Origin of the sequence: Kitasatospora sp. NPDC088779, from assembly GCF_040685395.1 — a bacterium.
Classification (GTDB): Bacteria; Actinomycetota; Actinomycetes; order Streptomycetales; family Streptomycetaceae; genus Kitasatospora.
Window position 1 is genome coordinate 1 of the sequence record NZ_JBFBHW010000007.1, and the last position, 227968, is coordinate 227968.

The window sequence follows — 227968 nt, forward strand, 5'->3', positions numbered from 1 at the left end:
GGCTCCCAGTAGACGACTGGGTTGATAGGCCGGATATGGAAGCCCTGTGAGGGGTGGAGTTGACCGGTACTAATAGGCCGAGGGCTTGTCCTCAGTTGCTCGCGTCCACTGTGTTGTTCTGAAACAACGACCCCAACCCGTTTGGTCACGGGGTTGGTGCGGTTGACAGTTTCATAGTGTTTCGGTGGTCATAGCGTGAGGGAAACGCCCGGTTACATTCCGAACCCGGAAGCTAAGCCTTACAGCGCCGATGGTACTGCAGGGGGGACCCTGTGGGAGAGTAGGACGCCGCCGAACAATCATTCACAGAGAACCCCCATCCGGGAAACCGGATGGGGGTTCTTTGCGTTTCCGGCCCACAGGAGCACCTCACCAGGGTCCCTCACGAAAGTTCAAAAAAAGTTCGGCCGGCCATGTCGAGAACCCGTGGCTGGCTCCGTCCCCGGGGTGAACGCGGCCACAATGGGTCGCACCAGCACCGAGGAGAACATCATGGCCAAGTACCTGCTGCTCAAGCACTACCGAGGCGCCCCGGCTCCGGTCAACAACGTGCCCATGGACCGATGGACGCCCGAGGAGATCTCGGCGCACGTGCGGTACATGCAGGACTTCGCGGACCGGCTGGAGAAGACCGGCGAGTTCGTCGACGGCCAGGCGCTCGCTCCCGAGGGGACCTTCGTCCGGTACGACGGCGAGGGGCGCCCGCCGGTGACCGACGGCCCGTTCGCCGAGACCAAGGACTTGATCGCCGGCTGGATGGTGATCGACGTCGACAGCTACGAGCGCGCCGTCGAGCTGGCCGGGGAGCTGTCGGCCGCTCCCGGGGCGGGCGGGCGGCCGATCCACGAGTGGCTGGAGCTGCGTCCGTTCCTGGCCGCGCCGCCCACCGTCACCGAGTGACCTCGCCGGTGGACGGAGTCCTGCTCCGGAGTCTCGCGCCGAGCGTGCTCGGTATCCTCGTCCGCCGCGGAGCCGACTTCGCGGCGGCCGAGGACGCCGTGCAGGACGCGCTGGTCGAGGCGGTCCGCGTCTGGCCGGCCGGTCCGCCGCGGGACCCCAAGGGCTGGCTGGTCACCGTGGCCTGGCGCCGGTTCCTCGACGCGGCCCGGGCGGACGCGGCCCGCCGCCGGCGCGAGGACCGGGTCGACGGGGAACCGGAGCCGGGGCCCGCGTCCGCGGTGGACGACACGCTCCAGCTCTACTTCCTGTGCGCGCACCCGTCGTTGACGCCGTCGTCGGCGGTCGCGCTCACGTTGCGCGCCGTGGGCGGGCTGACCACCCGCCAGATCGCCCAGGCCTACCTGGTGCCCGAGGCGACCATGGCGCAGCGCATCAGCCGGGCCAAGCGGACCGTCTCGGGGGTGCGGTTCGACCGGCCCGGCGATGTCGCCACCGTGCTGCGCGTCCTCTACCTGGTCTTCAACGAGGGCTACTCCGGGGACGTCGACCTCGCCGCCGAGGCCATCCGGCTGACCCGGCAGCTCGCGGAGGTGATCGACCACCCCGAGGTGGCGGGGCTGCTCGCCCTGATGCTGCTCCACCATGCCCGGCGCGGGACCCGGACCGCGTCCGACGGGAGCCTGGTGCCGCTCGCCGAGCAGGACCGTGGCCGGTGGGACACCGGGTTGATCGCCGAGGGTGTCGGGATCCTGCAAGCGGCCCTGGGCCGCGACCGGCTGGGCGAGTTCCAGGCCCAGGCCGCCATCGCGGCCCTCCATGCCGACGCGCCCACCGCGGAGGAGACCGACTGGGTGCAGATCGTCGAGTGGTACGACGAGCTCGCCCGCCTGACCGAGAGCCCGGTCGTCCGGCTCAACCGCGCGGTGGCCGTCGGTGAGGCCGACGGGCCGCGCGCCGGGCTGGCGGCGCTCGGGGAGCTGGACGGTTCGCTGCCCCGCCACACGGCGGTGGCGGCGTACCTCCACGAGCGCGACGGTGATTTGGAGACGGCGGCCCGGCTGTATGCCGAGGCGGCCCACCAGGCCCCCAACCTCGCCGAGCGCGACCACCTCATGCGCCAGGCCGCCCGGCTGAACGCCCGTCGGCCTCGCTGACGGACCAGGCAGGAGGCGCGGCGTCACCACGGACTGCCCGTTGAAGGGACGGGACCGTACGACGTGACCAAGGAACGGGACCAAGGAACGGGACCAAGAGGCGGGACCGCCCGTACGGGCGAGGCTCAGAGGCGGCCGGCGGCCTTGAGCGCGAGGTAGGTGTCGGCGAGGGCGGGGGCGAGCTGGGCGGGGGAGGCGTCGAGGACGGTGACGCCGTGGCGCGTGAGGAGGTCGGCGGTGGCGCGGCGGTCGGCGCGGGTCTGTTCGGCGGCGGCGGCGCCGTAGACGGCTTCCAGGGTGCCGCGGCCGGCGGCGAGGGCGTCCAGGTGGGGGTCGGCGACGCAAGCCAGGACCACCTCGTGGCGCTTGGTGAGCAGCGGCAGCAGCGGGCGCAGGCCGTCTTCGACCGGGGCCGTGTCGAGGCCGGTGAGCAGGACGATCAGCGAGCGGTGCGGTGCCATCTTGAGGGCGGTGGAGACCAGTGAGCGCATGTCGGTCTCGTGCAGGGCCGGTTGGAGGGAGGCCATCGCGTTGGTGAAGGCCGGCAGGATCTCGCTGGGCGAGCTGCCGGCGACCGCGGCGCGCTTGCGGGCGTCGTGGGCGAGCAGGTCGACCCGGTCGCCGGCGCGGGTGGCGAGGGCGGTGAGCAGCAGGGCGGCGTCGAGGGCGGCGTCGAGGCGGGGCGCGTCGCCGACCCGGCCGGCGGAGGTGCGGCCGGTGTCGAGGACGACGAGGATGTGCCGGTCGCGTTCGGGGCGCCAGGTGCGGACGGCGACGGTGTTGCGGCGGGCGCTGGCCCGCCAGTCGATGGAGCGGACGTCGTCGCCGGGCAGGTACTCGCGCAGGGAGTCGAACTCGGTGCCCTGGCCGCGGGTCAGGACCGAGGTGCGGCCGTCGAGTTCGCGCAGCCGCGCGAGCCGGGAGGGCAGGTGCTTGCGGCTGTTGAACGGGGGCAGGGCTCGGACTGTCCAGGGCAGGTGGTGCGAGCCCTGGCGGCCGGCCAGGCCGAGCGGCCCGAGCGAACGGACCGTCACCCGTCGGGCGTGGTGGTCGCCGCGGCGGGTCGGGGTGAGCACGGTGACGGCCCGGCGCCGCTCGCCGGCGGGGACGTGCAGGGTGTGTCGGGAGGCGGCCTCGGCGGTGCCCGGCCGCCAGGCGGACGGGGCCCAGGCGTCGCGGATCCGGGCCCGGAGGGGCCGCCCGGAGGGGTTGGTGACGGTCAGTTCGACGGAGGCGGGTTCGCCGAGCCGGACGGTGGTGTCGCCGCCCCGGCCGAGTTCCAGACCGCGGACGGGGGCGGCGAGCACCAGGTCGATCGCGGCGGCGAGCAGCACGGCGCCGGTGACGAGGCCGATCCCGGCCCAGGACGGCAGCAACAGGCCCACGACGAGCGTGCCGAGCGCGGCGAGCAGGGCGGTTCGCCCGGTGAGGGCCATGCGGTGCGCTCCTTCGGGAACGGGCGGTTCAGCGGGGGGCGGGCGTCTGGGCGAGGACGGCCTGGATGACGGAGTCGGCGGTGACGCCCTCCATCTCGGCCTCGGCGCGCAGCGCGACGCGGTGCCGCAGGGTGGGCAGGGCCAGGGCCTTGACGTCGTCGGGGGTGACGTAGTCGCGGCCGGCGAGCCAGGCCCAGGCGCGGGAGGCGGCCAGCAGGGCGGTGGCACCGCGCGGCGAGACGCCGATGGACAGCGACGGGGACTGCCGGGTGGCCCGGCAGAGGTCGACGATGTACGCGAGGATCTCGGGGGAGACGGTCAGCTTGGCGATCTGCTCGCGGGCGGCGGCGAGGTGCGCGGGCCCGGCGACCGGGCGGACGCCGGCGGCGGCGAGGTCGCGGGGGTCGAAGCCGGCGGCGTGCCGGGACAGGACCTGGAACTCCTGGTCCCGGTCGGGCAGCGGCAGGACCAGCTTGAGCAGGAAGCGGTCCAGCTGGGCCTCGGGCAGCGGGTAGGTGCCCTCGTACTCGACCGGGTTCTGGGTCGCGGCGACCAGGAACGGGACGGGCAGCGCGCGCGGCACGCCGTCGACGGTGACCTGGTGCTCCTCCATGGCCTCCAGCAGGGCGGCCTGGGTCTTCGGCGGGGTGCGGTTGATCTCGTCGGCGAGCAGCAGGTTGGTGAAGACCGGGCCGGGCTGGAAGGAGAACTCGGCGGTCCGGGCGTCGTAGACGAGGGAGCCGGTGACGTCGCCGGGCATCAGGTCGGGGGTGAACTGGATGCGCTTGGTGTCCAGGTTGAGCGCGGTGGACAGGGTGCGGACCAGCAGGGTTTTGGCGACGCCGGGGACGCCCTCCAGCAGGACGTGGCCGCCGCAGAGCAGGGCGACGACGAGGCCGGTGACGGCGGCGTCCTGGCCGACCACGGCCTTGCCGATCTCGGCGCGCAGGGCGGTGAGTGCGGCGCGCGGGTCGGCGGCGGTGTCGGGGGTGCCCGGGGTGGCAGCCGCCGCGCCGGGGGTGCTGGACGGGGTGGCGGTGGCCTGTTCGGTCACGGGTTCCGTACCTGCCTTTCGAGGGCGTCGAGGTCGTCGGCGAGCCGCAGCAGTGCGGTGTCGTCGGTCGGGGGCGGGCCGAAGAGGAGGGCCCGGACGTCGCCGGCGGGCTGCTCGGGGAGGCGGTCGGCCACGGCCGCGCAGAGGGTGTCGGGGTCGGGCGCGCCGGCGTGGAGCGGGACGCCCAGGGCCGGGGCGAGGCGGTGCGCGGCGGCCCGGCGCAGGGCCTCGGCGGCGCGGCCGCGGGCCTTGGCGCGGCGGTAGAGCCGGGCGCGGCCCTCGGTGGTCTCGGCGGCGCGGACCACCACGGGCAGGTTCTCGCTGATCACGGGGCCGAGTCGGCGGCCGCGCCAGAGGGCGGTCAGGACGGCGGCGACGGCGAGCTGGTAGCCGGCCCAGCGCCAGCCGTCCGGGATGTAGTCGCCGAAGGTCTTGTCCCGGGTGCCCTGGGCGAGCGGGGTGCTGTAGTCGGGCAGGTGCCAGGTGAGGCGGGGCTGGGAGCCGAGCAGGCCGAGGGCGAGGGCGGCGTTGCCGTCCTTGGCGAGCTGCTCGTTGTGGAGGAAGGCGCCGGTGCCGAGCACGATGACGTCGCCGCCGGCGGTCGGGGCGCTGACCAGCGGGTAGCCGTGGCCGCGCGGGTAGCAGCCGGCGCCGCGGCTGCCGCTGGTGTAGAGCATTCCGCCGATCTCGGCGCTGCCGGCCCGCACGGCCTCGGTGAGCGGGCACTGTGCGGTGGTGCTGCGGACGGAGGCGTAGGAGGGCCCGCCGTCCTCGTCGGAGGGGCGGATGCCGGGGGCCAGGGCGCTGAGTGCGGCCGGACCGGGGGCGACGAGGACGAGCCGGCTGTGCCGGGCTGCGGCGACGGAGCGCAGTTCGGCGGGGCCGAGCAGGTCGGGCTCGGGCAGGACGAGGGTGTCGGCGCCGCCCGGGTGGCCGGTGAGGTCGGTGGTGAGGTCGGTCTTGAGGCCCTGGTGTTCGAGCAGCGCGAGGACGGCGTGGCTGCCGTCCTGGTCGTAGGAGCGCGGGTCGAGCGGCGGGTAGCGGCGGTCCTGGCCGAGGGCGGCCACGGCGGTGGCGCCGATCAGCAGGACGGCGAGGACGAGCAGGTACCAGCGGGCCCGGCGCCAGAGGCCGCGGCCGGTGGGGGCGAGGCTGGTCGTGGCCGGCCCGCCGGGGGCAGGGGTGGCGGGCGGCTGCGGCGCGGGCGGCGCGGGGGCGGTGCTGGTCATGCCGCTCCTCCCAGGGCCGGGCGGGCGCGTTCCAGGGTCCGGTCGAGCTCGCGCAGCAGCTGGTACGCGGCCTGGTCGGCGGTGCGCTCGCCGTAGGCGATGTCGTCGAAGGTGAGGGCGGCGGCGGCCAGGGCGGCGGCGTGGTCGGGCAGGGCCCGGCCGGCCTCGGTGGCGGCCTCGTCGGCGGTGCGGCCGGGGCGGACGTCGAGCAGGGTGCGTTCCTCCAGGGCCCGGACCAGGGCTCGCATCTGTGCGCGGACGGCCTCGTTCCAGTGCCCGGCGGCGGCGTGCCGTTCGGCGTCGGCCCGGTACTGGCCGGCGCCGCGCGGTCCTTCGACGCCGTAGACGTCGAGGACGGTGCGGGCCGCGCGCCGTGGCGCGCCGAGGCGCCACCAGAGGGCGGCACCGATCAGCAGGGCGACGATCAGGAAGAGCACCAGGCCGGTGGTGCCGCTGGTGCCGTTGCCGGAGATGCTGTCGAGCGCGTCGGTGATGTGGTCGTTGAGCCAGGTCATGACCCGTTCCAGGACGCTCGGGTCGTGCTTGTGGTACTCGGCGTTGAGCAGCTCGTCGCGGGCGGCGTCGCGGGCCGGGTCACGCGGGACGGTGACCGGGGCGCCGCCCGCGACGAGGAGCCTGTCCCCCCAGGTAGGCATCCGGGTCAGCGCCTCGCGGGGGGTCGGCCGGCCTGGTCGCCCCAGCCGGTGGCGCCGGACTCGGCGAGGCCGGCGGCGCGGGCGAGTTCGATGTCCAGGGCCTCGCGGCGGATCCGCTGGTCGACGTAGATGAGGACGCCGAGGGCGGCCCGGAAGGGGATGGTGAGGGTGGCGGCGATGATGCCGGCGATCGCGGTGGTGATCAGCATCGCGGTGGGCTCGTGGGCCGAGGTGAGGTCGACCTGGCGGTCGAGGTCGCTGAAGCCGAGGACGAGTCCGGCGAAGCGGAACGGGATCGCGATGACCATGGCGACGATGAAGGTCAGCACCTCGCCGAGCAGCGAGATGCCGAAGATGCGCCACCAGGAGCCGAGGGTCAGCCGCCGGGAGCGGGACAGCGCGGTCCGCACGCCCTGCTTCTCCAGCATCAGGGCGGGGGCGGCCAGGCTGAACCGGATCCACAGCCAGAACCCGACCGGGATGGTCAGGATGCCGACGAGGAACAGCAGGGCCTCCGTCTCGGGGGCGCCCGCCGAGCCGGAGGCGTAGAAGTACCAGGGGCTGAAGCCGAGCAGGACCACACCGCCGGACATCAGGCCGGTGAGCAGGGTCAGCCCGAGCAACTGCGGCAGCCGGCGGCGGGCGTCGCGCCAGGCGTCCCCGGCGTTCGCGGACTGCCCGAGGACGGCGCGGCTGACGACCATGGTGAGCAGCGCGGTGGCGACCACGCCGAGCAGCACCGTCAGCGGCATCGAGGCCAGCATGGTCGTCACCTGGGTGGCGGGGCCGGTCTTGCCCTTGACCAGCAGCTGGGCGGCGACGTTGCCGGCCTGCTCGACGACGGCGATGCCGAGGGAGAGGGCGAGGGTCGTCCGCCAGTGCTTGCGGATGGTGGCGACGGAGCCGTCGAGGAGTTCGCCGAGTCCGAGCGGGCGCAGCGGGATGACGCCGGGCTTGGGGCTCTGCGGAGCGCCCCAGCCGTAGGGGTGGTGGCCGCCCGGTGCGGGCCGGCTCCAGTCGGGCCGGGCCTGCTGACCGCTCCAGCCAGGGGCCGGGGCGGGGGCGCCCTGCGGTGGTGCCGACGGCCCGGGCACGGCGGCGGGCGCGTCGGCCGGGGGCCGGGCGTCGTCGCGGGGCGGCTCGGGCGAGCCGGGCGAGGCCCAGCCCGGAGTGTCGGTCATCACTGCTCCTCGGAGGGGCGTCACGGGCGCGGTTCCGGGCGGATCTTTCGCCCGCGCGCAGCGCCCATCGTGCCATGGGGTCTGGGAAGGCCCCATGGGTATCCGGCCGCTGATCGGAAACGGGGGCCTTCCGGTGGTCGGGCGGTGGGCCGCGGGCCGTTCGAAGACGTTCCAGCCGGGCACATTCGCCCGGTATGGCCGGAATTAACCGGTGGGGGGAGTTGGCCGTTGTGGAGCATTGGCACTGCTGTGCGGCAGGTCACAATCCGGTAATGAGAGGATGGACGCATGAAGGGACGCGTCCTCGTCGTTGATGACGACTCCGCACTGGCCGAGATGCTCGGTATCGTGCTGCGTGGTGAGGGTTTTGAGCCGTTTTTCGTCGCGGATGGGGACAGGGCGCTAGCTGCGTTCCGGGAGACCAAGCCCGACCTGGTCCTGCTCGACCTGATGCTGCCCGGTCGGGACGGTATCGACGTCTGCCGGCAGATCCGGGCGGAGTCCGGTATTCCGATCGTCATGCTGACCGCGAAGACCGACACGGTCGACGTCGTGGTGGGCCTGGAGTCGGGTGCCGACGACTACGTCACCAAGCCGTTCAAGCCCAAGGAGCTGGTGGCCCGGGTGCGTGCCCGGCTGCGCCGTGCCGAGGAGCCGACGCCTGAGCAGCTGACCATCGGCGACCTGGTGATCGACGTGGCCGGCCACTCGGTGAAGCGGGACGGCCGGGGCATCCCGCTGACCCCGCTGGAGTTCGACCTGCTGGTCGCGCTGGCCCGCAAGCCCTGGCAGGTGTTCACCCGTGAGGTGCTGCTGGAGCAGGTCTGGGGCTACCGGCACGCGGCGGACACCCGCCTGGTCAACGTCCACGTGCAGCGCCTGCGGTCCAAGATCGAGAAGGACCCGGAGCGCCCCGAGATCGTGGTGACCGTCCGTGGCGTCGGCTACAAGGCCGGACCCAGCTGACGTGACGCACCTGGCTGACGAAGCCCCGTCGGGTTCCGCGACCGACGGGGCCGACGCGGTTCGCGGGTCCGTGCTGAGTTCGACCACCCGCCGTCGGCGCCGGGCGGCCGCGTTCGCGCTGCTGACCCGTCAGCTGCGTCGGCCCGCGCGCCGGGTGACGGCGCTGTACCGCCGGTCGATCCAGCTGCGCGTGGTGGCGGTCTCGCTGCTCGCGTCCATCGCGGTCGTCCTGGTGCTCGGCGTGGTCGTGATGGCGCAGGTGCGCACCGGCCTGCTCGGCACCAAGATGGCGGCCGCCCGCGAGCAGGCCAGGATCGGGTTCCAGGCGGAACTGAAGAAGATCGACGAGGCGAAGGACCAGCGGCTGCGGGTCGGCGCCACGCCCGACCCCACCATCGAGGAGACCGGCACCTGGCTGCTGCGGCAGGTCAACGACCTGGCCGCGAGCGGGCAGACCGTCTACTCGGTGATCGCGATGGCCGCCGGCACCGACGCCATCGTCCCGGAGAACGGCTTCGCGCCGCGCTTCTCGGGCGACATCCTGCCCAGCAGCGTCCCCGACACCCTGCGGGACAGGGTCCACTCCGAGCCCGGCCAGATGTTCGACCAGCCGGCCCGGATCCACCGGGCCGACGAGCGGACCGAGCCCGGGCTGGCCCTCGGCATGCAGTTCACCGGCCCGGCCGGCAACAGCTACCAGATGTTCTACGTGTTCTCCTTCGGCCAGGAGACCGACACCCTCGACCTGATCACCGGCACCCTGGCGACCGCCGGCGTGTTCGTGGTGATCCTGATGGGCGGCATCGCCTGGGTCGTGGTGCGCCAGGTGGTCACCCCGGTCCGGATGGCCGCCGGCATCTCCGAGCGGCTCGCCGACGGGCACCTGGAAGAGCGGATGAAGGTCACCGGCACGGATGACATCGCCCGCCTCGGCGAGTCGTTCAACCGGATGGCCAATGCCCTCCAGGCCCAGATCCGCCAGTTGGAGGAGCTGTCCCGGGTGCAGCGGCGCTTCGTCTCGGACGTCTCGCACGAGCTGCGCACCCCGCTGACCACGGTCCGGATGGCCGCGGACCTCATCTACGACAGCCGCGAGGACCTGGACCCGATGGCGGCCCGCTCGGCGGAGCTGTTGCAGGGCCAGCTGGACCGCTTCGAGTCGCTGCTCGCCGACCTGCTGGAGATCAGCCGCTTCGACGCCGGCGCCGCGATCCTGGACGGCGAGCCGGTCGACCTGCGCGACATCGTCGCCCGGGTGGTGGAGGCCGCCGACCCGCTGGCCCAGGCCAAGGGCAGTGCGGTGGTGATCCGCGGCGACGGCGAGCCGGTCGTCGCCGAGGTGGACTCCCGCCGGATCGAGCGCATCCTGCGCAACCTGGTGGTCAACGCCCTGGAGCACGGCGAGGGACGCGACGTGGTGGTGCGGCTGGGCTCGGCCGACGGCGCGGTCGCGGTCGGCGTGCGCGACTACGGCATCGGCCTCAAGCCGGGCGAGGCGTCCCGGGTGTTCCACCGCTTCTGGCGGGCCGACCCGTCCCGGGTGCGGACCACCGGCGGCACCGGCCTCGGCCTGTCCATCGCGGTCGAGGACGCGCACCTGCACGGCGGCTGGCTGCAGGCCTGGGGCGAGCCCGGCGGCGGCTCGCACTTCCGGCTCACCCTGCCGCGCACCCGGGGCGGCGAGATCAGCCGGGCGCCGTTCCGGCTGGAGCCGGAGGACTCCCGCAACAACCGGGGCCTGGGCACCTACGGCGTGCCGTACCGGCGGGCGATCAGCCCGCCCGGCGCGACCGCGATGACCGCGGCCGAGGAGCAGGCGGAGACGCCGGAGGGGCCCGTCAACGGCTTCGGCAGCGGGCTCGGCGGGGTGCTGAACATCGGCCCCGACCTGGGCAAGCGCCGGCTGCCCGAAGGGCCGCGCGCGGACCCCTCGGACGTCCGGACGGCGGGGAGCGGGTACGGTGCCACCGGCGCCCAGGTGATGGTGGACCCGACGCCCGGACGGCCGTCGGTGGCACAGCGGACGGCGGAGCCGGACGTGACGGATGGGACGGGCGGGACGGACCTGGAGGGGTCGCAGCGTGCGAAGGACGAGCAGCAGGACTGAGCCGCGGTTCACGGCGGTGGCCGGCGTGGTGCTCGGCGCCCTGGTGGCGAGCGGCTGCGCGGCCATGCCGGACTCCGGCGGCATCTCCCGGGTGGAGCTGTCGCAGGGGGCGGCCGACAAGAACCTGCAGGCCAAGGTCTACCCGGTGGCGCCGGCCAAGGGCGCCAAGCCGCGCGCCCTGCTGACCGGGTTCCTGGACGCGGTGACCGCCGACGAGGGGTACGAGACCGCGCGCCAGTACCTCACCGAGAACGCCTCCGCGCACTGGAATCCGGACGCCGGCATCCAGGTGCTCTCCGCCGCCACCCCGAACCTCCCGGCCGGCCAGGAGATCGCCGACACCGACACCAGCGTCTCCGCGACGGTGACCGGGTCGCTGATCGCCAGGATCGACGAGAAGCATTCGTACCTGGCCGAGGGGCAGCGGGACGTCTCGGCCGACTTCACCCTCGTCCGGGAGAAGGACGGCGAGTGGCGGATCGACAAGCTGCCGACCGGCGTGATCATGAACGAGACCAACTTCAACAACAGCTACCGCCAGGTCGACCGGTACTTCTACACCACGCCGGACCCGTCCTCGACCGTCACCGGGAGCGCCGGCCAGCAGGTCCTGATCCCCGACCCGATCTACCTGCGGCGCCGGACAGACCCGCTGACCGCCGCTGCCAAGGCCCTGGTCGCCGGGCCCTCGACCTGGCTCGCGCCGGTCGCCCGGACGTCCTTCCCGAGCGGCGTCAGCGTCGACCGGGTGAGCGTCGACGACGGCCGGATCGCCCACGTGCAGCTCGGCGGGGCGGACGTCAGCGAACCGGTGTCCTGCCGGCGGATGGCGACCCAGCTCTTCTACACCCTCGCCGACCAGGGCAAGGGACAGGTCGAACGGCTTGAACTCAAGGGCCAGCGGGGCAACTGCTTCGCCAGCCGCAACGACCTGCCGGCCACCGGCCCCGGCGCCCTGGCCGGGCCGCTGCCCGCGCAGCAGTACTACCAGCGCGCCGACAACGGCCTCCTGATGGTCACCGACGAGCAGCGCAACGGCGAGCCGGTGCGCGGCGTCCTCGGCAAGCCGCAGCCGGCCGGCAAGGCGCCGCTCGGCACCATGGCCGTCAACCGGGACGGCTCCCGGGCCGCCGCGATCAGCGGGGACGGCCACCAGCTCTACTCGGTGCCGCTGGCGGACAGCGCGGTGGCGCTGCCCGACCCGGTGCTCACCTCGCCGGTGAAGACCGCCGACAAGGAGGACGGCCTCGCCTCGCCCAGCTGGGACGGCCGAGGCGACCTCTGGGTGGTGGACCGCAACCCGCAGGGCCCGCGGGTGGTGATGGTCCGCGGCAACCGGACGTACCCCGTCGCGGTCGAGGGGCTGGACGGGCAGACCGTGCAGGCCCTGAAGATCTCCTCGGACGGCGCCCGGGCCGCCCTGGTGGTCAAGACCGCGGGCGTGCCCAGCCGCTCGCTGTACTTCGGCCTGGTGGTGCACGGCGGTACCCCGGAGGCGCCGACCGCGCGGATCACCGGCCTGCGCCGGGCGGCCCCCTCGCTCACCGACGTCGCCTCGGTCTCCTGGGCGGAGGCCGACCAGCTGCTGGTGCTCGGCAAGGAGGCCGACCGGATCAAGCAGCTGTACTACATCGGCACCGACGGCACGCAGAGCGCCGACACCACGCTGCAGGCCGAGAACATGCTCACCGTCTCGGCCTCCGAGTCCCGGGGCAACGTCCTGGCCCAGGCGCCGTCGGTGCTCGCGGCGGCCGGAGGTGCGATCTACCGGCTGATCGGCAGTCAGTGGCGCGAGGTCCAGTTGGCCGACAAGGCCGGGTCCTTCTTCTACGCGGGCTAGGAACCCGCCGATCACGCTCTGACGTTCCGATCCCTGACGCCACGTCGGGCCGCCCGGTGCCTCAGCCGGGCCGGTGCGCGGTGGCGGCGACCGCGGCGCCCGCCCGGGCGGGCAGTCCGGCGTCCGCCAGTGCCCGGGCCGCCTCGGCGAGGCTGGCACCGGTGGTCACCAGGTCGTCCACCAGGACCGGCTGACGGCCCAGCAGGTCGCGCCGGGCGCGCGGCAGCACGGTGAGCGCGCCGTGCAGGTTGCGGTGGCGCTCGGCCGCGCTCAGCCCGGCCTGGTCGGCGACCGGGCGGGCGTGCCGCAGCAGCGGCTCGGCCCGGGCGTCCAGGCCGCACCGGCGCAGCGAGCGGGCGGCGGCCCCGGCCAGCCGCAGCGTCGGGTCGTGGCCGCGGGCGCGGACGGCGGAGCGGGCCGAGGGCATCGGGACCAGCAGCAGCGGCGCGGCGGCGGCACGCGGTCCCAGGGCGGAGCGGACGGCCCGGCCGAGCGCCTCGCCGAGCGGGCCCGCCAACCGCAGCGCGCCGCGCTCCTTGTGGGCGAGCAGCAACTGCCGGACGGAGTCGGCGTACGGGGCGGCGGCGTGCGCCCAGGGCAGCAGCGTGGGGCCGGGCCGGGTGGCGGCCAGCGCGTGCCGGCAGGCCGGGCAGAGCTGGGTGCGCTCGGCGCCGCAGCCGGCGCAGCGGGCCGGGACCAGGACGTCCAGCAGTCCGGCCAGTGCGTGGCCGAACGGCCCTTGGGCGGACGGCGGACGGGTGGGGGCGGGGGGTGGTGGCACGGCTGCTCCTGGCGACGGCAGGCACGGAGAGTGAGCAAAGGATGCGCCGTACGGGGGGTGTTGTCCAGGTATTTACCCGTGCTTCACTCGCAGGAGGGTAGACAGGGTCCAACAGCTTGACCGCCCGCCCGCAGTATCGGGTCATACCCGACTCCGCGCCTGGGGAGGCGAAAACCCCGTGTGAGGTGTTCGATAAAGCTCCAAGGGGTTTCAACCGTCCCTGGTGGGGAGGAAGTGAGGTGAGGGCCAGTCGTTTCCCGCCGCTGGCGGCGGGGGCGGGGGGCCGGCAGTGGATGGGCTGGTCCAGCTGGGTCTCAGTCCGGTCCGGTAGCACCCGGATCGGCGTCAGCACGAGGGATCGGAGTTCTGCGTGGACATCGTCGTCAAGGGCCGCAAGACCGAGGTGCCCAAGAGGTTCCGCGAGCACGTGGCCGAGAAGCTGGAGAAGGTCCAGAAGTTCGACGGCAAGGTGATCAGCCTCGACGTCGAGGTGTCCAAGGAGCACAACCCGCGGCAGGCCGACCGGTCCGAGCGGGTGGAGATCACTCTCCGTACCCGTGGGCCGGTGATCCGGGCCGAAGCCGCCGCCGCCGACCCGTACGCGGCGCTCGACCTGGCCTCGGCGAAGCTCGACGCCCAGCTGCGCAAGTCCGCGGACCGGCGCCGAGTGCACAAGGGCGGCAACGGCCGCACCCCCATCAGCGTCGCCGAGGCGACCGCGGCGCTGGCCGCGCTGCCGGACACGGCGGTGCGGGAGGGCGAGACCAACGGGGCCGTCCGCAAGACCATGATGGGATCCCTGGAAGTGGAGGGCGAAGGCCCGCTGGTGGTCCGGGAGAAGACCCACCCGGCCGCCCCCATGGCGCTGGACCAGGCGCTGTACGAGATGGAACTGGTCGGCCACGACTTCTACCTCTTCGTGGAGAAGGACAGCGGCCTGCCGAGCGTCGTCTACCGCCGTCACGGCTACCACTACGGCGTCATCCACCTGCAGACCGACGGGTCGGCCGGCGCGGGCGGCGGCGCGGGCGGGGCGATCGGCGAAAGCGACGACGAGGACTGACCGTCCGAAGACAATCCTGGAGGGGTGACCCCGGCGGCCGAGTCCGCCGGGGTCACCGGCGTTTCGGGGCAGGGCGGGTGGAGCGGGAGTCGAGGGCGGGCCCGGGAGGTCACCCGATGCGGAACGGCGGCGTCGGAGGGTGACAGCAACGGCCGCGCGGCGTGGAATGATTGGCGCACGACGACCCGCGAAGGGGGAGGAGCGGATGGGGGATCACTTCGGGCTGGGGCCCGCTACGGGGCCGGTCACCGGACTGTCACCGGGACCGGAGGAGGAACCCGCGTACGCGCCGCACCGGGGTGAGCCGATCCGCGTACTGGTGGTGGACGACCACGCGTTGTTCCGCCGGGGGCTGGAGATCGTGCTCGCGGAGGAGCCGGACATCAAGGTCGTCGGCGAGGCCGGCGACGGCGCCGAGGCCGTGTTGAAGGCTGCCGACCTGCTGCCGGACATCATCCTGATGGACGTCCGGATGCCGCGCCGCAGCGGGATCGAGGCCTGCACGGCGATCAAGGACGTGGCACCCAGCACCAAGATCATCATGTTGACGATAAGCGACGAGGAGGCCGACCTCTACGAGGCGATCAAGGCGGGCGCCACCGGCTACCTGCTGAAGGAGATCTCCACCGACGAGGTCGCCACCGCGATCCGCGCGGTCGCCGACGGGCAGTCCCAGATCAGCCCGTCGATGGCGTCCAAGCTGCTCACCGAGTTCAAGTCGATGATCCAGCGCCGCTCCGACGACCGGGACCTGGTGCCCGCACCTCGGCTCACCGACCGGGAGTTGGAGGTGCTCAAGCTGGTGGCGACCGGGATGAACAACCGGGAGATCGCCAAGGAGCTGTTCATCAGCGAGAACACCGTGAAGAACCACGTGCGCAACATCCTGGAGAAGCTCCAACTGCACTCCAGGATGGAGGCGGTGGTGTACGCGATGCGCGAGAAGATCCTCGAAATAGGGTGACCGTGGCTGCGCCCCGGCCCTAGCTCGCGAGGAGTTTCTCGAGGGCCGGGCGCAGCCGTTCGTCCGGCAGGGCCTCGACCCGGACGCCGTCGCAGCCCACCCAGGCGGCCGCCTCGTGCAGGGCCGCCGCCAGCGCCTCGACGTGTCGGGCGCCGCGCCCTCGGTCGCCGGCCAGCGAGACCTGACGGGCCACCAGGGTGCGCCCCTCCCGGGCCGGGTCGACCCGGCCCACCAGCCGGCCGCCGGCCAGCAGCGGCATCGCGAAGTAGCCGTGCACCCGCTTGTGCTTGGGCGTGTAGGCCTCCAGTCGGTGCGTCATGCCGAAGATCCGCTCGGTGCGTGCGCGGTCCCAGATCAGCGAGTCGAACGGCGAGAGCAGCGTGGTGCGGTGGCGCCCGCGCGGGGTGGTGGCCAGCGCGGCCGGGTCGGCCCAGGCCGCCGCCGCGCCGCCGCCCGGGCCCCAGCCGGCCACCTCGACCGGGACGAGCCCGCAGTCCGCGAGGACCGGGTCCAGCTCCTCGGCGCGCAGCCGGTGGTAGTCCAGCAGGTCGGCCCGGGTGGCCACGCCGAGCGCGGCCCCGGCCTGGGCGACCAGGGTGCGCACGCACTCCCGGTCGGTGCGGTCCTGCCCGAACAGCGCCTCGGGGATGGCCTGTTCGGCCAGCGCGTAGACGCGCTTCCAGCTCCGGCGCTCGGTGCAGACCACGTCGCCGAAGGCCAGCGCCCGCTCCACCGCGATCTTGGTGTCCGACCAGTCCCACCATTCGGCGGTCTTCTTGGCGCCGCCCAGCTCCGTGGAGGTCAACGGGCCCTCGGCGCGCAGCTTGTCGAGCACGTGCCGGTACGTCTCGGGCGTCACCTGGTGGCCCCAGAGGTGGCCGCGCTCGCGGTAGCGGCGGCGCCGGAACGCGAACAGCGGCCACTCCTCGACCGGCAGGATGCAGGCCGCGTGCGACCAGTACTCGAAGCTCGTGCCCGCGCCCCAGTACGCCGCCTCGACGGCCGGACGGCCGACCGCGCCGAGCCGGGCGTACGGCACCAGTTCGTGCGAGCGGGCCAGCACCGAGATGGTGTCCAGTTGGACGGCGCCCAGGTGCCGCAGCACCCCGCGCACCCCGGCCCGGCGGTCCGGCGCGCCGAGCAGGCCCTGGGCGCGAAGGGCGATCCGGCGGGCTTCGTCGGCGCTCAGGACGGTGACGGGCGGCGGGCCGGCGGGGGAGCCGGCGGCAGGCAGGGCGGTCATGTCGGCGAGGGTAGTCCGGGGCACCGACAGCCGGTCGGGGGGGCGCCGGCGCGGACGTCAGGGGCGGAGGTCCGGGAGGTCCGGGAGGTCCGAGGCGAGCAGCGAGGCGACCCAGGCGTCGTGGAAGGTGCCGCGCTGCTCGGCGTACGAGCGCAGGGTGCCCTCGAAGCGGTAGCCGACCTTCTCGGCCACCGCGCGGGAGCCCTCGTTACCCACGTAGGCCTGCCACTCCAGGCGGCGCAGACCGAGTTCGACCAGGCCGTGGCGGGCGACCGCGCGGGCGGCCTCGACCGTGTAGCCGCGGCCGCGGAACTCCTTCGTCGCCCACCAGCCGACCTCGGCGGAGCCCGGGTCGCCGTGGCGCAGCACGAGGCCCTGGGTGCCGACCAGGGCGTCGGAGCCGCGCTCGAACACGCACCAGATCCGGTTCTCGCCGGTGCGCCAGCCCTGCGCGGCGAGGTCGCGGACGAAGTACTCGGCGTCCTCGCGCCGGTACGGGCTCGGGACGACCGTCCAGCGCTGGATCTCGGCGTCCTGGCAGGCGGCGAAGACGGCGTCGATGTCCGACTCCTGCGGGGCCCGCAGGACGAGGCGGTCCGTGGTGAGGGTGACGGTGCGGGGCTCTTCCATGGGCGGATTATTCCGTGGAGAGAGGAATTCGGGCATCCGAATATCGAGCCGACCCCTCGATCCGCTGACCGGTTTGTCCCGGTGGGCGGTGCTATCGGATCAAGTGCTCGCGCGGGTGACACGGGAATACCGTGCTGACGCACCTCCCGGGGCATTGGACTCCTCGCATACGATGGCCCGTGCGGTGGGGTGAACCCGCCGTGCAGTCGTCCAGTGCCAATACAGGCAAGGAGCCCGCCCAAGTGTCCGTCTTCGACAAGATCCTGCGCGCCGGCGAAGGCAAGATCCTTCGCAAGCTGCAGCGGATTGCTGCCCAGGTCAACTCCATCGAAGAGGACTTCGTCAACCTCACCGACGCCGAGCTGCGCGCGCTGACCGACGAGTACAAGCAGCGGCTCGCGGACGGCGAGACCCTGGACGACATCCTCCCCGAGGCGTTCGCCACGGTGCGCGAGGCCGCCAAGCGGGTGCTCGGTCAGCGGCACTACGACGTTCAGCTCATGGGTGGCGCGGCCCTGCACCACGGGTACGTCGCGGAGATGCGCACCGGTGAGGGCAAGACCCTCGTCGGCACCCTGCCCGCGTACCTGAACGCGCTCACCGGCAAGGGCGTCCACCTGATCACCGTCAACGACTACCTCGCCGAGCGCGACTCGGAGTGGATGGGCCGGGTGCACCGCTTCCTCGGCCTCGAAGTCGGCGTGATCCTCGGCAACATGACGCCCGCCGAGCGCAAGCACCAGTACTCGATGGACATCACGTACGGCACGAACAACGAGTTCGGCTTCGACTACCTGCGCGACAACATGGCCTGGTCGAAGGACGAACTCGTCCAGCGCGGCCACAACTTCGCGGTCGTCGACGAGGTCGACTCGATCCTCATCGACGAGGCCCGCACCCCGCTGATCATCTCCGGCCCGGCCGACCAGGCGACCAAGTGGTACGCCGACTTCGCCAAGCTGGTGCTGCGCCTGAAGATCGACCGCGACTACGAGGTCGACGAGAAGAAGCGCACCGTCGGCATCCTGGAGGAGGGCGTCACCCGGGTCGAGGACTACCTCGGCATCGACAACCTCTACGAGTCGGTGAACACCCCGCTGGTCGGCTTCCTGAACAACGCCATCAAGGCGAAGGAGCTGTACCGGGCGGACAAGGACTACGTCGTCATGAACGGCGAGGTCATGATCGTCGACGAGCACACCGGCCGCATCCTGGCCGGCCGCCGCTACAACGAGGGCATGCACCAGGCGATCGAGGCGAAGGAGGGGGTGGAGGTCCAGAACGAGAACCAGACGCTGGCCACCATCACCCTGCAGAACTTCTTCCGCCTGTACGACAAGCTCGCCGGCATGACCGGTACCGGCACCACCGAGGCCGCCGAGTTCCACCAGATCTACAAGCTCGGCGTGGTGCCGATCCCGACCAACAAGAACCCGCTGCGCATCGACCAGCCCGACCTGATCTACAAGTCGGAGCCGGCCAAGTTCGCCGCCGTGGTCGAGGACATCGCCGAGAAGCACGAGAAGGGCCAGCCGGTGCTGGTCGGCACCGTGTCGGTGGAGAAGTCCGAGTACCTCTCGCAGGAGCTGCGCAAGCGCGGCATCCCGCACGAGGTGCTGAACGCCAAGCACCACGAGCGCGAGGCACAGATCGTCGCGCAGGCGGGCCGCAAGGGCGCCGTGACCGTCGCCACCAACATGGCCGGCCGCGGTACCGACATCATGCTCGGCGGCAACTCCGACCACCTCGCGGCGGCCGAGCTGGCGCAGCGCGGGCTCACCCCGACCGAGACCCCGGAGGAGTACGAGGCGGCGTTCCCCGCCGCCCTGGAGAAGGCCAAGGCCTCGGTCAAGGCGGAGCAGGACGAGGTCAAGGAGGCCGGCGGCCTCTACGTGCTGGGCACCGAGCGGCACGAGTCCCGCCGGATCGACAACCAGCTGCGCGGCCGCTCCGGCCGTCAGGGCGACCCGGGCGAGTCCCGCTTCTACCTGTCGCTGGGCGACGACCTGATGCGCCTGTTCAAGGCCGGCATGGTCGAGCGCGTGCTGTCGATGGCCAACGTGCCCGAGGACGTGCCGATCGAGTCCAAGATGGTCACCCGGGCGATCGCCTCCGCGCAGACCCAGGTCGAGCAGCAGAACTTCGAGATCCGCAAGAACGTCCTCAAGTACGACGAGGTGCTGAACCGCCAGCGCGAGGTCATCTACGGCGAGCGCCGCCGCGTGCTGGAGGGCGAGGACCTGCAGGAGCAGGTCGGCCACTTCATGGACGACACCGTCGAGGCCTACGTCAAGGCAGCCACCGGCGAGGGCTTCGAGGACGACTGGGACCTGGAGAAGCTCTGGACCGCGCTCAAGCAGCTCTACCCGCTCACCCTTGACCTGGAGGAGCTGGAGGAGGAGGCCGGCGGCTCCGCCGGGATGACCTCCGAGTTCCTGGTCAAGGTCGTCCAGGAGGACATCCAGGCGCAGTACGGCGCCCGCGAGGACCAGCTCGGCGCCGAGATCATGCGTGAGCTGGAGCGCCGGGTCGTGCTGTCGGTGCTGGACCGCCGCTGGCGCGAGCACCTCTACGAGATGGACTACCTCCAGGAGGGCATCGGCCTGCGGGCCATGGCGCAGCGCGACCCGCTGATCGAGTACCAGCGCGAGGGCTTCGACATGTTCACCGCGATGATGGAGGGCATCAAGGAGGAGTCCGTCGGCTACCTGTTCAACCTGGAGGTCCAGGTCGAGCAGCAGGTCGAGGAGGTCCCGGTCGCGGACGCCGAGGTGCTGCTCGACAAGCTGGAGAAGGACGCCGCCCGCCCGGAGATCAAGGCCAAGGGCCTGGAGGCCCCGAAGCCGCAGCGGCTGCACTACACGGCCCCCTCGGACGAGGTCGGCGGCGGTGTCATCGAGGGCGACTTCGAGGACCTCGCGCCGGAGGACGAGGGCGACGGGCTGACCCGCGCCGAGCGCCGCAAGGCCGCGAAGTCGGCCAAGGGCCGCCGCCGCAAGGGCTGAGCAGGCCGCAGGACGCCGCACAGGGCGCCGCTCCCGGACGGGGGCGGCGCCCTGTGCCGTCCCGGGCCGGCACGCGGTCGTGGGGGCCGCTGTGGCCGCCCTGGCCGCTGTGACGACCGTGGTCGCCGTGACGGCCGTGGTCATCGGGCCTCCACGGCGGTGCACTGCCACTGCCCGGCCTGGCCGCGCTGCTCCAGCCGGAAGGCCACCATGTGGTGCCGCCGGCCGAGGTCGACCCGGACGCAGGCCTCGACCGCGTCGGGCGAGGGCGACCGGTCGTGCACCGGGCCCAGCCGGGGCCGGTCGGCGGCGCCGCCGCGGCGCAGCGCGCCGGCCCGGACCAGGGAGGCGAGCTGCCCGTAGCCGTCCAGGCTGGTGTGCCGCATCAGCTGGCCGGAGGGCCGGGCGCCGGTGAGCACCTCGACCAGCTGGTGGGCGAAGCGGGAGGCCAGCGCCCGGGGGTCGTGGCCGCCCGGGCCGGTGCAGGCGGCGCGGGGGTGGCGCGGGCGGCGCCCGGCCGGGTCGTGGGCGGCGGTCGTGCGCGGCCGGCGGTGCGGGCGGGCGGTGAGCGGTGCGGTCACGGTGGGCTCCTCGACACGGTGGTGCGGGTGCGGACGGGTCCTTGCTAGCGGTGGGCCGCGTCGGGCGGCAAGGGCTTTTGCCGCTGCCCCCGGAGTGACCGGCAAGTTCACCTATCCGAGTGAATCGATCAGTGCGGTGCCGGGCCCGGCGCGCGGTCGCACGGTGCCCGATTGACGTGCGTGGGCGGGCCGTACGGTCCGAAAGAGGACGGTTCGATGCGCCGGACCGGGTGGCCCGAATCGCCGCCCCCGTTGCGGTGCCCGGCCGTCGGCGCGCACCATCGGAGCCTGATCGGGAACCGCGCGGAGCGGGACGGGGCCGGGCGGCCACGACCGCACCCACGACGACGGGCGGCCGCGATGACGACACGGGTAGCGGCGGTTCCGGCTCCGGCAGTCGCGGGCACCGCCCCGCCGACCGGGGACGCACCCCGGCGCGGCCTGGTGCTGGGCGGCGGCGGGATGCTCGGTGCGGCCTGGACGGTCGGCGCGCTCTGCGCCGTCGAGGAGGCCACCGGCTGGCGGCCGGGCCGCGCGGACGTGCTGCTCGGCACCTCGGCGGGCTCGATCCTCGGCGCGATGCTGGCCGGCGGGGTCCGCACCGAGCAACTGCGTGACCACCAGCGCGGCCTGCCGATCACCGACGGCCCGCTGGCCGGGGTGGACTTCGACTACGACACGGCCGCCGGCGGCGCGCTACCGCCCCGCCCCGGGGCGGGCATCGGCTCGCCCGGCCTGCTGCGGGACGCCGTCCGGCACCCGCGCGAGTACCCGCTGCTGACCATGGTGTCGGCGATGGCGCCGCCCGGCCGCGGTTCGCTGGCCCCGGTCGGCGAGCTGGTGCGCGGCCTGCTCGGCCCGGGCGGCTGGCCGCCGCCGGGCGCCGACGGCGAGGCCGGCGCCGGGGCCGCGGCGCTGCGGGTGGCGGCCGTGGACTACCGCAGCGGCCGCCGGGTGGTCTTCGGGGACCCGGACGCCCCGGCGGTCGCGGTCGCCGACGCGGTGATGGCCTCCTGCTCGATCCCCGGCTGGTTCGCGCCGGTGCGGCTGAACGGCTCGGCGTACGTGGACGGCGGCTGCTGGTCCGCCACCAACGCCGACCTGCTGCTCGGCCGCGGCCTGGACGAGGTGTACGTGCTCGCCCCGATGGCCCTGCGGCTGCGCCCCCGTGCCGACCGCGCCGACCGCGCCGACGCCGACGCCGACGCCGGCGGGGTCGCCGGCACCAGCGGGCTCGCGGGCTCCCTCGCCGCGCTGCGCGAGTGGCGCGCCCGGGACCGCCCGCGCGGCGTGCTGGCCCAGCTGGTCAGTCGCTACCGCCGCGCCGTCACCCGGCAGCTGCTGCGCGAGGCCGTGCTGCTGCGGGCCGAGGGCGTACGGGTGCGGCTGCTCGCGCCGACGCCGGCCGACCTGGCCGTGATGGGCCCGAACATGATGGACCCGGCCCGCCGCGACGCGGTGCTGGAGAGCGCCCTGCGCACGTGCGGTGAGGCCCTGCGGGCCGCCCGCTGAGTCGGACCGAGGTGATCACGCCCGGCCCGGCGGCGCTTATTCTTGGGGCGCTGGAAGCTGTGCCGCTGGACGAACCGGAGAGTGCCACCGATGCGCGTGTACGTGCCCACCACCCTGAACGGCCTGGCGGCGGCGCACCCGGGTGGTGCCCTGGACCAGTCCGCGGCCTACGCCGTGACGCCCGCGCTGCGCGAGTGGTACGTCAGTGACGACCTGGAGGAACTGGAGTACGCGGCGCTGAACCGGGCCGCGCAGTCCTCCCTGCGGCTGCTGGCCGCCGACCCGGACGCCCCGCGCCGCCGGGTCGTGGTGGCCCTGGACGTGGCCGACTCGGCCGTCCGGCCGTTCCCCGGCGACGAGTACCAGGACCAGGCCTCGCTCGGCCGGGTGGTGCTGGCCGGCCCGCTGCCGCTGGCGAAGGCGGCGGCGGTGCACGCGGACGTCGCCGACGGCGAGGTGGTCGAGGACGTCGCGGCGGCGGTGGCGGCGGTGGCCGCGGCCGACGCGGGCGACCAGGACGCCCAGTTCACCGTGGACGGGGCCGAGGACCACGACCTGCTCTGGTTCGCCACCCAGGAGATCTCCGCGCTGCTGGCCTGAACGGCCGGTCGCGCCGGAGCGGAGCAGCAGGGTGCGTGAGCCCCGTCCTACCGGCGTGTCGGTGGTCGGGGCTACCGTTTCGCGCGTGGCTACACACATCGTTTGGGACTGGAACGGCACGCTCTTCCACGACATGGAGGCGGTGCTCGGCGCGAGCAACGCCGCGTTCGCGACCATCGGCGTCGGGCCGATGACCATGCGGGAGTACCGCGAGCAGTACGAGATCCCGATCCCCCGGTTCTACGAGCGGCTGCTCGGCCGGATGCCGTCCCAGGAAGAGTGGCTCCGGCTGGACGAGGCCTTCCACGACCGCTACCGGGAGCTGAGCCCGGCCTGCGGGCTGACGGACGGCGTGCACGAGCTGATGGACGGCTGGCGGGAGGCCGGGCACAGCCAGTCGCTGCTGTCGATGTACGAGCACGAGAAGCTGCTGCCGCTGGTCGACGCCTTCGGCCTGACCGGCCGGTTCCTGCGGGTGGACGGCCGCAGCGGCCCGTCCGGCGGCCAGAAGGCGGAGCAGCTGGCCCGGCACCTGGCCGCGCTCGGCGAGCGGGTGGACCCGGCCCGTACGGTGCTGATCGGCGACGCCGCGGACGACGCCCGGGCGGCGCTGGGCGCGGGTGCGCACGCGGTGCTCTACACCGGCGGCTCGCACACCCGGGAGAAGCTGGAGCCGCTCGGGGTGCCGGTGGTGGACAGCCTGGCGGAGGCGGTCGAGCTGGCCGGGCGGCTGGGGCGGGGCTGACCGTCCGCGGCGGGCGTGGCGGGCGCCACGTCCGCCGTCCGCGTGTCTGAGCGGGCGGATCGCGCGGCCGCTGGTCAGGCTGGACCAGGGCCTGTCCGGTGGATCGGGCCTTCCCACCGGAGCAGTCAGCAGGACGGAGCCGCCATGCCGATCGACGCAGTCACCGAGGTGCCCCTCCCGGTCAACGAGCCGGTGCTGGGGTACGCGCCCGGCAGCCCGGAGCGGGACCGGCTGGTCCGGCGGCTGGACGAGCTGGCGGCCGAGCAGATCCCGTTGCCGATGACCATCGGCGGCGAGCAGCGGTTCGGCGGCGGTGAGCGGATCGACGTCGTCCAGCCGCACCACCACGCCGCCAAGCTGGGGGTGCTCGGCAACGCCACCCGGGAGGACGCCCGCGCGGCGGTGGACTCGGCGCTCGCGGCGGGCCGGCAGTGGCGGTCGCTGTCCTTCGACGACCGGGCGGCGGTCTTCCTGCGGGCCGCCGACCTGCTGGCCGGGCCCTGGCGGGAGACCCTCAACGCGGCCACCATGCTCGGCCAGTCCAAGACCGCGCAGCAGGCCGAGATCGACTCCGCCTGCGAGCTGATCGACTTCTGGCGGTTCAACGTCCAGTTCGCCCGGCGGATCCTGGCCGAGCAGCCGATCTCCGCACCGGGCGTCTGGAACCGGGTGGACCACCGCCCGCTGGAGGGTTTCGTCTACGCGATCACCCCGTTCAACTTCACCGCGATCGCCGGCAACCTGCCGACCGCGCCCGCGCTGATGGGCAACACCGTGGTCTGGAAGCCCGCGCCGACCCAGACCCTGGCCGCGTACTACCTGATGCGGCTGCTGGAGGCGGCCGGTCTGCCGCCCGGGGTGGTCAACCTGGTCACCGGCGACGGCGTCCAGCTGTCCGCGGTCGCCCTCGCCGACCCGGCGCTCGCCGGGCTGCACTTCACCGGCTCCACCGCCACCTTCCAGTCGCTCTGGCAGACCATCGGCGCCAACATCGGCGGCTACCGGACGTACCCGCGGATCGTCGGCGAGACCGGCGGCAAGGACTTCCTGCTGGCCCACCGCTCGGCCGATCCGGCGATCCTGAAGGCGGCGCTGGTCCGCGGCGCGTTCGAGTACCAGGGCCAGAAGTGCTCGGCGCTCTCCCGGGCCTACCTGCCGCGCAGCCTCTGGCAGAAGATCAAGGACGAGCTGGTGGCCGAGGTGGACGCGCTCACGGTGGGCGACGTCACCGACCTCTCCAACTTCATGGGCGCGCTCATCGACCGGCGCGCGTTCGAGAAGAACCGGGACGCCATCGAGCGGGCCAAGGCCGATCCGACGATCGAGCTGGCGGCGGGCGGCCAGTACGACGACGCGATCGGCTGGTTCGTCCGGCCGACCGTCCTGGTCTCCTCCGACTACCGCAACGAGATCTTCCGGACGGAGTACTTCGGTCCGATCCTGGCCGTCCACGTCTACGAGGACGCCCGCTGGGAGGACGTGCTGCGCCGGGTCGACTCCGGCGCCCCGTACGGCCTGACCGGCTCGGTGATCGCGCAGGATCGTTACGCCATCGCCCAGGCGGTCGAGGCGCTGCGGTTCACCGCCGGGAACTTCTACATCAACGACAAGCCGACCGGTGCGGTCGTCGGCCAGCAGCCCTTCGGCGGCGGCCGGGCCTCCGGGACCAACGACAAGGCGGGCGCCGCCCAGAACCTCCTGCGCTGGACCTCGGCCCGCGCGATCAAGGAGACCTTCGTTCCCCCCACGGACCTGCGGTACCCGCACATGGGCTGAGAGTGAACGGGAGGCTCCGGTTTGGACATGGTGTCCAGGACGGACCGATCATCCTGCGGGTTTGCGCCTCCCTGTCCCTGTCCACCTTCGATTGATCCGGTTAGGCTGGCTGGCGTCGTCGGGTGGCTCCGCAGGACGAATCGTCCTACCCACTGCGAAGGTATTTCATGCGTGCCATGAAGCCCTTTCAGTTGGAAGGTGCGGCAGGATTGCGAGTGACCCGTCGGTGTACACCCACACACCACCGAGTCACGCAACGGCGCGCGACAGGAGCCAAGAAGTCATGCAGACCAAGCTGGACGCAGCCAAGGCCGACCTGCTCAAGAAGGCAGCCACAGCCGCTGAGAACAGCCAGGTGGGGGGAGCGGCGCCGGGGGAAGGCCTGAGCAACGGCGCTCTGACCGCGTACCTGCACCACTACTACCTCCACACCGCGCCCGAGGACCTGGTCGACCGCGACCCGGTCGACGTCTACGGCGCGGCGGCCTCCCACTACCGGCTGGGCCTCAAGCGCCCGCAGGGCACCGCCGAGGTGCGGGTGTACACCCCCTCGGTCGAGGAGAACGGCTGGTCCTGCGGCCACACCGTGGTCGAGGTCGTCACCGACGACATGCCCTTCCTGGTCGACTCCGTCACCAACGAGCTGTCCCGCCAGGACCGCGCCATCCACGTCGTGATCCACCCCCAGCTGGTCGTCCGCCGTGACATCACCGGCAAGCTGCTGGAGATCCTGGACGTCGACGCCTGCTCCCGCAGCCAGGCCGCCGGCACCGAGTGGCCCGCCGACGCGACCGTCGAGTCGTGGATGCACATCGAGATCGACCGCGAGACCGACCGCGACGACCTGCGCGCGATCGAGACCGACCTGCGCCGGGTGCTCGGCGACGTCCGTGAGGTCGTCGAGGACTGGAGCAAGATGCGCGAGAGCGCGCTGCGCCTGGCCGACGAGCTCGCCGAGGAGCCCCCGACCGGCCTGCCCGAGCAGGAGGTCGGCGAGGCCTGGGAGCTGATGCGCTGGCTCGCCGACGACCACTTCACCTTCCTCGGCTACCGCGAGTACGACCTGGTCGAGCACGAGGGCGAGGAGGTCCTGAAGGCCGTCGCCGGGACCGGCCTCGGCATCCTGCGCTCCGACCCGCGCGGCCACGACGACCACCACCACCCGGCCAGCGAGGCCTTCGGCCGCCTCTCCGCGCCGGTCCGCGCCAAGGCCCACGAGAAGAAGCTGCTCGTCCTCACCAAGGCCAACAGCCGCTCCACCGTGCACCGCCCGTCCTACCTGGACTACGTCGGCGTCAAGAAGTTCAACGCCGCCGGCGAGCCGATCGGCGAGCGCCGCTTCCTCGGCCTGTTCTCCTCCGCCGCCTACACCGAGTCGGTCACCCGCATCCCGGTCGTGCGCCGCAAGGTGCAGGAGGTGCTCGAAGGCTCCGGCTTCTCCAGCGAGAGCCACGACGGCCGTGACCTGCTGCAGATCATGGAGACCTTCCCGCGGGACGAGATGTTCCAGACCGCGGCCTCCGAGCTGATCTCCATCGCCACCAGCGTGCTGTACCTCCAGGAGCGCCGTAAGCTGCGGCTCTTCCTGCGCCAGGACGAGTACGGGCGCTACTTCTCCGCGTTCATCTACCTGCCGCGCGACCGCTACACCACCCGGATCCGGCTGCTGCTCACCGAGATCCTCAAGGAGGAGCTGAACGGCGCCACCATCGACTACACGGTGTACGCCACCGAGTCGGTGCTGACCCGTCTGCACTTCGTGGTCCGCGTCGCCCCCGGCACCGAACTGCCGCGGCTCACCGACTCCGACATCGAGCGGATCGAGAACCGCCTCGCCGAGGCCGCCCGGTTCTGGATGGACGGCTTCCACGACCAGCTGCACACCGAACTGGGCGAGGAGAAGGCCGCCGAGCTCGGCCACAAGTACGCCAACGCCTTCCCCGACGGCTACCGCGCCGACTTCCCGCCGCGCACCGCCGTCGCCGACATCAAGCAGATCGAGTCGCTGCACGGCGAGGGCGACTTCCGCCTCAACCTGTACCAGCCGGTCGGCGCGGGCGACGACGAGCGCCGCTTCAAGGTCTACCGGGTCGGCGGCCCGATCTCGCTCACCGAGGTCCTGCCGGTGCTCCAGCGCCTGGGCGTCGAGGTGCTGGACGAGCACCCGTACGCGCTGCGCCGCTCCGACGACACCACCGCGTGGGTGTACGACTTCGGCCTGAGGCTGCGCGAGGCCACCGAGCTCACCGACGAGGCCCGCGAGCGCTTCCAGGAGACCTTCGCCGCCACCTGGACCGGCAAGGCCGAGAACGACGGCTTCAACGAGCTGGTCCTCACCGCCGGGCTGACCTGGCGCCAGGCGACGGTGCTGCGCGCGTACGCCAAGTACCTGCGCCAGGCGGGCTCCACGTTCTCCCAGGACTACATGGAGGACGCGCTCCGCAACAACACCCACACCACCCGGCTGCTGGTCAACCTGTTCGAGGCCCGGCTGAGCCCCAGCCACCAGCAGGGCGCCGCCGAGCTGACCGAGGGCATCCTGGAGGAGCTGTCCGGCGCGCTCGACGAGGTCGTCTCGCTGGACGAGGACCGCATCCTGCGTTCCTTCCTGCACCTCATCACGGCCACCCTGCGGACCAACTTCTTCCAGCACGACGGCTCCGGTGACTGGCACTCCTACGTGTCGATGAAGTTCGACCCGAAGGCCATCCCGGACCTGCCGGCCCCGCGCCCCGCGTTCGAGATCTGGGTGTACTCGCCGCAGGTCGAGGGCGTGCACCTGCGCTTCGGCAAGGTCGCCCGCGGCGGTCTGCGCTGGTCCGACCGGCGCGAGGACTTCCGCACCGAGATCCTCGGCCTGGTCAAGGCGCAGATGGTCAAGAACACCGTCATCGTGCCGGTCGGCGCCAAGGGCGGCTTCGTCGCCAAGCAGCTGCCGGACCCGTCGGTCGACCGGGACGCCTGGCTGGCCGAGGGCATCTCCTCGTACAAGACGTTCATCTCCGCGCTGCTCGACATCACCGACAACCTGGTCGCCGGCGAGGTCGTCCACCCGGCCGACGTCGTCCGCCACGACGAGGACGACACCTACCTCGTCGTCGCCGCCGACAAGGGCACCGCGACCTTCTCCGACATCGCCAACGGCGTCGCCGAGTCCTACGGCTTCTGGCTGGGCGACGCGTTCGCCTCCGGCGGTTCGGCCGGCTACGACCACAAGGGCATGGGCATCACGGCCCGCGGCGCCTGGGAGTCGGTCAAGCGCAACTTCCGCGAGCTCGGCGTCGACACCCAGACCGAGGACTTCAAGGTCATCGGCATCGGCGACATGTCCGGCGACGTCTTCGGCAACGGCATGCTGCTCAGCGAGCACATCCGCTTGGTCGCCGCCTTCGACCACCGCCACATCTTCCTCGACCCGAACCCGGACGCCGCCGCCTCCTACGCCGAGCGGCGCCGGCTCTTCGAACTGCCCCGCAGCTCCTGGGACGACTACGACAAGTCGCTGATCTCGGCCGGCGGCGGCGTCTTCCCGCGCACCGCCAAGTCGATCCAGCTCAGCACGCAGGTCCGGGCCGCCCTCGGCGTCCAGGACACCCGGCTCACCCCGGCCGAGCTGATGAAGGCGATCCTCCAGGCGCCGGTCGACCTGTTCTGGAACGGCGGCATCGGCACCTACGTCAAGGCCTCCACCGAGACCAACGCCGAGGTCGGCGACAAGGCCAACGACGCCATCCGCGTCAACGGCGACCAGGTCCGGGCCCGCGTCATCGGCGAGGGCGGCAACCTCGGCTGCACCCAGCTCGGCCGCATCGAGTACGCCGCGGTCGGCGGCCCCGAGAGCACCGGCGGCTGGATCAACACCGACGCCATCGACAACTCGGCCGGTGTGGACACCTCGGACCACGAGGTCAACATCAAGATCCTGCTCAACCAGGTCGTCTCCGACGGCGACATGACGGTCAAGCAGCGCAACGTCCTGCTGGCCGAGATGACCGACGAGGTCGGCCACCTGGTGCTGCGCAACAACTACGCGCAGAACGTGGTGCTGGCCAACGCCGTCGCCCAGGCGCACAGCATGGTCAACGTCCACTCCCGGATGATCAACCGGCTGGAGTCGGCCGGCCAGCTCGACCGGGGCCTGGAGTTCCTGCCCACCGAGCGCCAGATCCGCGAGCGCCAGCAGAACGGCCGCGGCCTCTCGCAGCCCGAGATGTCCGTCCTGCTCGCGTACACCAAGATCACGCTGGCCGAGGAGCTGCTCGCCACCGCGCTGCCCGACGACCCGTACTTCCGCACCGCGCTGCACGACTACTTCCCGAGCGCGCTGCGGGCCCGGTTCGCCGACGCGATCGACAACCACGCGCTGCGCCGCGAGATCATCACCACCCTGATCGTCAACGACACGATCAACCGCGGCGGCTGCACCTTCGCCTTCCGGCTGAAGGAGGAGACCGGCGCGACCTACGAGGAGATCGCCCGGACCCACACCGCCGCCAGGGCCGTGTTCGACCTGGAGGACATCTGGGCCGAGATCGAGGGCCTGGACAACGAGGTCACGGCCCGGGTCCAGACCAAGATGCGGCTGCACTCGCGGCGCCTGGTCGAGCGTGCCACCCGGTGGATGCTCAACAACCGCCGCCAGCCGCTCGACATCGCCGGCACCATCGAGTTCTTCCACGACCGGGTCGACCAGGTCTGGGGCTCGCTGCCCAAGCCGCTGCGCGGCGACGACCTGGTCTGGTTCGAGGCCGTCTACAACGAGCTCGCCTCGGCCGGGGTGCCGGAGGAACTGGCCACCCGGATCGCCGGCCTCTCCTCGACCTTCCCGACCCTGGACATCAGCGAGGTCGCGGACCGCTCCGACAAGGACGTCGCCGAGGTCGCCGAGCTCTACTACGACCTCGCCGACCGCCTCCAGATCACCCACCTGCTCGACCGCATCATCGAGCTGCCCCGCACCGACCGCTGGTCGTCGATGGCCCGGGCCGCGATCCGCGAGGACCTCTTCGCGGCGCACGCGGCGCTGACCGCCGACATCCTCGCCTGCGGCCCCGAGGGCGCCACCCCGGAGGAGCGCTACAGCGCCTGGGCGGACCTCAACGCCACCCTGCTGAACCGCGCCAAGAGCACCCTCGACGACATAAGGGGTTCGGACAACTACGAGCTGTCCAGCCTCTCGGTCGCGATGCGGGTCATCCGCACCCTCCTGCGCACGGGCTCCATGCGCTGACGGCCGGCGGTACAGCCAGGCGGCGGGCCCGCGTCCACGGACGCGGGCCCGCCGCTTTTCGCGACCGGCCGACGGGCGGCGGATTCCGGATGGTGACGGAGTCGTCACGCTGCGCACGAGCCGGGGCGTGGTCGGGATATGTCCTTGCGATTAACGTCGCGCTACGAAGTCCGCCAAGTCCCACCGGAGTTCCCGGCCGGTCGCGGAACTTCGCCCCAACTGCCCTTTTTGGTAGCTGTTCTGACCTACCAGGAGTTGCAGTAGGCTGACTCCGCGATAGGCGTCGCCGCAGGTCCCGTGCCGGAAAGCACCGCGATGTGATGTGACATCAGGTGTCTTTCGGAGGGGTTCAGGCCGCCAGTCCCATTCGCGCCTTGGGGCCCGGACCGGCTCCACGCGGTGCCACCTGAAGAGAGTTTCATGACGTCATTTGTGCAGGAACCCTTTTTCTGGGTCTTCATCGTGGTGATGCTCGTAGCCGTCGGAGCGGCCCTCCAGGCCCGCAGGACGAACCTCGCCCTGCGGCGGCGAAACGTTTCCCTGGAGGAGGCCGGCGCCCTGGCGCAGCGGCAGCGCGACGAGTTCGCCGTGCTGCACGACCACCTGCGGAGCCAGCACGCGTCCGAGCTGACGGACGTCCGCCGCGACGCCGAGGAGGACACCAAGGCCGTCCTCAAGGCGGCGATGCGGACGCTGCAGGGCTTGGCCGACGAGCAGCAGGTCGTCATCGACAAGGTGCAGCGGAAGTACGGCGACAGCCCGCAGATCCTGGCCGACCTGATGACGATCGACCACACGAACAGCCAGTTCGGCCGGCGTGCCCAGGGCATCGCGGTGCTCTGCGGCGGCTGGCTGGGCCGCCGTGAGAGCGTCGCCTCGGTCTACGACGTGGTCCGCAGCGCCCAGGGCCGGATCCGGCACTTCGACCGGGTGCGGATCCACTCCCAGGTCAGCGTCGCGCTCGTCAGCAAGGTCGTCGAGCCGGTCGCCGTCGTGCTGTCCGAGCTGCTCGCCAACGCGACCAACTACTCCGCCCCGGACACCCCGGTGGAGGTCAGCGTCCAGGCCGTCCCCACCGGCGTCTGCCTGATCGTCGACGACGCCGGCCTCGGCATGGGCCAGGAGGAGAAGGACCGCGCGGCGGTGCTCCTGAACCCGGGCGCGCCGATCGGCCTCACCAGCCTGGGCAACCCCCCGAAGTTCGGCTTCGCCGTCTCCGGCATGCTGGCCGCCCGCTACGGCTTCCGGGTCTCCGTCGACTCGGTCTCCCCGTACGGGGGCGTGCGGGCCGTGGTGCTGCTGCCGGCCGAGCTGCTCAGCAGCGAGGTCGCGGCCCCGGCCACCGCCGTGCACGGCGAGCACCAGGCCGCGCACGGTGACCACCAGGGCGCGCGCGGCGACTACCAGGCCCCGCCGGCGGAGCAGCCCGCGCCGGCCTGGGCGCAGGCCCCCGGTCAGCGACTCGTGTCGCTGCCCGAACCGGCGGCGCCCCTGGCCCCGGTGCCGCCGGCGGCGGTGACGGAACCGGAGATGACCGCGGACGGACAGCTGCCCCGCCGCCGCCGCCACCGCCCGGTGTCGGTCCTCCCCTCCCCGCAGGACCCCGGCCGGGCCGAGGCGCCGGCGCGGAGCCCCGGCCAGAACACGCCGTCCCGCCTCGGCGCGTTCCAGCGCGGCACGCTGTCCGGGCGTAACACCACGAACACGGAAGGAACCGAGATCCAGTGAGCCGCGATCTTTCCTGGGTGCTCAACGACGTACTCCAGGTACCCGGCGCCCGGCACGCCATCCTCGTCTCCGCCGACGGCCTCCTGCTCGAACGGTCCAGCGAGATAGGCCGTGACGAGGCGGAGACCAACGCCGCCGCGATGAGCTCGATGCAGTCGCTGAGCCGCGCGGTCGCCCCGTTCGTCGGCGGAGACGGCGCAGGCGCCGGGGTCTGGCGCCAGACCCTGCTGGAGTACGACCACGGCTGGATCTTCCTGATCGCGGCCGGCAGCGGCGCGTACCTGGCCGCCTCCACCGCCCCCGACGTCGACATGGAGGCGATGTCCTTCCGGATGCAGCAGCAGGTGGGCGCGCTCGGACGGGCGATGTCGGCGGCGCCGCGCCAGAGCACGCTCAGCGGCTCATGACGGCCGGCGGCGAGGAACAGCGGGTCACCGGCGGCTTCATCCGCTCCTACGTGATCACCGGTGGGCGCGAGTTACCGAGTGCGGAAGCCCTGTCTCTGATCACCTTGGTCACCGTCGCGCCCGAGCAGGACCTCCCTGCCCTGCCGAGCCCGGAGACCCGGGCGATCTGGGAGCTGTGCTCCGGCGGCTACCTCTCGGTGGCCGAGGTCGCGGCCCGGCTGGAGCTGCCGGTGGGGGTCGTGAGGCTGCTGCTGACGGACCTGATCCATGAGGGACGGTTGCTGTGCCGGTCGGCCCCGCCCCCGGCCCAGGCCCCGGATCCGAGACTTCTAGAGAAGGTACTGCATGGACTTCAACGCCGGTTCGCCTGAGGACATCTACGTCCCGGGCGCGGTGACGACCGCGGTCAAGATCCTGGTCGTGGGGCACTTCGCGGTCGGCAAGACCACGCTCATCGGGGCCTTGTCGGAGATCGCCCCGCTGAGCACCGAGGAGAGCATGACGCAGGCGTCCATCCGCGTCGACGACCTCCGCGGCGTACCGGACAAGAAGACCACGACCGTCGCCCTGGACTTCGGCCGGCTGACACTCGGCGACGACCTGGTGCTGTACCTGTTCGGCACGCCGGGGCAGCAACGGTTCATGCAGCTCTGGGAGGACATGGCGCGGGGCGCGCTGGGGGCGCTGCTGCTGGCCGACCCGACCCGCCTCGCGGACACCTTCCCCGTCATCGACCTGATCGAGCAGTACGGCCTGGAGTACGCCGTGGCGGTCAACAGCTTCGACCGGCAGGACGAGTACACAGAGGACCAGCTGCGCGAGGCGCTCGACCTGCTGCCGCACACACCGGTGGTGTTCTGCGACGCGCGGGACCAGCGTTCCTCGGCCAACGCCCTGCTGACGCTCGTCCGGCACCTGCTCGACCGCGCCTCCTGACCTCGACCGCGGCTCCTGACCTCCCCCGCGACTCCTGACCTCCCCCACGCCTCCCTCCCCTCACGCCTCCCGGGTCCGCACCCGCCCGGGGCCACCTCCAAGGAACGACCCATGGAATCTCCGCAGCGACCCGCCCCGCAGTCGCCTCCGCAGGGCTGCCCGATGCACGTCGGCGTGAGCACACCGCTCTACGGGGAGATGTTCTCGTCCGACCCCGGCGCGGTCTACGACAAGCTGCGCGCCAACGGTCCCGCCGCTCCGGTGGAGTTGGCCCCGGGGGTCGAGGCCACCCTGGTCACCTCGCACGAGGCCGCTCTGCGGGTGCTGCAGAACCCGGGGATGTTCGCCCGGGACTCGCGGCGCTGGGCGGCGCTCAACGAAGGACGGGTGCCGCTGGACAGCCCCGTCCTGCCGATGATGTTCTACCGGCCCAACTGCCTCTTCACGGACGGCGCCGAGCACCTGCGGCTGCGCAAGGCCGTCACCGAGAGCCTGGGCCGGCTCAACGACAACCGGCTCAACCGGCACGTCGAGCGGATCGCCGGCTACCTGATCGACCAGTTCAGTCCGTTGGGCCGGGCCGACCTGCTCAACGACTACGCCAAGCTGCTGCCGCTGCTGCTGTTCAACCAGCTGTTCGGCTGCCCGGCCGACATCGGCGACCGGCTGACCCGCAGCATGTCCGCGCTCTTCGACGGCCTCGACGTGATCCAGGCCAACGAGGAGCTGACCGCCTGCCTGATGGACCTGGTCGCGCTGAAGCGCCGCCAGCCCGGCGACGACATCACCTCGTGGCTCATCCAGCACCCGGCCGGCCTGCGGGACGAGGAACTCAAGGACCAGCTGGTCATGCTGATGGGCGCCGGCGTCGAGCCCGAGCGCAACCTGATCGGCAACGCGCTGCTCCTGCTGCTGTCCGGCGAGGGCCGCTCCGGACTGCGCATCGAGGACGCCCTCGACGACGTGCTGTGGAACAACCCGCCGATCGCCAACTACGCCACGCACTACCCGATGCAGGACCTCGACGTGGGCGGGGTCCCGATGGACGCGGGCAGCCCGGTGGTGATCAGCTTCGCCGCCGCCAACAGCGACCCCGCGCTGACGGACGCCCGGCTGACCCTCAGCAAGGGGGCTCACCTCGCCTGGGGCGCCGGCCCGCACGCGTGCCCGGCCAAGTCCCCGGCCCAGCTGATCGCCCTGAGCGCGATCGAGTGCCTGCTCAACGCCCTCCCGGACGTCACGCTCGCGGTGCCCGCGGAGAGCGTGGAGTGGCGGCCGGGCCCGTTCCAGCGCGGCCTGGTCTCGCTGCCGGTGCGGTTCAGCCCGGCGCCCGCCCGCACCACGCGGCCGGCCGCGGGTGCGGACACCGCGCCGGGCGGATCGCCGGTCGGCCCCGAGGCGACGCAGGCGTACCCGCAGGCCACCGCCCCCGCGCCGGGCCGGGCCGGGCAGAAGAAGGGGTGGTGGAGCTCCTTCCTGGACGTCTTCCGGGTCTGACACGCCCCGGGCTCCGATCCGACGCGCCGTCGGAAGCCATTCCGCCACCGCGGCGTGAACGGAGTCCGACGGCGGTGCGGGTACGTGACGGGGGCAACACGGATCGACGCTTGAGCGCGCTGTTGCTGGGTAGATCGCCGCCGTACTGCCCGCCCGCGCGTAAGGAGCCCCGTGTGACCGCCACGTTGGAAGCCCGCCCCGCAGACCCGGAGCGCCCGGACGGAAGGGTGGTCGACCGCCGCGCCGCCGTGCCGCTCCTGCGCAGGCTGCGGTCGGCCGAGGGACTCGCCGACCCGAGCCCGGTCTACGACGGGCTGCGGGCGCTGGGAGACCTCGTCCCGGCGCCCTGGGGCGGCTACCTGGTCACCGGGTACGACGCGTGCGACCAGGTCCTGCGCGGCAGGACCTGGCTCGTCCCCGATTTCGCCTGGCAGGAACGGCAGACCGGGACGGAGCGCTGGGAGGCCGTCGCCACCCAGGAGATGAGCCGGACGCTCTCCCGGCTCAACGCCCCCGAGCACACCCGGCAGCGGCGCAGCCTCGGAAACCTCTTCAACCACGCCACCCTGCGGGACATGCAGCCGGAGATCGAGGCCGACGTCACCGGGCTGCTCGACCGCCTGGCCGAGCGAATACGGGCGGACGGCGAGGCGGACCTCTCGTCCCTGGTCAGCGAGCAGCTGCCGATCGGCACCGTCGGGCGCTGGCTGGACATCGCCCCGGCGGACTACCCGCACATCCTGACGATGACCCACAACCAGGTGCACGCCCAGGAACTCCTGCCCACCAAGAGCCAGCTGGCGGTTTCGGAGCAGGCCACCATGGACCTGCGCGAGTACTTCACCCGCCTCGTCCGGGAGCGCCGCGACAACGACGGCGACGACGTGATCGCCGGCTGGATCCGCACCTGGGACGCGCTGGAGTCCGACCGCGAGGCCACCGACCGGATGGTCTACCAGCTCACCATGTTCGTCACCATCGCCTCGCTGGAGACCACGGCGACGCTACTCTCCTCGCTGGTGTGGTCGCTGCTGCGGTCGCCCGGCCGGTGGGAGTGGCTGCGGGAGCGGCCGGAGCACATCGACGACGCGATCGACGAGGCGCTGCGCTACGACCCGCCGATCCGCGTCAACAGCCGCGTCGCGGGCGAGGACACCGAGCTGGCCGGGGTGTTCCTGCCCAAGGACACCATGGTCCACGTGATGTACGGCGCGGCGAACCGCGATCCGCGCCGCAACCCGGACCCGCACGCCTTCGACGTGCTCCGCCGGGGCACCCACCTCACCTTCGGCGGCGGCGCCCACTACTGCCTCGGCGCGGGCCTGGCCAGGCTGGAGGCACGTGCCCTGCTCGGCCAGCTGTTGCGGCGCTTCCCTACCCTGCGGGCGGTGAGCCCGCCCGAGTACGCACCCCGGATGGTCTTCCACCGGGTGACGTCCCTGAGAGTGGCCGCATGAACGTGTCCCCGCAGGTTCCCCAGGTTCCCCAGGTTCCCCAGTACCCGCCGTACGCGGCGCAGCCGTCGTACCTCCCGTACCCGTACCCCGAGCCCGTCGCGTCGCCCGCCCCGGAGCCCGTCCCCGCGCCCGCGGTGGCCCGTACGGTCCGTACCGAGCGCCAGGGCCCCGTGCTCCACATCGAGCTGGACAGCCCGGCGACCGGGAACGCCGTCACCTCGGCCATGCTGGACGAACTCCTCGCCGTGCTGGCCGTACCCGACCCGGCCGTGCGCGTGATCGTGCTGTCCGGGGCCGGCCGGGACTTCTGCCTCGGCGGCGACCGGGACGAACTCTTCGCGGGTCTGGACCAGGACCCGACCGGCGGCGGCATACGGAACTACGGGGAGAAGGCCCGCAGGGTCTGCGATGCCCTCACCAACAGCTCCGCCGTGACCGTCGCGCGGGTCCAGGGCCGGGCCACCGGTGCCGGCTTCGCCCTGGCGCTCGCCTGCGACCTGCGGGTCGGCGCCGACAACGCCGTCTTCCGGCTGCCCGAGCTGGCCCTGGGCCTGCCCGTCGCCTGGGGAGGCCTGCTGCCCCGGCTGCTCCACGAGGTCGGCGCGGCCAGGGTCCGCGAGATCATCCTCACCAGCCGCCCGGTCGGCGCGGTGGAGGCGCGGGAGCTCGCCATCCTGCAACGCGTCGTCCCCGAGCAGGACCTGGACGGGGCGGTGGCCGAGTGGGTCAGGCCCGTCACCCGCCGCCCCGAGGCCGCACTGAGGGTCACCAAGACGCTGCTCGCCTCCCACGCGGCGGCCACCCGGCTGGCCGACGCCTCCGTGCTCGACGCCGAGTTGATGGCCTCGGTCCTCGCCGCCGCCCACTACACCCGCGGCCTCGCCGTGCAGCCCCCGGCCCACTGACCGGCAGCTGCCGTCCGCCGCCTACGGAAGACGGCGGACGGCGGGGTGGCCAGTCGTCGGCCGTTCACGGCGACGGCCCTTCCGCTGGTGTGGAAACCGATTGTGGATCATGCCCGCATATTCGCTACCGTGTGTGATCGACACAGGGGAGGGGATCACCGTGGGGATGACGCGCAGCGCGCGCACGGCGGGGGCCGTACTGACGGTGGCTCTGGTCGTGGCCGGAGCGGCGGCCTGCGAGGGCGGCAAGGACGCGGGGCGGAAGACCGGCGCGACCTCGGCGGCCAGCACGCCGCCGCAGCCGTTCGGCACCGGTGGCTACCGCGGACTGCGGCTGTCGATGACCAAGGACGAGGCGCTCGCCTCCGGAGCCCTGGAGCCGTCGCCGGTCTCGCTGCTCAACGGCTGCACCGACTACGCGTACAAGGGCGGCCCGGCGCCGGACCCGGTTCGGATGGCGGCCGAGACGGAGGCCCGCGCGAAGTCCGACAAGGCGATTGCCAGGATCGACGAGATGCGGGCGAACCGGAAGCCGTTCGAGACCCTGGCGCCCGGGGCCTCGCCGGAGGAGATGGTGAAGCACAGCGAGCGCCTCCAGGAGCGGCTGAAGCAGGAGGCCGCCGAACGGCAGGAGTCCGACGCGCTGTTCAAGGAGGCGGACGTCATCGTGACCGCCCGTAAGAACCGGGACCAGGCCTTCCTGGCCACCGGCCGGGTCAACTTCGGCACCGAGGGCCTGCGCCAGTTGGTCGCCCCGGCGGACGCCCGCACCGCCGAGGGAGTCGGCGCCGGTTCGGCGGAGGACGAGCTCGAGCGAGCCTACGAGGGCAAGGCCCTCAAGCCGACCGAGGACGGCAAGTACGAACTCCCGGCCGAGGGCGGCAACGGCGGCCCGGACTGGTTCTACGAGTTCACCATGGCCGAGGGCAAGGTCGCCGGCCTCGCCCTGGTCAAGCACAACACGTACTGCTCCTGAGAAACCGTCTGTAGACCGTGGTCGCACTCTCGATGCGGCGACCATCGAATGATCAAGTGAAGGTTGTGGCATGAGGAAGAACCGAGCCTTGGTCCGCGCAGTGGGCGTGGGCATCTCGGTGGCACTGCTGGTCGCCGGTGCGGCGGCCTGTACGTCCGATGTCAAGAAGGACGAGAAGGACACCGCGAAGGCTCCGGCCACCACCGGGGCGCCCGCGGCGACGCCCGCGCCCGCGTCCACGTCGAAGGGTCCGGAGGCCTTCGCGGCGGCCGGGTACCGGGGGTTGAAGCCGGGGATGGCCAAGGACGCCGGGCTGGCCACCGGCGCTCTGGAGAGCGTGCCGGTCTCGCTGCTCGACGGCTGCACGGACTTCGTCTACAAGGGCGGCCCGGCGCCGGACCAGGCCCGGATGACCGCCGAGGCGGCCACCGAGGCCCGCTACAAGGACCTGAACGCCAAGGCCGACGCGGCCTCGGGCAAGGCGCCCGCCCCGGGGGGCACCCTGCCGCCGAACGCCTCCGCCAAGGACGCGGCCGCCGCCGCCGCGGGCTCCGCCGCCGGGGCCAAGGGCTTGGCCGACGCCGCCAAGGCGATCGCGGACGCGACGATGGCCCTGGTCGACCTGCGGTTCGCCCAGGAGGCCAAGGACAAGGCGTACCTGGCCACCGGCCGGGTCTCCTTCGCGGCGACGGGCCTGCGCGAACTGGTTGCCCCGGCCGAGGCGAAGACGGCCGAGGGCCTCGGGGCCGGCTCCACCGTGGAGGCGCTCCAGCAGGCGTACGGCGCCAAGGGCCTCCAGCTCGCCAAGGGCGGCAAGTACGTGATGCCGGTCGAGGGGCAGCAGGGCTGGCAGTACGAGTTCACCGTGGACGGCGACAAGGTCGCCGGGATGGCCGTGGTGAACCGCGAGATCAAGTGCGCCTGACCGCCTGACGGTTGGATGAAGGGCCGCCCGTGGTGATCAGCCGTCGAACGCCACCACGGGAAGCCCGGGCCGTCCGCGCAGGGCCGCACGGGCCCGGGTGACGCCGCCGGGGGGGGGGCGACGGTGCTCCGCGTCGACGGCGACGGCCCTGCCGCCGAGGCCCGCACGGGCGCGGCAGAACCCCGGGCGGGGCACCGGGTCGTGGCAGCGCCCGCATTCGGCGTACGAGGCCGGTCGGGCGGGCCCGCGTCCTCGGATGTGGGCCCGCCGGCTCCCGGGTGTCTCGGGGAGGTCCGTACGCGCACCGCCCCTGCCGCGATGGTGATCGCGGCAGGGGCGGTGGAGGTCGTTCTGCCCGGTCAGTGGGCGGCCGCGCGTTGGAGGGCGCTGGCGAGGAGGGCGAGGTCGGTGGGGCCGTTGCCGAGTTCGCGGACCGGGCGGCGGGCGGGTGGGGCGCCGAGTTGGAGCGGGTCGATCGCGACGACGGTGGGGCGCAGGGTGGCGGTGCGCGGGATGCGGCCGCTGATCCGGGCGGTCTGGAAGGCGGTGACGCCGCCGTCCGGCAGGCGCAGGTAGCCGCGGCCGGGGGTGTCCTCGGGCAGGGCGGCCGCGTCGCCGAGGTGGATCAGCAGGTCGGAGTCGGCCGGGTCCTCGGTGCGCAGCGCGATGCGGAGCAGGGCGGCCTCGTCGACCTCGGTGCCGGCGCTCTCCTCCGGGTGGCCGGTGGTGACCGCGAGGTGGACGCCGAGCGGGCCGCCGTGGCGGGCGACGGCGGCGAGGGCGCGGGCGAGCGGGCGGCCGGCCGGGGAGGTGGGGGAGAGCAGGGCGTCGTAGTCGTCCACGACGACGACCAGGCGGGCGGGGCAGGGGACGGCGGCGGGGGAGGTGACCGGCCGGGCGCCGTCGCCGCTGCGCGGGTGGATGATCTTCGGGGTGGCGGCGGAGGCCGCGCCGACGACGGCGGGCACCGGGACGGCCGGGTGTCCGACGAGGCTCTGTCCGGCCAGGCCCTGCCCGTCCAGGCTCTGTGCGTCCAGGCTCTGCCCGTCCAGGATGCGGGCGGCGTGCCAGGAGGCGAAGTCCAGTCCGTCGAACAGCCGCTCGCGCAGGGCGAGTTCGTCCTCCAGGGCCTCCGCGGCGAGCAGCGCGGCCCGCGGGTCGTCGGCGGCGTTCACCAGACCGGTGACGTGCGGCAGTTCGGTGCAGCCGTCCAGGCCGTCCTCGGTGGACCGGCCCTCGATGAGGGTGACGGTGAGGCGCTCGGGGCGTTCGGAGACGGCGAGCGAGGCGACCAGGGTGCGCAGCAGCTCGGTCTTGCCGGAGCCGCGGGCGCCGCCGATGAGCAGGTGCGGGCCGCCCGGGTCGGGGGAGGGGAGGGCGAGTTCGGGGTCGGCCAGGTCGAGCGTGCAGAGCTCGTCCCGGGTGGTGCCGAGCAGCGCGGTGGCGGCTCCGATGCCGCCGGCGTGCGCCGCCCAGCGGGCGGACAGCTTGGCCGGGGTGACGGTGTCGAGCTGGAGCAGGTCGAGCAGCCGCAGCGCGTCGGGCAGCGGGCCGCGGGCGGCCGGGGCGGCCTCGCGCAGCGGGGCGAGCACGCGGGCGAGCCGTTCGGCCCAGGCGTCGGAGACGGCGTCCAGGGAGACCTCGTGCAAGGTCTCCCGGCCGCGGGCGACGGGGCGGTCGAGGGAGAGCTGGGTGCCGACCTCGCCGGTGATCAGGGCGGTGGCGCCGAGGCCGCGGGGGAGCAGTTCGGGCTGCTCGGCGAGGCAGACCGGGAAGATGCCGACGGCCGGGCCCTGGCGCAGCAGCAGGTCGACGGCCTGCCGGGCGGTCTCGGTGGTCGGGCGGCCGTCCACCACGACGACGGTGGCGGGGTGGCCGCCGAGGCCGGCCGGGCCGCTGAGCCGGGCGGTGAGTTCGGTCAGCCGGGCGGTGGCCTGTTCGTCGTCGAGGCCGAGCAGCAGGCGGCAGTCCTGGCCGTCGGCGGGGCGCAGGTGGGGCAGCCAGAGGGCCCAGGCCCAGGTGTCCGCGCGTTCTTCGGGGGTGCGGGCCTGGTCGGCGTCGACGACGACCAGGCTCAGGCCGGTCGGCGGGTGCAGGGCGGCGAGCTGGGCGACGACGGCGCGGGTGAGCGCGTCCAGGCGTTCGCGCGGGCCGCTGAGGCCGAGGCTGCCGGCGGTCTGCAGGTCGAGGGTGACGGGGACGGCGGGCAGCATGGTGCCGGGCGCGGTGCCGGGGCCGCCGGGGCGGTCGGCGGTGCCCAGGCGCAGGGTGAGCGCGTCGGGGTGGCCGGGGCCGCGCTCCCAGAGCCGGGGGCCGGGGCCGACGGCGTTGAGCAGCAGGGTGGCGAGATCCGGCCATCGTTCGCGCTGGGCGGCGGCCTGGCGCAGCCGTACGGCGGTGTGGTGGCGTTCGGCGCTCTCCTGGCCGGGCGGTTCGGCGGTGCGGCCGAGCCGCAGCGAGAGCAGGCCGCGGCCGCGGCCGGGGGCGGGTTCGGGGGCCGCTGGCGGTTCGGCCACCGGCGGGGTGGGGCGGACCGGGCCGGGGGCGGCGAGCTGGAGGTGGCCGTGGCCGTCGGGCAGGGCGGCGCGGCCGGTGCCGTCGGCCGGGTCGGGGGCGGCCACGTGCAGGGTGGATTCGCCGATGCGCAGCAGGGCGCCGGCTTCCAGCGGGACGGCTTCCTCGGGGGCTCCGGGCGGGACGAGCCGACCGTCCAGGGTGGTGCCGTTGGTGGAGCCGAGGTCGCGGACGGTGATCCTGCCGTCGTCGGCGAGGTGCAGGGCCAGGTGCAGCCGGGAGACGTCGGGGTCGTCGAGCGGGACGTCGGCTTCGCCGGAGCGGCCGATCCGGATCTCCCGGCCGTGCAGCCGGTGCACTCCGCCGGCGTCCGGGCCGCCGACCACGCGCAGTTCGGCGGCGGCGGGGGTGTCGTCGGGGTCGTCGGCGGTCGGGTCGGCCTCGTTGAGGCTGAGGACGGCCCCGTCGAGGAGCGGGGGGTGGCCGAGCAGCGTGTGCTCGTCGACCCGGTGCGCCCCGGCGTACAGGTGCACGTGGGTGGCGGCCCGGGGCCCGCGCACGCCGACGGCGCCCGCGAGGGCGCCCGCGAGGGAGCCGAGCGCGGTGCCGACGGGTGCGGTGACCAGCACGTCCACGTAGGGGATGGCGGAGCCGGCGGCGGTCGGGCCGCTGCGCGGTCGGAGGACGGTCAGCCGGATCTGCATCTCGCCCGCGGGTCCCTTCTGCTGGTGTGGAGCCTGGTACCGCTGCCCGGTGTCGTCGCGGGCGCGCGGGGCGGCCGCGGCGACCCTTTGGGCCACACGAGTGGCGAGTGTCCATCCTGCCATCCGTCACGGACAGTCCGCGCACCGTACCGGATTTGACGATCTTGCGATCATCGCCATGGTGGAGGCGACGGAGGGTCAGGTCAACCGGTGCGGCGGGGGCCCTGTCGGCGGGCCCGCCGAACCGGTCCGGGAACTCCCCTAGGGGATGTCCCCCAACCCCTCCGGGATGGCCTGCCGGTCGCCCCAAAAACCTGAACGGACACCGTTAGAGTGGCCGCAGACACGGGCCCGGCAGGCTCACCGCACCGGCGGAGGAGCGCCCCGCGCGGGCGGCACGACGAGGAGTGCGACAGGTGCGGCCAGTCGGCAGCAAGTATCTGCTTGAGGAGACCCTCGGACGGGGTGCCACCGGGACGGTCTGGCGCGGCCGGGTGCGCCCCGACGTCCAGGTGCCCGGCAGCGAGCCCGGGCAGCTGGTGGCGATCAAGGTGCTGCGCGAGGAACTGGCGGCCGACCCGGACGTCGTGATGCGCTTCCTGCGCGAGCGCTCGCTGCTGCTGCGACTGACCCATCCGAACATCGTCCGGGTCCGCGACCTGGTGGTCGAGGGCGAGCTGCTGGCCCTGGTGATGGACCTGATCGACGGCCCCGACCTGGCCCGCTACCTGCGTTCCAACGGCCCGTTCAGCCCGATCGCCGGCGCCCTGCTGATGGCTCAGGTCGCGGACGCGCTGGCGGCCAGCCACGAGGACGGGATCGTCCACCGCGACCTCAAGCCGGCCAACGTGCTGCTCGCCTCCACGGTGCTGGACGGCACCGAGCAGATGCACCCGATGCTGACCGACTTCGGCATCGCCCGCCTCGCCGACTCCCCGGGCATCACCCGCACCCACGAGTTCGTCGGCACCCCCGCCTACATCGCGCCGGAGTCCGCCGAGGGCCGCCCGCAGACTTCCGCGGTGGACGTCTACGGCGCCGGGATCATGCTGTACGAGCTGGTCACCGGCCGCCAGCCGTTCCAGGGCGACAGCGCGATCGCGCTCCTCCACGCCCACCTGGCGCAGGAGCCGCAGCGGCCCAGCACCATGCCCGAGCCGCTGTGGACGGTGATCGAGCGCTGCCTGCGCAAGGACCCGGCGCAGCGGCCGTCCGCGACCTCGCTGGCCGGCGCGCTGCGGGTGGTGGCGGCCGGCGTCGGGGTGCACGCCTCCCCGGCGGCGGTGGACGAGGCGCTCGCGGTCGGCTCGCTGCTGCTGCCGGACCCGCGCCCGACCTCCGTCCCGAGCGCAGGCGTGGGCGTCCCCGGCCTGTCGCCGGCGGCTCCGGCCGCCCCGCCGGCCCCGCAGTACGACCCGGCCGCGCAGTACGACCCGGCCGCGGCGACCCGGGTGATGGGCACCCAGCCGCCGCCCGCCCCGCCGTTCGGGGCCCCGGACCGCACCCAGGTGATGCCGCCCACCGTCGTGCCGCCGCTCCCGCCGGGCGCTCCGGGCACTCCGGGCGCTCCGGGGGAGGAGACGCCGCACCCGTGGCAGACGCAGCTACGGGCGGCCCGGGACCGCAACCAGCAGACCCAGGTCGGCTACTTCGGCCCGGAGGACTTCGAGGACCCGCAGGTCGCCCCGCGGCCCTTCCAGGCCGGGCCGGGCGGCCGCCCGGGCTACCAGCAACCGCAGCCGCCGGCCGGCTACCACCCCGACCAGCGGCGCCAGGGCCCGCCGCCGCCCGGGTACGCCCAGCGGCCGCCGGTGGCCCCGCCGCCGTACCAGGGCGGTCAGGGCGGCCAGGGCTACCAGGCCGGGCAGACCGGTCACGGCGGCCAGCCGCAGCCCGGGCCCGGTGGACGTCCGCAGCCGCCCGGCGGCTACCGGCCGGCTCCGGCCGCGTACGGGCAGTCGCAGGGCGGCTACCCGCCGCCGCCCCCGCCCACCCCGGTCCCGCGCCGGGCCGAGCCGCCGCAGCACCGCGAATCCCCGCAGCACCGCGAGCCGCCGCAGCACCGCGAGCCCCCGCAGCGTCGGGAGGAGCCGCGCGAGCAGGACCGCCGCGAGCCCGCCCCGCCGCGCGAGCGGCGCCCGCGCAGCCGCAACCGGATGTACATCCCCGGGCTCGGCTGCCTCAAGGGGTGCCTGATGGTGCTGGTGGTGCTGGTGGTGGCCGGGGTGGCGCTGTGGAACTTCACGTCGCTGCCGCACTACTGGGACAACGTCCAGGGCTGGTTCAACACCGTGCGCGACTGGGCGGACGCCCTGTTCGGCAGCTCGAAGAACTGACGCCGGGCCAGGCCCCGCCGCGCGGGGCCGCCCGGTCCAGGACCGGGCCCGCGCGGCGGGATTGACGCTTTGTCGACAATTCATAAGATTTCTCGCCCGAGACTGCCCGCCCAGGGCCCTCGGGCGGCCCGCGCGGGGCGCCGGGGCGCGTAGGTTGGTCGCTGTTGTCCCGCCCCATCGAGCGCACCGGACCCCCGGGCGCGCTCCCGCGCCGCCCACGGAGCAGCATTGGCACGCAAGATCGGCAGCCGGTACACCGTCCACCAGGTGATCGGCCGGGGTTCGGCCGGGACGGTCTGGCTCGGTGAGGGGCCCGACGGCCCGGTGGCGGTCAAGCTGCTGCGCGAGGACCTGGCCGCCGACCAGGTGCTGGTCGGCCGCTTCGTCCAGGAGCGCGCCGCGCTGACCAGCCTCGACCACCCCCGGGTGGTCGGCGTGCGCGACATGGTCGTGGACGGCAGCGACCTCGCCCTGGTGATGGAGCTGGTCCAGGGCACCGACCTGCGCTCCCGGCTGGAGCGCGACGGCGCGCTCCCGCCGCAGACCGCCGCCTCGGTCATCGCGGACGTCGCCGACGGCCTGGCCGCCGCGCACGCCGCCGGCATCGTCCACCGCGACGTCAAGCCGGAGAACGTCCTGCTCGACCTCGCCGCCGCCCCGGGCCCCGGCGGCGCCCCGCGCGCCAAGCTCACCGACTTCGGCGTGGCCCGCCTGGTCGACGCCCCGCGCCGCACCCGGGCCACCCGGATCATCGGCACCCCCGACTACCTCGCCCCGGAGATCATCGAGGGCCTGGAGCCGCGCGCCGCCGTCGACATCTACGCCCTCGCCACCGTGCTGTACGAGCTGCTGGCCGGGTTCACCCCGTTCGGCGGCGGCCACACCGGCGCGGTGCTGCGCCGGCACGTCACCGAGCAGGTGCCGCCGATCCCGGGCCTGCCGGACGGGCTGTGGCGGATCATCTCCGAGTGCCTGGCCAAGGCCCCGGCCTCCCGGCTGCGGGCCGCCGAGCTGGCCGCCCGGCTGCGCGAGCAGCTGCCCTCGCTGGCCGGCCTGCCGGTGCTGGCCGTCCCCTCCCAGGGCCGCGCCCCGGCGGAGGAGGCGCTGACCCCCGGTGAGGCCGTGTACGCCGAGGTGGACGCCGGCCCGGGCATCCACAAGCGCCGCCGGGGCCCGGCCGTCCCGCTGGTGCCCGGCGTCGCCCCCGACTCCACCCGGGACACCCACACCAGCCTGCGCCGCCCCTCCGCGGACGAGCTGGCCGCGTACGCCGCGGAGTCCCGCGCCCAGCGCACCGCCCCGGGCACCGGGCACCGCCGGGACCGGCAGGCGCTGCTGCGCCGCCGCCGGCTGCTGGCCGTCCTGCTGGCCACCGTCCTGCTGCTGGCGGGCGCCGCCGCGGCCTGGACGGCCTTCGCGGCCACCGCCCCGGACGCCGGCCACCCGGCCCGCCCGACGGTGTCCGGCACGGCCCCGCGGGCGCCGTAGAGGGCCGTCGGGCGGGTACCGCGAGAGTCGGAGGACCCCGGTGTCGTCATGACCACCCCCGGAACCATTACCCTGGGGGCGTGGCAGCCGTCGATCCTTCCGAAGAGCTCAAGAACCTCGAATCGACCATGGGGTCGATCGAGGCCGTCCTCGACCTGGACAAGATCCGGGCCGACATCGCTGTCCTGGAGGAGGCGGCAGGCGCCCCCAACCTGTGGGACGACATCGCGAACGCGCAGAAGGTGACCAGCCGGCTCTCCTTCCTCCAGGGCGAACTGCGCAAGGTCGAGGGCCTGCGCAGCCGTATCGACGACCTGGGCGTGCTGTTCGAGCTGGCCGAGGCCGAGGACGACGCGGACACCCGGGTCGAGGCCGAGTCCGAGCTCGTCTCCCTCCAGAAGGCGGTCGAGGAGCTGGAGGTCCGCACCCTCCTGTCCGGCGAGTACGACGCCCGCGAGGCGCTGATCAACATCCGTGCCGAGGCCGGTGGCGTCGACGCCGCCGACTTCGCCGAGCAGCTGATGCGCATGTACCTGCGCTGGGCCGAGCGGCACGGGTACCCCACCGAGGTGTACGACACCTCGTACGCCGAAGAGGCCGGCATCAAGTCCGCGACCTTCACGGTCAAGGCGCCGTACGCCTACGGCACCCTGTCGGTCGAGCAGGGCACCCACCGCCTGGTCCGCATCTCGCCCTTCGACAACCAGGGCCGCCGGCAGACCTCCTTCGCCGGTGTCGAGGTGCTCCCGGTCGTCGAGCAGTCCGACCACGTCGACATCGACGAGGGCGACCTGCGGATCGACGTCTACCGCGCCTCCGGTCCCGGCGGCCAGGGCGTCAACACCACCGACTCGGCGGTGCGCATCACGCACCTCCCGACCGGTGTCGTGGTCTCCTGCCAGAACGAGCGCTCGCAGATCCAGAACAAGGCGTCCGCGATGAACGTCCTCCAGGCGAAGCTGCTGGAGCGGCGCCGCCAGGAGGAGCGGGCGGCGATGGACGCGCTCAAGGACAGCGGCAGCTCCTGGGGCAACCAGATGCGCTCCTACGTGCTGCACCCGTACCAGATGGTCAAGGACGTCCGGACCGAGTACGAGGTCGGCAACCCGCAGGGCGTGCTGGACGGCGACATCGACGGCTTCATCGAGGCCGGCATCCGCTGGCGCAAGCAGCGCGAGACCGCCGCGCAGTAGGCGCCGACGGACGAAACAGGGCCCCCGACCGCAGTGGTCGGGGGCCCTTTCGTGTGCCTCGGTGGGTTCAGGCCAGTGCCTGCCGGGCGATCAGCGCCACCGCGAGCAGACCGGCCAGCAGGGCCAGCAGCATCGCGGGGGAGAGCGCCGCGAACGGACCCTGCTGCTCCTGCAGCCGGGCCCGGTTGGCGCGGCAGACCGCGCAGCGCCCGTCACTCACGCGGCCGTTGCAGTTGGCGCACACCAGATGGTCGCAGGTCATGCGATCTCCTCCTCGCTGCTACAGCCAACGCACCGGACGGGGCTTTGGTTCCTCTTCTTGCCCTGTGCGGGGGAGCGCCCGAACACGGGGACGCCACCTCCACTCTGCCAGGTTCTGACCGTTCCGGCTCCCGGGCTGTGAGATGCCTCCCAATTTTCGGGGCATAACCAGACATTCTCCCCCAGATTTCGACGGCTGTCCTGGGCGGGCCCTGCGCGCCGACCGCCGATTCGCGTATGGTCCCAGACCGGGAGCGGCCCTTTCCGCTCCCGCCACCCGCCCCAGGGCCGGGCGCCCGGGGTGGACCGACCGAGGACTGGCGCCGCCTAGGATGGCCTCCGTGATGCAGCCGTGATCAGATTCGACAACGTCTCCAAGACCTATCCCAAGCAGAACCGTCCCGCCCTGGACAACGTCTCGCTGGAGATCGAGAAGGGTGAGTTCGTCTTCCTGGTCGGCTCGTCCGGCTCGGGCAAGTCCACCTTCCTGCGCCTGTGCCTGCGCGAGGAGCGCCCCTCCACGGGCGAGGTGCACGTGCTGGGCAAGGACCTCGGCAAGCTGTCCAACTGGAAGGTGCCGCACATGCGCCGCCAGCTGGGCACCGTCTTCCAGGACTTCCGCCTGCTGCCCAACAAGACGGTCGCGCAGAACGTCGCCTTCGCCCTCGAAGTGATCGGCAAGCCCAAGAGCGCCATCAACAAGGTGGTGCCCGAGGTGCTGGAGCTGGTCGGCCTCGGCGGCAAGGAGGACCGCATGCCGGGCGAGCTCTCCGGCGGTGAGCAGCAGCGCGTGGCGATCGCCCGCGCGTTCGTGAACCGTCCGATGCTGCTGATCGCGGACGAGCCCACCGGCAACCTCGACCCGCAGAACTCGGTCGGCATCATGAAGCTGCTCGACCGCATCAACCGCACCGGCACCACGGTGCTGATGGCCACCCACGACCAGGCCATCGTCGACCAGATGCGCAAGCGCGTCATCGAGCTCGACAAGGGGCTGCTCGTCCGCGACCAGGCCCGCGGCGTCTACGGATACCAGCACTGACCGACCGGCGCAGCCGGCGCTGAACCCGTAGGGCCGTCCGCCCGCGTCGCCAGACCAGCAGTACCGACCCTGGAGTTGTTACCCGCATGCGTGCCCAGTTCGTCCTGTCGGAGATCGGTGTGGGTCTCCGCCGCAACCTGACGATGACCATCGCGGTCGTGGTCAGTGTCGCGCTCTCCCTCGCCCTGGCCGGTTCCTCGCTCCTGGTCCGTGACCAGGTGAACTCCATGAAGGGGTACTGGTACGACAAGGTCGAGGTGAGCATCTACTTCTGCACCAAGTCGGACGCGCGCAACTCGCCGCAGTGCGACAAGGGTGCGGCCACCGACCAGCAGGTGCAGGACATCAAGGCCCAGCTGGACAAGATGGACTCGGTGGTCCAGTCGTCGACCTTCGAGAGCTCCGCCGAGGCGTACAAGCACTGGAAGGAGATGAACCCGGACAACCCGCTCATCTCCGTCCTGGGCCCGGACGCGATGCCGCAGTCCTGGCGGGTCAAGCTGAACGACCCGACCAAGTACGACGTCATCCAGAGCGCCTTCGCCGGCAAACCCGGCGTCAAGTCGGTGGAGGACCAGCGGAAGATCCTGGAGAACCTGTTCGGCCTGCTCAACGGCCTCCAGACGGCGGCCTTCGTGATCATGGTGCTGATGCTGTTCGTCGCCCTGCTGCTGATCGTCAACACCGTCCGGGTGTCGGCGTACAGCAGGCGGCGCGAAACCGGCATCATGCGCCTGGTCGGTGCCTCGAACTTCTACGTCCAGATGCCGTTCATCGCCGAGGCCGCGTTCTCCGCGCTGCTCGGCGCGGCCATGGCCTCCGGGCTGCTGGTCGGCGGGCACTTCTTCGTCCAGAACTGGCTGGCCGACCGGGTGCAGTTCATCCACTTCATCGGCCTCGGCTCGGTGCTCGCGGTGATACCGCTGCTGATCGTGGTCGGTATGGGCATGGCCGGCGTGGCGGCGTTCTTCACCCTGCGCAAGTACCTCAAGGTCTGACCATCCCCGGCCCCGGCGGCCCCGGACGGCACTGCGCCGTCCGGGGCCGCCGCCGTTTCGCCCGCCGTTGCGGCCCGTCGCGCCCGACGCGGTGTCTACACTCCGGTGCCATGCTGGAAACTCCGCGCAGGGCACGTCAGGTGGCCACCCTCAGCCTGGTGTTCGGCGTCGTGCTGATCGCCGGGGCCGCCACCGGCGCCTGGGGCGACCCGCCGCGGCGCCCGGCCGCCGGTGCCGCCCCGGTCGCGGGCGCCGCCCCGGGCCTCCCGGCGGACCCGGCCGGCACCGCCCTGTCCGAGCAGCAGGCCGAGCACCTGCTCGGGGCCAACGGCGACCGCTGGGGCGCCTACTACAGCGCCCAGGAGTACGCCGCGTTCAGCCAGGGACTGGACGGCCGCTACCTGGGCGTCGGGCTCTCGGTCGGCCGCGGCCAGGACGGCGTCACCGCGATCTCCCAGGTGGCGCCCGCAGGGCCCGCCGCCACGGCCGGGATCGAGGCCGGCGACCGGCTGCTGCGGATCGACCAGGACCAGGCCGACCACCTGCCGGTCACCGAGGTGGTGGCCCGGCTGCGCGGGCGCGACGGCGAGCGCGGGGTGGGCTCCGAGGTCACCCTCGCCGTGCGGCGCGGTGTCGGCGAGGTCCGCGAACTGCGGCTGCGGCGGGCCCTGTTGGACAGCCAGCAGGTCACCGCCGAGCAGTTGGAGAAGGGCGTGCTGCGGATCGCCGTGCGGGCCTTCACCAGCGGCGTGACCGATCAGGTGCGCGCCGCGCTGCGCGCCCCGCACGCCGGTGTGGTGCTCGATCTGCGCGGCAACTCGGGCGGGTTGGTCGAGGAGGCCGCCGGCACCGCCGGGATCTTCCTGGACGGCGGAGCGGTCGGCTCGTACCAGGAGCGCGGCGAGACCCGGGAGTTGACCGCCCCGCCCGGGGGCGACCAGCGCACCCCGCTGGTGGTGCTGGTCGACGGCGGCACGATGAGCGCCGCCGAACTGCTCACCGGCGCGCTCCAGGACCGCAGCCGCGCCGTGGTGGTCGGCTCCCGGACCTTCGGCAAGGGCACCGTCCAGCAGCCCAGCCGGCTCGCCGACGGCGCCGTGCTGGAGCTGACCGTCGGCCGCTACTACACCCCGGCCGGCCGCTCCCCGGAGGGCACCGGCCTGACCCCGGACGTCCCGGCGGCGGCCGGCGAGGACGCCGACGCGCTCGCCCTGCGGGTGCTGGCCGGGCTCGGTACCCGGGCCTAAAGGGGCTGCCCCGAACCGGCCGAAGTGCGAGAATGGCCGCGCTATGGCAAAGGAAACCGGACAGAAGCTGATCGCGCAGAACAAGAAGGCGCGACACGAGTACACGATCCTCGACACCTACGAGTGCGGCCTCGTGCTCACCGGTACGGAGGTGAAGTCACTGCGCGAGGGGCGGGCCAACCTGGTCGACGGCTACGCCTACATCCAGAACCACGAGGCCTGGATCGACAACGTGTTCATCCCCGAGTACACCCAGGGGACGTGGACCAACCACGCGGCCCGGCGCAAGCGCAAGCTGCTGCTGCACCGGCTGGAGATCCGCAAGATCGAGAGCACGGTCCGCGACGCGGGCCACACGCTCGTCCCGCTCTCGCTGTACTTCAAGGACGGCCGGGTGAAGCTCGAACTGGCGCTCGCGGTCGGCAAGAAGCTGTACGACAAGCGGCAGACGCTGCGCGAGAAGCAGGACACCCGCGAGACGGCCCGTGCGGTGGCGGCCGCCCGACGGCGCCAGCGTTAATCCGCTGGACCCTCACCCGCTGCCTCGCGTACTATGGCGGCAGCAACACGGACGGTCACCGTCCGGCTGTTTCTCAACAAAACATGGGGATGATCGGTTTCGACAGGGGATGTTGAAACAGGGGAAGCGAGCCGAGGAACGCGGCAATGATCTCGTTAACCACGTGTCGCAAAAAAATAATCGCCAACTCTAAGCGCGATTCCCAGCAGTTCGCTCTCGCTGCCTAATAAGCACCGATAGCGCTTGGGTGTCAGACCGGGGAGTTCCCGACCCGGACCCTGGCATAATCTAGGGAACTCAACCGTCCACCCGGGCTGCGAGGGTGGATGGGAAATCAAACAGCAGCTGGGCCTGTTGGCGGCTTGTCCGTGTGACTGCCAGGGCCGAGAAAATCACAGCGGACTGCGCTCGGAGAAGCCCTGAATTAACTCCACTGGACCCGGGTTCGATTCCCGGCATCTCCACCACCCCATGTTGACAGTGAAGGCCGTCCACCGCTTTGCGGTGGGCGGCCTTCACGTTTACCCCGGTTGGGGCGTAGGATCATCCGTCCGCTCGTTTTCCGGAGCCGGATTCCGCCGCTACCACCGAGGCCATGCAGAGCAACACGGACACCACCGCCGCCACCGACCGCGAGACCGCGCGCGAGCGCGAGATCGCCGGTGAGCAGCAGCACCTCGACACCGTCTACCGCCGGCTGGAGGAGAAACTCGCCGAGGCCGAGTACATCCTGGAGGACGCCGCCAAGCGGGTCCACGTCGGCACCCCCGGCGCGCTCGCCGAGCGCGACGCCCAGGTCTACCGGGCCGGCGCCCACCTCCAGCGCCTGAACAACGAGTTCGAGGACTTCCTGTTCGGCCGGATCGACCTCCAGCGGGCGGACGCCCCGGAGGAACACGGCATCCCCTCCGACACGCCGCTCGACCCGGCCGACCCGGCCGTCGCCGAGACCCTGCACATCGGCCGTCTGGGCGTGCTGGATGCCGAGTACGGTCCGCTGGTGATCGACTGGCGGGCGCCCGCCGCCGCGCCGTTCTACCGCGCCACCCCGGTCGAGCCGGGCCGGGTGGTCCGCCGCCGGGTGATCCGGTCCAAGGGGCGCCGGGTGATCGGCGTCGAGGACGACCTGCTGCGTCCCGACCTCACCCCGACCCTGAACGGCCGGGAGCTGGCGGTGGTCGGCGACGGCGCGCTGATGGCCTCGCTCGGCCGCGCCCGCAGCCACTCGATGCGCGACATCGTCTCCTCCATCCAGAAGGAGCAGGACGAGGTGATCCGGGCGGCCGCCGCCGGCGCCACGCTCGTCACCGGCGGCCCGGGCACCGGCAAGACCGCCGTGGCCCTGCACCGCGCCGCGTACCTGCTGTACCAGGACCGCCGCCGCTACGCCGGGGGCATCCTGGTGGTCTCGCCGACCCCGCTGCTGGTCTCCTACACCGAGGGCGTGCTGCCCTCGCTCGGCGAGGAGGGGCAGGTCGCCATCCGCGCGGTCGGCTCGCTGGTGGACGGCATCGAGGCGGGCACCTACGACAGTCCGGAGGCGGCCCGGGTCAAGGGCTCGGGCCGGATGGTCCAGCTGCTGCGCCGGGCGGCCCGGGCCGCGCTGGAGCTGGGCGCGCCGCAGGAGCTGAAGGTGGTCGCCCGCGGCGAGGTGCTCAAGCTGGACGCGGGCCGACTCAAGGCCGTGCGCGGCAACGTGATCGGCTCCGGCGGCACCCCGCTGAACCTGCTGCGCCCGCGCGCCCGCCGCCTGCTGCTGGACGCCCTGTGGCAGGAGGTCACCCGGCACCTGCCGAAGCCGACCGACCACTACGCCCGCGAGCAGCGCCAGGAGGAGAAGGAGTCCTTCGACGAGTACGTCTCGGACGAGGCGTCGTTCCTGGACTTCCTGGATGCCTGGTGGCCCGCCGTGACCCCGCGCCGGGTGCTCGGCACGCTCAAGCAGCACCGGCACATCAACCGGATCGCCCGCCGCGCCGTCTCCCCGGACGAGGCGAGGCTGCTGGCGGCGTCCTGGCGCCGGCTGTCCCCGAACGGCGAGGGCGCGCTGTCCGCGCACGACGTCGCGCTGGTGGACGAGCTCCAGGTGCTGCTCGGCGAGGCGGCCCGGCCGAAGGTGCGCGAGGTGGACGCGGTGGACCTGCTGAGCGGGCTGGAGGAGGTCACCACCTTCGCCGACCGCAGCTCCCGCCAGCGCGAGCGCGTCCCCGTCGAGCGCACCGAGTACGCGCACGTGATCGTGGACGAGGCGCAGGACCTCACCCCGATGCAGTGGCGGATGATCGGCCGCCGGGCCCGGATGGCGACCTGGACGATCGTCGGCGACCCGGCGCAGTCCTCCTGGCCGTTCCCGCAGGAGGCGCAGGCCGCGCTGGACGAGGTGCTGTCCGGCAAGCCGCGCCGCCGCTTCACGCTGACCGTCAACTACCGCAACCCGGCGGAGATCGCCGAGGTCGCGGCCAAGGTGCTGGCGCTGGCCGCGCCGGGCACCCCGTCGCCGACCGCGGTGCGCCGGGTCGGCGTCGAGCCGCGCTTCGCGGCCGTCGTGGACCCCGCCCCGGAGGCCTTCGGCGCGGCGGCCCGGGCGGAGCTGGAGCGGCTGCTGGGCGAGGTGGACGGCACCGTGGCGATCGTGGTGCCGATGGACCGCCGGGCCGAGGCGGCCGGCTGGGCCGAGGGCCTGGGCGAGCGGGCGGTGGTGCTGGGCAGCCTGGAGGCGAAGGGCCTGGAGTACGACGCGACCGTGGTGGCCGACCCGACCGGCATCGCCGGCGAGTCGGAGGCCGGCCTGCGGGTGCTGTACGTGGCGCTCACCCGGGCGACCCAGCGGCTGACCGTGCTGTCCGGTCCGGACGACCTGCCGGACGCGGCCGGCGTGCCCGCGCTGCTGCACGGCTGACGGCCGGTTCGCCGGACGAAGAAGGCCCCTCACCGGATGGTGAGGGGCCTTCAGACGTTAGTGACACCGACCCGCCATGCTCGCCTCGCGGCAAGTGGTCCCTCGAAGGGACGAAGGTTGGGCCCGGGGGCTTGGATCGAGCCGGTGTCCCGTCCAATGTAACGCATCGGCCCGGAGAGGCAAGAAGTTGTCGGGTCCGCACACTCAATGAACGTTATTTCTGGCTATCCCTTGGAAGGTGCGACGATCGAGGTCTAGCATGCGCAGGCGATGCCTTCAACAAAATGTTGAACCTGCCGCACGGACGGAAGAAGGAAGCGTCGATGGCGACGGTGCCCAGTGTCTCCAACTCGATCACGGTGCGGCTGGAGGTCCCGGCCCGGGGCAACGCCGTCAGTGCGATCACCACGGCCGTGGAGTCCTCCGGCGGTTCGGTGACCGGTCTCGACGTCACCGCCTCCGGCCTGGAGGCGCTGCGGATCGACGTGACGGTGGCGGCCTCCTCGGTCGCGCACGGCGAGGAGATCGTCGAGAAGCTGCGGGCGATCGACGGCGTGTCGATCGGCAAGGTCTCGGACCGCACCTTCCTGATGCACCTCGGCGGCAAGATCGAGATGTCGTCCAAGCTCCCGATCCGCAACCGTGACGACCTCAGCATGATCTACACCCCGGGCGTCGCCCGGGTCTGCATGGCGATCGCCGAGAACCCCGAGGACGCCCGCCGCCTCACCATCAAGCGCAACAGCGTCGCCGTGGTCACCGACGGCTCGGCGGTGCTGGGCCTGGGCAACATCGGCCCGGCCGCCGCGCTGCCGGTCATGGAGGGCAAGGCGGCCCTGTTCAAGCGCTTCGCCGGGATCGACGCCTGGCCGATCTGCCTGGACACCCAGGACACCGACGAGATCGTGGCCATCGTCAAGGCGATCGCCCCCGGCTTCGCGGGCATCAACCTGGAGGACATCTCCGCGCCGCGCTGCTTCGAGATCGAGGCCCGGCTGCGCGAGGCCCTGGACATCCCGGTCTTCCACGACGACCAGCACGGCACCGCGATCGTGGTGCTGGCCGCCCTCACCAACGCGCTGAAGGTGGTCGGCAAGGAGATCAGCGACATCCGGGTGGTGATGTCGGGCGCCGGCGCCGCCGGTACCGCGATCCTCAAGCTGCTGCTGGCGGCCGGCGTCGAGCACGCCACCGTGGCGGACGTGCGCGGTGTGGTCCACCAGGGCCGGGAGGACCTCAACGACAGCCTGCGCTGGATCGCCGAGCACACCAACCGCTCGGGCCGCACGGGCAGCCTCAAGGAGGCCGTGGCGGACGCCGACGTCTTCATCGGCGTCTCGGCCCCGAACGTCCTGGACGGCGACGACCTGGCCACCATGGCCGAGGACTCGATCGTCTTCGCGCTGGCCAACCCGGACCCGGAGGTCGACCCGGCCATCGCCCGGCAGACCGCCGCCGTGGTCGCCACCGGCCGCAGCGACTTCCCCAACCAGATCAACAACGTGCTGGTCTTCCCGGGTGTCTTCCGCGGCCTCCTGGACGCCCAGAGCCGCACCGTCAACACCGAGATGATGATCGCCGCCGCCCGGGCGCTGGCCACCACCGTCGCCGACGACGAGCTGAACGCCAACTACATCATCCCGAGCGTCTTCCACAAGGACGTCGCCAAGACGGTCGCCTCGGCGGTGCGCGAGGCGGCGCTGGCGGGCGTCCAGGAGAGCACGGAGCCGGCCCGTCCGACCCCGGGAATCGTCGGCACGCTCGACGCCTCCTCCTTCCCCACCGTCAAGCTCTGACCGGCGAGGCGGCCGACGTGTCGCTGATCGGTCAAATGTCCGAATAGCGGCCTTACCCGCCCGAGCCCGCCCCGAACCCTTGCGACACAAGGGCGAGGGGCGTGTTTGGGCTTGTCGTGCCTAGGGCGTACGGTAGCCCTGCACGGGGCAGGCGTGTCCGACAAGTACGGAACGTCCCCCTGGTCTTCCGGCGCGTCATCCCGACCGCCGCCCGGGCCCGGTCCGCCGGAGCCGACGGAGCGTCACACCTCCAACGGGTGGGGTTCGTTCGGGTGTCGTGGCCGGGGCCCGATTGGCTTTCTCGGGGCTGGTCGGGGCAGGATTCGTATCCAGGCAGGCGGACGGGCCTTCGACGGCACCGGCGCGCGGCATCGGGTACGGACCCGGCCTGCGACCACGCATTGCCTGCATGAGCACAGTGTGCGGACCTGCGGCCTATCCGGGTGCCCCCCGGTGGGAGTACCGATGGGCCCCCGCACACCGCAAGCGAACAGACCACAGGAGTACACATGAACCGCAGTGAGCTGGTGGCCGCGCTGTCCGAGCGCGCCGAGGTGACCCGCAAGGACGCCGACGCCGTTCTGGCCGCCTTCGCCGAGATCGTCGGCGAGGTCGTCGCCAAGGGCGACGAGAAGGTCACCATCCCCGGTTTCCTGACCTTCGAGCGCACCCACCGCGCCGCCCGCACCGCCCGCAACCCGCAGACCGGTGAGCCGATCCAGATCGCGGCCGGCTACAGCGCCAAGGTGAGCGCCGGCTCCAAGCTGAAGGAAGCCGCCAAGGGCGCCTGAACCACCCCTTGAACGCCCGAGAGGCCGGGCTCCCCTTCTGGGGAGCCCGGCCTCTCGTCGTGGGCCCGTGGGCCCGTGGGCCCGTGGCCCGGTGGGCCCTGCGGATCAGGCGTCGACCAGCTGCTCGGACGGCAGCTCGACGTGGGCGCCCAGGTCGCGCAGCTTGTCCATGAAGTTCTCGTAGCCGCGGTTGATCAGGTCGATGCCGTGCACGGTCGAGGTGCCCTCGGCCGCCAGCGCCGCGATCAGGTACGAGAAGCCGCCGCGCAGGTCGGGGATGACCAGCTCGGCGCCCATCAGCTTGGACGGGCCGGAGACGACCGCCGAGTGCAGGAAGTTGCGCGCGCCGAAGCGGCACGGGGTGGCGCCCAGGCACTCGCGGTACAGCTGGATGTGTGCACCCATCTGGTTGAGCGCGCCGGTGAATCCGAGCCGCGACTCGTACACCGTCTCGTGGACGATGGACAGGCCGGTGGCCTGGGTCAGGGCGACGACCAGCGGCTGCTGCCAGTCGGTCTGGAAGCCCGGGTGCACGTCGGTCTCCAGGGCGATCGCCTTGAGCTCGCCGCCCGGGTGCCAGAAACGGATGCCCTCGTCCTCCACCTCGAAGGCGCCGCCGACCTTCCGGAAGGTGTTCAGGAAGGTCATCATCTCCAGCTGGCGGGCGCCGCGGACGTAGATGTCGCCCCTGGTGGCCAGCGCCGCGCAGGCCCAGGAAGCGGCCTCCAGGCGGTCCGGCAGCGCGCGGTGGGTGTAGCCGCCCAGCTCGTCGACGCCGGTGATCAGGATGGTCCGGTCGGTGCCCAGGGTGATGATCGCGCCCATCTTCTGCAGCACGCAGATCAGGTCGACGATCTCCGGCTCGATGGCCGCGTTGCGCAGCTCGGTGACGCCCTCGGCGAGGACGGCGGTGAGCAGCACCTGCTCGGTCGCGCCGACCGAGGGGTAGGGCAGCTCGATCTTGGTGCCGCGCAGGCGCTGCTGGGCGACCAGGTAGGTGCCCTGCGGGTGCTTCTCGATGGTGGCGCCGAACTGGCGCAGCACCTCGAAGTGGAAGTCGACCGGACGGCCGCCGATGTCGCAGCCGCCCAGGCCCGGGATGAAGGCGTGGCCGAGGCGGTGCAGCAGCGGGCCGCAGAACAGGATCGGGATCCGCGAGGAGCCCGCGTGCGCGTCGATGTCGGTGACGTTCGCACTCTCCACGTGCGACGGGTCGAGGATCAGCTCGCCGTCCTCGTCGCCGGTCCGCACGGTGACCCCGTGCAGCTGGAGCAGTCCGCGGACCACCTTGACGTCGCGGATGTCCGGGACGTTGCGCAGTCTGCTGGGGCCCTGGCCGAGGAGGGCGGCGACCATGGCCTTGGGCACCAGGTTCTTCGCACCGCGGACGCGGATCTCGCCTTCGAGCGGGTTTCCGCCGTGGACCAGCAGGACGTCGTCGGTCATCGTTCTCGCAATCCGGGGTGCCAGAGGAGTGGGAAGGCTCCGGTAGAGAGCCGGTGGTGGACCGGTTGGTACGGGCGCGCTCGGGCCCCCGGCAAAACCGAGTCGGCACCGTAGAAGGGCGTCCACCATCCGTAGATGGTAGTGGGCGTGCCGATGGTTCCCGTGAGCCTCTCCCGTGATGGTCCTCTCTCCGGGCTCGCTCCCGCCCGCCGGAGGGGCCGTTCGGGTGTTTGTCCGGCGTGGCGGGGTTTCGATCGTTGAGGTGTCCGACCCCGGCCGTTCTGCGGGATCATGTGGGCATGACGGCGGCCCACTCGCACGCAGGACGGTCCCACACCGGCCGTCTGCTCGTCGCGACGCCCCTGCTCACCGACCCGAACTTCGCCCGGGCGGTGGTGCTGCTCCTCGACCACGACGTCGAGGGGGCGCTCGGCGTGGTCCTCAACCGGCCGACGCCGGTCGAGGTGGGCAGCGTGCTGGACGGCTGGGGGCGGCTGGTCGGGCAGCCCGCCGTGGTGTTCCAGGGCGGACCGGTGGCGCTGGACTCGGCGCTCGGCCTCGCCGTGGCGCCGGGGGAGCCGGGCACCGGCGAGCCGCTCGGCTGGCGGCGGGTGCACGGCGCGATCGGCCTGGTGGACCTGGAGGCGCCGCCCGAGGTGCTGGCCGGCGAGCTGGGCGCGCTGCGGATCTTCGCCGGGTACGCCGGCTGGTCGCCGGGCCAGCTGGAGACGGAGCTGGGGAGCGGCGCCTGGTACCTGGTGGACTGCGAGCCGGGGGACATCTCCAGCCCGGAACCGGAGCGGCTGTGGCGCTCGGTGCTGCGCCGCCAGCGCGGCCCGCTGGCGCTGCTCGCGACCTATCCGGACGACCCGACGCTGAACTGACGTACGGGCCGCCGTCGCGATACTGGCCGGGTTTCGCGGGGCGCCCATAGACTTGGCACCTATGAGCACTCTTGAGCCCGAGCGCGGCCTCGGCACCGGCACCCTGGTCGAGCCAGTCCCCCAGGTGTCCCACGGGGACGGCGACCACGAGCGCTTCGCGCACTACGTCCAGAAGGACAAGATCATGGAGAGCGCGCTCTCCGGCTCGCCCGTGGTGGCGCTCTGCGGCAAGGTCTGGGTGCCCGGGCGCGACCCGAAGAAGTACCCGGTCTGCCCGATGTGCAAGGAGATCTACGACGGCATCGGCAAGCCGCAGGGCGGCGACGACAACAACGGCGGCAAGTAGCACCGACCGCCGCGGGCCGGTGCCCGGCGCCGTTGTGCACGGTGTGGTTGTGCACAGCGCCGTTTTGCATAGTGCCGCGTTTCCGAAGTGGTCTATGCCAGTCGTCCGGGGCGGGGGCAGGATGTCGGAATGGACCTCATTCCCGTGCCTTCGAGTGCCGTCCGCCGCCCGGACGAGGACTTCCCCCTCGACGACGCCACCACGCTGACCGCGCCGCCCGGGCTGGCCGACGCCGAGCGGTGGCTGCGCACCGCGCTGTCCGCGGCCACCGGGCTGCCGCTCGGCCCGGGCCGGCCGGGCGCGGGCATCGAACTGGTCCAGGACGACGCGCTGGCCGCCGAGGCGTACCGGATCACGGTGCGCCCCGGCCACGCCCTGATAGCCGCGGGCGGGCCGGCCGGTGCGCTGTGGGGGGCGCAGACCCTGCGGCAGCTGCTCGGCCCGGACGCCTTCCGCCGTTCCCCGCTGCGCGGCACCGGCTGGGTGCTGCCCGGTGCGGACATCGAGGACGCCCCGCGGTTCGGCTGGCGCGGTGCGCTGCTCGACGTCGCCCGGCACTTCCTGCCCAAGTCGGACGTGCTGCGCTTCGTCGACCTGCTGGCCGCGCACAAGCTCAACGTGCTGCACCTGCACCTGACCGACGACCAGGGCTGGCGGGTGGAGATCAAGCGCTACCCCGGCCTGACCGAGCGCGGCGCCTGGCGGGACCGCTCGATGGTCGGCTACCGGGTCGGCCAGCGCCGCGACGACCGCCCGCACGGCGGCTACTACACCCAGGACGACCTGCGCGAGATCGTCGCCTACGCGGCCGCGCGCGGGGTCACCGTCGTCCCGGAGGTCGACCTGCCCGGGCACACCCAGGCCGCCGTCGCGGCCTACCCCGAGCTGGGCAACACCGACGTGGTGGACACCGCGGCGCTCGGCGTCTGGACGGACTGGGGCGTCAGCCACAACGTGCTCAACGCCTCCGAGGACACCCTGCGCTTCTTCGAGGGCGTGCTGGAGGAGGTCCTGGAACTCTTCCCGTCCGAGTTCATCCACCTCGGCGGCGACGAGTGCCCCAAGGAGCAGTGGAAGGACAGCGCGGCCGCCCAGGCGCGGATCCGCGAGCTCGGCCTGGCCAACGAGGACGAGCTGCAGAGCTTCGTGATCCGGCACTTCGACCGCTGGCTGGCCGAGCGCGGCCGCCGGCTGATCGGCTGGGACGAGATCCTGGAGGGCGGGCTCGCCCCGGGCGCCGCCGTCTCCTCCTGGCGCGGGTTCGGTGGCGGGATCGCCGCGGCCAAGGCCGGGCACGACGTGGTGATGTGCCCCGAGCAGCACGTCTACTTCGACCACCGGCAGGCCGACGGCCCGGACGAGCCGATCCCGGTCGGCTTCGTGCGCACGCTGGAGGACGTGTACCGCTTCGAGCCGGTGCCCGGGCAGCTGGACGAGACCGCCGCCCGGCACGTGATCGGCACCCAGGCCAACCTGTGGAGCGAGTTCATGGACAGCGCCCGGGACATCGACTACCGGGCCTTCCCCCGGTTGGTGGCCTTCTCCGAGGTCGCCTGGTCCGACCTGCCCACCGATCCGGCCGAGCGCGACTACGCCGGCTTCCAGCACCGGCTGGAGGCGCACCTGAAGGTGCTGGACGCGCTCGGCGTGGAGTACCGCCCGGCGGACGGCCCGCACCCCTGGCAGCGCTGGCCCGGGGTGGCCGGCCGGCCGATCGAGGGCCCGCCGCCGGTGCGCTGAGCGCGACGGACTCGTCCCGGCGGGAACTTCTGAGTGGTCATCTGACGTCAAGAACAGATGAACATCTGCCCTGGTCCGGTTCGGGCCGGGGCAGATACCGCCCGGTATCCGTCCCAATCGGGCAGTCCCGTTCACCTGCCCCGAAATGATCATCGAGCATTGTGTGCCAGAGTTGCCCAACCCGGCCCGATCGCCCGTACCCTACGGGCCAGGCCGGGCTGCTGACGCGGACACCACGGCCGAAGGCCGCGGGCGGCAGCCGATCGATGAGCAAGTGGAGCACGGTGGGACCCAGGTGAACCGGACGATCATGCTGCCGGCCTCCCTCGACGAGGCCGTCGACGCGCTGGCCGCCACCCCGGCCGCGGTACCGGTGGCCGGAGCCACCGACCTGATGGAAGCCGTCAACGCCGGACGGCTACGCCCCGCCGCCCTGGTCGGCCTCGGCCGGATCACCGAACTGCGCGGCTGGCGCTACGAGGACGGCGGCACCGCCGTCCTCGGCGCCGGACTCACCCACGCCCGGATGGACCGCCCCGACTTCGCCGCGCTCATCCCCGCGCTCGCGGACGCCGCCCGCACCGCCGGCCCGCCGCAGGTCCGCAACGTCGGCACCCTCGGCGGCAACATCGTCACCGCCGCCCCGGCCGGCGACACCCTCCCGGTGCTCACCGCCCTGGAGGCCAGCGTCACCCTCGCCCGGGCCGGCGCCAGCCGCGAGGTGCCGGTCAGTCACCTGCTCACCGGCCTCGACCCGGTGCGCCCCGGCGAACTCCTCACCTGGGTGCGCGTCCCGCTGCTGCACGCCCCGCAGGTCTTCCTCAAGGCCACCGGCCGCAGCGGCCCGGCCCGCGCCACCGCCTCCGTCGCGCTGGTCCTCGACCCCGCCCGGCGCGCCGTGCGCTGCGCGGTCGGCGCCGTCGCACCGGTGCCGCTGCGCCCGCTGGAGGCCGAGGCCTGGGTCGCCGGCTGCATCGACTGGGACGGCAGCCGGGAGATCGACCCGGCCGCGACCGCCGCCTTCGGCGAGTACGTGGCCACCGCCTGCGTCCCCGACAGCTACGGCGCCGAAGGCGCCTGGGAGGCCGTGACCGAGGGGCCGAGCGCGGCCGCCGTTCGGCTGCGGCGTACCGTATCGGTGCTGGCCCGACGGGCACTGGGAAGGGCGCTGAAGTGACCACAGACCCCATCGAGACCCTCGACGCCGACCCGCTCGGCCTCACCCCGCAGGTCAGCCGCGAGCTGCGCCCGTGCGCCTCGTACACCTTGCGGGTCAACGGTTTCGAACGGCCCGTCACCGACGCCTGGATCGGCGAGAGCCTGCTCTACGTGCTGCGCGAGCGGCTCGGCCTGGCCGGTGCCAAGGACGGCTGCGAGCAGGGCGAGTGCGGGGCCTGCTCGGTGCAGGTGGACGGCCAGCTGGTGGCCGGCTGCCTGGTGCCCGCCGCGCTGGCCGCCGACAGCGAGATCAACACCGTCGAGGGCCTGTCGGCCGCCGGCGGCGCGAGCGACGTCCAGCAGGCGCTGGCCGAGTCCGGCGCGGTGCAGTGCGGCTACTGCACCCCCGGCATGGCGATGGCGGTGCACGACCTGCTCCAGCGCAACCACCGCCCGACCGAGGTCGAGGCCCGCCAGGCGCTCTGCGGCAACCTCTGCCGCTGCACCGGCTACCGCGGCGTGCTGGCCGCCGTCCAGAGCATCGCCGACGCGCGCGCCGAGGACGCCGAGGAGACGGAGGAGGCGGCCTCTCCGGCCGCCGCCCAGGCCGCCGCCCCGGTCGCGGGACAGCCCGCCGAACAGCCCGCCGGGGAAGCGGCCGCCGGACCGGAGCCGGCCGCCGAACCGCCGGTCTACGCCGACTCCGACGCCTGGATCGAGCACGTCCCGCAGCCGCCCGCCGAGCAGCCCCCGGCCGGCACCGACCAGCCGTACGGCGACGGCCAGGGCGGCTACGACACCGGCGTGTACGACACCGCCGTCCTGACGCCGGTCCAGGGCATCCCCGCCCAGACCACCGACGACCAGGTGTACTACCCGCCCCAGGGCTACCCCGAGCAGCCGTACCAGGGCACCCCCGCCCACGGGACCTACGTGCCCGGCGGCTACCCGCAGCAGAACGGCTACGACGCCGGGTACGACGCCCCGGTCTACGAACCCACCCCCGCGCACGGCACGCCGCTGCCCGGGGCCGCCTTCGACGGCACGCCCCCGCACGGCACGCCGTACGTCGCCACGCCCCCGCACGGCGCTCCGGCCGGCGGCACCGCCCCGGCCGGCGTCCCGTACGGCGCCACCCCCGCCCACGGCATCCGGCTCCCCGAGGACGACCACGCATCATGACGTCGCCTACCGACATCGGCGCAGCACTCCAGCAGGACGGCGGCGAGGGCGGCGCACCGGAGCCGTTCGGCCTGGGCAGCTCACCGCTGCGCAGCGACGCGCTGCCCAAGGCGCTCGGCATCTACCCGTACGCGGCCGACCTGTGGGCCGAGGGGCTGCTCTGGGGCGCGGTGCTGCGCTCGCCGCACCCGCACGCCCGGATCAGGGGCATCGACACCGCGGCCGCGCTCGCGCTGCCCGGCGTGCACGCCGTGGTCACCGCCGCCGACCTGCCGCCCGGCCCGGACGGAACCCCGGACGGCGCCCCGGCCGGGCCGATCGTCGCCGACCGGCCGGTGCTGGCCGCGGGCGTGGTGCGCCACCACGGCGAGCCGATCGCCGCGGTGGCCGCCGACCACCCGGACACCGCCCGGCTGGCGGTCGGTCTGATCGCGGTCGACTACGAGCCGCTGGAGGCCGTCACCGACCCCGAGCAGGCCTTCACCGCCCCGTCGCTGCACCCGGACGGCAACCTGTTCCGCCACCTGCCGCTGCGCACCGGGGACCCGGACGCGGCCGGCGAGATCATCATCGAGGGCCTCTACCAGGTCGGCCGTCAGGACCCGGCCCCGCTCGGGGCCGAGGCCGGGCTGGCCGTGCCGCGCCCGGACGGCGGCGTCGAACTGCACCTGTCCTCCACCGACCCGCACGGCGACCGCGACCGCACCGCCGCCTGCCTCGGCCTGGAGCCCGACCGGGTCCGGCTGGTGGTCACCGGCGTGCCCGGGGCCACCACCGACCGCGAGGACCTCTCCTTCCAGGTCACCCTGGCGCTGCTGGCGCTGCGCACCGGCCGCCCGGTGAAGATGACCCTCACCCGCGAGGAGTCCTTCCACACCCACCCCTCGCGCCACCCCGCGCTGCTGCGCTACCGCCACCACGCCGACGCCGAGGGCACCCTGGTGAAGGTCGAGGCGCAGATCCTGCTGGACGGCGGCGCGTACGCGGACGTCTCCGCCGAGGCGCTGGCCGCCGCCACCGCGTTCTCGGTCGGCCCGTACGTCTGCCCGAACGTCTTCGTGGACGCCTGGGCGGTGCGCACCAACAACCCGCCGGCCGGGCGGATGCGCGGCGAGGGCGCGTTGCAGGCCTGCTTCGCCTACGAGTCGCAGCTGGACCAGCTGGCCGCCCGGATCGGCGTGGACCCGGTGGAGATCCGCCGCCGCAACGCGATGGCCACCGGCGACCCGATGCCCACCGGACAGGCCGTCACCTGCCCGGCGCCGGTCGGCGCGCTGCTGGAGGCCGTCGCGGCCGAGCCGCTGCCGGCCCTGCCGGTGGACGACCCGGACGCCGAGTGGCTGCTGCCGGGCGGGCCCGGTGGGGCCGGCGACCCGGCGGCGGTGCGGCGCGGGATCGGCTACGCCGTCGGCATGGTGCACATGCTCGGCGCCGAGGGCGAGGACGAGGTCTCCACCGCCACCGTGCGGGTCAGCGGCGACCACGCCACGGTGATCTGCGCGGCCGTCGACTCCGGACAGGGCTTCGCCACGCTGGCCCGGCAGATCGTGCAGACCGTGCTGGGCGTCAGCGAGGTGTACATCGCGCCGGCCGACAGCGACCAGTCCATCGCCGGTCCCTCCGCCCGTGGCCGGCACACCTGGGTCTCCGGCGGCGCCGTCGAGCGCGCCGCGCTGATGGTCCGCCACCAGCTGCTCCAGCCGATCGCCGCCAACTTCGGGATGTCGGTGGAACTGCTGCAGATCGCCGACGGCAAGATCACCTCGTACGACGGGGTGCTCGGCATGCCGGTCGCCGAGGCGCTGGAGGGCAAGGAGCTCTGGGCGACGGCCCAGTGCCGCCCGCACCCCACCGAGCCGCTGGACGAGTCCGGGCAGGGCGACGCCTTCGTGTCGATCGCGTTCTGCGCGATGCGCGCGGTGGTGGACGTGGACATCGAGCTGGGCGCCGTCCGGGTGGTCGAGATGACGGTCGCCCAGGACGTCGGCCGGGCGCTGAACCCGCGGCAGATCGAGGACCGGATCGAGGCGGGCGTGGCCCAGGGCGTCGGCCTGGCGCTGCTGGAGGACCTGCGCACCGAGGGCGGCGTGCTGCTGAACCCCTCGCTCACCGGCTACCGGCTGCCCACCGCGCTGGACACCCCGCAGGTGCGCATCGCCGCCCTGCTGGAGGAGCGGGACGTGGTCGCCACCTTCGGGGCCAAGGCGGTCAGCGCCGCCCCCGCGGTGGTCGCCCCGGCGGCCGTGGCCGCCGCCGTCCGGGCGGCCACCGGCCTGCCGGTCGGCCGGCTGCCGATCCGGCCGGAGGACGCGGTCGCGGTCTGACGGGCGGGGGCGGCGGCTTCGGCCGACCGCCCCGGAAATACCGGAAACAGGAATTGCCGGTCGACGGAATGTCGACCGGCAATTCCATTTCCGGCGAGGCCATGACGGGAATCGAACCCGTGTACACCGCTTTGCAGACGGTTCCCTAAGCCACTCGGGCACACGGCCAGTGAATTCATAGTGGCGGAATGCGCGGGGGGCCGTCAACGGCGGAATGTAAATTCTGTATGGCGGCTTGTGCTACGGTCGGAACCAGGTGGTCGGTTGCCCGGCCGCCCCGGACGAGCGCGTCGTACCCGGTGACGACAAGACGGCGCAGTTCAGCGGCAATCCGGCCGCTGTGGACTGCGGAGGTAGGCCGTCATGGCATGGCTCGTTCTGATCATCTCGGGTGTCCTGGAGACCGTGTGGGCGGTGGCCCTGGAGTCGTCCAAGGGCTTTTCCCGGCTCACCCCCAGCCTCGTCTTCGGTGTGGCCCTGCTGCTGAGCATGGGCGGGCTGGCGTACGCGATGCGCACCATTCCGATCGGCACCGGCTACGCGGTCTGGGTCGGCATCGGTGCGGTCGGCACCGCGCTCTACGGCATGGCCGTCCTGGGGGACGCGGTGACGGCGGCCCGGATCGGCTGCCTGCTGCTCATCGTCTCCGGCGTGGTCGGCCTGAAGGTGCTCCACTGACCGCCGCCTGAGCTTCGCCCGCCCTTCCCCCGACCCCGGTCCTAGGCCCAGCGACCTAGCTGGTCACCGACTCGGGTCAGGGGTCATGAAGGCAGACGGCCCTTACGATGTTACGTATGACCACTGCCTCCCCCACCTCGGTCGACTCCGCCTCGATACCCTCCGAACTCGACCCAGGTGGCGGGGTCCTCAGCGGCCGCTACCGCGCTCTGACGCTGGGGATCGTGTCGGTGGTCCTGGTGATCGCCTTCGAGGCGACCGCCGTCAACACCGCGATGCCGACGGCGGCCCGCCAGCTGAACGGCATCGGGCTGTACGCCTTCGCCTTCTCCGGCTACTTCACCACCACGCTGTTCGCGCTGGTGGTCTCCGGGCAGTGGTGCGACCGGCGCGGGCCGATGCAGCCGCTGTTCACCGGCATCGCGGTGTTCGGTGTGGGCCTGGTGGTGGCCGGGACGGCGCCGGGCATGTGGGTGTTCGTGGCCGGGCGGGCGATCCAGGGCCTGGGCGGCGGGCTGGTGATCGTCGCGCTGTACGTGGTGGTCGGCCGGGCCTACCCGGAGCGGCTGCGGCCGGCGGTGTTCGCGGCCTTCTCCTCGGCCTGGGTGCTGCCCTCGATCATCGGGCCGCTGGTCTCCGGCGCGATCACCCAGCACCTCGGCTGGCGCTGGGTGTTCCTGGCCGTGCCGGTGCTGATCCTGCTGCCGCTGGCCGTGATGGGCCCCGCGCTGACCCGCTCCGAGCGGGAGCACCCGGTGGCCAGGGGCTCGGACTTCGACCGCCGGCGCACCCTGCTGGCCGCGATGGCGGCGCTCGGTGCCGGCCTGCTGCAGTACGCGGGCGGGCGGCACGACCTGATCGGGCTGCTCCCCGGGATCGTCGGGGCGGCGCTGCTGGTGCCGGCCGTCCTGGGGCTGTTGCCCGAGCGGACCCTGCGGGCAGGGCGGGGGCTGCCGGCGGTGATCCTGCTGCGCGGACTGGCGGCCGGGGCGTTCCTCGGGGCCGAGGCCTTCGTCCCGCTGATGATGACCACCGAGCGCGGCCTCTCGCCGACGATGTCGGGGCTCACCCTGACCAGCGGCGGGCTCACCTGGGCGCTGGGCTCCTGGCTGCAGGGGCGGCCGGGAGCCGAGCGCTACCGCGAGGCGATGATCCGGGGCGGGTTCGTGCTGACCGCGGTGGCGATCGCGGGCGCCGCGCTGGTGCTGGTCCCGGCGGTGCCGGCCTGGGTGGCGGCGGTGGCCTGGGGCGTCGGCGGCATCGGGATGGGACTGACGGTCGCGAGCGTCAGCGTGCTGATGATGAAGCTCTCCGCGCCGGAGGACGCCGGGGTGAACTCGGCGGCCCTGCAGATGAGCGACGCGCTGGGCAACGTCCTGCTGACGGGCCTGGCGGGGGTGATGTTCGCGGTGCTGGGCGGCGGCTCGCTCGCCGCCGCCCACGAGGGCGCCGGGGCCACAGCCTCGCCCGGGGCCGCCGGCTCGCCCGGGGCCTTCGCGGTGATCCTGCTGGCCATGGCCGGCGTGGCGCTGCTGGGGGCGCTGCTCGCCGGCCGGGTCCGGGCCAGGTCCTGAGGGTCAGCCGGCAGCGGCGGCGGAGGGCACCGGCGGTGCCCCGGGGGTGCCGAGGAAGGCCTCCCAGCCGCCGGTCGGCGCCTGACCCGGGGCGAGGCCCTGGAGCTTGCGCAGCACCGCCGGGTCCTGGGCGTCCAGCCAGTCCACCAGTTGGCGGAACGAGACCAGCCGGACCTCCGGCTTGTCCGCGATCGTCCGGAGCACGTCCTCGACGGCGTTCATGTAGATGCCGCCGTTCCACTCCTCGAAGTGGTTGCCGATGACGTACGGCGCCCGGTTGCCGTTGTAGGTGCGGTCGAATCCCAGCAGGTAGGAGTCGCGGGCCTGGGCCTGGAAGCCCGGGTAGAGCGCCGGGTCGGCCTTGGTGTTGGGGCCGCACTGGTTGTACATGATGTTGTAGTCCATCGACAGCACCTGGAAGGTGTGCCCGGGGAAGGGGATGGACTGCAGCGGGAGGTCCCAGAGCGCACCGCCCTGGATCTTCTGCGGCCACACCTGGGTGCCGTTGCCGCTGCTGTCGTAGCGCCAGCCGCGCTTGACCGCGGTGGGCAGCAGGTTGCGCTGGCCCTCCAGGCAGGGGGTGCGGCTGCCGATCAGCTCCCTGCGGTAGTCGAAGGGCAGGGCCGGCAGGTCGGTGAAGCCGGTGTTGGTGCGCCAGTTCGTCACGAAGTCCATGGCCTGCTGGATCTCGCTGTCCCACTCCTCCGGGGACCACTTGCCGACGCCGGTGGCGCCGCAGAAGTGGCCGTTGAAGTGGGTGCCGATCTCGTGGCCCTCCAGCCAGGCCGCGTGCACGTTCTCCAGGGTGTCGTGGATGTGCTGGTCGGTGAGGTAGCCGATCTCGGAGGCGCCGACCTTGTGCTGCGGGGGGCGGTAGAGGTCCTTCTTGGACTCGGGCAGCAGGTAGAGGCCGCTGAGGAAGAAGGTCATCGAGGCGTTGTGCTCCTGCGCCAGCCGGCGGAAGCGGGCGAACAGTCCGTTGTCGAGTTCGCCGGCGCCGTCCCAGGAGAAGACCACGAACTGCGGCGGCCGTTCGCCGGCCTTGAGCCGCTCGGGGGTGGGCTGGTGGGGCTGGGCCCCGGTGTCGGAGGTGGAGCCGTCGCCGATCAGGACGGCCTGCTGCTCGGTGGCGTCGGTGGGGTCCGAACTCTGGTCGACGGCCGCGCCGGTGGGGGGAACGGCCGAACCGATCATCGGCTTGTCGGCGCTGTTGCTTCCGCAGCCGGTCGCCAGGGTGGCGGCGGAGGCCGCACCGGCGGCCAGCAGGGTGCGGCGGGAGAGAGCGGCCATGGTCACTCCGTTCATGAGGCGTTCGGCAGGCGTACAGGCGTGCGGAAATCCGGTCGGACAAGTGGGGTGATAGAACCCGTGACCGGGTCAGCATGGCAGCTGGGCTCGATCGGTCGGCCAGGCGCCACTGGCGGTCGTCATCGATCGCCCGATTGACGCAACCGGACCGACCCCCCGCGCCGTCGAAGCTCGTACCGAGGCGTTCCGGTGGCGCCTTCCCCTGGGAAACGGCCGTCGCGTTCCGTCACCGGATGCCCACTGGGCGCACGGATTCGGGCGGTTGCCCTGCCGATCGGGGGGTGTCATTACGCCCATCGTGTGGACGTGCTTTAAGGTCCGATCCGATTGAATTGTTTCCCAGGAAACTCCCAGGATCGGGAATCCGTCGGTAGAGGGGAGCGCCCGTGGGCGTCCAGCAGAGCAGGAGCCCGTGGCCGGGCACCCTGGCGGCCGGTGCCGCGCTGGTGCTCGGCGCCTGGCTGCTGCACGACGGCGGGCAGGGCGCGCTGCCGCCCGCCCCCGGCAGCACGCAGACGCTGTCCGGCTTCGCCCCGGTCTCCGTCGTCCCGCCGCTGGGCCCCTCCGACCCCATCCGCATCCGCATCCCGGCCGTCCGGCTGGACGCCCCGGTCACCGCGCTCGGGCTCGACCCCGACGGCCACCTCCAGGCCCCGCCCGAGGCGGACCGCAACCTGGCGGGCTGGTACCGCGGCGGAGCCAGCCCCGGGCAGCGCGGCACCGCCATCCTGGCCGGGCACGTCGACAACAAGGCCGGCCCGGCCGTCTTCTACAACCTGGGGGCGCTCCGGCGCGGAGACCGGATCGAGATCGCCCGCGCGGACGGCGCCGTCGCCGTCTACCAGCTGTACGCCATCGAAGTGCACGACCGAAAGGACTTCCCGGACGACCGGGTCTACCGCCAGGCCGCCGACGCTCAGCTGCGGGTCATCACCTGCGGCGGCGCGTACAGCGCCGAGCACGGCTACGAGGGCAACGTCGTCGCCTACGGCTTCCTGGCCGACACCACCCGGCCGGGCAAAGCCGCATGACCACGCTGACCCTCGCCACCCGTTGGAACCCGATCGACTGGCCGCTCACCCACGGCCCGATCCCGTACGCCGTGCTCGCCGCGGGCTGGGGGTCGCTGGTCCTGCTCGCGTTCTCCCGCCACGAACGCTGGCGGGCCCCGCGCCTCTTCGGCGCCCTGATGCTGGCCGGAACGCTCACCGCCCTGGTGAAGCTCGGCGTCGACGGCTGGTGGCACCCCTTCCCGGAGGGCACACCGGACTTCGTCCTGCGCTGGATAGCCGTCGCGCTGTTCGCGATATCCCTGGTCTGCTTCCGCGCGCCGCTGCTCGCCGTCCGCCGCCGGCTGCTGGCGACCGGCGCCGCCGTCCTGGTGCTGCTGATGGCCGCCTCGCAGGTCAACCGGGGCTTCGACCAGTACCCGACCGCCCGGGCCATGCTGGTGCCCGGGGTCCAGGCGCTCACCACGGGCAAGGTGGCCAGCACCGTCGCCGCCACGCCCGGCAAGCCCGTCGAGGAGCTCTGGCACGCGCCGCCCGGCCTGCCCGCGAAGGGCACCCTCTCCACCGTGACCATCCCCGGCACCAAGTCCGGCTTCACGGCCCGCGACGGGTACGTCTACCTGCCGCCCGCCTACCAGGCCAATCCCCGGCCGCTGCTGCCCGTCGTGGTGCTGCTGCCCGGCCAGCCCGGCGCCCCGGTGGACTGGATCACCTCCGGGGCCATCCAGGAGACCCTGGACGCCTTCGCCGCCGACCACCAGGGCCTCGCCCCGATCGTGGTGGTCGCCGACCCCACCGGCAGCCCGTTCACCAACACGCTCTGCATGGACTCCCGGATCGCCAAGGCGCACACCTACCTGGCCACCGACGTCCCGGACTGGATCCACCACAACCTGCAGACCGCCACCGGCCGGGGCGCCTTCGCCATCGGCGGGCTCTCGCTCGGCGGCACCTGCTCGCTCCAGCTGGCCGTCAACGCGCCCGGGGTCTACGGCACCTTCCTGGACATCTCCGGCCAGGACGAGCCGACCCTGGGCGACCGCGGCGAGACCGTCGACAAGGCCTTCGGCGGCGACGAGGCCGCGTTCGACGCCGTCGACCCGGTGCACGTCATGGCCCGGCAGAAGTTCCCCGACACCGCAGGCATGTTCGTGGTCGGCGCCAACGACCCGGACTTCCGACCCATGCAGGAGAAGGCCTATGCGGCGGCACAGGCGGCCGGAATGAAGGTCGGCTACCAGACCATCCCCGGCTGGCACAGCTGGGTGGTGTTCCGCCAGGCCTTCGAACAGAACCTGGCCTGGCTCTCCCAGCAGACCGGGCTGATCCGGTGATCCGGCTCCCCGCGGCCCCCGCGCCGGCCAAGGAGCAGGAGTGGCCGTCGGACCGCGCGCCGGTCGCCGGGACGCCGGAGCCGCGCCCGCAGCGGGCCTGGCGGGCGACCCGGACGTTCGGCGTGTGGCTGCGCTCGGCGCCGCTCACCCTGGTGCTGCTGGCCGGGCTCTGGGCGCTCGGCGCGGCCACCGGCAGCCTGGCCCACGGGCCGTCCGAGCGACTGCTCGACCGGGTCGGGGCCGGCGTGCCCACGCTCGCCGAGGGCCACTGGTGGACGCCGTTCACCTCGCTGTTCTGGTGCTCCGGCCTGGGCTCGTACGTGTTCACCAGCCTGCTGCTGGTCCTGGTCGGCCCGGCCGCCGAGCACCGGCTCGGGTGGCTGCGCACGCTCGCGGTGCTGGTCGGCGGGCAGCTGGCGGGCACCCTGCTCGGCACCGGGCTGATCGCGGTCGGCTCCCGGGTCGGCGAGCAGTGGACCGTCTCGGTGGCCGACCAGACCTCGGTCGGCCCCGGCGTCGGCCTGTTCGCGCTGGCCGGGGTGCTCGGCTACCGGCTCACCGTGCTCTGGCGCCGCCGGCTGCACCTGCTGGTGCTGCTCGCCCCGCTGGTCATGACGCTGTACGTGGGCCACCTGCAGAGCGTCCAGCGGTGCGCCGCCGCGCTCGTCGGGCTGGGCGCCGGCGCGCTGCTCGCCCGGGGCGGGCTGCACCTGCGCACCCACCGCTCCTCGCACTCCGAGACCCGGGTGCTGGTGGCGCTCTGCCTGGTCGCCGCCGCCCTCGGCCCGCTGATCGCCTCGCTGTACGACAACGCCAGCGGGCCGTTCAACACCTTCTCCGAGCTGTACTTCTCGCACCGGCTCAGCCCGGAGGAGGTGGCCGACTTCTGCGCGCTGTCGGCGCACGACTGCGCCCGCGCGCACGCCGTCGAGCGGATCTTCGACACCCCGGGCCGGCTGATGGCCGCGCTGTTCCCGGCGCTGCTGCTGGTCCTGGCCGAGGGGCTGCGCCGGGGGCTGCGGCTCGCCTGGCGGATCACCGTCGCCACCGAGCTGCTCTGGGCGGCGTTGCTGGGCTGGCTGTACCTCGACTCCGGCCCGGTCAGCGGCGACGTGGTCCAGTACTTCGTCGAGGCGCTGCTGCTGCCGCTGCTCACCCTCGGCCTGCTGCTGGCCACCCGGCAGCGCTTCCGGCTGCGGCTGGCCGGCCGGGCGGTGCTGCGGCTGGGCGCGCTGCTCGGCGGCGCCGCCCTGGCGGCCTCGGTCGCGTACGTGGGGCTCGGGCGCCTCGCGGCCGACCAGTTCGAGCCGGGGGCGAACATCCGCCGGCTGCTGCACGGGCTGCCCGCGCAGTTCCTGCCGCCCGCCTACAACGACCTGCTGCCGGACTACCCGATCGCGGTCGGCCCGGTGGCGCTGTTCCTGGAGACGTACTGCGGGCTGGCCTTCTGGGTGGTCGCGCTGACCGCGTTGCTGCTGGCCTTCCGCCGGCCGGTGCTGCACACCGACGCGGAGGCGGCCGCCCGGGCCAGGGCGCTGCTCACCGCGTACGGCGGCGGGACGCTGTCCTTCATCACCACCTGGGACGGCAACCACTACTGGTTCGACGAGGAGGGCCGGGCGGCCGTCGCCTACCGGGTGCACAACACGGTGGCGCTGACCACCGGCGACCCGTTCGGCGCGCCGGAGGCCCGGGCCCGGGCGGTGGCCGGGTTCGCCCGGTTCTGCGACCAGCGCGGCTGGACCCCGTGCTTCTACAGCGTCTCCCCGCAGACCCGGGAGGCCGCCGCGCAGCTCGGCTGGCGCTCGGTGCAGGTCGCCGAGGACACCGTGGTGGCGCTGCCCGAGCTGGCCTTCACCGGCCGCAAGTGGCAGGACATCCGGACCGCGCTGAACAAGGCCGGCAAGCAGGGCATCACCGCCGAGTGGTGGTCCCACCACGAGGCGCCGCGCGCGCTGCGGGACCAGATCCGGGCGATCTCCGAGGAGTGGGTCTCCGAGAAGGGCCTGCCCGAGATGGGCTTCACGCTCGGCGGACTGGAGGAGCTGGACGACCCGGACGTGCGGGTGCTGATCGCGGTGGACGAGCAGCGTGTCGTGCACGGGCTGACCAGCTGGATGCCGGTGTACGAGAACGGCGTGCCGGTCGGCTGGACACTGGACTTCATGCGCCGGCGCTCGGACGGCTTCCGCGGCGTCAACGAGTTCCTGATCGCCTCGGCCGCGCTGGGCTTCAAGGAGGAGGGCGCGCGCTTCCTGTCGCTGTCCGGCGCGCCGCTGGCCCGCTCCGGGCAGGACGAGGAGCCCTCCGGCCTGCAGCGGATGCTGGACTGGATGGGACGGGTGCTGGAGCCGGTGTACGGCTTCCGCTCGCTGCTCGCGTTCAAGGCGAAGTTCCAGCCGGAGTACCGGCCGATGTACATGGCCTACCCCGACCCCGCCGCGCTGCCGAGCATCACCAGGGCGATCGGCAAGGCGTACCTGCCGCACCTGACGCCGGCGCAGGGCGTCCGGCTGATGCGCAGGCTGTCGGGCTGAGGCGCCCTGGGCCCCGGACCCGGGTGACGGCCGGAAGCGCGCTGACGCCCCCGGACGCCGGCCCCGCGCGCCGCTCAGCCGAGCAGCTCGGCGAGCGCGCGGTCGGCGTCCAGGTGCAGGTGCTCCTCGCCCTCGGGGACGAGCAGCCGGCTGCGCCACAGGAAGCGGCGCAGGTCGGTGGTGTCGAACTGGAGCAGCGCGGTGCCCTCCGGCGCCCGCAGCTCGACCATGGTGCGCCGGCCGACCGCGGGCCGGACGTGGACGTCGCCGACGCCGGCCGGCAGCTCCAGGCCGGCCGAGAGCAGCTGGCGGGCGAAGACCCAGACGATGTCGTCGGCGCCGTCCGAGCCCGCGCCGCCGTCCGCCGGTTCGTCCAGCGAGAACTCGGCGGGGAAGGCCATCCGGACGGCGAGCGGGTCCTCCGGCAGGTAGCTCAGGAGCACCCGCAGCCGGACGGAGCGGTGGAGCGAGAGGATCAGACGGGCCTGGACGGTCTCTTCGGCGGCGGTGTGCACGGCGAGTCCCTTCGGGTCGGTGTGAGGCCGGTCGACAAGGGGGAGGGTTGGGGCGGCCTCACCCTGGTGAGAGTCCCGGGACCGGCCGTGATTACTCGGTTTCGGAATCGATCGGATGTGATCCGGGTCACGTCGATTTCCGGCCGCCCGGGCCCGGCGCGGAGCCTCGCCTGGCCGCCCCGACGGCGCCGGGCCGGTACGCTGGGCGGGTTGTCCGATCGCCGCCCTTCCGCGGGGCGGGGCTGAGAAACCGCCCCTGACCTGCGATGATCCCCCCTCGGAGACCGTGAGTACTGCCGCCGCCTCCTCGATGCCGCTGTTCTCCGACGTGCCGGAGCCGCAGGCGCCCGCCCGGGGCGCCGGACCCGCCGCGTCCGCCGCCTCGCACCACCTCTCGCCGGCCTTCCCCGGCCGCGCCCCCTGGGGCACCGCGGGCAAGCTGCGGGCCTGGCAGCAGGGCGCGCTGGACAGGTACATCGAGACGCAGCCGCGCGACTTCCTCGCGGTCGCCACCCCGGGCGCCGGTAAGACCACCTTCGCGCTCACCCTGGCCTCGTACCTGCTGCACAACCACCTGGTGCAGCAGGTGACCGTCATCGCGCCGACCGAGCACCTGAAGAAGCAGTGGGCCGAGGCCGCCGCGCGGATAGGCATCCGGCTCGACCCGGCCTACTCCTCCGGCCCGCTCTCCCGGGACTACCACGGCATCGTGGTCACCTACGCGGGCGTCGGGGTCAACCCGATGCTGCACCGCAACCGGACCGAGGCGCGCAAGACCCTCGTGATCATGGACGAGATCCACCACGCCGGCGACTCCAAGTCCTGGGGCGAGGCCTGCTTCGAGGCCTTCGAGCCGGCCACCCGCCGGCTGGCGCTGACCGGGACGCCGTTCCGCTCCGACACCAACCCGATCCCGTTCGTCCAGTACGAGGCCGGCGGCGACGGCATCCGCAAGTCCGTCGCCGACTACACCTACGGCTACGGGCACGCGCTCGCCGACCACGTCGTCCGCCCGGTGATCTTCCTCAGCTACAGCGGCAACATGCGCTGGCGCACCAAGTCCGGTGACGAGCTGGAGGCCCGGCTCGGCGAGCCGATGACCAAGGACCTGATCGCCCAGGCCTGGCGCACCGCGCTGGCCCCGCAGGGCGAGTGGATCCCGTCCGTGTTGCAGGCCGCCGACCGGCGGCTGTCCGAGGTCCGCAAGGCGATCCCGGACGCCGGCGGGCTGGTCATCGCCACCGACCAGAACACCGCGCGCGCCTACGCCAAGATCCTGCGCGAGATCTCCGGCGAGAAGGCCACCGTGGTGCTCTCCGACGAGACCGAGGCCTCCCAGCGGATCTCCGACTACGCGGCCGGGGACTCGCGCTGGATGGTCGCGGTCCGGATGGTGTCCGAAGGCGTCGACGTGCCCCGGCTGTGCGTCGGGGTGTACGCCACCTCGATCTCCACCCCGCTGTTCTTCGCCCAGGCCGTCGGCCGCTTCGTGCGAGCCCGCAAGCGCGGCGAGACCGCCTCGGTGTTCCTGCCCACCATCCCGACGCTGCTCGGCTTCGCCAACGAGATGGAGGTCCAGCGCGACCACGTGCTGGACCGGCCGAAGAAGGAGGGCGAGGGCCTCTTCGACGAGGAGGACCGGCTGCTCGCCGAGGCCGAGCGGGCCAACGACGGGCCGGACGGCGCGGGCGGCGACGAGTTCTCCTACGAGGCGATCGGCTCCGACGCGGTCTTCGACCGGGTGCTGTACAACTCCATGGAGTTCGGCATGCAGGCCCACCCGGGGAGCGAGGAGGAGGACGACTACCTCGGCATCCCGGGCCTGCTGGAGCCGGACCAGGTGCAGATGCTGCTGCAGAAGCGCCAGCACCGGCAGATCCAGCGCAGCAAGGGCAAGCCCGCCGAGGAGGCCGACCTGCTGGAGCTGCCGGCCGAGCAGCGGCCGGTCGTCACCCACCAGGAACTCCGGGAGCTGCGCAAGGAGCTGAACGCGCTGGTGGCCGCCTGGCACCACCGCACCGACCAGCCGCACGGCACCGTCCACAACGAGCTGCGCCGCCAGTGCGGCGGCCCGCTGACCGCGCAGGCCACGGCCAACCAGCTGAAGGCGCGGATCGCCAAGATCCGCGAGTGGGCGAAGTAGCCGCGGCAGGCGGGCAGGCGGGCAGGCGGGCCGGGCAGGCGGGTTCGGGAACGGGCTCGGAAACGGGCTTGGAGTCAGCCGCGGAATCAGGCGCGGGAACGGCACGGCGCGCGGCCGCGGGCCGGCCGCTCCGTTCCCGCGTGTCCGGACTCCGGAGCGCGGCCGGACCCGCGCGCCGGCGGGCCCGGAGAAATGCGGGCATTTGTCCCGGTTCCGTCGCGCTGTTGAAGTCGATCACGCCCGAATTTTGGACAACCACTTCCGTCGCGACATTTCCTTCACTACCTTTCCCCCACGCTCTTCCACCGGGCAACCCCCACAGGACGGGCGCCGCAGGACCGCACGCACGTCAAGGACGACACCGCGAGCGGTCCGAGCGCGGCCACCCCACCTGCGCGCGACACCGAACCCGGTCCGGCGCCGCCTGCCCCGCGAGCGCCGCGGAAAGGATGCCCGTCGTGACTGCCGAGACCTCCCAGACCCTGGACCGTGGAGTCCGGGTCCTCAAACTCCTCGCCGACTCCGAGCGCGGGCTCACCGTCACCGAGCTGGCCGCCCGACTGGCCGTCAACCGCACCGTCGTCTACCGGCTGCTGGCCACCCTGGAACAGCACGGCCTGGTCCGCCGGGACATCGGCGGCCGCGCCCGGGTCGGCCTGGGCGTCCTGCGCCTGGCCCACCGGGTGCACCCGCTGCTGCGCGAGGCCGCGCTGCCGGCCCTGCGCAGCCTGGCCGAGGACCTCGGCGCCACCGCCCACCTCACCCTGGTGGACGGCAACGAGGCGCTGGCCGTCGCCGTGGTCGAGCCGAGCTGGACCGACTTCCACGTCGCCTACCGCACCGGGCTGCGCCACCCGCTCGGCGAGAGCGCGGCCGGCCGGGCCATCCTGGAGGCGCGCACCTTCCCCAGCCAGCGCCGGCCGGAGCAGGGTTTCGTCATCACCCGTGCGGAGGAGCAGTCCGGGGCCTGCGGCGCGGCCGCCGCGCTGATCGGACTGAGCGGCATCGAGGGCAGCGTCGGCGTGGTGATGCTGAACGGGCTGGTCCCCGAGCGGGTCGGCCCCCGGGTGGTGGAGGCGGCGACCGAGGTGGCCGACGCGCTGCGGTAGGCCGGCACGGGCCCCGGTGTGTTTGGATTCCCCTTGTGTCCGACACCAAGCTGCCCAAGGCCCTCACCTCCCCGCGGACCCGCGCGCTCACGCTCTGCGGGGTGCTGGTCGCCGCGCTGTTCGGCGTGGCCGCCTTCGTCCCGCTGCCGTACACGCTGACCTGGCCGGGCCTGACCGCGGACACCCTCGGCACGTACAAGGACAAGCCGGTCCTCACCGTGACCGGGGCGCCGCTGCGCACCACCGAGGGCGAGCTGCGGATGGTCACCATCTCGGCCACCAACCCGGGGGAGAAGACCACCTTCTGGCGCGCGCTCCAGGCCTGGTTCGACCAGGACGAGGCGGTGCGCCCGACCGACACGGTCTACCCGCCGGGCAACCCGGCCAAGGCCGAGGAGCAGACCGCCCAGCAGATGGCCGAGTCGCAGAACAGCGCCACCGCCGCCGCGCTCGGCTACCTCCACCTCTCGCCGGACCAGGTCAAGGTGAAGGTCGACCTGGGTGACGTCGGCGGCCCGAGCGCCGGGCAGATGCTGGCGCTGGGCATCATCGACAAGCTCGCCGGCGACGGCAAGGGCGGCGACCTCACCGGCGGGCTCACGATCGCGGGCACCGGCACCATCGACGACCAGGGCGTCGTCGGCGCGGTCGGCGGCGTCCCGCTCAAGACCCAGGCGGCCGCCCGGGACGGCGCGACGGTGTTCCTGCTGCCCAAGGACGAGTGCACGGACGCCAAGGTCAACACGCCCAAGACGCTGCGCCTGGTACCGGTCGGCACGCTCGGCGAGGCGGTCTCGGCGCTGGAGGCGCTGAAGAGCGGCGGCGGCGTCCCCAGCTGCTGACGGGGGCGGAGGCCTCTGCCGTCGCGCGGGCCCTACTCGGCAGCGGCCTGGTCCACCAGCGGCAGGATGCGGTACGGCACCGGGTTCTCCAGCGCGATCGCGGTCGCCGAGCGGACGATCCCGTCGAAGCCCACCACCCGGTCGATCACCCGTTGCAGATCGGCGTTGGAGCGGGCCACGATCCGCACCATCATGTCCCCGGCCCCGGTGATGGTGTGCAGTTCCAGCACCTCCGGCACGTTCGCCAGGTGCGTCCGGACGTCGGCGCCCTGGCCCTGGGAGATCTCCAGGGTGGCGAAGGCCGTCACCGGGTAGCCGAGCGCCGCCGGGTCGACCTCCGGGCCGAAGCCGCCGATCACCCCCTTGGCCTGCAACCGGTCCAGCCGGGCCTGCACGGTGCCCCGGGCGACCTGGAGCCGGCGCGAGCACTCCAGCACCCCGATCCGGGGCTCCTCGGCGAGCAGCCGGATCAGCCGGCCGTCCAGCGCGTCGATCGAGTCGTTCCCGCCGCCCGTCCCGGGGGCGGCCGAAGCGCCCGGCGGGGCGGGGGAGTTGGGCGAGCCGGGGGAGCTCGGGGACTGGGCGGGGGGCATCGCGGCTCCGTCCTCCGGTGGGCATTCTGTACAGCGGCGCCGCCGATTCTCCCGCCCCGACGCACAGCTTGACCAGGAGGAAACGGAACAGTTGCGCGCCGGTCGGCTCGGCGCCACCCTCCAGCCACAACGCCGTGCGCCGGGCCCCACACCGGCGCACGGTCGCACCCGCCGTGGTCCGCACGCCTACCGGGAGGGCCGTCATGACCGACACCGCCGCCGAACCCGTCCTGCTCGCCGCAGGAGCCGGACAGTCCGACCCCCTCCCGATGGGCCGCGCCGACGCGGTGGTCTTCGCGGTCGGCGACGCCGAGCGGGCCGCCCGCCGCTACACCGCCGCGCTCGGACTGCGCTGTACCGCGTACGCCGGGCCGGAGACCGGGGAGCCGGAGACGGTCTCGTACGTGCTGGACGCGCCCGGGACCAGGATCGTGCTCACCTCGCTGGTCCAGGTGATCGGCCCGCGCGGCCGGGAGCTGGCCGCGCACCTGGCCCGGCACGGGGACGGGGTGCTGGACCTCGCGGTGAGCGTGCCGGACGTCTTCTACGCCTACGACTACGCGGTGGACCGGGGCGCCCTGTCGCTGGCCGAGCCGTACGAGGCGCGGGACCGCTTCGGCACGGCGGTGCTCGCGACGATCGGGGTGCCGGGCGGGACCAGGCACACCCTGGTCGACCGGTCCGGCTACGCCGGGCCGTACCTGCCGGGGTACCTGCCGTTCGAGACCTGGTGAGGGGGGCTCAGCGGATGGCCGTCTCGACCACCGGCGGGTGGCCGTTCCAGTAGACGAAGACCGAGTTGGCCTGCTCGCCCTTGGTGAAGTCCACCCGCATCCACTGGTCGCCGTTCCACACCTGCATCTGCCAGCCGGGGTCGGGAGTGGCGGAGACCAGCGAGGCCTTGTCGGGGCGGATGTCCAGGGCGACCTTGCCGCCCGGCACCGGGTAGCTCTTCACGGAGGACACCGCCGTGGTGGTGGCGGGAGCGGGGCGGCGGGTGGCCGGCGAAGAGGCGGCGGCGAGGGTGGTGGCGGGGGCCGGCCCGCGCGTCGTCGTGGCGGCGGTCGGGGAGGCCGGTGGTGGGGTCGGGGTCCCGGTCTGGGTGGCCGACCGCGCCTGGTCGGGGGTGACGGTCGCGGTGTGCGGCGTGCCGTCGGCCCTCGGCGAGGGCAGCGGCAGGGCCGTGGGCTGCTCGAACGCGGCACCGGTCAGCACCGCGTGCACGCCGAGCCAGGACAGCGCCACCGCCGCCCCGGTGGCCGCCGCCCAGGCGCCGAGCTGTACCAGTCCGTTCCGCATCGTCCGCTCATCCTGCCGTATTCCGGGCCTGCGCAGCCGGGCAGCCCCGTTATTAGTCAGGGGAGTTGCACAATGTCCGGAGGCCACCCCGAGGTACAGACCACTGTCCGTCGATGGCGTACCGTGCAGGGCCATGGCAACAGTGCTCGTGGTCGAGGACGACCCTTTCGTACGCTCCGCCCTCATCCGGCACCTGACCGACACCGGTCATGCGGTCCGCAGCGTGGGCACGGCACTTGAGGCGCTGCGGGAGGTTGCCCAGGTCGGCTGTGACCTGGTGATCCTCGACCTGGGACTGCCGGACCTGGACGGCAGCGAGGCACTCAAGATGATCCGGGGCCTGACCAATGTGCCGGTGATCATCTCGACCGCCCGCGACGACGAGGCCGAGATCGTCCGGCTGCTCAACGACGGCGCCGACGACTATCTGGTGAAACCTTTCTCCGGGGAACACCTCAGCGCCCGGATGGCCGCCGTGCTGCGCCGGCTCGGCGGCGGCGCCGCCCCCGTCGCCCAGGTGCTGCGGGTCGGCGGCCTCGCCATCGACCTCCAGCGCCGCGAGGCCTCGCTGGACGGGCGGCTGCTCGACCTGACCCGCCGTGAGTTCGACCTGCTGGCCTTCCTGGCCGGACGCCCCGGCGTGGTGGTGCCGCGCAAGGAGATCCTGGCCGAGGTCTGGCAGCAGACCTACGGCGGCGACCAGACCATCGACGTCCACCTGTCCTGGCTGCGCCGCAAGCTCGGTGAGACCGCCTCCAGCCCCCGCTACCTGCACACCGTCCGGGGAGTCGGGGTCCGGCTGGAGGCCGCCGGGGGACTGGCGGAGCACCGGACATGAGGAGGTTCGGGCGCTCGCTGCGCTGGGCCCTGATCAAGGCCGCCGTCGCCGGGACCACCATGGTCGCGCTGGCCTTCCTCATCCCGCTCGGCCTGATGGTCCAGCAGACCGCCCGGGACCACGCCTTCACCGCCGCCGAGCGGCAGGCCGCCGCGCTCGGCCCGGCCCTCGCCATCACCACCGACCAGATCGCCATCGACCGAGCCCTGGCCAGCACCGACGCCGGCGGGCAGGGCAGGATGGCGGTCCACCTGCCCGCCCCGGCCGCCCCGGACGCGCTCCCCGGCCCCGGCGGCCCCGGCGGGCCCACCATCGGCGAGGCCCGGGCCGCCGCCGGCGACGTGTCCACCGCCGGAGGCCAGGGCCGCTCCTTCACCGTCGAGGTGCCCGGCGGCTACGCGCTGCTCCAGCCGGTCGCGGTGGACACCGGACGCACCGCCGTGGTCGAGGTGTTCGTCGCCGACGGCGACCTCACTCGCGGCGTCTCCACTGCCTGGCTGGTGCTCTCGGGCGTCGCGCTCGGCCTGGTCGCCATCTCGGTCCTGGTCGCCGACCGGATGGGCGGCCGGATCGTGGCCTCCGCCCGGCGGCTCGCCGGCGCCGCCCGCTCGCTCGGCGCCGGCAACCTCGCCGTACGGGTCCCGGTGGACGGCAAGCAGGCCGCCGGCAGCCCCGAGGAACTGCGCGAGGCCGCCCACGCGTTCAACACCATGGCCGACCGGGTGGTCCAACTCCTCGCCGCCGAACGGGAACTGGCCGCCGACCTGTCCCACCGGCTGCGCACCCCGCTGACCGTGCTGCGGCTCAACGCCGCCTCGCTCGGCGAGGGCGACGCCGCCGACGCCACCCGGCACGCGGTCTCCCAACTGGAGCGCGAGGTCGACCAGATCATCCGCTCGGCCCGCCGCGACCCCGAGGACGTGCCCGCCGTCGCGGTCGGCTGCGACGTCGCCGAGGTGGTCCGCGAACGGGTCGGCTTCTGGTCCGCGCTGGCCGAGGACGAGGGCCGCTGCTGGCAACTGGCCGGCGCCGACCGGGCGACGCCCGTCCCGGTCCAGCGCGCCGACCTGGCCGCCACCGTCGACGCGCTGCTCGGCAACGTCTTCCGGCACACCGCCGTCGGCACCGCCTTCTCGGTGGACGTGCTCGCCACCGAGACCTCGGTGATCGTCCTGGTCGGCGACGCCGGCCCCGGCTTCAGCGACCCGGCCGCCGCCCTCAAGCGCGGCGAGGGCCACGGCGGCGAGGGCTCCACCGGCCTCGGCCTCGACATCGTCCGCAAACTCGCCGAGTCCACCGGCGGCGACCTGGCGCTCGGCCGCTCCGCCGTGCTCGGCGGCGCCGAGGTCCGGCTGCGGCTGCGGACCCGCCCGGACGGCACCCCCGCGCGGGCGGGGCGGCGGCGCGGCCGGGGCGCGCTGTTCCAGAAGTGACCGCTTCCTCGGCTGTTGCCTCGGCCGCTTCCTCGATCGCTCCCTCAGCCACTTCCTCGACCGCTTCCTCGATCGCTCCCTCGACCTCGGCCGAGGCCCGGGGAACCGTGGTGGCCGGTCTTCGTGCGCGCCTGACGCCCTGTCGGCTTCGGGATCTTCCTTAAGCGCGGCCTAAGGGAGTTCTTCCCCTCGCTCAGCCCGCCGGTTCGGCCCCCCGGCCGCCGCTAGCGTCGGTCGCGCCGGTCACCCGACCGAGCCGGGCCGGCCGCCCGGACGTCCGCACGCACCCGCGCCCGGACCGCGGCCGACCGACGGCACCCCGGAGGTAACGCGCCATGACCACCCAGCCCAACCGCCGCCCAGGCCGCCGCAGGCGCAGCCGCAAGGGCGCGATCGTCGGGGCCTCGGCGGTCGCCGCCGCCCTGGTCGCGGGCGGTGTCGTCGTCCTCGCCTCCTCGGCCAGCGCCGCCTCGCTCGGCGCCGTCTACAGCCGGACCAGCAGCTGGGACTCCGGCTACACCGGCCAGTACCTGGTCACCAACCCGGACAGCGGCCCGATCGAGGACTGGACGCTCAGCTTCGACCTCCCGGCCGGGGCGAAGATCGACTCGCTCTGGAACGCCACCTTCACCGCCGCCGGCCAGCACGTCACCGTCAAGCCGGAGGCGTGGAGCAAGCGGCTGGAGCCGGGCAAGAGCGTGGTGGTCGGCTTCGTCGCCCAGGGCGCCGGCGCCGCGCAGGCCGAACCCGGCAACTGTCTGATCGACAACACCTCCTGCAAGGCCGGTGACGGCACCGCACCCACCCCCTCGGGCCGCCCCACCACCACCGCGCCGACCAGTCCGGTGTCGACCGGTCCCGTGCCGACCACTCCGGTGTCGACCGCTCCCAAGCCGACCGGGACCGGCACCCCCACCGAGGCCCCCTCCCCCACGGGGACCGCGAGTGCCACTCCCTCGGCGAAGCCGACCACCCCGGCGCCGACCCCCACCCCGACCGCCACCCCCACGGCGACCGGTGTGCCCGTACCCCCGGCCGGCGCCGGGGCCGGTTTCGCCCCGTACGTCGACACCTCGCTCTACCCGCCGTACGACCTGGTCGCCACCGCCAAGGCCACCGGGGTCAAGAACTACACCCTCGCCTTCGTGGTGTCCGGCGGTGGCTGCCAGCCCAAGTGGGGCGGCGTCAGCGACCTGTCCGCCGACGCGGTGGCCGCCCAGATCGGCGCCCTGCGGGCGATCGGCGGCGACGTCCGGGTCTCCTTCGGCGGCGCCAACGGCAGCGAGCTGGCCCTCGCCTGCGGCTCCACCGCGGACCTGGCCGCCGTCTACCAGAAGGCCGTCGACGCCTACGGCCTGACCAGGCTCGACTTCGACGTCGAGGGCGGCGCGATCGCCAACACCGCCGCCAACACCCGCCGCGCCCAGGCCATCGCCCAGCTGCAGAAGAACGCCGCCGCCAAGGGCAAGGCGCTCGACGTCTCCTTCACACTGCCCGCGCTGCCCTCCGGCCTGACCCAGGAGGGCGTCAACCTGGTCGCCGACGCCAAGAACAACGGCGTCGCGATCGGCGCGGTCAACATCATGGCCATGGACTTCGGCGACGGCGTCGCCCCGAACCCGCAGGGCCAGATGGGCAAGTACGCGATCGCCGCGGCCACCGCCACCCAGGCCCAGGTCAAGAGCGTGCTCGGACTGGACGACGCGGCCGCCTGGCGCAAGGTCGCCGTCACCCCGATGATCGGCGTCAACGACGTCGCCAGCGAGGTCTTCACCGTCGCCGACGCCAAGCAGCTCGCCGACTTCGCGGCGTCCAGGCACCTCGCGTGGCTGGCCATGTGGTCCGGCACCCGAGACAAGGCCTGCGACGGCGGGGCCAAGGCCTACGCCGATGCCAGCTGCAGCAGCGTCGTCCAGCAGCCGCTGGACTTCACCCGGGCCCTCGGCGCCTACACGGGCTGAGGCACGGGGCCGCTGAGGCCCTGAGCCCCTGGGGCCACTGAGGCCGCTGAGGCCGCTGAGGCCCTGAGCCTCCCCCCGGTGGCCTCGGCCGTCCGTGCTCCGCCCGCAACGGAGTACGGCCGGTCGGGGCCCATTCGTCACCCTGCGTGACTACCTGTGCCCAGGCCCGGTCGGCCCGCATCCGGTATCGTCGGCGATTGGTCGAGCGGTGGACGGAGTGGACTGGTGACAGCGGTGCAAGACGAGCGCAGCCCGGTGCGGACCGCACCCGACCCCGCGCCCGCCCCCCTGTCGGACCGGCTGCGGACCGTGCTCGGCGCCCCCGTCCGCGCGCTGCGCGAGGCCCCCCGTCGACCGCTGCTGGCCGCCTCGGCCCTGGCGCTCCTCTCCCTGGTCGTGTACGCGGTGGTCCGCCACTTCGTCAACACCTCGATGGTCGACATGATCGTCTACCGGGCCGAGGGTGCCGCCGTGGCCAACGGCACCGACCTGTACGCACTGCGCGTCACCGAGTGGAACCTGCCCGCGACCTACCCTCCGTTCGCGGCCATGCTGTTCGTGCCCACCACCTGGTTCCCGGTCCCGTTCCTCCGGGTGGCGATCACTCTCGGCAACCTCGGGCTGCTCGCCCTGTTGACCCACCTGTCCTTCAAGCTGGTCGGCTGGCCGCGCCGCGAACTGCGGCCGATCGGCGTCATCCTGGTGACCGGCCTCGGCGTCTGGCTCGAACCCGTCTTCACCACGCTCCGGTACGGCCAGATCAACCTCGCGCTCGCCTGCCTGATCCTCTGGGACCTCACCCGTTCGGACGCCCGCCGCAGCAAGGGCATGGCGATCGGCATCGCCGCCGGCCTCAAGCTCACCCCTGGCCTGTTCGCCGTCTACCTGCTGATCACCGGCCGGGTCCGGGCCGCCTTCGTGGCCGGCCTCACCTTCCTCGGCACCTTCCTGATCGGCGCCGTCGTCCTGCCCGACGCCACCTGGGGCTTCTGGACCAAGTACCTCTACGACTCCTCCCGGGTCGGCAAGACCGAGATCGTCGACAACCAGTCGCTGCGCGGCGCCCTCGCCCGGCTGCTGCACACCGCCGACCCCGGCACCCTCGCCACCCTCGCGGCCGGCCTGGTCGCGGTGGCCGGCCTCGCCGTCGCCGCCTGGGCCCACCGCAGCGCCCGCTGGCTGCCCCGGGCCGAGGCCTGGGGCGTCTGCTGCGCCGCCGTCACCGCCGTGCTGATCTCACCGATCAGCTGGACCCACCACTGGGTCTGGTGCGTGCCGGTGCTCGTCCTGCTCGCCACCGAGGCCTCCGTCGAGCACGCCCGTCCGGTCGGCGTCCGCCGGTTGCGCTGGCGGGCCGCCTTCTGGGCGACACTGCTCGCGTTCCTCTCCTTCGCGATGTGGGCCGCCAAGCCGCTCGGGCCGGCCGTCCTCCACATGGCGCCGCTGCGCCAGCTGCCGACCTCGGTCTACCCGTGGGTCGGGCTCTGCTTCCTGCTCGCCGCCGCCATCCGGATAAGGGCCAGGCGACGCTCCGCCGGGGCACCGCTGGTCCGGCTGCCCGGACAGCGCGACGGCGGTGGCCCGGACGCCACCCGCGGCCGTCAGCAGGCCCCCGCGGCCCGCTGAGCCGGCGGGGGCGCGGCTCCCGTCGCGTCGCGAGGTCCCGGCAGGGTGCGTGCTGTGGCCGGCCGGTGCGTTCGCGGTCGTGCGCGTGCTGGTGGTCGTGCGCGTGCTCACGCAAGCAGGTCCGCGAGCGAGCCGTCCATGTCCAGCGCGGCCATCTCGCTGCCCGGCGGGACCAGCCGGTGGGCCCGCTCCAGCCAGGCCGCGACGACCGGCAGCGGCGCCTCCAGCAGGGCGTCGCCGGCCGGGGAGCTCAGCGCCAGGCAGAGCACGCTGCGCCGGCCCGAGCGGGTCGGCCAGATCCGCACGTCGCCCTGGCCGCACGGCCGGAAGGTGCCCTCGACCAGCAGCTCGCGGGCGAACACCCAGGTCACCGGGGAGCCGGTGTCCAGGTGGAAGGTGATGTGCACCGCGTACGGGTCGTGGCTGCCGTAGGACAGCCGGGCCGGGACGGGGACGCTGTGCTCGGGGGAGAGCACCAGGTTCAGCTCCAGTTCGTGCTCGACCACGCTGGTGGGGCGCTCCATGATCGTTTTCCTCTCGGCCTTGGGTTCCTGCCCGGTTCCGGGCCCGGTGACCTTTGAGAGGGCGGTCCACGCCGGCTCTTACACACGTTTCCGGGATTTCTTCGGGAAGTTCGACGAGGGGTGTGGTGAGGCGACGGGTGGTGAGGCGCGGGGTGGTGAGGCGCGGGGTGGTGAGGCGACGGGTGGTGAGACGCGGGGTGGTGACCGGTGGGGACCGCGGCGCGCGGACGCCCGCCGCGCGCCGGGACGGTTCGGCCGCCCTTACCCCGGAGGGCCCTCCGCTGTCCGGTGATTGACCAACTTTCCGTCGGCACCTCGACGAGGCACTACCCTTTGTTACTGTCCGGCGACTGTCCGCCTACCGGCGGTGCCCCCCACCCACGCGCGCCGGACGGCTCGCGGGTGCGCCGGGCGGGCGTGCCGTGTCGGCCCCGCCAGGACCCGCCAGGAGAGAAGACCCCATGACGGACCGCCCCTTCGCCGGCGCCGGCGACTCGGCCGTCGGACCCGAGCCGGGTTACTACCCCGACCCCTCCATCCCCGGCTTCGTCCGGTACTGGGGCGGCTCGGCCTGGGTGCCGGGCACCAGCCGGCTCGCACCCGCCGAGGGCGAGGTGCTGGATCCGCCCCGGTTCGCGTCCCGGCGGCCCGCCGCCGGCGCGGCGGGGACGGCGCGGGCGGTGCCGCCACCGGCGGTGCCGGAGGCGGCCGTTCCGGAGGCGGCGTCCCCGGAGCCGTCCTGGGGCGGGACCGCGCACGGCGGGGGTGGGGGCGGGGACACCGGGCCGGTGTACTTCGACCAGACCGCGGGTGGGGCGAAGTTCGTCCTCGGGTCGCGGGTGGCGGAGGTGATCGGCGGGCCGGTGTTCCGGACGGTCGGGGAGCCGGAGGCGTCCGAGAACCCTGAGGTGTCCGGGGTGGCTGGGGCGTCCGGGGTGGCTGGGGCGTCCGGGCCGGAGATGGCGGCGGTCGAGGTGCCGGTCTTCGGCGAGGCGGTCCTGGGCGAAGCGGTCCTGGGCGAGCCGGTGGTCGAGGTTTCGGCGGTCGGGGGTGCGGCAGGCCAGGGCGAGGTGGAGGAGCTCGGCTGGCAGGCCGTTCCGCAGGCGCAGCGGGGGCTGATGGAGACGGGTGGCGAGCCGCACCGGGTCTCCTGGGGGGTGCTTTCGGGGGCGCCCGACGGGGAGGAGGGGCGCGCGAGGGAGGTCCGCGCTTCGGTTGCTGTTCCGGTCCGGGCTTCGGCCGGAAGGCCGGCCGCCGCTTCGGCCGGGGTGGAGGTGGCCGCCGCCTCTGGAGCGCCCGCGACCGTCCCGGCGGCGGTGGCGGTGCGGGAGGCGCCGTCGCCCGTTGCGTCGCCCGTTGCGTCACCCGTCGCGGCGTCCGTTCCGGCGGCTGCGCGCGGGGCCGGGCGTGCCGTCGAGTCCGAGTCCGAGTCCGCGTCCGAGCCCGAGCCCGCCGTACCGGCCCCGGCCCCGGCCGCCGCCGGAGCGGTTCCGGTCCGGGCTCAGGGCCGACCCCCCGCGCCTGCCGCGCCCGCCGGGTCGCTGCCGGTCGTGCGCCCGGCCCGGGAGGCCGTCGCGCGGCGCCGACCCGCCCCGGCCGCGCCTGCCCCCACCGTGCCCGCCTCCGTGACGCCCGCCGGACTCGGACGTCGGCTGGCCGCGCGCGCCGTGGACACCGTCGTACTCCTCGTGGTCGCCGTCGCCGCCGGAATCCCGCTCGGCCGCTCGGCGTCCGAGCACCTCCAGCAGAAGCTCGACCAGGCCAGGATGGCCAGTTCCCTCACCCGGCGCCAGGTCCAGGTCTGGCTGGTGGACGACGTGGTGCTGGGGAAGGTCGCGGTCCTGCTCGGCATCCTGCTCTTCGTCAGCCTGCTCTACGAGGTGCTGCCGACCGCCCGCACCGGCCAGACCTTCGGCAAACGGCTGGCCCGGATCCGGGTGGCGGACGCCGCCGCCCCCGGCGCCCGGACCAGGTTGAGCCTCGGCCGCTCGCTGCTCCGGTGGGCCGTGAGGCAGCTCGGCCTGCTGCTGCTCGTCGGCCTGGTCTGGCCCGTGTTCGACCGCCCGGCCCGGCGCGGCTGGCAGGACCGGGCCGCCCGCACCCGGGTGGTCCGCGACTGAGGCCTCCCGGCGTGGCGGTCGGCTCCCGGCGCGGAGGCACCATCCGGAGCGGGGGCGTCGTCCGGCCCTGGCGGCAAAACGGACAGAATGTCCCAAACGGCGAGAATGTGTGATGTTCTACTCGACGGATGAGCACTCACGACCCCTCAGGCTCCCAGCCGGAGGGGGGCGGCCAGCCCTCCTTCGACAAGCAGTCCCCGCAGCCGGGCGGCGGCACGCCGGAAGACCGGCCGTCGGACCCGAACCCGCCGCCCGCCCCGCCGCCCGCCGACGGCCCGTCCGACGGCACCTCCGACACCCCGTCCGACGGCCCCGGCGCGTACGGCGGCACCTACGGCGGCCCGACCGGCGGCCAGAGCCCGCCCGGCGGCAGCCCCTACGGCCGGAACCCCTACGACCAGCCCCCGCCCGGCTACGGCCCCACCGGCTACGGAACCCCCGGCGCCGGGCCCGTCCCCGGCATGCCGCCGATCGGCAGCTGGCCCAGGCGCATCCTCGCCCGCCTGATCGACTACCTCCTCGTCCAGGCCGTCGCCGTGATCGTGGTGGCCCCCTTCGCCGACTTCGGCAACCGCTCCGGCGAGGTCGGCGCGTTCTGGCTCGGCTGCGGCATCTACCTCCTCTACGAGGGACTGATGCTCGGCCGGGACGGCCAGACCCTCGGCAAGAAGGCGATGCACGTCCGCGTCGCCATGCTGATCGACGGCAACAAGCCCACCCAGGGCGCCGCCTGGACCCGCGCGGCCGTCTACATCCTCCCGGCCGTGATCTGCTGCGCCGCCTTCTGGTGGATCATCGACGGGATGTTCGGCGTCTTCGACAAGCCCTACCGTCAGTGCATCCACGACAAGGCCGCGAAGACCGTGGTGGTCACCACCGACTGACCGGCCGAGCGGGCTGCGACGCCCGGCGGCGGACTGGCGTTGCTAGCGCTGCCGGGCGTACTCGTGTCCGGCCGGGGCCGGGGAGGCCGCTCCCGCCCTCGCCGCCGACCGGCCGGACACGGCGACCGACAACACCGTCACCACGGTGCCGAGCGCCAGGGCGAACCCCTCCAGCACCGCGACCTCCAGGACGCCCGAGGCGCCCGAAACGGCCAGCAGCGCCACAGTGGCGGCGACGACGGTGAACGAGCCGAGGCAGTACTGGGCAGCGGACGGACGAGGCATGGCGGGGGTCCTTCGCACGTCGGGGGGAACGAGCGGGAATGGCGCCGGTCCCAGAAGTGCTGCCCGGCAAGGGAGTTCGGTAAGTCCAGGCTAACCCGCCGGACCGGGAGCACGGGGGGCGCACAGGCTCACCCCGGGGTCGTCCGCCCCCTCGGTACGGTGAACCCGACCGCGCCCGCCCCACCCACCCGGGGGAACACCCGTGCCCATCCCCGCCGACTGGCCCACCACCGAAGCCCAGGCACTCGCCGAACAGGAACGCCTGCGCCCCCTCGTCCAGACCCACGACTCCGACGACCCCGACGGTTCCGGCTCAGGTTCCGGTTCCGGCTCCGGCGGTGGCGGGGTCGGGCGGCTCATCGCCGGCGTCGACGTCGCCTACGACGACGAACACGACCTCGTCGCCGCCGCAGCCGTCCTCCTCGACCACGACACCCTCGCCGTCGTCGAACAGTCCACCGCCGTCGGCCGCATCCCCTTCCCCTACACCCCCGGACTGCTCGCCTTCCGCGAACTCCCCGCCGTCCTCGACGCCCTCGCCGCCCTCACCCGCACCCCCGACACCGTCGTCTGCGACGGCTACGGCCTCGCCCACCCCCGCCGCCTCGGCCTCGCCAGCCACCTCGGCGTCCTCACCGGCCTGCGCACCCTCGGCGTCGCCAAAACCCCCTTCACCTTCCACCACCACGACCCCGACACCCCCCGCGGCTCCACCACCCCGCTCACCGACCCCGCCACCGGCGAAGAAGTCGGGCGCGCCCTCCGCACCCGGCCCGGCGTCAAACCCGTCTACGTCTCCGTCGGCCACCGCATCAGCCTCGACACCGCCGTCCGCACCACCCTCCAACTCGCCCCCCACTACCGGCTCCCCGAAACCACCCGGCACGCCGACTCCCTCTGCCGCCGCGCTCTCGCCGACGCCCTCCACGCGAGGACGCCTGCGAACTGACCAGGTACCAGGCGGAATTCGGGCCCCGTGTGTTAGACATGAGACACCGGGGCCCAACCCCGGCAGCGACCCACGGACGCACGGGGGAGGCGCCGAAATGGCAACAGGAACCGGTACGACCGGAGGCGCCGGCCGGGGCTACCGCGTCGAGGTCGAACAACTCCGCGCCTTCGCCGCCCAAGTCCGGCTCCTCCTCGCCGAATTCCAGCACCACGCCGACGGCACCGGCACCCACGGGCGCAGCGGCATCGGCAGGACCGCCTTCGGCACCTTCGCCGAAGCCACCGAGATCCACAACCGCTACAACACCATGCGCGACGGCCTGCGCGACGTCCTCAACCAACTCCAACAAGCCGTCGACGAAGCCCAGAAGAACGCCGAACTCACCGCCACCACCTACGAAGAACACGACCAGCACACCGCGAAGAAACTCAAACTCGGCGACGACGGCTGGTCCGTCGCCAACCCCTCCGCCAGCAGCAAGGCCGCCTACGAGCACACCGTCGCCCCACCCGCCCCCTGACCCCCGGCCACCACCGGCCGAGCCCGAACGGAGGCGACCCCCCCATGGCCTACACCGACTTCACCACCTACAGCCACGCCCAACTCCGCACCATGGCCCAGGCCCTCAACCCCGGCGAAGTCATGGCCGCCGGCGACCCCTGGCGCCACGCCGCCGACACCCTCAAGGCCATCCGCGCCACCCTCACCCGCGCCAGCACCGAAGCCGCCGTCACCTGGGAAGGCGCCACCAGCGACGCCTTCCACACCCGCATGCTCCACCTCGCCGACAGCATCAACAACGCCGCCTCCTACGCCAACGACGCGGCCAACACCCTCCACAACATGTCCGAGGCCATCGCCAAGGCCAAGCGCGACATGCCCGAGGAACCCAGCACCTGGGAAAAGGTCAAGGACACCGTCGGCGACGGCGTCTCCTCCGTCTTCGGCGGCGACGACGAACACATCCCCGTCGCCGACCGCCGAAAAGCCGAAGCCGCCACCGTCATGCAAACCCTCGCCATGCACTACCGCATCGCCACCCCCACCCTGAAGCCGCCACCCTCACCGGGAACTCCGTCGAAGCCCGGAGCTCGCGACGACTTCGCCGACAAGACCGGTGCCGACCAAGGCGGGGCGGCTGCGGTGGGCGGCCTCATGACCGGCATGGGGGTTGGCAACATGGGCTCGCTCGGAGGCCTCTTCACTCCATCGGAGACGGAGCCCTCGAAGCCTCGGGGTCGCAGGCCGAGCAGCGCCGGTGCGGCCCCGGAGTCGCCGGGTGCCTCGGGAAAGACCTCGGTGGCCTCGGAGCCCGGGATCAAGGGCGGGGTGGCCACGGCACCGGTCAAGCCGGGGCCGGTCAACTTCGGCGCGGGCACGACGGTGGACGGTGCGGGCATCGCGCCGCCGACGGCGGCCGGGAGGCCGGCGTCGACCGGGGTGACGGGCACGCCGGCCTCCCCGGGGCCGGGCACCCAGACCGCTGCCGGCCCAGGAGGGTTCGGGCCGGGCGGTGGCGCAACGACGCCGGGTCTGTTCGACGGGGTGAGGGAGAAGCCGGCGGTCGTCGAGCGAGAGCTGGGGGGCCGCGGCAACCTACCGGCCGGACCCGGTGCAGGCCGCGGCGGCCAGGTCCCCGAGGGCGTCCACGGCGGCGGCCAGGGTGACGGGGGCAGAGGTGGTTCGGTGGCCGGTCGGGTCGGGGGCGGGGTGGTGGGTGTCGGCGAACGACCGGGAGCCGTACCGGGTGGCCGGGCGCCCGCCGGGGAGGGCGCCTCCGGCGGCAGGCGGGCCTTCACCGAGGGTGGGTCCGGTCTCGGGCTGCGCAATCGCCCGCGGCCGGAGTCTGCGGGCGTCCCCACGTCGTCCCAGGTGTCGGCAGTTCCGTACGGGGGCGCCCAGGGGCGGGCCAAGGACAAGGAGGGCGGCCGCAAACGGCCGGACTACCTGGTCGAGGACGAGCAGACCTGGGCATCGGAAGGGCCCGTCAATCCGAACGTGGTGAAATGACTCCTGGTCCGCAGACGACCGGGTGATTCGATCGGGGCCCTCGCGGTTCGTGGACCACGGGGGCGTCGCTGTGCTGAGTGGGGTGACCGGGCTTGAGGGACGGGCGACTTGGGCGCGGACTGGCCGTGCTGGCGGCAGGAAGTCTGGTTGTGGCGATCGGGGCGGGTCGGGCCGGCGCGGACAGTGTCCGCGACGAGCAGTGGGTGCTCGGCGACTACCGGGCCGAAACGGCGTTGTGGCCGGTGTCGCAGGGCGGAGGTATCACGGTGGCTGTCATCGACAGCGGTGTGATGACGAGCCATCAGGATCTGATCGGACAGGTGGTGCCCGGGGCCGACTTCTCCGGTGACAGCGGAGACGGCACGGTTGACAAGGATGGCCACGGCACCGGGATGGCGAGTCTCATCGCCGGTCACGGCCATGGCGACGGAGCCGGCATCATGGGCCTGGCGCCGAAGGCGAAGATCCTCCCGGTCCGCGTGAGTTGGGACTCCACTGACGCCGTGGCGCAGGCCGGTCTCGTCCGGGCGATCCGGTTCGCCGTTGACCACGGTGCCAAGGTGGTCAACATGTCCATCGGCGGTTACGCCGGGGCGGACCAGGAGACCAGGGCGGCAGTCAAGTACGCCGTCGACCACGACGTGGTCATGGTTGCCGCGACGGGAAACAGTGGGAACCAGGCCACCCATGTCGAGTACCCGGCGGCCTTCCCCGGAGTGGTGGCGGTCGGCGCGGTGGACCGGCAGGGGCGACTGTGGGAGAAGTCGAGCTACGGACCGGAGACCACACTGGTCGCCCCCGGGGCAGAGATCTACCGGGCCAGTGCGAAGACCTCTGCCGGCTACGGCGTGGGCAACGGCACCTCGGATGCCACCGCCTACGTCTCCGCCACCGCCGCGTTGATCCGGGCGAAGTATCCGGAGCTTTCGGCGGGGCAGGTGATCAATCGGATGATCAGGACTGCCACGCCGCCGCAGGACGGGTCGGCGGTGCCGGGGAGCAGGTACGGCTTCGGGGTGCTGGCGCCGGCGAAGGCGTTGGAGGCCGATCCGGGGGTGGACGGCGAGTCTCGGGAGAATCCGTTGGTGGGGCGGGCGGAGTCGCGGGGGGCTGCGGGGGACGGAGTGACGGAGCCGCCGGGGGGCGAGGCCGTGGTGCCTGCGGCTGGGGCCGGTGGGGCCGGTGGGGCCGGCGGGGGCGGCTGGTTCGGGGTCGGGGTTGCGGTGGGGGTGGCGTTGTGGGGGGTGCTGGTCGGCGGGGTGGTGGCGGTCGTGGTGTGGGTGGTGCGGGTGCGGCGGCGCAGGGGTGCGGGTGGCTGAGGGCTGCGGGCGGGGTGGCAGCATTTTGGTGGCGGTTGGCGTCCTTGCCGCTGGTGGGGCGGGTGGTGGGGTGGCCATGCTGGGGTCATGAGTGCTTCTGAGCGTGGCGTGGATCCGGTGGGTGTGGTCGTGCCGGACGGCAAGGACTGGACGTGGGTGTTGGAACGCCCGTGTCCGGATTGTGGGCTGGACGTTCCGGCGGTGGTGCGGGAGGACGTCGCGGGGATGGTCCGGGCCAATGCGGAGGCCTGGGTGGCGTTGTTGGCCGGAGCCGAGGAGGGTTTGCGTCGGCGGCCGCGGCCGGGGGTGTGGTCGGGGCTGGAGTACGCGTGCCATGTCCGGGACGTGTTCCGGCTGTTCCGGGTCCGGTTGGACCTGATGCTGGCCGAGGACGACCCGCTGTTCCCGAACTGGGACCAGGACGAGACGGCGGTCGCCGAGCGGTACGGGGAGCAGGTGCCGGCGGTGGTGGCCGGGGAACTGACGGCGGCCGCGGAGGCGCTGGCGGCGGCGTTCGGGCGGGTGGCGGGCGAGCAGTGGGGGCGGACCGGGGGCCGTAGTGACGGGGCACGGTTCACGGTGGAGTCGTTCGCCCGTTATCTGATCCACGACCCGGTGCATCACTTGTTCGACGTGACGGGTGAGCGGGTCTGAGGGGGCTCACCAGCCGGAGGCCTCCCACAGCATGGTGCGCCGGAGCCGGCCGGCGACGCTGGCGGTGTCGGTGCCGATGACGTCGGCGATCTCGGGGGCGGCGAGGCCGACGACGTAGTGCAGGATCGCCAGGTCGTCGTCGGCGGGGTGGCGGTCCGGTGCGGCGGGCACGTGCCGGGTGTGGTCGGCGACGGTGCTGCGCAGGATCTGCCAGGCGTTCGCGGTGGGGTTGGAGCTTCCCAGCAACTCGCGCCATTGGACGGCGATTTCGGCGAACGCCTGTTGGACGGCGGTGGCCGCGCTGCTGTGCTCGGTCAGCCACACCCGGGCGTAGCTGAGGTACCGGGGGCGGTGGAGTTCGCAGAAGGCGGCGAACTCCAGTGGTACGTCCTCCGGTTCACCGGGCCTCGGGGGCGGCTCGGCGGAACTCGCGTGACGGTTGGTCATCTCGGCTTCTCGGAAAGGGAGATGGGTGGCTGACGGTCGATCATCTGCGCTCACTCTACGATATGCCCTCGGTGCGCTGGGTTACCAATCGGATTGAATGCCCGGAACCCGCCGCCGCTCGGCCGGTTCCGGTGTCGACCGGTGGGGCGTGGTGGTGCGGCGGTGGTGGGGCGGCCGGGCGGGGGATCGGTGGGGGAGGGTGGCGCAGTGGTGCGGGGGGTGTAGTTGCGAGCGCGTCGCGGCTGGTCAGGGGGTGCAGAAGGGCCGTGGTTGCAGGACGGTTGATGTGCCACCGTAGGGCTTATGGAGGCTGGCGTCCACGCCCACGGCGCGAAGCTGCGGCCGCACAACCGTCCGCGCAACCACACCTTCGGTCGCGCCCGTTCCGGCGTGGCGTGACGGGCCGGGTGGACTCCGACGTGCATGTCTCCACCGGGGGCGCGCAGCCCGGGTGCGGGCGGTGGGTGCGGACGGTGGATGCGCGCGGTGGATGCGAGGTGGACGCGCTGCGCGCCGAGGTGGGCGTGGCAGCAGGGGTGGTGGGTGGGCGGTGCGCTCGCCGCGGCGGCGGCGCACCGGGTGGCCGAGGGGGCGGAGCAGGCGCTGATCCGGACGGTCCCGCGCCTGCTGGCCGCCACCGTGCACGTCGGCCACGCCTCGGCGGCCTGGGGCCGTCCGGCCCGGGGGTCGAGGCGCGGGTGGGGTGGTCTGCCGTCAGGACTGCGGTCGGGCCTCCGTCGGGGAGAGGCGGTCGTCGACGGCGCTGCTCCGTTCGACCTGGGCGGGGAAGGACTCGATGGCCAGCCGCCGGGCGAGTTGGGCGGCGGTGGCGGCTGCGACCGCAGTCGCCGCAGCGGCCTCGGTGGCAGCCTCCTCGCGTTCGCGCCGGTGCGCGGCGCCGCTGGGGTGCCCGGCGGTGGCAGGGTGTGCGGTGCCGGTGGGGTGTCCGGTGGCGGGGTGTCCGCCGGCGGTTCGTCGGCGGCGGCCGAGCGCGGTGCGGGCGGCGTGTTCCTCGGCCGCCTGTCTCGCGGCCAGGTAGGCCTGGACGGCGGCCATGCCGTAGACCGGCTGGATGAGCTGGTGGCCTTTGAAGAAGGGTCTGGCCGGGGCGAACCCGGCGGCGACCACGAGGTCGCGGATCTCGGCTATCTCGGCCTCGCTGCGGGCGGTGAAGCGGACCTCCCAGCCCTTCTTGTACGTATGGCCCTGTTCGCCGCTGCGGCGGGCCGGGTCCGGGCGGCGGACGTATCCGGGCAGACGGCCAAGGCGGAGCTGGGCCGCGCGGAGGCCGGCGGTCTCGTCACGTGACATGACGCAAGCCTAGGCAATTCCCGGGGCGGGTTTGACGCCTGAAGGGTCTCCCGGCGTATGCCTTTGGTCACTCTGGGTCAGGCGGCCTGGTGGGCGATCGGGTTCGATCAGATATGACAACCTGACGACCGTCAATTACTCCGATTGAGTGAGGGTATGGGGACTTTAGTGCGAGCTGATCCCGGTTTCGCGACGGTTGGGTAACAGTGCGTCAGGTGGCCGGTGGCGGGTCGGAGCGGTTGGGGATGGTGTCCGCATGAGCTACCGGATTCCCACGCCGCCGCCGTCCCTGGAGGAGCTGGCGAAGCGTCAACAGAACGTCGTCACCGCGAGCCAGTTGTGCGCCCGGGGCGTGCCGGCCCGGGTCATCACCGAGCACTGTCGTCGCGGCGGGCCCTGGCGGCGGCTGCTGCCCCGGGTGTACCTGCTGCAGTCCGACGGGCCGACCCCGGAGCAGCGGATGTGGGCCGCCCTGCTGTACGCGGCGCAGAACGGTCGCGAGGAGGGCCGCCGCGAGGGCGCGGTGATCACCGGTGCGGCCGCGCTCGCGCTGTACGGATTCGCCGCGGTGCCCCGGCTGCCGGCGGTGACCGGGGTGGACGTCCTGGTGCCCCGCCAGCGTCGGCTGAAGGACGCCGGGGAGGTGCGGATCCGGCGCACCGAAAGGGAGTTGGTGGCCCGCTCGGTGCACGGCCTGGCCTGCGCGCCGGTCGCCCGGGCGGTCGCGGACGCGCTGTGCGAGTGGACCGCGGAGGAGGGTGGCACCCCGGTGCCGGTGCGGGCGCTGCTGCGCGAGGCCGTCTCGCGGCCCGACGGCCCGTGCACCGTACGGGAGTTGGCGTCCGAGCTGACCGATTCCGGGCTGACCGGCGAGCCCCGGGTGCGCGCGGCCCTGGACGAACTGCTGGCCGGTGAGCGGGACTTCGTCCTGGAGCGGGTCGGCGAACTGGTGGACGAGTGCCTGCTGCCCGTCCCGCTGGTCGGCCCCGAGCTGCGGATGCGCGGCGGCACGTACATCGCCGTCCCGGACCTCTACTGGCCGGAGCAGGGCGTCGCCGTGGAGGTGGACTCGGACCTGCGCTGCGTCAGCGAGGGCGAGGCCGCCTGGGTGCGCGGCGGCCAGCACCGGATGGAGTACCTGGGGATCCGGGTGGTGTACGTCTCCGGCGCCCGGCTCGCGGCCGACCGGGACGCGGTCGGCGCCGAACTGCGCGAGGCCCACCGGGTGGGCGGTTCGGACGTGGTGGAGTTGATGGTCGGTTAGCTCCGGGCCGGATCCGTCCGCACCCGGATCCGGGGCCGCGCCCGAGCCGCGCCCGGGGCCGCTTCCGAGTCGGAGCCGGGGCTACGCCCGAACCACCGGGGCGCCGACCAACTCGACCCCGGCGGCCCGCAGTTCGGCGAGCGCGGCGGTGGTGGTCGCCGGCGCGACCCCGGCGGTGAGGTCGAGCAGGACGCGGGTGGTGAAGCCGGCCCGGGCGGCGTCCAGGGCGGTGGCCCGGACGCAGTGGTCGGTGGCGATGCCGACCACGTCGATCTCGTCGACCTGCCGTTCGCTCAGCCACTCCACCAGACCGCGGTTGTTCTCGTCCAGCCCCTCGAAACCGCTGTACGCCGCCGAGTAGGCGCCCTTGTCGAAGACCGCCTCGACCGCACCGGAGATGACGGACGGGGCGAAGTTGGGGTGGAAGCCCACGCCTTCGGTGCCGGCCACGCAGTGCACCGGCCAGCTGGTGACGTAGTCGGGCTCGGTGGAGAAGTGGTCGCCCGGGTCGATGTGGTGGTCGCGGGTGGCGAGGATGTGCTGGTAGCCGGGGGAGGACTCGGCGATCAGGTCGGTGATGGCGGCGGCCACCTCGGCGCCGCCGGCGACGGCCAGACTGCCGCCCTCGCAGAAGTCGTTCTGCACGTCGACGACGATCAGTGCCCGGTGCATGGCTCGCATCCTCGGATGTGGGGGGCGGCCGTGGTGGCGCCCTGGTGGGGGGAGCCCTCGGGAGTACTCGGCCCGCGGCGGGGCTCGGGGGTTCTCGGGGAGCTCCGGGGGAACTCTACGGCTGACTCTAGGGAGTGGCGTGCGGGGGCGGAAGGCCTGGGGCGGACCCCGGGCCGGCGCCCGGCGCGAACCGGCGAACCGCGGCGAACCGGTGAACCACGGCGGACCGGCGAACCGGCGATCTGCGGCGGACCGGCGGCCCGGAACCGGCGGACGGCCCCGGGGTCGTCCGCCGGTCCGCGCGGGTCGGCCGGGGCGGGGTCAGAGCACGAGTTCGGTCGGCAGCACCGGGTCGCCCTTGGAGAGCTGGGTGGCCGACAGCGGCAGTGCGGCCCGGGCCCGGATGTGCCGTTCGCGCGCGGCGGTGAGCGGTTCGCGGCCGACGGCCCGGCCGGCCCGCACCAGCGGCACCTGCATCAGGTGCGGCTCCAGGTCGGCGGGGACCGCTCCGGTGCCGACCACCTCGGCCTCGGCGACGCCGTCGGCGTCGGGCCGGCGGGCGGCCCACTTGCGGCCGCCGATGCTGGTCTTGCCGCCGGCCGCGCGCTTGGCCACCGGCACCAGCGGCCCGTCCGCGCTCTCGGCGCGGGCGACCAGCTTGTAGACCATCGCGCAGGTCGGGTGGCCGCTGCCGGTGACCAGGCTGGTGCCGACGCCGTAGCCGTCCACCGGGGCGGCGGCGAGCGCGGCGATGGCGTACTCGTCGAGGTCGGAGGTGACGATGATCCGGGTCTTCGTGGCGCCGAGGTCGTCCAGCTGGCGGCGGACCCGGTGGGCCAGCAGGGTGAGGTCGCCGGAGTCGATCCGGACGGCGCCCAGTTCGGGGCCGGCCACCTCGACGGCGGTGCGGACGGCCTCGCGCAGGTCGAAGGTGTCGACCAGGAGCGTGGTGCCCTTGCCCATGGAGGCGATCTGCGCGCGGAAGGCGTCCCGCTCGCTGTCGTGGACGAGGGTGAAGGCGTGGGCGGCGGTGCCGGTGGTCGGGATGCCGTGGGTGAAGCCGGCCTCCAGGTCGGAGGTGGCGGCGAAGCCGGCGACGTACGCGGCCCGGGCGGCGGCGACGGCGGCCTGCTCGTGGGCGCGCCGGGCGCCCATCTCGATCACCGGGCGGCCGCCGGCCGAGGCGGTCATCCGGGAGGCGGCGGCCGCGATCGCGGAGTCGTGGTTGAGGATCGAGAGGATCACCGTCTCCAGGATCACCGCCTCGGCGAAGCTGCCCTCGACGGTGAGCAGCGGCGAGCCGGGGAAGTAGACCTCGCCCTCGGGGTAGCCGTGGATGTCGCCGGCGAAGCGGTAGTCGGCGAGGTAGCGCAGGGTGTCGTCGTCGACCACGCCCTGGCCGGCCAGCCAGTCGAGCTGCGGGGTGGTGAAGCGGAAGTCCTCGATGGCGTCGAGCACCCGGCCGGTGCCGGCCATGACGCCGTAGCGGCGGCCGCTGGGCAGGCGGCGGGTGAACACCTCGAACACGGAGCGGCGGTGCGCGGCCCCGCTGCGCAGGGCGGCCTGCAGCATGGTGAGCTCGTAGCGGTCGGTGAGGAGCGCGGTCGAACCGGCCGCGCGCACTGAAGTGGCGTCCATGCGGATGATGCTACTACCACTTAGCGTCAGAGTGACGATTTCTCGTGCTGCGAGCCGGGCCGGAATCGCCCGGGGATCCCCCGGATGGCAGCATGGGGCTGAAGAGGCGTGGACGGACTGCGCAGCGAGGAGGATCCGGCGGTGAGTGTCGCGCCCGTGGAGATCGAGCGCCCGGAGGTCGAAGGACTACCGGTGGTGGAGCCGGACACGCCCTGGGTGACCATCGTGCACAACGACCCGGTGAACCTGATGAGCTACGTCCAGTACGTCTTCCAGGCCTACTTCGGCTACCCGAAGGACAAGGCCAGGAAGCTGATGATGGAGGTGCACACCAAGGGCCGGACGGTGGTCTCCAGCGGCTCCCGCGAGGAGATGGAGCGCGACGTCCAGGCGATGCACGGCTACGGCCTCTGGGCGACGCTGCAACACGACTGACCGCGGCACGACAGACCGCGGCACGACTGACCGCCGCACGACTGACCGCAGTGCGACCGGCGCAGTGCGGACCGCGGCGCGACCGGCCGCGGAGCCGGTACCCCACCCGAGACGACGAAGACGGGCTGACCGATAGACATGGCTGGGTTGTTCGAGAGTGCCGGCGGCGGGAGCGCGGCGATCGCGCTGGACGAGGTGGAGGCCTCCATCCTGCGCTCCCTGGAGGTGGGGATCCTGCAGCTGATCGGGCCCGGCCCGGGCGGGGACGGCGGCGATCCGCTGGCCGCGCTGTTCGCCGAGGGCCCGACCGAGGCGCCGGCCAACCCGATGCTCGCCCGGCTCTTCCCGGACGCCTACGGCGACCCGGCCGGGCCGGAGAACGAGGAGAGCCGGGCCGCCTCGGGCGAGTTCCGCCGCTACACCGAGGTGGACCTGCGGACCCGCAAGCGCGAGGACGCCCTGCACGTCGTCCGGATGCTCGACGGGCTCGGCGGTGAGGGCGGGGTGGTCAAGCTGGACCCCGCCGACGGCCTGCGCTGGCTGGGCGCGCTCAACGACCTGCGGCTGACCCTGGGCGTCCAGCTGGAGGTCAGCGAGGACGACGAGGAGCTCTACGAGCTGCCGGACGAGGACGACCGCAAGCCGCTGGTGATGGCGTACGTCTGGCTGGGGGCGCTCCAGGAGACGCTCCTGGAGGCGATCGCGGACTGATCGTGCCCGCTTCCGGGCAGGCCCCGGTCGATTCGTCCAATATGTGGACGAACGGCCGGGGCATTTCTCTTTAAATCGGGCAAAACATAGCAGGTCATGCTCAAATAACGCTCAGATGAACACCGCTATCCGAACCCTGCGTGGTACGACTTCTCCACCCCACGAGACCCACCCAGGACGGTGCACCATGGCCGAGCAGCTGTACGACGACGTGGTCGACGCGAAACCGGACGAGGAGGGCTATCACCGGGGGCTGGGAAGCCGCCAGATCCAGATGATCGCGATCGGCGGTGCCATCGGCACCGGCCTCTTCCTCGGCGCGGGCACCGCGATCTCCCGGTCCGGCCCGAGCCTGATCCTCTCCTACGCCGTCGCCGGCGTGGCGATCTTCGTGATCATGCGCGCCCTCGGCGAACTCCTCACCTACCGCCCGGTCTCCGGCAGCTTCGCCGAGTACGCACGCGAGTTCCTCGGCCCCTTCGCCGGCTACGTGACCGGCTGGACGTACTGGCTGTTCTGGGTGGTCACCGGCATGGCGGAGACCACCGCCGCCGCCGTGTACGTGAGGTTCTGGGCGCCCGACATCCCGCAGTGGGCCAGTGCACTGACCTTCCTGGTGATCCTCTACGCGGCCAACCTGATCTCGGTGAAGCTGTTCGGCGAGATCGAGTTCTGGTTCTCGATGGTCAAGGTCACCGCCATCATCGGCATGATCCTGATCGGCATCGGGGTGCTCACCCTCGGCTTCAGCAAGGCCGGTGACACCGCGTCGATCACCCACCTGTGGCAGGACGGCGGCTTCTTCCCCAAGGGCATCGGCGCCACCGTGATGACGCTGCAGATCGTCATGTTCGCCTACCTGGGCGTCGAACTCGTCGGCGTCACCGCCGGGGAGAGCGAGAACCCCGAGAAGACCCTGCCGCGCGCCATCAACACCCTGCCCTGGCGCATCATGCTGTTCTACATCGGCGCGCTGGTGATCATCCTCTCGCTCGTGCCGTGGACCGAGTTCCAGCCCGGCGTCAGCCCGTTCGTGGCCGCCTTCGGCAAGATCGGCATCCCGGCCGCGGCCGGCATCATCAACTTCGTGGTGCTCACCGCCGCGCTCTCCTCCTGCAACTCCGGCATGTACTCCACCGGCCGGATGCTGCGCGACCTCGCCCTGCGCGGCCAGGCCCCGGGGCAGCTCACCAAGCTCAACACCCACCGCACCCCGGCCTTCGCGATCACCCTCTCCTGCCTGCTGATGGGCGTCGGCGTGGTGCTCAACTACCTCGTCCCGGCCAAGGCGTTCGAGTACATCACCTCCGTCGCCACCGTCTGCGGCCTGTGGACCTGGGCGATGATCCTGATCTGCCAGATCCGCTACCGCAAGGCCTGGCGGGCCGGCCACCTGCCGCCGCCCACCTTCAAGGCGCCCGGCGGCGCCTGGACCAGCTGGACCGCGCTCGCCTTCCTCGCCCTGGTCGTGGTGCTGATCGCGTTCGACGCGGACAACCGGATCTCGCTGTACGTCTTCCCGGGCTGGGCCGTCCTGCTGGTGATCGGCTACCAGGTGCTCAAGCGCCGCAACCCGAGGGCCGCCCACGGCGTCGCCCACGACCACCTGCACGTGCGCAACGGCGGCTGAACCGCCGGGACCTGGCCGCCGCGCCCAGGTGGCGGACACCCGGTGACCGCGCTCCGGACGCCCCGGCGGACACCCGCCGGGGCGTGGCTATCCTGACCGCATGCTGACCATCACCCGAGAACTCCGCGACCGGATCGTGGCCCACGCCCGCGCCGACCACCCGGACGAGGCCTGCGGCGTGGTCGCCGGACCGGCCGGCAGCGGACGGCCCGAGCGGTTCGTCCCGATGCTCAACGCGGCCCGCTCGCCCACCTTCTACGAGTTCGACTCGGGCGACCTGCTCAAGCTCTACCGCGAGATGGACGACCGCGACGAGGAGCCGGTGATCGTCTACCACTCGCACACCGCCACCGAGGCCTACCCCTCGCGCACCGACGTGAGCTACGCCTCCGAGCCGTTCGCCCACTACGTCCTGGTCTCCACCGCCGACGGCAACGGCGAGGACGACCCGTTCCAGTTCCGCTCGTTCCGCATCGTGGACGGCGAGATCACAGAGGAAGACGTCCAGGTCGTCGAGGCCCACCCGGCCTGACCAGCACCCACCTGGGCGCGGCCCGCCGACCGCCCGCGAGCGGTCGGCGGGCCCGTGTCGTCTCAGCCCGAGAAACGGGAACATCCGGATCCCGAGACGGGCATGGAGGAGCGGGCCGGGGAATCTATACGATGAGCCCATGCGTTCCGTCGATGTGAGCAACCAGGCCCCGGGCACCCGCCTCGTGGCGCGCCTGCACGTCGACCTGTGCCGGCTCGCCAGTGCGATCTGTCCCGGCACGCCCGCGCGTTCGCGCTGAGCCGCCCGCCCCACCCGGTGCCCACCGCCTGCCGGCGACGCCGAGCCCCGGGACCACCCTCCCCGCCGTGCCCGCCGCGGCCCACCCACCTCACGACTCGCACAGGAGCGCACCCATGGCCATCGAGGTCCGCATCCCGACCATCCTCCGCACCTACACCGACGGCGCCAAGGCCGTCGAGGGCACCGGCAGCAACCTCGGGGAGCTCTTCGCCGACCTCGACGCCCGCCACCCGGGCATCGCCGCCCGCCTGGTCGAGGGCGGTGAGCTGCGCCGCTTCGTCAACGTCTACCTGAACGACGAGGACGTCCGCTTCCTGGAGGGCATCTCCACCGCCCTCGCCGACGGTGACAGCGTCACCATCCTGCCCGCCGTGGCCGGCGGAGCCCGCTGACCTCCCGCCCTCCCGTCCGCCCAGCGGCGGGCGGGAGGGCGCCCTTCCGCACCCCCACCGCCGTGGCCGGAGGCCTCCCTTGCGTTACGACAGCCCGCTCGAAGCCGTCGGCAACACCCCGCTGGTCCGCCTGCCGCGGCTGTCCGCCGCCGTCCCCGGCAACACCGACGGGCAGGTGACGCTCTGGGCCAAGCTGGAGGACCGCAACCCCACCGGCTCGATCAAGGACCGCCCGGCGCTGCACATGATCGAGCGCGCCGAGGCCGCCGGCCGGCTCACCCCCGGCTGCACCATCCTGGAACCCACCAGCGGCAACACCGGCATCTCGCTCGCCATGGCCGCCAAGCTCAAGGGCTACCGGATGGTCTGCGTGATGCCCGAGAACACCAGCGAGGAACGGCGCGAACTGCTCCGCATGTGGGGCGCCGAGATCATCCCCTCGCCGGCCGCCGGCGGCTCCAACACCGCCGTCCGGATCGCCAAGGAGATCGCCGCCGAGCACCCGGACTGGGTCATGCTCTACCAGTACGGCAACCCCGACAACGCGGGCGCCCACTACGCCACCACCGGCCCCGAGATCCTCGCCGACCTGCCGACCGTCACCCACTTCGTGGCCGGCCTCGGCACCACCGGCACCCTGATGGGCGTCGGGCGCTACCTGCGCGAGAAGGTCCCCGGCGTGCGGATCGTCGCCGCCGAACCCCGCTACGACGACCTGGTGTACGGGCTGCGCAACCTCGACGAGGGCTTCGTCCCCGAGCTGTACGACGCCGCGGTGCTCACCACCCGTTTCTCGGTCGGCTCCGCGGACGCCGTCCGCCGCACCCGCGAACTCCTCCAGCAGGAGGGCATCTTCGCGGGCGTCTCGACCGGCGCGATCCTGCACGCCGCGATCGGCGTCGGCCGCAAGGCCGCGGCGGCCGGGGAGCGCGCCGACATCGTGTTCGTGGTCGCCGACGGCGGCTGGAAGTACCTGTCCACCGGCATCTACACCGCGGAGACCACCGAGGCGGCCGTCGAGGCGCTGCAGGGGCAGCTCTGGGCCTGAGAGCCCCAGCGGTGCTGGAGGGCCAGCTCCGGGCCTAGCCGCGTTGCAGGGCCTGCTGCGCGCGCGACCAGACCTGCCGGTCCACCGTGCCGGCCCGGCGGCGGAAGGCCGACAGCGGCACCTCGCGCAGCTCGTCGGTCTCCAGCCAGCTGGTGCGGCCCTGCCGGTCGCCCACCGAGGCGGGCGGCAGCGGCAGCACGCCCGGGCGTTCGGCGTGGTGTTTGCTGGTGATCTTCGCGACGGTCGCGGTGCGGCCGTGCACCCGCAGCACCAGGCACGGGCGGTCCTTCGACCCCGGGCCGTCCTCGAACGGGACCTCCGCCCACCAGATCTCCTGCGGCTGCGGCCCCGGACGGCCCTTGGCCGCCTGGCGCGGGCGCGGAGCCGTCGGACCGGCCGGTCGCGGCGCCGGGCGGGTGCGCCGGACCAGCGCCCCCACGACGGCGGCCAGGAGCGCGACGCCCGCCACCGCCAGGACCACCCAGACCCCGGTCGAACTGTTCATGGCGCGAACCGTACCGGGCCCATGGCGGCCCCCACCACCGTGAGTGCCCGGACGGCCGGGCATTTGTCCGCACCAGGCTCCCGGTTCGTCACGGAATGACCACGGTGCCCGTTCCGTGGTGAAGAGTCGCCGACGCCCGGACAGGCTGCCTCACGTACGCCCGCCCCGCCCCTCCGGAGGTGCCTCGTGGGGAGAAGCTCCGAGCTGTGGTCCTACGCCGAGATCGCCCGCCACATCAACGTGCAGGCCGAGAGCGTCCGCAACTACCGGCGGCACGGGCTGCTGCCCGACCCGGACGTCCTCGACGCCGGCGGCCACCCCCGCTGGTACCCCGACACGATCAAGGCCTGGGCCCGCAACCGCCCCCGCCACCGCTGACCCGACGGCACCCGAACGGACGGCACCGCCCCCGCCCCGGCGTTCTGGTGATTCCAGCCACAGCCCGGCACGGGGACGGGGGCAAAGTGCCGCTCCGCCCTTACTCTCGACACGCGAAGCAGTGCTACCGGCCGGTTCCACCGGCCCGGCCTGCCGTTTTCCAGCAGCAGCCAGGACGTGTCGGGGCGGAGGGGCTCGGATGAAACTGACCGTGGTGGGGTGCTCGGGGAGCTTCCCGTCCGCCGAATCGCCCTGCTCCAGCTACCTCGTCGAGGCCGACGGCTACCGCGTCGTGCTCGACCTCGGCAACGGCGCCCTCGGCGCCCTGCAGAAGTACGTGGACATCTACGAGGTCGACGCCGTCCTGCTCAGCCACCTGCACGCCGACCACTGCGTCGACCTGTGCGCCTACTGGGTCGCCCGCAACTACCGCGCCGAGGGCTGCCCCGACCCGATGCCCGTCTACGGCCCGGCCGGCACCGCCGAACGGCTCGCCCGCGCCTACGACATGCCGGAGAACCCGGGGATGAAGGAGGTCTTCGACTTCCACACCCTCACCCCCGGGGCCTTCGACCTCGGCCCGTTCCGGATCGAGGTCGCCCAGGTCAACCACCCCGTCGACGCCTTCGCCTTCCGCCTCGAACACGACGGCCGCGTGCTCGTCTACTCCGGCGACACCGGCGAGAGCGCCGAACTCGTCGAACTCGCCCGCGACGCCGACCTCTTCCTCTGCGAGGCCGCCTACATCGACGGCCGGGACACCTACCAGGCCGTCCACCTCAACGGCCGGGAGGCCGGCGAGCACGCCGCCGCCGCCCACGTCCGCCGGCTCGTCCTCACCCACATCCCCCCGTGGACCGACGCCGAGCACAACCGCCGCGACGCCGCCGCCGCGTACCCGGGCCCCGTCGAGGTCGCCCGGGCGGGTGCGGTGTACCGGATCTGAGCGGGCGGGCGGGCCGGTCGGCTCGGCGTCGGCCGTCTCAGCGTCGGCCGGGGAGCGGCAGGCCGAGGTGGTCGCGCAGGGTCGTCCCGCTGTAGTCGGTGCGGAACACCCCGCGCTCCTGGAGCAGCGGCACCACGCGGTCGACGAACGCGTCCAGGCCGCCCGGGGTCAGGTGGGGGACGAGGATGAAGCCGTCGGCCGCGTCGTTCTGCACGAAGAAGTCGATCCGCTCGGCGACCGTCGCGGGGGAGCCGATGAAGGACTGCCGGCCGGTCACCTCGATCACCAGCTCGCGGCTGGTGAGCTGCTTCTCGGCGGCCAGCGCCCGCCAGCGGGCGGCGACGGCCGACGGGTCGCCGATCCGGACCCGGCCCTGGGCCAGGGCGCTGTCCGGGTCGGGGTCGACGGCGGGCAGCGGACCGTCCGGGTCGTGGTCGGACAGGTCGATGCCCCAGACCTGTTCCAGGAAGGCGATCGTGGTCTGCGGCCCGACCTGGGCCCGGCGGACCTCGGCGGCGAGTTCGGCGGCCTCGGCGTCGGTGTCGCCGAGGGCGAAGGTGACGCCGGGCATGATCTTCAGCTCGTCCGGCTTGCGGCCGTACGCGGCGAGCCGGCGCTTGACGTCCGCGTGGAAGGCCTGGCCGTCGGCGAGGGTGGAGTGCCGGCTGAAGACGACGTCGGCGGTCGCGGCGGCGAACTCCCGGCCCTCGTCGGAGTCCCCGGCCTGGATGACCACCGGGTGGCCCTGCGGCGGGCGGGGCAGCGAGAGCCGGCCCTCGACCTCGAACTGCGGGCCGCTGTGCCGGACGGTCTCCGCTCCGCCGTCCCAGAACTCCCGGGCGAGCTGCACGAATTCGGCGGCCCGGGTGTAGCGGTCGGCGCGGTCGAGGTAGCCGCCGCGGCGGAAGTTCTCCCCGGTGAAGGCGTCCGAGGAGGTGACCACGTTCCAGGCCGCGCGCCCGCCGGAGAGGTGGTCCAACGAGGCGAACCGACGGGCCAGTTCGTACGGTTCGTTGAAGGTGGCGTTGACGGTGCCGGCCAGCCCGAGACGGGTGGTGACGGCGGCCAGCGCGTTCAGCACGGTGATCGACTCGGGGCGGCCGACCACGTCCAGGTCGTGGATGCGGCCCTTGTTCTCGCGCAGCCGCAGGCCCTCGGCGAGGAAGAAGAAGTCGAACTTCCCGCGCTCGGCGGTCTCGGCGAGGTGGCGGAAGGAGTCGAACTCGATGTGGCTGCCGGAGTCCGGGTCGCTCCACACCGTGGTGTTGTTGACGCCGGGGAAGTGCGCGGCGAGGTGGATCTGCTTGAGCGGGCGGTCCGTCATCGGGTCACCTCGGCGAGAGCGGCAGCGGACGGGGCGGCGGCAGCGGACGGGGCGGTGGCGGCGGTGTTGGTGGCGGCGTCGGTGGCGTAGCGGCTGGCCGGGCGGGCCAGGCCGAGGTGGTCGCGCAGGGTGCGGCCGGCCGCGTACCCGGCGCGGAACAGCCCCTGGGCGCGCAGCACCGGGACGACCCGTTCGGCGAGGGCGGCCAGGTCCCGTTCGGGCTCGGCGGGGACGAGGTGGAAGCCGTCGACGCCGGTGCCGATCGCGGCGAGGTCGGCGAGCAGGCGGTCGGCCGCGGCGTCGTCGGGCAGGGAGGCGTCGGTCCGGGCGAGGATGCGCAGGTGCTCGCCGGCGCGCAGCCGCAGTTCGGTGGCGGCGGCCAGCCGGGCGGCGTGGTCGGGGGCGTCCAGCAGGACGACGTCGGCGTACCGGATCGCCGCCGCGACCCGGGCGCGACCGCCGGGGGAGGCGTACGGGGCGAGGTCGACGGCGGACATCGGGACGGCGACGACCGGGCGGCCCTGCGGTGGGCGCGGGGTGATCGACGGCCCGCGGACGGAGAAGTGCGGGCCCTCGAAGTCGACGTAGTGCAGCTTGTCGCGGTCGATGAACCGCCCGGTGGCGGTGTCGCGGATCTCCGCGTCGTCCTCCCAGCTGTCCCAGAGCCGGGCGGCGACCTCGACGGCGTCGGCGGCCTCGGCCCAGAGCGCGTCCGCGGGGGCGGTCGGGCGGCGGCCGAAGGCCTTGGCCTCGGCCTCGGTGGCGGAGACGCCGACCAGCCAGCCGGCCCGGCCCCGGCTCACCCAGTCCAGCGTGTTGACCGCGATCGAGGTGTGGAACGGCTCGGTGTGGGTGGTGGTGACGGTGGGCACCAGTCCGACCCGCTCGGTCAGCGGGGCGATCCGGGCGAGGGTGGCGAGGGCGTCGGGGCGGCGCGGTTCGGGGGTGAAGGAGTCGTCGAGGGTGACGAAGTCGAGGGTGGCCCGCTCGGCGAGGCGGGCGAGGGCGGCGTAGTGCCCGGCGTCGACGTGGCCGGGGCTGTCCAGGGCGGCGGAGAGGTGCAGTTGGCGGGGCATGCTGAGGCCTGACTTTCCTCGTGCGGACGCGTGCGGGCGACGCCGGCGAACGCGCACAGGGTGTGTGCGGGTGCGTACGGCCGCGCGCGGGTGCGCGGTGGCGGCCCGGAGGCGGGCGGGGCCCGTGCGGGCGGGAGGGGAGGAACGGCGCCGGGCGGGAGGTCAGCCGGGCGGCGGGGGGAACGGTCGGCTCAGCCGCGACACGCCGCGGACCACACGCGACCGAAGTCGATGTGGCTGCGGGTCACCAGCGGGCAGGACGCGTTCACGGCTTCAGTTGACCAGTGCCTCCGCCGGTTCGTCAACCGCCGTTCCCGCCGCCCCGGGGTGGGACGCGCGACGACCCCGCCCCGCCGCTGGGGGAGCAGCGGCGGGGCGGGGTCGTGGAGTGCGGACGGGCGGGGCCTCAGGCCTTGGTCACGTCCTCGATCTCGTCGTCGTCCTCGCGACCGGGGGTCTTGAGGTCGAACTTGGTGATCGCGAAGCGGAAGAGGAAGTAGTACAGCGCGGCGAAGACCAGGCCGATCGGGATGATCAGCCACGGGTCGGTGGCCTTGCTCCAGGCCAGCGCGTAGTCGATCAGGCCGCCGGAGAAGGTGAAGCCGTCGTGCACGCCGAGCGCCCAGGTGACGGTCATCGAGACGGCGGTGAGCACCGCGTGGATGACGTACAGGGCCGGGGCGATGAAGACGAAGGCGAACTCGATCGGCTCGGTGACACCGGTGACGAAGGAGGTCAGCGCCAGCGAGACCATCATGCCGGTGATGGCCTTGCGGCGGTGCGGCTTGGCGGCGTGGGCGATGGCCAGTGCGGCGGCGGGCAGCGCGAACATCATGATCGGGAAGAAGCCGGACATGAACTGGCCGGCGGTCGGGTCGCCGGCGAAGAAGCGCGGGATGTCGCCGTGCACGATGGTGCCGTCGGCCTTGGTGAAGTCACCGGTCTGGAACCAGGCGTAGGAGTTCACGAACTGGTGCATGCCGACCGGCAGCAGACCGCGGTTGACCAGGCCGAAGGCGCCCGCGCCGAGCGCGCCGGCACCGATCAGGGTGTCGTTCAGGCTCTTGATGGCGTCGCCGACCGGGCCCCAGGTCAGGGCGAACAGGACACCGATGCCGGTGCCGACGAAGGCCATCAGGATCGGCACCAGACGGCGGCCGTTGAAGAAGCCGAGCCAGTCGACCAGCTTGGTGCGGTGGTACTTCTGCCACAGCACGGCGGCCAGCAGGCCGATCACGATGCCGCCGAGCACACCCGGGTTCTGGTAGGTCGGGTCGACCCACTTGCCGTCGGCGATGTGGCCCTTGGTGATCGGGAACGCGGTCAGCACGTTCTTGTAGACCAGGAAGCCGACCAGGGCGGCGAGGGCGGTGGAGCCGTCCGCCTTCTTGGCGAAGCCGATCGCGATACCCACCGCGAACAGCAGCGGCAGGTTGTCGAAGACCCCGCTACCGGCGGTGTTGAACACCGCGGCGACCTTGTCCCAGCCGAGGCCGTCCTTGCCGAACACGTCGTCCTGGCCGAGGCGCATCAGCAGACCGGCGGCGGGGAGCACGGCGATGGGCAGCTGGAGGCTGCGGCCGATCTTCTGCAGGCCCTGGAGCAGGTTCTGGCCGAATTTCTTGGCGGGGCTGGGCGTGGCCGGAGCCGTGGCGGGCGCCGGTGCCTGCGCTGACTGACTCATTGGGGTGGGTTCCTAACGGCATGGCGGTCGGGGGAGGGGCACAGGGGGCCGAACCGCGAACTGGTCTACACCACGTGTGGTGTAGACCAGTTTTGTAGCACGGGTGGAGAAGGGGGGGAACCCCGGAAAGCGCCCCTGCCGGGAAGCGCTATGAAATCGAAACCTAGTTGCGGAACGACGATCATGATTACCCGCCGTGATTGGGATTTTGGCTATTTGCGCAACAAAAAGACCCGGCCCCGTCCGGAGGCCCCGCCGAGGCCTCGTCAGGGGTCCGCCGCGGGCCCGGCGGTGCGCGGACGGGGGTCGGGTCGGCGGGGTTCACCGGCGGACGCGACGGTGTCCGGGCGGAGGCGGCCTCCGGAGCTCCGGTGCCCGCTGCCGGGGTCCGGGCCGGGTGCGGTGGGCGGCGGCGAAGGGGCCCACCGGGGTGTCGGACATCACGGACGGCCGGCGGTCGGGAGAAGTCCGGGCCCCACCCCGTCCGGCTTCGGCCAATCCGCGGCTTTCCGACCCCCTCGGCGCATGGTCGGGGCCGGCGGGGAAACGGTGGCGGCCGATTGCCGGCCACCGCCCGGGCCGGGCGGCGGCGGACTTTCCCCACCCCCGCGGTGCCCCCGGCCGGTGGCCCGGCGGCCGGGCGGTGCGGGTCGCCCCGGCCCCGCCCGGCACGGCTGACGGCCCGCCGGGGAATCCCCGGGGCGCATATCGGAATTGTTTTACCGCCCGGGCATTTGGTCCTTTCCGGAAATGTCGAAGGCCTCCGGACCGTCGGGTCCGGAGGCCATTGCGGGTGCTGCCCGGTGACGCTCGGTTTCAGACCTTGGTGACGTCCTCGACCTCGCTCTCGTCCTCCCGCCCGGGTGTTTTCAGATTGAATTTGACGATGATGAACCGGAAGAGCGCGTAGTACACGGCGGCGAAGCAGAGCCCGATCGGGATGATCAGCCACGGCTTGGTGGCCAGCCCCCAGTTGATGACGTAGTCGATCAGGCCGGCCGAGAAGCTGAAGCCGTCGTGCACCCCGAGCCCCCAGGTGACGGCCATCGAGGCGCCGGTCAGCAGCGCGTGCACGCCGTACAGGGCCGGGGCGACGTAGGCGAAGGAGTACTCGAGCGGTTCGGTGACGCCCGTCACGAAGGAGGTCAGGCCGACCGAGAGCATCAGGCCGTAGATCTCCTTGCGGCGGTGCGGTTTCGCCGAGTGCGCGATCGCCAGTGCGGCGGCGGGCAGCGCGAACATCATGATCGGGAAGAATCCGGACTGGAACTGGCCGGCCGTCGGGTCACCCGCCAGGAAGCGCGGGATGTCGCCGTGCGCGATGGTGCCGTCCGGCTTGATGAACTCGCCGAACTGGAACCAGACGAATGTGTTCAGCAGCTGGTGCATGCCGATCAGCAGCAGCGCGCGGTTGAACAGGCCGAAGATGCCGGCGCCGCCCGCGCCCAGGTCGGCCAGGGTCTGGCTGAAGTCGTTGAGCCCGCGGCCGATCGGCGGCCAGACCCAGAGCGCCACGCAGGCGGTGGCCAGGCCCACCACCGCGGTGATCATCGGCACCAGGCGGCGGCCGTTGAAGAAGCCCAGCCAGTCGACCAGCCTGGTGCGGTGGAAGCGGACCCAGAGCCAGGCCGACATCAGGCCGATCAGGATGCCGCCCAGGACGCCCGGGTTCTGGTACGTCGCGGCCGCCGCCTTGGCCGAGCTGTAGTCCACGCACTGGCCGGTCCAGGCGTCGGTGACCAGGACCGTCCCGTTCTTGCAGTTCTCCGGGAACGCGTGCAGGACCTTGTAGTAGACGAGGAAGCCCACCACGGCGGCCAGCGCGGTGGAACCGTCCGCCTTCTTCGCCATGCCGATCGCCACACCGACGCAGAACAGCATCGGCAGGCCGAACGAGGAGTCCAGCAGGGCGCCGCCGGCCGAGGCGAAGACCTTGGCGACGTCGGTCCAGCCGAGGCCGTCCTTGCCGAAGACGTCGGGCTGGCCGAGCCGGTTGAGGATGCCGGCCGCGGGGAGCACCGCCACCGGGAGCTGCAGGGAGCGGCCCATCTTCTGGAGGCCGCCGTAGAAGGTGTGCCACCACACGCGCTGCGGGGCCGTGGCGCCTGCCGAACTCATCCTTCGCCCTCCGAGAGCAGTTGCCGGCCGGTGGCCCCCGGCGGGACCCCCGGGCGGGGATCCGGAACACCCGGGGTCCTTTCTGCGTTCATCGGAGTACACATATATTGGTGTAGACCACTTTGGGACGCAGGCCGCACTCCGGGCACGAGCCCGCTGCTCGTCATCCTCTGGTGGCGGTCGGGACCGTGCGCGCCGGAATGGGCCAAAAGTGGACTAACGTGGCAGATCGGACCGGAGCAGGTGATGCTGGTCGCGCTGCCCGGCGGCGCGACCGCGGCTGAACCCGCGTCAGCACCGGTACCGACCACGCCGGCCACCGGTCGGCGGACACCCCAGTACAGCGCAGGACGGCACCCGGCAGAGCGGCCGGCGGGCCGAGACAGAGGGAGAAATCAGATGGCCAGCAAGGCTGAGAAGATCGTCGCCGGTCTGGGCGGCATCGACAACATCGAAGAGGTCGAGGGCTGCATCACCCGCCTTCGCACCGAGGTCAAGGACGCCTCCCTGGTCAACGAGGCCGCCCTCAAGGCCGCCGGCGCCCACGGCGTCGTCAAGATGGGCACCGCCATCCAGGTCGTCATCGGCACCGACGCCGACCCGATCGCCGCTGACATCGAGGACATGATGTGAGCTGAGCCACCGGGCTCACCCCACCCCCGGCCCGCCGCCCCACCCGGGAACGGCGGGCCGAGGCGCACCCGGGGACGGCGCCGAGCGCAGCCGGGGAGCGGCGCCCAGCCGCACCCCGGCGGGCCGAGGCGCACCCGGAACACCCGCTCCGAGCGACTACGCTCAGTGCCTATGTCACGCATCGACGGCCGCACCCCCGACCAGCTCCGCCCCATCACCATCGAACGGGGCTGGAGCAAGCACGCCGAAGGATCCGTCCTCATCTCCTACGGCGACACCAAGGTGCTGTGCACCGCCAGCGTCACCGAGGGCGTCCCCCGCTGGCGCAAGGGCAGCGGCGAAGGCTGGGTCACCGCCGAGTACTCCATGCTCCCGCGCGCCACCAACACCCGCGGCGACCGCGAGGCCGTCAAGGGCCGCATCGGCGGCCGCACCCACGAGATCAGCCGGCTCATCGGCCGCTCGCTGCGCGCCGTCGTCGACCACCGCGCCCTCGCCGAGAACACCATCGTCCTCGACTGCGACGTCCTCCAGGCCGACGGCGGCACCCGCACCGCCGCCATCACCGGCGCCTACGTCGCCCTCGCCGACGCGGTCGCCTGGGCCCGCGACCGCAAGCTCCTGCGCGCCAAGGGCCAGCCCATCACCGGCGGCGTCAGCGCCGTCAGCGTCGGCATCATCGACGGCGTCCCGATGCTCGACCTCCAGTACGAGGAGGACGTCCGCGCCGAGACCGACATGAACATCGTCTGCACCTCCGACGGCCGCTTCGTCGAGGTCCAGGGCACCGCCGAGGGCGCCCCCTTCGACCGCGCCCTGCTCGACCGCCTGCTCGACCTCGGCACCCTGGGCTGCGCCGAGCTCGACGAGATCCAGCGCAAGGCCCTGGAGGCCTGAACCGGTTCGGCCCACGGCGCCGTGGACCCGGATGTACCCGCAGCCGTACGGGCCGCTGTACACGCCGGGCCCGAAGCCCGTACGGTTCCCGCAGCACCCCTGCTGCGGGAACCGCGCACCCCCCGGCGCGCGTCCCGTCCCACGGAACCCGCGCGCCCCACAGGAGGACCGGATGCCGTCCAGCATCGCCCGCCCCGCCGCCCTCGCCGTGGCCGGCCTGATCGCCATCCTCCCGCTCAGCATGGTCAGTTGCTCTGCGGCCCAGAAGGCGATCGACTGCGGCAGCACGGCGGTCAGGATCACCGGTGACCTCGCCGACGTCACCAGCGCCTACGGCAACGCGAGCAACGACTCGGCGGCCGCCGGGAAGGCGCTGGAGAAGCTCAGGACCGACCTCAACCAGGTCGGCAAGAACTCCAAGAACACCGACGTCGCCAAGGCCGTCGCCGACCTGCAGAAGCAGGCCGACAAGGTCCAGCAGGCCGTCGACAAGAAGGAGGTCCCCGACCTCAAGCCGCTCGGCGACGCGGCCGGCAACCTCACCTCGGTCTGCACCGGCTGACGCCGGGACGGCTGCCGATAGGGTGGGCGATATGTCCACCCGATTGATCCTCGCCACCCGTAACCAGCACAAGGTCGCCGAACTCCGCGCCATCCTCGGCGAGGCCGGCCTGGACGTCGAACTCGTCGGCGCCGACGCCTACCCCGAGATCCCGGACGTCCCGGAGACCGGCGTCACCTTCGCGGAGAACGCGCTCCTCAAGGCTCACGCCCTCGCCCGCGCCACCGGCCTGCCCGCCGTCGCCGACGACTCCGGCCTCTGCGTCGACGTCCTGAACGGCGCCCCCGGCATCTTCTCCGCCCGCTGGGCCGGCAAGCACGGCGACGACCGCGCCAACCTCGACCTGCTGCTCGCCCAGCTCTCCGACATCTCCGACCCGCACCGCGGCGCCCACTTCTTCTGCGCCGCCGCCCTCGCCCTCCCCGACGGCACCGAGCGCGTCGTCGAGGGCCGCCTCCTCGGCACCCTGCGCACCGCCCCCTCCGGCGACGGCGGCTTCGGCTACGACCCGATCCTCCAGCCCCTCGGCGAGACCCGCACCTGCGCCGAACTCACCCCCGCCGAGAAGAACGCCATCAGCCACCGCGGCCTGGCCTTCCGCGGCCTCGCCCCGGTCGTCAAGGACCTCCTGGGCTGACGGCCGGTCGGAGAGCGCCGAAGGCCCGCCTCGGATCATTCCGGGGCGGGCCTTCGAATCTAAGGCTAGTGCGGCCTGAGGGACTTGAACCCTCACGGGATTTCTCCCACGGGCACCTAAAACCCGGGCGTCTGCCGATTCCGCCAAGGCCGCATGGCCTCTAGTCTAGGGCTTCGCCCGTGCCGGGGCACCGTCCTTTCCGGTGCGGCACCGTCCCGGATGCGGGCGGGCGGTGGTGTCGAGGGGGTCGGCGGCGGGTTCGGCGGCGGGTTCAGTGGGGGCGTTCGGTCGCGGGGTGACGGGGTTTCGGCCAAGGGGTGACTTGTTGCCGTCGGTGGGGTGACCGGCGGGGTTGGGGATTTGATTACCAATTGGTACAGACCTATTGACCTATGTGGTTCAGACCACATAGCTTCGGCGCCAATTGCAATCCCCCCACGTGCGTGCTCCCCCACAGGCACGCGCCGACACTCTCTCCCGGAGGACCGAGTGTTGATCCGAAACACGGCGGAGCGGCGTCCCACCGCCGCACTCCGCCGCAAGAGCCCTGCTGCCCGGGCGGGCGCGGTCGCGCTGGCGGCGGCCGGTCTGGCCGGTCTGCTGCTGTCGACGCTGGGCGCGGTGCCCTCGCAGGCGTCCGCGACCGTCGACAACGGGGCCTGTCGCCCCGACGGCCTGTACCAGACGCCCGGGGTGGACGTCCCGTACTGCTCGGTCTACGACACCGGCGGCCGCGAGAAGATGGGCGCGGACCACCAGCGCCGCATCATCGGCTACTTCACCGGCTGGCGCACCGGCAAGAACGGCGACCAGCCCTACCTGGTGAACGACATCCCCTGGGACAAGGTCACCCACCTCAACTACGCGTTCGGCCACGTCGGCGGTGACAACAAGCTCTCCGTCGGCACCGACGGCCCGACCAACGAGGCCACCGGGATCTCCTTCCCGGGCGTGCCCGGCGCCGAGCTGGACCCGACGCTGCCCTACAAGGGCCACTTCAATCTGCTGACGAAGTTCAAGAAGCAGTACCCGAACGTCAAGACCCTGATCTCGGTGGGCGGTTGGACCGAGACCGGCGGCTACTTCGGGGACGACGGCAAGCGCGTCAACTCCGGCGGCTTCTACTCGATGACCGTCAACCCGGACGGCAGCGTCAACCAGGCCGGCATCGACACCTTCGCCGCCTCGTCCGTCGACTTCATCCGCAAGTACGGTTTCAACGGCGTCGACGTCGACTACGAGTACCCGACCTCGATGAAGGACGCCGGCAACCCGCTGGACTGGCAGCTCGCCAACTCCAAGCGCGGCTCGCTGGCGAAGGGCTACGCGGCGCTGATGAAGACGCTGCGCGAGAACCTGGACCGGGCCGGCGCCGCCGACGGCAGGCACTACCTGCTGTCGGTCGCGGCCCCGTCGTCCGGCTACCTGCTGCGCGGCATGGAGACCTTCCAGGTGGCGCAGTACCTGGACTACGTCAACATCATGTCGTACGACCTGCACGGCGCCTGGAACAAGTACGTCGGCCCGAACGCCTCGCTGTTCGACGACGGCAAGGACGGCGAGCTGGCGGCGGCCAACGTGTACGGCACCGGCCAGTACGGCGGCATCGGCTACCTGAACGCCGACTGGTCGTACCACTACTTCCGCGGTGCGATGCCGGGCGGCCGGATCAACGTCGGCCTGCCGTACTACACCCGGGGCTTCAAGAACGTCACGGGCGGCACCAACGGCCTCTGGGGCACCGCGGCGGCGACCACCTGCCCGGTCGGTTCCGGCCTGACCTCCTGCGGTGACGGCGCGGTCGGCATCGACAACATCTGGAACGACAAGGACGACGCGGGCAAGGAGTCCCCGGCCGGGTCGAACCCGATGTGGCACGCGAAGAACCTGGAGAAGGGCATCCTGCCCGACTACCTGGCCAAGTACGGCGTGAAGGACACCGCGCTGCAGGGCACCTACGCCCGCAACTACAGCAGCAGCCTGGTGGCGCCGTGGCTGTGGAACGACACCAAGAAGGTGTTCCTCTCCACCGAGGACGAGCAGTCGGTGGGTGCCAAGGCGGACTACATCGTCAACCAGGGCGCCGGCGGCGCGATGATCTGGGAGCTCGCGGGCGACTACAAGTGGGACGCGAGCGCCAACGGCGGCAAGGGCGAGTACGTGCCGGGTTCGACGCTGACCTCGCTGATGTACGACAAGTTCAAGGCGGCCACGCCGTACGGCGCGACCCGTTCGACGGTCTCGCTGCCGCAGCAGACCCTGCCGATCGACGTGTCGTTCACCAACTTCGCGCTGGGTGACTCGAACTACCCGATCAACCCGAAGATCCACATCGTCAACAACTCGACGACGACCCTGCCGGGCGGTACCGAGTTCCAGTTCGACTACAGCAACTCGGCTCCGGGCAACGCCAAGGACCAGTCAGGTTTCGGCCTCCAGGTCATCCGGCAGGACAACCCCGGTCCGGGCAACGTGGGCGGCCTGAAGGGCACCTACAACCGGGTGTCGGTCAAGCTGCCGGGCTGGCAGTCGCTGGCTCCGGGCGCCTCGGTGGACCTGGACTTCGTCTACTACCTGCCGGTCTCGACCCCGTCGAACTGGACGGTCAACGTGAACGGCACGCTGTACGGGCTCAAGGGCGACCTGACCCGGGGCACGGTGGACGGCGGCACGCCGACCCCGACCCCGACCCCGACGCCGACCGCGACCGTCACCGCTTCGCCGACCGCGACCGCCTCCCCGACGGCGACCGCCTCGCCCACCGCCACGGCCTCGCCGACCGCGACGGCCACCGCGACCGCCACCCCGACGACGGGGGCCTGCACGGCCGCCCCGAGCTGGGACGCGGGCACCACCTACGCGGCCACCACCAAGGTGTCGTGGAAGGGCCACTACTACCAGAACAAGTGGTGGACCAAGGGCGACGACCCCGCGGCCAGCGGCTCGTGGGGCGTCTGGAGCGACCTCGGGGCCTGCTGACGGCGCCCTGAGGTGAGAGACGGCGGTGGCGGTGCACCCGGTCGGGGGGTGTGCCGCCACCGCTTCGTTCAGCGAGGCACCGGGAGAGCGAGGTGCCGGGCCGTCGAGCGCCAGGCCTTCGAGCGTCAGGCCGTCTCGACCTTGAGGTCGCGCAGCAGCTTGGCGACGTGCCCGGTGGCCTTCACGTTGTACAGTGCGCGCTCGACCTTGCCCTGCTCGTCCACGATCACGGTGGAGCGGATCACGCCGACGTAGGTGCGGCCGTAGTTCTGCTTCTCGCCGTAGGCGCCGTAGGCCTCCAGCACCTGGTGGTCCGGGTCGGACACCAGGGTGACCTTGAGGTTCTCGGCCTCGCGGAACTTGCCGAGCTTCTCCGGCTTGTCCGGGGAGATGCCGATGACGTCGTAGCCGGCGCCGGCGAGGACCTCCAGGTTGTCGGTGAAGTCGCAGGCCTGCTTGGTGCAGCCGGGGGTGAGCGCGGCCGGGTAGAAGTAGACGATGACCTTGCGGCCCAGGTGGTCGGCGAGGGACACCTGGTTGCCGTCGGCGTCGGACAGGCTGAAGGCGGGCGCGGTGTCGCCGGGCTGGAGACGCTCACTCACGGGTAAATCTCCTGTTGCTGGGGCGGGCGGTCATAGCACGGCAAACTTACCCCCGATGGTGGGTGGGGTCGCGCGGCCCTGCTCGGCAACTGACAGACTGGGTCAGTCGCACAGGACAACATCAGCAAGTGAATGGGGTGGCCCGAGTGGGCGAGGCGAGCACGAAGGACAAGTCGGCGCGGACGACCGCCCAGATCGAGGCGGACATCTCCCGGACCCGCACCCAGCTGGCGGCCACCCTGGACGAGCTGGCCGTGCGCGTCCACCCGAGCACGATCAGCGCCCAGGTGAAGGCGAAGGCCGTGGCCGCCGTCGAGGAGAAGGCCGGCCGGGCGTACGTGGCCGCCAACGGCGTGGTGGAGAAGGTGCGGGCGCAGTTCGTGGACGAGAAGGGGCAGCCGCGCACGGAGCGGATCGTCCCGGCCGCGCTGGTCGGCGTGGGCGTGCTGCTGCTGGTGGCTTCCGCCCGGAAGCGCCGCAAGGGCTGAACGGGCACGGGGTGAGGGCCGGGCGCGGGAGGCGTCCGGCCTTCGGTGTGCCCGGGCCCGGGAGGTGCGCCCGGCTCTGGGGGGTGTGCCCGGGCCCGGGTGCGTGTCCGGCCCCGCGGGCGCCGCGGCTTCCCGCATGCCGGGCCAGCGTCACGCCGCGCGCCCGGGGGCGGTACCTTCGGGATCGTGAGTACGAACGACGAACCGACCCCGCAGGCCTCCTCCGCCGCACCCGAGTACGAGGCGGCGCGGCACGACCGGCTGGGCGAGAAGCTGCCGATCCGGATGCTGCACGACCGCGTGCTGGTGCGGATCGAGGGCAGCGAGGGCGAGCGCCGCTCGACCGGCGGCATCCTGATCCCCGCGACCGCGGAGCTGTCCAAGCGCTGCACCTGGGCGGAGGCCGTCGCGGTGGGCCAGAGCGTCCGCTCGGTGGAGCCGGGCGACCGGGTGCTGTACGACCCGGAGGACAAGCTGGAGGTCGAGGTCCGCGGCGCCACCTACGTGCTGCTGCGCGAGCGTGACCTGCACGCGGTGGCGGCGACCCGCTTCGGCGACACGGAGGGCTCGACCGGGCTCTACCTCTGAACCTCTGAGCACGGACGTGGCGTGAGCCGGTCGGGGCGGTGCCCCGGCCGGCTCCTTGCGTCCGGGCCTGTCGGTGGTGGGGGCTAGGGTCCGGGCATGACGAGGCGTGTGCCGGTGATCGGCGAGGGTGAGCGGCGGGCCCGGGTGGGGCGGCGGCAGTTGCTGGCGCCGTCGGTGCGGGTGGCGCGGGTGGAGCAGGTGGCGGACGCGCTGGTGGGGCTGCACGCGTCGGACCCGGCGACGGTGTACCTGTCGGCGTGCGCGCGGCTGGTGGAGCCGTCGGTGGCGGAGGTGGACCGGGCGCTGTACGAGGACGTCACGCTGGTGAAGCTGCTGTCGATGCGGCGGACGCTGTTCGCGGTGACGGAGGGCTTCGCGCCGCACGTGAGTTCGTCGACGGCGCGGGCGATCGCGGCGAGGGAGCGGGCGACGCTGCTCAAGCACCTGCGGGACCACGCGGACGGCTGGGACGAGGCGCGGCTGGCCGGGGCGGAGCGCGCGGTGCTGGCCGCCGTGGCCCGGCGCGGCGAGGCGACGACGAAGGAACTCGGCGACGACGTGCCGGAGTTGCGCGAGACGATGCTGATGTCGGCGGGCAAGCCGTACGAGAACCGGCAGAGCGTGGGCAGTCGGCTGCTGCGGCTGCTGGCCGCGGACGGGCACGTGCGGCGGGGCCGCCCGCGCGGGTCGTGGCTGAGCAACGTCTATCCGTGGGCGCCGGTGCCGCAGTGGCCGGAGGCGCCGGTGCGGGAGGCGAAGGCGGAGGTGGTGCGGCGCTGGCTGGCCGGGTACGGCCCGGCGACCGTCGAGGACGTGAAGTGGTGGACGGGCTGGACGCTGGGGGACACCCGCCGGGCGCTGGCGGACGTGGGCGCCGAGGACGTGGAGCTGGCGGGCGGGGCGGCGGCGCTGGTGCTGCCGGGGGACGCCGGGCCGGTGGCGGAGCCGGAGCCGTGGGCGGCGCTGCTGCCGGGGCTGGATCCGACGGTGATGGGCTGGCGGGGGCGGGACTGGTACCTGCGGCCGGAGGACGTGCCGGCGCTGTTCGACCGGGCGGGCAACGCCGGGCCGACGGTGTGGTGGTGCGGCCGGGTGGTGGGCGGCTGGGCGCAGCGGCCGGACGGTGAGGTGGTGTGGCGGCTGTTCGGTGATGTGGGGGCGGAGGCCGGGGCGGCGATCGCGGCGGAGGCGGCGCGCCTGGCGGGCTGGTTGGGGGATGTGCGGGTGACGCCGCGGTTCCGGTCGCCGTTGGAGCGGGAGTTGGTGGCGGGGTAGTTCACCGGCCGGCGGGGTGGTTCACCGCTCGGGGGGGGGCACCGCTCAGGGGGTTGCTCACTGGGCGGGAGGGGTGGCTCGCTGGGCCGGTGGTGTCGCGCTCGTCGCCGGGTTGGTGGCGGCGCCGGTGGTGCTGGGTGGCGTGGTCGGGTGGGTGGGCCGGGTCTGGGTGGGTCGGGGGGTGGGGCTGGACTGCTCCTGGGTGGCGGTGGGCTGGGGTGCCTGCGGGCTGGGCTGTTCCTGGGTGGTGGTGGGCTGCGGGGCGGGCGCGCTGGGGGCGTGGGTGGGGGTGTCGGGCACGGGGGTGCTGCTGGGGGGTTCCTCGCTGCTGCCGCCGCCGGTGGTGGGGGCGGTGGCGGTGGGGCTGGGGGTGGTGGTGGCGCTGCTGCTGGGGCTGAATCCGGGGGCGGGGGTGTCGCGGCCGGTCTGGAGGTCGAACTGCTGGGTGGCGGTGCCGTCGAGGGCGGCGCTCATGTAGGCGGTCCAGATCCGGGTGGGGAAGGTGCCGCCGTTGATCCGGGCGAGTCCCGCGGTGCCGGCCAGTGGTTCCTTGGCGTGGGTCTTCGGGTTCTCGCGGAACAGGCCGACGGTGGTGGCGAGTTCGGGGGTGTAGCCGGCGAACCAGGCGGAGAGGTTGGAGTCGGTGGTGCCGGTCTTGCCGGCGGCGGGGCGGCCGAGGTCGAGGGCGGCGGCGCCGGTGCCGCGGGGGCCGATGACGTCGCGCAGGACGTCGGTGACGGTGTCGGCGTAGGGCCGGTCGATGGCGTCGACGGGGGTGTGGTCGGGCATCTTGGGGGCGTCGACGGCGCCGCCGGTGTGGACGCGTGCGAGCTTGAGGACGGACCACGGGGCGTTCGCCTGGCCGTGGTTGGCGAGGGTGGCGTAGGCGCCGGCCAGGTCGAGGGCGCTGGGGGTGGCGGTGCCGAGGGTCATCGAGGTGTTGGCCGGGTCCATGCCGCGGACGCTGTCGGGGATGCCGAGTTTGACGGCGGTGTCGCGGACGCGGGCGAGGCCGGCGTCGACGCCCTCCTGCGCGTACACGGAGTTGACGGACTTCACCATGGCGTAGCGCAGGGTGATGTTGCCGTAGTCGACGTCGTCCTCGTTGGGCGGCGCGTAGGGGGTGGGGCCGCCGGTGACGGGGCGTTCGCTGGTGCCGTCGTAGCGGGTGTCGGGGGTGATCTGCCGGCCGTCGAGGGTGTGCTGGGCGATGAGGCCGGCGGCGAGGTCGACGGGTTTGAAGGTGGAGCCGATCTGGTTGTCCTGGCGCAGGGCGTCGTTGTAGGGCTGTTTGGCGTAGTCGGGGCCGCCGTAGACGGCGACGACGCGGCCGGTGGCGGCTTCGACGGAGGCGCCGGCGACCCGGACGTCGGTGTCGGTGGCGGGGCGGCGCCGGGGGTCGAGTTCGTCGGTGAGTTCGTCCTGGACGGCCTGGTGGAAGGCGTCCTGCTTGGGCTTGTCGAAGGTGGTGGTGATGCGCCAGCCGCCGGCCTTGAGGGTGGCGGTGTCGATGATGCCGGCGGAGACGAGGTAGTCGTCGGCGACGCCGACGAGGTAGCCGGCCTGGCCGGAGAGGCCGGTGGCGGGCTGGGGGTCGATCGGTTCGGGGAAGGTGGTGGCGGTGCGTTCGGCGTCGGTGAGGAAGCCGAGTTGGACCATGCCGTCGAGGGTGTAGTGCCAGCGGGCGATGGCCTTCTCGCGGTTGGCGGGGGTGGCGGTCTTGACGTCGTAGCTGCTGGGGGCCTGGAGGAGGGAGGCGAGGTAGGCGCCCTGGGCGAGGGTGAGGGCGGAGACGTCGACGCCGTAGTAGGCGTGGGCGGCGCTCTGGATGCCGTAGGCGCCGCGGCCGAAGTAGCTGCTGTTGAGGTAGCCGGCGAGGATCTCGGGCTTGTCGCGCTGTTGGTCGACCTTGAGGGCGATGAAGAGTTCGCGGCCCTTGCGTTCGATGGTCTTGTCCTGCGTCAGGTAGTAGTTCTTGACGTACTGCTGGGTGATGGTGGAGCCGCCCTGCGTGCCCTTGCCGGTGAGGGTGTTCCAGCCGGCCCGGAGCATGCCTTTGAGGTCGATGCCGCGGTTGCGGTAGAAGGTGCGGTCCTCGGCGGAGACGACGGCGTGCTGGGTCTGCGGGGGGATCTGGTCGATGGTGACGTCGGTGCGGTTGACGGCGCCGGTGCGGGCGATCTCGGTGGTGTCGTCGGCGTAGAGGTAGATGTTGTTCTGGGCGACGGCGTGGGCGTTGGGATCGGGCACCGGGACGATGACGTAGAGCACGGCGAAGGCGCCGACGGTGAGCAGGAGCGCGGCGGTGAGGGCGCCGAGCGTGATGCGCCAGGTGGGCAGGAGCCGGCGCCAGCGGGGGAGGGCTCGGCGGGCCGCGCGGCGGGCGGCTCGTTTGGCCTGGCGTCGGGTGCTCAAGGTCATGCCGCGATTATGTGCTATTTGATGGCCGATCAGGGGTTGGTCGGGGGGTTGGCGTGCTCGGGGAAACCGGGTGCGGCGGCTGGTCCTCGGCGCTACGGTGAAAGGTGCAAACCAGGTAGCGCCTCACGTGGCGCACTCGCATAGCGCACCCAGTTCCGTCAGCTCCGCGCGTTCGGCCCGGTACCCCCGGGTGCGGCCGGTCGGAGCCGCTGGGGTGTGCGCGGACGTCGGCGGGCATCCACCTGCCCGTATTTGTCGACAAGGAGACAATATGCTGAATCTCGCGCCCCCGGAGACGCGGACCGCACGCCCTCCTGATCCCACCGGGCCGCTCCCCGTCCTCGGGCTCTACGCGGCCGTCGCCCGCGGCGCCTTCCGCCGCTACTCCACCTACCGGGCCGCCACCGTGGCCGGCACCTTCACCAACACCGTCTTCGGCATCATCCTGGCCTCCTCCTTCCTCGCCCTCTGGCAGGCCCGCCCCAGCCTCGGCGGCTACGACCAGAGCCAGGCCGTCACCTACATCTGGGTCAGCCAGGCCCTGCTGGTCACCGTCGCGGTGTGGGGCGGCGGCTTCCAGGACGACCTCCAGGACCGCTTCCGCAGCGGGGACATCGCCGTCGACCTCTACCGCCCGGTCGACTTCCAGGGCTGGTGGCTGGCCACCGACCTCGGCCGGGCCGCCTTCCAACTGCTGGTCCGTGGCACCGTGCCGCTGCTGGTCGGCGCCCTGGTGTTCCGCACCCGGATGCCCGAGCAGCCGCTGACCTGGGCGGTCTTCCTGCTCTCGGTGCTGCTCGCGCTGGTGGTCAGCTTCGGGCTGCGCTTCCTGGTCTCGATCACCGGCTTCTGGCTGCACGACTCGGACGGGGTGCGCTCGGTGATGCTGGTGGTCTCGATGTTCTTCTCCGGGATGCTGCTGCCGATCGTGCTCTTCCCCGGCCTGCTCGGCGACCTCGCCGCGGTGCTGCCCTGGGCGGCGCTGGTGAAGGTGCCGACCGACGTCTTCCTGGAGCGCTCGACCGGCGCCGGCCTGCTCGGCGCGCTCGGCTTCCAGCTCGCCTGGGCCGTCGCCCTGCTCGCCGCGGGCCGGGGCGCCCAGTGGCTGGCGACCCGCAAGGTGGTGGTGCAGGGTGGCTGAGCCGATCGTGCCCCGCACCGCGTGGGCGGTCCGCTCCTGGTGGCTGTGCGCCCGGATGTGGATGCGCTCGATGATGGCCTACCGGGCCTCCTTCGCCCTGAACCTGGTGGCCAGCCTGGCCACGCACTCGCTGGACTTCGTCGTCCTGGTGCTGATGTTCCGGCACACCGACCAGCTGGGCGGCTGGCGACTGCCGGAGATCGCCTTCCTCTACGGCACCGCGACCTTCGCCCTCGGCGTGGCCAATCTGCTGGTCGGCTCGGTCGAGGGCCTCGGCGTGCGGATCGTCAACGGATCGCTGGACACCATGCTGATCCGGCCCGCGCCCGCGCTCGCCCAACTGTGCGCCGAACGCTTCTCGCTGCGCCGGCTCGGCCGCCCCATCCAGGCCCTGGCGGTGCTCGCCTGGTCACTGGCCACCCTGGACGTCCACTGGACCTGGGACCGCGTGCTGCTGGTGCCCGCCCTGCTGGTCTGCGGCAGCGTCATCTTCGGTGCGATCTACGTCGGCGGCGCGACCGTGCAGTTCTGGTGGGGCGAGTCCAAGGAGATCCAGAACTCCTTCACCTACGGCGGCGCGACCCTGCTGCACTACCCGCCGACCATCTTCGCCAAGGAACTGGTGGCCGGCGTGGTCTTCGGCGTCCCGCTGGCCTTCGTCAACTGGCTGCCCGCCCTGCACGTCCTCGGCCGGCCCGACCCGCTCGGCCTGCCCACCGCCTTCCAGTACGCCTCCCCGCTCGCCGCCGCGCTCTGCGTCGCCGCCGCCGGGCTCGCCTGGCGGGCCGGGCTGCGCGCCTACCGCGGCACCGGCAGCTGAAGCTACCGAGGCACCGGCAGCCGAACCCCCCTCCTACGCAAGGAACCCCCATGGCACTGATCGAACTCGAGGACGTCCGCCGCACCTTCACCGTACGGGTCCGCACCGGCCGCTTCAGCCGGGTCAGGCGCGAGGTGCGCGCGGTGGACGGGCTGAGCTTCACCGTCGAGGCCGGCGAGTGCGTCGGCTACATCGGCCCCAACGGCGCCGGCAAGTCGACCACCATCAAGATGCTCACCGGCATCCTCGTGCCCAGCGGCGGGCGGCTGCGCGTCGCCGGAGCGGACCCGGCCCGCGAACGCGTCGCGCTGGCCCGCCGGATCGGCGTCGTCTTCGGCCAGCGCACCACGCTCTGGTGGGACCTCCCGCTCCGCGACTCCTTCGAACTCGCCCGCCGGATCTACCGCATCCCCGACCGCCGATATCGCGAGAACCTCGCCCGCTGCGTCGAACTGCTCGACCTGGAAGGACTGCTGGACACCCCCGTCCGCCAGCTCTCGCTCGGCCAGCGGATGCGCGGCGACCTCGCGGCGGCGCTGCTGCACGACCCGCAGGTGCTCTACCTGGACGAGCCGACCATCGGCCTGGACGTGGTCAGCAAGGGGAAGGTGCGCGAGTTCCTGCGCGAGGTGAACCGGGACCGGGGCACCACCGTGCTGCTCACCACGCACGACCTGACCGACATCGAGCAGCTCTGCGGCCGGGTGATGGTGATCGACCACGGCCGGGTCGTCTACGACGGCGGGCTGGACGGCCTGCACGCCACCGGGCGCAGCGAGCGCACCCTGGTGGTCGACCTGGCCGAGGCCAGGCCCGAGATCGAGGTGGACGGGGCCCGGGTGGTGAAGGTCGAGGGGCCCCGGCAGTGGCTGGCCTTCCCGGCGCAGCAGAGCGCCGCGCCGATCGTGGCGGCGGTGGCCGCGCGCTATCCGCTGGTGGACCTGTCGGTGCGCGAGCCGGCGATCGAGGACGTGATCGCGCGGATGTACACGGAGGCGGCGATCGGCTGAGCCTCCTGGACGGCCGGGACGGCCTGGACGCCTTGGACGCCTTGGACGCCCTGAAACGTCCGTTCGGGCGCTGTCACCCGTCCGGGGAGGGCACGTGACTCCCCGGCGGGCAGCCGAGTTGACGTTGCATCGCTCGGCGAACAGCACACCGGAGGGCAGCGCTTCTCGATGACCGGACCCGATGTGACCGTGGTGGTCGCGGTCTACAACACCATGCCCTACCTCACCGCCTGCCTGGACTCGCTGGTCGGGCAGACCCTGGCGCCCGGGCGGCTGGAGGTGGTGGTCGTCGACGACGGCTCCACGGACGGCGGCGAGGCCGTCCTGGACGACTACGCCGCCCGCCACCCCGGGCTGTTCCGGGTGGTGCACCAGCCCAACTCGGGCGGCCCGGCGGCCCCCACGAACCGGGGCCTGGCGCTGGCCCGCGGCCGCTACGTGCTGTTCCTCGGCGCGGACGACTGGCTCGGCGCCGAGGCGCTGGAGCGGCTGGTCACGGCGGCCGACGCCTGGGGTTCGGACGTGCTGGTGCCCAAGCAGGTCGGGGTGAACGGGCGGCTGGTGCCGCAGGGGATCTTCCACGCCAACGCCGAGTCCGTCGGTTTCACCGACTCGGCGCTGGCCTGGGCGCTGTCCGACACCAAGCTGTTCCGGATGGACCTCGTCCGGCGCCACGGGCTGCGCCGCGACGAGGAGCTGAAGGTCTTCTCGGACCAGCCGTTCACCCTGGAGGCCTGCCTGCGGGCGGGCCGGGTGTCCGTCCTCGCCGACTACGACTGCTACTTCCTGGTGCTGCGCGAGGACTTGGGCAACGTCACCCAGCGGGCCGGGGTGCTGGACCGGCTGCGCGGGATCGCGGCGTTGCAGCAGGTCGCCGCCGATCTGGCCGCGCCCGGAGGGGAGTTGGACGCGATCCGGGCCCGCAGCTTCGCCTGGGACGTGCCGCGGCTGCTCCAGGACGACTTCCTGCTGCTCGACGACGCCGTCCAGGAGCAGGTCTGCGCCGAGGTCGGCCGGCTGATCGAGCGCTTCGACGCCCGCGCGGTCTACCCGCGGCTGCCCGTCGCCGAGCGGCTGCGGCTCGAACTCGCCGCCGCCGTCCGGCCGGAGGCGCTGCGGGACCTGATCCGGTACGAGGCCGCGCACGGCGACCCGCCGGTGGTCGTCGACGGGCGGCGGCACTACGCGGGCTACCCGGCGTTCCGGGACGCCCGGCTGGGGCTGCCGGACGAGCTGTTCCTGCTGGGCGAGGAGCCGGTGCGGCTGCCACCGGAGGTCCCGCCGCTCAACCTGGCCCAGCAGCTGTGGCGCGGCGCCGTGCCGGCCCAGCTGCGGCGCGGGCTGCGGCGCTACCCGGTGTGGCGCCGGCTCGCCAACACGGTGAACGGGGGCCGGGGGTGAGCGGGGGCCCCGGAGGCCGGGGCCGCCGGAGGCTGGGGGCCCCGGAGGAAAGGGGACACGAGGATGAACGGGGTGCGGGGATGAACGGGGTGCGGGGATGAGCCGGACGATGGACGTGTGCGTGGTCGGGCTGGGCAAGCTGGGCCTGCCGCTGGCCGTGCAGTTCGCGCTGAAGGGTCACCGGGTGACGGGGGCGGACATCGCTCCCGGGGTCGTCCGCAGCGTCAACCAGGGCGTGCCGCCGTTCCCCCGGGAGGCGGGTTTGGACGAGGCCCTGAAGCAGGTGGTCGCCGAGGGGCGGCTGCGGGCCACCACCGACACCACGGCCGCCGTCGCCGCCGCCGAGGCCGTGGTGCTGGTCGTCCCGCTGGTCACCGCCGCCGACGGCACCCCGGACTTCGGCCTGCTCGACGCGGCCACCGACGCCGTCGCCGCCGGGCTGCGCCGGGGCACCCTGGTCAGCTACGAGACCACCCTGCCGGTCGGCGTCACCCGGGGCCGCTGGGCGCCCCGGCTGGCGGCCGGCTCCGGGCTGGCCGCCGGGGCGGACTTCGCGCTGGTGTTCAGCCCGGAGCGGGTCCGCACCGGGCGGGTCTTCGCCGACCTGCGGCGCTACCCCAAGCTGGTCGGCGGCGTGGACGCGGCCTCGACCCGGCGCGGCGCCGAGTTCTACCGGGCCGCGCTGGACTTCGACCCGCGTCCCGACCTGCCCCGGCCCAACGGCGTCTGGGAGCTGGCCTCGGTGGAGGCGGCGGAGTTCGCCAAGCTCGCCGAGACCACCTACCGGGACGTCAACATCGCGCTGGCCAACCAGTTCGCCCGGTACGCCGACCGGGTCGGGGTGGACTTCGCGGAGATCGCCGACGCGTGCAACTCGCAGCCGTACAGCCACCTGCACCGGCCCGGCATCGCGGTCGGCGGGCACTGCATCCCGGTGTACCCGCGGCTGTACCTGTGGAACGACCCGGGCGCGACGGTCGTGCGGGCCGCCCGGGAGGCCAACCTGGAGATGCCCGGGTACGCGGTCGGGGTGCTGGACGGCGCGCTGGCGGGCGGGATCGCCGGGCAGGGCGTGCTGGTGCTCGGGGCGGCGTACCGGGGCGGGGTCAAGGAGACGGCGTACTCCGGGGTGTTCCCGCTGGTCGAGGCGGTGCGGGCGGCGGGGGCGCGGCCGTACGTCAGCGATCCGCTGTACCGGGGCGGGGAACTGGCGGCGCTCGGGCTGCCCCCGTACGACGGGGAGCCGGTGGTGGCGGCGGTGCTCCAGGCGGACCACCCGGAGTACCGGGAGCTGGCGCCGGAGGACCTGCCGGGGGTGCGGGTGCTGCTGGACGGGCGGCGGTGCACGGATCCGGCGGCGTGGGCGGTCGAGGGGGTGCGGCGGATCGTGCTGGGCGGGGCGTGATCGTGCTGGGCGGAGCCCGAGGGGGTGCGGTTTCAGGCTCTGACGGGCGTGCGGGCGCCGCGTCGGCGGGCACGGTGGACCGCACACGGCGTGAGGGGGCGGGTACGGGGCGTGCGCCCAGCTGCGCGCGAGGCGTGCCCGGGCGCGCAACCAGGCGCGTGATCGCGGGGCGCGCCCTCGCCCGCGCCGGGCAGCGGGCAGACTGGCGGGGTGAGTGACGAAGCCTTCAGCGGTACGGGCCCCGGGGTCCGGTTCACCGCCGCCGACGAGCAGAAGAGACATGGCGTCCGCCGGATGAAGACCATCGCGACCGGCCTGCTGGCCTTCGCGAGCCTGGTCTTCGCCCTCGCCACCTGGGCCAAGGCGGCCGGCGCCGGCGCCTGGGCCGGGTACGTGGCGGCGGCCGCCGAGGCGGGCATGGTCGGCGCGCTGGCCGACTGGTTCGCGGTGACGGCGCTGTTCCGCCGCCCGTTCGGCCTGCCGATCCCGCACACCGCGATCATCCCGACCAAGAAGGACGCCTTCGGGCGCTCGCTCGGCGACTTCGTCGGCGACAACTTCCTCTCCGGCCACGTGGTGCGCGGGCGCCTCGCGGCGCTGGGCATCGCCCGGCGGCTGGGGGAGTGGCTGGCCGCGCCGGGCAGCGCCGAGCGGGTCACCAAGGAGGCCTCGGCGGCGCTGCGCGGGGTGCTCGCGGTGCTCCGGGACGACGACGTGCAGGCGGTCGTCGCCGAGGCGGTGACCAGGCGTGCGGCGGCCACCTCGGTGGCCGAGCCGATGGGCCGGATGCTGGGCAAGGTGGTCGCGGACGGCGGGCACCACGGCGTGGTCGACCTGGTGGCCGTCCGGGCGCACGGCTGGCTGACCGCCAACCACGAGGAGGTGGTCCAGCGGGTCACCCAGAAGACCCCGGGCTGGACGCCCAAGTTCCTCGACCACCAGGTCGGCGAGCGGGTCTACAAGGAGCTGATGCGGTTCGTCACCGACATCCGGGACGACCCGGACCACCCGGCCCGCGGTGCCATCGACAACTTCCTCGCCGACTTCGCGACCGAACTGCAGACCGACCCGGAGACCATCGCCCGGGTGGAGCGGGCCAAGGTGGAACTGCTGGCCCGGCCCGAGGTGCAGGACCTGATCGCCTCCACCTGGGCGGCCGTCCGCACCCTGGTGGTGAACGCGGCCGGAGACGAGGACAGCGAACTGCGCCGGCGCATCCGCGAGGGCGTGGGCAGCTTCGGTGCACGCCTGGCCACCGACGCCAAGCTCCAGGCCAAGGTGGACGGCTGGCTCCAGGACGCCGCCCAGTACCTGGTCGACACCTACCGCGCCGAGATCACCTCGCTGATCTCCGAGACGGTGGCGGGCTGGGACGCCGACGACGCCTCCCGCAAGATCGAGGCCAACGTGGGCCGCGACCTGCAGTTCATCCGGATCAACGGCACCGTGGTCGGCGCCATGGCCGGGCTGCTCATCCACACCGTCGCGACCGCCCTCGGAGGCTGACCCCGGGGCGGCCTATCCTTGCCAGCACCTGTCGGTACGCGCGTAGAGGAAGTAGGGAACCACCGTGGTCCAGCCGGACGGAAGTCGGATCGGAAACCCCAGTGGCCAGGGGGGCATCGAGGCGTTCATCGCCGGGATGCCCAAGGCGGAGCTGCACGTCCACCACGTGGGTTCGGCCTCGCCGCGCGTCGTCGCCGAGCTGGCGGCCCGCCACCGCGGCCGGTCGAAGGTGCCGGTCGACCCGGCGGCGCTCGCCGAGTACTTCACCTTCACCGACTTCGCGCACTTCATCGACGTCTACCTGAGCGTCGTGGACCTGATCCGCGACGCCGAGGACGTCCGCGCGCTCACCTACGGCGTGGCCGAGGACATGGCGCGCCAGAACATCCGGTACGCCGAACTGACCATCACCCCGTACTCCTCGGTCAAGCGGGGCATCCCGGACGTCGCCTTCATGGAGGCGATCGAGGACGCCCGGCTGCGCGCCGAGAAGGAGCTCGGGGTCGTACTGCGCTGGTGCTTCGACATCCCCGGCGAGGCCGGTCTGGAGGCCGCCGAGGAGACCGCCCGGCTCGCCGTCGACCTGGCCCCCGAGGGCCTGGTCAGCTTCGGCCTCGGCGGCCCGGAGATCGGTGTGCCGCGCCCGCAGTTCAAGCCCTACTTCGACCGGGCGCGGGCGGCCGGCCTGCGCAGCGTCCCGCACGCGGGCGAGACCACCGGGCCGGAGACGGTCTGGGACGCGATCCGGGTGCTCGGCGCCGAGCGCATCGGGCACGGCACGCAGTCGGTGAAGGACCCGGCGCTGCTGGACCACCTGGGTGAGCACCGGATCCCGTTGGAGGTCTGCCCGACCTCCAACATCGCCACCCGGGCGGTGGAGCGGATCGAGGAGCACCCGATCAAGCGGATGGTGGACGCCGGGCTGCTGGTCACGATCAACAGCGACGACCCGCCGATGTTCGGCACCGACCTCAACACCGAGTACGCCGTCGCGGCGCGGCTGCTGGGCCTGGACGAGTCCGGGGTGGCGGCGCTGGCGCGCAACGCGGTCGAGGCGTCCTTCCTGGACGTGGCGGGCAAGGCGCGGCTGGCCGGCGAGATCGACGCGTACCTGGCGGGCTGGAAGGCCTGATTCCCGGCGTCCGCCCTGGTGGACGCCCCGCGGGGTGCCCCCCGAAGTGCCCTGTGAAGCGCCCCTGAACCGCCCCGCCGGCAGCTGTCGGCGGGGCGGTTCGCTGTTTCCGTCCGGAGGTGGTGCCAAAGTGGCGCCATTAATGGCTCGACATGGCACCACTGCTGTGCCATGCTGAAGCCATGGACCTCACGCCGTACGTCGAAAACCTTCGGAACGAGCTCGCGGTGGCCGCGGGCGCGGGCGGGGACGAAGCCCGCGCGCTGGCCGAGCGGCTGACGCTGCCGCTGGATTCGGCCGTGCGGCTCACCCTGCTCAACGCGCTCTCGGCCGCGATGGGCGAAGTGACCCGCGAGCTCGCCCCCGGCTCGGTGGACGTGCGGCTGCGCGGGCTCGATCCCGAGTTCGTCGTCACCGTACCGCCCGGCGCCGACACCTTCCACGGCGATGCGCTGCCCGTGGTACCACCGATGGCGCCGATGGTGGCGTCGGTGGCACCAGTGGCGCCGCCCGTGGTGCCGGAGTCGGACGAGACGGGCACGGCCCGGATCAACCTGCGCCTGCCCGCTCACCTCAAGGCCCGGGCTGAGGAGGCCGCCGGGCAGGAGGGCCTCTCCCTCAACGCCTGGCTGGTCCGGGCCGTCGCCGGCGCGCTGGAGGCCGGCGAGCCGGCCGCCCGCCCGGCCGCCACACCGGCCCCCCAGCCCGCGGTCCGCCCGCGCCGCGGAGGCCAGGGCTTCACCGGCTGGGTCCACTGACGCTTCCGCCCGCTAGACCCGCTCCATCCGTTCCGCCCGCTCGACCCGCTCCGCCTGCTAGACCCGCTCCATCCGCTCCATCCGCGCTCCATCCGCAACGACGTCACCCCCGCTCCGACCAGCGGGAACACCCATCAGAGTCAAGAGGACGGGACAGCCATGCCTACGTACGAGACCGACGGACCGATCTCCGCCACCCTCGAATTCGAGATCGGCTCGGTGCGGATCAGCGCGAGCAAGCGCACCGACACCGTGGTCGAGGTCAAGCCCGCCAACCCCGCCGAGGAGGCGGACGTCAAGGCCGCCCAGCAGACCCAGGTCGACTACGCCGGCGGCCGGTTCACCCTCAAGGGCCCGAAGAAGCGCTCGCCGTTCGGCCGGATCGGCTCGATCGACATCCTGATCGAGCTGCCGGCGGGCTCGGAGATCAACGCCGACGCCCCGATGGCCACCTTCGTCGCCGAGGGCCCGCTCGGCGACTGCCGGCTGAAGACCTCGCTCGGCCGGATCCAGGTCGAGCAGGCCGCGAGCGCGCGGCTCAAGACCGACCACGGGGAGGTCCGGGTCGACTCGGTCGACGGGGACGCGGAGGTCTCCGGGCTCGGCCGGGTCGCGGTCGGCACGGTCGGGGGCGCGCTGACGGTCAAGAACAGCAACGGCGACACGGAGGTCCGCGAGGTCCACGGGGCGCTCAAGGCCAGCTCCTCCTTCGGCCGGATCGAGGTCGGCACCGCCCACGCCGGGGTGGACGCCAAGACGGCGCACGGCCCGATCCGGATCGGCCGGGTGGTGCGCGGCCAGGTCACCATGCAGACCTCCCTGGGGGACTTGGAGGTCGGCATCGCGGAGGGCACGGCGGCCTGGCTCGACGTGCACAGCAAGGTCGGCACCGTGCGCAACGCCCTCGGCGCGGCGCAGGGCCCGGGCGACGCCCGGGAGACCGTCGAGGTCCGCGGCCGCACCCAGCTCGGCGACGTCGTGATCCGGAGGGCGTGATGGCGGCGATCTCGGCAGTCGGACTGACCAAGTCCTACGGCGACAAGGCCGTGCTGAAAGGCATCGACCTGGAGATCCCGGCGGGCAGCGTGTTCGCTCTGCTCGGGCCGAACGGCGCCGGCAAGACCACCACCGTGCAGATCCTCTCCACCCTGATCCCGGCCGACGGCGGGGTGGCCCGGGTGGCCGGGCACGACGTGGTCGAGCAGGCCTCCGGGGTGCGGGCGGCGATCGGTGTCACCGGCCAGTTCTCGGCGGTGGACAACCTGCTCACCGCCGAGGAGAACCTGCTGCTGATGGCGGACCTCAACCACCTCCCCCGTCGGGAGGGGCGGAGGCGGGCCGAGGATCTGCTGCGGCGGTTCGACCTCACGGAGGCGGCGCGCAAGCCGGTCGTCACCTTCTCCGGCGGTATGCGGCGCAAGCTCGACCTGGCGATGACGCTGGTCGGCGATCCGCGGGTGATCTTCCTCGACGAGCCGACCACCGGGCTGGACCCGCGCAGCCGGCGGACGATGTGGGAGATCATCCGGGGGCTGGTCGCCGACCACGGGGTGACGATCTTCCTCACCACCCAGTACCTGGAGGAGGCCGACGAACTCGCCGACCGGATCGCCGTCCTGGACGGTGGGCGGATCGTCGCCGAGGGCACGGCGGACGAGCTGAAGCGGATCGTCCCCGGCGGGCGGATCCGGCTCCAGTTCGCGGACGCCGCCCAACTGGGGGCTGCCGCCGGGCTGTTCGACTACGCGGCGGTCGACACCGAGGCGCTGCGGCTGGACATCCCGGGGGACAACTCCGTGGTCACCGTGAAGGCGGTGCTGGACGCGCTCGACAACGCCTCGGTCCAGGCCGAGTCGCTGGTCGTGGAGACGGCCGATCTGGACGACGTGTTCCTCACTCTGACCGGGGAGGGTGCCCGATGAGCGCTTCGGTGAGCTACGCGGTCAGCGACTCGCTGACCATGCTGCGGCGCAACCTCAAGCACGCGCTGAGGTACCCGTCGCTGACCTTCGCGGTCGTGATCATGCCGGTGATGATGCTGCTGCTGTTCAACTACGCCTACGGCGGCGCGCTCGGCGCGGGCATCGGCGGCGGCAGCTACATCGACTACGTGACACCCGGAATCCTGCTGATGGCGGCCGCCTCGGGGTCGCTGGTCACGGCGATCGGGGTCTGCGTCGACATGACGGAAGGCATCGTCAACCGCTTCCGCACGATGGCGATCTCACGCTCGGCCTTCCTGGCCGGGCACGTGGTCGGCAGCGTGATACAGACCATGCTCGGCCTGGTCCTGGTGGTCGGCGCGGCGCTCGCGATGGGCTTCCGGCCCAACGCCGGGCTGGTGGAATGGCTGGCGGCCGTCGGACTGCTGCTGTTCGTCACTGTCGCGCTGACCTGGATATCGGCGGGCATCGGGTTGGTCGCCAAGACGGTGGAGAGCGCCAGCAACCTGCCGATGCCGATACAGTTCCTGCCCTTCATCGGCAGCGCGATCGTCCCGCCCGACTCGATGCCGACCGCCCTGCGGTGGTTCGCCGAGTACCAGCCGTTCACGCCGATCATCGAGACCCTGCGGGGGCTGCTGATGGGCACCCCGATCGGCAACAGCGCCTGGAGCGCGCTGGCGTGGTGCACCGGGCTGACGCTGATCGGCTACTTCTGGTCGAGGAGCGTCTTCTACCGGCGGTGACGGGGGTGCGGCCGGTAGCGGGAGGCCCGGGAGGACAGCGATGTCCGCCCGGGCCTCCCGGCGTCGTGGCCGGTCCTGAGTCTTGGCCGGTACCGAGTCGCGGCCGGTGGTGGTGGACGCCCAGGGCCTGGGCCGGAGCCGATCGGAGCCCCAACCGCCGGACATCCGGTAGTAAAGTCCGGGCAAAGGCTCACCCTGGGGAGGGGCGCATGACGGCGGCACGTCGCAAGCGGATCGTGTGGTGGCTCAGAGGTGTGGCGCTGGCGGCGTTCCTGGTCTATCTGCCGGGCTATCAGGCCTCGTTCTCAGGCGGGCTGGTGGAGGTCGAGCGCTGGCTCAACCATCCGCTGCCGCTGCTCGGCGCCACCGTCGTGCTGGCCGTGGTCTCGCTGGTGATCCAGTTCGAGTTCCGCACCTGGTGGTCGCAGGTCGGCTGCGCGGCCGCCCTGGTGTCGCTCGTCTTCCTCGCTGGGGTGGCCGTGCTCCTGTCGTTGCTGCTCGACCGCGACGGGCAGCCCGTCAGCCGGAAGAGCCACCCGGAGCACCCGGACCGCGTGCTGACCGTGACCGACGTCGCCTTCTCGATCGACCCGATCTACCGGGTCGAGCTGTTGACCGGCAGCGGTTGGTCCGCCCGCCACTGGGAACTGGGCGAATGGGACATCCGTGGCGGCGAGTTCGGCAGGATCGACTGGTCCGGGCCGGACCGGATCGCTGTGACCGGGGTGAAGGGGACCGAGACCGCGGTGTTCACCCTCGACCCGGACGGCCGGCCGATCAGGCAGGGTCTGATGCCCCGGTAGGCCGGGAGGCCGGTAGAGCTGGGGGGCGGCAGGCCCTCGCACGGCGGGGAGGCCGTGCGAGGGCCCGGGCCGGGTTACCAGGTGTCGATGCCCATCTTCTTGGCCGCGTCGTGGACGGCCTTGTAGTGGGCGTGCGACATGCCGGACTGCTTGTCCTTCTCGGGCAGGTTCTTGTCCGCCGCGCGGAACTCGTCGCGGGCCTCGGCGAGCAGGCTCGTGCCGTAGGAGACGGGGACGTCCTTGACACCGTGGGACGGGTGGGTCTTCTCGGCCGTCTTGCTGCCCGCCTTGATCAGGATGTCGCGGGCCTTGTTGAAGTCGTCGGCCTTGACCGTCTTCGGGTTGCTGAGCTGGGCCTGCACCCGGGCCGTCGGCTGGGCCGGCGCGGTGCCTGCGGCCATGGCGGGAGCGGCAGCGGCGGCGCCGAGGGCGCCGGCGGCGGCGACTGCCACGAGGGCGTTCCGGAGGGTCCTGTTCATGGATATCGATCCCTTCGCAATGTCTAAGCATCAGTGCCCGCACCGAACTTGGAGTCCGTGGGAGTGCGAACTCCTCGGCACTACCCCGGCCCTCGTCGGCGGCAAACCGGCGTCGGTTCGGGGGTGGTTGGGGAGCGGCAGGATCAGGCCGTCTTGTGATTATCGGACGGCTGGGTCAGTGGAGGCGGAAGGGTCCCAAGGGGGACGGCCAGGATTGGGTGTGCGGAGGGCGGGCCGTTCGACGAACGGCCCGCCCGGTGCTGTGGATCAGACGTCGAACTCGCCGGCGCGGATGGCGGAGAGGAGGTCGCGCCATTCGGCGGGGGTGAGTTGGGCGATGGCGTCGGGTAGAAGAGTGCTGCGGACGTAGACGGCGTCGGAGGTGATGGCGACCTCTGGGCAGTTATTGCCGTCGCCGCAGGCACTGGGCTTTCGCCATTCCACGGGATCCCTCACAGGCTGTTCATGATGCTGGAGATCACGTCACGGGAGGCCGATGGATCGAGCGCGCGATCACGCATCGCCCCGATGATGTTCCGGTAGTTCTCCAGCTGGTTCATCTCGGTCAGGAACGCTGGCGATCCTACGGAGTCAAGCTGGACCGTATCGAGGCGGGGTGCCGGCCCGCTCGCATACAGCACGGCGTGGCCCGCACCCTTGAATCCGCCGGCCCTGAACTCCAATACGCGCAGCGTCACGTTGGGGGCCTCCGAGAGCACGAGCAACTGCTTCAGCTGCTCTCTGGCGACAGTCGTTCCCCCGAACTCCATGCGCAGCGCGGCCTCGTGCACGATTGCTTCGTATTCCAGCGGATCGCTGCGTGTCAGGAGCTCTGCTCGCCGCATCCGGTTCTCGACTCGCGCTTCGATGTTCAGTGGCCGCAGCGGAGGATAGACCTCTCGGAAGATCGCGCGAGCTGTCTCCTCGGTCTGCATGAGACCGGGCGCATGGCAGATCTGATACGTCACCAACGCGCTGGAATAGTGTTCAACTTCGGAAATCTCAAGAATCCCTGCTGGGACGAGCCCTCTGTGCTCCTCCCACCACCCCTTGGTGCGGTCGGCGGCCATCTCAGCGACGGCGTCGACGTACGCAGAGTCGGCCTCCTCGTACTCGGCGGCGAGCGCAAGCACCCGTTCAGCGCTTACCGGGTAGGCGCCTTGCTCGATCAGCGTGACCTTGCTCCGGTCCAGTCCGAGAACGGCGGCAGCGTCGCCAGCCGTGCGTCCGGCGGCCTCTCGCATCTTTCGCAGCTCGATGCCGACGCGCTTGCGGCGTGCGGTTGGGGTAGGTGGCATCTCCCCAGCATCCATCGTCGGTGTGTGACGAGTCCAGCGAGCAGATAGGCATATCTTCCTGGCTTCGCTAGCAAATTTGCTATCGCATGCCCTACAGTCTGTGATGCACCGCTCACCGAGCGGATTGTCGGTAGTGCCGCTCGGGCACTGAAGAGCACCCATCTCCGTCACTGGGAGACATCGTGCGTAACCTCAACTCCCCCTCCCTCACCCTCGCTCGCGACACCCTCCGCGACGGCATGACCCGCGTCGGCTGGTCGCCCTCCTCCATCGCGGACGCCGAGCTCGCCCTCGTCGAACTGATCGTCAACGCCTGGCGTCACGGCGAGACGACCTCCCCCGTCGTCCTCATCCACTTCCTCTCGAATACTCTCCGCGTCACCGTCGCGGACCGCTCCTCCACCCTCCCCGAGCAGCGAACGCCGTGCCCGCTCGCCGAGTCCGGCCGGGGCCTCCAGCTGGTCGCCGGCCTCACCCACCGGTGGGGCGTCGACCCCCTGAAGCTGGGCAAAATCGTTTGGTTCGAGCTGGACGGTGTCGCGTGATCGCCCACCACCCCATCCATCCGGCCGATCCGGCGCTGCGCCACCTCACGGCCCGCCAGATCACCGGACTCATCGTCGAACTCCGCACCGAGGGGCGTGAGTTCGGGATCCTCTGGCCCTCCGCCCAGCCCGGCGAGACCGACCTCAACGGCCGCGCCCTCGTCTCCCTCGGCAACATCCCGGCCAGCACCCTCATCAACCTCCTCGCCCTCCTCCGCGAGTACAAGCGCGAGCGGGACCGCCGCCGATGCTAGGTCTCCTGACCTTCAACCTCCTGGCCTCCCTCCTCGGCGCCCTCTGCGAAACCCGCGCCCGCCACCTCCACGACCGCACGGCCGCCTACGCAGTGCTTGCCTCATGTCAAGCCTGCGATTCCGCACGGCACTTCGCGGTACCGACGTGCGAGTTCGGTCGGCAGGTAGCCTCCGGGTGGTGAGCACCGATTTTCAGCAGGCGCGGCTGTCACTCGGTGTGCGGCTACGGGAGTTGCGCACCGAGGCGGGCGTGAACGGCCGCGACCTCGCCGGACGGCTGGGCTGGCCGGCGTCGAAGATTTCGAAGCTGGAGAACGGCAAGCAGACGGCCACTCCCGCGGATCTTCATGCGTGGGCCGAAGCGCTGGGATGCCCCGAGACCGCTGCCGAGTTGAAGGGCAGGCTGCAAGGCCTGGAGTACCGCTATCGGGGATGGAAGCGGGTGCTGGCCGGCGGGCACCGGGTGCGCGAGGAAGCCGGAGTCAGGCACGGCCGGGAGGCGGCGGTGACCACCGGCTACGAACCTGCCATCATCCCGGGCATTTTCCAGATCGCGGAATACGCCCGCCACGTCCTGACTCGCGCAACCGATCTGGATGACGGGCCACGTGACATCGAGGAAGGAGTATGTGCCCGGTTGAAGCGCCAGGAGTCCCTCTACCAGCGAGGGAAGCGCTTCCGCTTCATCATGTCCGAGGCCGCGCTGTACGTGCAGATCTGTCCGCCCGACGTTCTGGCTGCTCAACTCGACCGTCTGGGAGGCCTGCTGGGGCTCGACTCGGTTGAGGTGGGGATCGTTCCGCTCGGGGCTCCGGTGGCGGTCATTCCCAAGCACGGCTTCTGGATCTACGACGACAGGCTCGCGATCGTCGAGACGTGGAACGCCGAGCTGCGGCTCGACGAACCCGCCGACATCGCGCTGTACCGGAAGGTCTGGGGAAAGCTGCACGATGCTGCGGTGTACGGCCCTACGGCACACCGGCTGATCGCCCGCGCGCGCTCGACGCTGGCACTGGCAGCCACCTGAGAAACCTGCGGAAGCCTCGCCGCGCACAGGAGAAATGCGGAGAAATGCGGCTCACGCCAGCTTGGTTGGGCCTCTACCGTGCTGGACAGGACCTTGCCGGCACCCGAATGACCGGCACCGATCGAGAGGAGCCGGAATGGGCGAGCACGGAGACGGCAAGGGTGGCGAGGACGGGGACAAGAAGCAGTCCCCGAAGGAGTCCGACGGTCAGTGGACCAAGCCCGTGAAGCCGCCGAAGAAGTGAGCGCCAACTGATGGACGACTACGCACAGTTGCTGACCCGGCTGGAATCGGCGGGGGCGCTGGGCGAGGGGTGGCGGGGCGCGTTCGAGCGTGCCCCGCGCTCTTCCTTCGTCCCGGACTCCGTCTGGGCGCCGGACGGCGACAGCCCGACCGGCTACGGCCGGATCACCCGGGCCGACCACCCGGACACCTGGTGGGCGCTGGTGAACGCCGACGAGGTGGTGGTCACCCAGATCGATGACGGCCTCGATACCGGGCCGGGCATCGCCACCTCCTCGGCCTCCATGCCGTCCCTCGTCGCGAGGATGCTCCGGCATCTGGACGTGACCGATGGGAACACCGTGCTCGACATCGGCACCGGCACCGGATGGACGAGCGCGCTCCTCTCCGCCAGGCTCGGCGACGCCCACGTGACCACCGTCGAGGTCGATCGAGCGGTCGCTGCCGCAGCGGCCCGACGCCTCGCCGCAGCAGGCTTCCATCCCAGTTGCTCGACCGGCGACGGCCTCGAAGGCCAGTCCCTCCGGGCGCCTTACGATCGCGTCCATTCCACGGCGGCGGTTCGCCGACTGCCGCGTGCCTGGCTCGCACAGACCCGCCCCGGCGGCGTGATCGTCACCCCCTGGGGCACGCCCTACGCCAACGCCGGACTCCTGCGCGTGGTGGTCGGTGACCCGGGGGCGCCCTCCCACGGCAGGTTCGTGGACAACGTGAGCTTCATGTGGGTTCGCAGCCAGCGCCCCCACCCGGTGACCGAACCGACCGACCGGCCGATCCACCGGGGCTCGTCGCCGATCGACCCGGAGCTGGCGCTGGAGAACGTGGACGTGGCGTTCGCCATCGGCCTCCGGGTGCCTGGCGTTCGGTATCAACACACCTGGGACGACACGGACCCCGGCGGCACCTATCGCATGCGACTCTCCGACGGCGCCGGCTCCTGGGCGTCCGTCCGCCACCACGACTGGGGCGCCGCCGACGCAGTCCAGCAGGCCGGGCCCCGCCGCCTGTGGGACGAGATCGTCCGCGCCCGCCGAGGATGGCTCGCCGACGGCGAACCGGACCTCACCCGCTTCGGCGTGACGATGACGCCGACCGGCGAGCAGCACGTGTGGCTCGACGAGCCCGGCAACCTGATCGGATGACCCAGCCGCGAACCCTCGCGTGCCTGGCCTGAGCCCCCGCGCAGGAAGTCGGCCGGGCCGACTTCCTGCGCGGGGCCTTCAGAATCCCGGCCGCATCCTGGCCGTCCTTGTCGGCGCCTTCTGGGAAGCTCGCCCGCGCGGTGGAACCGGTGGCAGGCGCAGACGGTCACCTTCGGTGTGACCTCGAACGAATCGCAGATCGATCCCGTCCGCCCCCACGTCAGCCGCAGGCGCATGCTGCTGGGCGTCGCCGGCGTGGCGGCGGCCGCCGCCACCGTGGGGGGCGTCGGCTGGTGGGCGCGGCGGGACGCCGACACCGGCCACCGCGTCTGGAGCCGGACCGGTACCGGCAGCCGGGTCGCCCTGTCGGCCACCCCGCAGCCCGACCTCTACGTCGCGGACTTCGACGGCACGGTCAGGGCCCTCGACCTGCGGACCGGCACCCCGCGCTGGAGTGCCGAGGTCGCCTCGCGCAACCCCGCCGACAGTAACTTCGGCTGGCCGATCGCCGCAGGTGACGGACTGGTCTGCGTGACCACCGACTCCCACGTCCACGCCCTGGACGCCGCGTCCGGGGCCGTCCGGTGGGCCGTGCCCGCGCCGGGGGGCTACCTGTCCGGATGGACGGACGGCCCCATCGTCGGCGGGGACGTGTTCGCGAGCTACGACGGCCGCGTCCACTCCTACGACGCGGCCACCGGCGAAGCCCGGTGGAGCAGTCCGCTGGAGGCCGCCTGCGTACCGGCGGTCGCGGGCGGCACCGTGTACCTCGCCGCCCCCGCCGGTGGGGTCTCCGCCCTCGACGCGAAGACCTGTGAGCGGCGCTGGGAGCAACCCGCCGTCGGCAAGCTCGTCGACCGGCCCGTGGTCCACGAGGGCGTCCTCTACCTGTCGGCTTCCGCCGGCGCCGCCTCGACCGTCTCGGCCTCGACCGTCTCCGCCCTGGACGCGGCGACCGGTCGGGTGCTCTGGCAGCGTGACGACCTCGGCCACCCCGTTGTCCAGCCCGCCCCGGTCGCCGACGGGACGCTCTGCCTCCTCGACAACGACCGGGTCATCGCCGTCGAGGCGGGTACGGGCCGCAGCCGGTGGACGTCCTCGGTGCCGGACGGCCTGGGCCGGGGCATGAGCACCATGGCCGTCGCCGACGGCCGGGTCTACGTGGCGCTGAACGACGGTCGGCTGCACGCCCTCGACCTCGCCACCGGCCGGCTTCAATGGCAGGACGATCCGGCCAAGTTCGGCACCGAGTACACCGGGCTCTCGCTGACGGCCTTCGGCGGCGTCGCCTACCGCGGCAGCCGGGCCGGCCTCTACGCGGCGGGCATACCCGCGGCCTGACCTCCGCGCGAGGTCTCGGCGCGGCAGGGCACCGCGCGGTGCGCCTTCAGGCAGCGGGCACTGCCCGTAGGGACCTGGCGCCCGGGTCGACGTCACCGATATCCAGGAGAGTGAGCTTTCGAGTCGAGAGGGGGACGATGCACGCCCACGACAGGACCAAGGCTGCCGCCGCCGGCAAGGCCCGCACGCCGGCCCGTACTTCGGAGCCGACGACCAGGAACCCGAACCGGGCGCAGGCCGCCGCCCAGTCGCTGCTCGGTCTCCAGAGCACCCACGGCAACGCGGCCGTCGTGCAGATGCTCCGCGCGACCGGGATCCAGCGCGCGTCCGACCAGAACCGGCCCATGATCAATCACCAGAACCCGGACGACGACTGGGAGGCCGACAACACCGCGCCCGCGCGTACGGACGGTCTCGTCCTCAGCGGTCACGGCGCCTGGGAGGCCGCGAACGGCAGCTTCCGGGTGCCCGCGGGGACGCGGGTGCACTTCTACACGCAGCACGGGATGGTCCTCCCCGACGACCTGGGCGGGCAGGTGGAGAACGGCGCCAACCGGGGCGGCAGCGTGGAACAGGGGCAAGAGCGTGGCGCCGCGCGCACCGTGGTGGGCGGGCGGAGCCTGCAGAACTACACCATCTCCTACCCCAGCGGCCTCACCATCCGGGGAAACCCGGCGATCGCCAGCCCGGTTGGCGGCGGGTACGACGTCGAACTCGATCCGGGGACGCCGGCCGCAACCGTCATCAACGTCGCCACGCTGATCGACCCCCAACTCGCGGGCCGCTCGATCGTCTTCGACGGCGACGTGCTGCTGAGCGACATCCTGCGGCCCGGCATGGGCGACGTGCACTTCGCGGCCTGCCGCTTCGTCGAGACCAACAGGCCCGGGACGCGGAACCAGGGCCGTCCTCAGAACCACAACTACGCCGGCGACCCCGGCGAGGCCGGCGGTCTCTACAACCCCTGACCCGCCCGGCCTCCAATGCTCCGCGCTCCGCGCAGGAAGTCGGCCCACCCGACTTCCTGCGCAAGGGGCGCCGCCCCGAGCAGGCCTCAACCAGCCACGCGCACCACGTACTTGCCGGTGGCCCGCCCCTCCGCCATGGCGTCGTGGGCGGCGGGGACGGAGGCCAGGCCGGGGACTTCGGTGACCGGCAGCGTGAGGTCACCGGCGGCGAGCAGGTCGAGGACCGTGCGGATGGCGCGGGCGAGCCGTTCAGGGGCGGTGGTGGCCAGGGCGCGGTGGCTGAAGCCGGTGATGGTGAGGTTCCCGGCCATCAGGCGGCCGAGCGGCGGCAGGTCGGCGACGGCGCAGCCGCCCGCGTTGCCGAAGAGGACGATCCGGCCGCCGGGTGCGGTGAGTTCGAGGTCGAGCTCCAGGGCCTCGGTGCCCAGCGGGTCCAGCACGAGGTCGACGCCCCGGCCCCCGGTCGCGGCCCGGACGGCCTCGGGCAGTGCCTCGTCGCGGGCGAAGGCGTGGTGGTAGCCGGAGGCGACGGCGGACGCCGCCTTCTCCGGGCGGCCCACCGTGCCGATCAGCCGACCGCCACCCCCGATCAGCGGGACCAGTTGGGCGACGGCGTGGCCGATCCCGCCGCCGGCCGAGTGCACCAGGACGGTGTCCCCGGCGGTGAGCCGGCCGGCGTCGGTGAGCAGCAGCACGGCGGTGGCCAGGCCCAGCGGGGCGGCGGCGGCCTCGTGCAGCGCCAGCCCGTCCGGGACGGGCACGGTGAGCGCGGCCTCGGCGAGCACCACCTCGGCCAGGCCGCCGCCGACGGGCGCGGCCGCCACCCGGTCGCCCACCGCCAGTCCGGTGACGCCCTCGCCGACCGCCCGGACGGTGCCGGCCACCTCCTTGCCCGGCCGGTACGGCCAGGCGGTGACGTAGCCGGCGTCGCCCCGGCGGCCCATCACGTCGACGAAGTTCAGCCCGGCGTAGGCGACGTCGACCGCCACCTGGCCGGGGCCGGGGTTCGGGGCCTCGACCTCCCGGATCTCCGTGTGCTCGGCCCCACCGGGTGCGGTCATCACCAGTGCGCGCATGTCGGTCCCCCTCGACTACGATGTTCGACGAACGGCGAAATTGACGTGAGGTAGTGGTACCACGCAGTTTCGATGATTGTCGAACATCGCAGATCAAGCGCAGATCAAGCGCTTGAATCAACCGCAGATCAGGGAGGTCGGATCATGCCCCGCAGTACCCGGCGCCGACCGGCGCTCGCCCACCCCGCGACCGGGGAGATCGACCTGCTCGACGTCCTGCACGCGCTCTCCGACCCCACTCGGATGACCATCGTGCGCATCCTGCGCGCCGAACCCGAGCGGGCCTGCGGCACCTTCCCGGTGGACGTCGCCCCCTCCACCCTCAGCCACCACTTCAAGGTGCTGCGCGAGTCCGGCCTGATCCGCCAGCGCGAGGAGGCCAACCGCAAGTTCTCCGCCCTGCGCGCCGTCGACCTGGAGCAGCGCTTCCCCGGCCTCCTCGACACCATCCTCGCCGCCCACGCGCGGGCCGAAGCCGACGCACAGGCTGAGGCCGACGCACGGGCCGAGCCCTACGCGCGGGCCGAAGCCCGCGCGTAGGCAGCCGCCCGCGCGCGGCGCCGCCGCCCGTCAGCGCAGGCGCGAGGAGGACAGGATCGACGCCAGGTGCGCCACCACCATGCCCCAGGTGATCACCGCGATCCCCGCGACCGCCGCCCGCGTCGCGTCCAGGTTGCCGAGCGCCGCGTCCGCCACGGCCGCCGCCAGCAGCACCAGGGAGGCCTCGATGCCGTTCGTCACCCGGTGGATCTTGAACACCGAGGCGAGCCGGCGCGCGGTAGCGATGCCCTGCGAGCGCGGCTGGGTGGACTCCTCGTCCGCCGGGGCCTGCCCGCTGCGGGCCCGGGCCACGTCCACCAGGTCCGTCGAGGCCTTGAGCAGCACCACGCCCAGCGCGGCCGCCAGGCCCACCGACACCCACAGCTCCGACCCGCCCCGGGCCGCCCGCACGCCCGCGCCGATCATCAGCGCCGCGTCCGCCAGATAGGCGCCGAGCCGATCCACGTAGACCCCGGCCATGCTGAACTGGCGCTTCCAGCGCGCCACTTCGCCGTCGACGCAGTCGAAGAGCAGGAACAGCTGGAACAGCACCGCCGCCAGCACGGCGCCGGTCAGGCCGGGGATCAGCAGGGCCGCCCCGCCGCCGACCCCGCAGACCACCATCACCCAGGTGAGGGTGTTCGGCGACACCGAGGTGCGTACCAACTGCCGGGTCGTGCGCAGCGAGATGCGGCGCATGTACAGCCGTCCCGCCCAGTGCTCACCGTTGCGGCTCTGCAGCTTGGCCTGCGGCTGGCACACCTCGCGCAAGTCCGCGAGCGCCGGAGCAGCCACCATGACGACATCCCTCCACCTGTCCCGAAACGATCACCACAGGCTACGGCCTCCCGGACCCCGCCCCGACCGGTCCCTCGTCGCCGTCCGGAGGCGGGGGAGCCGCCTGCCGGGCGGCCCCGGGAGGAAAACCGCTGGGCCGCCGGAAGGCCCCGGGCTAGGCTTCGCGGGTTCGTCGGAACCGGAAGCCCCGGCCCCGATCACCCGCCCCCGCAAGCCGGTTGACGTGGTCCGGAGCGCAACGAGGAGTGCTGATCATGGCGACCACAGGCGGCGCGGCGCACAGCCCGGGCCTGGCCGAACTGCTGGCCGAGCACCGGCTGCAGGGCCCGACGGAGACCGCCGACCACGAGCGCGTCCGCCACCTCACCGGGGCCGCCGACGCCTGGGACCGCGGGACGCCGCTGCACTTCACCGCCTCCGCGCTGATCGTCCACCCGCCGACCCGGCGCGTCCTCCTGCGCTGGCACGTGCGCCAGCAGGCCTGGCTCCAGGTCGGCGGCCACGGCGACCCGGGGGAGACCCTGCCGCTGGACATCGCGCTGCGCGAAGGCCTGGAGGAGACCGGACTCGCCGACCTCACCCCGTGGCCCGACGCCGCCCTCGTCCACCTCGCCGTCGTGCCCGTCCCGGCCTCGCCCGTCGAACCGGCCCACGAACACGCCGACCTGCGCTTCCTGCTGGCCACCGCCACCCCGGAGCGGGCGCGGCCGGAGAACCCCGCCGCCCCGCTGGAGTGGCTCACCATCGCCGAGGCCCGGCAGCGGACCACCGAGGAGAACCTCCGCGAAACGCTCGACCGGGCCGGCCGCCTGCTCGACGCCCCCGCCTGACCTTTCGAACCCCGCTGGAGCACACCCGGATGCACACCGACCAGACCCTCATCTTCGACGCCGACGACACGCTCTGGGAGAACAACGTCCTCTTCGAGCGCGTCATCGACGGCTTCCTGGACTGGGCCGCCACCCCGGCCGACCGCGAGCCCGCCAGGGCCGTCCTCGACGAGATCGAAGCCGCCAACTCCGCCGCCCTCGGCTACGGTGCCGCCGTGTTCCGGCAGAGCCTCACCGACTGCCTGCGGCGGCTGAACGGCGACCGCACCCCCACCCCGGCCGAAGAAGCCCGGATCGACGGCCTCCTCACTCCGCTCAGCAGCCGCGAGATCGAGCTGATCCCCGGCGTCGCCGACACCCTCGCCGACCTCGCCGGACGCCACCACCTGCTGCTGCTCACCAAGGGCGACCTCGACGAGCAGCAGCGCAAGGTGACGGCCTCCACGATCGACCACCACTTCCGCGGCGTCCACATCGTGGCCGAGAAGTCGGCGGACACCTACCGGCGGCTCAGCGCCGAGCTCGGCCTCGACCCCGACCGGACCTGGATGATCGGCAACTCGCCCAAGTCCGACATCGCCCCGGCCCGCCAGGCCGGCCTGCGCACGGTCTTCATCCCGCACGAGCACACCTGGGTCCTGGAACACCAGGACCTCGGCCCCGACGAGGCGACCCTGCGACTGGCGGCCTTCTCCGAGCTGCTGCGGCACTTCTGACACGGACCGGCGGGGTCGGCAGGATCGCCGGGGTCGGCAGGATCGCCGGGGTCGCCGGGGTCAGCGGGATCGGCGGCGGCGCTCACAGCGCGAGCGCCGTCGCCGGCGCCGGTGCGCCGCCCCGGTGCAACCAGGCCCGCTCCGCGGCCGTCCACGTGCTCGTCGTCACCAGGTGGAGCGCGGCGGCCACCGGCACCAGCATCGCGAACAGCACCGACCCGAAGGACAGGTAAGGCAGCAGCCCCGCCCCCGGCTGAGGGGTCGGCTGCGCGGCCGCCGCCCGCCTGGCCCGGCGGAAGTTGACGTACCCGACCGCCGCCAGCCCGGCGTACAGCAGGCCGAACACCGCCAACTGCCCGGCACCGTGCGCGCTCCCGACGTGCAGGCCGAGCGGCACGCCGAACAGGGTGTGGTCCAGCAGGCCGTTCGGGGTGGTGAACAGGCGGTACATCACCGAGAAGAACGGAATCTGCACCAGCATCGGCAGGCACCCCGCGAACGGCGAGGCCCGCTCCTCCCGGTACAGCTCGGCGAGCGCCTCCCGCAGCTTCTCCGGGCGGTCCTTGAACCGCCGGTTCACCTCGGCGACCTTCGGCGCCAGCCGCGCCCGCGACTTCTCCCCCCGCGCCGCCGCGCGCGCGAAGGGATGCAACGCCAGCCGGACGGCGACGGTGAACAGGACGATCGCCAGCGCGGTCGGCAGTACCTGGGCCAGCGCGGCGACGGCGGCATGGGCGACGGCGACGGCCGGGTCGAGAACAGCGAGAACGGACATGGTGGAGCGAGCCCTCCGGGGGTCTCGGAAAACGAGTGGTCGACGGAGGACGGCCGCGTGGAACGGCGGAAGACGACGAAGCTACGCGGCCGCCGGGGCCGCACCCGGTGCCCTCGGGCGTCGCCTGCCCCGGGCATCGGGATCGCGCTGCGGCAGGAAGGCCGTACGGAACGCGCGCCGCCGCAACACCCCGCTGCGCACCGCCGTGGGCGCCCGCGCGCCCAGCAGCCGCGCCCCCGCCAGCGTGCCCGCGACCGCACCGGCCAGCAGCGCCACGGCGGCGACCGCCGCCACCGACGCGACCGTCCCGCCCTCGGTCACCAGCTCCCCGGTCAGCACCCGGAGCAGCCCGAGCAGCATCGCGACGACGGTCATGCGCTGCTCCTCCTTCGGCGTGACGGACTCGGGGCTGCACGGACTTCGCGGCCCTCGGGCTTCGGTCCCACGGGCTTTGGGCCCACGGGCTTCTGGCCCCACGGACTCGGGGCCGGACTTCAGACGTTCAGGACGATCGCCGAGCCCGCCGAGTTCCCGCCCGGGCGCGGAATTCCCCGTAGCGTACCCGCCGCGCCGAGGTGCTTCGCGAGGCAGTGCAGGGGCGTAGCCGCAGGTGCTACACGGGGCTACCGTGGAGGGATGAAGACGATTACCCAGCGGGAGTTCCGGAACAACTCCGCCGCGGTGATGGACGCGGTGGAGGCCGGGGAGACCTTCCACATCACCAGGAACGGGGTCGAGGTCGCGGAGCTGCGACCGGTGTCCGGACGGCGGCGGCTCACGGCGGAGGAGCTGGTGGCGCGGCACGTGAAGCTGCCGCGGGTGGACTACCAGCAGATGCGCAAGGAGGCCGAGGAGTACTTCGGGCCGGAGGAGCTGGTGGGCGACGACGGCGACGACCCGTTCGAGCGGCGGCGTGGCTGAGCGCAGGCGGGCAGCCCGGCGGCGGCCGGCCGGGGTGCTCGACACCTGTGTCTACATCGATCTGGCCCTGCTCTCCCCGGCGAACCTGCCGGCCGTGCCGGAGCTGACCGCGATCACCTTCGCGGAGCTGCAACAGGGCGTGTCGATGGCCCGCGACGCGGTCAGCCGGGCGGCCCGGCTGGAGGTGCTGGGCGCGGCGATGGCCGACTTCGACCCGCTGCCGTTCGACGCGGCGGCGGCCGCCCGCTACGGCACGCTGGTGACCCTCACCATCGCCGCCGGGCGGCAGCCGCGCCCGCGCCGGATCGACCTGATGATCGCGGCCGTGGCCTCGGCCCACGGACTGCCGCTGTACACCCGCAACGTCGCGGACTTCCGGGGCCTGGGCTCGGCGGTGGAGATCATCGGGGTGTGACGGCCGCCGCTCGCCGGTGGAGCGGTGCTCTCGCTCTTCGTGCCGCTGGCCTGCCGCCCCCGCCCCGCTGGCTGGTCATCTAAGCAGCTTAGAAGTGGAATTGGGGGATGGAGGGGGGTGGCAGGCCCGGCAGCTGCTCAGCCCAGGCGGACCGCGGTGCCCGTGGCGGCGGAGGCCCGGGCGGCCTCCAGGACGGCCAGGGTTGCCACCGCGTCGCGCGGGTCGACCGGGGGCGGGGTGCCCGGGGAGGCCAGGGCGGCGGCGATGCCCGCGTAGAAGGCGGGGTAGTCGCCCGGCTCGGTGGGCAGGGCGATCGAGGACTCGTCGGTGCCGAGGGTGCCGTACTGCGAGGGCTGGTCGGCACCCCACGGGCGGGCGCCGTCCGGTCGGTGCCCGGCCCGCAGCTCCGCCTCCTGCGGGTCCATGCCGGGCTTGACGTACCCGGCGGCGTCGCCGAGCACCCGCAGCCGGGGGCCGATCAGCGGGGTGATGGCGCTGGTCCACAGGTGCGAGCGGGTGCCGGAGGCGTGGGTGAGGGCGAGGAAGGCGTCGTCGTCGACGACCGCGCCGTCCCGGCGCACGTCGACCTCCGCGTACACCGTCTCCACCGGGCCGAACAGGGTCAGCGCCTGGTCCACCAGGTGGCTGCCCAGGTCGTACAGCGTGCCGCCGACCTCCGCCGGGTCGGCGAGCTCGCGCCAGCCGGGCTTGGGCTTCGGGCGGAACCGCTCGAAGCGGGACTCGAAGCGGTGCACCCGGCCGAGCGCGCCGCCCCGGACCAGCCGGGCGGCGGTCAGGAAGTCGCCGTCCCAGCGCCGGTTCTGGAACACGGAGAGCAAGGTGCCCCCGGCCTCGGCGAGCTGGCACAGCTCCAGCGCCTCGGCGGCGGTGCCGGCCAGCGGCTTGTCGACGACGGTGGCCAGCCCGGCGCGCAGGGCGGCGCGGGCGAGCGGCGCGTGGGTGCGGTTGGGAGAGGCGACGACGACGAGGTCGAGCGCGTCCGGGTCGGCGAGCAGCTGCTCGGGGGTGTCGACGGCGCGGGCACCGGGGTGTTCGCGGCGCAGCTGCCCGCGGCGCTCGGGGTTGGCGGTGACCACGGCGTCCAACCGCAGCCCCGGCGTGGTGGCGATGAGCGGGGCGTGGAAGGCGGAGCCGGCCAGGCCGTAGCCGATCAGGCCGACGCGGAACGGGCGGTCCGGAGAGGACGAGGGGGTCGAGGCGCTCATGCGCCCACTCAATCACGAGGCGCCCGGTTGCTCCCGGTTTCGCAGTGGCGGAGCCGGGAGGCGGGGCGGACGTCGGTTCGCGTCCTCGCTCGTCGGACGGCATGGGGGCGAGACGTCTCAGGGCAGTTGACGGGTCAGCCGACGCAGCCGGGTACCGAGGGGGAGCTGCCGACGCAGTTGTCGGGGGTGTTTCCACTGACCGGTGTCGTGGTGAGTGTCATGGTGCCGTTCTGCCGGTAGATGCCGCCGGCCGTCATGACGGCATGGTTGGCGCTGATCTGGGTGCTGGTCAGCGTGGTGGAGGTGGAGCCGATGGCGGCGATGCCGCCGCCCTGGGACCCGGAGCTGTTGCCCGCGTCGATGAAACTGCTGGTGGTGGTGAGCGAGCCGCGCAGGCCGTTGTAGATCCCGCCGCCCTGGCCGGTGGCGCTGTTCCCGGCCACGGTGCTGTTCGTGAAGGTCGCCACCGCCCCCTTCTGGGGGGCGCCGATGTCCTCGTTGGCCAGGCCGCCGCCCCTGCCCTGGGCGGTGTTGCCGGTCAGGGCGCTGGCCGTGAGGGTCACCGCGCCGTAGTTGAGGATGCCGCCGCCGTCGGTGACGGCGGAGCCGTTGCTGAGGGTGACGTTGCCCTTGAGGGTGAGGCTGGCGCCCGCGGCCACCTTGACGATGCGGAAGCCGGCCGTACCGGCCGTCGTCGAGCGCGTGATGGTGTCGTTGTCACCGGTCAGGGTGATGGCGGTGGTGATGATCGGCAGCGCGTTCGCGCCGTCGGTGTCACTGCTGTGCGACGAGGCGATGGTGTAGACGCAGTCGGTCGCGAGGACGACGTTGCCCCCGCCGGCGCTGTTGGCGGCATTGATCGCCGCGACCAGCGCCGTCTCGTTGCAGGCCACGGCCGCCTGTGCGGAGGTGGGGGCCAGTGCGGCCAGCACGGCGGTCAGGACGACGGAACCGGCGAGGACCGGAATGGTGCGGATGCGTCGCATGACGCTCCCTTCGGGTTGATGGAGACCCCCGTGTTCGTGGTGCCGTGCCAGCAGCAGCAGCAGCTGCTGCGGGCGCGGGCCCGGTTCGGCCCGCGCGAGCAGACCGGGCCGGGCCAGGCCGTGGAGGCTTCGCGCCACGGCCTGGCCCGGCGGCCGAGCGATGCCGCGCGTCCGTCTCAGGTGGTGAGAACCGGCGGAACGGCGCAGGCCTTCACGGCGGCGGTGCTGGCGGTGGCGGCGGTGGCGGCCGCGGTGGCGGCAGCGGTGGAGGAGGTGACCGCGGCGGCCTCGGCGGCGGCGGCGCTGGTGGCGGCTGCGGCCTCTGCGGCGGCGTTGGGTGGCACGGCTTGGGTCGCCGCGATGAAGGTCTTGAGGGCGGCGGCGGCCGACGCGGCGTCGGCCTGCGCCGCGGCTGCCGCGGTGGAGGCGTTGGCGGCGGCGACCGACGAGGAGACGGTGGCGGCCGCGCAGGCCACGGCGTCCCTGCGGGCCTGACCGGTCGACGCCGAACTCGGTGTGTTCGTCGAGATGTTGGCCTCGGCCGCAGCCGTGCCTCCGGCCAGCAAGGTGCCGATGGCAAGAGCTGCGACGGCTATGCGATGGATCTTCATGGGTCCCTGTTCTGGGAAGGATGGGCTCACGTGCCCGGCAGCACAGCCGAACACGGATGCCACGGTGACGAGAGCCGAACCGGCTCCCACCAGAACAAGAACACCGAGCGGCCCGCCTGTCCCTTCGATCATCGCGCCGACGTGCCGAAAGCCGGACCGGAACTGTCCGACTTCCTGTGCGACTTCGCTGGTCAGGAGCGCGCGGGAAGGTCCGGTACGAACTGCCCGGTGGTCCCCTCATCGGCGTAGCGCGTTTGCGTGGACGAACCCGTCCACCGGCCGACTGCCTCCGTTCGCACCGCGGCCGTGCCCGGGAGGAAGTGGCGCACGCGGATGATGTTGCTGCCGGCACGTCGTGGCCGTTCCCGTCCGGGGCCGGGGTCGGCCCGAGGAGGCAGGCTCTAGGCTGGTCCGTGTTGGGGCAGCCAGTGGCGCCCGGCCGGCCGAGGGTGTCCGGTCCGGAGCGATGTGCGAAATCGTTCAGAACCGTTGCAAGACCAAGGAGACACCTACGTGGCAGACCGCAAGCCCATCGAGTCCTGGCTGACCGACATGGACGGCGTCCTCATCCACGAGGGCACGCCGATTCCCGGTGCGAAGGAGTTCCTGCGCAGGCTGCGGGAGTCCGGCAAGCCGTTCCTGGTCCTCACGAACAACTCCATCTACACCCCGCGCGACCTCAGCGCCCGCCTGGCCGGGATGGGCCTGGAGGTGCCGGAGGAGTGCATCTGGACCTCCGCCCTGGCCACCGCCAAGTTCCTCAAGGGCCAGCGCCCGGGCGGCACCGCCTACGTGATCGGCGAGGCGGGGCTCACCACCGCGCTGTACCAGGCCGGTTACGTGCTGACCGACAACAACCCGGACTACGTCGTCCTCGGCGAGACCCGCACCTACAGCTTCGAGGCGCTCACCAAGGCGATCCGCCTGATCAACCAGGGCGCCCGGTTCATCTGCACCAACCCCGACGAGACCGGCCCGTCCCCCGAGGGCGTGCTGCCGGCCACCGGTTCGGTCGCGGCCCTGATCACCAAGGCGACCGGCGTCGAGCCGTACTTCGTCGGCAAGCCCAACCCGCTGATGATGCGCGAGGCGCTGAACACCGCCGGGGCCCACTCCGAGACCGCCGTGATGATCGGCGACCGGATGGACACCGACATCGTCGCGGGCATGGAGGCCGGCATGGAGACCATCCTGGTGCTCACCGGCCTGACCGCCGCCGCCGACGTCGAGCGCTTCCCGTACCGGCCGACCCGGGTGGTCAAGTCGATCGCGGACCTGGTCGAGCTGGTCTAGCCTCTGCGGTGCTGTCGTGGGCCCCGTTCCGGCCGGTCGCCGGAGCGGGGCCCGTTTCGTACCTGTGGTTCGTACCTGTGGGGAGGCACCGGTGGTTCGTACCTGTGGGGAGGCGCTGGCGCAATGAGCGCGACGGGGGATGCGGGGCCGCCGGAGGCGCGGCGGGATGCCGGGGGCGTTGGCGGGGAGGCCGACGAGAAGCGGGTCACCTGGGCCGAGCTCTACTTCGACCTGGTCTTCGTCTTCGCGATCACCCAGGTCTCCGGGCTGCTGCACCACCACCACGACGCCACCGGGCTGGTCCGGGCGCTGGTGGTGTTCGTGCCGGTGTACTGGTGCTGGGTGGGCACCACCGTGCAGGCCAACATCCGGGACGTGGACAACCTGCGGGACCGCCTCGGCATCCTGGCGGTCGGGCTGGCCGGCCTGTTCATGGCGCTCGCCGTCCCGGGCGCGTACGGCGGGCGGGGCGTGCTGCTCGGCGCCGCGTACTGGCTGGCCCGGCTGGTGCTGCTGCTCCTGCTGATCCGTCTGCCGGGCGTCTGGCGCGGCCCGTACGGCGTCGGCGTGCTGGTCAGCGGGCCGCTGCTGGTCGTGGGCGGGCTGCTGCCGGACGGGCCGCGGCTGGCCCTGTGGACGGCGGCCGCGCTCTGCGACCTGGCCGCGCCGCTGGTGTTCCGGCGGCGGCTGGCGGCGGTGGCGTACCACCCCTCGCACATGCCGGAGCGGTTCGCGCTGTTCCTGCTGGTGGCGCTCGGCGAGTCGATCGTCGGGATCGGCGGGACGGCGGCCGGCGCCCGGCTCGACGTGGCCGAACTCGCGGCCGTGGCCGCCGCGTTCACCATCTCGGCGGGGCTGTGGTGGCAGTACTTCGTGTACGCGGCGGACGCCATGCGGTACGCCGTGGAGGTCGCCGACTCCCGGCGGGACGTCGTCCGGCGGATCTTCCAGTACGGGCACCTGGCGCTGGCCGCCGGGGTGATCGGGGTGGCGGTCGGCTTCGGGGAGACCGTCGCGGACCCGTGGCAGACGCTGGGCCCGGGGTCGGTGGCGCTGCTGTACGGCGGGTGCGGGCTGTACCTGCTGACCTTCGGCTACACCCGCTGGATGATGTTCCGCAAGGTGGCGACGACCCGGGTCGGTGCGGCGGCGGTGGTGCTGGGACTGGCGCCGGCGGTGGTGCGGCTGCCGGCGCTGGCGGTGCTGGTGGCACTGGCGGTGCTGCTGGTGGCGCTCAACGTGGTGGAGCACGTCCGGGTGGTGCGGGCGGTCGGTGCGGACCCCGCGTCGGTGCCGCCTGCCGGGTCCGCGCTGCCTGTTGGGTCCCCGCTTCCCGCTGGGTCCCCGCTGCCTTCGGCGGCTCCGGCGGCTTCGGCGGCTTCGGCGGAGTGAGTTGTCGGTGGGGCTGTGTAGCGTTCGGGGTGAAAGAGGGCGTGCGGCACAACAGCCGCGGTGTGGGAGGTAGATGTCGTGACGGACACGGTCGAGGCGGGCGTGGTGGAGGCCGGCGAGGGCGGCGGGCTGGAGCTGCCCGAGTCCTGGCGCCCGGTGCTGGGCGCCGAGACGGAGAAGCCGTACTTCGCCGAGCTGGCGGCCTTCGTGGCGGCCGAGCGTGCGCAGCACCAGGTGTTCCCGCCGAGCGGCCAGGAGTTCGCCGCGCTGGAGGCCACGCCATACGAGAAGGTCCGGGTGCTGGTCCTCGGGCAGGACCCGTACCACGACGACGGCCAGGCCCACGGCATGAGCTTCTCGGTGCTGCCCGGCACCAGGACGCCACCCTCGCTGCGCAACATCTTCAAGGAGCTGGACGCCGACCTCGGCATCCCCGCCCCGGACAACGGCTACCTGATGCACTGGGCCGAGCAGGGCGTCCTGCTGCTCAACGCGGTGCTCACGGTGCGCGCGCACGAGGCCAACTCGCACAAGGCGAAGGGCTGGGAGAAGTTCACCGACGCCGTGATCAAGGCGGTGAGCGAGCGCGAGGAGCCGGTGGTCTTCGTGCTGTGGGGCAACTACGCGAAGAAGAAGCTGCCGCTGATCGACACGTCCAAGCACGTGGTCGTGCAGGGCGCGCACCCGTCGCCGCTGTCGGCCAAGCTGTTCTTCGGCAGCCGCCCGTTCTCGCAGATCGACACGGCGCTGGACGGTTTCGGCGGCGAGCCGATCGACTGGCAGGTGCCCAACCTGAAGCAGGGCTGAGCGCCCGGGGCTGAGCGCCCGGGGGCTGGGTGAGGGGTGGTTCGGGCGGGCGGGGTCGCCCGTCCGCCCGCTCATGGCCACCCGGCGTTCACCGCCCGTCGCGGGCGGGCGGTGGCCGGTGTGCTTAGCTGGTGCCGACCGGTCGCCGGACCGGCTCTGGGGGAGGGGCGGTACGTGCGCCGGGTGGGACGGGTAGTGGCAATCCGACGGGCCGTGGGGGCGGCCCTGGTCGTGCTGTTGGCGGGGGCCGCGGGCTGTAGCGGTTCGACCGCCGGGTCGGCCAAGGGATCACCCGGCGGCCCGGGCGGCGGCGCCTCGGCCGGTGCCGCGGCCGGTGCCGCGGCCGGCGGGCCCGCCGCCGCGCCCACCGCCTCCGCCGCGAACCCGGGCACCGGCCCCGCGAGCCTCGCCCAGCTCCCCGGCCAGGCCTTCTACGTCTCCGACCAGACCAACGCCGCCCGGCAGGTGACCGCTCTGCGCGGCCAGGGCCGGCCGGCGGAGGCCGACACGCTGCTGCGGATCGCCGCCCAGCCCTCCTCGCAGTGGCTGGGCGAGCAGGGCGCCAAGGAGATCGCCGAACAGGTCAGCCGCCGGGCCGCCGAGGCGGACCGGACGGCGGTCTTCGTCGCCTACAACATCCCGCACCGCGACTGCGGCCTGTACTCGGCCGGCGGCGCCGCCGACGCGGCCTCCTACCGGGCCTGGATCAGCGGTGTCGCGGAGGCCCTCGGCGACCGCAAGGCCTGGGTGGTGCTGGAGCCGGACGCCGTCGCGCACACCCTGGACAGCTGCGGGATCAAGGGCGACCTGGCCGCCGAGCGGTACGGCCTGCTGGCCTTCGCCGTGCAGGAGCTGAAGAAGCGTCCGCAGGTGCGGGTCTACCTGGACGCGGGCAATCCCGGCTGGTCGCAGGACCCGGCCGAACTCTCCACCGCGCTGCGCAAGTCGGGGATCGCGGCGGCGGACGGCTTCGCGGTGAACGTCGCCAACTTCTACGACACCGGCCGCAACACGGCCTACGGCGGCCAGCTCTCCGCCGCCCTGGGCGGGAAGCACTTCGTCATCGACACCAGCCGCAACGGCAACGGACCGCTGGGCGGCGACGCCTGGTGCAATCCGCCCGGCCGCGCGCTCGGCGAGCGGCCGACCGCCGACACCGGCCGGGACGGTGTCGACGCCTACCTGTGGATCAAGAACCCGGGGGAGTCGGACGGCGAGTGCGGGCGCGGCGAGCCCCGGGCTGGAGAGTTCTGGCTGCCGTACGCGCTCGGCCTGGCGCAGGCCGCCCGCTGAGGGGGCCGCTCCGCATCAGTGCCGGTCCGCACCAGTGCGGCTCCGCGCCAGGCCGCGACGCACCAGTGCCGGTCCGCGCCAGGCCGTGACGCACCGGTTCGCTCAGCCGGTCACCTGGATCCAGCGCGCGACCGACGGGGTGCCGGCGGCGTCGGTCAGGAACAGCATGTACCAGCCGGGCGGCAACAGGTTGGGGTTGGCGGGGAGCGTGAGCGAGACCCCGTCGGCCGTGCGACCGCTGATGTCCAGGGCCACCGACCGCTGTTCGACGTCGGTCACGTGGGTGACCGAACTCGGCCGGATCAGCTTGGCGGTGGCGACCGCGTCCGGCCGGGCGGTGCCGATCCGCACGGTGGTGCCGAGCTTCGCGGCCCCCGGCGCGGCGGCCACCTGCGGGCGGTCGCCGTGGAACAGGTACGGCGGGGTGTAGATCTCGATGCGCTGCTCGAAGCCGCCCGGTGTGGTCTCGGCCTTGTCCGCGAACAGCGGGTTGGAACCGAGCACGGCCACCCGGCCGTCCGGCAGCAGCAGCGCCTCGGAGTGGTAGTTGCGGCCGACGGCGGGCTCGGCGGCGGTGCTGAAGCTGTTGGTGTCCGGGTGGTACACCTGTGCCTTGAGCAGGTCGCTGGCGCCCCGGCCCCGGTAGCCGCTGGAGCCGCCGGTGGTGAACACGGTGTCGTCCGGGAGGATCACGCTGTTCAGGTAGCGGGTGCCGCCGGCCGGCAGGTCCGGGCCCGGGGTGAAGGCGGGCTTGGCGGCGGAGAGGTCGACGATGTCGGTGCGGGCGGTGGACAGCGGCGACTCGCCGACGCCCCCGCCGCCGAGCACCATCACCTTCTGGGCCTGCGCGGGCGGCAGCAGCACCGAGGACGAGGTCTCGGTGAGGGCGGGGTCGCGCAGGCCGGGGACGGGCTGGAAGCCGTTGTTCGACAGGTCCCACACCCCGGGGTCGCGGCCCTTGTCGGCCGGGCCGTAGCCGGCGTTCGAGCCCGAGTAGAAGAGCTTGCCGGAGGCGGTCAGGAAGATCGACGGGTAGGTCGGGAAGTAGCGGTCCGGGCCCTTGGACCAGGTCTTGTTCTTCGGGTCGTAGATCTCGTTGTCGTTGCCGTTGAGGATCTCCCCGGTGTCGTCCAGGCCCGAGACGGTGACCACCCGTCCGTCCCCCAGCCCGGTGAGCGTCGGGTACCAGCGGGCGTACGCCATGTCGGTGACCTGCTCGTACAGCTCGGTGTCCGGGTTGAACTCGAACGCGGAGCGGATGCCCTGGTACTCCTGCTTGTCCAGGGTCAGCTTCGCGCTCTGCCCGTACAGGTTGTGGGCGTCGACCCCGGCCAGGCCCTTGATCCGGTACTGGGCGGGGGAGTCGGTGACGTAGCCGGCGCCCTCACCGACCGCCTCGACGAACACGTGCTGCTCGCCGGCGGTGACGACGGTCTGCTTGCCGGCGCCCGTCTTCACCGCGGCCGGGACGGTCACCGGCACGGTGGAGGCGTACTCGCGCCCGTTCGGGCCGACGAAGACGGTGCCCTTGGGGAACGTCCTGGCGCGCTCGGGGCTCTCGTTGCGCACCCGCATGACGCCGGCCGCCCTCTTCACCACGCCCGCCAGCTTCTCGTACCGCTGGGTGCCGCCGGCCACCAGGACGCGGCCGTCCGGCAGCGAGGCGTGGCCGCCGCAGAACATGTCGGCCGGGGTGGGTATCAGCTTGTAGGTGTTCGCGGCCGGGTCCCAGAGCAGGCTGCGGAAGCTGCCCGCGTCGAAGCGCTTCTCGTCGTTGCCGGAGCCGGCCACGATGAGGACCTTGCCGGTGCGCAGCAGTGTGGTGTGGACGGCGTTGACCCGGAACTCGGCGGGGAGCGTGAGGGTCTGCCAGTGGCCGTACTCCGCCTTGTAGTCGGGGCGGTTGATCACGTACTGGTGGTACTGCTGGCCGGCGAAGCCGAGGACGGCGGGCGCGTTCATCCCGGCGACGGTCAGCGCGACGGTGCTGCCGAGGGCGAAGCGCTTGGTCCGGCCGGTCTTGTGGATCTTCACGGTGGTTGGTCCCCTCGTGAGGTTCGGGAGCTCGTGAGGTTCGGGGGTGCTGGCGGGTCGCGGCTTCAGCGGGTGGTGGTGCGCTCCGCCCGGTCGGGCACTGCGGGGGTGCCTGGCGGCGCGGCCGGGGTGACCGGTGCGGCCGGGGCGGTCGGTGCGGTCGGGCCGCGCCGGGGATCGCGGGCGTGTCGGGGGCGGCGCTTCTCCAGGACGACCCTCGGGGTCGCCGCCGGACCGCCGGTGACGGTGAGCGTGGCCGTGGGCCGGGCGCGTCGGCGGCGGATAGCGTCGCCGGCCAGCACCAGGATCGGCAGCACGGTCAGGACCAGGGCGATCCAGGCCCAGGTGCGCATCGCGACGTGGTCGTAGCCGGTGAAGAAGGAGGCCGCTATCGCGCCGCCGAACACCAGCGTCCAGAACAGGTGGAAGCGGAAGGTGCTCACCCGGTCCGCGCTGGCCGAACGGCCCTTCGGCGTCACCACGAAGCGGCTGCGCCGCCGCAGCAGCGCCTGCACCAGCGAGGCCGCGTAGACCGGGCCGCAGAGCGCGGACATCAGCATGCCCGCGACCCCGGAGGAGCCGGCCGGCTCGTGCGGGCTGACGTTGTGCTTGCGGTTCCAGGTGTAGAGCAGCAGTTGGAGCGCGGCGGCGTCGCTGTACAGCATCATCCAGATCTCGGAGGACACGTGGACCCCCGAGGCGCCGAACACCAGGTAGAGCACGCTGGACAGGCCGCCGAGCAGCCAGGTGAGCGCCGCCATCGGGTAGAAGCCCACCATCAGCGAGTAGTTGAGCAGCCGCCCGGGCGACAGCCGCCAGAGCACCCGCCAGTACTGGGTGAGCAGGGTCTCGTAGGTGCCGCGGCTCCAGCGCAGCTGCTGGGAGAAGAAGTCGGTCCAGGAGGACGGGCCCTCGCCGACCGCGAGCACGTCCGGGGTGTACACGGATTTCCAGCGTTCACCGGTCTCGGCGTTCCGGCTCCGGTGGAACTCCAGGCCGGTCGCCATATCCTCCGTGATGGAGTCGTACAACCCGCCGATCGACTGGAGCGCACGGATTCTGACGGCGTTGTTGGTGCCGACGAACATGGGCGCGCCGTAACGGTTTCCGGCGCGCTGGATGAGTGCGTGGAAGAGGTACTGCTGGCTCTCGGAGAATTTGGTGACGGCCGATCCCGAGCTGCGGTAGTTCCCGTACACCTGGGGTCCGACCACGAATGCCACGTCGGGGTCGCGGAAGTAGCCGAGCATCCGCTCGCAGAAGTCCGGCAGCGGGACGTGGTCGGTGTCCACCGAGACCCAGAAGTCGTAGTCGTCGCCGTGCGCCTGCAACCAGGCGTTGTAGTTGCCGTGCTTGGTGCCGGTGCGGAACCGGCCCTTGGGCTGGTTCCAGTACGGGCGGCCGAAGCGGCTGAAGTGGCGGACGCCCAGCTCGGTGCAGAGCGCCCGCATCGCAGGATCGTTTCCCTCGTCCAACAGCCAGACGTCGTACGGGCCGTCGTGCCGGACGGCGCGTGCCGCGACCAGCGTGGCCCGCACCATCTCCGCCGGCTCCTTGCCCGGCACGCAGGCGGTGACGAACGCGACCCGGGTGCCGGACTCCGGCGTCACCGGTATCGGATCGCGGGCGACGAGCGTGGCGTGGGTGTTGGACACGACGTTGACCAGCCGGAACACCTCGACCACGGCGATGATCCCGATCATCACCTTGTCGCCCAGCAGTGCCAGGGCGTGCGTCTCGCCGGGGCGCTCCGGCCAGTGCTCCGGCAGCAGCAGCCAGACCAGCAGCACCACCTCCACCAGTGGGGCCGCCACCATCAGCAGGGCGGCGCGGATCCGGTGCGGCTCGCGGCGCAGCAGGCTGCGGTACTGGACGCGGTAGGGGGCGGTGGGGTCGGCCTCTTGCGTGGCCTCCTGCGTGGCCTGGTGCATGGTTTCCTGTGCGGCCTGGTGCGCGTGCCACGGTGTCGGCGGGGCTCCGTGGTGGGCGGGCTCGGGCCGGTAGACGCCGCCGCCGAGGTCGTCCTCCTCGTCCGGGTCGTGTGCCGGGCCGGCCAGCCGACTGAAGTGACCGTAGTCGTACGGGGCTTCGGGTACGGGAACGGCGGCCAGGTCGTCGTCGAGCCGCCGTCCGGCGCCTCGCCCGCGGGCCGTCCCGGCGTCCTTCTGTCGCGCGAACGGCATGGTCATCGTCTGCTCCCCCCGGCCGGGGCCCGGCCGTGGCGGCGGGCCCGTTGGTGCGTGTTCAGACCGGGGGTATGCGATCCGCCGTCCCGCGGCGCGCCTGGCCGGCCGCGTTCGGCGGGGCTGGTCCGCTCCCCCCGGAGCCTTGCTTCGCCTTGCCTCTTGCCTCGAAAGCCGTCCCCGTGAAACACCGCCCGGTGGAGCGCCGTTGTTTCCAAGCGGTTTTCGGGCCGTCATTCGCGTCATGTGTCTGCTCGCGCCGGTGGGCGTTTGCGAGCGGAATTCATTGCGCGCCTGCCGGGGACTTCGAATGCGGATCCCGGTGCGCTCCCGGCTTCCCCTCCGGGCACGCGGGATCCACGGCGCCCCCAACTCTCCCGGAGGGCAACCGTGATCGCAACCTGTCTGGGAAATGATCACCGCGCAAGCGTGAAGATCCCACGGTTCCCGGCCAATCCGCACCGCGGTGGTGCTAATGCGGCGAATTCGGCGGGCGGGGCGGCGGTAGTGGCGCCACGGAGGCAAAGCGAACGGCCGGACCTCCCCGACGGGAGGTCCGGCCGCTGCCGCGGGGCGGGGCCGGTGCGTCCGGTCCGGCTGGTGCTGGCCGGTCCGGTCGACCAGGTCCGGTCAGAGCGGTGGAAGGAGGGCGGCGCCCGTCGCGGCCTGGACGTCCGCGAATCCCGTGCCCGGGGCCGTCTCCACCACCCGCAGCCCGTCCGGCGTCACGTCGATCACGGCCAGATCGGTCACGATCCGGTTGACAACTCCGCGGCCGGTGGCGGGAAGTGAGAGCTCCTCGACGATCTTCGGGGAGCCGTCCCGGGCGGTGTGCTCCATGACCACGATCAGTCGGCGGGCCCCGTGCACGAGGTCCATCGCGCCGCCCATGCCCTTGACCATCTTGCCGGGGATCATCCAGTTGGCGAGGTCGCCGGCCGCCGAGACCTGCATGGCGCCGAGCACCGAGACGTCGATCCGGCCGGCCCGGATCATGCCGAAGGAGAAGGCCGAGTCGAAGTACGAGGCGCCGGGGGCGACCGTCACCGTCTCCTTCCCAGCGTTGATCAGATCGGCGTGCTCCGTGCCCTCGACCGGGTACGGGCCCACGCCCAGGATGCCGTTCTCCGAGTGCAGCACCACCTCGACGCCCGGCGGGAGATGACTGGGGATCAGGGTGGGCAGGCCGATGCCCAGGTTCACGTACTGGCCGTCGCGCAGTTCGCGGGCGGCCCGGGCGGCCAGGGCGTTGCGCGGGTCGAGACCGGGCTGCGGGTGGTGGACGGGCTGCGGGTGGTGGACGGCCTGCGGTCGGTGGGCGGTCTGCGAGGTGGGCACGGGGGACCGGGCGCTGGTCGGGGTGGGCATCGGTTCAGGCCTCCTGGAGTGCGGGGCGGACGGTCCGGCGCTCGATGCGGCGGTCCGTGGGATCGGCGGCCACCACCCGGTCCACGTACACGCCGGGCAGGTGCACGGCGCCCGGGGCGAGCTCGCCCGCCTCGACGATCCGGTCCGCCTCGACCAGGGTGATCCGGCCCGCCGTCGCGCAGAGCGGGTTGAAATTGCGGGCGGCGGCGTGGAACACGCAGTTCCCGTGCCGGTCCGCCACCTCGGCCCGGACCAGCGCGAAGTCCGCCGTGATGGCTTCCTCCAGTAGGTACCGGCGGCCGCCGAACTCCCGGACCTCCTTGGCCGGTGAGGCCAGCGCCACCGAGCCGTCCGCCGCGTAGCGCCAGGGCAGCCCGCCCTCCTCGACCTGGGTGCCGACCCCGGCCGGGGTGTAGAACGCGGGGACGCCGGCGCCGCCGGCCCGCAGCCGCTCGGCCAGCGTGCCCTGCGGGGTGAGCTCCACCTCCAGCTCGCCGGAGAGGTACTGCCGGGCGAACTCCTTGTTCTCGCCGACGTACGAGGACGTCATCCGGGCGATCCGGCCCGCCCGCAGCAGCAGGCCGAGCCCCCAGTCGTCCACCCCGCAGTTGTTCGAGACCACCTGGAGGCCGGTGGTGCCGGTGTCCGCCAGGGCGCCGATCAGGGTGCTCGGGATGCCGCAGAGGCCGAAGCCGCCGACGGCCAGCACCGCGCCGTCGGGGATGTCCCCGACCGCGTCGGCGGGGGAGTCCAGGACCTTGTCCAAGGGATCACCTCGTGAGGAGTGGGATACGGGAGAGAGCACGCCCGGGCCGGGCCCGGCGGGAAGGCCCGGCGGGAAGGCCCGGCGGGATGGCTCGGCGGGAAGACCCGGCGGCCGCCGCCGGACGGCTGCCGAGCCCCTCCACCGTCACCGGCCGCGGGCCGCCGCAGCCATGGCGGCTCCCGCCATGGGCGGGTACGAGCCCGTGTCGGTTGGCCACACCCGAACGTCCGGGGAACGGCGCCGCCCGGGTGGTATGTCGGCCGGAGCCATATCACGGTGGGCCGATGCGTCGCCCGGGCACATGTCGCCAGTCCCACCGCACACCTACGGTTCCGGCATCCACCCCGCCGCACCCTCAGGAGTCGGTCACCATGCGCAGCTCGACAGCCCCCACTCGGCCCGCCTCCGGCGCCCGCCCGGGCGAGACCCTGACCGGCGGCCCGGCCCGGAAGCTCGCCGCCGTCGCGGCGTGCGTCCTGCTCGCCGCGGGCTGCGCCAAGGCCGGCACCGCCGGGACGGTCTCGGCGGACGGCGGTGGCGCGAAGAGCCCGGTCAAGGTCGGCCTGGTGTACTCCAAGACCGGACCACTGGCCGCCTACGGCAAGCAGTACCTGGAGGGCTTCAAGGCGGGGCTGAGCTACGCGACCAAGGGCACCGGCGCGGTCGACGGACACAAGGTCGAGTTCGAGGAGCAGGACGACGCGGGCGACCCGGCCAAGGCGGTGTCCGCTGCCAAGGACCTGATCGGCAAGGGCTACAAGGTCCTGGCCGGTTCCACCGCTTCGGGCGTCGCCCTCCAGGTCGGCCCGATCGCCGCCCAGAACAAGGTGCTCTTCATCAGCGGCCCTGCCGCCGCCGACAAGGTCACCGGCTTGAACAAGTACACCTTCCGTTCCGGCCGCCAGTCCTTCCAGGACATCCGCACCGCGGCCTCGTTCATCGGTGACGCCAAGGGCAAGAAGGTCACCGTGCTCGCTCAGGACAACGCCTTCGGGCAGGCCAACGTGGCTGCCGTCAAGGCCGTGCTCGGCGCCCAGGGTGCGACGGTCGACCAGGTGCTCGCCCCGCCGAGCGCCACCGACCTCACCCCGTTCGCCACCCAGGCCAAGACCGCCAAGCCCGACCTGCTGTTCGTCGCCTGGGCCGGCGACACCTCCTCGGCGCTGTGGACGGCGCTCAACCAGCAGGACGTGTTCGCCGACACCAAGGTCGTCACCGGCCTGGACCTGGCCGCCTCCTACCCGCTGTTCGGCCCGGCGGCCGAGAAGATCTCCTTCCTGAACCACTACTTCGGCGGAGCCGCCGGCACCCCGGTGGAGAAGGCCATGGACGAAGCCGTCACCGCCGCCGGCGGGAAGACCGACATCTTCACGCCCGACGGCTTCACCGCCGCCCAGCTGATCGTGCACGCCGTCGAGGCCAACCACGGCTCCGCCGACGACACGTCGGACCTGGTCAAGGCGCTTGAGGGCTGGAGCTTCGACGGGGTGAAGGGGCGTACCACGGTGCGTGCCGAGGACCACGCCCTCCTCCAGCCGATGTTCCAGGCCCGGCTGACCGGCACCGGGGCCGCCGCCAAGCCCTCGGTGGAGAAGGCCCTGACCGCGGACGAGGTGGCGCCCCCGGTCACCCCGATGGCGGGCTGATCCCGATGCCCGCTCCCACCGCCCCCACTCCTTCCCCGGCCGGTTCCCCGGCCTCGGCCACGGTCTCGCCCGCCCCGGTGCTGCGGCTGGACGGACTCGGCTGGTCCGTCCGCGGGGTGCCGATCGTCGAGGACGTCTCCTTCTCGGTCGGCGAAGGCGAGTTCATCGCCTTCATCGGCCCCAACGGCGCCGGCAAGACCTCCCTCTTCAACCTGATCTCCGGCATCTATCCGGCGAGCCACGGCAGCCTCCACCTCGACGGTGTGGACGTCACCGTCGAGGCCGTGCACGCCCGGGCGCGCCGCGGCCTCGGCCGCACCTTCCAGACCTCCTCCCTCTGGCCGGGGATGACGGTCGCCGACCACGTCCGACTGGCCGCCCAGGCGGCGGCGGGACCGCGCGCCTCGTACCGGCTCTGGCGCCGTGCCGACCGGTACCAGGAGCAGCTGGCCGAGACCCTCCACCGCACCGAACTCACCCACCGTGCGGACACCTTGGCGGGCGCGCTCTCGCACGGCGAGAAGCGCAAACTGGAACTGGCCGTCCTCCTCGTCTCCGATCCGCGGCTGATCCTGCTGGACGAGCCGATGGCCGGGGTCAGCGCCGAGGAGGTACCGGCCCTCACCGAGCTGATCCGGTCCGTGCACCGCGACCTGGGCCGGACCGTTCTGATGGTCGAGCACCACATGGACGTCCTGCTCGGGCTGGCCGACCGCCTCGCGGTGATGCACCACGGCACGCTGCTCGCGCTGGACACCCCCGAGGCCGTGATGGCCGACCCGACCGTGCAACAGGCCTACCTGGGCGAGGCGCTGTGACCTCCTCTCCGCTCCCCTCGCCCGTCTCCACCTCCACCTCCACCTCTGCCTCTGCCTCTGCGGCCGTGCCTACGCCTCCTGCCGTCCCTCTCCTCTCCGTACGCGATCTGCGGGTGGTCATCGGCGGGCTGCACATCCTGCACGGTGTCGACCTCGACGTGGCCCCCGCCGGGGTCACCGCACTCCTCGGCCGCAACGGCGCCGGCAAGACCACCACCGTCAAGGCCGTGATGGGCCTGGTGCCGCGCACCGGAAGCGTCCGCTTCTCCGGTGTCGAACTCGCCTCCCTTCCCACACACCTGGTGGTCCGTCATGGCATCGGCTACGCGCCCGAGGACCGGGGAATCTTCGCCGGCCTGACGGTTGCCGAGAACCTCCGCCTCGCCGAGCGCGCCGTCCGGGGCGGGGGCGAGGCGGACGAGCCGAACTATCCGCTCGTCCACGAGCTCTTCCCCGAACTCAAGCAGCGGGCCGGCCAGTTGGCCGGGACGCTCTCCGGCGGCCAGCAGCAGATGGTGGCGATAGGCCGGACGCTGCTCAACCGCAACCGGTTGATCATCGCCGACGAGCCCACCAAGGGTCTGGCGCCGAAGATCGTCGCGGAGGTGGCCGAGGTGCTGGCGCGAGCGGCCGAGGCCGTGCCCGTTCTCCTGGTCGAGCAGAACCTCGCCCTCGTCCGACGGCTGGCCGGCACCTGCGCCGTCCTGGCCGACGGCCGTACCGCCCACCGGAGCGACACCGCCGAGCTGTTGGCCGACGAGGAGGCCGCCCGCCGCCTGCTCGGCGTCGGCTCCCGTCACCCGCTCGCCGGCGGACCCCGGCCCGCCGCTTCTCCGGCCACCCCTGTCGTCACCGCGGAGGTGAAGCCCTGATGGACACCGTCGTCCTCCTCTCCTGTACCGGACTCGGTCTTGGTGCGCTGTACTTCCTGGTCGCCTCCGGCCTGTCGTTGATCTTCGGTCTGATGGACGTGCTCAACTTCGCGCACGGCGCCCTGCTCTCCATCGGCGCCTATGCCACCTGGTGGGCAGGCACCGAGGCCGGTCTCTCCTTCTGGCTCGCGGTGCCGTTCGGCACCCTGGTCGGAACGGCCGCCGCCGTCCTGCTGGAGCTCTTCCTGATCCGCCCGCTCTACAGCCGGCCGCGTGATCAGATCCTCGCCACCGTCGGGGTCGGGCTCGCCGTGCCCGCCCTCCTGATGGGGGTCTGGGGCGCGGACGCCCGCCCCTTCCCCCAGCCGGCCGTGCTCTCCGGCACCTGGCACGTGCTCGGTGCGACCGTCCCGGTCAACCGCTTCGTGCTCGTGGCCGCGGCCGCGCTGCTGCTGCTCGCTCTTCGGTTGTTCCTCGCCCGTACCCGCTACGGGCTGATCGTCCGGGCCGGCGTCGAGGACCGGGCGATGGTCACGGCGCTCGGCATCGACGTCCGGAAGGCGTTCACCCTCGTCTTCGCCATCGGCGGGGCAGCCGCCGCGCTCGGCGGTGCCCTCGGTGGCCTCTACTTCGGTTCGGTCAATCCCGGCCAGGGGACCGGGCTGCTCATCTTCGCCTTCGTCGTCGTGGTGATGGGCGGCATGGGCTCCGTCACCGGGGCCGCCGTCGCCTCCGTGGGCGTTGGTCTCGTCCAGCAGTTCGCCAACTACTACACCGGCGCCGGGCTCGGTGACCTCTCGGTCGTCGTCCTGCTCGCCGTGCTGCTTCTCGTCCGACCCCGTGGACTCACCGGGAGGCTCGCGTGAGCGCCGAAACTCCGATCACGAGCACCGGTGGCCCCGCGGCCGACCGCAGCGCCGCCACCATGGCAGGGGGGACTGACACCAGCCCTGCCATGACCGCCATGCTGGCAGAGGGGACTGACACCAGCTCCGCCAACACCGTCACTGTGGCAAGGGGGACTGACACCAGCCTTGCCGGGACCCATTGTGAACACATGACCGACCTCGGCGCCATCCCTCGAACAGGTGATTCAGTCACTAATCGCTGGACACCGGTGCACAGAGCGCTACGCTGGTGGCCGATCGCCCTGCTGATCACGCTCCTTGTCGCCCCATACAGTGCGCTTCCCGTCCCGGGACTGCTCGACGGCCCGCTCGGCAGCCCCGGCAGCCTGCAACTGCTCGCCCTGTGCCTGCTCTACGGGGCCCTCGCCTCCGGCTACGACCTCCTGCTCGGCCGTACCGGACTGCTCTCCTTCGGCCACGCCCTCTACTTCGCGACCGGCCTCTACGCCACCGACCTCGGCATGCTGGAACTGCGACTGCCGTTCGCCGCCGCGGCGGTCTTCGGCGTCGCCTGCACCGTCGCGCTGGCCCTGCTGCTCGGCTCGGTGAGCCTCCGCGTCACCGGCATCGGCTTCTCCATGGTCACCCTCGCCTTCGCCCAGGCCGGCTCGATCCTCGTCCAGCGCAACCCCGGTGGCGTCACCGGCGGTGAGGAGGGCCGCTCCGCCCCGGCTGACCTGCTGCCCTCCAGCCTGCTCGGGATCGAGAACACCGCCAACCTCTACTGGATCGCCGTCGGCTACCTGGTGCTGACGGTCGCCGTGGTCCACTGGGCCGTCAACTCGCCGGCCGGACGGGTCTGGGAGGGGATCAAGGAGAACGAGCGCCGGGTGGAGGTGCTCGGACTGCGGCCCTACGGCTACAAGTTGGTCGCCTTTGTCCTCGCCGGCGGCCTCGCCGGGTTGGGCGGGGTGGTCTACCTGCTGCTGACCGGCGGCGCCACCCCGCAGGCCGCCGGCTCCGACGCCACGCTCGCCCTGCTGGTGATGGTGGTGCTCGGCGGCTCGGGGACGCGCTGGGGTCCGCTGCTCGGCGGTGTCCTCTACACCTGGGCCGGCCACCGGCTCGGCGACCTCGCCAACTCGACGACGATCGCGGACCTGCCCGCGGTCCTGCGGGTGCCGCTCTCCCAACCCCTGTTCCTGCTGGGCACCCTGTTCGTCGCGGTGGTCTACCTGCTGCCCGGTGGCCTGGCTAGACTGCCTGCCCGCATCCGCGCCGCCCGATCCGCCCGTGCGGTCCGCACCCCGGCCGCTGCCCGGACCGCCCGTCCCACCGGAGGTACCCCCGCGTGAGCCAGTCGCCCCTGAAGCCCGAGGAGTTGACCGTCGCCGTGCCCGGAGGGGAGCTGGCGGTCCTGCGCTGGCCCGCCGCCGAGCCGGACGCCCCGACGGTCGTGGCGGTGCACGGCATCACCGCCAACGGCCTCGCCTGGTACGAGGTCGCCCGCCAACTCGCCGGGCGGGTCACCCTGCTCGCGCCCGACCTGCGGGGGCGCGGCGGGAGCCGCGCGGTCGCCGGGCCGTACGGGCTGGCCCGGCACGCCGACGACGTGGCCGCACTGATCACGGCCCTCGGCACGGGCCCGACCACCGTGGTCGGCCACTCGATGGGCGCCTGGGTCACCGCCCTGGCCGCCGTCCGGCACCCGGAACTCGTCCGCCGGGTGCTGCTGGTGGACGGCGCGCTGACCTTCCCGCTGCCGGAGGGCATCCGTGAGGAGGACGCGCTGGCCGCGGTGCTCGGCCCCGCGCTGGCCCGGCTGTCGATGACCTTCCCGGACCGGGACGCGTACCGGGAGTTCTGGCAGCGGCACCCGGCCTTCGGGGCGGCCTGGTCGGCGGAGATCGACGCCTACACCCAGCGCGACCTGGTCGGCGTCGAGCCCGAACTGCGCTCCTCCTGCGTGCTGGAGGCCGTGCAGACCGACGGTGCCCAGGTCCTGCTGGACCAGGACGCGGCCACCGCCGTGCACCGGCTGCCCTGCCCGGCCGAACTGCTCTGGGCCGAGCGCGGCCTGCTCGACGAGCCCCAGGGCCTCTACGACCACCAGCGGATCGGACTGGCCGGGCTGGACCGGGAGCGGGTGCCGGCCTCGCTCGTGCCGGACACCAACCACTACTCGATCCTCTGGGGAGAGCCGGGGGCCGAGCGCATCGTCCGCGGCCTGCTCGCGGACGTCACCGCCGCGGGGTAACGGGCCCGGCCCCGACGACGGCGGCCGGCGGGGTCCGTCCACCCCGCCGGCCGCGCCTGTCTCGTTCTGCCCTGCTCGGTCCGCCCGTCTCAGCCCGCGGCGCCGAGGAAGGTCTCCCAACCGCCGCTCGGCGCCTGGCCGACGTTGAGCGTGCGCAGCTTGCGCAGGGTGGACTGGTCCTGCACCTCCAGCCACTCGACCAGCTGCCTGAAGGAGACCAGCCGGACGTCCGGCTTGCCCGCGATGGTCTTGAGGGTCTCCTCGACGGCGTCCATGTAGATGCCGCCGTTCCACTGCTCGAAGTGGTTGCCGATGAAGAACGGCGCACGGTTGCTGTTGTAGGCGCGGTCGAAGCCGGCCAGGTAGGAGTCCTTGGCCTGGGTGCGCCAGTCGTTGTACTTGGACGGGTCGCCCTTGGTGCTGCCCGCGGACTGGTTGGCCAGGATGTTGTAGTCCATCGACAGCACCTGGAAGGTGTGCCCGGGGAACGGGATGGACTGCAGCGGGAAGTCCCAGACCTTGCCGTCCTGCACCTTCTGCGGCCATATCTGCAGGCCGCCGGAGGAGCTGGCGTCGTACTTCCAGCCCAGCTTCGCGACCGTCGGCAGGAGCGCCTTCTGGCCCTCCAGGCAGGGAGTGCGGCCGCCGATGAGCTCCTTCTTGTAGTCGAAGGGCAGCGGGTCGACGTCGGTGAAGCCGGTGTTGGTCCGCCACTGGGTCACGAAGCCGATCGCCTGGTCGATCTCGCTCTGCCAGTCCTCCGGGGTCCACATGTTGACCCCGTTCTTGTCCGGGCGGCTGGAGCAGAAGTGCCCGTTGAAGTGGGTGCCGATCTCGTGCCCGGCCAGCCACGCCTGGCTGACGAGCTTGAGCGTGCTCTTGACCGCGCCGTCCGACAGGTACGGGATGTCGGAGGCGCCGACCGAGTGCTTCGGCGGGTGGTACAGGTCGGCCTTGCCCTTGGGTAGGGCGTAGATCCCGGAGAGGAAGAAGGTCATCGTGGCCTTGTACTGTTCCGCCAGCTTGAGGAAGCGGGGGAACTGGCCGTCGTCGGTGCCACCCGCGCCGTCCCAGGAGAACACCACGAACTGCGGCGGCCGCTCGCCGGGCTTGAGCTTCTCGGGCTTCGGCTGGTTCGGCTGCGGGCCGGTGTCGGCGTTGGAGCCGTCGCCGATCGGAGTGCCCTTGGGCACCCCCGTCTTGGTCGGGTCGGTCGTGCCCGCCGGGGTGGTGCCGGGGCTGCCGCCGGTCGTGGGGGAGGAGGAGTTCTGGTTCGAACCGGATCCGCTGCTGGAACAGGCGGCGACCGCGCCGAGGGCCGCGGTCGCAGCGGTCGCACTGAGCACCGTCCTGCGCGAGATGCTGGTCATGGTCTCCCCTGGGTGCCGATGCCGGTGGTGAGGGCGGCCAGGGGCCGCACCGGTCAAATCGGGCAATTGATGAATTTTCCGCCGTTAGCATGCCATGTGGCCGCAGTGGCCACCAAGGCCGTCGACCCTCTACGAGAGTCAACACGTCAGCAGGACCGGGCTGGGCTGCAAGGATTCGTGGTCTGTTGCCGTCCTGTGACGCTTCGCTCCTCGCGCCGCCAGGGGAGTACGGTACCGCCGGTCCGGCGGGGCGGGTCAGAGTTCGTCATCGCTCGGTACGGCTCGTCGTCCGTCCGGGCAGATCTCGCCGATGGCGAGGGTGCGGCGAGGGGTGGCCGGGGCGTCCGGGGCCGGGGATGCAGGCCGAGGCGCAGCGGTCAGAGCGCGGCGAGCCGCCGGTTGCGGCGCACTATTCGCGCGATCGCGGTGCTGACGATGGTGGCGGCGGTGCAGGACACCGCGAGGCTCAGCCAGGCGGTGTCGAACCAGTGGCTGTTCAGCCAGCCCAGCGTCACGATGTAGGCGGCCCAGACCAGCGCGGCCAGTGCCGACCAGTGCAGGAAGCGGTGCGGGTGGGCGGGGGAGTGGCCGATGGCCACGTCCAGGACGGTCCGCCCGGCCGGGACGAACCGGGCGACCACCACCATGGCCGCGGCTGCCCCGCGAGGGCGTTCGACCAGGGCCTGCTGGACCCTGGTCACGCTGGCCGCCAGTTCCGGGCGCTGGGCGAGCCGGCGCTGGAGCAGCGGGGCGCCGCGCCGGGCGAGGTGCAGGAGGAGGAGGTCGCCGAGGAACGAGGCCACTGCCACGCCCAGGCCGAGCAGCACCGGGGCGCCGTCGATCCGCGCCGTCTTGAGCACCGCCAGGATGACCAGTGTCCCGCTGGGGATGAAGGGGAGGAGGGCGTCTCCGAGCACGGCGAAGAGCGCCAGGGCGCAGATCCACGAGGATCCGATCGCCGCCACGAAGTTCAAGGCCTGTACTCCCTCCACGCCGCCCGGGGGAGCAGGTGGCTGCTGAGGTCAACGCTAGCGCCTCGACTTTTCATGCCATGAAGCACCCCGGTATGCCATGGGTCACAGACCCCGGCCCCGACCTGCGCAAAGGCGCGAGCCCCCGGAGCGGGGTGCCGCTCCGGGGGCTCGCGGGGATCGATCGGCGCTGGTCCAGCCCGACGATCTTGCTGGCGGAACGCGGATCCTGTTGGGCGATCCGGTCCTGTCCACCAGCCTGCCGGACGCCGACCGTCGGCCGCGAGCCCTCCGCCTGGCGACTTCCGGCGCTGGCATGAAGTCGCCAGGCGTGTCCGTGCGCTGGCTCTCCGTCATTCGAATGGTCGGTCGGCGGCACCGTACCGGGCCGTGCCCGCCGGCGCCGAGCAGGGTCGGATCGGGGCCGGCGTACGGGTCGGAGCGGGGTCGCTGCACGGGCCGCGACGGAGCGGGCGTGAGGTCGGCGCGGTGACCGGCGTGCAGGCCGGCACGTGCCGGATGCGGGAACAGCTGGCTCGGCGCGGTGGTTGACCCCGGTCGGCAGCAGCGACCGCCGGGCCACCCGAGACCCGCGGTCGCCCACCAGGGCCGGCTCACGAAAGCCAGAAGGGCGGACGGCATGACCACCGAGGACCAGCAGGAGCACCCGACCGAACCGCGGACCGGCGCGGCGATCCGGGGCACCGCCCGCGGCACGGCGCCCGCCCCGCTCTCCATCCTCGACCTGGCCACCGTGGGCGTCGGCTACACGCCCGCCGAGGCCCTGGCCGCGACCACCGCGCTGGCCCGCAACGCCGAGCAGTGGGGCTACCACCGCTTCTGGGTGGCCGAGCACCACGGCATGCCGGGAGTGGCCAGCTCCACCCCGGCCGTCCTGCTCGCCCACCTCGGCGCCAACACCACGACCCTGCGACTGGGCTCGGGCGGGGTGATGCTCCCCAACCACGCCCCGCTGGCCATCGCCGAGCAGTTCGGCCTGCTGGAGGCCCTGCACCCGGGCCGGATCGACCTGGGGCTCGGCCGCGCCCCCGGCACCGACCCGGCCACCGCCCGGGCGCTGCGCCGCGGCCGCGCCGAGGGCGCCGACGACTTCCCGCAGCAGCTCGCCGAGCTGACCCACTTCCTCGACGGCGACTTCCCCTCCGGCCACCCCTACGCCCAGCTGACCGCGGTCCCCCGGGGCGACGGGCGCCCGCCGGTCTGGCTGCTCGGGTCCTCCGGTTTCAGCGCCCAGCTGGCCGGCCGCCTCGGCCTGCCGTTCGCCTTCGCCCACCACTTCAGCAGCGTCAACACGATCCCGGCGCTCGACCTCTACCGGGAGTCCTTCCGGCCCTCCGCGGTGCTCGCCGAGCCCTATGCGCTGATCGGTGTGAGCGCGGTCGCCGCCGAGGACGAGGGCGCGGCCCGTCGCCTCGCCCGCTCCGCGGCCCTCGGCATGCTCCGGCTGCGGCGCGGCAACCCCGGCCCGATCCCCACTCCGGAGGAGGCCGAGGCCTACCAGTACAGCCCGGCCGAGGCGGAGTTCATCGACAGCTGGCTCGACAACGTGGTGCTCGGCGCCCCGGGCGAGGTCGCGGACGGGCTGGAGGCCCTGCGCAAGCGGACGGGCGTCGACGAGCTGATGGTCACCTCGCACATCCACGGCCACGAGGCCCGGCTCCGCTCCTACGGCCTGATCGCCGAGGCGTACGGCCTGACGGCGGAAGGCTGACGGCCGAGGCCTGAGCGCGGGAGGCCTGAACGGAGCGGCCCGGCCGCCGGCCCCGGTTACCGGCTGGTGTCCGGGCCGGGGCGGCCCTCGCGGAGTATGGCGGCGACGAGTTCGGCCTCGCCCGGCCGGGCGAAGTACCAGCCCTGGGCGGTGTCGCAGCCGGTCAGCCGCAGCCGTTCGGCCTGCGCGGCGCTCTCGATGCCCTCGGCGGTGACGGTCAGGCCGAGGGTGTGGGCCAGCTGCACCATCGCGCCCACGATCTGCTCGTCGGCGTCGCTGCGGCGGGAGCCGAGCTCGGGGAGCTCCGAAGGGTTCGTCGCCGGGGCCGGGTCGCGGAACCCTTCGATGAAGGTGCCGTCGAGCTTCAGGACGTGCACCGGCAGCCGGGAGAGGTAGGCCAGGTTGGAGTAGCCGGTGCCGAAGTCGTCGATCGCGATCCGCACGCCCATGTCCGCGAGCGCCTGGAGCGCCTGCAACGGCCGTCCGCCGGGGCCGAGCAGGGCGCTCTCGGTGATCTCCAGCTGGAGCAGCCGCGCCGGCAACCCGGTGCGTTCGAGGGCGCGGGCGACGTCGGCGACCACGTCGGAGTCCCAGATCTGGCGGGCGGCCAGATTGACGCTCACGAAGGTCTCGGTCTCGGGGAACTCGGTGAGCCACTGCCGGGCCTGGCGGCAGGACTCCTCCAGCACCCAGGTGCCGAGGGGCACGATCGCGCCGGTCTCCTCGGCGAGCGGGATGAAGCGGTCCGGGGAGAGCGTCCCGTAGCGGGGGTGGCGCCAGCGGACGAGGGCCTCCGCGCCGTGGACGGCTCCGTCGGCCAGGCCGACCAGCGGCTGGTACTCGATGGTGAACTCGCCGCGCTCCAGGGCGGGCCGCAGCGCGGTGGCGAGGAGCTGGCGGGTCAGCTGGTGGGCGCCGCGGTCCGGGTCGTAGAGGGTCCAGCGGGCGCGGCCGTCGGCCTTGGACCAGTAGAGCGTGGCGTCGGCGTCCTTGACCAGGTCGGTGGGGGTGGTCTCGTGCACGGACCGTTCGACGACGCCGACGCTGGCCGTGATGACCAGCCGGTGTCCGGCGACGTCGAAGGGGTGTTCCAGTTCCTGGAGGATCCGGGCGGCCAGGTCGGTCAGTTGGTCGCTGCCCCGGCTGTCGGTGACCAGGACGGCGAACTCGTCACCGCCCATCCGGGCCACCAGGTGGGCGTCGTGCTCGGAGAACCCGCGGCGCAGCCGGGCGGCGACGGCGATCAGCAACTGGTCGCCGATGTGGTGCCCGAGCGTCTCGTTGATCGCCGCGAAGCCGTCGAGGTCCAGGTAGCAGACGCCGACCCGGCGCCCGTCCGCCGGTGCGAGGACGGTGTCGCTGGTGCCGGCGGTGTCGGGGGTGTTGGGAGTCTCGGCGGGCTCAGCAGCCCCGGTGGCCCCGGTGGCCGTGACGCAGGCGGCGTCGAGCCGTTCGAAGAAGGACGTCCGGTTGGGCAGTCGGGTCAGCGGGTCGTGCAGGGCTTGGTACTCCAGGCGGTCACCGAGCCGGCGCTGCTCGGTGATGTCCTCCACCAGCGCGAGGGTGTAGAGCGGCTGGCCGGCGCCGTCCCGGATCAGCGAGACGGTGACCTTGCTCCAGACGGTGCGGCCCTCGCGGTGCTTGAGCTGCTTCTCCACGCGGAACCGCTCCCGCCCGCCGTGGACGAGTTCGGGGAAGAGTCGGTGCGGCATGCCCTCCGGATCGATGATCTCGTGCAGGTGGGTGCGGACCAGTTCGCCGACGCCGCGTCCGATCAGGGCGGCGAAGGCGGGATTGACCTCGATGATCCGGTCCTCGGGGTCGATCAGGGCCATCCCGATGACCGCGTCGCAGAAGGCGGCCCGGAATCGGGATTCGCTGGCCCGCAGCGCGGCCAGCAGCCGGTCGTTCCCGCCGTTCTCCTGGCCGGGGCCGTCGACGGCGCTCCGGTGGGTGCCGTCGGTCAGCGGCGCCGAGCAGGTGGGGCAGAGCAGCATCGCGGGGTCGTCCAGCACGGTTCCCGTCGCACCCGTCGCACCCGTCGTGTCGACGGCCCGGCCGCCGGCCGCGACAGCACCGACGGCCGTGACGGAACCGGCGACGCCGACCGAACCGACCGAACCAACCGAACCAGCCGGACCGACGGTGCTGATGTTCGGGCCCAGGAGGGGCGTTGTGAGGTGACGGTGGTGCGGTGTTTCCTCGTGCCGCACGCCCGGGTGGTGTGCGTCGGCCCCCTCGTTCTGGCCCGGCACGGCATGCTCCCGTCCGCTGCTGACGCTGGATGCTGGTCCGGCCGGCCAATCGGGACTCCGGCGGCCGGCTCCGCACTCTGTCGAGGTCCTCGGAGTCGGTCCGGTGCGGGGCGCCCGCCGTGGGCGCTGTCGCGCGGAGACCCGCGTGAAGAACAGGGCGCTGCGGCCGATCATAGGCCGCGGCGGCAACGCGCGGTGACCGCCGCCAGGGTGATTCACCCGCTTTGTGATCATGTGCGGCGGTACATGCAGACGCCCCCGGTGCACATCACATGATGTGCGCCAGGGGCGCGTGCGCCGAGATCGCGCCCCCGGGCGCCGACCGCGCGCCCGGAGCGGCCGGAGCGCGTCGGGATCCGTCGCGATCCGTCGGGGCGTCAGGCCAGCTTGGCGGTGAGGGTGATGGTGGTGCCGGCGAGCGCCTTGCTGACCGGGCAGTTGGCCTTGGCGTCCTCGGCGGCCTTGGTGAAGTCGGCCTCGTCCAGTCCGGGCACCTCGCCGGTGACGGTCAGGTGGATGCCGGTGATGCCGGTGCCGGGCTGGAAGGTGACGTCGGCCTGGGTGTCCAGCTTGACGGGCGGGGTGCCGGCGCCGGTCAGGCCGTGTGAGAGGGCCATCGAGAAGCACGCGGAGTGAGCGGCGGCGATCAGCTCCTCCGGGCTGGTCTTGCCGTTGGGCTGTTCGGCCCGGGCCGGCCAGGAGACGGGGTACTCGCCGATCCCGGACGAGGCGAAGGTCACCTGCCCCTTGCCGTCGAGCAGGTTGCCCTCCCAAGCGGTGCGGGCGGTGCGGGTGGTTGCCACGATCGGTACCTCCATTACTGAGGGACTGCTGAGTCGTCACTTCCGGTCATGCGCGCACCAGCCTACGGGGCGGCCCCGGTTCGGCCCGGGGCGGCACGGGCCCGGATCGGTACGGGGCGCCGGGTGGCGCGGGCGATGTCCGGATTGTGGACGGATCCGCCTAAAGGTGCGGCTCCACCACGGGGGCCCTGTTAGATTTGCCCGGGCCCGAGCCCGGCCGCCGTACGGCCGGGTGCCCACTTCAGACACCGGGAGCCGCCCCGATGACGGACCACCCCACGACCCCCGACGCCGGCCTGCCCGACGGGGTCGACGCCGCCGTGCGGGCGGAGCTGACCAGCCTGCGCGAGAGCATCGACAACATCGACGCCGCGGTGGTCCACATGCTGGCCGAGCGCTTCAAGGCGACCCAGCGGGTCGGCAGGCTCAAGGCCGAGCACAAGCTGCCGCCGGCCGATCCGGCACGTGAGCGCGACCAGATCAAGCGGCTGCGGGAGCTGGCCGCCGGGGCCAAGCTGGACCCGGTCTTCGCCGAGAAGTTCCTGACGTTCATCATCGCCGAGGTCATCCGGCACCACGAGGCCATCGCCCGCGCTTGAGAGCACCCCTGAGGGGGCCGGTGTTGAGCCGTCGAGAACGGCCCCGGCGCCGCCCGGCCCGGACATGTCGGGGGCGGCTAAACGCCGGATTTCGTGAGGCTCCGGGGTTGGCGTAGCGTGCAGGTTCCCCCAGCCGGAGAGGTGGAGCAGCGACGATGGCGGTGAACCTGCCCGAAACGCCGAGCGATGCCGGGTCCGGTCCGGCCCCCGCCGCCGGACGCGACCCCGGTGCTTCCGACGCCCGTGAAGCGCCCGGAGGCCGCGCCGAGGCCCGCCGCCGTGCGCGCGGTTCGCGCGGCCGCAAGGCCCGGCGGACCGGGCGCAGGCCCCGGCCCTGGTGGATCGAGATCCCGGCGATGGCGGCGGTGGGCCTGGTGGTCGCGCTGCTGATCAAGACCTGCCTGTTCCAGGTGTTCACCATCCCGTCCGGCTCGATGGAGAACACGCTGCGGATCGGCGACCGGGTGGGCGTGAACAAGCTGGCGCCGTTGACCGGCTGGAAGCCGGAGCCCGGGCAGCCGGTGGTGTTCAAGGATCCGGGTGGCTGGCTCCCGCCGCAGCCCATCGACTCGAACCCGTTCACCAACGCGGCCGGCTCGGTGCTGAGCTTCGTCGGCCTGGTGCCGCCGAAGGACGACAACTACCTGGTCAAGCGGGTCATCGCGACCGGCGGCCAGACCGTGCAGTGCACGGGCACCACGCTGACCGTCGACGGGAAGAAGGTCGACGAGCCGTACCTGCACCCCGGTGACGACTCCTGCGCGGGCCTGGACTTCGGGCCGGTGACGGTGCCCTCGGGCCACGTCTGGGTCGAGGGCGACCACCGCAGCGACTCGGCGGACTCCCGCTACCACCAGCGCGGTCCCGGGGACGGGGCCGTGCCGGTGGACAACGTGGTCGGGCCGGTGTCGGCCGTGGTGTGGCCGCTCAATCACCTCGACTGGTTCGGCTGGTTCGGCCGCTGACCTGCCGCTCGGCGGCGACCCGTTCCGGAGAGTCCGGAGAGTCCGGAGAGTCCGGAGAGTCCGGAGCATCCCGGGCGTCAGGAGCACCCCCGGCGTCCACGGCCTCCACGGCCTCCACGGCCGCCGGCTTGCCGGTCTGCGCCGCGAAGGCGCCGGTCAGCACGAGCAGGCCGCCCGCGATCTGCGGCAGACCGAGGTGCTCGCCGAGCAGCACCCAGGCCAGCACGGTGGCGACGACCGCCTCCAGGTTGGCCACCACCCCGGCGACCGGGGGCGAGAGGTGCCCGACGGCGATCACGCCGGTCAGGTAGGCGAGCACGGTCGCGATCAGGATCATCCAGGCGGCCGGGAGCAGCGCGGGCAGGGTGTGCCCGTTCATCACCACGGATCCGCCGAGCGTGCTCCAGTCGGCCTGCCAGGGCCGGGTGAAGACGGTGAGCAGGACGGCGCCGATCAGCAGCCCGAACGCGCTGACCGCCAGTGGGTCGACCGGGCGCTCGCCCCGGCGTCCGGCGTCGGCGAGCACGAAGTAGCCGACCTGGCAGCAGGCCGCGCCGAGGGCGAAGAGCACGCCCAGCGCGTCGAAGCTCAGGCCGTTCCAGACCTCCACCACGCAGGCCAGCCCGGCGACCGCGACGCCGGCGCCGATCGCGGCGCCCCGGCCGATCGGCTTGCGCTGGACGAACTTGACGTAGCCGATGAGCAGCGGCGGTCCGAGGTACTCGATGAGCAGGGCGACGCCGACCGGGATGCGGGAGATCGCCGCGAAGTAGCAGGCCTGGACGCCGGCCACGGCGAGCAGGCCGAACCCGATCAGCAGGCCGGGGCGGCGCAGGACGGCGTCCCGGTGGCGGTAGGCGATGGGGAGCAGGGCCACGGCGGCGCCGGTGACCCGGAGCCACACCACGTGCAGCGGTGAGAGGCCGGCCTCGATCAGTGGTTTCGCGGCGGTGCCGGAGCCGCCGAAGGCGAACGCGGAGACCAGCGCGAGGCTGAGGCCGAGGGTTCTGCCCGTGGGGAGGGTGGGCGAGGCCGTTGATCTGTGCACCGACGCATTGTGGCAGTCATACCGGGCGGTCAGTAAGGTGCCATTCCGTCATTTGGTCCTGCACGGAACTGTGCGCAGCGGCGCACTCACCCGGCCCGCGCACGCCCCTGCGCCGTCCGCGCCCCCTCGCCGGCCCGAGCCCTCCCGCCACTCGGGCGCCCCGCCCCCCGCCGCCGCTACCCGGCGTTCGCCCCCGCCCCGGTGAGCGTGTCCGACCCGCCCGTGGGCTGGGTGGTCGGCTGCGTGGTCGGCGCCGTGGTCGGGCCGGTGGAGGGTGTCGGCCGACCGGTGGGCCGTCCGGTGGGCCGCGTCGTCGGCGGGGCGGTCGGCTGCTGGGTGGCCGGGGGCGCGGTCGGCGGGCTGGTCACACTGCCGCCGCCGGAGTTCGAGCCGCCGGCCGGCGTGGTCGGGCCCGAGCCGGCCCCGGCCCCGGCGCCGTCGCCCGGCGGGGTGGTCGGCGCCGCGGGGGCGGTCGAGGCGCCGTTCGAGCCGGTCCCGGTCGACGGGGTGCTGCTCGGCGAGGACGGGGCCGTCGGCAGATCGGTGGCGCCGGAGGAGTCGCCGCCGTCGGCCGGGGTCTGGAAGTCGCTGACCGGCACGCCCTTGAGCGCCGCCTTCATGTAGCTGGTCCAGATCTGTGCCGGGAACTGGCCGCCCGCCGCGCCGTCGATCCCGCCGACGCCGCTCAGGCTGACCTGGGCCCCGCTGCCCGGGTCCTGGCCGAACAGGGCCACCGAGGTGACCAGCTCGGGGGTGTAGCCGACGAACCAGACCGACTTCTGGTCGTCGGTGGTGCCGGTCTTGCCGGCCACCGGGCGGCCCAGTGCCTTGGCTCGCCAGCCGGTGCCGCCCGGGTCGTTCACCACGCCCTGGAGCATCGAGGTGACCTGGTTCGCGGTGTCCGTGCTGATCGCCTGGGTGGTCTTGTGCGCGGGCAGCGGGACGGCCTCGCCCTCGCGGTCCACGGACTGCACCAGCCACGGGGTGATCTGCTTGCCGCCGTTGTCCAGTGCCGCGTACACGCCGGCCATGTCGAGCACGCTCGGGGTGGCCGCGCCGAGCGGGATGGACGGCACCGGGTCGAGGCCCGGGGTGCTGCCGGGCAGGCCCAGCGCGATGCCGGTGTCCTTGACCTTCTGGAGCCCGGTGTCCTGGGCCAGCTGGGCGAACGCCGAGTTGACCGACCAGTCGGTGGCCTGCTGGAGGGAGATCTGGCCGTAGCTCCTGTCGCCCTCGTTCGGCGGCGCGTACGGGGTGCCCTTGCCGCCGCGGACCTTGCGGCCGCTGGTGCCGTCGTAGACGGTGCGCGGGGTGACGGTCCGGCCGTCCTGGGTCTTGGCGTTGTTCTCGAACGCGGCCGCCAGGGCGATCGCCTTGAAGGTCGAGCCGGCCTGGTAGTCCCGCCGGGTCGCGTTGTCGACGTAGTGCTTGACGTAGTCGACGCCGCCGTAGAGGGCGACGACCGCGCCGGTCTTCGGGTCCACGGAGACGGCGCCGGCCTGGGCGGCCGCGTCCTTCTTCCGCTTGTCCGGGTTCAGGGTGTCGCGCAGCTGCGCCTGGACGGAGTCCTGGAGGGCCTGCTGGCGGGCCGGGTCGATGCTCAGCTTGATCGTGTAGCCGCCCTTGGCCAGCTCGGTCTCGCTGATGACCTGGTTCGAGGTGAGGTACTGGGTGGCCTCGTTCACCAGGTAGCCGGTCTGGCCGGACAGGCCCGGGTTGGGCTGCGGGTCCTTGACGTCCGGGAAGGTGGTGGCGGACCGTTCCTCGGCGGAGAGCCAGCCCTCCTTGACCATGCCGTCCAGCACGTAGTTCCAGCGGTTGACGGCGTTCTGCTTGCCGGCCGGGGTCGCGGTGGCCACGTCGTAGGCGCTCGGGGCGTTCAGCAGGGTGGCCAGGTAGGCGCCCTGGGCGGGGTTGAGCGCGGAGGCGTCGACGCCGAAGTACGCGTGGGCGGCGGCCTGGATGCCGTAGGCGCCGCGGCCGTAGTAGGAGGTGTTCAGGTAGCCGGAGAGGACGTCGTCCTTGCTCTCGGTGGCGTCCACCTTGATGGCTATGAAGAGTTCCTTCACCTTGCGGGTGACCGACTGCTTCTGGTTCAGGTACGTGTTCTTCACGTACTGCTGGGTGATCGTGGAGCCGCCCTGGGTGCCCGCGCCCTTGGCGGTGTTGACCGCGGCCCGGAGCAGGCCCTGCACGTTGACGGCGCCCTCGTGGTAGAAGTTGCGGTCCTCGGCGGCCAGTGCGGCGTGCTGGGCGGCGGGGGAGACCTTGTCCAGGCTGACGTTCTGCCGGTTGGTCTGGCCGGTGCGGGTGATCACGGAGCCGTCGGCGTAGAGCCAGGTGTTGCTCTGCGCGGTCGCGGCGGCGTGCGCGTCGGGGACCTTCACCAGCGTGACCCCGAGCACGAACAGGCCGACGCCGAGCAGCAGGGCCGCGGCGAGGCCGAGCAGGCTCATCCGCCAGGTGGGGATCAGTCGGCGCCAGCCGGTGCGCTTCGGGCGGCGGGGCTTCCCGCCGCCGGTCACGGGGGCGGCGCGCTTGAAGCGTTTGACCGGTCGGAGGCCTGTCGACGGCGTGCGACGGCCGCTCTGGGCGTTCTCGGACAAGGCGCGGCCTTTCCTGCGGGCGGACCGGGTCAGCCTGCACGGACGGGGACATCGGTGGTTAGGGACCTTTGTCCCGATTCCGGTTTACTGCCCTGGACGAGCCGGGCGGGCCGATTGGCTCCACCGGAACGGCAATCGAGACCGACATCACACGCAAAACGGACGTCGAAGGCCAAAAAATTGAGGAGCCCCTCGCTGCTGCGAGAGGCTCCCCAAATGTCTGTGCGCCGCCAGGGACTCGAACCCCGGACCCGCTGATTAAGAGTCAGCTGCTCTAACCAACTGAGCTAGCGGCGCCTGCTGACCTGGAAAACAATACACGGTCCCGGCGGGTGCCTCGAACCGCCCGGAACCGCCCGCGGCCGCGCGGGAACCGACCCGCCGCCGAGGTGTCCGTTTCCGCCCGGTTGGGGTGCAGTTCGCCGCCGGTTAGGGTGGAACGGTGCCCAGCCCCAAGCCCGGACACCCGAACGCGCGGAAGGCGGTCGCCGCGCTGCTGATGCTCAGCGCCACGGCGTACACCGCGTGGGTGCTGGAGGTCGTGCTGAGCACCGGACTCGACCCGGTGCAGGCGTACATCAGCGAACTCGCGGCCGAGGACCAGCCGCTGGGCGGCCTGTTCCGGGCCACCGACCTGGTCGCCGGGCTCTGTGTGCTCGCCGCGGCCGTCACCGCCCTCGCCGGTGGGCAGGCCGGGCCGCGCGGCGCCCGGCGCGGGTGGGCGGTGGTCGGCTGGTCCGCCCTCGCCCTGTTCGGCGCGGCGACCGCCGCCGACTCCCGGCTGCCGCTCAGCTGCGCCCCCACCAGCGACGAGATGTGCGCCGCCCGCGAGACCGCCGGGCTCGTCCCCGCGACCCACACCGCGCACGCCGTCACCAGCAGCCTCGCCATGCTCGGTGCGCTCACCGGGCTGGCCGCGCTCACCGTCGCCGCCCGCCGCTACGGCTGGTGGCCGCCGGTGCGCCGGATCGGGCCCTGGCTGCTCGGCGCCGAACTGCTGGCCACCGGCTGGAGCCTGGCCGCGATCGCCGCCTTCGAGGCCGGGCGCGGCACCTGGGCGCTCGGGGCCGGCCAGCGGCTCCAGGTGCTGCTGGTGGCGCTCTGGCTGGCCGTCCTGGCGCTGAGCCTGGCCCTCCCCGCGGGGGCGCCGTCCGACGAATCCACCTGGTCCGACGCTTCTCCGCCGCACCGGGGGCCCCGGCCGGCCGAACGGCCCCCGGGCCGGGAGCCGGCATGACCGCACCCGACGACCCCCGCACCCGGGCGCGCTTCCTGCGCGTCGACGGCGTCCCGCTGCACGTCCGCACCGAGGGCAGCGGCCCGGTCTGCCTGCTCACCGGGGGCCTCGGCAGCAGCTGGTTCGACTGGGACCTGGTCGTCCCCTTCCTCACGCCCTACCGCACCGTGGTCCGCTTCGACCGGCCCGGCTACGGGCTGAGCGCCCCCGAGCCCGCCACCGGGCGGCCCGCTCCGACGGCCGCCGGCGAGGCCGAGCGGATCCGCGCGGTGCTGGACGGCCTCGGGCTGCGCGGGCCCTGCACCGTCGTCGGCCACTCGCTGGCCGGCTTCCACGTCGAGGCCTTCGCCCGGCTGCACCCCGACCGGGCCGCCGGGCTGGTCCTGGTGGACGGCAGCGTCGAACCGGCGGCCCGGCCGTACCCGGCCCCCGGCGCGCGCGACCTGGCGGCCCGGGCGCTCGCGGGCGCCGCCACCGCCGTCGCCGTGCCGTACCTGCTCGGCCCGACCGCCCGCCGACTGACGGCCCGGCTGTCCACGGTCTGCCGCGAGGACCTCGCCCCGGCGCCGCTGGTACGGCACTGCTACCGCACCGGCCGGGCCCTGCGCGCCCTGCTGCGGGAGAACGCGCGCTACCTCGACCTGGCCGCCGAGGTGGACGGGCTGCGGCGCACCCGGCCGCTGCCCGAGGGCCTGCCGGTCACCGTGCTCGCCGCCGACGACGGCTGCCGCAGCCGCCGTACCGAGGAGTGGCTGGCCGGCCAGCGGGAGCTGGCGGCGCTGCTCGGGGCCGACTACCGCACCACCGCCCCGGCCGGGCACCTGGTGATGTTCGACCGCCCGGACGCGGTGGCCTCCGCCGTCCTGGACACCTTCTGAGGCCGGGCATCCGTTGAGGCCGGGCATCCGTTGAGGCCGGGCATCCGTTGAGGCCGGGCACCTTCTGAGGCCGGGCACCCGCCGCGACGCCCACTGAAACGCCTCAGGCCGCCCACCGAAGTGAGCGGCCTGAGACCTTGCCATGTGCGCCGCCAGGGACTCGAACCCCGGACCCGCTGATTAAGAGTCAGCTGCTCTAACCAACTGAGCTAGCGGCGCCTGCTGACCCGGAGAACTTTACACGGCACCCGGTCGATCCGCCGAATCGCTTTCGGGTGGTCACCCGCAGTGATCGTCCGCAGTGATCACCCGCGGCGATCGCAGGAGGCCGGCTACGACTCCGGGTAGTGGCAGGCCGCCTGGTGGTCCTGTGCGGGGGTGTCGTCGAGGAGCGCCGGCCGTTCCTGTTCGCACCGCGTGCGGGCGGCCGGGTCGGCGAGGCGGGCGTACACCGGGCAGCGGGTGCGGAAGGAGCAGCCGGTGCGGCGCTCGGTGGGGGAGGGCGGGTCGCCGGCGAGCAGGATGCGGTCGCGGGCGCGCTCGGCGGCGGGGTCGGGCAGCGGGACGGCGGAGAGCAGGGCGCGGGTGTAGGGGTGCCGGGGGCGGTCGAAGACGGCGGAGACCGCGCCCTGTTCGACCGTCCGCCCGAGGTACATGACGCTGACCCGGTCGGCGAGGTGCCGGATCACCGAGAGGTCGTGCGAGACGAACAGGTAGGAGAGGCCGAGTTCGGCCTTGAGCGCTTGCAGCAGGTTGAGCACCCCGGCCTGGATGGAGACGTCCAGGGCGGAGACCGGTTCGTCCAGGACCAGCAGTTTCGGCCGGACGGCCAGGGCCCGGGCGATGGAGACGCGCTGGCGCTGCCCGCCGGAGAACTGGTGCGGGTAGCGGGCGGCGTGGTCCGGGTCGAGGCCGACCTGGTGCAGCAGTTCGGGCACCCGGCGGGCGATCTCCTCGCGGGCGGCGTGCTGGGCGCGCAGTGGTTCGGCGATGATGTCGCCGATCGGCATCCGCGGGTCGAGGCTGGCCATCGGGTCCTGGAAGACGATCTGCAGCCGGGCGCGCAGCCGGTGGGCCTCGGCGCGGGAGAGCTCGGCGGTGTCGTGGCCGAGCAGTTCGATCCGGCCGGTCTCGGGGGCGGTGAGGTTCAGCAGTTCGAACAGCGTGGTGGACTTGCCGGAGCCGGACTCCCCGACCAGGCCGAGGGTTTCGCCCTCCCGGAGGTCCAGGTCGACGCCGTCCACCGCGTAGACCTCGCCGACCCGGCGCTTGAACACCGTGCCCCTGAGGAGCGGAAACGTTTTGCCAAGGCCGCTCACCGCCAGCACCGGCGCCCGCGAGCTCCGGTCCCCCCGGTCCTCCGGAGCGGCCGACGGGGCCGGAAGCGCCGGCACCGGGTAGACGTCGGCCGGCGCGGGCCGCCGCTCGGCCAGCTCCGCCGACCGGACGCAGGCCGCCAGGTGACCGTCGCCCCCGGCCAGTTCCGGCTCCGCCGCCGAGCAGCGCTCCTCCGCCAGCGGGCAGCGGGCGGCGAACGGGCAGCCCGGCGGCAGGTCGGCCATCGGGGCGGGTGCGCCGGGGATCGGGACGAGCGGGCCGCCGAGCCCGTCCAGCCGGGGCACCGCGCCGATCAGGCCGAGCGTGTACGGGTGGCGCGGGGCCGCGAACAGCTCGTCCACCCCGGCGGTCTCGACCACCCGCCCCGCGTACATCACCGCGACCCGGTCGGCCATCCCGGCGATCACCCCGAGGTCGTGGCTGACCAGGACGAGGGCCGCGCCGGTCTCCCGCTGCGCGGTGCGCAGCACGTCCAGCACCTGGGCCTGGATGGTGACGTCCAGCGCGGTGGTCGGCTCGTCGGCGAGCAGGATGTCGGGGTCGTTGGCGATCGCCATGGCGATCATCGCGCGCTGGCGCATGCCGCCGGAGAACTCGTGCGGGAAGCTGTCCAGGGCCCGTTCGGGGGCCGGGATGCCCACCAGGTCGAGGAGTTCGGCGGCCCGGCGGCGGGCGGCGGCCCGGTCGACCCGCTGGTGGATGCGGACGGCCTCGGCGATCTGGTCGCCGATCCGGTAGACCGGGGTGAAGGCGGACAGCGGGTCCTGGAAGACCATGGCGATCCGGCGGCCGCGGATCGCGGCGAGTTCCTTGCCGGGCAGCCCGACCAGTTCCCGCCCGTCCAGTCGCACCGAGCCCTGGACGCCGGCCGTCCTCGGCAGCAGGCCGAGCACGGACAGCGCGGTGACGGACTTGCCGGAGCCGGACTCGCCGACGATGCCGAGGGTCTCGCCGCGCCGCAGGGTGAGGTCCACCCCGCGGACGGCGGGGACGGGGCCGTGCGGCCCGGCGAAGTCCACCCGCAGGTCGCTGACGGCGAGCAGGGGGGTGTCGACGGTGGTGGTCACGGCTTCTTCCTCCGGGCGGAGCGGCGGCGGGGCGCGCCCCCGGCGGTGGGGTCGAGGGCGTCGCGCAGCCCGTCGCCGATCAGGTTGACGGCGAGGACGAAGAGCACCAGCAGCCCGGCGGCGAAGTAGAACAGCCAGGGGAACACCGGGGCTTCGCTGGTCCCGGCGGCGAGCAGGGTGCCGAGCGAGACGTCCGGCGGTTTGACGCCGAAGCCGAAGTAGGAGAGCGCGGTCTCGCTCATCACGGCGCCGCCGACCGCGATGGTGGCGTCGATGATGAGGAAGGAGGCGACGTTCGGCAGGATGTGGCGGGTGATGATCCGCAGCGGCCGCACTCCCATGAACCGTGCGGCGCGGACGAATTCGCGCTCGCGCAGCGAGATGGTCATCGAGCGGACCACCCGGGCGGTGATCATCCAGTTGAACAGGGCGAGCAGCAGTACGAAGGCGATCCAGCCGGCGCTCTTCAGCCGGGGCGAGACGATGGTGATGATCAGGAAGCTGGGGAAGACCAGCAGCAGGTCCACCGCGAACATCAGCGCACGGTCGGCCCAGCCGCCGAAGTAACCGGCGCAGGCGCCGACCAGGGAGGCCAGCACGGTGGAGAACAGGGCCACCAGCAGGCCGATGACCAGCGACTTCTGCAGGCCGCGGACGGTCTGGGCGAAGACGTCCTGGCCGATCCCGTTGGTGCCGAACCAGTGCTCGGCGGACGGCGGTTGGTGCAGCGCGCCGAAGTCGGGGGCGGCGTAGTCCCAGGGCGTGAGGTACGGCCCGCCGAAGGCGAGCGCGAACAGCAGCAGGACGATCACGGCTCCGGCGACGGCCCCGCGGGCGGCCAGCAGCCGGGCGAGGACGAGCCGGGCCCGGCCGGTGGTGCGGGGGGCGGCGGCCGGGGCGGCCGGTTCCACGGCGACGGTGGTCACGTCAGTTCACCTCCGGTCAGGACCGCACGCGCGGATCGAGGGCGGCGTGCAGGGTGTCGGCGAGGAAGCCGGAGGCGAGGACGACGACGGCGGTGAACAGGTTGACGGCGACGACCGAGTTGACGTCCTGTTCGTTGATCGACTGGATCAGCCACTCGCCCATGCCGTGCCAGCCGAAGATCGTCTCGGTGAAGATCGCGCCGGTGAAGATGCCCAGGAAGCTGTAGGCGAACATGGTCGACATCGGGATCACCGCGGTCCGCAGCCCGTGCTTGACCAGCGCCCTGCGGCGGGTGAGCCCCTTGGCCTCGGCGGTGCGCAGGTAGTCGGAGCCGAGCACGTCGAGCATGGTGCCGCGCTGGTAGCGGCTGTAGGTGGCGAGGCCGCCGAGCGCGAGCGAGATGGTGGGCAGCAGCAGGTGCAGCGCCCAGTCGGCGAGGTGGGCGCCGAGGCCGCCGGTCAGTCCGGGGGTCTCGTAGCCGGTGAACGGGATGACGTCGTGGCCGGCCGCGTCCTTGGCGGCGATGGCGCCGTTCTTGAGGAACAGCGCGACCAGGAAGACCGGGGTGGAGAGCAGGACGAAGGAGAGCACGGTGAGCAGCCGGTCGGAGATCCGGTACTGGCGGACGGCGCTCCAGGCCCCGGCGGCGATGCCGAGGACGATGCCGAGCAGGCTGCCGAGCAGCAGCAGCCGCAGCGAGACCCAGACCCGGCGGCCGAAGTCGTCGGTGACCGGGGTGTCGTGGATGGTCCGGCCGAGGTCGCCGTGGAGCAGCCCGTCGGCCCAGTGGCCGAAGCGTTCGACGACCGGGGTGCGGTCGTTCAGGTTGAGCGCGGTGAGCTGGCGCTCGACCGACTCGGCGGCCGGGCGGGGGACCTTGGCGTCGAAGTAGGTGCGCGGCTGGAGGGCGGTCGCGGAGATCGCGTACGCCAGGAAGACGGCGGCGATCAGCAGCACCGCGTAGTAGCTCAGGCGCTTCGCCAGGTAACGGAGCATCAACGGCCGCCCGGGGTGGGGGAGGGGCCGACGCGTCTGGTGGGCATCGGGTGGTGGCCTTCGGTCGGGGCCCGTTCAGGCCTTCGGACGGCAGGAGGACGAGGCGGTACGGGGAAAGCGCAGGTCAGAGTCTGGCAGCGGTGCGCGGCCGGGGTGTTGCGGCAGTATTGCCGCGGATGACTTCTGGATCAGGTGTGCGGTCCTCCCCCTGGTGACGGAACTGATCGGCTGTTACGTTCTGCTGGCTCGGTGCCGACTTGGCTGCCCACGCTCAAGCCCCGCCACACCTCGCGCGGCACAACTGCCCGTTACCGCCCGTTTCGAAGACCTCACCAGGGGGACTCCATGGACGCTTCCACCACGGCCCGCCGCCTCGGCCGGGCGACTGCCCTCGCCGTCGCCGTCGCGCTGGCGGTCACCGCGTGCACCTCGGGCGGGGGCGGCTCGGCCGACAAGGTGGCGAAGAGCGAGCCGCCCCGGCAGGACTCCCAGGACATCAACGCCAAGCCGCTGGACCAGGTCAAGGACGGCGGCGAGGTGCGGTTCCCGCTGTACCAGTGGATCACCCAGTGGAACCCGCTCCAGGTGGACGGCACCTACGGCGACGCGGTCTCGATCATGCGCGCCCTGGAGCCGTCGCTCTTCAACACGGACGCCTCCGGCACCTTCCAGCCCAACGCCGACTACCTGCTGGACGCCAAGGTCACCTCGACCTCGCCCGAGGTGATCACCTACAAGCTCAACCCCAAGGCCAAGTGGTCGGACGGCAAGCCGCTCAGCTACCTGGACTTCAAGGCCGACTGGCAGGCCAGCAACGGCAAGGACCCGGCGTACAACATCGCCGACCCGTCCGGTTACGAGCAGATCTCCGCCGTCGAGCAGGGGGCCGACCCGAGCGAGGTGAAGGTCACCTTCTCCGAGCCGTACGCGGACTGGCAGAACCTGTTCCGCCCGCTGATCCCGGCGGCCGGCATCGCCACCCCGGACGACTTCAACAAGGGCTGGGTGGAGAAGATCCCGATCACCGCGGGCGCGCTGAAGATCGGCGTGGCGGACAAGACCGCGCAGACCCTCACGCTCGTCCCGGACCCGGCCTGGTGGGGCACCAAGGCCAAGGCGGACAAGATCACCTTCCGGGTGATGACCCAGTCCGCGACCACCCAGTCGTACCTCAACAACGAGATCGACCTCGCCACGGCCGGCACCGCCGCCGCGTACGGGCAGCTCAAGGACGCCAAGGACACCGCGATCCGGGCCGCCAGCCCGTGGGACGAGGTGCACATCTCCTTCGGCTCCGGCGGCGCGCTGGCGGACCAGAAGGTCCGCCAGGCGCTCGGCAAGGCACTCGACCGGTCCGCACTGATCAAGATCGCCAACAACGGGGTGCCGGTGGAGTTCAAGCCGCTCGGCAACCACATCTTCATGCCCAACCAGACCGGCTACCAGGACAACTCGGGCGAGTGGGCGAAGTTCGACGTGCCCGCCGCCAAGAAGCTGCTGGACGACGCCGGTTGGAAGGAGGCGGGCGCCGGCCAGCCGCGCACCAAGGACGGCCAGTCGCTGCAACTGCACTGGACGGTCAACGAGTCCACCCCGCAGGCCCAGATCGACCTGGCCACCGCCGCCGCCGCGATGTGGCTGCAGGCCGGGGTCAAGGTGAGCCTGGACAAGGTGCCCGCCAACGACTTCTTCACCAAGTACGTGAACCCGGGCAAGTTCGAGATCGCGAGCTGGCGCAACACCGACTCGTTCCCGCTCTCCAAGAGCCTGGGCAACTTCCGTCTGCCGGTGGGGGACAACACCTTCAACAACCCCTCGCGGATCGGCAGCCAGGAGGTCGACGACCTGCTCAAGAAGGCGGCCGGGACGGTCGACCCGGTGGAGGCCGCGAAGCTCTACAACCAGGCCGACGCGAAGATCTGGGAACTCGGCCACACCGTCGAGCTCTACCAGCGGCCGACCGTGGTGGCGACGCGCAAGGGCCTCGCCAACTACGGCGCCTTCGGCCTGGCCGGGGAGGACTACGCCAAGGTCGGCTGGGAGAAGTAGCCCCCGCCGCGGACGCGGCGAGAGCGACCGGGCGGCAGGCGCTGGCGAGCAGCGCGGTGATCACGAGGCCGGTGGTACGGACACGGGAAGGTCGGCTCTGCCGCCCCCGCTCTCCTGCCACCGGCCTTGACCTTCCGCGTTGCCCGCAGGCCGCCCGTGTCGTGGGGCCCCGCAAGGCCCGCGCTCGCTTCCAACCGGGGACGAATCTAGCGGGGCCGTCCGGCCGGCCGCGGCGCAGCGCGCGGGGCGCGCCCGGAAACCCGCCGCGCTGTCACCCGGTTCGCGCACCGGGGCGTCAACTACGGCTGACGGCAAGGAAAAAAGCGAACGAAAGGCGCAATCGACCCCGGGACCGCGAACCGCTGCGCCCGTCGCGCCGGTGCGTGCGCGGGGCCCGGGCCGCTGCCAGGATGCGCGGGACAGCCAGCCCCTCCCGAACCCGGAGCAGCACCGATGGCCAGCGAATCCGCCGCCGCCCCCCACCCGCGCCCCGTCGACCCGCCCCCGGTGCGCCGGATGGTCCCGCGCGACCGGGACGAGCCGCACCGGGTCGCCACCCCGCTGGAACTGTTCTTCGACCTCTGCTTCGTGGTCGCCGTCGGCCAGGCCGGGCGCGAACTCGCCCACTCCCTGGCGGCCGGCCACTACGGCGACGGCCTGCGCGGCTACGCGATCGCCTTCTTCGCGATCTGGTGGGCCTGGATGAACTTCACCTGGTTCGCCTCCGCGTACGACTGCGACGACGTGCCGTACCGGGTCACCACGCTGGTGCAGATCGCCGGGGTGCTGGTCCTCGCGGCCGGGGTGCCACGGCTGTTCGCCACCCAGGACCTGACGCTGGCGATCGCCGGGTACGTGGTGATGCGCCTGGCGATGGTCACCCAGTGGCTGCGGGCGGCGGCCAGCGAGCAGGGCGAGGCGCGCCGGGTCGCCGTGCGGTACGCGGTCGGGATCGCGCTCTGCCAGGTGGGCTGGGTGGTGGTGGTGCTGCTGCCGGACGCCGTCCGGCCGGTGGTCATCCCGCTCGGGGTGCTGTGCGAGCTGGCCGTGCCGGTGGTCGCCGAACTGCGGATGCAGACCTCCTGGCACCCGCACCACATCGCCGAGCGGTACGGGCTGTTCACCCTGATCGTGCTCGGCGAGACGGTGGCGGCCGCGACGGTCGCGGTGCAGTCGGCGGTGGACGAGCACGAGGAGCTGGGCCGGCTGCTGCCGGTGGCGGTCGGCGGCCTGCTGATCTGCTTCGCGGCCTGGTGGATCTACTTCGCCCGGCCGGTCCACGAGCACCTGCGCTCCAACCGGCAGGCCTTCGCCTGGGGGTACGGCCACTACCTGGTGTTCGGCGCGGCCGCCGCGATCGGCACCGGACTGGAGGTGGCGGTGGAGTCGGCCGTGCACCAGGCGGAGATCTCCGCGACGGCCGCCACCGCGACGGTCACCGTGCCCACCGCGCTCTACCTGCTCACGGTCTGGCTGCTGCACTCCCGGCACACCAAGACCGGCTTGGCGCAGGCGCTGGCCCCGACCGGGGCGGTGCTGGTGCTGGCCTGCACGGCGTTCGGGGGCTCCGGTGTGCTGGTGGCGGGCCTGGTCTGCGCGCTGACCGTGGCGGTGGGCGTGCTGCTGCACAGTCGGGAGGGCTGACGGGGGCTGATTCTCAGGCGCAGTCCAGCAGGATCGGCTCGTGCCGGGCCAGCCAGGCCAGGTAGGCCGGGTTGACCTTGGCCAGGTCCAGGTAGGCGGCGCGCAGTTCGCCGTACAGCGCGTCCAGCGCGGGCTGGCTGAGCGCGCGGGGGCGCCAGGTGAGCAGCAGTCGGACGGCCAGCGGGTCCCCGTACACGGGGCGCACCACCGTGCCGGGACCGGGGGCGGAGGTCGGCTGGCAGGGGCGGACGGCCTCGCCGGAGGCGACCAGTTCGGCGGCGGTGGCGTTGTCCCGCACCTGGACCACCCGGGGGTTGAGCCCGGCATCGCTGAACACCCGGCGCATCGCCGCGTACTCGTGGTCGGCGGTCGGGTCGACCATCCAGGTGTCCTCGGCGAGGTCGGTCAGGTGGACGACCGGGCGGGCGGCGGCCGGGTGTCCGGCGGCGAGCGCGACGAACTGGGGCTCACGGGCCATCAGCACCCGGTGCTCGGCGTCAGGCGGCACCCGTAGCGGGAAGCCCTCGCTCTCGTAGACGAAGGCCACGTCCAGCTGGTCGGCGGCGACCATCCGCAGCAGGGCGCTGGCCGAGACGTCGACGTGGATGGTGGTGTCGGTGTCCGGCAGCCGTTCGTGCACCCGGCGCAGCCAGGCGGCGACCGCCCGGCTGCCGACGCTGCCGATCCGCAGCCGGCGCTGCCGCCCGGGGCCGGCCGCGTCGCGGGCCTCCTGGCGGGCGGCGGCCACCAGCGCGGCCATCTCGGTGATCACCGGCCGGGCCCGGGACAGCACCGAGTGGCCGAGCGCGGTGGGCCGGCTGCCGGTCTGCTCGCGGGTGAACAGGGTGCCGCCGATGGCCCGTTCGATGCGGTGCAGCTGGGTGGTGAGGGAGGGCTGGGTCATGCCGAGCTGGAGCGCGGCCTTGCGGAGGCTGCCGGTGTCGGCGATAGCGCACACCACCCGGAGGTGTCTCACGTCGAGCTCCACGCCCGGAGCATAGACGCCACCCGGCCTTGTCGCCAAGGACATGACAGAACAAAGCGCGGCGGGAGGGCATGCTGCGGGCCCCGCCGGTATGCGGCGGTGCTATCGCCGGTTGACATCATCCGCCGCGGGCCCGGGCGGGTCGAAGCTCAGGGACAGCGAATCCGCCCCGGCCCCACCGGGGCGCCCCCACCGTCGCCGCAGCCGTGTCCGGCCCCCACCGGCCCCGGCGGTTCGGCGTACCGCGAATCCGGAGCCCCCACATGAAGCGATCCGTGCTGTCCGCGACCCTCGGCCTGGCCCTCGCGGCCGGTCTCGCCGTGCTGCCCGCCACCGCCGCGTCCGCCGCCACCCCCGGCCCGGCCGTCCAGGGCTACACCGCCTCGACGTACGCCGGTTCGGCCGCCGAGGCCGCGAACAACCAGGCGTTCTTCCACGCCGTGATGGCCTCCGCCAAGGCCAGGCAGGCAGCCAACCCGTGGCTGCAGACCGTCACCGTCACCTACGACACCGCCAGCGCGCCCTCCTTCACCAGCCAGATATCCCAGGCCGCGCAGATCTGGAACAGCTCGGTCAGCAACGTCCAGCTCCAGGCGAGCAGCGGCACCGGCGACTTCTCGTACTACGAGGGCAACGACAGCCGCGGCTCCTACGCCAGCACCGACGGCCACGGCCACGGCTACGTCTTCCTCGACTACCAGCAGAACCAGCAGTACAGCTCGCTGCGCGTCACCGCGCACGAGACCGGGCACGTGCTCGGCCTGCCCGACAACTACTCCGGCCCGTGCAGTGAGCTGATGTCCGGCGGCGGCCCCGGCCCGTCCTGCACCAACCCCTACCCCGACAGCAACGAGCGCGGCCAGGTCGACAGCCTCTGGTCGAACGGCGTCGAGTCCGTGAACTAGGCAAGCCCGTGAACTGGGCAAGTCCGTGAACTGGGGAAGCCCTCGAATCGGAGGAGCCCGCGAACTCGTTGCGGCACCAAGGAAGTTGTCGATGCCCTTCGGGTGCGGCGGGCCGCCCGGCCGGAATCGGGTGGCCCGCCGCTCGGTTGCTTCCCCGATCGGGAGCCTAACCGCCGGTGGAGCGGAATGCCAGGGGCACGCGCGAGTCAAGGCCGGTTAAAGACATCTCAAACCCCTTTTCCGCAAGGGGTATTGATCGAAGCTATCGCGGGTTGACATCATCCGCCCGCCCGCCGGGCTGCCCGAAGCTCTGGGGACATCACCCGCTGACCAGGTGTCCCCCAGGGCCGGCCCCCAACCGGCCACGGCACCACCGGAATCGGAGCCCCCACATGAAGCGATCCGTGCTGTCCGCGACCCTCGGCCTGGCCCTCGCGGCCGGTCTCGCCGTGCTGCCCGCCACCGCCGCGTCCGCCGCCACCCCCGGCCCGGCCGTCCAGGGCTACACCGCCTCGACGTACGCCGGTTCGGCCGCCGAGGCCGCGAACAACCAGGCGTTCTTCCAGGCCGTGATGGCCTCCGCGAAGGCCAAGCAGGCCGCCAGCCCGAACCTGGCGACCGTCGTCGTCACCTACGACGCCAGCTCGGCACCGACCTTCCGCACCCAGATAGCCAACGCCGCGCAGATCTGGAACAGCTCGGTCAGCAACGTCCAGCTGCGGGCCGGTTCGGGCGGCGACTTCTCGTACTACGAGGGCAACGACAGCCGCGGCTCCTACGCCAGCACCGACGGCCACGGGCGCGGCTACGTCTTCCTCGACTACCAGCAGAACCGGCAGTACAACTCGGTCCGGGTGACCGCGCACGAGACCGGGCACGTGCTCGGCCTGCCGGACCACTACTCCGGCCCGTGCAGCGAGCTGATGTCCGGCGGCGGCCCCGGCACCTCCTGCACCAACCCGTACCCGAACAGCACCGAGCGCAGCCGCGTCAACTCCCTCTGGGCGCGCGGCTGACCTTTCTGAGGACCACACCTCGGCCCGGCCGCAGTCCGCTGCGGCCGGTCCGGGGCGTTGTCGGTGCCGCGTGCGAGCATTCGGGCGAGACCCGTTCGCCCCCGACCGTGAGGTGCCGCCGCCATGCCGCGTTCCGCCCCCGACCAGCTCACCGACCTGCCGTACGCGGACCTGCTCCGCCCCCACACCGGGCGGCTGCGCAGCGACGAGCGGTACGACACCACGCACTTCGACGGCGGCGAGCACACCGACGAGTCGGCGGCCGGGGCGGCGTTCCTGGAGTGCGCCTTCACCGGGGTCGCGCTCAGCGGGGTCAAGCTGCGCCAGGCCCGCTTCAACGAGGTCTGGGTGCAGGCCGGCCGCTGGGTGGCCTGCGACCTGAGCGACACCGAGTGGCAGGACAGCGCCTTCGTCGGCGGCGTGCTGGCCGGGGTCGCCGGATACGGCTCGGCGTTGCGCCGGGTGGTGTTCCGCGGCTGCAAGCTGGAGGCGGTCAACCTGCGGGCGGCCGTGCTGCGGGACGTCGTGTTCGAGGACTGCCTGCTGCGCGACGTGGACTTCGGCGAGGCCAAGCTGACCGAGGTGTCCTTCCCCGGTTCCACGCTGGAGGAGGTCCGGCTGCGCGGTGCCACCCTGAAGAAGACCGACCTGCGCGGGGCCGCCCGGCTCGGACTCGCGGACGGCCACCAGGGGCTGCGCGGCGCGGTCATCAGCTCCACCCAACTGCTGGAGCTGGCACCGCAGTTCGCCCAGGCGCTGGGAATCGAGGTCAAGGACCGCTGACCAGCCGCCCGCTCCGTCCCTCCCCGGCGTTTCCGCCGCCCGTTCAGCCCGGCGTCGCTCGGTGACACCCGGACGAACAGTCCGCCAACCCTGCCGCGCGCATCTGGTGGACGCCTCCGGCCGGGGTGGAAGATGCTGCGCGATCGATGAGCCCCGACTTGTGTACACAACATCGCCAGATCGCCAGTGAAGGGACGGGCCGGGCTGATGGCCGAGCTGAGTCGTAGGAAGTTCGTCACGCTGTCCGGTGCCGCCGCGGCGGGACTCGCCGTGGCAGGCACCAGCGCCGCAGGGGCCGCCCCCGGCGCGCCCGCGGTGGCCTCCACCGCCACGCTCCAGCAGACCGGCACCATCAACGACGTGCAGCACGTGGTGATCCTGATGCAGGAGAACCGCAGCTTCGACCACTACTTCGGCACGCTGCGCGGCGTGCGCGGCTTCGCCGACCGCAGCGCCATCCAGATAGCCGGCGGCTACAGCGTCTTCAACCAGCCCAACGGCCTGCTCGGCCGCCAGTACCCGTGGCAGTTCAGCCAGACCAAGCCGGCCGGCGGCGCCGACCCCGAGCGCCTCGCCCAATGCAACGGTGACCTCAGCCACGGCTGGAGCGATCAGCACAAGGCCTGGAACAGCGGCAAGATGGACTCCTGGGTCGCCGCCAAGGGCAACGTCCGCACCCTCGGCTTCCTCACCCGCCAGGACATCCCGTTCCACTACGCGCTGGCCGAGAACTGGACCATCTGCGACGCCTACCACTGCTCCGTGCTCAGCGCGACCGGCCCCAACCGCACCTACCACTGGTCCGGCCAGATCGACCCGGCCGGCAGCGCCGGCGGCCCCGCGTACGACGGCGGCGACGAGAAGGGCCTGCGCTGGCAGACCTACGCGGAGGCACTGGAGAGCGCCGGCGTCAGCTGGAAGGTCTACCAGAACGCCGCCGACAACTACGGCGACAACGCCCTCGCGTACTTCACCCAGTTCTCCGGCGCCCCGGCCGGCAGCCCGCTGGCCGTCAAGGGCATGGGCTCGGTGCCCAAGGCCACCGGCAGGACCCCGGACGACATCGCCGCCGCGATCAGGGCCGACGTGCTGAACGGCACCCTCCCGCAGGTCTCCTGGATCGTCCCCGACCAGGCCTCCTCCGAACACCCGTACGCCACCCCGGCCGACGGCGCGCACTTCGTCCACCTGGTGATCGACGCGCTGAACGCCGACCCGAACGTCTTCAACTCGTCCGTCCTGTTCATCAACTACGACGAGAACGACGGCTTCTTCGACCACGTCCCGCCGCCGGCCGCCCCCGCCGGCACCCCGGGCGAGTTCTACAACGGCACCAACATCGGCCTCGGCTTCCGCGTCCCCATGATCGCCGTCTCGCCCTGGACCCGCGGCGGCTGGGTCAACTCCGAGACCTTCGACCACACCTCCGTGCTGCGCTTCCTGGAGACCTGGACGGCCGCCCTCGGCACGCCCGCGCAATGCCGGAACATCAGCGACTGGCGCCGCCGCGTCTGCGGCGACCTGACCAGCGCGTTCGACTTCGCCAACCCGGTCTACGGCCTGCCCGGGCTGCCCGACACCTCGCAGACCATCGGCCTGTCGGCGTGCGGCCCGCTGCCCAACCCGGCCCCGGTCAACAACCAGTTGCCGATCCAGGAGACCGGCACCCGGCCGGCCCGCGCCCTGCCGTACCAGCCGAACGCCAACCTGGACCACCTGGAGTTCGGCTCCGGCGGGGTGATGAAGGTCTGGATCACGATGGACAACGGGGGCACGGCAGCAGCGAAGTCCGCCCACTTCGCCGCCTACGCCAACGCCTACCGCAGCGGCGGCCCCTGGCAGTACACCGTCGACCCGGGCGGCACCACCAGCGACTTCTTCAACTGCGGCACCAACTTCGGCGGTGGCCCCTACGACCTCACCGTCGTCGGCCCCAACCGCTTCCTGCGCCGCTTCAAGGGCGACGCCACCAAGGCCGGCAAGAACGCGGCCGTCACCGCCTCGTACGCGGTCGAGCCGGGGACGGGCAAGCTGGCGGTCTACTTCAAGCTCGCCAACTCCGGTACGACGCCGCTGACCTTCACCATCGCCTCCAACAACTACCGGACGGACGGCCCCTGGACGTACCAGGTCCCCGCCGGCGGCAACGTCACCGATTTCTTCAACGCCGTGGCCTATAACAACGGCTGGTACGACTTCACGGTGACGGTGGACGCGGACGCCGGCTGGTCCCAGCGCTTCACCGGCCACCTGGAGACGGGCACCCCCAGCGTCACCGGCTGACGGTCGTTGCTACATGGACGGAGACCCCACTACCCGCCTCGCCGGGCAGTGGGGTCTTGGGCGGACCGAACAGGGGGATCGGACGGCGAAGTCGCACGGTCCCGTCGCCACCGTGGATGCCGTGCTGGGGCTGGAGGTCTCCGTGCACCCACCCTTCGGCGTGGAGGTCTGCCACGGCGCGGCACAGCCCGACCGCAGCGGCCAGGGCCTCGTCCCGCCCTCCTTCGCTCTTGCGCAGGGGGCGGAGGGCCTGCCAGGTGGACGGTCCGACCAGCCACGGGGTGACGAACCAGACGCCGTCGTCGAACCGGCCGGCGGTCACGGTGTAGCCGGGGAGCTGGTCCAGCACCGAGGCTTCCCGCGCGGTGACCTCGGCGGCCTCGCCGGTGCCGAGCTTGATACTCGCGACGCCCCGCGGACCGGTCGCCTTCCAGACCGCCGAGCCCCGCCGGTTGCTGATCTCCTCCAGCTCCAGCGGTCCGCAGATGGCCGCCGCGGTTTTCAGCGCTTCGGCGGCCTCAGGAGTGAACTCGCCCATTCTCTTACTGCCTTCCACTCGCAAGGGATGTGCCGCTTGCGAGATGCGTCGGACCCGCTCCGAATGCGCCGGCCTGCTCCCCTTGCGCTCTTGAATGTCCGTCATCTCTGCGGAACGGTAATGCAAGGACGCGCAACCGGCTTGGCACGGGAGGACCCGATGGCACTACGGTTCAACGGGATGGACCCCGAGACCCAGGGGAACGGATCGCCGACGGTGTGGGTGGACGACCACGAGCGGGAGCTGGTGTTCCAGGGCTGGAAGCCCAGGGAGGAACTGCTGACCGAGGTCAGCACGACCGAGTGGGTTCCTGGCCACACGATCGGCGTCCCCGAGGGTGAGGCCGTGGTCCGTATCCCGCTCCGCATGGCGGCGATCATTAGGAAGGCACTCGATGACGCAGAACGTTCCGGACTTCTCTGACCTGCTCAAGGCCGCGCAACACTCGGCCGTGCACCTGGAGATGCGTGACTGGTACGGCGTGGGCGATGAGTCGACGGACTTCGCACGCTTCCAGCGGAGCGGCGTCCACCCCGATCTCGACCCCGAGTCCGAGGGCTGGGCCGGGTGGGTGCCTCTCGTCCGGGAGGCCGTCAGCCGGGGCGTGGTCATGCGCAGGGCCCGGATCGTTTCGGAGCCGGTGACCGACTACATCCGCTTCGAGCACGCCGGGACCGCCGTGAACGTCGCGGCCGGCGAACAGGTCCGTTGGCTTCCGCGCCGCCGGGCGTCGGACATCGCACTACCGGGCAATGACTTCTGGGTCTTCGACGGCCGGTTGGTCGAGTTCAACCACTTCACCGGCGTCGGGGACTGGGCCGACCCCAAATATGAACTGTCCGAGGACCCGGCGGTGGTGAAGCTCTGCGTCTCGGCCTTCGAAGCCGTCTGGGAGCGGGGCATCGACCACCCGGAATACACCGTCTGACCTCTGCGATATCCCACCGGACAGCCAGTTCATGCCCGCTTCTCCCTCATCCAGCGCGCAGGCCGCCCGCGCCGCCGTTGCCGCGCGTCTGCGCGAGCTGATGCTGGACGCCGGCCTCAAGGGGCAAGAACTGTCTGCCCGGTGTGGATGGCACCCGGCGAAGACCTCGCGCATCCTCTCCGCGAAAACGGCCCCTTCCGATGCGGACGTTCGGGCCTGGTGCATCGCCTGTGGCGCCGAGGAACAGGTGCAAGACCTCATTGCCACGGCGCGCGCTGTGGAGTCGATGTACATGGAGTGGCGTCGGCTCCAGCGCAACGGCATGCGCAAGGTCCAGGAGGACGTCTACGCGCTGAACGAGCGGGCCCGTCTGTGCCGGGTGTACGTGTCCAACGTCGTGCCCGGATTCTTCCAGACGCCGGCCTACGCCACGGCCTTGATGCGCTCCATCACGCAGTTCCAGGGAACTCCCGACGACGTGACAGAGGCCGTTGCCGCCCGCGTGGCCCGCAGCCGGTTCCTGTACGAGGGCGGCCGCCGGTTCGTGGTGTTGATGGAGGAGTCAGTGCTGAGGTACCGCATCGGCGATACCGAGGTGATGCGTGGCCAGCTTCGGCACCTGCTCACCGTGGGGCCGCTCGCCACCGTCTCCCTCGGGATCGTTCCGTTCACCGCCCAGCGCACCGTCTGGCCGCTGGAAGCGTTCTACTTGTTCGATGACCGGCACGCCGTGGTGGAGACCCTGACAGCCGAGATCAACGTCAGGCAGCCTCGCGAACTGGCCGACTACGCCAAGGCGTTCGTCCAGCTGTCCGAAGCGGCCGTCTACGGGGACGCGGCTCGCGCCGTGATCACAGCCGCGCTCGACACTCTCGGGTGAATCGGCGCAATATCTCGCAACTTCGTTGAGGCCGGGCGTGGCTTCTCCCTACCGTCGTTGGTGTTGCTCGGGCCGTGGAAGAGCACGGCAACGAAGAACATGGAGGCGCAGCACAGATGACAACCGCACCGTGGGGCACGACCCGAATGGGTCCGTACCCGGACACCCGCTCGGTCCCTGCCGTCTCGGCCGTGATCGACCCCGAAACGCAGGTTGCCGTGTTCGTGGACGATCAGGGTCGCAAGGTCGAGATGGGGGCGCACGGCACCAGCACGGAGACCAGCACGCCCACGAACACGGGCGGCGGTGACGGGCAGAGCGGCGGGCAGAGCGCACCCACCGACATGGACAGCATGCCAGCGAACGACCAGGACCAGGGCGCCGGCTGACATGGCGCAGGATCGACACCGGGCTGTCCTGGTCCTGACCAACGCGCACGACGTGACGGCCGATGTGGTGCTCCGCATCCTGGCCGAGCGCCGAGTCCCGGTCGTCCGGGTGGACCCCGGTGCCGATCTGCTCGGGGGTGCCTCGCTGACCGCCCACTACAGCAGGAGCGAGCAGCGGGGCACTCTCCGCACATCAAGCCGGGAACTCGACCTCACTCGGGTGCGGTCGGTCTGGGTCCGCCGGCCCTCGCCCTACCGGGCGCCGCCGGGACTGGACGAACACGCGTCCAAGTTCACCAGTGCGCAAGCATTTTGGGGTGCTGGCGGCATCTTCGCGTCGCTTCCCGACGCCCACTACGTCAATCACCCGTGGCACATCCGGAACGCGGAGTACAAGCCCGCACAGCTTGTCGTGGCGGGCCGGAGCGGTTTCCTGGTGCCGAACACGGTCATCACCGCCGATACCGACGAAGCGCGCCGGTTCTGCGCCGACCAGTCCGGCGGAGCCGTCTACAAGCCGGTGTGGGACAGCCGGTACCGAGCCCCCGACGGCACTGCGCAAACGGTGTGGGTACGGGAAGTCGATCCGGCCGAGATCACCGACGCCGTGTCCGTGTGTCCGCACATGTTCCAAGCCGCCGTGTCCAAGTCGTTCGACGTGCGGGTGACCGCCGTGGGTGACCGGTTGTTCGGTGTCCGGATCGGCAGTCCCGATCTCGACTGGCGCGAGCGTCAAGACCTGATGACGTGTACGCCGATCGAAGTGCCCGGGCCCGTTGCGCGCTCTGTGATCGCTTATCTGAACGAACTCCGCTTGGTTTACGGTGCGTTCGACTTCGCGGTGACCGCCGCAGGTGACTGGTACTTCCTTGAGTGCAACCCCAACGGCCAATGGGCCTGGCAGGGTGTCGACACCGCTTCGGCGATTGCCCACGCCATCGCCGACCAACTGGAGAAGGGCCCCGACTCGTGAGCGCATCGGCTCAGCTCCGCGCCGCCCTGGTGGACGGGCTCACCGGGGACGATGCGGTCGACGATCCGGCCTGGAGGGCCGCCGCGTTGGCGGTGCCCCGGGAACTGTTCGTCGGATCGTTCTTCGCGGCGGTCCCGGGAAGCAATCCGACCGCGTACCGCCCGGTGCACAGGACCGACCCTGGTTGGCTGGAGCAGGTCTACTCGAACGAGACGCTGGTCACCCAGCTCGACGGGCGGACCCGCCCCGAGGACGTGGCCGAGGGGGCGGTGATCGGGACTCCGTCGTCATCGTCCACCTTGCCGTCGCTGGTGCTGCGCATGTGGCACCAGCTCGGCGCCGAGACCGGGCACCGGGTGCTGGAGATCGGCACGGGGACCGGCTACTCGACCGCCCTCGGCGCGCACCGCCTCGGGGACGCCAACCTGACCAGCATCGAGTACGACCCGGCGGTCGGCGCCACTGCCGCTGCCGCGATCAAGGCGGCGGGGTTCGCTCCCCGGCTGGTCATCGGTGACGGGCTGCTCGGCGACCCGGACGGGGGCGAGTACGACCGGCTGATCGCCACCTGTGCGGTCCGGTACCTGCCACCCCGCTGGCTGCACCAGGTGAAGCCCGGCGGCGTCATCCTGGCCACCCTGTCCGGGTGGGGGCTCGGGTTCGGACTCGTGCGGCTGGTCGTGACGGCCCCGGGAGAGGGGACGGGGCTGTTCATGCCCGGCTACACCAGCTTCATGATCGCCCGCCCGCACGACCGCCCGCCACGCCAAAGCCTCTCGCTGCTTCCGGGGGACGAACGTCCGTCGCGGATCGACCCCGAGGTCATCGGCACGTGGACCGGCAGTTGGGTCGCCCAGCTCGCGGCGCCCTCGGCCGAACGGATGGGAGCCGGCGGGCACCAGATCCTCTCCGATGTGGCCACCGGATCGCAGGCCCGGACCATGCCCAACCCTGACGGGGGATGGTCCGTGGTTCAGCGTGGCCCGCTCCGGCTCTGGGACCAGGTGGAGAACGCCGTCGAAGCCTGGCAGCGGGCCGGCGAGCCGCACCAGGAGGGGTTCGGCATGACGGTCTCGGCGGCCGGGCAGCGGGTCTGGATCGGAAGTACGGACGGACCGGGCTGGAACCTGCCGATCTGACCCTTGTGCTCAGACCGGGCGTCAGGCGGTGTCGAACTCGCCGGCTCGGAGGGCGGAGACGAAGGACTGCCAGGCCTCGGTCGGGAAGAGGAGGGCCGGGCCGTCGGTGTCCTTGGAGTCTCGGACGGGGACGGTCCCGGACGGGATCAAGTTCCCCGCGACCTCGATGCAGTCGCCGCCGTTGCTGCTGTACGAAGACTTGAACCACTGAGGCTCGGCGGTCACGGTAGTTCCTCTCTCAGCTGGCTGATCAGGGCCACAGACTCGGCTTGTGAGAGTGCGAGGGCCTGTAGCTGATAGTAGGCCGTGAGCATCGGCGGTACTGCGCCGCTGTCCCGTTCCAGGTTCCCTTGTTGCGCTGATTCGGCGTAGGACATCAGCGATCGGTCCGGAAGGGTGATGATGTTCACCGGGAGATCGAACGATCGTTCCTCGCCTATGGCGTACGGAGCCACCTGGAGAACGGTGTTGGGCATCCGGGCGAAGGCTGCAAGCTCGTCGAGCTGGGCGGCCATGATGGACTTTCCGCCGACCGGCCGTCGGATGCAGCTCTCATCCAGGACGACGTGGATCAGCGGAGGGGTTTCCCGGCGCAAGTTCGCCTGTCGGCGCGCAAGGTAGGCAACCCGCTCCTCGGCCTGGTCCTCCGTGATGCTGCCCCGCCGGAGCGCGCCCGCCGCGATGGCCCGTGCGTAGTCCATGGTCTGAAGCAGCCCCGGCACGATACCCAAGGTGAACAGTCTCAGTTCCACCGCCCTTGACTCGTGCGCGACGTACTCCGGGAAGCCTTCGAGGAGCGCCGAGGTCTTGAGGTCGAGCGCCTTGCGGGCGAACACGCGATCCCATCCGAAGGCTTTGTCAAGTTCGCGAGCCAGACGCGGCGTTGGGGGACGTCGACCAGTTTCCACGGCTGACACGTGCGTGGGTGAATAGCCGATCGCGCTCGCCAAATCTTCCTGCCGCCAACCCCGTTCCTCTCGTGAGCTGCGGAGGAACGCACCGAACTCTGCGGCTGGAGACGAGTCGGGGTCCAGCTCGGCCTTGTTCATGAACCACTCTCCAAGCACGTTTGAGAGGTTGAAGGACGTCCAATGCTAGAGGACAGTGGCGACCCCGGGTAGTCGTTAAACTACGGAACGGAGTCAGCTGTGGTGAGCAAGGAGTCCCCGACCGGGCCGCTCTACCGCCCGCAGGTCGGCGAGTTGGTCGAGGACGGGACGACCGGCAGGGGCGTCGTCTCCATGGGCGTCCCCGCCGAGCCCCGTGGTCGGACCGCGTGAAGCGCCAACCGGCGCTCGGCGTCGACGTGTTGGCCGCCATCCTCATGGCCGGTGTCGTCGCGTCCGAACCGATCATCCGGCGGGCCACCCAGCGGCGACTCGGCCGGGACCGCCGCCGATGACCGGCCCTCCGACCTGCCCCGCACCGGACTGCTGCGCCCCGGTCGATCTGCTCAACGACGCCAACGCGGCCGGACGGACGTGGAACTGCCCGAACTGCGCCCGGTGGGGCGTCGCCTGGTCGTCGGGCTACCTGGCGAACCAGCCGTTCGAGGAACCCCTCGTCGTCCTCGGCCGCCGGAAAGTCCGGAAGGTGGTGAACCGCGATGCCGATGTTCGGGCGCGCGTTCCTCGGCCTGATGCGTAAGGCTCGGGTCACCTGCTTGTGGCTCTGGGGTACACACCTCCAGTTCGCGCCGCCGGTCCTGTGGCTCAGCCCTGAACGGCGCCGAGCGGTCGCGGCGGTGGAGCGGACACTCGCCGAGGAATGGCACATCCGGCAGACCTGCGACGAGGCCGCCCGGGACGCCCTGCACGCCGAGCTGTGCGAGGTGATGGCCGGACTCCACACCCCGGCCGTGTCCCGTCGCCGGCCCCGGGCGGTATCCCGGCCGCCCAACCGGCCCACCTGATACGACGCGGCTCAGACGAACGGGCCGCGCGGGAACCACGGGTCGCGGACCTCCCGGGGCCCGTCCGGAGTCAGCAGGGTGAGGGTGTACGGCGAGGCCGCGTACTCGGCGAGCTGCACCGAGCCGTAGCGGGTCTCCAGTTCGGCCTGCACCGGGACCGACAGCCTGCTCAGCGCCCGCCGCAGTTGCAGCGCGTCCCGGCGGCTGATCGGGTGCGGGGTGCGCAGGACCAGTCGCAGCGGGCTCAGCGGTCCGGCGACCGGCACGCCGGTGCCCAGCTCGTAGCCGACCGCGCCGATCGGGCCCCAGGACAGCCGGTGGTCCGCGACCAGCCGGCCGACCGCCGGCAGCAGGGCCAGCGCCGGAATCCCGGCGACCCGCTCGGGGTCCAGCCGCCCGCACCGCCCGGCCAGCTGCTCGGGCCGCAGCGTCCGGGCCACCGCGGCCCAGGGCGCCAGCGCGTCCAGCCGCTGTCCGGGGCGTGGCCCGCGCACGATCACCGGGATCCACTGCTCGGGGGCGGCCTCCGGGTCCCGGGTGCAGCGCTGCGGGTGCGGCACGTCCGCCGGGGTGCCGACCAGGGAGGGGGCCCGGCCGACCGTCACCCAGGGGTGCACCCGCAGCACGGCCCGCGTCCAGTCCGGCAGCTCGCCGCCCGCCAGCGGGCGCAGCGAACTGGGGCACTGCATCAGCAGCAGGTCGTGGGTGCCGGGCAGCCGCCCGTCCAGCGCGGCCAGCGGCCCGACCCGCCGGCGCGGCCCGTCGTGGGGGTCCTCGGCGGTGCGACGGGCTTGGCGGGCGGAAGGTGCGACGGTCACGGTGGGCTCCAGACGGTGGCGTCAGTTCGGCCGACGGCTCCAATCTGCGCCGGGTGCCCGCCTCCGCGCCACGGCCGTTGGGCGCGTTCACCAGGGACCAAAGGCTCAACGTGCGACTCCGGGTGCCCGGTGTGAGAGTGGGGGAAGCCCGGTATCCGTTCGGAGGAGGAGTCATGGGCATCTTCGACAGGTTCCGCCACAAGGCGCACGAGGCGACCGGGCAGGACGCCGCCGAGCGTGCCGCCATCGCCCACGACGAGGCCGTGGACGCGTACAGTCCCGAGATCGAGCGGGCCCGCGAGACCCAGGAGGCCCGCGAGTCGGAGCGGCGTGCCGCCCAGGACGAGGCCGACCGGCGCGCGGCCGAGAACATGACGGCCGAGGGCGACCCCTGGGGCTGAAACCCCAGAAGACCCCCCAAGCCGCAAGCTCCAAGTCCCAAGTCCCAAGTCCCCAGGTCACCGCGCCCGCGGCGGCAGCGGCGGGCGTCGCAGATCCGGCCGGGGGGTGTCCTCCGGCGGGGGAGCCGCGGCGGGCGCGTCCTCCAGCAGGTCCAGCGCCAGCTGGACGGCGGCGACCAGCTCGGGGTGGCGCCCGCGGGCCCAGTCGCGCGGGGTGCGCAGCACGTGCACGTCCGGTTCGACGCCGCGGTTCTCCACCGACCAGCCGAGTCCGCCTTCGAACCAGGAGGCGTTCTTGGGCACCGAGATCCGGGTGCCGTCGCCGAGGGTGTGCCGCCCGGTCATCCCGACGACCCCGCCCCAGGTCCGGTTGCCGACGACGGGGCCGAGGCCGAGCAGCTTGATCGCCGCGATGACCACGTCGCCGTCCGAGCTGGTCGCCTCGTCGGCGAGCGCCACGAGCGGGCCGCGCAGTGCGTGTCGGGGCCAGCGGACCGGCTGGCGGTCCCGGCCGAAGTCCCAGGCGAGGACGTGCCGGGTGAGTTTCTCCAGGACCAGTTCGGAGACGTTGCCGCCGGCGTTGCCGCGCACGTCCAGGACGAGTGCGGGCTTGTCCAGCTCGCGCCGCAGGTCGCGGTTGAACTGCGCCCAGCCGGAGCCGCCGAGGTCCGGGATGTGTAGGTAGCCGCACCGGCCGTCGCTGAACTCCCGGACCAGGAGGCGGCGTTTGGTCACCCAGTCCTGGTAGCGGACGGCCCGTTCGTCGGTCAGCGGGGTGACGGTGATCCGCCGTACCGGGCCGTCCGGGCTGCTACGCAGGGCCAGTTCGACGGTGGTGCCGCCGGTGCCGGCCAGCAGCGGCAGCGGGCCGCGCACCGGGTCCACCGGGCGGCCGCCGACGGCGAGCAGTTCGTCGCCGTCCCGGACGCCCTGGGCGGCGAGCGGGGCGCGGGCGCGCGGGTCGGAGGTCTCGCCGGGCAGCACCCGCTCGACCAGCCAGCGTCCGTCGGGGGAGCGGTGCGCGTTGGCGCCGAGCAGGCCGAGCGGCTGCTGGCCGAGCGAGGGCCCTTCGGCGCGCCGGGACGGGGTGACGTAGGCGTGCGAGGTGCCGAGTTCGCCGAGGAGTTCGCGCAGCAGGTCGGCGAAGTCGTCGGGTGAGCAGACCCGGTCCAGCAGCGGCTCGTACTGGGCGGTCAGGGCGGGCCAGTCCAGGCCGGACATCCGCTCGTCCCAGAACTGGTCCCGGACGATCAGGGCGGCCTCGTGGTAGGCCTGGCGCCACTCGGCGGCGGGGTGCACGGTGTGGGTGATCCGCCGCAGGTCGACGGTGCTGCCGGCGCCACCGGTGACCGGGACGATCCGCAGGGTCCCGGCCGAGTAGACCGCGATCGAGCCGCCGTCCCCGGAGACGGCGTAGCCGTCCAGCTTGTCGACCAGGGTGGTGCGGGTGCCCCGGGCGAGGTCGAAGTACTCCAGCGAGGGGCGGCCGGAGGTGTCGTCGGGGCTGGCGAAGGTCTGCCCGAGGGTGCCGGAGATCGGCCAGCGCAGCCAGACCAGGCCGCCGCGCACCGCGTCGGTGGCCGAGTACTTGGAGGCGATCACCGGGAACTGCAGCAGCCGCTCGCCGATGCCCTGCGGGTCGACGCGGACGGTGCCGTCGCCGCCGCCGTTGCCGTGCGGGGCGCCGTCCTCGGCGGGCGCGGCGAACGGGGACGGCGTGTCGGCGGTGAGCGGGACGAGGTAGGGGCGGCAGCCGAGCGGGAAGGAGAGGTCGCCGGTGTGCACGTCGTGGACGGGGTCGAAGCCGCGCCAGGACAGGAAGGCCAGGTAGCGGCCGTCCCGGGTGAACACCGGCTGCTCGTCCTCGAAGCGGCCGTCGGTGACTTCGGTGACCGGCCCGGGTGCTTCGGTGCGGGTGAGCCGGATCCGGCGCAGTGAGCGCCCGGCCACCGGCTGGGACCAGGCGATCCAGTGCGAGTCGGGGGAGAAGCGGGCGCTGGAGACCGGCCCGTAGCCGGAGGCGGCGAGTTCGCGGACGGCGCCGTCGGCGGCGGCGACCAGCAGCAGCCGCCCGTCGGAGGCGGCGACGGCGAGGTGGGCGCCGTCGGGGGAGGCGGTGAGTTCCAGGACGCGGCCGATCCGGTCGGCGGCGAGCACCCGGTGGCGGTGCTTCTCCGTTTCCTCGTGCCCCGGCAGCGGCATCACCTCGATCGCGTCGGCGCCCTCGGCGTCGGTGATCCAGGCGGCCTCGCCGGTGTGTCCGAGGATCACCGGCAGCCGGGTCCGCACCCCGGGGGTGTCGGCGAGCGCGCGGGCCGGGCCGTCCTTGTGGGTGAGCCAGTACTGGCTGCCGCGCACGGTGATCACCCCGGCCCGGCCGCTCTGGTCGCAGGCCAGGTCCTTGACCTGGGAGGCGGCGCTGACCTGGTACGGGCGGCGGCCGGCCCGGGCGCCGCCGAGCGGGACGGCGAGCCGGCGCGGGGCGGGGGCGTCCAGGCCGTCCAGCAGCCAGAGGTCGCCGGCGTGCTGGTAGACGATCCGGGTGCCGTCGGTGGCGGCCTCGCGGGCGTAGTAGGAGGCGTGGTCGGTGTGCCGGCGCAGGTCGGTGCCGTCGGGGCGGCAGGAGTAGACGTTGCCGATGCCCTCGTGGTCGGAGAGGAAGGCGACCCGCCCGGCGACGGGCATGGGGGAGGCGAGGTGGCCGGGGTGGCCGGCCAGGATCTGTTCGCCGTCCGCCCAGAGCCGGCCGGTGGCGCCGCCCCGGTAGCGCTTCCAGGCGGCGGGCTCGTGCGGGGCGGCGCCGGTGAGCAGCACGGTGCGTTCGCGGCTCATCTGGGCGTCGCCGACGGGGCCCCAGGGCATCCGGTGGCCGGGGGAGCCGTCGGGCGGCAGGGCGTGCGCCCAGGTGTAGTGGCCGAACGGCTCGTGGTAGGAGGTGACGGCGAGCACCTCGCCGTCCGGCAGCCAGCCGCGCACCCGGGTGTCCTGGCTGCCCCAGTGGCTGAGCCGTTCGGCCTCGCCGCCCTCGACGGGGGCGGTCCACACCTCGGGGGTCAGGTTCAGCCAGCTGGTCCAGGCGAGGGTGCGGCCGTCGGGGGAGAAGCGGGGGTGGCTGACCCGGGTGCGGTCGCAGCTGACCCGCCAGGCCCGGCCGGCGGCGCCGGCGGCGTCGAGCGGGGCGATCCAGATGTCGTCCTCGGCGGTGAAGGCGAGCAGCCCGCCGTGCAGGTGGGGGTAGCGGAGGTAGCCGGGCGGGGTCACCCCTCCATCCTTCGACGGAGTGTCACCTCCGGCAACCGGGGCGGCCCGTCGGGGCTGCCTGGCGGACGGTGCGTAGGCCGCGGACCGGTCTGGACCATTGACACCGCAGTGTCGAATCCACTTCAGTGGTCTAGTCCAACTTGGGTGCCAGGCCGGGCCGCTCCCCCCCACTGGCGCGTGCTCCGGCGTGCCCTCGGACGTCCCCCACGACCGCGCCATCGCAGGAGCCCCCGCATGCGCAGAACCACACCCGCACCCGCCCCCGCCCGCCGGAAGCAGTCCCGCACCCTGCTCGCCGCCGGCACCGCCTCCGCCGTCGCCGCGGCCACCCTGGTCGGTGTCACCCTGGGCCTGGCGCCCGCCGCCTCGGCCGGCGAGTTCCTGGTCAACGGCGGCTTCGAGTCCGGCTCGCTCGGCCCCTGGAGCTGCACCGCCAACTCCGGCAGCGTCGTCACCAGCCCGGTGCACGGCGGCGGCTACGCCCTCGCCGCCGCGGCCACCGCGGGCGACACCGCCCAGTGCGGCCAGACCGTCACCGTCGCCCCCAGCACCACGTACACGCTCAGCGCGTACGTCAACGGCTCGTACGTCTACCTGGGCGTCGACGGCGGCGGCCCCAGCACCTGGACCCCCGGCACCGGCGGCGGCTACCAGAAGCTCAGCCTCAGCTTCACCACCGGCGCCACCCAGACCAGCGCCACCGTCTACACCCACGGCTGGTACGGCCAGGGGACCTACTACGCGGACGACGTCTCGCTGGACGGGCCGGGCGCCCCCAGCCCGACGCCGACGCCCACCGGGTCCCCGACGCCCACGCCGACCGCGACGCCCACCGGGACACCGACGGGAACGCCCACCGGCACCCCCACCGGTACCCCGACCGGGACACCGACGGGAACGCCCACCGGCACCCCCACCGGCACCCCGACCACCCCGCCGCCGCCCGGCAGCCACGCCCTGGTCGGCTACCTGCACGCCAGCTTCGCCAACGGCGCCGGCTACACCCGGATGGCCGACGTCCCGAACTCCTGGGACTTCATCGACCTCTCCTTCGGCGAGCCCACCTCCGTCACCTCCGGCGACATCCGGTTCAACCGCTGCTCCGTCACCGACTGCCCGACCGTGGAGTCCGACGCCGACTTCAAGGCCGCCATCGCCGCCAAGCGGGCCCAGGGCAAGAAGGTGCTGATCTCGATCGGCGGCCAGAACGGCCAGGTCCAGCTGACCACCACCGCCGCCCGCGACACCTTCGTCAGCTCGGTCTCGGCGATCATCGACAAGTGGGGCCTGGACGGCCTGGACATCGACTTCGAGGGGCACTCGCTCTCCCTCAACACCGGCGACACCGACTTCAAGAACCCGACCAGCCCGGTCATCGTCAACCTGATCTCCGCACTGAAGACCCTCAAGGCCAAGTACGGCCCGGGCTTCGTGCTGACCATGGCGCCGGAGACCTTCTTCGTCCAACTCGGCTACCAGTACTACGGTTCCGGTCCCTGGGGCGGCCAGGACCCGCGCGCCGGGGCGTACCTGCCGGTCATCTACGCGCTGCGCGACGACCTCACCCTGCTGCACGTCCAGGACTACAACTCCGGCTCCATCATGGGCCTGGACAACCAGTACCACTCGATGGGCGGCGCCGACTTCCACGTCGCGATGACCGACCTGCTGCTCAACGGCTTCCCGGTGGCGGGCAACACGAACAACATGTTCCCGCCGCTGCCCGCCTCCAAGGTGGCCATCGGCATGCCGGCCACCACCAACGCCGGCAACGGCTACGTCGCCCCGGCCGAGGTGAACAAGGCCCTGGACTGCCTCACCAAACTGGCCAACTGCGGTTCTTACGTGCCACGTTCGGGCGCCCAGCCGAACCTGCGCGGGCTGATGACCTGGTCCGTCAACTGGGACCAGTTCGGGGGCCGGGAGTTCTCCAAGAACTTCGACGGCTACTTCCGCCGCTGAGGTGACGTCGGTGGGAACCGTGCTTGAACCTGACACCGGTGTGAGGATCGAGCATGGTTCCCATGGCGACCACACAGCTCCCGACTCCCTTAGCCCGCACCCCTTTTCCCCTGCCCGCCCTGCTCGCCCTGGCCACCGCCGTCTTCGTCACCGCGCTCACCGAGACCCTGCCCGCCGGCGTGCTGCCCGGGATGGGCGGGGCCCTCGGCGTCAGTGAGTCGGCCGCCGGGCAGACCGTCACCGTCTACGCGCTCGGGACCGCCGCCACCGCGATACCGCTCACCGCAGCCACCGCCGGCTGGGGCCGCAAGCGGCTGCTGCTCACCGCGATGGCCGGCTTCGCCGCCGCCAACACCGTCACCGCGGCCTCCGCGAACTACCCGCTCACCCTGGCCGCCCGCTTCCTCGCGGGCGTCGCGGCCGGCCTCGCCTGGGCGCTGCTGGCCGGGTACGCGCGCCGGCTGGTGCCGGTCGAGCAGCAGGGCCGGGCCATGGCGGTGGCGATGGCGGGCGTGCCGGTGGCGCTGTCGCTGGGAGTGCCGGTCGGCACCTTCCTCGGCCAGGCGCTCGCCTGGTGGGTGCCCTTCCTGGCCATGACGGCACTGGCGCTCGGCGTGATCGGCTGGATCGCGGCCCTGCTGCCGGACCAGCCCGGACAACCCGCCGGTGAGCGCGCCCCGGTGCGGAGCGCGCTCACCGTGCCCGGGGTGGCGCCGGTGCTCACCGTGACGGTGCTCTTCGTGCTCGCCCACACCATCCTGTTCACCTACATCGCGCCCTTCCTCGACCGGACCGGCCTCGGCGACGCGACCGACACCGTGCTGCTGGTCTTCGGCCTGGCCTCGCTGGCGAGCATCTGGTTCACCGGTTCCCACATCCACCGCCGGCTACGGCAGTTGACGATCGGCGGTGCGCTGCTGGTCGCCCTGTCCGCGGGCCTGCTCGGCCTCTGGTCGCACAGCACACCGCTGGTGTACGCCGCCGCCGCGCTCTGGGGCCTGGGCTGGGGCGGCGCCCCGACCCTGCTGCAGACCGCCGTCGGCGACGCGGGCGGCGAGCGGGCGGACGCCGCCCAGGCGGTACTGGTCACTCTGTGGAACGCCGCGATGGCGGGCGGCGGCGTGGTCGGCGGCCTGGTGCTGGGCCGCCTGGGCACCGGCGCCCTGCCCTGGACGGTGCTCGCCCTGATGCTGCCCGTCCTGGCGGTGGTCACCGGCGCCCGCCGCCACGGCTTCCCGACCGGGCGCCGTTAGCGCAGCTGGAGCCCGTTGGCCAGCAGCTCGGCGACCAGCTCGGGCCGGGCCGTCGCGACCGAGCCCGCCGAGTACGGCGGCTGCGGGTCGTACTCGATGACCAGCTGGATCGCCTCCGCGGTCGCGTCCCCGGCCATCAGGCCGGTCAGCGTCAGCGCGAGGTCGATCCCGGCCGAGACCCCGGCCGCGGTCGCGTACTTGCCGTCGACCACGACCCGCTCCGTCCCGGTCGGCTCCGCCCCGAACTTCTTCAGCGCGTCGAGGCAGCACCAGTGCGAGGTGGCCCGGCGCCCCGCCAGCAGTCCGGCGGCGCCCAGCAGCAGGGAGCCCGAGCAGACCGAGGTGGTCCAGGTGGTGGTGGCGTCCACCGCGCGCACCCACTCCAGCACGGCCTGGTCGGCCAGCCGGGCCTCCGTCCCGGGCCCGCCCGGGACGAGCAGCACGTCGGCCGCGGCCACCTCGTCCAGGGCGGCCTCCGCGGTCAGCGACAGGGTCTTCATGTCGGTGCGGACCGGGCCGCGCTTCGCGGCGGTGAACACCACCTCGGCGCCGGGGATGCGGGACAGCACCTCGCAGGGGCCGACGGCGTCCAGGGCGGTGAACCGGTCGTAGAGCAGAACGGCGATGCGCATCAGTGTCCTCCAACAGGATCGGGTCGGAAGCGGCGTCGGTACTCGGCGGGCGGGGCGGCCAGGGACCGGACGAAGGCGCGCCGCATCGCCTCCGGGGTGCCGTAGCCGCAGGAGCGCGCGATCTCCTCGATGCCGTCGGCGGTGTCCTCCAGCAGCCGCCGGGCGGCCTCCAGCCGGACCCCGTCCACGTACCGGCCCGGGGTCACCCCCACCTCGGTGGCGAAGGCCCGGGCGAAGTGCCGCGGTGACAGCGCCGACCTGCGGGCCAGCGCCTCGACCGACAGGTCGGCCTCCGGGTGCTCGGCGATCCACCGCTGCACCTCGCGCAGCGGCTGCCGGGCCGCCACCTGGGCGGCCAGCTGGGTGCTGAACTGGGCCTGGTTGCCCGGCCTGCGCAGGAAGACCACCAGGTGGCGGGCGATCAGCAGGGCGGCGTCGCGTCCCAGGTCCTCCTCGACCAGGGCCAGCGCCAGGTCGATCCCGGCGGTGACCCCGGCCGAGGTGGCGACGTTCCCGTCCCGGACGTGGATCGGGTCCGGGTCCACCTCGACGTCCGGGAACCGCCGGGCCAGCGCCTCGCAGTACGCCCAGTGCGTGGTCGCCCGGCGCCCGGCCAGCAGCCCGGCCTCGGCGAGCAGGAAGGCCCCGGTGCACACCGACACCACCCGCTCGGCCCGGCCGGCCAGCTCCCGGATCCGTGCCACCAGCGCACCGTCCGGGAGGTCGCTGCCCAGCCCGCCGGGGACCAGCAGGGTGTGCACCGGCCCGACCCCGGCCAGGTCCGTGTCCGGCAGCAGCCGCAGCCCGCTGTGGCTGCGCACCGGCCCGCCGCCCGGGGAGGCGGTGGTCACCCGGTACGCCCCCGGCTGCCCGGCGGCCGCGCCCGCCCCCGCGAACACCTCCACGGGACCGGTCACGTCGAGGCTCTGCACGCCCTCGTAGAGGACGACGACCACGCTGCGCGCTCTCATGCGACCAGCCTGTCACCGGGCCGCAGTGGCAGCAATGACCCGTTTCCCACCTTTCCTGCCACAGTCGGCGGGGATGCCGGTGGGATTGCCGGCGGGGAGCGCGGAAACGCCGGAAGGCCCCTCGCTCTCGCGAAGGGCCTTCCGGCTGTCTGTGCGCCGCCAGGGACTCGAACCCCGGACCCGCTGATTAAGAGTCAGCTGCTCTAACCAACTGAGCTAGCGGCGCCTGCTGACGCGGAGAACATTACCTGGTCAGCAGCCGAAACACACAATCGGCCCGGGTGGCTGCGCACGCAGCGTCACGGCACCAGGACCACCTTGCCCCGGACGTGCCCGGCGCCGACCAGCCGGTGGGCCTCGGCGGCCCGCTCCAGCGGCAGCGCCTCGGCGATCTCCAGCCGCAGCCCGCCCGCCTCCCACAGCCGCACCAGCTCGGTCAGCCGTGCGGCCGTGCGCGGCCCCCGCAGCCCCCGTACGCCCAGCCGCTCGGCCTCCGGGTAGTCGACCACGGTGCCGATCCGGCTCCGGTCGGCGACCAGCTCGACCGAGGCCGCCAGCGCGCCCCGCCCGGCGGCGTCGAAGGCGGCGTCCACGCCCTGCGGCGCCACCGCCCGGACCCGCTCGACCAGCCCCTCGCCGTACGCGACCGGGATCGCGCCCAGGTCGCGCAGGTAGTCGTGGTTGCGCTCGCTCGCGGTGCCGATCACGGTGGCGCCCCAGGCCCGGGCGAGCTGGACGGCGACGGTGCCGACCCCGCCGGAGGCGCCGTGCACCAGGACGGTGTCGCCGGGGCCCACCGCGAGCAGGGTGAGCGCCAGGTGCGCGGTCTGGCCGGAGGCGGAGAGCGAGCCGGCCTGCTCCCAGGGCATGCCGGCGGGCTTGGCCACCAGCTGGGAGGCGTCCACCGTGACGAGCTCGGCCTGGCTGTCCAGGAAGCGGAAGCCCAGTACCTCGTCGCCGACCTGCCGGCCGGAGCCGCCCGGTCCGAGTCGGTCCACCACTCCGGCGAACTCGTTGCCGAGGACGAACGGCGGCTCGACGACGGCCCCCGGCGGGCGGAAGCCCTCCCGGATCGCGAGGTCGACCGGCTGCACCCCGGCCGCGAGGACCCGCACCCGCACCTCGCCCGGTCCGGGTTCCGGGTCGGGCACCTCGGTGACCCGCAGGACCTCCAGACCGCCGGACCGCGTGACGGTGACCGCCTTCATGTCTGCTCCCGCCCTCTCGAATGTTCGACATTCGACTGCTTGACTGTTCGAACACCCCCGATCCTCGGACCTGAAGTCCGCTTGAGGTCAAGCGATTGTTCGGCGTGTCTTCACTGATGGGCGCATTGTCAGATTTATCCTGGGCGGCGCTCAGCCGTCCGTTGTGGAGAGGAACGTTTCCGTGGGCCAGCTGCCCCTGTTCTTCCTGGTGCTGCTCGCCTCCGTGGTGACCATGCCGCTCGCACGCAAGACCGGAGTGCCGCAACCGGTCCTGATGACCCTGCTCGGCATCGTCATGGCGCTCGTCCCGCAGATCCCGGACGTCACCATCGAGCCCGAGCTGATCCTCCCGCTGGTCCTGCCGCCGCTGATCTTCGCGGTCGCCCGGCGCTCCTCGGTGCGCTACTTCAAGGCCAACGTCCGCTCGATCCTGCTGCTGGCCGTCGCCCTGGTGGTGGTCACCACGGCCGCGGTGGCCGGGGCGGTGCACTGGCTGCTGCCCGCCCTGCCGGTCGCCGCCGCGATCGCGGTCGGCGCGCTGGTCTCCCCGCCCGACCCGGTGGCCGCCGTCGCGGTGGCCGGCAGCGTCGGCCTGCCCCGGCGCCTGGTGTCGATCCTGGAGAGCGAGGGCCTGTTCAACGACGTCACGGCGATCGTCGTCTACTCGCTGGCCATCGAGGCCGTGGTCAGCGGCGACTTCTCGATCGGCCACGCGGTGCTGCGCTTCATCCTGTCCGCGGTGCTCGCCGTGGTCGTCGGCATCGCCCTCGGCTGGGTCAACACCAAGCTCGCCGAGCGCCTGGACGACCCGACCCAACAGGTCGCGCTCAACCTGCTGGTGCCCTTCGCCGCCTACGCCATCGCCGAGGAGATCCACGGCTCCGGCGTGCTCGCGGTCGTGGTCTGCGCGCTCTACCTCGCCGAGCGGGCCTCCGACGCCGACGCCGTCTCCTTCCGGCTGGTCGGCAACGCCTTCTGGGAGGTCGTCGAGATCCTGATCACCGGCGTCGCCTTCGGCCTGATCGGCCTGGAGCTGGCCACCGTGCTCAAGGAGGCCGGCCGCGGCTGGACCGGCTTCATCGGCGACGCCGCCGTGGTCATCGGCGTGGTCGTGGTGGTCCGACTGCTCTGGCTGCTGCCGGCCGGCTGGCTGTCGAAGAAGCTGCGCAGCGGCGACGACGAGGACACCCCGTTCAGCTGGAAGGAGAGCGTGATCCTCTGGTGGTCCGGCATGCGCGGCGTGGCCACCGTCGCCCTGGCCCTCGCCATCCCGCTCACCCTCCACTCCGGCGAGGAGTTCCCCGAGCGCGGCCGCCTGGTCTTCATCGCCTTCAGCGTGGTGCTGTTCACCCTGCTGGTGCAGGGTCTCACCCTGCCCTGGCTGGCCAAGCGGTTCGAACTGGACATCGACCAGGACAAGCACGAGCAGGCCGTCCGCCAGCTCTGGTGGCGGGCCGCCAAGGCCGGGCTCAGGCGGCTGGGCGAACTGGAGGAGCAGGACCGGCTGCCCGCCGAGGTCGCCGACCGCCTGCGGGACCGTCAGCACGACCGGCTGGCCCGGCTCTGCCCGGAGAACTACGCCGAGGAGGAGGCCGCCGAGGCCAAGCTGCGGCTCAGCCAGTGGCGGGCCGCCCGGGAGGTCGAGCAGGAGATGATCGCCGCCTCCCGGCGCGAGATGCTCGCCGCCCGCAGCGAACTCGGCGCCGACCCGGAGCTGGTCGACCAGGTGCTGCGGGGGCTGGACCTGCGCTCGGAACGCAAGTGACGGCCTGTCCGGCCCCGCCGGGCGGAATGTGCGCGACCGGCTCCGCGGTTGCATAGGCTGAGCCCGGGCAGGCCGTCAACGGAGTCGGCGCACCACCAGTACCCGCACGACCTCGCGAGACCCTCACCGCCTGGCCCTGCCGGTTTCCGCACCCAGATGAATCGAGGAACCACCGATGTCGGAGACCCGTGCCGACGCCCGCACCCCGCTCGACCGCACCCCGCAGTGGGCCGCCCTCGGCAAGCACCGGGCCGCGCTGGGCGAGACGCACCTGCGCGAGCTGTTCGCCGCCGACCCGGAGCGCGGCCGCCGCTACACCCTCCAGGTCGGCGACCTGCACGTGGACTACGCCAAGCACCTGGTCACCGACGAGACGCTGGAGCTGCTGCGCGAACTCGCCGCGGCCACCGGCGTCGCCGAGCTGCGGGACGCGATGTTCCGCGGCGAGAAGATCAACAACACCGAGCACCGCGCCGTCCTGCACACCGCGCTGCGCGCCCCGCGCGGTGCCGTGATCGAGGTCGACGGCGAGAACGTGGTGCCCGCCGTGCACGCCGTCCTCGACAAGATGGCCGGCTTCGCCGAGCGGGTCCGCGGCGGCGAGTGGCGCGGCCACACCGGCAAGCCGATCCGCACCGTCGTCAACATCGGCATCGGCGGCTCCGACCTCGGCCCCGCGATGGCCTACGAGGTGCTCCGCTCGTTCGCCAAGCGCGACCTCGACGTCCGCTTCGTCTCCAACGTGGACGGCGCCGACCTGCACGAGGCGGTCCGCGACCTCGACCCGGCCGAGACGCTGTTCATCGTCGCCTCGAAGACCTTCACCACCATCGAGACCATCACCAACGCGGTCTCGGCCCGCGACTGGCTGCTCACCGGGCTGGGCGCCGGCACCGAGGCGGTGGCCAAGCACTTCGTCGCGCTGTCCACCAACGCCGAGGGCGTGCGGGACTTCGGCATCGACACCGACAACATGTTCGAGTTCTGGGACTGGGTCGGCGGTCGCTACTCCTACGACTCGGCGATCGGCCTCTCGCTGATGATCGCCATCGGCCCCGACGCTTTCCGCGAGATGCTGGACGGCTTCCACCTGGTCGACGAGCACTTCCGCACCGCGCCGCCGGAGCAGAACGTCCCGCTGCTGCTCGGCCTGCTCGGCGTCTGGTACGGCGCGTTCTTCGACGCCCAGGCGCACGCCGTGCTGCCCTACTCGCACTACCTGTCGAAGTTCACCGCCTACCTCCAGCAGCTGGACATGGAGTCCAACGGCAAGTCGGTGACCCGCGACGGTTCGCCGGTGACCTGGCAGACCGGCCCGGTGGTCTGGGGCACCCCCGGCACCAACGGCCAGCACGCCTACTACCAGCTGCTGCACCAGGGCACCAAGCTGATCCCGGCCGACTTCATCGGCTTCGCCAAGCCGGTCGCCGACCTGCTCCCGGGCCTGGTCGCCCAGCACGACCTGCTGCTGGCCAACTTCTTCGCCCAGACCCAGGCGCTGGCCTTCGGCAAGACCCCGGAGGAGGTGGCGGCCGAGGGCGTGCCCGCCGAACTCGTTCCGCACAAGACCTTCCAGGGCAACCACCCGACCAGCACCATCCTGGCCGCCGAGCTGACCCCCTCGGTGCTCGGCCAGCTGGTCGCGCTCTACGAGCACAAGGTCTTCGTCCAGGGCGCGATCTGGAACATCGACTCCTTCGACCAGTGGGGCGTCGAGCTGGGCAAGGTGCTCGCCAAGCGGATCGAGCCGGTGCTGCTGACCGGCGAGGGCGCCGAGCAGCTGGACAGCTCCACCGCCGAGCTGGTCGCCCGCTACCGCGCGCTGCGCGGCCGCTGAGCCCCGGTCGGGCCGTCCGCTCCGGCGGGCGGCCCGGTCCTGTTCCCTTGTTCCCTGATTCGCTGATTCGAGCGGGAAACGCCGAGAGGCCCCTTGCTTTCGCAAGGGGCCTCTCGGCTGTCTGTGCGCCGCCAGGGACTCGAACCCCGGACCCGCTGATTAAGAGTCAGCTGCTCTAACCAACTGAGCTAGCGGCGCCTGCTGACAGAGAAGACTTTAGCAGCGCCCGGGGTCCGCGCCAAAATCGAATACCGGCCGTCCTCCGTTCACCCCCCGGTCACGGCCGCCGCGCCGGCGGGCACGGCCGCAGCCGGCTCCCGGGCCGCACGCACGCACGCCCACAGCACCACCGAGGCGCCCGGCAGCCACGGCTCCCGGTCCTCCGGGGCGACGATCCACCGGCCGGAGCCCAGCCCGGGGGAGTCCGGGCCGTTCACCATCCGCTGCACCGGCGGCACGGTCACCGCGTCGCCCTTGCCGTGGCACAGCAGGGGCGGCACGTCCCGGGCCCACTCCTCCCAGGCCAGCAGCCTGCGCAGCCGGGGCCCCGCGCCGGGCTGGACGAACAGCAGCGTCCGCCCCCGGTAGGAGGCGACCGGCCCGCAGCCCGGCCCGGAGGCCCACAGCTCGTCCAGCACCCGGCGGCCGAACAGCGACGGCATGCTGATCACGTCGAAGGCGCGCCCGCAGGGCAGCACCGAGGGTGCCCACGGCCGGGCCTCCCAGAGGGCGCGCATGCTGCGCGGGTACTCGCTGGCGGAGGCGAGCCAGGCCTCGCCGGCCACGGTGACGTACTCCACCGACTGATACGTCCAGATGTCCACGGACAGCAGCCTGTGCCGTCCGCGGGCCGGACGGGAGGGAAAGCACGGTTTGCCGTACAGGACGACGGGGAACGGCGTACCCTTCCCCGCTCGCGCATATGCCAGCGGCTGATGCCGGAGCACCGGGGCCCGGCGCTCCGGCGCCCCGTGCCCGGCTGCGCTCAGTCCTCGTGGCGGCGGGGCTGGAGCAGCCCGCGGCCGTACTCGATCATCTTGGCCGCGTAGTCGGGGGTCCAGTCCGCCCGCTGCGCGATCTCGGCGTCGGACAGCGCGTCGAAGCGGCGCGGGTCCGCCAGCTGTGCGGCGGCGACCGCCTGGAAGTCGGTGGCCCGCTCGGCGGCCGTCCGGAAGGCCAGGGCCAGCTCGGTGGAGCGGCGCAGCAGGTCCGCGGGGTCGTCGATCGACTCCAGATCGAAGAATCGTTCCGGCTCCGGTTCGGCGGACTGCGGCTCGAACAGCAGCTGCACCGGACGCAGACGCCGCGCGGGGTCGGCCTGACCGCCGTGGTCGGACGCCTTCGTGTGGGAGTCGGGCATGAACGGACACCTCCGGGTCTCGGTGGGGGTGGGCGGCGGCTGCTCCGGGCCGCGCCGCACGGCCGTGGCCGCCGTCCATTGTCGCGCGGCGGCGGCCGGTAACGGAACGGTGCGCGTGCGGGCGCTATTCCCCCGCACGCGCCGGGGTCGCGCTACTCCTTCGGGTGGTCGGGCGCGTGCGGTGGCGTCGGGGCGTCGGGGCCGTCGTTGTCCCGGGTGTTCCAGCGATCCACCACCCCAGGGAGAACCCATGCCCCTACGCAAGGGCCTCGCGGCCGGACTCCTGCTGATCGCCCCGGCCCTCGGACTGGCCGCGGCACCTGCGGCCGGGGCCGCCGAGACGACCGTCGTGGTGACCGGGCCGTGGAGCGGCCCGGGCGGCTGGTCGATGGCGACCTGCCCCCAGGGCTCCCACCTCACCGGGGGCGGCTACGTCTTCCGGCCCGCCGCCTCCGGCGACGCCGTCCTGGTCAACGCGCCGAACCCCGACGACCCGAGCACCTGGGCGGTGCGGGCCGAGCACGGGACCGTCCGGGCCTACGCCGCCTGCGAGACCGAGACCGAGACCGAGACCGAGACCGAGACCGAGACCTGACCCGCCCGGCCGGTCAGCCCAGCCGCACCCGGTGGCCGCTCAGGTGGTGCAGCACCTGGTGGTTGGCCTCCCAGCCGTCCGGGAAAGCGACCGGGACGCCCAGCTGGACCGGCTCGGTGGACGGGTGCTCGTCCAGCAGCTCGCCGATCCCGGCCCGGGCGACCACAATGCAGGCGTGCCGGTGCCGGGAGGCGAGCACGCACAGCCGGCCGGTCTCCAGGTGGAAGGCCGTCGCGTCGGGCCGCCCGGACAACGGGTGCAGCACCACCGTGACGTCGTACTCGCGGCCCTGCAACCGGTTGGCGGTGTCCACCGTGACGGCCGGGCCGGCCGCCTGGTCCACCGGGACGCCCACCCTGAGCAGGGCCGCGCGGACGGCCGCGGCCTGGTCCCGGTGGGCGGTGCCGACCGCGATCCGGTCGGCGGTGAGAGGTGCCTCGCCCTGTTCGGAGCGGGCGGTCAGCCCGCGCTCCAGCAACCGCCGGACGGTGGCCGCGACGGCCGCCACCGCCTGCGGATCGGTCCGCACGGTGTGCCGGGCGGGCAGCTCCAGCAGCGCCCAGCCGTGCTCGGCGGCCCGGTCGATCGCGGCGTCCAGCGCGCCGCCGTCCGGCCGGACGGCGGCGCTCAGCCGGCGGTCGTCCGGGCCGGTGCCGGAGCGGAACGGCGTGTACGGGTAGAACGCCCGCGAGATCAGCGGCGCCGCGCTGGCCGGCAGCCGCCAGGAGACCGGCAGCCGGTGCGGCTCGATCTGCGGGTTGTGCGCCAGCATGGTGACCACGGCGCTGCTCGACGGGTCGTACGACAGGCCCGCCCACTGCTCGGTGCCGACCACGGTGAACGGGTCCAGCTGGCCCGGGTCGCCGACGAACAGTGCCCGCTCGAACAGCCGGGCCACCGCGAGCAGGGCGTCCGAACGCATCTGGTACGCCTCGTCGACGATCGCGTGCCGCCACGGCGCCTCGGCCCGCACCCACTGCCACTTCGCCGAGGTGGAGACCACCACGTCGTGTTCGACCAGCTCGGCGACCTTGTCGGAGGGCGTGACGTTGGCGTGCTTCAGCACCTCCGGGCCGGGCCGGGCGTCGGCGGCGTGCAACCGACCGATCGTCAGGTCCGGTGCCTTCTCGGCGAGTCGGCCGACCAGGTCGTCCACCTGGCCGTTGGTCTGGGCGACGATCATCAGCCGCTCGCCGGCCTCGACCAGCTCCCGGGCCGCCCGCACCACCAGCGTCGACTTCCCGGCGCCGGGCGGGGAATCGACCACCACGCCGCGCGGGGCGCCGGCCGCCGGGTGGACGGTCGCGGCCAGGATCCGGGCCACGGCGGCGTCGGCGGCAGCGCCCGGGGCCTGCTCGGCGCTCAACTCGGCCATCATTCCCACTCCTCGGAGACGGACGGGGCGGGCGCGGGTGCGGGCGCGGCGCCGGGCGGGCCGCCGTGCGTCCACGGGGTGTCGTCCGGCTCGGGCAGCGGCGCGGACTGGCGGACCGTCAGCTCGAACAGGGTGAAGGTGACCGGATCGCCGGGCTCGGGCAGGCTGCCCGGCTCGGGCTCCTTCCTGCGCCCCATGCCGGACAGCAGGCGCAGGGTGATGGTGCCCCCGGCCGGGTCGACCGCCGCGATCTCCGCCTTCTGCGGGGACCGGCCGCCGCCGGCCTCCGGCTGGGGGGACCCCCACACCCGGTGCGCCTCCCGTCCGAGGTCCGCGTGCGGGCGGTCGGCGGTGCGCAGGGTGATCAGCGGGCGCGGCTTGGGGGAGCGGCCGGTGGTGTCGTAGTCCGGCACCACCTCGGTCACCACGCCGCTGAACGCCTCGCCGGACAGCCGGTGTTCGGCCATCGCCAGCGGATCGTCCAGCGCCTCCTGGACGTCCAGCCGGGTCTGCTCGCGCTCGCGCTGGGCGAGCTTGCGGGCGGCCGTGACGGCGTCGTCCTGCCGCGGCTGCGGCGGCTCGCCGGCCGCCAGCCGGTCCCGGTGGCCGGTGTAGGACCAGCGGTCGCCGGTCCAGCGTTCCGCCAGGTGCCCGGCGGGCGGCAGCCCGCGCAACAGGTCCAGGCCGCGCCAGACGTCCCGCCAGGTGGGCAGCAGCACGGCCGCCAGCACCTCGCGCAACTGCTCGACCGCGGCCCGGACGGCCGCCCGGGCACGCTCGGCGGCGGCCTCGTCGCGCTGCTCGGTGCTGTGCTGAAGGGCGGCCGTGGCGGTGTCGTAGCGGGCGATCGCCGGGGCGAGCACGAACTCGTCGAAGCGCGGATCGGTGGCCGGGCCGGCCGGCGGGTGCAGCAGCTGCCCCCGGTCGTCCCGGGCGGACTCGGCGCGCTCGGCCGCCTCGGCACCGGTCAGGCCGTCCGGCGGGGCGTGCCAGGCCAGGTGGGCGGCCAGGTGCTGGTCCTCCAGGTGGCTCTGGCCGGTGGCCCAGTGCCGGGCCAGCAGGCCGGTCATCGGCAGCAGCAGGCTGGTGCCGGGCACCTGGGCGCGGTCGGTGAGGTGGGTCAGCCAGCGGCCGAGCAGCGGCACCCGCACCGGCGCGGGGTACGGCCCCGGTTCGTCGTCCTCGACCGTGCGGCGGAACCGGGTGGAGCGGCCGAGCAGGGCCAGGTGCCGCACGCCCGCGCCGTTCGGCACGATCAGCTGCGGCGCGTCGGCGCACAGCTCGCGGAACACCTGGGTCTTCTCGCCGGTCTCCGGGTCCTTCTCGGAGCCCTCGATCTGCTCCACGTCCTCGGCGAAGGACTCCAGGTAGGGCAGCAGGTCGGCGGCCAGCTCGGCCAGGAAGTCGAACCGCAGGGTGCGGTTGAGCGGCTGCGGTACCAGGTGCAGCCGGGGTGCGTCCCGGTCGGTGCCCAGCAGCACCGCCAGCGGCGCGCCGGCCTCACCGGCGGCCGTCAGCGGCACGACCACCATCGGGCGGTCGGACAGGTGCCGGTGCCGGACGGTGGCCAGCGGCTCGGCCCGCCCGCTGCGGACGGCCTCCAGCCGGGCGAGGGTGGTCAGCAGGCTCATGCGCCCGCCCCCGCCTCGGGCCCGCCGCGTTCGCGTACGGCCGTGCTGCGCCCGCTCATGCGTGGCCCGCCGTCGGGGCCTTGCCCAGCGCCTCGGCGCGCAGCGCGGCCGCGTAGGCCAGCCGGTCGGCCGCCTCGTCCACGTCGGTGTCGGCGTTGCCGTCCAGGTCGGCGTTCTCGTCCACGGCGGCGGCGGTGCCGGCTTCGGCGGCGGCCAGGGCCCGCGTCACCGTCCGGATGCTGCCCAGTTCGCCGCGCACGCCCCGGCCGAGCTGCTCGACCCGGTCGCCGCAGCGGGCCTGGGCGCGGCAGTGGAAGCCGAGCTCGCAGGTGGAGAGGCAGTCCGGGCCGTATGCGGCGGGCACCGCCTCGACCGAGGCGGTCAGCTCCTCGGCGGAGCGGGCCGGCACGCCCTCCTCGTCGGCCGCCAGGTCGAAGTCGGCGCCCGCCGGCAGCTCCGCCAGCAGCCGGTCGATGCCGGTCATCCGGCTCAGCTGACGGCGGGTGGTGGCCAGCTCGCGGCGGACGTCGACGGCGACGGCCGTCGGCCGGTTGCCGAAGTCCTTCGGGCAGACCAGCAGCACGCTCGACCGGGGGCTGCCGGGCAGCCGCTGCTCGGTGTACGGGTCGGCGTCGAGCGGGTGGCCGGCCAGCGCGGCGGCGGTCCGCTGGAGCGCCAGCACGTACACGGCGGCCTGGCGGGCGGCGGCGCCGACCTTGGCCGGGTCCGCGCCGCCGTCCAGCACGGGGAAGGACTTGATCTCGACCACCGTGCACCGCCCGCCGTGCACCACGACCGCGTCCGGCTCCAGGTAGGCGGTGCCGCCGGCCACGTCCAGGCGCAGCATCGGGTGGTCCAGCAGCGTCCAGGCGTCCGGGTCGGCGGCGGCCCGGGCCAGCGCCTCGACCGTCCGGTCGGCCCGGACGGCGGGCCCGGAACGGTGCAGCAGATCCGGCACCTGCAAGGGGGTGCCGCCGTCCGCCGGGACGCCGAGGTGGCCGCGCAGCGGCTCCAGCAGCGCGGCGTAGTCGTCCGCCTTCAGCCGGGACTCGAAGATCACGCCGCGGGCGATCGCGAACGGGGACTGCCCGAAGGGCGCGGGGCGGCCGAGCCGGGCGGCCAGCGCCGACTTGTCCACCCCCGCCGCGTCGAGCACGGCGCGGCGGTGGCAGCCCGGATTGGCGGCGAGCGCGGCGAGGGAACGGGCGTTCAGGCTGCGCTGCGGCGCGGGACCGCGCAGTTCGGCGAGCCGCTGGGCGAGCGGCTCAGCGTGCCCGGTGGACGGGACGTTCGTCGAGACGTTCATGGTGCGGCCCAGTGTCGCACCCGGGTCCGACAATGCGGTGCGGACCGGCCTGTTCCGGCCTGAACCGCGCGTGCGTGCCAGGTGGGGACACCCCGGGACCCGGCCGGCCCGGGCCCGAGGCCGTTTCGGTCCGCCGCCCCCTCCAGGCCGTTTCGGCCCGCCGTCGCCTTCCGGGCCGTTTCGGCCCGGCCCGCGATCGTGCCCGCCGTCCGGGTGAGGGATCATGGAACCCGGTGCTCAAGGGTGAGACCGACCGTTGCCACCGCCCCGCTGCGAGGAGCCTGCCATGCCCGCCCGAATCGTGCTGGTCCGCCACGGCGAGACCGAATGGTCGGCCACCGGCCGCCACACCGGCCGCACCGACATCCCGCTGACCGAGGAGGGCAGGGCGATGGCCCGGGCGCTCGGCGCCCGCCTCGCCAAGGCCCCCTGGAACGGGCTGCCGGACGCGCTCGTCTACACCAGTCCGCTCGGCCGCGCCGAGGAGACCTGCGCCCTGGCCGGCTTCGGGGACCGGGCGGTGGAGCGCCCGGAGCTCCTGGAGTGGGACTACGGCCAGTACGAGGGCCGCACCGGCGCGGACATCCGC

The 227968-nt window shown here is 73.0% G+C and carries 201 protein-coding genes, 6 tRNA genes, 2 rRNA genes, 1 other RNA gene, 1 pseudogene and 1 riboswitch (1 of these 212 cut by a window edge); of the genes and pseudogenes, 139 read left to right on the plus strand and 72 right to left on the minus strand.

All coding sequences use genetic code 11. The features are described 5' to 3' along the window. The 4 genes from AB0P03_RS08170 to AB0P03_RS08185 form a co-directional block, all read left to right on the plus strand. A 23S ribosomal RNA gene (locus AB0P03_RS08170) occupies positions 1–93 on the plus strand; the annotation flags it as partial. Between the two features lie 87 nt (positions 94–180). Continuing rightward, positions 181–297: ribosomal RNA gene (rrf, locus tag AB0P03_RS08175) — 5S ribosomal RNA — on the plus strand. 195 nt (positions 298–492) lie between these two features. Continuing rightward, positions 493–900 carry a YciI family protein gene (locus AB0P03_RS08180; protein ID WP_063351357.1) on the plus strand — a complete coding sequence of 136 codons (408 nt, stop codon included), beginning with the start codon at positions 493–495 and terminating at the stop codon, positions 898–900. Between the two features lie 8 nt (positions 901–908). Next, on the plus strand, positions 909–2054 hold the full coding sequence (locus tag AB0P03_RS08185) for a DUF6596 domain-containing protein (RefSeq protein ID WP_363628192.1): 1146 nt from the start codon (positions 909–911) through the stop codon (positions 2052–2054). Positions 2055–2179: 125 nt separating this feature from the next. Here the strand turns inward: AB0P03_RS08185 and AB0P03_RS08190 are convergent, their stop codons facing one another. The 5 genes from AB0P03_RS08190 to AB0P03_RS08210 all read right to left on the minus strand — a co-directional run bounded on the left by AB0P03_RS08190 (position 2180) and on the right by AB0P03_RS08210 (position 7610). Further along, positions 2180–3490 carry a DUF58 domain-containing protein gene (locus tag AB0P03_RS08190; RefSeq protein ID WP_363587324.1) on the minus strand — a complete coding sequence of 437 codons (1311 nt, stop codon included), beginning with the start codon at positions 3488–3490 and terminating at the stop codon, positions 2180–2182. 28 nt (positions 3491–3518) lie between these two features. Next, a complete protein-coding gene (locus tag AB0P03_RS08195) occupies positions 3519–4439 on the minus strand; it encodes a MoxR family ATPase (RefSeq protein ID WP_363587370.1) in 921 nt (306 codons plus the stop codon). Positions 4440–4540: 101 nt separating this feature from the next. After that, complete coding sequence (locus tag AB0P03_RS08200; protein ID WP_363628090.1) at positions 4541–5773, minus strand: DUF4350 domain-containing protein; 1233 nt, start codon at positions 5771–5773, stop codon at positions 4541–4543. Further along, entirely contained in the window at positions 5770–6429 is a 660-nt protein-coding gene (locus AB0P03_RS08205) for a DUF4129 domain-containing protein (RefSeq protein WP_363587328.1), read from the minus strand. The genes AB0P03_RS08200 and AB0P03_RS08205 overlap by 4 nt, the downstream gene beginning before the upstream one ends. A 5-nt stretch (positions 6430–6434) precedes the next feature. After that, positions 6435–7610 (minus strand): hypothetical protein, encoded by a 1176-nt coding sequence (locus AB0P03_RS08210; protein WP_363628091.1) that lies wholly within the window; start codon positions 7608–7610, stop codon positions 6435–6437. Positions 7611–7898: 288 nt separating this feature from the next. Between AB0P03_RS08210 and mtrA the strand changes: the two genes are divergently transcribed. The 3 genes from mtrA to AB0P03_RS08225 all read left to right on the plus strand — a co-directional run bounded on the left by mtrA (position 7899) and on the right by AB0P03_RS08225 (position 12523). Continuing rightward, positions 7899–8576 carry an MtrAB system response regulator MtrA gene (mtrA, locus tag AB0P03_RS08215; protein ID WP_030247322.1) on the plus strand — a complete coding sequence of 226 codons (678 nt, stop codon included), beginning with the start codon at positions 7899–7901 and terminating at the stop codon, positions 8574–8576. Positions 8577–8694: 118 nt separating this feature from the next. Continuing rightward, positions 8695–10683, plus strand: coding sequence for an MtrAB system histidine kinase MtrB (mtrB, locus tag AB0P03_RS08220; protein WP_363587372.1), 1989 nt, complete (start codon positions 8695–8697; stop codon positions 10681–10683). Further along, positions 10658–12523 carry an LpqB family beta-propeller domain-containing protein gene (locus tag AB0P03_RS08225; protein WP_363587332.1) on the plus strand — a complete coding sequence of 622 codons (1866 nt, stop codon included), beginning with the start codon at positions 10658–10660 and terminating at the stop codon, positions 12521–12523. Before mtrB ends, AB0P03_RS08225 begins: the two co-directional genes overlap by 26 nt. A gap of 61 nt (positions 12524–12584) precedes the next feature. On the opposite strand, the gene AB0P03_RS08230 is transcribed toward AB0P03_RS08225, so the two are convergent. Further along, positions 12585–13304, minus strand: coding sequence for a phosphoribosyltransferase family protein (locus AB0P03_RS08230; protein ID WP_363628092.1), 720 nt, complete (start codon positions 13302–13304; stop codon positions 12585–12587). 370 nt (positions 13305–13674) lie between these two features. Here AB0P03_RS08230 and raiA point away from each other — a divergent pair, with 370 nt between their 5' ends. Together raiA and AB0P03_RS08240 are read left to right on the plus strand one after the other, a co-directional pair. After that, the gene (gene raiA, locus AB0P03_RS08235; RefSeq protein ID WP_363587336.1) at positions 13675–14367 is read left to right on the plus strand and encodes a ribosome-associated translation inhibitor RaiA; all 693 of its coding nucleotides are present in this window, start codon (positions 13675–13677) and stop codon (positions 14365–14367) included. 253 nt (positions 14368–14620) lie between these two features. Continuing rightward, positions 14621–15331, plus strand: coding sequence for a response regulator transcription factor (locus AB0P03_RS08240; protein ID WP_063351359.1), 711 nt, complete (start codon positions 14621–14623; stop codon positions 15329–15331). Positions 15332–15350: 19 nt separating this feature from the next. Here the strand turns inward: AB0P03_RS08240 and AB0P03_RS08245 are convergent, their stop codons facing one another. Together AB0P03_RS08245 and AB0P03_RS08250 are read right to left on the minus strand one after the other, a co-directional pair. Further along, positions 15351–16574 (minus strand): crosslink repair DNA glycosylase YcaQ family protein, encoded by a 1224-nt coding sequence (locus tag AB0P03_RS08245; RefSeq protein ID WP_363628093.1) that lies wholly within the window; start codon positions 16572–16574, stop codon positions 15351–15353. A 57-nt stretch (positions 16575–16631) separates the two neighbouring features. Then, complete coding sequence (locus AB0P03_RS08250; RefSeq protein WP_363587340.1) at positions 16632–17204, minus strand: GNAT family N-acetyltransferase; 573 nt, start codon at positions 17202–17204, stop codon at positions 16632–16634. A gap of 242 nt (positions 17205–17446) precedes the next feature. Here AB0P03_RS08250 and secA point away from each other — a divergent pair, with 242 nt between their 5' ends. Continuing rightward, a complete protein-coding gene (gene secA, locus AB0P03_RS08255) occupies positions 17447–20209 on the plus strand; it encodes a preprotein translocase subunit SecA (protein ID WP_363587342.1) in 2763 nt (920 codons plus the stop codon). Between the two features lie 140 nt (positions 20210–20349). Here the strand turns inward: secA and AB0P03_RS08260 are convergent, their stop codons facing one another. Continuing rightward, the gene (locus AB0P03_RS08260; protein WP_063349159.1) at positions 20350–20790 is read right to left on the minus strand and encodes an Rv3235 family protein; all 441 of its coding nucleotides are present in this window, start codon (positions 20788–20790) and stop codon (positions 20350–20352) included. A 360-nt stretch (positions 20791–21150) separates the two neighbouring features. Between AB0P03_RS08260 and AB0P03_RS08265 the strand changes: the two genes are divergently transcribed. The 14 genes from AB0P03_RS08265 to AB0P03_RS08330 all read left to right on the plus strand — a co-directional run bounded on the left by AB0P03_RS08265 (position 21151) and on the right by AB0P03_RS08330 (position 39484). Beyond that, the gene (locus AB0P03_RS08265; protein ID WP_363587344.1) at positions 21151–22302 is read left to right on the plus strand and encodes a patatin-like phospholipase family protein; all 1152 of its coding nucleotides are present in this window, start codon (positions 21151–21153) and stop codon (positions 22300–22302) included. A gap of 90 nt (positions 22303–22392) precedes the next feature. Continuing rightward, positions 22393–22902, plus strand: coding sequence for a hypothetical protein (locus tag AB0P03_RS08270; protein WP_350881082.1), 510 nt, complete (start codon positions 22393–22395; stop codon positions 22900–22902). A gap of 85 nt (positions 22903–22987) precedes the next feature. Beyond that, positions 22988–23647: a haloacid dehalogenase-like hydrolase gene (locus AB0P03_RS08275; protein WP_363587346.1), complete on the plus strand. Its 660-nt coding sequence runs from the start codon at positions 22988–22990 to the stop codon at positions 23645–23647. A gap of 150 nt (positions 23648–23797) precedes the next feature. Next, positions 23798–25423, plus strand: coding sequence for an L-glutamate gamma-semialdehyde dehydrogenase (pruA, locus tag AB0P03_RS08280; RefSeq protein WP_363587374.1), 1626 nt, complete (start codon positions 23798–23800; stop codon positions 25421–25423). 283 nt (positions 25424–25706) lie between these two features. Continuing rightward, on the plus strand, positions 25707–30653 hold the full coding sequence (locus tag AB0P03_RS08285; protein WP_363587348.1) for an NAD-glutamate dehydrogenase: 4947 nt from the start codon (positions 25707–25709) through the stop codon (positions 30651–30653). Between the two features lie 420 nt (positions 30654–31073). Continuing rightward, on the plus strand, positions 31074–32381 hold the full coding sequence (locus tag AB0P03_RS08290) for an ATP-binding protein (RefSeq protein WP_363628094.1): 1308 nt from the start codon (positions 31074–31076) through the stop codon (positions 32379–32381). Next, positions 32378–32788 carry a roadblock/LC7 domain-containing protein gene (locus AB0P03_RS08295; RefSeq protein WP_350881088.1) on the plus strand — a complete coding sequence of 137 codons (411 nt, stop codon included), beginning with the start codon at positions 32378–32380 and terminating at the stop codon, positions 32786–32788. Before AB0P03_RS08290 ends, AB0P03_RS08295 begins: the two co-directional genes overlap by 4 nt. After that, positions 32785–33159 carry a DUF742 domain-containing protein gene (locus tag AB0P03_RS08300; RefSeq protein ID WP_350881090.1) on the plus strand — a complete coding sequence of 125 codons (375 nt, stop codon included), beginning with the start codon at positions 32785–32787 and terminating at the stop codon, positions 33157–33159. Before AB0P03_RS08295 ends, AB0P03_RS08300 begins: the two co-directional genes overlap by 4 nt. Next, entirely contained in the window at positions 33134–33724 is a 591-nt protein-coding gene (locus AB0P03_RS08305; RefSeq protein WP_350881092.1) for an ATP/GTP-binding protein, read from the plus strand. Before AB0P03_RS08300 ends, AB0P03_RS08305 begins: the two co-directional genes overlap by 26 nt. A gap of 111 nt (positions 33725–33835) precedes the next feature. Continuing rightward, the gene (locus AB0P03_RS08310) at positions 33836–35221 is read left to right on the plus strand and encodes a cytochrome P450 (protein WP_363587352.1); all 1386 of its coding nucleotides are present in this window, start codon (positions 33836–33838) and stop codon (positions 35219–35221) included. Between the two features lie 266 nt (positions 35222–35487). Beyond that, complete coding sequence (locus AB0P03_RS08315; RefSeq protein ID WP_363628194.1) at positions 35488–36678, plus strand: cytochrome P450; 1191 nt, start codon at positions 35488–35490, stop codon at positions 36676–36678. After that, the gene (locus tag AB0P03_RS08320) at positions 36675–37583 is read left to right on the plus strand and encodes an enoyl-CoA hydratase/isomerase family protein (RefSeq protein WP_363628095.1); all 909 of its coding nucleotides are present in this window, start codon (positions 36675–36677) and stop codon (positions 37581–37583) included. The genes AB0P03_RS08315 and AB0P03_RS08320 overlap by 4 nt, the downstream gene beginning before the upstream one ends. A 166-nt stretch (positions 37584–37749) precedes the next feature. Next, positions 37750–38559: a hypothetical protein gene (locus AB0P03_RS08325; protein WP_363587356.1), complete on the plus strand. Its 810-nt coding sequence runs from the start codon at positions 37750–37752 to the stop codon at positions 38557–38559. 70 nt (positions 38560–38629) lie between these two features. Continuing rightward, positions 38630–39484, plus strand: coding sequence for a hypothetical protein (locus AB0P03_RS08330; protein ID WP_363628096.1), 855 nt, complete (start codon positions 38630–38632; stop codon positions 39482–39484). Positions 39485–39843: 359 nt separating this feature from the next. Here AB0P03_RS08330 and AB0P03_RS08335 read toward each other — a convergent pair whose 3' ends face one another. Beyond that, positions 39844–42798: an FtsK/SpoIIIE domain-containing protein gene (locus tag AB0P03_RS08335; RefSeq protein ID WP_363587360.1), complete on the minus strand. Its 2955-nt coding sequence runs from the start codon at positions 42796–42798 to the stop codon at positions 39844–39846. A gap of 320 nt (positions 42799–43118) precedes the next feature. Here AB0P03_RS08335 and AB0P03_RS08340 point away from each other — a divergent pair, with 320 nt between their 5' ends. The 3 genes from AB0P03_RS08340 (at position 43119) to prfB (ending at position 47719) form a co-directional block, all read left to right on the plus strand. Then, positions 43119–45038 (plus strand): protein kinase, encoded by a 1920-nt coding sequence (locus tag AB0P03_RS08340; RefSeq protein WP_363628097.1) that lies wholly within the window; start codon positions 43119–43121, stop codon positions 45036–45038. 228 nt (positions 45039–45266) lie between these two features. Beyond that, positions 45267–46526, plus strand: a complete 1260-nt coding sequence (locus tag AB0P03_RS08345) for a serine/threonine-protein kinase (protein ID WP_363587364.1) — start codon at positions 45267–45269, stop codon at positions 46524–46526. Between the two features lie 80 nt (positions 46527–46606). Beyond that, complete coding sequence (gene prfB / locus AB0P03_RS08350) at positions 46607–47719, plus strand: peptide chain release factor 2 (protein WP_363587366.1); 1113 nt, start codon at positions 46607–46609, stop codon at positions 47717–47719. Between the two features lie 67 nt (positions 47720–47786). On the opposite strand, the gene AB0P03_RS08355 is transcribed toward prfB, so the two are convergent. Further along, a complete protein-coding gene (locus AB0P03_RS08355) occupies positions 47787–47981 on the minus strand; it encodes a hypothetical protein (RefSeq protein ID WP_363370334.1) in 195 nt (64 codons plus the stop codon). Positions 47982–48332: 351 nt separating this feature from the next. Here AB0P03_RS08355 and ftsE point away from each other — a divergent pair, with 351 nt between their 5' ends. The 8 genes from ftsE (at position 48333) to AB0P03_RS08395 (ending at position 57273) form a co-directional block, all read left to right on the plus strand. Continuing rightward, positions 48333–49022 carry a cell division ATP-binding protein FtsE gene (gene ftsE, locus AB0P03_RS08360; protein ID WP_063349173.1) on the plus strand — a complete coding sequence of 230 codons (690 nt, stop codon included), beginning with the start codon at positions 48333–48335 and terminating at the stop codon, positions 49020–49022. A gap of 86 nt (positions 49023–49108) precedes the next feature. Continuing rightward, entirely contained in the window at positions 49109–50020 is a 912-nt protein-coding gene (gene ftsX, locus AB0P03_RS08365) for a permease-like cell division protein FtsX (protein ID WP_350881111.1), read from the plus strand. A gap of 110 nt (positions 50021–50130) precedes the next feature. Then, the gene (locus AB0P03_RS08370; RefSeq protein ID WP_363628098.1) at positions 50131–51267 is read left to right on the plus strand and encodes a S41 family peptidase; all 1137 of its coding nucleotides are present in this window, start codon (positions 50131–50133) and stop codon (positions 51265–51267) included. A 43-nt stretch (positions 51268–51310) separates the two neighbouring features. Further along, positions 51311–51787, plus strand: a complete 477-nt coding sequence (gene smpB / locus AB0P03_RS08375) for an SsrA-binding protein SmpB (protein WP_350881115.1) — start codon at positions 51311–51313, stop codon at positions 51785–51787. A gap of 85 nt (positions 51788–51872) precedes the next feature. After that, positions 51873–52254, plus strand: a transfer-messenger RNA (tmRNA) gene (gene ssrA, locus AB0P03_RS08380). A 128-nt stretch (positions 52255–52382) separates the two neighbouring features. After that, positions 52383–54686, plus strand: a complete 2304-nt coding sequence (locus AB0P03_RS08385; protein ID WP_363587207.1) for a UvrD-helicase domain-containing protein — start codon at positions 52383–52385, stop codon at positions 54684–54686. Positions 54687–55009: 323 nt separating this feature from the next. Continuing rightward, positions 55010–56482: an NAD-dependent malic enzyme gene (locus tag AB0P03_RS08390; RefSeq protein WP_063349178.1), complete on the plus strand. Its 1473-nt coding sequence runs from the start codon at positions 55010–55012 to the stop codon at positions 56480–56482. Between the two features lie 509 nt (positions 56483–56991). Continuing rightward, positions 56992–57273 carry an HU family DNA-binding protein gene (locus AB0P03_RS08395; RefSeq protein ID WP_030059737.1) on the plus strand — a complete coding sequence of 94 codons (282 nt, stop codon included), beginning with the start codon at positions 56992–56994 and terminating at the stop codon, positions 57271–57273. Positions 57274–57378: 105 nt separating this feature from the next. Here the strand turns inward: AB0P03_RS08395 and murA are convergent, their stop codons facing one another. Then, positions 57379–58719 carry a UDP-N-acetylglucosamine 1-carboxyvinyltransferase gene (murA, locus tag AB0P03_RS08400; RefSeq protein ID WP_363587206.1) on the minus strand — a complete coding sequence of 447 codons (1341 nt, stop codon included), beginning with the start codon at positions 58717–58719 and terminating at the stop codon, positions 57379–57381. A gap of 299 nt (positions 58720–59018) precedes the next feature. On the opposite strand from murA, the gene AB0P03_RS08405 reads away from it, so the two are divergent. The 6 genes and pseudogenes from AB0P03_RS08405 (at position 59019) to AB0P03_RS08430 (ending at position 66353) form a co-directional block, all read left to right on the plus strand. Then, positions 59019–59603, plus strand: coding sequence for a YqgE/AlgH family protein (locus AB0P03_RS08405; RefSeq protein WP_063349180.1), 585 nt, complete (start codon positions 59019–59021; stop codon positions 59601–59603). 61 nt (positions 59604–59664) lie between these two features. Next, the gene (locus AB0P03_RS08410) at positions 59665–59949 is read left to right on the plus strand and encodes a DUF3039 domain-containing protein (RefSeq protein WP_063349181.1); all 285 of its coding nucleotides are present in this window, start codon (positions 59665–59667) and stop codon (positions 59947–59949) included. Positions 59950–60078: 129 nt separating this feature from the next. Continuing rightward, complete coding sequence (locus AB0P03_RS08415) at positions 60079–61689, plus strand: beta-N-acetylhexosaminidase (RefSeq protein WP_363628099.1); 1611 nt, start codon at positions 60079–60081, stop codon at positions 61687–61689. A gap of 310 nt (positions 61690–61999) precedes the next feature. After that, positions 62000–62866 (plus strand): FAD binding domain-containing protein, encoded by an 867-nt coding sequence (locus AB0P03_RS08420; RefSeq protein WP_363587211.1) that lies wholly within the window; start codon positions 62000–62002, stop codon positions 62864–62866. A gap of 77 nt (positions 62867–62943) precedes the next feature. Beyond that, positions 62944–63390: pseudogene (locus tag AB0P03_RS08425) on the plus strand ((2Fe-2S)-binding protein); the annotation flags it as partial. A 635-nt stretch (positions 63391–64025) separates the two neighbouring features. Further along, the gene (locus tag AB0P03_RS08430) at positions 64026–66353 is read left to right on the plus strand and encodes a xanthine dehydrogenase family protein molybdopterin-binding subunit (protein ID WP_079135849.1); all 2328 of its coding nucleotides are present in this window, start codon (positions 64026–64028) and stop codon (positions 66351–66353) included. 96 nt (positions 66354–66449) lie between these two features. On the opposite strand, the gene AB0P03_RS08435 is transcribed toward AB0P03_RS08430, so the two are convergent. Continuing rightward, a tRNA-Cys gene (locus AB0P03_RS08435) sits at positions 66450–66521 on the minus strand. A gap of 85 nt (positions 66522–66606) precedes the next feature. Continuing rightward, positions 66607–66673, plus strand: a riboswitch (guanidine-III (ykkC-III) riboswitch). 43 nt (positions 66674–66716) lie between these two features. Between AB0P03_RS08435 and AB0P03_RS08440 the strand changes: the two genes are divergently transcribed. Together AB0P03_RS08440 and AB0P03_RS08445 are read left to right on the plus strand one after the other, a co-directional pair. After that, positions 66717–67031 (plus strand): SMR family transporter, encoded by a 315-nt coding sequence (locus tag AB0P03_RS08440; RefSeq protein ID WP_350881126.1) that lies wholly within the window; start codon positions 66717–66719, stop codon positions 67029–67031. Positions 67032–67147: 116 nt separating this feature from the next. Continuing rightward, a complete protein-coding gene (locus AB0P03_RS08445; protein WP_363587204.1) occupies positions 67148–68605 on the plus strand; it encodes an MFS transporter in 1458 nt (485 codons plus the stop codon). Positions 68606–68608: 3 nt separating this feature from the next. Here the strand turns inward: AB0P03_RS08445 and AB0P03_RS08450 are convergent, their stop codons facing one another. Beyond that, complete coding sequence (locus tag AB0P03_RS08450; RefSeq protein ID WP_363628100.1) at positions 68609–69895, minus strand: hypothetical protein; 1287 nt, start codon at positions 69893–69895, stop codon at positions 68609–68611. A gap of 404 nt (positions 69896–70299) precedes the next feature. On the opposite strand from AB0P03_RS08450, the gene AB0P03_RS08455 reads away from it, so the two are divergent. From AB0P03_RS08455 to AB0P03_RS08465, 3 genes are read left to right on the plus strand one after another with little or no spacing between them, the layout of a single operon-like run. Next, positions 70300–70944, plus strand: a complete 645-nt coding sequence (locus tag AB0P03_RS08455; RefSeq protein WP_363587202.1) for a class F sortase — start codon at positions 70300–70302, stop codon at positions 70942–70944. Next, a complete protein-coding gene (locus AB0P03_RS08460) occupies positions 70941–72257 on the plus strand; it encodes an alpha/beta hydrolase-fold protein (protein WP_363628101.1) in 1317 nt (438 codons plus the stop codon). The genes AB0P03_RS08455 and AB0P03_RS08460 overlap by 4 nt, the downstream gene beginning before the upstream one ends. After that, positions 72254–74794: a phosphatidylglycerol lysyltransferase domain-containing protein gene (locus AB0P03_RS08465; RefSeq protein WP_363628102.1), complete on the plus strand. Its 2541-nt coding sequence runs from the start codon at positions 72254–72256 to the stop codon at positions 74792–74794. Before AB0P03_RS08460 ends, AB0P03_RS08465 begins: the two co-directional genes overlap by 4 nt. Before the next feature lie 74 nt (positions 74795–74868). Here the strand turns inward: AB0P03_RS08465 and AB0P03_RS08470 are convergent, their stop codons facing one another. Beyond that, entirely contained in the window at positions 74869–75309 is a 441-nt protein-coding gene (locus AB0P03_RS08470; RefSeq protein WP_350881138.1) for an SsgA family sporulation/cell division regulator, read from the minus strand. Between the two features lie 310 nt (positions 75310–75619). Here AB0P03_RS08470 and AB0P03_RS08475 point away from each other — a divergent pair, with 310 nt between their 5' ends. The 3 genes from AB0P03_RS08475 (at position 75620) to AB0P03_RS08485 (ending at position 79403) form a co-directional block, all read left to right on the plus strand. Beyond that, positions 75620–77452: a DEAD/DEAH box helicase gene (locus AB0P03_RS08475; RefSeq protein WP_363587210.1), complete on the plus strand. Its 1833-nt coding sequence runs from the start codon at positions 75620–75622 to the stop codon at positions 77450–77452. Positions 77453–77910: 458 nt separating this feature from the next. After that, positions 77911–78561 (plus strand): helix-turn-helix domain-containing protein, encoded by a 651-nt coding sequence (locus AB0P03_RS08480; RefSeq protein WP_350881140.1) that lies wholly within the window; start codon positions 77911–77913, stop codon positions 78559–78561. A 35-nt stretch (positions 78562–78596) separates the two neighbouring features. Beyond that, complete coding sequence (locus tag AB0P03_RS08485) at positions 78597–79403, plus strand: S16 family serine protease (protein WP_363620104.1); 807 nt, start codon at positions 78597–78599, stop codon at positions 79401–79403. 32 nt (positions 79404–79435) lie between these two features. On the opposite strand, the gene AB0P03_RS08490 is transcribed toward AB0P03_RS08485, so the two are convergent. After that, positions 79436–79996: an Lrp/AsnC family transcriptional regulator gene (locus AB0P03_RS08490; protein ID WP_350881144.1), complete on the minus strand. Its 561-nt coding sequence runs from the start codon at positions 79994–79996 to the stop codon at positions 79436–79438. 203 nt (positions 79997–80199) lie between these two features. Here AB0P03_RS08490 and AB0P03_RS08495 point away from each other — a divergent pair, with 203 nt between their 5' ends. Beyond that, positions 80200–80730, plus strand: a complete 531-nt coding sequence (locus AB0P03_RS08495; RefSeq protein ID WP_363628103.1) for a VOC family protein — start codon at positions 80200–80202, stop codon at positions 80728–80730. 7 nt (positions 80731–80737) lie between these two features. Here AB0P03_RS08495 and AB0P03_RS08500 read toward each other — a convergent pair whose 3' ends face one another. Next, the gene (locus AB0P03_RS08500) at positions 80738–81295 is read right to left on the minus strand and encodes a hypothetical protein (protein ID WP_363628104.1); all 558 of its coding nucleotides are present in this window, start codon (positions 81293–81295) and stop codon (positions 80738–80740) included. Between the two features lie 133 nt (positions 81296–81428). On the opposite strand from AB0P03_RS08500, the gene AB0P03_RS08505 reads away from it, so the two are divergent. The 4 genes from AB0P03_RS08505 to AB0P03_RS08520 all read left to right on the plus strand — a co-directional run bounded on the left by AB0P03_RS08505 (position 81429) and on the right by AB0P03_RS08520 (position 87153). After that, the gene (locus AB0P03_RS08505) at positions 81429–82133 is read left to right on the plus strand and encodes a response regulator transcription factor (protein WP_350881149.1); all 705 of its coding nucleotides are present in this window, start codon (positions 81429–81431) and stop codon (positions 82131–82133) included. 17 nt (positions 82134–82150) lie between these two features. Continuing rightward, the gene (locus tag AB0P03_RS08510) at positions 82151–83566 is read left to right on the plus strand and encodes a HAMP domain-containing sensor histidine kinase (protein WP_363628196.1); all 1416 of its coding nucleotides are present in this window, start codon (positions 82151–82153) and stop codon (positions 83564–83566) included. A gap of 335 nt (positions 83567–83901) precedes the next feature. Continuing rightward, positions 83902–85527 (plus strand): cellulose binding domain-containing protein, encoded by a 1626-nt coding sequence (locus AB0P03_RS08515; protein ID WP_363628105.1) that lies wholly within the window; start codon positions 83902–83904, stop codon positions 85525–85527. Between the two features lie 225 nt (positions 85528–85752). Then, positions 85753–87153, plus strand: coding sequence for a glycosyltransferase 87 family protein (locus AB0P03_RS08520; protein WP_363587195.1), 1401 nt, complete (start codon positions 85753–85755; stop codon positions 87151–87153). Between the two features lie 107 nt (positions 87154–87260). Here AB0P03_RS08520 and AB0P03_RS08525 read toward each other — a convergent pair whose 3' ends face one another. After that, positions 87261–87677, minus strand: a complete 417-nt coding sequence (locus tag AB0P03_RS08525; RefSeq protein WP_063349195.1) for an SsgA family sporulation/cell division regulator — start codon at positions 87675–87677, stop codon at positions 87261–87263. 461 nt (positions 87678–88138) lie between these two features. Between AB0P03_RS08525 and AB0P03_RS08530 the strand changes: the two genes are divergently transcribed. Then, positions 88139–89797 carry an RDD family protein gene (locus AB0P03_RS08530; RefSeq protein ID WP_363628106.1) on the plus strand — a complete coding sequence of 553 codons (1659 nt, stop codon included), beginning with the start codon at positions 88139–88141 and terminating at the stop codon, positions 89795–89797. A 128-nt stretch (positions 89798–89925) separates the two neighbouring features. Beyond that, complete coding sequence (locus AB0P03_RS08535) at positions 89926–90681, plus strand: RDD family protein (protein ID WP_363628107.1); 756 nt, start codon at positions 89926–89928, stop codon at positions 90679–90681. Positions 90682–90723: 42 nt separating this feature from the next. Here AB0P03_RS08535 and AB0P03_RS08540 read toward each other — a convergent pair whose 3' ends face one another. Next, positions 90724–90966, minus strand: coding sequence for a hypothetical protein (locus AB0P03_RS08540; protein ID WP_363620090.1), 243 nt, complete (start codon positions 90964–90966; stop codon positions 90724–90726). Positions 90967–91168: 202 nt separating this feature from the next. Between AB0P03_RS08540 and AB0P03_RS08545 the strand changes: the two genes are divergently transcribed. The 5 genes from AB0P03_RS08545 to AB0P03_RS08565 all read left to right on the plus strand — a co-directional run bounded on the left by AB0P03_RS08545 (position 91169) and on the right by AB0P03_RS08565 (position 95901). Further along, positions 91169–91915, plus strand: a complete 747-nt coding sequence (locus tag AB0P03_RS08545) for an endonuclease V (protein WP_363628108.1) — start codon at positions 91169–91171, stop codon at positions 91913–91915. A 97-nt stretch (positions 91916–92012) separates the two neighbouring features. After that, entirely contained in the window at positions 92013–92438 is a 426-nt protein-coding gene (locus tag AB0P03_RS08550; RefSeq protein ID WP_363628109.1) for a hypothetical protein, read from the plus strand. A gap of 44 nt (positions 92439–92482) precedes the next feature. Then, positions 92483–93928 (plus strand): hypothetical protein, encoded by a 1446-nt coding sequence (locus AB0P03_RS08555; RefSeq protein WP_363628110.1) that lies wholly within the window; start codon positions 92483–92485, stop codon positions 93926–93928. A 149-nt stretch (positions 93929–94077) separates the two neighbouring features. After that, a complete protein-coding gene (locus AB0P03_RS08560) occupies positions 94078–95247 on the plus strand; it encodes a S8 family serine peptidase (protein WP_363628111.1) in 1170 nt (389 codons plus the stop codon). Positions 95248–95334: 87 nt separating this feature from the next. Then, positions 95335–95901: a DinB family protein gene (locus AB0P03_RS08565; protein ID WP_363628112.1), complete on the plus strand. Its 567-nt coding sequence runs from the start codon at positions 95335–95337 to the stop codon at positions 95899–95901. A gap of 6 nt (positions 95902–95907) precedes the next feature. Here the strand turns inward: AB0P03_RS08565 and AB0P03_RS08570 are convergent, their stop codons facing one another. Together AB0P03_RS08570 and AB0P03_RS08575 are read right to left on the minus strand one after the other, a co-directional pair. Further along, positions 95908–96348, minus strand: a complete 441-nt coding sequence (locus tag AB0P03_RS08570) for a hypothetical protein (protein ID WP_063349204.1) — start codon at positions 96346–96348, stop codon at positions 95908–95910. Positions 96349–97062: 714 nt separating this feature from the next. Beyond that, complete coding sequence (locus AB0P03_RS08575) at positions 97063–97659, minus strand: hypothetical protein (protein ID WP_363587186.1); 597 nt, start codon at positions 97657–97659, stop codon at positions 97063–97065. A 256-nt stretch (positions 97660–97915) separates the two neighbouring features. On the opposite strand from AB0P03_RS08575, the gene AB0P03_RS08580 reads away from it, so the two are divergent. Then, entirely contained in the window at positions 97916–98923 is a 1008-nt protein-coding gene (locus AB0P03_RS08580) for a hypothetical protein (protein ID WP_363628113.1), read from the plus strand. 81 nt (positions 98924–99004) lie between these two features. Here the strand turns inward: AB0P03_RS08580 and AB0P03_RS08585 are convergent, their stop codons facing one another. Next, positions 99005–99595 carry an isochorismatase family protein gene (locus AB0P03_RS08585; RefSeq protein WP_363587184.1) on the minus strand — a complete coding sequence of 197 codons (591 nt, stop codon included), beginning with the start codon at positions 99593–99595 and terminating at the stop codon, positions 99005–99007. A 321-nt stretch (positions 99596–99916) separates the two neighbouring features. Further along, positions 99917–101233 carry a nicotinate phosphoribosyltransferase gene (locus tag AB0P03_RS08590; protein WP_363628114.1) on the minus strand — a complete coding sequence of 439 codons (1317 nt, stop codon included), beginning with the start codon at positions 101231–101233 and terminating at the stop codon, positions 99917–99919. Between the two features lie 141 nt (positions 101234–101374). On the opposite strand from AB0P03_RS08590, the gene clpS reads away from it, so the two are divergent. The 7 genes from clpS (at position 101375) to AB0P03_RS08625 (ending at position 106242) form a co-directional block, all read left to right on the plus strand. Continuing rightward, entirely contained in the window at positions 101375–101668 is a 294-nt protein-coding gene (clpS, locus tag AB0P03_RS08595; RefSeq protein WP_063351371.1) for an ATP-dependent Clp protease adapter ClpS, read from the plus strand. Between the two features lie 138 nt (positions 101669–101806). Continuing rightward, the gene (locus tag AB0P03_RS08600) at positions 101807–102379 is read left to right on the plus strand and encodes a DUF2017 domain-containing protein (RefSeq protein ID WP_363628115.1); all 573 of its coding nucleotides are present in this window, start codon (positions 101807–101809) and stop codon (positions 102377–102379) included. A gap of 187 nt (positions 102380–102566) precedes the next feature. Then, a complete protein-coding gene (locus AB0P03_RS08605) occupies positions 102567–104009 on the plus strand; it encodes an amino acid permease (RefSeq protein WP_363587181.1) in 1443 nt (480 codons plus the stop codon). Between the two features lie 100 nt (positions 104010–104109). Then, a complete protein-coding gene (locus tag AB0P03_RS08610; protein WP_363587180.1) occupies positions 104110–104541 on the plus strand; it encodes a M67 family metallopeptidase in 432 nt (143 codons plus the stop codon). 139 nt (positions 104542–104680) lie between these two features. Beyond that, the gene (locus tag AB0P03_RS08615) at positions 104681–104800 is read left to right on the plus strand and encodes a putative leader peptide (RefSeq protein WP_347878546.1); all 120 of its coding nucleotides are present in this window, start codon (positions 104681–104683) and stop codon (positions 104798–104800) included. A 115-nt stretch (positions 104801–104915) separates the two neighbouring features. Further along, positions 104916–105194, plus strand: coding sequence for a MoaD/ThiS family protein (locus AB0P03_RS08620; RefSeq protein WP_363370276.1), 279 nt, complete (start codon positions 104916–104918; stop codon positions 105192–105194). A 79-nt stretch (positions 105195–105273) separates the two neighbouring features. After that, entirely contained in the window at positions 105274–106242 is a 969-nt protein-coding gene (locus AB0P03_RS08625; RefSeq protein WP_363583759.1) for a cysteine synthase, read from the plus strand. 34 nt (positions 106243–106276) lie between these two features. On the opposite strand, the gene AB0P03_RS08630 is transcribed toward AB0P03_RS08625, so the two are convergent. Continuing rightward, entirely contained in the window at positions 106277–106747 is a 471-nt protein-coding gene (locus AB0P03_RS08630; protein ID WP_363628116.1) for a type II toxin-antitoxin system PemK/MazF family toxin, read from the minus strand. 186 nt (positions 106748–106933) lie between these two features. On the opposite strand from AB0P03_RS08630, the gene AB0P03_RS08635 reads away from it, so the two are divergent. Together AB0P03_RS08635 and AB0P03_RS08640 are read left to right on the plus strand one after the other, a co-directional pair. Then, positions 106934–107125 (plus strand): MarR family transcriptional regulator, encoded by a 192-nt coding sequence (locus AB0P03_RS08635; RefSeq protein ID WP_363583755.1) that lies wholly within the window; start codon positions 106934–106936, stop codon positions 107123–107125. Positions 107126–107324: 199 nt separating this feature from the next. Next, positions 107325–108071, plus strand: a complete 747-nt coding sequence (locus AB0P03_RS08640; RefSeq protein ID WP_363628117.1) for an MBL fold metallo-hydrolase — start codon at positions 107325–107327, stop codon at positions 108069–108071. 37 nt (positions 108072–108108) lie between these two features. Here the strand turns inward: AB0P03_RS08640 and AB0P03_RS08645 are convergent, their stop codons facing one another. From AB0P03_RS08645 to AB0P03_RS08660, 4 genes are all read right to left on the minus strand, one after another. After that, on the minus strand, positions 108109–109395 hold the full coding sequence (locus tag AB0P03_RS08645) for an LLM class flavin-dependent oxidoreductase (protein WP_363628118.1): 1287 nt from the start codon (positions 109393–109395) through the stop codon (positions 108109–108111). Continuing rightward, on the minus strand, positions 109392–110471 hold the full coding sequence (locus AB0P03_RS08650) for an LLM class flavin-dependent oxidoreductase (protein WP_363628119.1): 1080 nt from the start codon (positions 110469–110471) through the stop codon (positions 109392–109394). Before AB0P03_RS08650 ends, AB0P03_RS08645 begins: the two co-directional genes overlap by 4 nt. Before the next feature lie 406 nt (positions 110472–110877). Continuing rightward, positions 110878–112155: a PTS transporter subunit EIIC gene (locus AB0P03_RS08655; protein WP_363628120.1), complete on the minus strand. Its 1278-nt coding sequence runs from the start codon at positions 112153–112155 to the stop codon at positions 110878–110880. Positions 112156–112971: 816 nt separating this feature from the next. After that, on the minus strand, positions 112972–114273 hold the full coding sequence (locus AB0P03_RS08660; RefSeq protein WP_363583747.1) for a PTS transporter subunit EIIC: 1302 nt from the start codon (positions 114271–114273) through the stop codon (positions 112972–112974). A 399-nt stretch (positions 114274–114672) separates the two neighbouring features. Here AB0P03_RS08660 and AB0P03_RS08665 point away from each other — a divergent pair, with 399 nt between their 5' ends. The 4 genes from AB0P03_RS08665 to rdgB all read left to right on the plus strand — a co-directional run bounded on the left by AB0P03_RS08665 (position 114673) and on the right by rdgB (position 117002). Continuing rightward, positions 114673–114906: a PTS glucose/sucrose transporter subunit IIB gene (locus AB0P03_RS08665; RefSeq protein ID WP_063349220.1), complete on the plus strand. Its 234-nt coding sequence runs from the start codon at positions 114673–114675 to the stop codon at positions 114904–114906. A gap of 171 nt (positions 114907–115077) precedes the next feature. Then, the gene (gene rph, locus AB0P03_RS08670) at positions 115078–115803 is read left to right on the plus strand and encodes a ribonuclease PH (protein WP_350881205.1); all 726 of its coding nucleotides are present in this window, start codon (positions 115078–115080) and stop codon (positions 115801–115803) included. Positions 115804–115975: 172 nt separating this feature from the next. Continuing rightward, positions 115976–116365 carry a hypothetical protein gene (locus tag AB0P03_RS08675; RefSeq protein WP_363583744.1) on the plus strand — a complete coding sequence of 130 codons (390 nt, stop codon included), beginning with the start codon at positions 115976–115978 and terminating at the stop codon, positions 116363–116365. Between the two features lie 31 nt (positions 116366–116396). After that, complete coding sequence (gene rdgB / locus AB0P03_RS08680; RefSeq protein ID WP_350881208.1) at positions 116397–117002, plus strand: RdgB/HAM1 family non-canonical purine NTP pyrophosphatase; 606 nt, start codon at positions 116397–116399, stop codon at positions 117000–117002. A gap of 69 nt (positions 117003–117071) precedes the next feature. Here rdgB and AB0P03_RS08685 read toward each other — a convergent pair. Next, positions 117072–117155: transfer RNA gene (locus tag AB0P03_RS08685), tRNA-Leu, on the minus strand. Positions 117156–117575: 420 nt separating this feature from the next. Between AB0P03_RS08685 and AB0P03_RS08690 the strand changes: the two genes are divergently transcribed. Further along, the gene (locus AB0P03_RS08690) at positions 117576–119981 is read left to right on the plus strand and encodes a chitinase C-terminal domain-containing protein (protein ID WP_363628197.1); all 2406 of its coding nucleotides are present in this window, start codon (positions 117576–117578) and stop codon (positions 119979–119981) included. A gap of 125 nt (positions 119982–120106) precedes the next feature. Here AB0P03_RS08690 and bcp read toward each other — a convergent pair whose 3' ends face one another. After that, positions 120107–120583: a thioredoxin-dependent thiol peroxidase gene (gene bcp / locus AB0P03_RS08695; protein ID WP_363583740.1), complete on the minus strand. Its 477-nt coding sequence runs from the start codon at positions 120581–120583 to the stop codon at positions 120107–120109. A gap of 146 nt (positions 120584–120729) precedes the next feature. Between bcp and AB0P03_RS08700 the strand changes: the two genes are divergently transcribed. From AB0P03_RS08700 to AB0P03_RS08710, 3 genes are all read left to right on the plus strand, one after another. Then, a complete protein-coding gene (locus AB0P03_RS08700; protein ID WP_063349226.1) occupies positions 120730–121071 on the plus strand; it encodes a DUF3618 domain-containing protein in 342 nt (113 codons plus the stop codon). A 285-nt stretch (positions 121072–121356) separates the two neighbouring features. Beyond that, entirely contained in the window at positions 121357–121659 is a 303-nt protein-coding gene (locus AB0P03_RS08705) for a co-chaperone GroES (RefSeq protein WP_079136310.1), read from the plus strand. 96 nt (positions 121660–121755) lie between these two features. Continuing rightward, complete coding sequence (locus AB0P03_RS08710; protein ID WP_363583738.1) at positions 121756–122934, plus strand: winged helix DNA-binding domain-containing protein; 1179 nt, start codon at positions 121756–121758, stop codon at positions 122932–122934. Between the two features lie 57 nt (positions 122935–122991). On the opposite strand, the gene AB0P03_RS08715 is transcribed toward AB0P03_RS08710, so the two are convergent. After that, positions 122992–125355, minus strand: a complete 2364-nt coding sequence (locus AB0P03_RS08715; protein WP_363628121.1) for a transglycosylase domain-containing protein — start codon at positions 125353–125355, stop codon at positions 122992–122994. 271 nt (positions 125356–125626) lie between these two features. Between AB0P03_RS08715 and AB0P03_RS08720 the strand changes: the two genes are divergently transcribed. From AB0P03_RS08720 to AB0P03_RS08775, 12 genes are all read left to right on the plus strand, one after another. Further along, the gene (locus AB0P03_RS08720) at positions 125627–126496 is read left to right on the plus strand and encodes an ABC-2 family transporter protein (protein ID WP_363628122.1); all 870 of its coding nucleotides are present in this window, start codon (positions 125627–125629) and stop codon (positions 126494–126496) included. Then, the gene (locus AB0P03_RS08725; RefSeq protein WP_363583732.1) at positions 126489–127316 is read left to right on the plus strand and encodes an ABC-2 family transporter protein; all 828 of its coding nucleotides are present in this window, start codon (positions 126489–126491) and stop codon (positions 127314–127316) included. Before AB0P03_RS08720 ends, AB0P03_RS08725 begins: the two co-directional genes overlap by 8 nt. Positions 127317–127366: 50 nt before the next feature. After that, a complete protein-coding gene (locus tag AB0P03_RS08730) occupies positions 127367–128326 on the plus strand; it encodes an ATP-binding cassette domain-containing protein (protein WP_363583730.1) in 960 nt (319 codons plus the stop codon). A 168-nt stretch (positions 128327–128494) separates the two neighbouring features. Further along, on the plus strand, positions 128495–129727 hold the full coding sequence (locus AB0P03_RS08735) for a glycosyltransferase (RefSeq protein WP_363628123.1): 1233 nt from the start codon (positions 128495–128497) through the stop codon (positions 129725–129727). 109 nt (positions 129728–129836) lie between these two features. Next, entirely contained in the window at positions 129837–131132 is a 1296-nt protein-coding gene (locus AB0P03_RS08740) for a nucleotide sugar dehydrogenase (protein WP_363583767.1), read from the plus strand. A gap of 210 nt (positions 131133–131342) precedes the next feature. Then, positions 131343–132638: a DUF445 domain-containing protein gene (locus AB0P03_RS08745; protein WP_363620046.1), complete on the plus strand. Its 1296-nt coding sequence runs from the start codon at positions 131343–131345 to the stop codon at positions 132636–132638. A 64-nt stretch (positions 132639–132702) separates the two neighbouring features. Further along, positions 132703–133770 carry an adenosine deaminase gene (locus AB0P03_RS08750; RefSeq protein ID WP_363583724.1) on the plus strand — a complete coding sequence of 356 codons (1068 nt, stop codon included), beginning with the start codon at positions 132703–132705 and terminating at the stop codon, positions 133768–133770. 182 nt (positions 133771–133952) lie between these two features. After that, on the plus strand, positions 133953–134528 hold the full coding sequence (locus AB0P03_RS08755) for a YlcI/YnfO family protein (protein WP_363628124.1): 576 nt from the start codon (positions 133953–133955) through the stop codon (positions 134526–134528). Between the two features lie 159 nt (positions 134529–134687). Then, a complete protein-coding gene (locus tag AB0P03_RS08760) occupies positions 134688–135524 on the plus strand; it encodes a DUF4097 family beta strand repeat-containing protein (RefSeq protein ID WP_350881231.1) in 837 nt (278 codons plus the stop codon). Then, entirely contained in the window at positions 135524–136450 is a 927-nt protein-coding gene (locus tag AB0P03_RS08765; protein ID WP_363628125.1) for an ATP-binding cassette domain-containing protein, read from the plus strand. Before AB0P03_RS08760 ends, AB0P03_RS08765 begins: the two co-directional genes overlap by 1 nt. After that, positions 136447–137217, plus strand: coding sequence for an ABC transporter permease (locus tag AB0P03_RS08770; protein WP_063349237.1), 771 nt, complete (start codon positions 136447–136449; stop codon positions 137215–137217). Before AB0P03_RS08765 ends, AB0P03_RS08770 begins: the two co-directional genes overlap by 4 nt. 209 nt (positions 137218–137426) lie before the next feature. Beyond that, the gene (locus tag AB0P03_RS08775; protein ID WP_363628126.1) at positions 137427–138020 is read left to right on the plus strand and encodes a hypothetical protein; all 594 of its coding nucleotides are present in this window, start codon (positions 137427–137429) and stop codon (positions 138018–138020) included. Between the two features lie 74 nt (positions 138021–138094). On the opposite strand, the gene AB0P03_RS08780 is transcribed toward AB0P03_RS08775, so the two are convergent. The 3 genes from AB0P03_RS08780 to AB0P03_RS08790 all read right to left on the minus strand — a co-directional run bounded on the left by AB0P03_RS08780 (position 138095) and on the right by AB0P03_RS08790 (position 139812). Further along, positions 138095–138499, minus strand: a complete 405-nt coding sequence (locus AB0P03_RS08780) for a hypothetical protein (protein WP_363628127.1) — start codon at positions 138497–138499, stop codon at positions 138095–138097. A gap of 267 nt (positions 138500–138766) precedes the next feature. Next, the gene (locus tag AB0P03_RS08785) at positions 138767–138943 is read right to left on the minus strand and encodes a DUF397 domain-containing protein (RefSeq protein ID WP_363583712.1); all 177 of its coding nucleotides are present in this window, start codon (positions 138941–138943) and stop codon (positions 138767–138769) included. 8 nt (positions 138944–138951) lie between these two features. Further along, on the minus strand, positions 138952–139812 hold the full coding sequence (locus AB0P03_RS08790; protein ID WP_363583710.1) for a helix-turn-helix transcriptional regulator: 861 nt from the start codon (positions 139810–139812) through the stop codon (positions 138952–138954). Between the two features lie 167 nt (positions 139813–139979). On the opposite strand from AB0P03_RS08790, the gene AB0P03_RS08795 reads away from it, so the two are divergent. From AB0P03_RS08795 to AB0P03_RS08820, 6 genes are all read left to right on the plus strand, one after another. After that, positions 139980–140342 (plus strand): ATP-binding protein, encoded by a 363-nt coding sequence (locus AB0P03_RS08795; protein WP_363583708.1) that lies wholly within the window; start codon positions 139980–139982, stop codon positions 140340–140342. Continuing rightward, positions 140339–140596: a hypothetical protein gene (locus tag AB0P03_RS08800; protein ID WP_350881245.1), complete on the plus strand. Its 258-nt coding sequence runs from the start codon at positions 140339–140341 to the stop codon at positions 140594–140596. The genes AB0P03_RS08795 and AB0P03_RS08800 overlap by 4 nt, the downstream gene beginning before the upstream one ends. Positions 140597–140774: 178 nt before the next feature. Then, positions 140775–141623 (plus strand): helix-turn-helix transcriptional regulator, encoded by an 849-nt coding sequence (locus tag AB0P03_RS08805; protein ID WP_363628128.1) that lies wholly within the window; start codon positions 140775–140777, stop codon positions 141621–141623. Positions 141624–141877: 254 nt separating this feature from the next. Further along, entirely contained in the window at positions 141878–143008 is a 1131-nt protein-coding gene (locus AB0P03_RS08810) for a methyltransferase domain-containing protein (RefSeq protein WP_363628129.1), read from the plus strand. A 177-nt stretch (positions 143009–143185) separates the two neighbouring features. Continuing rightward, positions 143186–144349, plus strand: a complete 1164-nt coding sequence (locus AB0P03_RS08815; protein ID WP_363628130.1) for a PQQ-binding-like beta-propeller repeat protein — start codon at positions 143186–143188, stop codon at positions 144347–144349. Between the two features lie 137 nt (positions 144350–144486). Continuing rightward, a complete protein-coding gene (locus tag AB0P03_RS08820; protein WP_363583700.1) occupies positions 144487–145317 on the plus strand; it encodes a putative adhesin in 831 nt (276 codons plus the stop codon). Positions 145318–145403: 86 nt separating this feature from the next. Here the strand turns inward: AB0P03_RS08820 and AB0P03_RS08825 are convergent, their stop codons facing one another. Further along, a complete protein-coding gene (locus AB0P03_RS08825) occupies positions 145404–146393 on the minus strand; it encodes a zinc-binding dehydrogenase (protein ID WP_363628131.1) in 990 nt (329 codons plus the stop codon). Positions 146394–146537: 144 nt separating this feature from the next. Between AB0P03_RS08825 and AB0P03_RS08830 the strand changes: the two genes are divergently transcribed. After that, complete coding sequence (locus tag AB0P03_RS08830; RefSeq protein WP_363628132.1) at positions 146538–146933, plus strand: helix-turn-helix domain-containing protein; 396 nt, start codon at positions 146538–146540, stop codon at positions 146931–146933. Between the two features lie 30 nt (positions 146934–146963). Here AB0P03_RS08830 and AB0P03_RS08835 read toward each other — a convergent pair whose 3' ends face one another. Further along, on the minus strand, positions 146964–147731 hold the full coding sequence (locus AB0P03_RS08835; RefSeq protein WP_363628133.1) for a CDP-alcohol phosphatidyltransferase family protein: 768 nt from the start codon (positions 147729–147731) through the stop codon (positions 146964–146966). A gap of 254 nt (positions 147732–147985) precedes the next feature. On the opposite strand from AB0P03_RS08835, the gene AB0P03_RS08840 reads away from it, so the two are divergent. Together AB0P03_RS08840 and AB0P03_RS08845 are read left to right on the plus strand one after the other, a co-directional pair. Beyond that, a complete protein-coding gene (locus tag AB0P03_RS08840) occupies positions 147986–148561 on the plus strand; it encodes an NUDIX domain-containing protein (protein ID WP_363583692.1) in 576 nt (191 codons plus the stop codon). A 29-nt stretch (positions 148562–148590) separates the two neighbouring features. Beyond that, positions 148591–149277, plus strand: a complete 687-nt coding sequence (locus AB0P03_RS08845) for an HAD family hydrolase (protein ID WP_363583690.1) — start codon at positions 148591–148593, stop codon at positions 149275–149277. A gap of 82 nt (positions 149278–149359) precedes the next feature. Here AB0P03_RS08845 and AB0P03_RS08850 read toward each other — a convergent pair whose 3' ends face one another. Next, on the minus strand, positions 149360–150052 hold the full coding sequence (locus tag AB0P03_RS08850; protein ID WP_363583688.1) for a YidC/Oxa1 family membrane protein insertase: 693 nt from the start codon (positions 150050–150052) through the stop codon (positions 149360–149362). Between the two features lie 81 nt (positions 150053–150133). Further along, on the minus strand, positions 150134–150427 hold the full coding sequence (locus AB0P03_RS08855) for a DUF6412 domain-containing protein (RefSeq protein ID WP_063349248.1): 294 nt from the start codon (positions 150425–150427) through the stop codon (positions 150134–150136). Positions 150428–150688: 261 nt separating this feature from the next. Here AB0P03_RS08855 and AB0P03_RS08860 point away from each other — a divergent pair, with 261 nt between their 5' ends. Beyond that, a complete protein-coding gene (locus AB0P03_RS08860; RefSeq protein WP_363583686.1) occupies positions 150689–150973 on the plus strand; it encodes a type II toxin-antitoxin system Phd/YefM family antitoxin in 285 nt (94 codons plus the stop codon). Then, positions 150966–151388 carry a type II toxin-antitoxin system VapC family toxin gene (locus AB0P03_RS08865; RefSeq protein WP_350882649.1) on the plus strand — a complete coding sequence of 141 codons (423 nt, stop codon included), beginning with the start codon at positions 150966–150968 and terminating at the stop codon, positions 151386–151388. The genes AB0P03_RS08860 and AB0P03_RS08865 overlap by 8 nt, the downstream gene beginning before the upstream one ends. 137 nt (positions 151389–151525) lie before the next feature. Here the strand turns inward: AB0P03_RS08865 and AB0P03_RS08870 are convergent, their stop codons facing one another. From AB0P03_RS08870 to AB0P03_RS08880, 3 genes are all read right to left on the minus strand, one after another. Beyond that, on the minus strand, positions 151526–152614 hold the full coding sequence (locus tag AB0P03_RS08870; protein ID WP_363628134.1) for a Gfo/Idh/MocA family oxidoreductase: 1089 nt from the start codon (positions 152612–152614) through the stop codon (positions 151526–151528). Positions 152615–152748: 134 nt separating this feature from the next. After that, a complete protein-coding gene (locus tag AB0P03_RS08875; RefSeq protein ID WP_363628135.1) occupies positions 152749–153738 on the minus strand; it encodes a hypothetical protein in 990 nt (329 codons plus the stop codon). A 38-nt stretch (positions 153739–153776) separates the two neighbouring features. Further along, positions 153777–154211 (minus strand): hypothetical protein, encoded by a 435-nt coding sequence (locus tag AB0P03_RS08880; protein ID WP_363628136.1) that lies wholly within the window; start codon positions 154209–154211, stop codon positions 153777–153779. A gap of 513 nt (positions 154212–154724) precedes the next feature. Here AB0P03_RS08880 and AB0P03_RS08885 point away from each other — a divergent pair. The 4 genes from AB0P03_RS08885 to AB0P03_RS08900 all read left to right on the plus strand — a co-directional run bounded on the left by AB0P03_RS08885 (position 154725) and on the right by AB0P03_RS08900 (position 158996). Next, positions 154725–155504, plus strand: a complete 780-nt coding sequence (locus tag AB0P03_RS08885) for an HAD-IIA family hydrolase (RefSeq protein WP_063349252.1) — start codon at positions 154725–154727, stop codon at positions 155502–155504. Positions 155505–155627: 123 nt separating this feature from the next. Further along, positions 155628–156896: a low temperature requirement protein A gene (locus AB0P03_RS08890; RefSeq protein WP_363628137.1), complete on the plus strand. Its 1269-nt coding sequence runs from the start codon at positions 155628–155630 to the stop codon at positions 156894–156896. A 78-nt stretch (positions 156897–156974) separates the two neighbouring features. Continuing rightward, entirely contained in the window at positions 156975–157703 is a 729-nt protein-coding gene (locus tag AB0P03_RS08895) for a uracil-DNA glycosylase (protein ID WP_244293451.1), read from the plus strand. Between the two features lie 195 nt (positions 157704–157898). After that, entirely contained in the window at positions 157899–158996 is a 1098-nt protein-coding gene (locus AB0P03_RS08900; protein ID WP_363628138.1) for a glycoside hydrolase family 6 protein, read from the plus strand. Positions 158997–159098: 102 nt separating this feature from the next. Here AB0P03_RS08900 and AB0P03_RS08905 read toward each other — a convergent pair whose 3' ends face one another. The 4 genes from AB0P03_RS08905 to AB0P03_RS08920 all read right to left on the minus strand — a co-directional run bounded on the left by AB0P03_RS08905 (position 159099) and on the right by AB0P03_RS08920 (position 165347). Beyond that, positions 159099–160958, minus strand: a complete 1860-nt coding sequence (locus tag AB0P03_RS08905; protein WP_363628199.1) for a galactose oxidase-like domain-containing protein — start codon at positions 160956–160958, stop codon at positions 159099–159101. A 137-nt stretch (positions 160959–161095) separates the two neighbouring features. Then, positions 161096–162961 (minus strand): cellulose synthase catalytic subunit, encoded by a 1866-nt coding sequence (locus AB0P03_RS08910; RefSeq protein WP_363628201.1) that lies wholly within the window; start codon positions 162959–162961, stop codon positions 161096–161098. 882 nt (positions 162962–163843) lie between these two features. Next, positions 163844–164581: a 3-oxoacid CoA-transferase subunit B gene (locus tag AB0P03_RS08915; RefSeq protein WP_363628139.1), complete on the minus strand. Its 738-nt coding sequence runs from the start codon at positions 164579–164581 to the stop codon at positions 163844–163846. Between the two features lie 4 nt (positions 164582–164585). Further along, complete coding sequence (locus AB0P03_RS08920; RefSeq protein ID WP_363628140.1) at positions 164586–165347, minus strand: CoA transferase subunit A; 762 nt, start codon at positions 165345–165347, stop codon at positions 164586–164588. Positions 165348–165718: 371 nt separating this feature from the next. Between AB0P03_RS08920 and AB0P03_RS08925 the strand changes: the two genes are divergently transcribed. The 6 genes from AB0P03_RS08925 to AB0P03_RS08950 all read left to right on the plus strand — a co-directional run bounded on the left by AB0P03_RS08925 (position 165719) and on the right by AB0P03_RS08950 (position 171788). Beyond that, positions 165719–166993, plus strand: a complete 1275-nt coding sequence (locus tag AB0P03_RS08925) for a substrate-binding domain-containing protein (RefSeq protein WP_363628141.1) — start codon at positions 165719–165721, stop codon at positions 166991–166993. Between the two features lie 5 nt (positions 166994–166998). Further along, on the plus strand, positions 166999–167811 hold the full coding sequence (locus AB0P03_RS08930) for an ABC transporter ATP-binding protein (RefSeq protein WP_363583666.1): 813 nt from the start codon (positions 166999–167001) through the stop codon (positions 167809–167811). A 65-nt stretch (positions 167812–167876) separates the two neighbouring features. After that, positions 167877–168683 (plus strand): ABC transporter ATP-binding protein, encoded by an 807-nt coding sequence (locus AB0P03_RS08935; protein ID WP_363628142.1) that lies wholly within the window; start codon positions 167877–167879, stop codon positions 168681–168683. Further along, entirely contained in the window at positions 168683–169549 is an 867-nt protein-coding gene (locus AB0P03_RS08940) for a branched-chain amino acid ABC transporter permease (protein WP_063349260.1), read from the plus strand. Before AB0P03_RS08935 ends, AB0P03_RS08940 begins: the two co-directional genes overlap by 1 nt. 251 nt (positions 169550–169800) lie before the next feature. After that, a complete protein-coding gene (locus AB0P03_RS08945; RefSeq protein WP_363628143.1) occupies positions 169801–170886 on the plus strand; it encodes a branched-chain amino acid ABC transporter permease in 1086 nt (361 codons plus the stop codon). Continuing rightward, a complete protein-coding gene (locus tag AB0P03_RS08950; protein WP_363628144.1) occupies positions 170883–171788 on the plus strand; it encodes an alpha/beta hydrolase in 906 nt (301 codons plus the stop codon). The genes AB0P03_RS08945 and AB0P03_RS08950 overlap by 4 nt, the downstream gene beginning before the upstream one ends. A gap of 89 nt (positions 171789–171877) precedes the next feature. On the opposite strand, the gene AB0P03_RS08955 is transcribed toward AB0P03_RS08950, so the two are convergent. Together AB0P03_RS08955 and AB0P03_RS08960 are read right to left on the minus strand one after the other, a co-directional pair. Next, the gene (locus AB0P03_RS08955; protein ID WP_363583656.1) at positions 171878–173158 is read right to left on the minus strand and encodes a hypothetical protein; all 1281 of its coding nucleotides are present in this window, start codon (positions 173156–173158) and stop codon (positions 171878–171880) included. 377 nt (positions 173159–173535) lie between these two features. Then, the gene (locus tag AB0P03_RS08960; RefSeq protein ID WP_363628203.1) at positions 173536–174123 is read right to left on the minus strand and encodes a VTT domain-containing protein; all 588 of its coding nucleotides are present in this window, start codon (positions 174121–174123) and stop codon (positions 173536–173538) included. 646 nt (positions 174124–174769) lie between these two features. On the opposite strand from AB0P03_RS08960, the gene AB0P03_RS08965 reads away from it, so the two are divergent. Next, entirely contained in the window at positions 174770–175861 is a 1092-nt protein-coding gene (locus tag AB0P03_RS08965) for an LLM class flavin-dependent oxidoreductase (protein WP_363583654.1), read from the plus strand. A gap of 56 nt (positions 175862–175917) precedes the next feature. Here the strand turns inward: AB0P03_RS08965 and AB0P03_RS08970 are convergent, their stop codons facing one another. Together AB0P03_RS08970 and AB0P03_RS08975 are read right to left on the minus strand one after the other, a co-directional pair. Then, positions 175918–177876, minus strand: a complete 1959-nt coding sequence (locus AB0P03_RS08970; protein WP_363628145.1) for an EAL domain-containing protein — start codon at positions 177874–177876, stop codon at positions 175918–175920. A gap of 617 nt (positions 177877–178493) precedes the next feature. Next, complete coding sequence (locus AB0P03_RS08975; protein WP_363583650.1) at positions 178494–178919, minus strand: OsmC family protein; 426 nt, start codon at positions 178917–178919, stop codon at positions 178494–178496. Positions 178920–179182: 263 nt separating this feature from the next. Between AB0P03_RS08975 and AB0P03_RS08980 the strand changes: the two genes are divergently transcribed. Further along, the gene (locus AB0P03_RS08980; protein ID WP_363583648.1) at positions 179183–179518 is read left to right on the plus strand and encodes a chorismate mutase; all 336 of its coding nucleotides are present in this window, start codon (positions 179183–179185) and stop codon (positions 179516–179518) included. A gap of 155 nt (positions 179519–179673) precedes the next feature. Continuing rightward, positions 179674–180483, plus strand: coding sequence for a signal peptidase I (lepB, locus tag AB0P03_RS08985; protein WP_363583646.1), 810 nt, complete (start codon positions 179674–179676; stop codon positions 180481–180483). Here lepB and AB0P03_RS08990 read toward each other — a convergent pair. The 3 genes from AB0P03_RS08990 to AB0P03_RS09000 all read right to left on the minus strand — a co-directional run bounded on the left by AB0P03_RS08990 (position 180446) and on the right by AB0P03_RS09000 (position 184434). Next, entirely contained in the window at positions 180446–181531 is a 1086-nt protein-coding gene (locus AB0P03_RS08990; RefSeq protein WP_363628146.1) for an EamA family transporter, read from the minus strand. The genes lepB and AB0P03_RS08990 overlap by 38 nt on opposite strands. Positions 181532–181707: 176 nt before the next feature. Further along, a complete protein-coding gene (locus tag AB0P03_RS08995; RefSeq protein ID WP_363628147.1) occupies positions 181708–184137 on the minus strand; it encodes a transglycosylase domain-containing protein in 2430 nt (809 codons plus the stop codon). A gap of 223 nt (positions 184138–184360) precedes the next feature. Further along, positions 184361–184434 (minus strand) — tRNA-Lys (locus AB0P03_RS09000). Between the two features lie 202 nt (positions 184435–184636). Here AB0P03_RS09000 and AB0P03_RS09005 point away from each other — a divergent pair. Further along, the gene (locus AB0P03_RS09005; protein WP_363583761.1) at positions 184637–185374 is read left to right on the plus strand and encodes a DUF998 domain-containing protein; all 738 of its coding nucleotides are present in this window, start codon (positions 184637–184639) and stop codon (positions 185372–185374) included. Further along, entirely contained in the window at positions 185371–186252 is an 882-nt protein-coding gene (locus tag AB0P03_RS09010; protein ID WP_363583640.1) for an alpha/beta hydrolase, read from the plus strand. Before AB0P03_RS09005 ends, AB0P03_RS09010 begins: the two co-directional genes overlap by 4 nt. Before the next feature lie 145 nt (positions 186253–186397). On the opposite strand, the gene AB0P03_RS09015 is transcribed toward AB0P03_RS09010, so the two are convergent. From AB0P03_RS09015 to AB0P03_RS09030, 4 genes are all read right to left on the minus strand, one after another. Continuing rightward, positions 186398–186471: transfer RNA gene (locus tag AB0P03_RS09015), tRNA-Lys, on the minus strand. Between the two features lie 113 nt (positions 186472–186584). Continuing rightward, a complete protein-coding gene (locus tag AB0P03_RS09020; RefSeq protein WP_363628148.1) occupies positions 186585–188657 on the minus strand; it encodes an ABC transporter ATP-binding protein in 2073 nt (690 codons plus the stop codon). Beyond that, complete coding sequence (locus AB0P03_RS09025) at positions 188654–189583, minus strand: ABC transporter permease (RefSeq protein ID WP_350882605.1); 930 nt, start codon at positions 189581–189583, stop codon at positions 188654–188656. The genes AB0P03_RS09020 and AB0P03_RS09025 overlap by 4 nt, the downstream gene beginning before the upstream one ends. A 16-nt stretch (positions 189584–189599) precedes the next feature. Next, positions 189600–190580 carry an ABC transporter permease gene (locus tag AB0P03_RS09030; protein WP_350882603.1) on the minus strand — a complete coding sequence of 327 codons (981 nt, stop codon included), beginning with the start codon at positions 190578–190580 and terminating at the stop codon, positions 189600–189602. 345 nt (positions 190581–190925) lie between these two features. Here AB0P03_RS09030 and AB0P03_RS09035 point away from each other — a divergent pair, with 345 nt between their 5' ends. After that, positions 190926–192629, plus strand: coding sequence for an ABC transporter family substrate-binding protein (locus AB0P03_RS09035; RefSeq protein ID WP_363619983.1), 1704 nt, complete (start codon positions 190926–190928; stop codon positions 192627–192629). A 453-nt stretch (positions 192630–193082) separates the two neighbouring features. Further along, a complete protein-coding gene (locus tag AB0P03_RS09040) occupies positions 193083–194273 on the plus strand; it encodes a low temperature requirement protein A (RefSeq protein WP_363628149.1) in 1191 nt (396 codons plus the stop codon). Between the two features lie 13 nt (positions 194274–194286). Here AB0P03_RS09040 and AB0P03_RS09045 read toward each other — a convergent pair whose 3' ends face one another. Next, the gene (locus tag AB0P03_RS09045) at positions 194287–195261 is read right to left on the minus strand and encodes a LysR family transcriptional regulator (RefSeq protein ID WP_363583632.1); all 975 of its coding nucleotides are present in this window, start codon (positions 195259–195261) and stop codon (positions 194287–194289) included. Positions 195262–195521: 260 nt separating this feature from the next. Here AB0P03_RS09045 and snpA (AB0P03_RS09050) point away from each other — a divergent pair, with 260 nt between their 5' ends. The 4 genes from snpA (AB0P03_RS09050) to AB0P03_RS09065 all read left to right on the plus strand — a co-directional run bounded on the left by snpA (AB0P03_RS09050) (position 195522) and on the right by AB0P03_RS09065 (position 200245). Further along, entirely contained in the window at positions 195522–196163 is a 642-nt protein-coding gene (gene snpA / locus AB0P03_RS09050; protein WP_363628150.1) for a snapalysin, read from the plus strand. 392 nt (positions 196164–196555) lie between these two features. After that, positions 196556–197179 carry a snapalysin gene (gene snpA / locus AB0P03_RS09055; protein ID WP_350882593.1) on the plus strand — a complete coding sequence of 208 codons (624 nt, stop codon included), beginning with the start codon at positions 196556–196558 and terminating at the stop codon, positions 197177–197179. 123 nt (positions 197180–197302) lie between these two features. Further along, the gene (locus tag AB0P03_RS09060; RefSeq protein WP_063349277.1) at positions 197303–197962 is read left to right on the plus strand and encodes a pentapeptide repeat-containing protein; all 660 of its coding nucleotides are present in this window, start codon (positions 197303–197305) and stop codon (positions 197960–197962) included. Positions 197963–198169: 207 nt separating this feature from the next. After that, entirely contained in the window at positions 198170–200245 is a 2076-nt protein-coding gene (locus tag AB0P03_RS09065) for a phosphocholine-specific phospholipase C (RefSeq protein ID WP_363628151.1), read from the plus strand. On the opposite strand, the gene AB0P03_RS09070 is transcribed toward AB0P03_RS09065, so the two are convergent. Next, complete coding sequence (locus AB0P03_RS09070) at positions 200235–200783, minus strand: hypothetical protein (protein ID WP_363628152.1); 549 nt, start codon at positions 200781–200783, stop codon at positions 200235–200237. The two genes, AB0P03_RS09065 and AB0P03_RS09070, sit on opposite strands and share 11 nt — an antisense overlap. Positions 200784–200963: 180 nt before the next feature. Between AB0P03_RS09070 and AB0P03_RS09075 the strand changes: the two genes are divergently transcribed. From AB0P03_RS09075 to tgmC, 6 genes are all read left to right on the plus strand, one after another. Beyond that, positions 200964–201206, plus strand: a complete 243-nt coding sequence (locus AB0P03_RS09075) for a hypothetical protein (RefSeq protein WP_363583622.1) — start codon at positions 200964–200966, stop codon at positions 201204–201206. Further along, positions 201178–201711, plus strand: coding sequence for a DUF6879 family protein (locus AB0P03_RS09080; RefSeq protein WP_363583620.1), 534 nt, complete (start codon positions 201178–201180; stop codon positions 201709–201711). Before AB0P03_RS09075 ends, AB0P03_RS09080 begins: the two co-directional genes overlap by 29 nt. Positions 201712–201742: 31 nt before the next feature. Further along, positions 201743–202591 carry a helix-turn-helix transcriptional regulator gene (locus AB0P03_RS09085; RefSeq protein ID WP_363619969.1) on the plus strand — a complete coding sequence of 283 codons (849 nt, stop codon included), beginning with the start codon at positions 201743–201745 and terminating at the stop codon, positions 202589–202591. A 116-nt stretch (positions 202592–202707) separates the two neighbouring features. Continuing rightward, positions 202708–202980 (plus strand): putative ATP-grasp-modified RiPP, encoded by a 273-nt coding sequence (tgmA, locus tag AB0P03_RS09090; protein ID WP_363583616.1) that lies wholly within the window; start codon positions 202708–202710, stop codon positions 202978–202980. A 1-nt stretch (position 202981) separates the two neighbouring features. Further along, the gene (gene tgmB, locus AB0P03_RS09095; RefSeq protein ID WP_363583614.1) at positions 202982–203953 is read left to right on the plus strand and encodes an ATP-grasp ribosomal peptide maturase; all 972 of its coding nucleotides are present in this window, start codon (positions 202982–202984) and stop codon (positions 203951–203953) included. Then, a complete protein-coding gene (tgmC, locus tag AB0P03_RS09100; RefSeq protein WP_363628153.1) occupies positions 203950–205092 on the plus strand; it encodes an ATP-grasp peptide maturase system methyltransferase in 1143 nt (380 codons plus the stop codon). Before tgmB ends, tgmC begins: the two co-directional genes overlap by 4 nt. 21 nt (positions 205093–205113) lie before the next feature. Here tgmC and AB0P03_RS09105 read toward each other — a convergent pair whose 3' ends face one another. After that, a complete protein-coding gene (locus AB0P03_RS09105; RefSeq protein ID WP_363628154.1) occupies positions 205114–205317 on the minus strand; it encodes a DUF397 domain-containing protein in 204 nt (67 codons plus the stop codon). Next, positions 205314–206141, minus strand: a complete 828-nt coding sequence (locus tag AB0P03_RS09110; RefSeq protein WP_363628155.1) for a helix-turn-helix transcriptional regulator — start codon at positions 206139–206141, stop codon at positions 205314–205316. The genes AB0P03_RS09105 and AB0P03_RS09110 overlap by 4 nt, the downstream gene beginning before the upstream one ends. A 102-nt stretch (positions 206142–206243) precedes the next feature. On the opposite strand from AB0P03_RS09110, the gene AB0P03_RS09115 reads away from it, so the two are divergent. From AB0P03_RS09115 to AB0P03_RS09125, 3 genes are all read left to right on the plus strand, one after another. After that, a complete protein-coding gene (locus tag AB0P03_RS09115; protein WP_363628156.1) occupies positions 206244–206372 on the plus strand; it encodes a hypothetical protein in 129 nt (42 codons plus the stop codon). Continuing rightward, complete coding sequence (locus tag AB0P03_RS09120; protein ID WP_363628157.1) at positions 206369–206494, plus strand: hypothetical protein; 126 nt, start codon at positions 206369–206371, stop codon at positions 206492–206494. Before AB0P03_RS09115 ends, AB0P03_RS09120 begins: the two co-directional genes overlap by 4 nt. 204 nt (positions 206495–206698) lie before the next feature. Next, the gene (locus AB0P03_RS09125) at positions 206699–207004 is read left to right on the plus strand and encodes a hypothetical protein (RefSeq protein WP_363628158.1); all 306 of its coding nucleotides are present in this window, start codon (positions 206699–206701) and stop codon (positions 207002–207004) included. An 11-nt stretch (positions 207005–207015) separates the two neighbouring features. Here AB0P03_RS09125 and AB0P03_RS09130 read toward each other — a convergent pair whose 3' ends face one another. Then, positions 207016–207822: a phosphoribosyl-dephospho-CoA transferase MdcG domain-containing protein gene (locus tag AB0P03_RS09130; RefSeq protein WP_363628159.1), complete on the minus strand. Its 807-nt coding sequence runs from the start codon at positions 207820–207822 to the stop codon at positions 207016–207018. A gap of 173 nt (positions 207823–207995) precedes the next feature. On the opposite strand from AB0P03_RS09130, the gene AB0P03_RS09135 reads away from it, so the two are divergent. After that, entirely contained in the window at positions 207996–208223 is a 228-nt protein-coding gene (locus tag AB0P03_RS09135) for a hypothetical protein (protein ID WP_363583600.1), read from the plus strand. A gap of 57 nt (positions 208224–208280) precedes the next feature. Here AB0P03_RS09135 and AB0P03_RS09140 read toward each other — a convergent pair whose 3' ends face one another. After that, positions 208281–211484, minus strand: a complete 3204-nt coding sequence (locus tag AB0P03_RS09140; protein WP_363628160.1) for a S41 family peptidase — start codon at positions 211482–211484, stop codon at positions 208281–208283. Positions 211485–211718: 234 nt separating this feature from the next. Here AB0P03_RS09140 and AB0P03_RS09145 point away from each other — a divergent pair, with 234 nt between their 5' ends. Together AB0P03_RS09145 and AB0P03_RS09150 are read left to right on the plus strand one after the other, a co-directional pair. Continuing rightward, a complete protein-coding gene (locus AB0P03_RS09145) occupies positions 211719–213446 on the plus strand; it encodes a glycosyl hydrolase family 18 protein (protein WP_363628161.1) in 1728 nt (575 codons plus the stop codon). A 62-nt stretch (positions 213447–213508) separates the two neighbouring features. Then, complete coding sequence (locus AB0P03_RS09150) at positions 213509–214699, plus strand: MFS transporter (RefSeq protein ID WP_363628162.1); 1191 nt, start codon at positions 213509–213511, stop codon at positions 214697–214699. On the opposite strand, the gene AB0P03_RS09155 is transcribed toward AB0P03_RS09150, so the two are convergent. The 4 genes from AB0P03_RS09155 to AB0P03_RS09170 all read right to left on the minus strand — a co-directional run bounded on the left by AB0P03_RS09155 (position 214696) and on the right by AB0P03_RS09170 (position 217510). Further along, complete coding sequence (locus tag AB0P03_RS09155; RefSeq protein ID WP_363583592.1) at positions 214696–215331, minus strand: DJ-1/PfpI family protein; 636 nt, start codon at positions 215329–215331, stop codon at positions 214696–214698. The genes AB0P03_RS09150 and AB0P03_RS09155 overlap by 4 nt on opposite strands. After that, positions 215331–216302 (minus strand): GlxA family transcriptional regulator, encoded by a 972-nt coding sequence (locus tag AB0P03_RS09160; RefSeq protein WP_363619950.1) that lies wholly within the window; start codon positions 216300–216302, stop codon positions 215331–215333. The genes AB0P03_RS09155 and AB0P03_RS09160 overlap by 1 nt, the downstream gene beginning before the upstream one ends. A 152-nt stretch (positions 216303–216454) precedes the next feature. Further along, a tRNA-Lys gene (locus AB0P03_RS09165) sits at positions 216455–216528 on the minus strand. 73 nt (positions 216529–216601) lie between these two features. Beyond that, positions 216602–217510: an NADP-dependent oxidoreductase gene (locus tag AB0P03_RS09170; protein ID WP_363628163.1), complete on the minus strand. Its 909-nt coding sequence runs from the start codon at positions 217508–217510 to the stop codon at positions 216602–216604. A gap of 181 nt (positions 217511–217691) precedes the next feature. Between AB0P03_RS09170 and AB0P03_RS09175 the strand changes: the two genes are divergently transcribed. Together AB0P03_RS09175 and pgi are read left to right on the plus strand one after the other, a co-directional pair. Continuing rightward, positions 217692–219275, plus strand: coding sequence for a Na+/H+ antiporter (locus AB0P03_RS09175; protein ID WP_363583586.1), 1584 nt, complete (start codon positions 217692–217694; stop codon positions 219273–219275). A 175-nt stretch (positions 219276–219450) separates the two neighbouring features. Next, positions 219451–221112 carry a glucose-6-phosphate isomerase gene (gene pgi / locus AB0P03_RS09180; RefSeq protein WP_350882566.1) on the plus strand — a complete coding sequence of 554 codons (1662 nt, stop codon included), beginning with the start codon at positions 219451–219453 and terminating at the stop codon, positions 221110–221112. 124 nt (positions 221113–221236) lie between these two features. Here pgi and AB0P03_RS09185 read toward each other — a convergent pair. From AB0P03_RS09185 to AB0P03_RS09195, 3 genes are all read right to left on the minus strand, one after another. Continuing rightward, positions 221237–221310: transfer RNA gene (locus AB0P03_RS09185), tRNA-Lys, on the minus strand. Between the two features lie 68 nt (positions 221311–221378). Beyond that, a complete protein-coding gene (locus AB0P03_RS09190; protein ID WP_063349288.1) occupies positions 221379–221936 on the minus strand; it encodes a bifunctional DNA primase/polymerase in 558 nt (185 codons plus the stop codon). A gap of 161 nt (positions 221937–222097) precedes the next feature. Then, on the minus strand, positions 222098–222472 hold the full coding sequence (locus AB0P03_RS09195) for a hypothetical protein (protein WP_363583584.1): 375 nt from the start codon (positions 222470–222472) through the stop codon (positions 222098–222100). Positions 222473–222722: 250 nt separating this feature from the next. Here AB0P03_RS09195 and AB0P03_RS09200 point away from each other — a divergent pair, with 250 nt between their 5' ends. Next, positions 222723–223067: a hypothetical protein gene (locus AB0P03_RS09200; RefSeq protein ID WP_363628164.1), complete on the plus strand. Its 345-nt coding sequence runs from the start codon at positions 222723–222725 to the stop codon at positions 223065–223067. A 13-nt stretch (positions 223068–223080) separates the two neighbouring features. On the opposite strand, the gene AB0P03_RS09205 is transcribed toward AB0P03_RS09200, so the two are convergent. The 3 genes from AB0P03_RS09205 to AB0P03_RS09215 are packed head-to-tail and all read right to left on the minus strand — an operon-like array spanning position 223081 to position 227379. After that, entirely contained in the window at positions 223081–224445 is a 1365-nt protein-coding gene (locus AB0P03_RS09205) for an AAA family ATPase (protein WP_363583580.1), read from the minus strand. Further along, positions 224442–226073: a hypothetical protein gene (locus AB0P03_RS09210; protein WP_363628165.1), complete on the minus strand. Its 1632-nt coding sequence runs from the start codon at positions 226071–226073 to the stop codon at positions 224442–224444. The genes AB0P03_RS09205 and AB0P03_RS09210 overlap by 4 nt, the downstream gene beginning before the upstream one ends. Before the next feature lie 55 nt (positions 226074–226128). Then, positions 226129–227379 carry a hypothetical protein gene (locus tag AB0P03_RS09215; RefSeq protein WP_363628166.1) on the minus strand — a complete coding sequence of 417 codons (1251 nt, stop codon included), beginning with the start codon at positions 227377–227379 and terminating at the stop codon, positions 226129–226131. 286 nt (positions 227380–227665) lie between these two features. On the opposite strand from AB0P03_RS09215, the gene AB0P03_RS09220 reads away from it, so the two are divergent. Next, a protein-coding gene (locus AB0P03_RS09220) for a histidine phosphatase family protein (RefSeq protein WP_363628167.1) crosses the window boundary here: on the plus strand, positions 227666–227968 show its 5' end (the start). Its footprint extends 354 nt past the window's final position; 303 of the gene's 657 nt are visible here — the first part of the coding sequence; it begins with the start codon at positions 227666–227668; its stop codon lies off the right edge, out of view.

Coding starts and splice junctions, on each gene's coding strand:
- AB0P03_RS08285 (WP_363587348.1), top strand. CDS start 25,707: ATGCAGACCAAGCTGGACGCAGCCAAGGCCGACCTGCTCAAGAAGGCA.
- AB0P03_RS08955 (WP_363583656.1), bottom strand. CDS start 173,158: ATGACCAGCATCTCGCGCAGGACGGTGCTCAGTGCGACCGCTGCGACC.
- AB0P03_RS08755 (WP_363628124.1), top strand. CDS start 133,953: ATGGACCTCACGCCGTACGTCGAAAACCTTCGGAACGAGCTCGCGGTG.
- AB0P03_RS08390 (WP_063349178.1), top strand. CDS start 55,010: ATGGCGACGGTGCCCAGTGTCTCCAACTCGATCACGGTGCGGCTGGAG.
- AB0P03_RS08720 (WP_363628122.1), top strand. CDS start 125,627: ATGCTGAATCTCGCGCCCCCGGAGACGCGGACCGCACGCCCTCCTGAT.
- AB0P03_RS09085 (WP_363619969.1), top strand. CDS start 201,743: ATGCCCGCTTCTCCCTCATCCAGCGCGCAGGCCGCCCGCGCCGCCGTT.
- AB0P03_RS09075 (WP_363583622.1), top strand. CDS start 200,964: ATGGACCCCGAGACCCAGGGGAACGGATCGCCGACGGTGTGGGTGGAC.
- AB0P03_RS08855 (WP_063349248.1), bottom strand. CDS start 150,427: ATGACCGTCGTCGCGATGCTGCTCGGGCTGCTCCGGGTGCTGACCGGG.
- AB0P03_RS08620 (WP_363370276.1), top strand. CDS start 104,916: ATGGCCATCGAGGTCCGCATCCCGACCATCCTCCGCACCTACACCGAC.
- AB0P03_RS09155 (WP_363583592.1), bottom strand. CDS start 215,331: ATGCGCATCGCCGTTCTGCTCTACGACCGGTTCACCGCCCTGGACGCC.
- AB0P03_RS08495 (WP_363628103.1), top strand. CDS start 80,200: ATGACCGACACCGCCGCCGAACCCGTCCTGCTCGCCGCAGGAGCCGGA.
- AB0P03_RS08890 (WP_363628137.1), top strand. CDS start 155,628: ATGAGCGCGACGGGGGATGCGGGGCCGCCGGAGGCGCGGCGGGATGCC.
- AB0P03_RS08910 (WP_363628201.1), bottom strand. CDS start 162,961: ATGCACCAGGCCACGCAGGAGGCCACGCAAGAGGCCGACCCCACCGCC.
- AB0P03_RS08820 (WP_363583700.1), top strand. CDS start 144,487: ATGCACGCCCACGACAGGACCAAGGCTGCCGCCGCCGGCAAGGCCCGC.
- AB0P03_RS09040 (WP_363628149.1), top strand. CDS start 193,083: ATGGCCAGCGAATCCGCCGCCGCCCCCCACCCGCGCCCCGTCGACCCG.
- AB0P03_RS08405 (WP_063349180.1), top strand. CDS start 59,019: ATGACGGCGGCCCACTCGCACGCAGGACGGTCCCACACCGGCCGTCTG.
- AB0P03_RS09030 (WP_350882603.1), bottom strand. CDS start 190,580: ATGCTCCGTTACCTGGCGAAGCGCCTGAGCTACTACGCGGTGCTGCTG.
- AB0P03_RS08200 (WP_363628090.1), bottom strand. CDS start 5,773: ATGACCAGCACCGCCCCCGCGCCGCCCGCGCCGCAGCCGCCCGCCACC.
- snpA (WP_350882593.1), top strand. CDS start 196,556: ATGAAGCGATCCGTGCTGTCCGCGACCCTCGGCCTGGCCCTCGCGGCC.
- AB0P03_RS08940 (WP_063349260.1), top strand. CDS start 168,683: ATGGACACCGTCGTCCTCCTCTCCTGTACCGGACTCGGTCTTGGTGCG.
- AB0P03_RS08305 (WP_350881092.1), top strand. CDS start 33,134: ATGGACTTCAACGCCGGTTCGCCTGAGGACATCTACGTCCCGGGCGCG.
- AB0P03_RS08290 (WP_363628094.1), top strand. CDS start 31,074: ATGACGTCATTTGTGCAGGAACCCTTTTTCTGGGTCTTCATCGTGGTG.
- AB0P03_RS08420 (WP_363587211.1), top strand. CDS start 62,000: ATGCTGCCGGCCTCCCTCGACGAGGCCGTCGACGCGCTGGCCGCCACC.
- AB0P03_RS09210 (WP_363628165.1), bottom strand. CDS start 226,073: ATGAGCCTGCTGACCACCCTCGCCCGGCTGGAGGCCGTCCGCAGCGGG.
- AB0P03_RS08660 (WP_363583747.1), bottom strand. CDS start 114,273: ATGAGTTCGGCAGGCGCCACGGCCCCGCAGCGCGTGTGGTGGCACACC.
- AB0P03_RS09070 (WP_363628152.1), bottom strand. CDS start 200,783: ATGGGCGAGTTCACTCCTGAGGCCGCCGAAGCGCTGAAAACCGCGGCG.
- tgmB (WP_363583614.1), top strand. CDS start 202,982: ATGGCGCAGGATCGACACCGGGCTGTCCTGGTCCTGACCAACGCGCAC.
- AB0P03_RS08655 (WP_363628120.1), bottom strand. CDS start 112,155: ATGAGTCAGTCAGCGCAGGCACCGGCGCCCGCCACGGCTCCGGCCACG.
- AB0P03_RS08810 (WP_363628129.1), top strand. CDS start 141,878: ATGGACGACTACGCACAGTTGCTGACCCGGCTGGAATCGGCGGGGGCG.
- AB0P03_RS08370 (WP_363628098.1), top strand. CDS start 50,131: ATGCTGGAAACTCCGCGCAGGGCACGTCAGGTGGCCACCCTCAGCCTG.
- AB0P03_RS09125 (WP_363628158.1), top strand. CDS start 206,699: ATGCCGATGTTCGGGCGCGCGTTCCTCGGCCTGATGCGTAAGGCTCGG.
- AB0P03_RS08570 (WP_063349204.1), bottom strand. CDS start 96,348: ATGACCAACCGTCACGCGAGTTCCGCCGAGCCGCCCCCGAGGCCCGGT.
- AB0P03_RS08730 (WP_363583730.1), top strand. CDS start 127,367: ATGGCACTGATCGAACTCGAGGACGTCCGCCGCACCTTCACCGTACGG.
- AB0P03_RS08615 (WP_347878546.1), top strand. CDS start 104,681: ATGCGTTCCGTCGATGTGAGCAACCAGGCCCCGGGCACCCGCCTCGTG.
- AB0P03_RS08905 (WP_363628199.1), bottom strand. CDS start 160,958: ATGAACGCGCCCGCCGTCCTCGGCTTCGCCGGCCAGCAGTACCACCAG.
- AB0P03_RS08355 (WP_363370334.1), bottom strand. CDS start 47,981: ATGACCTGCGACCATCTGGTGTGCGCCAACTGCAACGGCCGCGTGAGT.
- AB0P03_RS08540 (WP_363620090.1), bottom strand. CDS start 90,966: ATGCCTCGTCCGTCCGCTGCCCAGTACTGCCTCGGCTCGTTCACCGTC.
- AB0P03_RS08765 (WP_363628125.1), top strand. CDS start 135,524: ATGGCGGCGATCTCGGCAGTCGGACTGACCAAGTCCTACGGCGACAAG.
- AB0P03_RS08490 (WP_350881144.1), bottom strand. CDS start 79,996: ATGCCCCCCGCCCAGTCCCCGAGCTCCCCCGGCTCGCCCAACTCCCCC.
- AB0P03_RS08310 (WP_363587352.1), top strand. CDS start 33,836: ATGGAATCTCCGCAGCGACCCGCCCCGCAGTCGCCTCCGCAGGGCTGC.
- AB0P03_RS09035 (WP_363619983.1), top strand. CDS start 190,926: ATGGACGCTTCCACCACGGCCCGCCGCCTCGGCCGGGCGACTGCCCTC.
- AB0P03_RS09215 (WP_363628166.1), bottom strand. CDS start 227,379: ATGAACGTCTCGACGAACGTCCCGTCCACCGGGCACGCTGAGCCGCTC.
- AB0P03_RS09080 (WP_363583620.1), top strand. CDS start 201,178: ATGACGCAGAACGTTCCGGACTTCTCTGACCTGCTCAAGGCCGCGCAA.
- AB0P03_RS08630 (WP_363628116.1), bottom strand. CDS start 106,747: ATGAACAGTTCGACCGGGGTCTGGGTGGTCCTGGCGGTGGCGGGCGTC.
- smpB (WP_350881115.1), top strand. CDS start 51,311: ATGGCAAAGGAAACCGGACAGAAGCTGATCGCGCAGAACAAGAAGGCG.
- AB0P03_RS08650 (WP_363628119.1), bottom strand. CDS start 110,471: ATGCCCCGCCAACTGCACCTCTCCGCCGCCCTGGACAGCCCCGGCCAC.
- lepB (WP_363583646.1), top strand. CDS start 179,674: ATGGCGGTGAACCTGCCCGAAACGCCGAGCGATGCCGGGTCCGGTCCG.
- AB0P03_RS08575 (WP_363587186.1), bottom strand. CDS start 97,659: ATGTCACGTGACGAGACCGCCGGCCTCCGCGCGGCCCAGCTCCGCCTT.
- AB0P03_RS08440 (WP_350881126.1), top strand. CDS start 66,717: ATGGCATGGCTCGTTCTGATCATCTCGGGTGTCCTGGAGACCGTGTGG.
- AB0P03_RS08500 (WP_363628104.1), bottom strand. CDS start 81,295: ATGCGGAACGGACTGGTACAGCTCGGCGCCTGGGCGGCGGCCACCGGG.
- AB0P03_RS08265 (WP_363587344.1), top strand. CDS start 21,151: ATGACGACACGGGTAGCGGCGGTTCCGGCTCCGGCAGTCGCGGGCACC.
- AB0P03_RS08325 (WP_363587356.1), top strand. CDS start 37,750: ATGACGCGCAGCGCGCGCACGGCGGGGGCCGTACTGACGGTGGCTCTG.
- AB0P03_RS08205 (WP_363587328.1), bottom strand. CDS start 6,429: ATGCCTACCTGGGGGGACAGGCTCCTCGTCGCGGGCGGCGCCCCGGTC.
- AB0P03_RS08250 (WP_363587340.1), bottom strand. CDS start 17,204: ATGGAAGAGCCCCGCACCGTCACCCTCACCACGGACCGCCTCGTCCTG.
- AB0P03_RS08740 (WP_363583767.1), top strand. CDS start 129,837: ATGGACGTGTGCGTGGTCGGGCTGGGCAAGCTGGGCCTGCCGCTGGCC.
- AB0P03_RS09110 (WP_363628155.1), bottom strand. CDS start 206,141: ATGAACAAGGCCGAGCTGGACCCCGACTCGTCTCCAGCCGCAGAGTTC.
- AB0P03_RS08525 (WP_063349195.1), bottom strand. CDS start 87,677: ATGGAGCGCCCCACCAGCGTGGTCGAGCACGAACTGGAGCTGAACCTG.
- AB0P03_RS08705 (WP_079136310.1), top strand. CDS start 121,357: ATGCTGCACGACCGCGTGCTGGTGCGGATCGAGGGCAGCGAGGGCGAG.
- AB0P03_RS08395 (WP_030059737.1), top strand. CDS start 56,992: ATGAACCGCAGTGAGCTGGTGGCCGCGCTGTCCGAGCGCGCCGAGGTG.
- AB0P03_RS09170 (WP_363628163.1), bottom strand. CDS start 217,510: ATGAAGGCGGTCACCGTCACGCGGTCCGGCGGTCTGGAGGTCCTGCGG.
- AB0P03_RS09200 (WP_363628164.1), top strand. CDS start 222,723: ATGCCCCTACGCAAGGGCCTCGCGGCCGGACTCCTGCTGATCGCCCCG.
- AB0P03_RS08870 (WP_363628134.1), bottom strand. CDS start 152,614: ATGAGCGCCTCGACCCCCTCGTCCTCTCCGGACCGCCCGTTCCGCGTC.
- ftsX (WP_350881111.1), top strand. CDS start 49,109: ATGCGTGCCCAGTTCGTCCTGTCGGAGATCGGTGTGGGTCTCCGCCGC.
- AB0P03_RS08180 (WP_063351357.1), top strand. CDS start 493: ATGGCCAAGTACCTGCTGCTCAAGCACTACCGAGGCGCCCCGGCTCCG.
- AB0P03_RS08825 (WP_363628131.1), bottom strand. CDS start 146,393: ATGCGCGCACTGGTGATGACCGCACCCGGTGGGGCCGAGCACACGGAG.
- AB0P03_RS08640 (WP_363628117.1), top strand. CDS start 107,325: ATGAAACTGACCGTGGTGGGGTGCTCGGGGAGCTTCCCGTCCGCCGAA.
- rdgB (WP_350881208.1), top strand. CDS start 116,397: ATGTCCACCCGATTGATCCTCGCCACCCGTAACCAGCACAAGGTCGCC.
- AB0P03_RS08980 (WP_363583648.1), top strand. CDS start 179,183: ATGACGGACCACCCCACGACCCCCGACGCCGGCCTGCCCGACGGGGTC.
- AB0P03_RS08515 (WP_363628105.1), top strand. CDS start 83,902: ATGACCACCCAGCCCAACCGCCGCCCAGGCCGCCGCAGGCGCAGCCGC.
- AB0P03_RS08530 (WP_363628106.1), top strand. CDS start 88,139: ATGACGGACCGCCCCTTCGCCGGCGCCGGCGACTCGGCCGTCGGACCC.
- pgi (WP_350882566.1), top strand. CDS start 219,451: ATGTCGGAGACCCGTGCCGACGCCCGCACCCCGCTCGACCGCACCCCG.
- AB0P03_RS08835 (WP_363628133.1), bottom strand. CDS start 147,731: ATGGTGGCTGCTCCGGCGCTCGCGGACTTGCGCGAGGTGTGCCAGCCG.
- AB0P03_RS08450 (WP_363628100.1), bottom strand. CDS start 69,895: ATGGCCGCTCTCTCCCGCCGCACCCTGCTGGCCGCCGGTGCGGCCTCC.
- AB0P03_RS08505 (WP_350881149.1), top strand. CDS start 81,429: ATGGCAACAGTGCTCGTGGTCGAGGACGACCCTTTCGTACGCTCCGCC.
- AB0P03_RS08770 (WP_063349237.1), top strand. CDS start 136,447: ATGAGCGCTTCGGTGAGCTACGCGGTCAGCGACTCGCTGACCATGCTG.
- AB0P03_RS08830 (WP_363628132.1), top strand. CDS start 146,538: ATGCCCCGCAGTACCCGGCGCCGACCGGCGCTCGCCCACCCCGCGACC.
- AB0P03_RS08270 (WP_350881082.1), top strand. CDS start 22,393: ATGCGCGTGTACGTGCCCACCACCCTGAACGGCCTGGCGGCGGCGCAC.
- AB0P03_RS08735 (WP_363628123.1), top strand. CDS start 128,495: ATGACCGGACCCGATGTGACCGTGGTGGTCGCGGTCTACAACACCATG.
- AB0P03_RS09135 (WP_363583600.1), top strand. CDS start 207,996: ATGGGCATCTTCGACAGGTTCCGCCACAAGGCGCACGAGGCGACCGGG.
- AB0P03_RS08840 (WP_363583692.1), top strand. CDS start 147,986: ATGGCGACCACAGGCGGCGCGGCGCACAGCCCGGGCCTGGCCGAACTG.
- AB0P03_RS08555 (WP_363628110.1), top strand. CDS start 92,483: ATGGCCTACACCGACTTCACCACCTACAGCCACGCCCAACTCCGCACC.
- AB0P03_RS09010 (WP_363583640.1), top strand. CDS start 185,371: ATGACCGCACCCGACGACCCCCGCACCCGGGCGCGCTTCCTGCGCGTC.
- AB0P03_RS09195 (WP_363583584.1), bottom strand. CDS start 222,472: ATGCCCGACTCCCACACGAAGGCGTCCGACCACGGCGGTCAGGCCGAC.
- AB0P03_RS08245 (WP_363628093.1), bottom strand. CDS start 16,574: ATGACCGCCCTGCCTGCCGCCGGCTCCCCCGCCGGCCCGCCGCCCGTC.
- AB0P03_RS08565 (WP_363628112.1), top strand. CDS start 95,335: ATGAGTGCTTCTGAGCGTGGCGTGGATCCGGTGGGTGTGGTCGTGCCG.
- AB0P03_RS09160 (WP_363619950.1), bottom strand. CDS start 216,302: ATGAGAGCGCGCAGCGTGGTCGTCGTCCTCTACGAGGGCGTGCAGAGC.
- AB0P03_RS09145 (WP_363628161.1), top strand. CDS start 211,719: ATGCGCAGAACCACACCCGCACCCGCCCCCGCCCGCCGGAAGCAGTCC.
- AB0P03_RS08790 (WP_363583710.1), bottom strand. CDS start 139,812: ATGGATGCTGGGGAGATGCCACCTACCCCAACCGCACGCCGCAAGCGC.
- AB0P03_RS08860 (WP_363583686.1), top strand. CDS start 150,689: ATGAAGACGATTACCCAGCGGGAGTTCCGGAACAACTCCGCCGCGGTG.
- AB0P03_RS08445 (WP_363587204.1), top strand. CDS start 67,148: ATGACCACTGCCTCCCCCACCTCGGTCGACTCCGCCTCGATACCCTCC.
- AB0P03_RS08330 (WP_363628096.1), top strand. CDS start 38,630: ATGAGGAAGAACCGAGCCTTGGTCCGCGCAGTGGGCGTGGGCATCTCG.
- rph (WP_350881205.1), top strand. CDS start 115,078: ATGTCACGCATCGACGGCCGCACCCCCGACCAGCTCCGCCCCATCACC.
- AB0P03_RS08605 (WP_363587181.1), top strand. CDS start 102,567: ATGGCCGAGCAGCTGTACGACGACGTGGTCGACGCGAAACCGGACGAG.
- AB0P03_RS08190 (WP_363587324.1), bottom strand. CDS start 3,490: ATGGCCCTCACCGGGCGAACCGCCCTGCTCGCCGCGCTCGGCACGCTC.
- AB0P03_RS08590 (WP_363628114.1), bottom strand. CDS start 101,233: ATGGACGCCACTTCAGTGCGCGCGGCCGGTTCGACCGCGCTCCTCACC.
- murA (WP_363587206.1), bottom strand. CDS start 58,719: ATGACCGACGACGTCCTGCTGGTCCACGGCGGAAACCCGCTCGAAGGC.
- AB0P03_RS08675 (WP_363583744.1), top strand. CDS start 115,976: ATGCCGTCCAGCATCGCCCGCCCCGCCGCCCTCGCCGTGGCCGGCCTG.
- AB0P03_RS09060 (WP_063349277.1), top strand. CDS start 197,303: ATGCCGCGTTCCGCCCCCGACCAGCTCACCGACCTGCCGTACGCGGAC.
- AB0P03_RS08600 (WP_363628115.1), top strand. CDS start 101,807: ATGGCTGGGTTGTTCGAGAGTGCCGGCGGCGGGAGCGCGGCGATCGCG.
- AB0P03_RS08775 (WP_363628126.1), top strand. CDS start 137,427: ATGACGGCGGCACGTCGCAAGCGGATCGTGTGGTGGCTCAGAGGTGTG.
- mtrA (WP_030247322.1), top strand. CDS start 7,899: ATGAAGGGACGCGTCCTCGTCGTTGATGACGACTCCGCACTGGCCGAG.
- AB0P03_RS08385 (WP_363587207.1), top strand. CDS start 52,383: ATGCAGAGCAACACGGACACCACCGCCGCCACCGACCGCGAGACCGCG.
- AB0P03_RS09150 (WP_363628162.1), top strand. CDS start 213,509: ATGGCGACCACACAGCTCCCGACTCCCTTAGCCCGCACCCCTTTTCCC.
- AB0P03_RS08300 (WP_350881090.1), top strand. CDS start 32,785: ATGACGGCCGGCGGCGAGGAACAGCGGGTCACCGGCGGCTTCATCCGC.
- AB0P03_RS09005 (WP_363583761.1), top strand. CDS start 184,637: ATGCTCAGCGCCACGGCGTACACCGCGTGGGTGCTGGAGGTCGTGCTG.
- AB0P03_RS08210 (WP_363628091.1), bottom strand. CDS start 7,610: ATGACCGACACTCCGGGCTGGGCCTCGCCCGGCTCGCCCGAGCCGCCC.
- AB0P03_RS08415 (WP_363628099.1), top strand. CDS start 60,079: ATGGACCTCATTCCCGTGCCTTCGAGTGCCGTCCGCCGCCCGGACGAG.
- tgmA (WP_363583616.1), top strand. CDS start 202,708: ATGACAACCGCACCGTGGGGCACGACCCGAATGGGTCCGTACCCGGAC.
- AB0P03_RS08965 (WP_363583654.1), top strand. CDS start 174,770: ATGACCACCGAGGACCAGCAGGAGCACCCGACCGAACCGCGGACCGGC.
- AB0P03_RS08550 (WP_363628109.1), top strand. CDS start 92,013: ATGGCAACAGGAACCGGTACGACCGGAGGCGCCGGCCGGGGCTACCGC.
- AB0P03_RS08760 (WP_350881231.1), top strand. CDS start 134,688: ATGCCTACGTACGAGACCGACGGACCGATCTCCGCCACCCTCGAATTC.
- AB0P03_RS08610 (WP_363587180.1), top strand. CDS start 104,110: ATGCTGACCATCACCCGAGAACTCCGCGACCGGATCGTGGCCCACGCC.
- snpA (WP_363628150.1), top strand. CDS start 195,522: ATGAAGCGATCCGTGCTGTCCGCGACCCTCGGCCTGGCCCTCGCGGCC.
- AB0P03_RS08645 (WP_363628118.1), bottom strand. CDS start 109,395: ATGACGGACCGCCCGCTCAAGCAGATCCACCTCGCCGCGCACTTCCCC.
- AB0P03_RS09065 (WP_363628151.1), top strand. CDS start 198,170: ATGGCCGAGCTGAGTCGTAGGAAGTTCGTCACGCTGTCCGGTGCCGCC.
- AB0P03_RS08915 (WP_363628139.1), bottom strand. CDS start 164,581: ATGCCCACCCCGACCAGCGCCCGGTCCCCCGTGCCCACCTCGCAGACC.
- AB0P03_RS08475 (WP_363587210.1), top strand. CDS start 75,620: ATGCCGCTGTTCTCCGACGTGCCGGAGCCGCAGGCGCCCGCCCGGGGC.
- AB0P03_RS08410 (WP_063349181.1), top strand. CDS start 59,665: ATGAGCACTCTTGAGCCCGAGCGCGGCCTCGGCACCGGCACCCTGGTC.
- AB0P03_RS08850 (WP_363583688.1), bottom strand. CDS start 150,052: ATGTCCGTTCTCGCTGTTCTCGACCCGGCCGTCGCCGTCGCCCATGCC.
- AB0P03_RS08430 (WP_079135849.1), top strand. CDS start 64,026: ATGACGTCGCCTACCGACATCGGCGCAGCACTCCAGCAGGACGGCGGC.
- AB0P03_RS08665 (WP_063349220.1), top strand. CDS start 114,673: ATGGCCAGCAAGGCTGAGAAGATCGTCGCCGGTCTGGGCGGCATCGAC.
- AB0P03_RS08925 (WP_363628141.1), top strand. CDS start 165,719: ATGCGCAGCTCGACAGCCCCCACTCGGCCCGCCTCCGGCGCCCGCCCG.
- AB0P03_RS08715 (WP_363628121.1), bottom strand. CDS start 125,355: ATGACCTTGAGCACCCGACGCCAGGCCAAACGAGCCGCCCGCCGCGCG.
- AB0P03_RS08320 (WP_363628095.1), top strand. CDS start 36,675: ATGAACGTGTCCCCGCAGGTTCCCCAGGTTCCCCAGGTTCCCCAGTAC.
- AB0P03_RS08845 (WP_363583690.1), top strand. CDS start 148,591: ATGCACACCGACCAGACCCTCATCTTCGACGCCGACGACACGCTCTGG.
- AB0P03_RS08535 (WP_363628107.1), top strand. CDS start 89,926: ATGAGCACTCACGACCCCTCAGGCTCCCAGCCGGAGGGGGGCGGCCAG.
- AB0P03_RS08930 (WP_363583666.1), top strand. CDS start 166,999: ATGCCCGCTCCCACCGCCCCCACTCCTTCCCCGGCCGGTTCCCCGGCC.
- AB0P03_RS08585 (WP_363587184.1), bottom strand. CDS start 99,595: ATGCACCGGGCACTGATCGTCGTCGACGTGCAGAACGACTTCTGCGAG.
- AB0P03_RS08710 (WP_363583738.1), top strand. CDS start 121,756: ATGACGAGGCGTGTGCCGGTGATCGGCGAGGGTGAGCGGCGGGCCCGG.
- AB0P03_RS08580 (WP_363628113.1), top strand. CDS start 97,916: ATGAGCTACCGGATTCCCACGCCGCCGCCGTCCCTGGAGGAGCTGGCG.
- AB0P03_RS08880 (WP_363628136.1), bottom strand. CDS start 154,211: ATGAAGATCCATCGCATAGCCGTCGCAGCTCTTGCCATCGGCACCTTG.
- AB0P03_RS08780 (WP_363628127.1), bottom strand. CDS start 138,499: ATGAACAGGACCCTCCGGAACGCCCTCGTGGCAGTCGCCGCCGCCGGC.
- AB0P03_RS09205 (WP_363583580.1), bottom strand. CDS start 224,445: ATGATGGCCGAGTTGAGCGCCGAGCAGGCCCCGGGCGCTGCCGCCGAC.
- AB0P03_RS08460 (WP_363628101.1), top strand. CDS start 70,941: ATGACCACGCTGACCCTCGCCACCCGTTGGAACCCGATCGACTGGCCG.